We start from the raw sequence: 227,758 nt of genomic DNA on the forward strand, positions 1-227,758 counted from the left end.
GTCGCGGACGGGCACACGACGTCGGTCCGCGACGAGGGAACCGATTTCGTCCCGGCGGACCAGGCCGTCGCGCATCACAACGAGATCTACCGGCACATCGACTTCCCCGACCGCCGGGTACGGGTGCTTCCGGCGGACCGGGTGGACTTCGGCCCGGCCTAGACGCCCCGCCTGACGAACGCCTGCCAGGCCGCGGCGCCGATGACGATGACGTCGCCGCCGGTCACCTTGGAGTCCCGGACGGGGACGATGCCGGGAAATCCGTCGGCGACCTCGACGCAGTTTCCGCCTTCGCCGTTGCTGTAAGTGCTCTTGCGCCAGCGGGCGTTGCTCAGGTCGTACTCGCGCATCGTCTGTAGTCCTCCGCCGCCGAGACGATCAGGGCCAGGGACGCCTCCGGCGACAGCGCGGCGACCCTGAGCAGATCGTATGCGCGTTGGGCCCGCTTCACCACGGCCGGATCGTCGATGAGCGTTCCCGAAAACGATGTCTCTGTATAGGCGACGAGTGGTGCGTCCTCGAACTCCATGATGCGGAGATCACCGGCCATCGAGGCGTACGCCCCGGTGGCGTACGGCAACACCGTCACCCACACCGTACGGGCCCGCATCAGCCCGGCGATGTGCTCCAACTGCCCCGCCATGGCAGCCGGTCCGCCCACCGGAGCACGCAGCACGTTCTCGTGCAGGGTCACCCAGTACTCGGGCCGTGTAGCGTCCCCGAGGATCTGGGCCCGCTCACGCCGGGCGGTGACCTTCTCGTCGACGTACTCGTCCGTGACGAACGGGTTCGCCGCGATCGTGACGGCCCGGGCGTACGCGGCCGTCTGCAACAGCCCCGGCACCACCGTCGGCGCGAACTCGCAGATCCGCGTCGCCAGCCGCTCCAGCTCGACCACCTCCGCGAAGTAATCCGCGTACCGGTGGTCGTCGATCAGGCTGCGCCACATCCGCTCGAAAATACCGTCGGATTGCAGTACCTCGTCGATCCTCTGGGCTACATCCAACTGCGGCTTGCGAATTGCCTGTTCGAATTGGCCGATGTAACCGCCGGAGACGAAAACCCTTATGCCCAGCTCTACTTGAGTGAGCCCGGCGTCCTCTCTCCGGCGCTTCAGTTCCTGCCCGAAGAACTCCCAGGCCGCCTGCCGCGAACCATTGGCCACTGCCAACCCCCCAGCTCTGCCCCGCACTTGTAGTGAACAGACCCCTCCCCACTGTAGATCCGAAGCGTCACCGTCGAGGTACGAAGCGTGAAATCGAAGCAGGCAGGGGAGCCACGTGACGGGACGAACGAACCACGCCGCGCTGTGTGTGGAGGATGCGGAGGAAACGGTGAACGGATTGCGATCGGCGCTCGCGACAGCGGGAATTGTGCTGCCCTCGCTCGGGCTCGACCCGGGGTCAATCGCGCGAACTGCCCCGTGTCCCCTGGTGGAATTGGGGCGTTGTTCGGTTGACGCGGCGGCGCGCCTGGCCGCCGTGCTCAGGTCAGCCCCGGACGACAGGAGCACCACCGCATGAAACCCCCGATCGGTTCCTACGCCGTCGACACGAGCACGGGTCAGGTCGGCATGGTGATGGGACACGAGGGGCCGTACGTGCAGTTGCGGCCGTTCGGGGGCGGCCGGGAGTGGGACTGCCCGCCGGACGTGGTGCGGGAAGCGACGACGACGGAGCGGCTGAGCGCCGCGACGGCGTACGCGAACCGCAGGAGCCGGGGCGAGGTGCCCTGACGGGCCAGGCATGCGAGCCCGGTCGGCGGGCACCCGGAGGGTGCGCGGCCCCTGCGCCCCCCGTCGGGCCGCGCAAGGTGGTGGGGCGGGCGGCGGCCTGGCAGGGGTGCCGCCCGCCCATTCCCGTCACACCGGCGCGACGGCCTTCAGCCAGCCGGCCACGGTGACGACCTCCGCCCACTGCGGGAACAGCCTCTCGACGAGGAACCGGTGCACCTCCGGGTCGGTGTCGAGGCAGCCGTCCGCCAGGACCGTGAGTCCGAAGTCGAGATCGACGGCGCTCCACAGCGTGGACATCACCACGGCGCTGGTGGCGATACCCGCGAGCACGAGCCTGTCGATGTCGCGGGACCTGAGGACGAGGTCGAGGTCGCTGCCCGAGAACGCGCTCCCGCGCCGCTTGGTGACCACGACATCGCCGTCCCGGGGCGCGATGGCGGGGTGGATGTCACTACCGGGGACGCCCTCGGTGAACAGCCCGGCGCGCAGAACGTTTCCCATCACCTTGTTGCGAGGGCTGACCAGCGGGTCGCCCGGCCGCAGCCCGAGCACGACGTAGATCACGGGAATGCCCGCGGCCCGGGCGCCGTCGATCGCCGAGCGCAGGCGTGGCAGATAGCCCGAACCGTCATCGGCGAGGGCCACGACGTCCCGTTGGACGTCCATCACCAGAAGTGCGCTGCCCGCCATCTCGCCACCTCGTCTCCGTCGGGAACCCCGGCCAGTCTCACAGGACGGGGTGGGGGTGGGGGAGAATGGGTGGCATGAGTCTGTTCCGCGACGACGGCATCGTGCTGCGCACCCAGAAGCTGGGTGAAGCGGACCGCATCATCACGCTGCTCACCCGCGGGCACGGGCGGGTGCGTGCCGTGGCCCGGGGAGTCCGGCGCACCAAGTCGAAGTTCGGGGCGCGGCTCGAACCCTTCTCCCACGTCGACGTGCAGTTCTTCGCGCGCGGCAGCGAGCTGATCGGGCGCGGGCTGCCGCTGTGCACGCAGAGCGAGACGATCGCGCCGTACGGCGGCGGGATCGTCATGGACTACGCCCGCTACACGGCCGGCACGGCGATGCTGGAGACGGCGGAACGGTTCACCGACCACGAGGGCGAGCCGGCCGTCCAGCAGTACCTGCTCCTCGTCGGCGCCCTGCGCACCCTGTCGCGCGGCGAGCACGAGCCGCACCTCATCCTCGACGCCTTCCTGCTGCGCTCCCTCGCGGTCAACGGCTACGCGCCCACCTTCGGCGACTGCGCGAAGTGCGGAATGCCCGGTCCCAACCGTTTCTTCTCCGTCGGCGCGGGCGGCTCGGTTTGCGTCGACTGCCGGGTACCGGGCAGCGTCGTACCCTCACCGCAGGCCCTCGTCCTGCTCGGTGCGCTGCTCACCGGAGACTGGGAGACGGCGGACACGTGCGAGGCGCGGTTCGCGCGGGAGGGCAGCGGCCTGGTGTCGGCGTACCTGCACTGGCACCTGGAGCGCGGACTGCGCTCGCTGCGCTACGTAGAGAAAAGCTAGAGCTGAGCTAGGGGAGAGGCCCACCACCATGGCACGTCGCGGAATTCTCGGCCGGTCGTCACGACGCGAGTACGTCGTACCGCAACAGCACCCGTCGGGCGCGCGGCCACCGAAGATCCCCGGCGAGCTGGTCCCCGAGCACGTCGCCATCGTGATGGACGGCAACGGCCGCTGGGCCAAGGAGCGCGGGCTGCCGCGCACCGAGGGCCACAAGGTCGGCGCCGAGCGGGTCCTCGACGTCCTCCAGGGCGCGATCGAGATGGGCGTCGGCGCCATCTCCCTCTACGCGTTCTCGACCGAGAACTGGAAGCGGTCCCCGGACGAGGTGAAGTTCCTCATGAACTTCAACCGCGACTTCATCCGCAAGACCCGCGACCAGCTCGACGAACTCGGCGTGCGGGTGCGGTGGGTGGGGCGGATGCCCAAGCTGTGGAAGTCGGTCGCCAAGGAGCTGGAGATCTCCCAGGAGCAGACCAAGGACAACGACAAGCTGACCCTGTACTTCTGCATGAACTACGGCGGCCGCGCCGAGATCGCCGACGCCGCGCAGGCGCTCGCCGAGGACGTGAAGGCCGGCCGGCTCGACCCGTCCAAGGTGAGCGAGAAGACGTTCGCGAAGTACCTGTACTACGCGGACATGCCGGACGTCGACCTGTTCCTGCGCCCCAGCGGCGAGCAGCGCACGTCCAACTACCTCCTGTGGCAGAGCGCCTACGCCGAGATGGTCTTCCAGGACGTCCTGTGGCCGGACTTCGACCGCCGCGACCTGTGGCGCGCGTGCGTGGAGTACGCGTCCCGTGACCGCCGCTTCGGCGGCGCCACGCCCAACGAGGTCCTGCTCCAGTTGGAGGCCAAGGGCTAGTCGTTCGGCTGCGGCTCTCGTCGTGGCTTCTCGCGCAGTTCCCCGCGCCCCTGAAACGAGCTTCGCTCGCCAAGGGGCGCGGGGAACTGCGCGAGAAGCGGCCACCGGGCCGCAGGCTAGGACGAGACCCCTGCGGAGCACTCCGCGCAGGTGCCGAAGATCTCCACCGTGTGCGCCACGTTCACGTACCCGTGCTCGGCGGCGATCGCCTCCGCCCACTTCTCCACCGCGGGGCCCTCGACCTCCACGGCCTTGCCGCAGACCCGGCAGACCAGGTGGTGATGGTGGTCACCCGAGGAGCAGCGCCGGTACACGGCCTCGCCCTCCGAGGTGCGCAGCACGTCGACCTCGCCGGCGTCGGCGAGGGACTGGAGCGTGCGGTAGACCGTGGTCAGGCCCACCGAGTCGCCCTTGTGTTTGAGTACGTCATGCAGTTCCTGGGCGCTGCGGAACTCGTCCACCTCGTCGAGCGCCGCCGCAACTGCCGCGCGCTGGCGGGTCGACCTGCCTCGAACCGGGGCTGCCACGGGTTCCTCCTCACCTGCCTGCCACCTGCGTACCGCCGCCATTGTGCCAGGCGGCGCCGTGGCCGGGTCAGCCATGAAGGGAAGGAGCCGGGCCCTGCTGCTCCGGGATCGGGCACGCGGCCGGGTCGGCGGACGCGGGAGACGCGGCCTTCGCGCGGCGCCGGGCGAGCGGAGTGGCCAGCAGGGTCAGCACGATGAAGACGGCGATCGTCAGGAGCACGATCGTCGCGCCGGGCGGCACGTCCTGGTAGTACGAGGTGACGGTGCCGCTCAGGGTCACCACGACACCGATCGCCACCGCGCCGGCGAACGTCGCCCGGAAGCTGCGGGTCAGCTGCTGCGCCGCCGCGACCGGCACCACCATCAGGGCCGACACCAGAAGCAGGCCCACGACCCGCATGGCGACCGTCACCGTGACCGCGGCGGTGACCGCGATCAGCAGGTTCAGGGCGCGCACCGGCAGCCCCGTGACCCGCGCGAACTCCTCGTCCTGGCTGACGGCGAAGAGCTGCCGCCGCAGCCCGACCGTCACCAGCACCACGAACGCGGCGAGCCAGCAGATCGCCGTGATGTCGGCCGGGGAGACCGTCGCCAGCGAGCCGAAGAGGTACGAGCTGAGGTTGGCGGTCGAGCCGCCCGGCGACAGGTTGATCAGCATGACGCCGCCCGCCATGCCGCCGTAGAACAGCATGGCGAGCGCGATGTCGCCGCGCGTCTTGCCGTACCAGCGGATCAGCTCCATGATCAGCGCGCCGACCACGGAGACCGCCATGGCCATCCACACGGGCGACGTGGACAGCAGGAAGCCGAGGCCGACACCGGTCATCGCGACGTGCCCGATGCCGTCGCCCATCAGGGCCTGGCGGCGCTGGACGAGGTAGATGCCGATGGCGGGCGCCGTGATGCCGATGAGGACGGCGGCCAGCAGCGCCCGCTGCATGAAGGCGAAGTCGAGGAATTCCATGTCAGCTCAGCAGTCCGGTGCGTACGGGCTCCGCCTCGGCGGAGTGCGGGTGGACGTGGTCGTGGCCGGGCAGCGCGTGCTGGCCGACGGCCTTCGGGGGCGGCCCGTCGTGCAGCACGCAGCCGTCGCGCAGCACCACGGCCCGGTCGATCAGCGGCTCCAGCGGGCCGAGTTCGTGCAGGACGAGCAGGACGGTGGTGCCCGCCGCGACCTGCTCGCGCAGCGTCGCGGCCAGCACCTCCTGGCTGGCCAGGTCGACGCCCGCCATCGGCTCGTCCATGATCAGCAGCTCGGGCTGCGCGGCCAGTGCGCGGGCGATGAGCACGCGCTGGTGCTGGCCGCCGGACAGCGCGTCGACGGAGTCCCTGGCCCGGTCGGCCATGCCCACCGACTCCAGGGCGCGGGTCACCGCGTCCCGGTCGGCCCGGCGCAGGATGCCGAACCGGGCCCGGGACAGCCGCCCCGAGGAGACGACCTCGGTCACCGTCGCGGGCACACCGCCCGCGGCCGTCGTGCGCTGGGGAACGTAACCCACGCGTGCCCAGTCCCTGAAGCGGCCGCGGGCCGTGCCGAACAGCTCGATCCCGCCGCCGGTGACCGGCACCTGGCCGATGATGCTGCGCACCGCGGTCGACTTGCCCGAGCCGTTCGCGCCGAGCAGGGCGACGACCTCGCCGCGGCGGACGGTGAGGTCGATGCCGCGCAGGACGGGACGCGAGCCCAGCTCGGCCGTCACCTTGCGCATGGTGATCACGGGTTCGGTGTTCTGCGCCATGTCCGCGCCGCCCTCCGGGTCGCCTGCTGGGTACGTCACTTGGTGCCGAGCGCCTTCTGGAGCGCGGCCAGGTTCGACTCCATGACCGCGAGGTAGTCGTCACCCCGGGACTTGTCGGTGATGCCCTCGATCGGGTCGAGGACGGCCGTCTTCAGTCCGGTGTCACCCGCGAGGGTCTTCGCCGTCCTGTCGCTGACGAGCGTCTCGTAGAAGACGGTGGTGACGCCGTCGGCCTTCGCCATCTTCTGGAGGTCCTTGACGCGGGCGGCGCTGGGCTCGCTCTCCGGGTCGAGGCCGCTGATGGCCTCCTCGGTGAGGCCGTAGCGCTCGGCGAGGTAGCCGAAGGCCGCGTGCGTGGTGATGAAGACCTTGCTGTCCGTGTTCTTCAGGCCGTCCGCGTACTTCTTGTTCAGCCCGTCGAGCTTGCCGACCAGGGCCGCGGTGTTCTTCTTGTACGCGGCCGCGTGGTCCGGGTCGGCCTTCTCCAGGGCCTTGCCGACGCCCTCGGCGACCTCGGCGTACTTCACCGGGTCGAGCCAGATGTGCGGGTCTGTGCCCTCTTCGCCCCCTTCGGAGCCGTGGTCGTGGTCGTGCTCGTCCGCGTGCCCGCCGACCTCGCTGCCGTGCTTCTCCAGGTCGGTCAGTGAGGCGGCGTCGACCTTCGTGCCGATGCCGGACTGGCTGATCGCCTCGTCGACGGAGGGCTGGAGGCCCTTGAGGTAGACGGCGACGTCGGCCTCCTCGAGCTGGCCGCGCTGCTTGGCGCTGACCTCCAGGTCGTGCGGCTCCTGGCCGGGCTCGGTCAGATTGGTGACGGCGACGTGGTCGCCACCGATCTGCTCCGCGAGGTACTGCATCGGATAGAACGACGCGACGACGTCCAGCTTGCCGTCCTTTCCGCCGCTCTTGCCGTCCGCCGCCGTCGAGGACGAGCAGGCGGAGAGCAGGGCGATGCCGAGCGCCGTGGTGCCGGCGACGGCGGTGGTGGATATGAGGCGGCGGCGGGGACGCGGAGAGCGGCGTACGTTCATGACAGTCATTTTCAACAAAAGTGGAAACGATTGTCAACAAGCTCTTCGCGAGACCTTCGTCCCGCTCGGTCCCGCTCTGTGACCAGGAACCGATTTGGTTCGGGAGGCGGCCCCGCCGGTAACCTGAGGCATTCGCTCCCGGAGCGCGTATCCAGCGCGCTCACCGTCGTCGTAATGAAGAGAGCACCGTGGCCGCCGACAAGATCGAAACCATCGTCAGCCTCAGCAAGCGCCGTGGCTTCGTCTACCCCTGCAGCGAGATCTACGGCGGCCAGAAGGCCGCCTGGGACTACGGTCCGCTGGGTGTGGAGCTGAAGGAGAACCTCAAGCGCCAGTGGTGGCGCTACATGGTCACCGCGCGCGAGGACGTCGTCGGTATCGACTCCTCCGTGATCCTGGCGACCGAGGTATGGCAGGCGTCGGGCCACGTCGCCACGTTCTCCGACCCGCTGACCGAGTGCACCGCGTGTCACAAGCGTTACCGCGCGGACCACCTGGAAGAGGCGTACGAGGAGAAGAAGGGCCGTCTCCCCGAGAACGGCCTGGCGGACATCAACTGCCCCAACTGCGGCACCAAGGGCGCCTTCACCGAGCCCAAGCAGTTCTCCGGCCTGCTCGCCACGCACCTCGGCCCGACGCAGGACAGCGGCTCGATCGCCTACCTGCGCCCCGAGACCGCCCAGGGCATCTTCACCAACTTCTCGCAGGTGCAGACGACTTCGCGCCGCAAGCCGCCGTTCGGCATCGCCCAGATGGGCAAGTCGTTCCGCAACGAGATCACGCCCGGCAACTTCATCTTCCGCACCCGTGAGTTCGAGCAGATGGAGATGGAATTCTTCGTCAAGCCGGGCGAGGACGAGAAGTGGCAGGAGTACTGGATGGAGCAGCGCTGGAACTGGTACACCGGTCTCGGCCTGCGCGAGGAGAACATGCGGTGGTTCGAGCACCCGAAGGAGAAGCTCTCCCACTACTCGAAGCGCACCGCTGACATCGAGTACCGCTTCCGCTTCGGCGGCAGCGAGTGGGGCGAGCTGGAGGGCGTCGCCAACCGCACGGACTACGACCTGTCCGCGCACGCCAAGGCCTCCGGCCAGGACCTCTCCTACTTCGACCAGGAGAAGGGCGAGCGCTACACGCCGTACGTCATCGAGCCCGCGGCCGGTGTCGGCCGCACGATGCTGGCGTTCATGCTCGACTCCTACTTCGAGGACGAGGCGCCCAACGCCAAGGGCAAGATGGAGAAGCGCACGGTCATGCGCTTCGACCACCGCATCGCCCCGGTGAAGGTCGCGGTGCTCCCGCTCTCCCGCAACCCCGAGCTGTCCCCGAAGGCGAAGGGTCTGGCCGCCGCGCTGCGCCAGAACTGGAACATCGACTTCGACGACGCCGGTGCCATCGGCCGCCGCTACCGCCGCCAGGACGAGATCGGCACGCCGTTCTGCGTCACGGTCGACTTCGACACCCTCGAGGACAACGCGGTGACGGTGCGCGAGCGCGACACCATGAAGCAGGAGCGCGTCTCCCTCGACCAGATCGAGGGCTACCTGGCCGCCCGCCTGGTCGGCTGCTGATCGCGCCCCGCGCCTGAAGCATCCGAAAAGCCCCGGCCCGCCGTTTCGGCGGTGGGCCGGGGCTTTTTGCTGCACACTGCGGCGTGTGTCTGACATGACAAGCAGCAAGGTCAGCCGCTGGGACCAGCACGGGCGCGGACATGTCGTGCGGGTCGAGAAGGCGGGTATGCAGCGACAGTTGACGTGCGATACGTGCGGCTGGCGGCGAACGGCGCAGTTCCTGCCGTGGCTCAAGGCCGAGGAGCATCTGGAACAGGCGCACCAGGCGACGGTGGATCCGGGTTCCGGCGACGACAGGGACGGACGGGGCGCCAGGACGTGAACCGGGCGGCCGGACAGGCCCTAACCGGCCTCCCCGAGCGCGCACTCGGCCGCCGCCACCACCGTGTCGACCTGATGGGCGACCTGCCGCCCGACCGGCACCCGGCGCAGGCGCAGCGCCTTCTCGAACTCGGCGCACCACGTGCCGAAGAGCTGCTCGAGCTCCGTGTGCAGCGCCGGAGCCGCCGGATCGTGCGACGCGTCGAGGAGCCGCAGCAGCAGGCCGGCCGCGCGCAGCGGCTGCCGGCGGGCCGCGATCTCCAGTGCGGTGAGCTGCGCCGTCGGCAGCGGAGCGGCCCGGCGGATCAGCGGCTCCCAGGAGGCGGCCACCAGGTCGAAGAGATCCTCGGCCATCCAGTCCAGGACGCGGCGCGGTGCGCTGTCGGCGGCGGACGGCAGGAACGCGGCGGCCTTGTCGAGCACCGAGGTCACCTGGGCGCCACCGTCCAGCACCAGCCGGGACAGCTCGCGCAGAGCGTTCCCGGTGCCGGGGTGCAGGGCCGGGTCCGCGGCCGACTCCGCCGCCCAGACGGGGACTTCGACGATGGCCGTGACCCCGCCGTAGGCCTGCGGGGCGCACCATGTCGTCGGCCCGATGTCGTCCGTGCCCTGCGGAAGCCGGCCCTCGGCGTCGCGCGCGGGCAGGACGAAGACGCCGGGACCGGGGCTGTCCCAGTTCGGCGCGTCGTAGGTGCCGTGCTGGAGGGGGATCGCGCAGCGCTCCGCGCTGGCCGCGAACGGGGCTGTCAGACCCGGCAGTTCACGGGTCAGCTGCACCCAGCTGCCGCCCGCGTCGGTGCCGTGCAGCGAGCACTGGAGCACCGGCCGCACCTCGTCGATGAGCCGGAACAGGACGCGGGTCTCCGGCAGCGGCCCCCCGGCGATCGGCGCCCACTCGGGCTGGTGCGCGGCGACCGGACGGAACGCGGTGCGGTAGTAACCGGCGAGGGTGTCGTCGGGGGCGGGCCCGCTCAGCGCGGCGCCGTCCGGATCGAGGCACAGGACGATGTCCCAGGTGACCCGGGCGGGATCGGTGGCCGGCGCGTACCGCCCGTCGTCGCCCGCCACCCGCCGGGCGAGGGCCAGCGCGCTCGCCCCGCCGACCGGCTCGTCGGGATGCGGTCCCGCGACGACGAGGACGTGCCGTGGACCGTGCCCCACCGACAGCAGCAGGATCGGCCGCCCGGCACGCGAGAGCCCGATCCGGCGCAGTCGGCAGCTCCGGGGATGCCGGGCGGCCAGCCGCCGGGCCGATCCGACGACCTCGGCGGCTGTGGGACAGCGGTCCACGTCCGGATCAGGATCCGCCGTTGCCACCGCTCTCGCCGGTGGTCTCCTTCTTGTCCAGCGGACGGATCCTGATCCGGGTCGCCGGCTTCGTCTGGTGCGTCATGCCCTGTCCTTCCTGTGGGGGGACCTGTGGGGGTGGTCCTCGGGTGGTCAGTTCACGGACGTGCTCTTGCCAGAGTTCGCGCCGAGGGTCACGGTTGTCAATCATCGTTGGCCCTGGGCCTGTTGGGACTCCCGAGATTGGCGCGAAGATGACGGTGCGAGCGATGCGGCGGCCCCGGATCAAGCCCGAGCACCGGGCCTACCGGACCGCGGACGGCAACATCAGGATCGGCAGCGTGGTGCACGGCATCGGCGCCGAGGTCGCCGACCCCGAAGGCTGGCTGTGGACGCTGGTGGAGTCGATGGACGGCACCCGCGACGCCGCCGCCGTCGTCGCCGAGGTGACCCGGCACCACCCCGGACGGCCGCTGCCGGACGCGGAGATCGTCCAGGCGATGACCGACCTGGCCGCGGCCGGGTTCGTCGAGGACGCCGGCGCCGAGCCGCCGGCCGGGCTGTCCGCGCCGGAGCAGGAGCGCTACAGCCGGGGCATGACCCTGCTGCGCTGGATGGACCTCACCCCGCGCGCCAGCGCCTGGGAGCCGCAGGAGCGGCTGCGCCGGGCCCGGGTCCTGCTGCTCGGCGTCGGCGGCACCGGCGGGGCCGCCGCGCGCGACCTGGTCGCCTCCGGGGTGGGCGCCCTGCACTGCGTCGACCCGGACGTCGTCGAACTGTCCAACCTCAACCGGCAGACCCTGTACCGCGAGGCGGACCTCGGCGCGCCCAAGACCGACGCTGCCCTGCGCGCCCTGCGGGCCCTGAATCCGGCGGTCCGCCTCACGGGCGAGCGGACCGAGGTGCGCGGGCCCGACGACCTGTACGCCCTGCTCGGCGGCGGCCCGTCGGCGTACGACGTGCTGCTGCTCGCCGCCGACCGGCCCCCGGCGATCCGCCGCTGGGCCAACGAGGTCTGCCTCGCCACGGGCACGCCCTGGGCCGAGGCCGGGTACCGGGGGCCCTTGGTCGCCGTGGGCGTCTTCGTGCCCGGCGGGGGACCGTGCTGGCAGTGCCTGCGCGATGCCGAGGTCGAACGCCGGGACCTGCGGCTCGCCCCCGGCCAGGACGAGGACATCGCCTCGCCCCGCATGCCGTGGAATCCGGCCAACGCCGTCACCGCGAGCCTGTCCGGCAGCCTTCTCGCGCAGGCCGCCGTCACGCTGCTGTGCGGCATCCCGCCGGTCGACCCCGGCTTCCGCCACGGCCTCAACCTCATGGTCCCCGGAGATCCCGTCCTCCAGCGCAGCGCACCCCGCCCCGGCTGTCCCGCCTGTGGCACCCCGGAGCAGGCGGACCGCCCGTGACGGACGCGGCCGGCCTGCCCCGCGTCACGCCCACGACCCATGTGGTCCTGCACGACCTCGCGGTGCGGCGCGACCGGGACGACTGGATCGTGGGCCGGATGGCCACCCGTACCTTCGTCGCCCTGCCGTACGCCGGAGCGCGGGCCGTCCAACTCCTGGGCGAGGGAAGGACGGTGGCCCGCACCGCCGAGATGCTGCGCGCCGAGACGGGCGAGGAGTTCGGGATCACCGAGTTCGTCGAGGACCTCGCCGGCCTCGGCTTCGTCGCCCGGATCGGCGCACGCCCCGTACCGGACACCGCACCGCCGCCCGCGTCGCTGCCCCGGCTGCGTCCGCGCCATGTCCGGTTCGCCCTGCACCCGTTGCTGCCCGTGCTCGTCGCGGCGCTGCTCGCCGCGGCCCTCGTCGCCCTGGTCCGCGACCCCGGACTGCTGCCCGGCTACCGCGACCTGCTGTGGAGCAGGCACGGCAGCCTGGTCCTGCTCAGCGGGGCGGCGGCCGGCTGGGTGCTGGTCCTCGCCCATGAGCTGGCCCACCTGGTGACGGCCCGTGCCGCGGGCGTGCCCGGGCGCATCCGGCTCGGCACCCGGCTTCAGTTCCTCGTGATGCAGACCGACATCAGCGGCATCGAACTGGCCCCGCGCCGCCACCGGATGACCGCCTACCTGGCGGGCATCGCCCTCAACCTGTCCGTCGCGTCCTGCCTGCTGCTGGTCCTCGCCGCAACGGACCCCGGACCGGCGGGCGGGACCCGCTCACTCCTGGCGGCCGGGCTGCTGCTCGCCCTGCTGCCGCTGCCCTTCCAGCTCATGGTGTTCACCCGCACCGACCTGTACTTCGTCCTCCAGGACCTCACCGGCTGCCGGAACCTGTACGGGGACGGGCTCGCGTACGCCCGGTACGCGGCCCGGCGCGTGACGCGCCGCGCGGGACCCGATCCGAGCCGCGACCTGCCCGCGCACGAGCGCCGGGCGGTACGCGGCTACAGCGCGGTCCTCGTCGTCGGGACCGCGCTGTGCCTCGCGTTCATGGCCTGTGTGACCCTGCCCGCCGACGTGACCCTGCTGGTCCGCGCGGCGCGCGGCCTCGGCCCCGGGCACGGCCTCGCGGGCAACGCGGACGCGGCGACGGTGCTGCTCGTCCTCGGCTCGGTCAACGTCCTGTGGGCGGTGACCTGGTGGCGGGGGAGGAAGGCCCGCCGCGCCGCAAGGAGGTAGGGGCTAGCGCTTCTCGATGCCCCGCATCACCAGGTCCACGACCGCGCCGAACGCCTCCTGGGCGTCCGGGCGGGTCCACTCCGGGGCGTACACCGGATCGTGGAAGTGGGCGGTCGCCTCGAAGAGCGCGCGGACCGTCGTCGTGGTGTCGGGGACGTCGAACTCGCCCTGGGCCACGCCCTGTTCGAGGATCGTCGTGAGCTGGCCGAGGAGCTCGGCGATGTGGGCGTCGACCACCTCGCTGTTCTCCGTCGTCAGGACCGTGTACGTGGCGAACAGCTCCGGGTCGTCGCCCGCCTTGTGCCGCTTGGCGTCGAAGAGGGCCGACAGCCAGTGCCGCAGCTTGGCGGCGGGCGGCTCGGCGCCGTCCGTGACCGCCGACAGGACGCCGGTGGTCCGGTCCAGCCAGCGCTTGGTCACCGCGCCGCGCAGCTCCGCCTTCGTACGGAAGTGGCGGTACACCGAGCCGTGGCTGACCCCGAGCACGCGGGCCACGTCGACCACCGTCGCCTTCGCGGCGCCGTGGCGCCGCAGCACGTCCTCGGTCGCGGCGAGGATGCGCTCGGGGGTCAGGGTCTCGGTGGTCGGTGCCATGGCGTCGACGGTACCGGCCCGCGCTCAGCGCTCGCTGTCGAGGTCGGCCATCTGTGCCGCCGCGTAACGGTCTCCGGCGGCGGCGCCCGCGGGCACGGCCTCCTCGATCGCGGCGAGGTCGGCCGCGTCCAGCGTCACGTCGAGCGCGCCGAGCGCCTCGGTCAGCCGGGTCCTGCTGCGGGCGCCGATCAGCGGCACGATGTCGTCGCCCCTGCTGAGCACCCAGGCGATCGCGATCCGGGCCACGCTGACGCCCTTCTGCTCGGCGATCTTGCGGAGCTGCTCGACCAGGTTCAGGTTGTGGTCCAGGTTCTCCCCCTGGAAGCGGGGCGAGAAGGAGCGGAAGTCGCCCGGGGCGAGCTGCCGGTCGCGGGTGTAGTGCCCGGAGATCAGCCCGCGCGAGAGCACGCCGTACGCGGTGATGCCGATGCCCAGCTCACGGGTGGTGGGCAGGATCGTGTCCTCGATGCCGCGCGAGATGAGCGAGTACTCGATCTGGAGGTCCGAGATGGGGGCGGTGGCGGCGGCCCGGCGGATGGTCTCCGCGCCGACCTCGCTCAGCCCGATGTGCCGCACATGGCCCTTCTCGACCAGCTCGGCGATGGCGCCGACGGTCTCCTCGATCGGCACGTCCGGGTCGAGCCGGGCGATCCGGTAGACGTCGATGTGGTCGACGCCGAGCCGCTGGAGCGAGTACGCGACGAAGTTGCGCACCGCCTCGGGGCGTCCGTCGTACCCCGACCAGCCGCCGTCCGGGTCGCGCAGCGCGCCGAACTTCACACTGGTCAGCGCCTTGGCCCGGGCCTCGGCGGGCGCCGAGCGCAGCGCCTCGCCGATCAGCATCTCGTTGTGCCCCATGGCGTAGAAGTCGCCCGTGTCGAGCAGGGTCACGCCCGCGTCGAGCGCGGCGTGCACGGTGGCGATGGACTCGGCCCGGTCGGTCTCGCCGTACAGCGCGGACATGCCCATGCAGCCGAGGCCGACAGCGGCGGTGCGGGGGCCGGTGGTGCCGAGGGTTCGTGTGGGGAGGTTCATGACTCCAGAGTGGCATGACAGATGACAGATTTCAATATCTGTCATCTGTTACTTGTTGCCTGTGACTGTCACCTGTCACCGTCAGGCGATCGTCCGCGGCAGCCGCAGGCTCAGCACCGCCGTCACCACGATCGCGCCCAGCTGGGCCAGCAGCGTCACGATCAGCGCGTTGCGCATGCCCACGTCGGCGGCCAGGGACAGGAACAGTGAGCCGAGGGTGGCCACGCCCAGGGCCAGGGCCGACTGATGGGTCGTCGTCAGGACGCCGCTGCCCACGCCCGCCCGCGCCGCGGGTACCTCGGACAGCACGATGCGGAACAGGACCGGGAGCTGGAGGGCCTGGCCCGCGCCCATCAGGACCGCGCCCGGCATCAGTTCCAGCACGCCGAGGTGCGGCCAGGTGCGCCACGCCGTCAGGGCGACCACCGCGACGCCGGTCGCCTGGAGGACGCCGCCCGCCGTGACCACCCGCGTGCCCCAGCGGACGATGAGCCGCGGACCGGCCAGCGAGGTCAGGAAGAAGACCACCGCGAACGGCGCCAGGGCGAGCCCGGCGACGACCGGATCGAGGCCCTCGCCCTGCTGCAGCGACACCGCGATCGCGAACATGAAGGCGCTCAGGCCGATGTCGAAGGGGATGATCATGACCAGCGCGCGGCGCAGGGAAGTGAGCCGGAAGAGCGACGGCGGGACCAGCGGGGTGCGGCCCGCCCGGTCGGCGGAGCGCTCCACCCGGTAGAAGACGAAGGCCAGGACGGGGAACGCGGCGAACGACAGCCACGTCCACAGCGGCCAGCCCGCCGCCCGCCCCTCGGTCAGCGGCGCGAGCAGCGCGCCCAGCGTCAGCGCGAGCAGGACCGTGCCGGGGACGTCGACCGGCTCGGGCCGCGGCGAGCGGGTGCGCGGGACCGTGCGGGCGGTGAGCGCGAGCGCGGCCGCGGCCACCGGCACGTTCACCAGGAACACCGCGCGCCAGCCGCTGCCGAACAGATCGGCGGAGACCAGGACACCGCCGAGGACCTGGCCCGTCACCATCGACAGGCCCGCCATCGCGCCGTACAGGCTCATGGCGCGGGCCCGGCGCGGCCCGGCCGTCGTGGTGGCCTGGATCGTGGCGAGGACCTGCGGTGCGATCAGCGCGGAGGCCGCGCCCTGCGCCACCCGCGCGATCACCAGGAACGTCGCGTTCGGGGCGAGCCCGCAGGCCAGCGAGGTCAGGGCGAACGTGGTCAGGCCGAGCGAGAACAGCGCGCGCCGCCCCAGCAGATCGCCGAGCCTGCCGCACAGCACGAGCAGCACCGCGAACGCGATGCCGTAACCGGAGATGACGAGTTCCAGGACCGACTCGCTCGCGTGCAGATCACGGTCGATGTCGGGCAGGGCGACGTTGACGATGAAGAAGTCGATGAGCGGCAGGGCCGCACCGAGCAGCACCGTGAACAGGCCGGTCCCGGTGAGCGCTGCGGCTTCCCGGGGCGTGCCCCGCGCCGGTGCGGCGGTGGGAGTCTGGGTGGTCATGGCGTCGAGAGTCCGCCGCCCGCGAGGCTGGTACCAGAGTGTTCTTATCCTGGTAGAACCTCTACCTGGAAACAGGATCCGCGGCGTCGCACGCTGGGAGCGTGACCCTCTTGACGCAGGACGTGCAGCAGACCGAAGCGGCGGGCGGCCGGCCCGGCGAGATCCGGCGCCACGAGCTGGCCGGATTCCTGCGCAGCCGCCGCGAACGCATCACGCCCGAGCAGGTCGGCCTGCCGCGCGGACGCCGGCGCCGCACCCCGGGGCTGCGCCGCGAGGAGGTCGCGCACCTCTCCGCGGTCGGCGTCACCTGGTACACGTGGCTGGAGCAGGCCCGCGACATCCAGGTCTCCGCGCAGGTCCTCGACGCGCTGGCGCGGGCACTGCGGCTCGACGCGGGGGAGCGCGCCCACCTCTTCGGCCTGGCCGGTGCCATCGACCCGGCCCCGACGGCCGACAGCGCCACCGTCACCCCCGAACTGCGCCTGATGCTCGACCAGTTGTCGCCGTTCCCGGCGGCCGTGCAGAACAGCCGCTACGACATCCTCGCCTTCAACCGCACGTACGGAGCGCTCTTCTGCGACCTGGAGGCGGTCCCCGTCGAGGACCGCAACGTGATGCTGCTGGCCTTCACGCACGAGCAGTGGCGGGCGTCGATCGTGTACCTCGACGAGGTGCTGCCGACGATGACCGCCAAGTTCCGCGCGACGATGGCCGGCCGCATCGGCGAACCCGGCTGGAAGCCGCTGCTCCAGCGGCTCACGGAGGCGTCGGCCGAGTTCCGTGCGCTGTGGGAGCGCTACGACGTTCAGCAGACGTCCACCAGCAAGGTCAAGCACTTCCGCAACGCCCGCGTCGGCCTGGTCTCCTTCGTCCACACCGACCTGTGGCTGGGCGGCGACTCGGCCGCGCGCCTGGTCACGTACACCCCGGCCGACGACACCACCCGCGAACGCCTGCGCGAGCTGGAGAAGCTGACGGCCGAGCGCTAGCGCCGCCGCCCCGGCTGTCCCCCGGCTATCGGGCCGACGCCTTCGTCAGCGCCGCGTCCTCCGGCTCCTCCAGCCGCTCCGCCGTCCGGCGTGCGGTGCCGCGCGCCCACGCCCCGCTGGTCACCGCGCCGAGCACAAGCACCGCGAACCCGCACCCGGCGATGATCCACCAGCAGGCCCGGCCGGCGGTGACGAACGACGCGGCGTAGGAGGATCCGGCGACGCCCGAGGCGAGCACCGCGCCGATCACGGCGACGCCGAGGGTCTGGCCGATCTGCCGGCTGGTGGAGGCGACGGCCGCGGCCACCCCGGCCTGGGCGCGCGGCATCCCGGAGACGGCGGTGTTGGTGATCGGCGCGTTCACGAAGCCGAAGCCGATGCCGAACAGCACGTACCCGATGGTGAGGGTGGTGTTCGACGTCTCGGCGTCGAAGGCGGCGAACAGCACGCCGCTCGCCGTCATCATGACGCCCGCGACGAGCAGCGGGAGCCGCGGGCCGCGGCTGCCGACCAGCCGGCCCGACAGCGGCGCGCAGACGAACGTCATCGCCGCCATCGGCAGCATCCACAGGCCCGCGTGCAGCGCGTCCAGGCCGCGCACGTCCTGGAGGTACAGCGTCGACAGGAACAGGAAGCCGCCCAGCGCCGCGAAGCCGCAGATCGCGATGACGGTGGCACCGCTGAACGGCGCCGAACGGAAGAACCGCAGATCGATCAGCGGCTCCGCCCGGCGCGGCTCGTACAGCAGGAGGCCGACCAGCGCGGCCAGCGCGAGGGCGGCGCAGCCCACGATCCGCGCCGAGGTCCAGCCCGCCGAGGGCGCCTCGATGATCGCGTACGTGAGCGAGCCGAGCAGCGCGATGATCAGGACCTGCCCGACCGGGTCGGGCCTGCGGGCCCGCGGGGCGCGGGACTCCGGCACGTAGCGCAGGGTGAGCAGCAGGGCGGCGAGGCCGACCGGGAGGTTGACCCAGAAGATCGAGCGCCAGCCGACCGAGTCCACGAGCAGCCCGCCGACCAGCGGCCCGGCGGCCATCGAGATGCCGACGACCCCGCCCCACACCCCGATGGCACGGGCCCGCTCGCGCGGGTCGGTGAAGGTGTTGGTGATGATCGACATCGCGACCGGGTTGAGCATCGAGCCGCCGACCGCCTGCACCATGCGGAAGGCGACGAGCGACTCCAGGGTGGGAGCCAGCGAGCAGGCCACCGACGCGGCCGTGAAGATCACGAGCCCGGTCATGAAGACCTTGCGGCGCCCGATCCGGTCGGCCGTCGACCCGGCCAGCATCAGCAGCGAGGCGAGGACGAGCGTGTAGGCGTCGATCGTCCACTGCATGCCCGAGAGCGTGGCGTCGAAGTCCTTCGCCATGGCGGGCAGGGCGACGTTCAGGACGGTGTTGTCGAGGCTGACGATCAGCAGACTCATGCAGCAGATCGCCAGGATCAGCATGCGCCGCCGCGCGGTCAGGGTGGGTGCATCGGGCATGTAATTGACGGTAACCGGAGCCGGGTCCGGACGTGCACGCGAGGTGGAGGTCATGACTACGACGATGACCGCCCGCTCAGCCTGGTGCCAGAGCCTGCTCATCCTGTTACAGGCAGTACCCGGCACCAGGCTGGCGAGCGGCCGGAGGCGGGCGCACCCTGGAAGCATGACGACCGCAGCCCCCGTCACCGGCCCCGCCGCAGCACCCGTCACCGGTCCCGCGTCCGGCCTCCGCCGGTCCGCCGACGACGCCCGTCGCGCCGAGCTGGGCGCGTTCCTGCGCAGCCGGCGCGAACGCATCACCCCGGACCGCGTCGGCCTGCCCGGCACCGCCCGCCGCCGCACCCCGGGGCTGCGCCGCGAGGAGGTGGCGCACCTCGCCGCGGTCGGGGTCACCTGGTACACGTGGCTGGAGCAGGGCCGCGCCATCAACGTCTCGGCCGGTGTCCTGGACGCCATCGCCCGCGCCCTGCTGATGGACCCCGCCGAGCGCGCGCACGCCTTCGCGCTGGCCGGGACCACCGACCCGCGCGCCGAGACCGACTCCCCGGCCGTCACCCCCACGCTCCTGCGCATGCTGCGACGGCTGGAGCCCTACCCGGCCGAGCTGAAGAACGCCCGCTACGAGGTCCTCGCCCACAACCGCGCCCACGCCGACGTCTTCGGCGACCCGGAGGAGTTCGCGCCGGAGCACCGGGGTGCCCTGTGGCGGATGTTCATGTGCGACCGGTGGCGCACCCAGTTCCTGGACCGCGAGGCGATGCTCGGCGACCTGGTCGCCAAATACCGCAAGGCGATGGCCGGGCACGTCAGCGAGCCCGCCTGGCGGGCACCGGTGGACGAGCTGCTCGCGGTGTCGCCGGAGTTCCGCGACCTGTGGGAGCGGCGCGACGTCGCGCCGGTGGTCTCGCACGTCAAGCGGTATCTGCACCCGGACCCGGAGATCGGCCTGCTGCGCCTCGAACACCGGCACATGTGGCTCGCGCCGGACGGCGACGCGCACCGGGTGGTCGCCTACGTCCCCGCGGACGACGAGACCGAGGAACGGCTGGAGAGGCTGGCCGCCCGGACGGGGTGAGCGGCCGGTGGGCCGGGTGAGGGACAATGGATGCTTGCCGTGCCGCCCGGCGGCCCGGCCGACGCCCCAGCCGTACGTCCCCGGAGACCCGCCCCGATGTCCCAGCAGCCGCTCCAAGTAGGCCCGCACACCGTGCAGCCGCCCGTGGTCCTCGCACCCATGGCGGGCATCACGAACGCGCCGTTCCGCACCCTGTGCCGGGAGTTCTCGGGCGGCAAGGGGCTCTTCGTCAGCGAGATGATCACCACCCGCGCCCTGGTCGAGCGCAACGAGAAGACCATGCAGCTGATCCACTTCGACGAGACCGAGAAGCCTCGCTCGATCCAGCTGTACGGCGTCGACCCGGCCACCGTCGGCAAGGCCGTCCGCATGATCGCGGAGGAGGGTCTCGCCGACCACATCGACCTGAACTTCGGCTGCCCGGTGCCCAAGGTGACGCGCAAGGGCGGCGGCTCCGCGCTGCCGTACAAGCGGCCGCTGCTGCGCGCGATCCTGAAGGAGGCCGTGTCGGGGGCGGGCGACCTCCCGGTCACGATGAAGATGCGCAAGGGCATCGACGACGACCACATCACGTTCCTGGACGCCGGGCGGATCGCGGTCGAGGAGGGCGTCACGGCGATCGCCCTGCACGGGCGCACCGCGGCGCAGCACTACGGCGGCACCGCCGACTGGGACGCCATCGCGCGCCTCAAGGAGCACGTGCCCGAGATCCCGGTGCTCGGCAACGGGGACATCTGGTCCGCCGACGACGCGCTCCGCATGGTCCGGGAGACCGGGTGCGACGGCGTGGTCGTGGGCCGTGGCTGCCTCGGGCGGCCGTGGCTCTTCGCCGACCTCGTCGCCGCGTTCGAGGGGCGGGACGAGCGGGTGCGTCCCACGCTGCGGGTCGTCGCCGACGCGATGGTGCGGCACGCCACGCTGCTGGGGCAGTGGATCGGGGACGAGGCGCGCGGGGTCATCGACTTCCGCAAGCACGTGGCCTGGTACCTGAAGGGTTTCTCGGTCGGCTCCGAGATGCGCAAGCGGCTGGCGATCACTTCGTCGCTGGACGAACTCCGTGCCGGGCTCGACGAGTTGGACCTCGACCAGGACTGGCCGGCCGGCGCCGACGGGCCGCGGGGCCGTACGTCCGGCAACAACCGTGTCGTCCTCCCGGACGGCTGGCTGAAGGACCCGTACGACTGCGCGGGCCTCTCCGAGGACGCCGAGCTGGACACGTCGGGGGGCTGATCCCTCGGCGGTTCCCGGCTGCGGCTTTCGTCGTGGCCGGGCGCGGGGAACTGCGCGAGAAGCCCCACCGGGCCGCGCGCGACGAGCTACCTGGCGACCAGCCACGATGCGGGCCGCGCCGGAACGGCGGCCTACCCCCCGACGGCGCTCAGCAGTGCCAACGGTGCCGCCGCCGACCGGGACTCGCGTGCGCAGGCGTACGGGAAGGGGACCGGTGCCGGATACGCCTCGCGGGCGTAACCGGCGACCACCTCCGGCAACCGCCCACCACAGGCGACGGCCGCCGCGACCACCCCGCTCGCCACCACCCGCGCCTCGTCGTGCAGCCCGTACCGCGCGAGCCCCAACGCGATCAGCGCGTTGTCGTGCGGCCACACCGAACCCCGGTGGTACGACAGCGGGTGATAGGCGGGCTGGCCGGCGGCCACGGTGCGCACGCCCCAGCCCGAGAAGAAGTCCGGTTCCAGCAGGCGCCGCCCCACCGCCTCCCCGTACTCCTTGTCGAGCAGCCCGGACCACAGCAGATGCCCGGCGTCGGACGCCAGCGCGTCGACCTGCTGCCCGTCACCGTCGAGCGCGAGTGCGGGGAAGCCTTTCTCCGCCATCCAGAAGTCCCGCACGAAACGATCCCGCAGATCGGCCGCCGCCTGTTCGAGCAGCTCCGCGTAGACCTCGTCGTCCCACACGGTCCTGGCCAGCACGGCAGTGCGCCGCAGCGCGTCGTACGCGTAGCCCTGGGCGCCCGCCGCCATCACCGGACCGGTCGCCCGGCTGCCGTCGGCGGAACAGATCGCGCCGGGGGAGTCCTTCCAGTTCTGGTTCGCCAGACCGCCCTGGTCGGCGCGGTACACCAGGTAGCCGCGCGACGTCAGCCCGCCGTGGTCCAGCATCCAGCCCACCGCCGCCCGGGCGTGCGACTCCAGCCGCCGGGCGAGCCCGGCGTCCCCGGTGCGCTCCGTGTACGCCCCGAGCAGCACCAGGAACAGCGGCGTCGCGTCGACCGAGCCGTAGTAGCGCCCGTACGGCACCTGCCCGAAGTGCGCCAGCTCCCCGTGCCGCACCTCGTGCACGATCTTCCCGGGCTGGGCGACGACCCCCTCGATCTGCTCGGTGGCCTGGGCCGCGGCGAGCACCGGAAGCGTCGCCGCCGCCAGCTCGGGACGGTAGGGAAGGGCGAACAGGGACGTCAGCAGGGCGTCACGGCCCAGCAGGGTCAGGAACCACGGCACCCCGGCCGCCGGCACCAGATGCCGCTCCCCGTCGGGACCGGCCGCGGGCACCCGCAGCACCGCCAGGTCGGCGAGCCCCCGGGAACAGGCCGCGGCCAGCTCCGGCCAGGAGTCGGGCAGCTCCACGCCCGCGCCGAACTCCGCGATGGAAGAGGCGAGTTCGGAGGCGGCCACGGCCGGGCTCGCGGGCACCGGCACCGGCCGGGCGCCCGAGGGCAGCGCCGCCACCCGCAGCGTGAGAACGGCGCTGCCCTGGGCCGGCAGCTCCAGGGCCCACACCAGACGGCGCGCCCCCGTGCCCGTCTCCGCGACGGCCTCCGGCGCCGGATCACTGGTCACGGTCGTCGACGAACGCCAGTCGCCCCGCGTGTAGGTGAACTCCACGCCGTCGTCGAGGGCTTCACGGGTGCGGACCGCGCCCGTCTTCGCATAGGTGCGGTGGTCGGAGCGCAGCTCGAACTGGTCGGCGAAGTCGGCGTCGACGGTCAGCGCCACCTGGACCGTCGTCGCCACCGGCCGGTTCGACACGATGCGCAGCAGATCCACCAACGAGCCCTCGCCCAGGGCCTGTTCGCGGAAGAGCGTGTACGCGGGCGGCTCCTGGCGGCCGCCGCGCGGCACCAGCACGCAGCGGGCTGGTCCCCCGTGGCTCCCGTCCTCGTACGACAAGGGAGTGAGCACTTCGGGCGCGGACCCGTCGACGGTGAGCTGCCAGCGGGACAGGTGCCGGGCGTCCCGGACGAACAGGCCGTCCGAGGAGACGGCTCCGCGCACCGCGCTCAGCCCGCCCCCCGCGTCGAGCGCCGCGAACGTGCCTCCGCAGACCAGGAGTTGGGCAGTGCGGCCCTGCCCCTGGCCGTATCCGTTGCCACCGAATGTCTCCGTCATCGAGAGGTTCCTTCCCTCCGGCCCTGTTCCCGCGATCCCGCTCGCCCGGCGGTGTCCGGCACCCGCGTCCACGGCGGCAGCGGCCGCCGGTGCTCCGTGCCCGCCTCGCCGTCGGCGTCCCGCGCCGGCTGCCCGTCCAGCAGATCCAGTGTGAGTGCGGCGGTCCAGCCGAAGCCGCGGGCGCCGCAGCCCGCCCCCGTGTACGGATCGACGTACTCGGCGAAGTCCGACGCGTCCGCCGCGTCCAGCAGCGCCGCCCGCAGCCGTGCCGCCCGCGCGTGCTCGCCGTGCAGCCGAAGTCCGCGCTCCAGCAGCCAGTTGGTGTTGAACCAGGCCGGGCCGCGCCAGTACCGGTGCGGGTCGAAGGCGGGGCCCTGCAGGTCGTAGCTCGGCGCGAGCCGCACCCCGTGGCCGAGGCCGAAGTGCGGGCCGCCCGCGGTGTCGAGGAGCGCGCGGACCACGGTGCGCGGCAGCGCGGGCAGGATCAGCGGGATCAGACCCGAGACGCCGTACTCGCGGATCAGCCCGCCGCCGCGCACGTCCCGGCAGAAGAACATGCCCGCGGCCGGGTCCCACAGCCGGTCGACGAGCGCCGCCGTCAGCCGCTCGGCGCGCGCGTGCCGGGCCGTCCCCGCCGCGCCCAGCTCGCAGGCGATCCGGGCGAGCGCGTGCTCGGACGCGGCGAGCAGCGCGTTGAAGGAGGGGTCCTCCACGGCGAACTCGCCGGCTCCGTCGGTGTACCGGCCGTCGCGGTAGTCCGTCGCGAGGCGGACGTACCGGCCGTAGTCGAGGTCCGTCGGGCGGTCGTCGGCCGCTCCGTGCGTCAGGTCGGCGCGGTGGAAGGCGCCGGGCTCGGCCGGGGTGATCCGGCTCAACGGGGCGTCCCAGCAGGGGCTGTTGTCCATCCCCTGCTCCCAGGGGTGCACCACCGAGACGAGCCCGCCGCCGCCCAGGTCGCGGCGGTGCAGCAGATAGCGGTGCCAGGCGGCGAGTGCGGGGTACACGCGGTGCAGGAAGCCACGGGAGCGGGAGAGGGCGGGGTCGGCGCGGTGCACCAGCCAGGCGGCCAGCGCGTGCACGGGAGGCTGCACGATCCCCGAGGTCTGCACGGCGGCCGGGGCTCCGGCGGCGCGGCCCGCGGTGGAGGAGCGCCAGAAGTCGGGGCTGGGGAAGTAGGCGTCCAGGGGGACGGCGGGGTTGAACACGATGTGCGGGATGCGGCCGTCGCCCCACTGGGCGCTCAGCAGCGTCTCCAGCTCCGACTGGGCGCGCAAGGGGGAGACGTGGCGCAGCCCGATCGCGATGAACGCCGAGTCCCACGACCACTGGTGCGGGTACAGCGTGCGCGAGGGGACGGTCGACGCCCCCGTCCAGTTGGCGTCGAGGACATCGACGGCGCGCTCCCGCAGCGGATCGGGCGGCTGCCCGCGCCGCCCGGTGCCCGCCGCGGTCGCCTGCCGCTCGGTCGTGTGCTCCACATGGTCTCCCGTGGACTGCGGGGCTGCCGGGCCGAGCCCCTGACAGGGTGTCGGTTACGCAGCAGGCAGCATAGAGTTACGTCTACTTAACACGCAAAACCTAGAATGTAACGCGCAGTTGATGAACGCAAGGGGGTGGACCCGATGGCCGGGAACCAGGCGAACGCCGGGGATCTTCTGCAGCTCGTGCGCAGTGGCCGCGCGACCACGCGCGGCGCGCTCCAGGAGGCCACCGGCCTGTCCCGGGCCACCGTCGGCCAGCGCCTCGACCGGCTCTTCCGGGCCGGCTGGCTGCGCGAGGGCGCCGCGGAGGCGGTCAACTCCCCGCTGGGCGGGCGGCCTTCGATCCACCTGGAGTTCGACGACACGCACGCCGTGGTGCTCGCCGCCGCCCTCGACACCCGGCACGCCCGCGCGGCCGTCGTGACCCTGTCCGGCGCGATCCTCGCCGAGCGCACCGGCGACCTCACCGTGGACGACGGCCCGGAGACCGTCCTGTCGCAGCTCGGCGTCTGGTGCGGCGACCTGCTCAAGGAGGCCGGCCGGGACCCCGGCACGGTGTGCGGGATCGGGCTGGCCGTGCCGGGGCCGGTGGACGTCGGCAGCGGCCGCGTCATACAGCCGCCGATCATGCCGGGCTGGGACGGCTACGACATCGCGGGGCGCCTCGCCCGCGCCGCCGCCGAGCACGCGGCCACCCCGCCCGAGCTGCCGGTCCTCGTCGACAACGACGCCAACCTCATGGCGTACGGGGAGCAGCGCGCCGCGCACCCCGACTGCCGCGCCTTCGTGCTGGTCAAGGTCTCCACGGGAATCGGGGCCGGCGTCGTCGTGGACGGCGCCGTCTACCGGGGCATCGACGGCGGCGCGGGCGACATCGGCCACATCCGCGTACCCCAGGCGCCCGAGGCGGCGGCCGCGCTGTGCAAGTGCGGCTCGTACGGCTGTCTGGCCGCGGTCGCCAGCGGCCGGGCCCTGGCGCGCCGGCTCACCGAGGCCGGGGTGCCCGCCGCCTCCGGCTGGGACGTGCGGGAGCTGCTCGCCGCCGGGCATCCGGAGGCGGTCCGGCTCGCGCGGGAGGCGGGGCGGGACGTCGGCGAGGTCCTCGCCACCGTCGTCACGCTCCTCAACCCGGGCGTTCTCATGATCGCCGGAGATCTGGCCGGAACTCCCTTCCTGACGGGCGTGCGCGAACTCCTCTACCAGCGGGCGCTGCCCCGCTCGACCGCGCACCTGGACGTCGTGACGGCCCGGCTCGGCGAGCGCTCCGCGCTCATCGGAGCGGCGGCGCTGGTGGTGGAGGAGCTGTACGCCCCCGAGCGGGCGGAGCGGCGGCTCGCCGCGCTGGGCGTGTGACAGGCCCGTTTCGCCCGGCTCACCGCCCGGACCGGTGTCCGCATGCTGACATCGGAGCGTCCGCGGGGCGCCTCGAACGGCGTGATTCTCGCCACCTCTGATACCCCTTGCGCTCAGATGAGCGCGAAATCCTCGTCTGTGCTTCTTCAAGCCCTGGCACTCAGTGCCATCGCTCGATCATTTATTTCTTGAACGCATATGAGTGACCAGCGTGCTCATGTGAGCGATATTCGGGCTCTACGGGGGTTGAGTTTTCGAGACTTGAATGCGAGTGAGGTGGCTGACCTACCCGCCGGTCACTTTCGATCTCCTGGCGGACGGGTGGTTACGGCCGCATGACAGCTGAGTGGACGTACCCACAGCCCTTGGATCTGGGTATGTTCCTCGCCGTCAGGGCAGCCACCCGAGCCTCGAGGAGTCGAGACCCGTGTCGGAAAACAAGGATCCTCAGGTAGCGAAGTTCGTTTACGACTTCACCGAGGGCAACAAAGATCTCAAGGACCTCCTCGGCGGCAAGGGTGCCAACCTCGCCGAGATGACCAACCTGGGTCTTCCGGTCCCTCCGGGCTTCACCATCACCACCGAGGCCTGCAAGGTCTACCTCGACAGCGGCGAGGAGCCGGTGGCACTGCGTGACGAGGTCACCCGGCATCTCGACGCGCTCGAGGCGCAGATGGGGAAGAAGCTCGGCCAGGCCGACAACCCCCTTCTGGTGTCGGTCCGTTCGGGCGCCAAGTTCTCCATGCCCGGCATGATGGACACCGTCCTCAACATCGGTCTCTCCGACAAGTCGGTGCAGGGTCTCGCCAAGCAGGCCGGCGACGACCGCTTCGCCTGGGACTCGTACCGCCGCCTCATCCAGATGTTCGGCAAGACGGTGCTCGACGTCGACGGCGAACTCTTCGAGGAGGAGCTGGAGAAGGCCAAGCACGCCAAGAAGGTCACGGTCGACACCGACCTGGACGCGGCCGACCTGAAGAAGCTCGTCACGCGCTTCAAGAAGATCGTCAAGACCGAGGCCGGCCGGGACTTCCCGCAGGACCCGCGCGAGCAGATGGACCTGGCCATAAAGGCCGTCTTCGAGTCGTGGAACACCGACCGCGCCAAGCTCTACCGCCGCCAGGAGCGCATCCCCGGCGACCTCGGCACCGCCGTCAACGTCTGTTCGATGGTCTTCGGCAACCTCGGCCCCGACTCCGGCACGGGCGTCGCGTTCACCCGCGACCCGGCCTCCGGCCACCAGGGCGTGTACGGCGACTACCTCCAGAACGCGCAGGGCGAGGACGTCGTCGCGGGCATCCGCAACACCGTCGCGCTCGCCGAGCTCGAGGACATCGACAAGAAGTCGTACGACCAGCTCATGCAGATCATGGAGACCCTTGAGAACCACTACAAGGACCTCTGCGACATCGAGTTCACCATCGAGCGCGGGCAGCTGTGGATGCTCCAGACCCGCGTCGGCAAGCGCACCGCCGGCGCCGCCTTCCGGATCGCGACGCAGCTCGTCGACCAGGGCCTGATCGACGAGGCCGAGGCGCTCCAGCGCGTCACGGGCGCCCAGCTCGCGCAGCTGATGTTCCCGAAGTTCGACGAGGACGCGAAGGTCGAGCAGCTCGGGCGCGGCATCGCCGCGTCGCCGGGCGCCGCCGTCGGCAAGGCCGTCTTCGACTCGTACACCGCCATCAAGTGGTCGCGCTCGGGCGAGAAGGTCATCCTGATCCGCCGCGAGACCAACCCCGACGACCTCGACGGCATGATCGCCGCCGAGGGCATCCTCACCTCGCGCGGCGGCAAGACCTCGCACGCGGCCGTCGTCGCGCGCGGCATGGGCAAGACCTGTGTCTGCGGCGCCGAGGACCTGGAGGTCGACACCAAGCGCCGCCGGCTGACCGTCGGTGACGTGGTCGTCGAGGAGGGCGACGTCGTCTCCATCGACGGCTCCAGCGGCAAGGTGTACCTCGGTGAGGTGCCGGTCGTCCCGTCGCCGGTCGTCGAGTACTTCGAGGGCCGGATGCACGCCGGCGCCGACGACGCCGACGAGCTGGTCGGCGCGGTGCACCGCGTCATGGCCTACGCGGACCGGGTCCGCCGGCTGCGGGTCCGCGCCAACGCCGACAACGCCGAGGACGCGCTGCGCGCCCGCCGGTTCGGCGCCCAGGGCATCGGCCTGTGCCGTACCGAGCACATGTTCCTCGGCGAGCGCCGCGAGATGGTCGAGAAGCTGATCCTCGCCGACACCGACGTCGAGCGCGAGGAGTCGCTGAAGCAGCTCCTGCCGCTGCAGAAGCGTGACTTCGTCGAGCTGTTCGAGGCGATGGACGGTCTGCCCGTCACGATCCGCCTCCTCGACCCGCCGCTCCACGAGTTCCTGCCCGACATCACCGAACTGTCGGTGCGCGTCGCCCTCGCCGAGTCCCGCCAGGACGCCAACGAGAACGACCTGCGCCTGCTCCAGGCCGTGCACCGGCTGCACGAGTCGAACCCGATGCTGGGCCTGCGCGGCGTCCGCCTCGGCCTGGTCATCCCCGGCCTGTTCGCCATGCAGGTACGGGCCATCGCCGAGGCCGCAGCCGAGCGCAAGAACGCCAAGGGCGACCCGCGCGCCGAGGTGATGATCCCGCTCGTCGGCACCGTCCAGGAGCTGGAGATCGTCCGCGAGGAGGCCGACCGGGTCATCGCGGAGGTCGAGGCCACCAGCGGCGTCAAGCTGAAGCTCGCCATCGGCACGATGATCGAGCTGCCCCGCGCCGCGCTGACGGCGGGACAGATCGCGGAGGCCGCGGAGTTCTTCTCCTTCGGCACCAACGACCTCACGCAGACCGTCTGGGGCTTCTCCCGCGACGACGTGGAGGCCAGCTTCTTCACCGCGTACCTGGAGAAGGGCATCTTCGGGGTGTCGCCGTTCGAGACGATCGACAAGGACGGCGTGGGCTCCCTGGTCCGCAACGCCGTGGAGGCCGGCCGCGCCACGCGCCCCGACCTCAAGCTCGGCGTCTGCGGGGAGCACGGCGGCGACCCGGAGTCGGTGCACTTCTTCCACGAGGTGGGCCTGGACTACGTCTCCTGCTCGCCGTTCCGGATCCCGGTCGCCCGCCTCGAAGCGGGCCGGGCGGCCTCGACGTCGGCGGGCAGCGACCACCGCTGACGCCCGATGACAGCCGGAGCCGCCGTCGGTCCCCGACCCTCACCGATCGCGGCGGCTCCGGTGCGCAGGGCAAGGGCGGCACCCCTGTGCGGGGGGTGCCGCCCTTGCGCGTGGCCGAAGAGGCGGGGTTGAGCGGAACCCGCCCTCCCACTTAACTGTCGGGTAACCACCACCGTCGAATCCGCCCAGGGAGCACAGCCATGACCGGCTGGAACGCGCGCGACATCCCCGACCAGAGCGGCCGCACCGCCGTGGTCACCGGAGCCAACAGCGGCATCGGCTACGTCACCGCGCGGGAGCTGGCCCGCGCGGGCGCCCAGGTGGTGCTCGCCTGCCGGAACGCGCGGCTGGGCAGCGCGGCCGTGGACCGGATCCGCGACGAGGTGCCGGACGCCGCCGTCGAGTTCGGGGCCCTCGACCTCGCCGATCTGGCCTCCGTGCGCGGCTTCGCCGACGGGTGGTCCGGCCGGCCGCTCGACCTCCTGGTCAACAACGCCGGGGTCATGGCCCTGCCGTACGGCCGCACCGCCGACGGCTTCGAGACACAGTTCGGCGTCAACCACCTGGGCCACTTCGCGCTGACGGGCCTGCTGCTGCCCAGCCTCCTGGAGGCGGCCGCGCCGCGTGTCGTCTCGGTCGCCAGCGTGCTGCACACACTCGCCAACATCGACATCGGCGACCTCAACAGCGAGCGCAGCTACCGGCGTTGGGCCGCCTACGGCCGCTCCAAGACGGCCAATCTGCTGTTCGTGCACGAACTGTCCCGCCGCGCCGCCGCCAGCGGCCCGCTGGCCGTCGCCGCACATCCCGGGTACGCCGCCACGCCCCTGCACGCGCGCGGGGCGAAGATGGAGGGCCGCAGGGGCATGGAGCGCTTCTACGCGGCGGGCAACCGGCTCGTCGCCCAGTCCGCCGAGGACGGAGCGCTGCCCACGCTGTACGCGGCGACCGCGCCGGGCGTACGGCCCGACGACTTCTACGGACCCCGCGTCCTGATGTGGCGCGGGGCGCCCGCCAGGTCGTGGCGAGCGTCGTGGACCGTCAACGACGCGGCGGGGGAGCGGTTGTGGGTGGCGTCGGAGCAGTTGACCGGGGTGGTGTACGAGGGGCTGAAGGACTGACGCCGGTGTGCGCCGCCGGCGGTCGTACGGGCGTCAGGCCGCCGCCCCACCGTCGATGACCAGATCGGCGCCGACCACCGAGGCGGCGTCGTCCGAGGCGAGGTAGAGGACCGCCGCGGCGATCTCGGCGGTGGCGGAGACCCGGCCGAGCGGTGACTCGGTCTTCATCCGGACCGCCCGCTCGGCCTCCGTCTCGCCCGGCCGCAGCGACATCGAGGTGGCGGCGGCCCCCGGGCTCACCGCGTTGATCCGCACGCCGTCGGCGATGTGGTCGAGGGCGGCGCCGCGGGTGAGGGCGGAGACGGCGGCCTTGGCGGCGCCGTAGGCGGTGACGCCGGGCCGGGTGCGGTGCGGGCCGATGTTCGAGGCGATGTTGACGATCGCCCCGCCCGACTCCTGGCCGCGCATCCGGGCGACCTGGGCCTGGAGCGCGTACAGGACACCCGTGACGTTGACGTCCAGCAGCGTCTGCCAGTCCTCGGCCGGCAGCTCGGCGACGGGGGCCCCGCCGCGGAAGACGCCCGCGTTGTTCACCGCCACGTCCAGCGAGCCGAAGCGGTCGACGGCCGCGCGGACGAGGGCCCGCATGTCCTCGGCGCTGCGGACGTCGGCCGGGTGCGCGAGCGCGGTGCCGCCCGCCGCCCCGATCAGGGCGACGGTCTCCTCCAGGGGGCCGGGCGTGCGGCCCGCGACGACCACGTTCGCGCCCTCTTCGGCGAACGCCAGCGCGATCGCCCGGCCGAGGCCGGAACCGGCGCCGGTGACGAGGGCGGTCCGGCCGGAGAAGCGGGTGCGGGACATGACGTACCTCTTTCTTGAATGATCGGTTCAGTATGAGGGCAAGCGAGAAGAGGAGGGGACGGCCCTCCGGGAGTCAGTCCAGCAGTGTCAGTGCCTGCTCGGCCGCGTCGCGCACCCTGGCCGGGTCCTGTGACACCTTGCCGGTGACGCGGATGCCCTGGAGCAGGACGAGCAGCATCCGGGCGAGCGCGCGGGGGTCGCGGTCCTCGGGCAGCTCGCCCCTGGCCCGCGCGCGCAGGAGCGCCGAGTGCAGCAGTGTCTCGATCTCCTCCCAGGACCGCTCCACGCGCCGCGCGGCCTGGCTGTCGTGCGGGCCGAGCTCCGCCGCCGTGTTGGTGACGAGACAGCCCAGCAGGCGCTGTCCGCCCGTGGCGGCCTCGGCCGCGAACCGGCGCACCAGGCCGCGCACGGCCGCCAGCGGCGGACCGTCGCCCGACAGCTCGGCGACGGTCGCCGCGCCGGTGGACTCGGCGTACCGGTCCATCGCCTTCAGGTACAGCTCGTGCTTGCTGCCGAACGTCGCGTAGAGGCTCGCGCGCCCGATGCCGAGGCGGTCGACGAGGTCCGCCATCGACGTCGCCTCGTAACCGCGCGCATGGAACAGCTCCACGGCCGCCTGCAGCGCCACGTCGGGGTCGAATTCCTTGGTCCTGGCCACGAGGTGACCCTATGGCTTTCCGGAACGGGCGGTCAACTATTCCGTCCGCCGCGGGTGGCGGCACGCACCGGGTAGGACCGCACGGCGACCCCGTCGTCGTCCAGGCAGCGCCCCGTCTCCAGGTCGAAGCGCTGCTTCAGCAGCGGCGAGGCCACGAACGGACGGCCCTGTGCCGAGCCGAGCAGCCCGCGCGAGAGCACCGCCGCGCCGGTGAACGGATCGGTGTTGTCGACGGCGTGCACCCGGCCGGAGCGGTCCAGGAACACCGCCGCCTGCCGGCCGTCCGGCAGCAGGGCCGCGACACCGCGCCCCGGCGTGAGACGGGACAACTCGCACACCGTCAGCCAGTCCGCGCCGTCGTCGCTGTCGTCGCCTGCGTCGCTTGCGGTGCCTTTGCCGGACAGGCCCAGTTGCACCAGGACGGTCGTCTTCTCGGGAGCGATCGGAGCCGTGGTCATCGGACAGCCAGTCCTTCCAGGGGGATCAGGGGCAGCTCGGGCTTGATCTGGTCGCGCTCGGCCACGAAGCGGATCGTCGGGTCGGGGGTCCCCGGGGCGTTCACGAAGGACACGAAGCGGGCCAGCCGCTCGGGGTCGTCGAGGGTGTCCGCCCACTCGTCGCGGTAGTGCGCGACATGGGCCCGCATCAGGGCCTCCAGCTCGTCGCAGATGCCGAGCGAGTCGTGCACGACGACGTCCCGCACGTGGTCGAGTCCGCCCTCGATCCGCTCCAGCCACACCGAGGTGCGCTCCAGGCGGTCGGCGGTGCGGATGTAGAACATCAGGAAGCGGTCGATCAGCCGGATCAGTTCGGTGTCGCTCAAGTCCTGCGCCAGCAGATCGGCGTGACGGGGCGTCATGCCGCCGTTGCCGCCCACGTACAGGTTCCAGCCGTTGGCCGTGGCGATGACGCCGAAGTCCTTCGACTGCGCCTCGGCGCACTCGCGGGCGCACCCGGAGACCGCCGACTTCAGCTTGTGCGGGGAGCGCAGGCCCCGGTAGCGCAGCTCCAGGTCGATCGCCATCCGCACGCTGTCCTGCACCCCGTACCGGCACCAGGTCTGCCCCACGCACGACTTCACGGTGCGCAGCGACTTGCCGTACGCGTGGCCCGACTCGAAACCGGCGTCCACCAACCGCGCCCAGATCATCGGCAGTTGGTCCACCCGGGCGCCGAACAGATCGATCCGCTGCCCGCCCGTGATCTTCGTGTAGAGCCCGAAGTCGCGGGCGACCTCGCCGATCACGATCAGCTTCTCCGGAGTGATCTCGCCGCCGGGGATCCGCGGCACGACCGAGTACGAACCGTTCTTCTGGAGGTTCGCGAGGAAGTGGTCGTTGGTGTCCTGCAGAGCGGCCTGCTCGCCGTCCAGGACGTGGCCGTCCGCGCCGATCGAGGGTGCGAGCGAGGCGATGACCGATCCGACCGTCGGCTTGCAGATCTCGCAGCCGTCACCGCCGCGCGCCTCCTCCCGCCCGTACTCGTCGAGCAGCCGGGCGAAGCCGGTGATGCGCCGGACGCGCACGATCTCGTACAGCTCCTGGCGGGTGTGCCGGAAGCAGCCGCACAGCCCGCCGTCACCGCTCCTCGGCAGCAGCTGCCCGATCAGCTTGACGCAACTGCCGCACCCCGTACCGGCCTTGGTGCACTTCTTCACCTCGGGCAGGGTGGCGTGCGCGCGGACGGCGCCCTTCGTCACGTTGTGGCAGGAGCAGACGACGGCGTCGTCGGGCAGCGCCTCGGGACCGAGCTGCGCGGCCCCGCCGGACCCCGCCGGGAGCACCAGCGACTCGGGCGCGACCGGCGGCACCGTGCCGGTGAGCGCGCGCAGCGTGCCGTACGCCTCCGCGTCGCCCACCAGGATGCCGCCGAGCAGCTCGCCCCCGCCGCCGATGACGAGCTTCTTGTACGTGCCCGAGCGGGCGTCCGCGTAGACGACGTCGAGGCAGCCGTCGGCCGTGCCGTGCGCGTCGCCGAAGGAGGCCACGTCCACGCCGAGGAGCTTCAGCTTGGTCGACAGGTCGGCGCCGGTGAAGGCGGTCAGGGAGGTGCCGGAGGCGATGGCGTCGGCGGCGGTGAGCGCCATCTCGTAGCCGGGGGCGACGAGCCCGTACACCCGGCCGTCGCTCGCCAGTGCGCACTCGCCGATCGCGTAGACGTCCGGGTCGCTGGTGCGGCACTGCTCGTCGACCGCGATGCCGCCGCGCTCGCCCACCGACAGGCCCGATTCCCGCGCCAGCTGGTCGCGCGGCCGGACCCCGGCGGAGAAGACCACGAGACCGGTGGCGAGCTCCCGGCCGTCCGACAGTTTCATGCCGGTGACCCGGCCGTCCGCGTCCGTGAGGACCTCCTGGGTGCCGACCCCGGTGTGGACGTCGAGCCCCATGTCCCCGATGGTCCTCAGGAGCGCCGCGCCGCCGCCCTCGTCGACCTGTACGGGCATCAGCCGCGGTGCGAACTCCACGATGTGCGTGGCGAGTCCGAGGCCCTTCAGCGCCCCCGCCGCCTCCAGGCCGAGCAGCCCGCCGCCGACCACGGCACCGACCGTGGCGCTCTCGCGGGCGTACTCCTCGATCGCGTACAGGTCCTCGATGGTCCGGTACACGAAACAGCCGGTGGCGTCCCGGCCGGGCACCGGCGGGACGAAGGGGGCGGAGCCGGTGGCGAGGACGAGCGTGTCGTAGGCGACCGTCAGGCCGGAGCGGGCGCGCACGGTCCTGGACTCCCGGTCGACCGTCTCGGCCGGGTCCCCGACATGCAGCTCGATGCCGTGCCGCTCGATGAACTCCGGGTCCGTCATCGACAGCTCCTCGGGCGTGGTGCCCGAGAAGTAGGAGGTCAGATGGACGCGGTCGTAGGCGGGCCGGGGCTCCTCGCACAGCACGACCACCCGGTGGGACGCGGTGAGCCCGCGCTCGGCGGCCGCTTCGAGGAAGCGCTGGCCGACCATGCCGTGGCCGACGAGAACGAGGGTGGGCAGTGCCGTGTCGGCCGTGTCCGGCGCCATGTCAGAGGCCTCCGTCGTGGGTGAGCGGGTGGAGCAGCGGTGCCATGCCTGCTCCGCAGCGTGCGGCGTGGAGGTTTCTCGGCGGCGTCCCGTCAGTTTCGGCGGGGGAACGGTGGGCTCAGCGGGGTGGGGCGGACGGTGTGAGGACCTCCGCGACCAGCCCCCACGCATCCGCACCCGACGGCGAACCCCTCGCTTAACCCGTGTTCAGGCCCTCCTGAAGGGGACCTTAAGGATCTCCCCGGCGACCCTGACCAGCCGGTTTTCCGGCCCGCCGGAGCCTAGTGTGCCGGGCGTGAGCACCGAGGCCGTCGAACCCGAACTCCCCCACTACCCGGCTCTGTCGGCCTATCGCAGGCAGACCGAGGGCCCCGCGCCCGCCCGGCCCGTACCACCGCGCCCGCGCCGGGCCCCGCGCGTCCGGCCCGCCGCCCCCGTGCGGGTCACCCCGGCCGCGCTGCGGGCCGGCATCGCCACGGGCGCCGCCGCCGTGAGCCTCCTGTGGGCCGCACAGGCCTCCTTCTCGCCGCAGCTCGACGTGCTGTTCGCGAGCGGCGCCCATCTGACGGGACTGCTCGCCGGGTACGGGATCCTCGTCATGCTCCTCCTCATGGCGCGGGTCCCCGCGGTCGAGCACGGCGTCGGCGCGGACCGGCTCGCCCGCCACCACGCCCGCGGCGGCCGGCACGTCCTCACGCTCTGCGCCGCGCACGTCGTCCTCGCCCTGCTCGCCTACGCGGCCCACACCGGCGCCGACCTCGTCACCACGGCCACCGAACTGCTCGGCTACCCGGGGCTCGCCGCGGCGGCGGCCGGCACCCTGCTGTTCGTCACGGTCGGCGTGAGCAGCGCCCGCGCCGTGCGCCGCCGCGTCGGCCACGCCACCTGGCGGGGCCTGCACCTGCTCACGTACCTCGGCGCCGCCCTGGCCTTCGCCCACCAACTCGCGGGACCCGACATCGCGTCGAACCCGCTGAGCCTCGGCCTGTGGTCGCTGCTGCACGCGACCGTCGCTGTCCTGCTCGTCTGGTACCGGCTCGTCGTCCCGGTGCGGCAGGCGCTGCGGCACGGCCTGCGCGTCGTCGACGTGCGGGTCGAGGGCCCCGGCGTCGTCTCCGTACTGATGCGCGGGCGCGACCTGGGCATGCTGCGCGCCGAGCCGGGCCAGTTCTTCCGCTGGCGGTTCCTCACCCGGCGGCTGTGGGGCACCGCCCTGCCGTTCTCGCTGTCCGCGCCCGTCGACGGCGACCACGTGCGGATCACCGTGCAGGCCGTCGGGCGGCACACCCGGCGGGTACGGCGGCTGCGGCCCGGTGTACGGGTCGTCGCCACCGGCCCGTTCGGCGCGCTCACCGCCCACCGGCGCACCCGCCGCAAGGTGCTGCTGCTCGCCGGGGGAGTGGGCATCACGCCGCTGCGCGCCCTGTTCGAGACGCTGCCCGGCGCACCCGGCGACCTCACGCTCCTGTACCGCGCGAGCAACGCCGAACGGCTCATCCTGCGCGAGGAGCTGGAGTCCATCGCCGCCACCCGCCGTGCCGCCCTGCACTACCTCCTCGGCCCCTCCGACGCCGCCTTCGACCCCCTCGCCCCGCAGGCCCTGCGCGACCGCGTGCCCGGACTCGCCGACCACGACGTCTACGTGTGCGGCCCGCCCGGCATGACCGCGGCCGCGACGACGGCCCTGGCCCGCGCGGGCGTCCCGGCGGACCGCGTCCACGCCGAGTCCTTCACGTACTGACCCGCTGACCCACGCACCCGTCGACTCCCGGAGAAACCGCCCATGGGCCGCCACGCCAGTCCCGTCCGTACCTTCTACGCGCCCACGGTCCAGGCCCGCCGCAGACTCACGGCGGGGCTCACCTCGGCGAGTGCCCTGGTCGCGGCCTGTCTCGCCCTGACCGTCGACCCGGCCGCGCCGGCCGCTCCCGACCGGGCCGCCCGCCCCGGAACAGCCACCTCAGAAAAGCCTCAACTCTCCACACATTCGTGGACTGCACACGTATCCCGTCCCTAGGCTCGCGATCATGCCTGACATATCCCTGACCACCACCGTCGTCCTGTGCGTGGCCGCCCTCGCCGCCGGCTGGGTCGACGCGGTGGTCGGCGGCGGCGGTCTGCTGCTGCTCCCCGCGCTGCTGCTCGGCCTGCCGAACGCCGCGCACGCGGGCCCGTACGCGCTCGGCACCAACAAGGCCGTCGCCATCGTCGGCACCACGGGCGCCGCCGTGACCTACGCCCGCAAGGCCCCCGTCGACGTACGCCTCGCCGTCCGGATCGGCCTCGCGGCGCTGGCCGGCTCGACGGGCGGGGCGGCGCTCGCGGCGGGTCTGAGCACCGACGTCCTCAAGCCGATCGTGATGGTGGTCCTGGTCGGGGTCGGCGCCTTCGTCATTTTCCGCCCGTCGTTCGGTACGGCTCCGTCCGCGACCCCGGCCTCGGCCCGCCGGATCCTGGCCGCGATCGGCTTCGCGGGCCTCGGCATCGGCTTCTACGACGGTCTGATCGGCCCGGGCACCGGCACCTTCCTGGTCCTCGCCCTCACCGCGATCCTCCACCTCGACCTGGTGACCGCCTCCGCCACCGCCAAGATCGTCAACTGCTGCACCAACGCGGGCGCGCTCGCGATGTTCGCCTGGAAGGGCACGGTGTACTGGCAGCTGGCCGCACTGATGGCCGTGTTCAACCTGGCCGGCGGCATGGTCGGCGCGCACACGGCGCTGAAGCGCGGCGCCGGGTTCGTGCGCATCGTGCTGCTCACGGTGGTGTGCGCGCTGGTGGTGAAGATGGCGTACGAGCAGTGGGTGGCCTGAAGCGGTGACGCGGGGGCGGCCGGCCCGGCCCGGGGTGCGGGACTGCCGATCGTCATGATTGCGGCAGCGGCGGTGACGGACAGCTTCACGCCCGGGCGCGAACGCTACGACGCGTTCCTCTACGTCGTGCCCGGTCTCGCGGCCGTGTCCTGGGGCATCGCGGCCACGCTCGCCTCGGGGCGGCGGCGACCGTGGTGTTCCTCCTGCTGGAGGCGGAGCGCGGGGTGGCGTTCATGCCGGCGGCCTCGCGGTGGTCGTCCTCATGCTGGTCATCAGCGCCGTCGTCGCCTGGACGCAGGCGCTGGTCCTGATGGAGGGCATGACCTCCGACCGCACCCGTAAGGCGATCACCTCGATCCGCTCCACCCTCGCGGTCTACCAGCGACGCGGGGTACCCGGCGCCGCCGATCTCGCCCGCCGCGCCCGTGAAGCCCTCGCCTCACATGCCCAATGACCCATCCGACGACGGGAATTCCCGTGCCCCAGCAGACCGACGACGAGCCAAGTTCGCCCAGGGGATGAACCTGAGAACCGCGAAGGATCTCGCGCAGGCCGCAGACGGCGGTACGGCACGGGGGGCGTCCAGGGCCCAGCCGTCCGCCTCCGTGCGTCCCGGCCTGGGGGGCTTCCTCGCACAGCACCGGGTGGGGGACGGCCAGAATCCTCGGGCTTCAGCCCGAGGGGCATGTCAACCCGGTAGCTGTCGGCGGTACGACATCGCGATCAGACCGGCAGCGAAACTGGCCGCCGCCACGACAGCCGCCACGACGCTGGTGGACTCCATCAGGAGAACCGCCCACGGGTAGGGCCTCTGGTCTCCCGCCAGGCCGGTGACAATGCTGACCATCACGAACATGGTCGCCGCCGCGCCACCGGCGATCGGGCCGTACCGGCTGTGTACGAGGAGAGCGAGGCCCAGCACCATGACGGTGTTTCGTCCGCCCGCCACCGCTGTCGGCATGTCCAGGAACTCCCCGAGTGCAAACCCCAGTCCCGCCGCGCTCACCCCCAGGAGAAGGAGAGCCAGCCGGTCAATGACGGTGACCGCTCGCGCCGCTGTGGATTCGGTGGCGATGAGGCGCCGGCTCATGCAGTACGTCGTCGGGATGCACAGGATGAGCGGAACGAAGTTCATCAGCTTGATCGAGAAGTTGCCCTGCGCGGCGATCTGGGGAACCTTCGCCACGTCGTCGCGCACGAGTACAAGGAGGAGCATCCAGGCGAACAGCGCCACAGGCAGCACCCAGATTCTTCGTGCGCGCGCCCAGAGGGTCAACGGTTCACCCCTGGTGCCATGTCCGCCGGATCCTCCAACCGCGGGCCCAGCGCTCGGCCCCGCTCGTTCTCGGCCTTGGCGCCCGCCCGGGCCTTCTCGTGGACTTGCTCGTCGCAGGACTTGAGGTAACTCAACTGCTGCTTGTACCAGGCGTACTGCTTCGCCTTGGGGAGACTGCGCACCCAGCGTGCCCGGTACACACCGCTGGGTCCGTAGCTGCGGGCGGCCTCTGCCTCCGACATACCAACCGTCAGGCCGATCCAGGCGGAAGCGGCTCCGCGCCCTGGATAAACGTAGTCATCAGGAAGATCCGGGCAGTCGTGGAGCCCTGTCGGAACCAAGGCGCTGACGTAGAAGGCCCGGCTGCGGTGACGGGTCACCGGCTTCTGGAGGAAGGTTCGCCAGGTGCCGCGTGCCAACGGTAGATCCTCCGAGACGAAGGCCAGCTTCTGGGGTGGGGTGAACCCGACCTCTCGTAGGCGGGGCAGCGCTTGTTGAGCGGAGCGGTGCAGCGTGGAGATGTCGCCGGCGAACTCGCCGGGCACACAGATCACCGGGGCAGTTCCCTCACACGTCGTTGCCCACGTGCGGGGAACGGTGGGGTCGGCGTAGCGCGGGGCGTCACTCACCAGAGGATAGGACGCTCCGAAGCCCGCGAGGACGCAGCAGGCCATGGCGGCGGCGCGCAGCGCAGGACGTGAGAACAGGCTGAGCGCGACAAGACCGAGCAGCAGCCCGAGAGCCAGGATCGCCGGTGCCATGAGGTAGGAGCGGTCCACGACATCCGTATAGGTCGGAGTGCTCTGGTCGAATCCGGACATCGCCCGCAGCCAAGGGATACCCAGCGTATAGGCGACGAAGACCCACAGTGCCGTGATCACCACCGCAAGGGGGCGGGCGACAACGGGCGGAAGACAGAGCCCGAGGACGAAGCCGACTGCTACTGCGCTGAAGGGGATCGCGAGACTCCGGACCATGGGAACGGTGTCGTGGAGCCCTGGTACGGGGCCTCCCAGATAGCTGATCACCAACAGGAAGGACGCCACCCAGCTGATGACCACCAGGGCCAGGGTGGGGGCCATCGCATCGACGAATACTCGCAGCAGGTGGCGGCTGGACGGGGCGGCTGTGATCCGAGCCTGGCGAAGCCTCCCTGCATCCCAGGCGGCCACCAAGGCGATTCCCAGCGCGGCGATCCGCAGGGCCACCGAGACCACGACGAGGGAATCCTCACCGGTGAACGGCGTGGGCTGGTAGGCGGTGAAGTATATCGCCAGGGCCACCGTCGGGGCTCCGAGCCCGATGGCGGCCGAGTGTCGGGCGAAGGGGAATCGGTTCACCACGAGATCGCCCCGTCTATCTCGGTGAACGCCTGATAAGCGGAGGTGGCCCGCTGCTCGTCGGATGTCGCCGTCGCGCTCGCGTGGGAAAGGAAGTCCAGCACCGTTCCCGAGAAGCGCACCTGACCGTCCAACAGAACCACGACCGAGTCGTACGAGTTGGCGATGTCCGAGGTGTCATGGGTGGAGAGGACGATGTGCACATCCTTCGACAGATCGGCGAGAATCTGGTGGAAGACCTGCCGCTGACGCGGATCCATGCCCGCTGTCGGCTCATCGAGGAGAAGGACCTCTGCGTCATGCACCAGGGCCTGCGCCACTGCGACGCGCCGCTGCTGCCCCCCGGAGAGTTCCTGGACCTTGTCATCCGCCCGATCGGCCAACTCCACGCGGTCCAGGGCTCGGCGAGCCTCACGCCACGCCTCGCGCCGGGTCATCCCCTTGAGCCAACCGGAATACGCGACCTGACCCCGGGCCGTGAGCCCCGGCACCTGCTCCACCTGCTGAGGCATCCATGCCACACGCCTACGGAACGTGGGCAGCGCGCGACGTCGGCCGGTGCTCAGGTCGCCATAGGTGACGGAACCGGAATCGGGACGCAACGCAGATGCGCACAAGCCCAACAGGGTACTTTTTCCTGCTCCGTTCGGCCCCAGGAGCACGGTCCGCCCGTGCGGCAGCGTATAGCTGAGATCACGCAGCACCGGGCGTCTACGCCGATAGGAGAAGGAACACTCGAACATCGAAATGGGCATGCGACACCTTGGTGTTTCAGCGTGGGGGTGCCTCTGTCTGTTTCATCAAGAGGCTGGTGGAGACCTGCGTTTCAGGTCTCCACCCAGAAATTCAGAATCCAGTGTCGCCTAGAACGACATACGGGTCTGATCGACGCTGATCGTCGGGCCGACTATCGAACTGCCATCGACCTCGGTGATGCGGAAGTAGTAGTCGTGGCCCTCTTCTCCGGCACCCCACTCGCCAGACGACGTTCCACCGTTGAAGCACGCCGTGTACGTCTTTTCGTCGTATCCGGTGTCGGGTCCGATGACTTCACGACGCAGCTGAACGGTCACACTTCTACCGGCGTATGTATGACATCCGGTGAAGTCCACCTTGTTCGGGCCGGTGCCGCCGTCATCTTCCACGGAATGCGAGTTGAAGCCGGCGACTCCACCCGTGATGTACGAGTACTTCACGATGGCCCAAGCGGGGCTCGCGAGGGCCAATGGAAGGGTCGAGATGGAAGCGATCATTCCGATTCGCTTCCAGGTGCTAGGGGTTCCGAGCTTACGCACAGTTGTACCTCTCGTCTGAAATCGCGGGCGCGCGTGCGCATCACGAGATGAATTGAGTGAAGGCCGCCGTGGTGGGAATTCCCTGCGGGCGGGGCTGATGGTACATCAACAACGTTGGTCTGTACCGCAGTTGATTTCTCGTTGCGATGTGTCTTGTTTTGCATGATTCTGGTGGTCTTCGCGGGAATCTGCGACGTGGGCCTCTCCCGCTACCTGTTTCCCGCGCGACCGACGAGGCCACCGAAGAACTCGATGCCTGGGCCGGCCCTGGTCGCGTCGCCCTTCGTGTGGCCGAGGCTGGAGTCGACGTACGGAGTTCTGCGCGCGCAGGCGATTACTCCTCACGATGGTGGCCATGGTCGAGGAGAAGCTTCACATCACGTACCAGTCCGCACGCGGTCCGGCGGCATCCCGTGGAATGCTGGAGTTCAGCGGCTGCCCGTCAGATGGGCGAACACCACGACGTTCCCCTGGTAGCCGGTCCGCCGTGAGTACGGGCCGCCGCACGTGATCACCCGCAGCTCGGGCCGCCGGGCCGCCCCGTACACCTTCTCGTCGGGGAAGGCGTCGGCCTCGTAGACCTCGACGGCGTCGACCGTGAACACCGCCACCGAGCCGTCGCGGCGGTCGATCTCGATGGTGCGGCCCCGGGTGAGCGCCCCGAGGTCGTAGAAGACGGCGGGGCCCTCGGCGTTGTCGACGTGGCCCGCGACGACCGCCGTGCCGCGCTCGCCGGGGCGGGTGCCGGCCTCGTACCAGCCCGCGAGGTTCTTCCGCTGCGGCGGCGGCACGTCCAGGCTTCCGGCGCGATTGAGGCCGAGGCCCATCAGCGGGGCGTCCACGCGCAGCGACGGGATGCGGACGCGGTCGGGCGGCGACGGGGACATCGGGGCCGCGCCGGGGTCCTGCCGCGCCGTGCCGGGACGGGCCTCGGCCGCCGACGGCTGCGGCGGCGGATGCCCCTTCGAGCCGCTGGCCAGCAGCCAGCCGCCGGAGCACAGGGCGAGCACGGTGACGGCCCCTATGGCCGCGTTGGCCCGGCCCGCGCGGCCGCTGGCCCGGCGCTGGGCGGGACGGCGGCGGGCGAGACGGCGCAGGCGCCTGAGGACTCCCGGACACTCCTGAACCATGAGGGCTCCTGAACACGGCCTGCCCCGGCCCCTCCGGCCGCGAGGGGGTGCGGCCGGAGGGGCGGGGAGGTGGCGGTACCGGTGGACGACGGACGGGGGTCGGGACGGACGCGCGGACGGCGGAGGGAGTCCGTGCGGCCCGTCGAAACCGTCCGTCAGATCCCATCGCCTCTCGCCCGGCGATGCAGGAGCCAGGTACCGCCCGCGGCGGCGACGGCCAATGCCGCCACACCCGCCGCGGTCTGCACGGGGTCGGGACCGAGCGCGCCGCCGACCCCCGTCTCGACATGTCCGCGGGGCATCCGGGCGCCCGGCGAGCCGCCCGCCCCGGCGAGGGACACGATCAGGTCGCCGGTGACCAGGGTGCCGCCGGAGCAACGGGCGACGATCTCGTACGTGCCCGGCTGCGCGGACGCCGGCACGGTGAAGCGGCCCGCGGGATCGGCGTCCGGCGCCATCGGCGCGAGGGTGAAGGTGCCCGCGCCGACCGCGCTGGCGTCGCCCGAGGCCGTGCCCTGCGGGCCGCAGGCGGTGGTGTCCACGGTGACCGTGCCTCCCGGGGCGGTGGTCGCCGGATAGACCTCGAGGCCGCCCTGCGAGGCACCCGCGGGGGCGGCCCCGAGCCCGGTGAGGGCGACGGCGAACGCGACGGCGGTCAGCGGTCGGCCTGTGCGCATCGTTGCTTGCTCCTTGTGCGTCCAGCTCGGGCGGCGGACGCGCCCTGCAAGCACGAGGTAAGTGGCAGTCGCACCACCGCGCCTCCTGATACCTCGTCAGAAAAGCCGTTCGGGATGTGCTGCTGACGGTGTGACGGGAACATTCCAGCAGGTCATCGGCGTGTCGGAGGAGAATTGCCCGAAAGGCGGTGCCCGGCGTGCGACCGGGTGACGCGGCCGTCGCCGTCCGGCGTGGCGGGGCGTCAGTTCGTGCACTCCGGCCGGTGTTGGCCCCCGGCCGGTGCCGTGACAGCACAATGGCCGCATGCCGAATCCCGCATCCGCCAGCTCAGTGCTGGTCGTCCTGACCACGACCGACGACGCGGACCGCGCCGAGTCCCTCGCCCGCGGCGCCGTCGAGTCCCGGCTGGCCGCGTGCGCGCAGATCAGCGCGCCGGTCACGTCCGTGTACCGGTGGGAGGGGGAGGTGACGACCGCGCGGGAGTGGCAGGTGCTGCTGAAGACGACGGAGGCGCGGTACGCGGACCTGGAATCGTGGCTGACGCGGCATCATCCCTACGACACGCCCGAGATCATCGCGGTGCCGGTGGTGCGCGGGGCTGCCGGTTATCTGGGGTGGGTGGCGGCCGAGGTGGAGTGACGCGCGCCCCTGAGATGCGCACTTCGTGCGCCATCTCATCAAGGGGAGGCGGCGCGCAGCGCCTGCCTCAGGGGCGCGGGGAACCGCGCGACCAGCCCCCACCGGCCGTCAGTCGACCGGCAACCCGACAGGGGCGACGGTCACCGACCCAGCGCCGCCCGCACACCATCCTCCTCGCGCCCCAGAAAGTGCGGATCAGGCCGGAACACGGCGTCGACCACGGCCTTCCCGGCAGCCAGCACCTCGCGCGCACCCCCGGCGTACCAGGTCACGTCATGCACCTCGTCCACCCCGACCCCGTAGGACGAAACCCCGGCGGCCTCGCACAACGCCACCGCCCGCCGCACATGGAACCCTTGAGTGACCAGCACGGCCCGGTCCACCCCGAAGATCTTCTTGGCGCGCACGCACGAGTCCCAGGTGTCGAACCCGGCGTAGTCGCTGACGACGGCCCGCGAGGGCACCCCGTGCCGGGTCAGATACGTACGCATGGCGTCGGGTTCGTCGTACTCGGTGCGGCTGTTGTCCCCGGAGACGAGCAGCACCCTGACCCGCCCGGCGCGGTACAGCTCGGCCGCCGCGTCGAGACGGTGGGCGAGGTACGGCGACGGCTCGCCGTTCCACAGCCCGGCGCCGAACACCACGGCCACATCGGTGCGCGGCACGTCGGAGACCGTGCGCAAGCGGTCGCCGGCCGTCGTGAACAGCCAGGTCGCCGGCGCCAGCGCCAGCGCGCACAGCACCATCACCACCTGCACCGCCCGCCGCTGTTCCTGGCGGGTGCGGGGCAGACGCGGGCGGGGCAGGCGCATCGGACGTGACCTCCGGGCAGACAGCGGCTCTCGCAGGCACAGGACGCCATCGGGCCCCCCGCGGTTCACGCTCACCGCGCCGGACACCGCACGGTGAACCGCGCGCAACCACCCGTCACCACCCGGCAACAGCCCGGCAACCCCTTTCCGGCAGGATCGCTCCATGACGGACAAGTCGTACGGCACCCACCACTCCCGCACGGCGGAACTGGACAGCACGGCGGGACTCCTCACCATGATCGGCGCCCAACTCGGCACCCAGCTCAGCAACCGCCGCCCCCTGCGCGAACGCCCCCGGCCCCCGGCCCTCGTGCTCGTGGCGCACGGCAGCCGCAACCCCGGCGCCCTCGCCACCGTCACCGAACTGATGGCAGCCGTCCGCGAGCTGCGCCCCGGGCTGACCGTCCGCCTCGGCCACATCGAGCTGAACGCCCCGCTGCTCGGCGACGCCCTCGCCGCCCTCCCCGCGGGCCCCGCCGTCCTGGTCCCGCTCCTGCTCTCCCGGGGCCACCACGTCAAGCGGGACATACCCGCGGCGGCCGAAGCCGCCGGGCACCTGCGCACCGTCGTCGCCGCCCCGCTCGGCCCGCACCCACTCCTCGTCGACGTGCTGCACGACCGGCTCGTCGCGGCGGGCTGGCCCGAAGGACCGCTGCCCGAGCACGAACGCCGCCGCGCCGGAGTGGTCCTCGCCGCCGCCGGTTCCCGCGACCCGCAGGCCGCCGTCGACATCCGCCGCACCGCCGGCCTCCTCGCCCGGCGCCTCGGCGTCCCGGTCGTCCCCGGCCACGCCTCCGCCGCCGCGCCCGACGTGGCCACGGCCGTCCGCGCCCTCACCGCCCGCGGCCGCACCCGGGTCGCCGTCGCCTCCTACTTCACCGCGCCCGGCCGGTTCGCCGACGAGTCCGCCGCCGCGCTCGCCCCGGGCCAGGGCGTCGCCGCGGCCCCGCTCGGCACCCACCCCGCGATGGCCCGCCTTGTCCTGCACCGCTACGACAGCGCGCTCGCGGCGCCCGGCACCGCTCTCACCCCGCACCTCGCGTCCGCCTGAGCACACCGCCCCCTCGGCCGGCACCTGCCTTTTTGTCAGTGCTTGCGTCTACTGTCAGGGCATGGAAGGCAGCGACACGTACGACGAGGACGCGACCGAGCGCTGGGCGCCCGAGCCCGACAAGCGCCCGGGCCGCACCGCGTTCCAGCGCGACCGGGCCCGGGTCCTGCACTCGGCGGCGCTGCGCCGCCTCGCCGGCAAGACCCAGGTCGTCACCCCGGGCACCACGAGCCGCCACTGGGACGCCAGCCCGCGCACCCGCCTGACCCACTCCCTGGAGTGCGCCCAGGTCGGCCGGGAGCTGGGTGCGGCGCTCGGCTGCGACCCCGACCTCGTGGAGACGGCCTGCCTCTCGCACGACCTGGGCCACCCGCCCTTCGGGCACAACGGCGAGCAGGCGCTGAACGAAGTAGCCCAGGACTGCGGCGGCTTCGAGGGGAACGCGCAGTCGCTCCGCCTCCTCACCCGCATCGAGCCCAAGCGCTTCGTCCACGCCGAGGGCTCGGGCGAGCTGACCAGCGTAGGACTGAACCTGACGCGCGCCGCGCTCGACGCGGCGACCAAGTACCCGTGGCCGCGCGGCGAGCACCCCACGGACCCGCAGTCGGTGAAGTTCGGGGTCTACGAGGACGACCGCCCCGTCTTCGACTGGGTCCGCAAGACGTCGCCCGGCCGCCGCACCTGTTTCGAGGCGCAGGTCATGGACTGGGCGGACGACGTCGCGTATTCGGTGCACGACATCGAGGACGGCCTGCACGCCGGCCACCTGGATCCGATCGTGCTGCACGCCGAGCCCGAGCGGGCCGACGTCTTCGCGGTGGCCGTCGGGCGCTACGTTCCGGCGGACACCGACCCCGCCGAGCTGGCCGCCGCCCTCGACCGCCTCCTCGACCAGGAGTGGTGGCCGCACGGCTACGACGGCACGGCGGTCGCCCAGGCCCGCCTCAAGGACGCCACGAGCCAGCTCATCGGCCGGTTCTGCCTGGCGGCCGAGCGGGCGACCCGGGCGCGGTACGGCACCGGACGCCTCACCCGGTACGACGCCGAGCTGGTCGTCCCGCGCGCGGCCCGGTACGAGTGCGCGGTGCTCAAGGCGGTCGCCGACCGGTACGTGATGCAGCGCCCGCAGCAGGAGCGGCTCCGCGCCGACCAGCGGATCGTCGTCGCCGAGCTGGCCGACGCCCTGACGGCCCGCGCCCCCGACGGCCTGGACCCCCAGTTCCGCGCCCTCTTCGACGACGCCCCCGACGACCGTACGAAGAAGCGCGTCATCGTCGACCAGATCGCCTCCCTCACGGACGCCTCGGCCCGCACCCTGCACGCAAGGCTGACGCAAGGAGCCCCGTAAGGGGCGCGGGGAACTGCGCGAGCAACCACCCACAACCGGTACCCGCCGACAAGCCGATCCGGCTACGGCGAGTAGGCAAAGGACAGCGGGGGCGTGCCCCGATAGGGCCACGCCCCCTTCCCCCATCACGCTGCGTGCGGGACGCTCGCATATGACGGCAGCGCAACGAGGAGGCATCAAGTGGTCGACGCGGACCAGACGTTCGTCATCGTCGGAGGAGGGCTCGCCGGGGCGAAGGCCGCCGAGACACTCCGCTCGGAGGGCTTCACCGGCCGAGTGATCCTCATCGGCGACGAACGGGACCACCCGTACGAGCGCCCGCCCTTGTCCAAGGGCTATCTGCAGGGCAAGGAGGAGCGGGACAGCGTCTTCGTCCATGAACCGGCCTGGTACGCGAGCCACGACATCGAGCTGCACCTCGGCCAGACGGTGACCGCGATCGACCGCGCGGCCAGGACCGTCCGGCTCGGCGACGCGACCCTCATCCGCTACGACAAGCTGTTGCTCGCCACCGGCGCCGAGCCGCGCCGTCTCGACATCCCGGGCACCGATCTCGCGGGCGTCCACCACCTGCGCCGCCTCGCCCACGCCGAGCGCCTGAAGCACGTCCTGGCCTCCCTCGGCCGGGACAACGGGCACCTGGTGATCGCCGGCGCCGGCTGGATCGGCCTGGAGATCGCCGCCGCCGCACGCGAGTACGGCGCCGAGGTCACCGTCGTCGAGCCGGAGGCCACCCCGCTGCACTCCGTCCTCGGCCCCGAGATCGGCCAGATCTTCACCGAGCTGCACAGCGACCACGGCGTCCGCTTCCACTTCGGCGCCCGGCTCACCGGGATCACCGGCCACGACGGCATGGTGCTCGCCGCGCTCACCGACGACGGCGAGGAGCACCCGGCGCACGACGTGCTCGCCGCGATCGGCGCCGCCCCGCGCACCGCGCTCGCCGAGTCCGCGGGCCTGGACCTGGTGGACCGCGAGCACGGCGGCGGCATCGCGGTCGACGCGGCCCTGCGCACCTCCGACCCGGACATCTTCGCGGCCGGTGACGTCGCCGGGCTCCAGCACCCGCTGTACAGCCGCCGCCTGCGCGTCGAGCACTGGGCGAACGCGCTGAACGGCGGCCCGGCTGCGGCCCGCGCCATGCTCGGCCAGGACGTGACGTACGACCGCGTGCCCTACTTCTTCTCCGACCAGTACGACCTGGGCCTGGAGTACTCGGGCTGGGCGCCCCCGGGCAGCTACGACCAGGTGGTGATCCGCGGTGACGCGGGCAAGCGCGAGTTCATCGCGTTCTGGCTGAGCGACGGCCAGGTCCTGGCGGGGATGAACGTGAATGTGTGGGACGTCACGGACCCCGTCCAGCAGCTGATCCGCACCGGCGTGCGGCCGGACACCGAGCGCCTGTCGGACCCGAGCGTCCCGCTCACCGACCTGTTGGAGGAGTGACAGGACTGTCGGTGGGTCACCGTAGACTTGCCGCGTGGCTGGCAGGATCAATGACGAGGACGTGAAGGCGGTTCGGGACGCGGTCCCGATCGACGCCGTGGTGTCCGAGTACCTCCAGCTGCGCAACGCGGGCGGCGGGAACCTGAAGGGCCTGTGCCCCTTCCACGACGAGAAGTCCCCGTCCTTCCAGGTCAGTCCGAGCAAGGGGTTCTTCCACTGCTTCGGCTGCCAGGAGGGCGGCGACACCATCACGTTCGTGATGAAGATCGACCACCTCTCCTTCTCCGAGGCGGTCGAGCGCCTGGCCGGCCAGGCGGGCATCACGCTGCGCTACGAGGAGGGCGGGTACAACCCCACCCACCAGCGCGGCGAGCGCATCCGCCTGGTCGAGGCGCACAAGGTCGCCGCGCAGTTCTACGTCGATCAGCTGGGGTCCCCGGAGGCCGAGATCGGCCGGAAGTTCCTCGCCGAGCGCGGCTTCGACCAGGCCGCGGCCGCCCACTTCGGCGTCGGCTACAGCCCGGCGGGCTGGGACCACCTCACCCGCTTCCTGCGCGGCAAGGGCTTCAGCGACAAGGAGCTGACCCTCTCGGGTCTCTCCCAGGAAGGCCGCCGCGGTCCCATCGACCGCTTCCGCGGCCGCCTGATGTGGCCGATCCGGGACATCGGCGGCGAGGTCGTCGGCTTCGGCGCCCGCCGCCTGCGCGACGACGACAACGGCCCGAAGTACCTGAACACGCCCGAGACCCCGATCTACAAGAAGTCGCAGGTCCTCTACGGCATCGACCTGGCGAAGAAGGACATCGCCAAGTCCTCCCGCGCCGTGGTCGTCGAGGGCTACACGGACGTCATGGCCTGCCACCTCGCGGGCGTCACCACCGCCATCGCCACCTGCGGCACGGCGTTCGGCGGCGACCACATCAAGATCCTCCGCCGCCTGCTGATGGACAACGGCTCGGCGCGCGTGATCTTCACCTTCGACGGCGACGCGGCCGGGCAGAAGGCCGCCCTGCGCGCCTTCGAGGACGACCAGAAGTTCGCCGCCGAGACCTACATCGCCATCGCGCCGGACAACATGGACCCGTGCGACCTGCGCCTGGCCAAGGGGGACGACGCGGTCGCCGACCTCGTCCAGCCCCGCACCCCGCTCTTCGAGTTCGCACTCCGCCAGATCGTCGCGCGCTACGACCTGGAGACCCCGGCGGGCCGCGCCGCCGCGCTCGACGAGGCCGCGCCCGTCGTCGCCCGCATCAAGAACAGCGCCTCCCAGCACGAGGTCGCCGTCCAGCTCGCCGGGATGCTCGGCATCCTCGACACCCAGTTCGTCGTCAAGCGGGTCGCGCAGCTCGCCCGTTGGGCCCGCGACCGGGGCGGCAAGGGGCCGGCCCCGGCCAGCTCCCCGCAGGCCGCGCCGCTCGGAGCCGCGCCGCGCGCCTTCGGCGGGCCCGCGCTCACCCTGCGCAACCCGGTCTTCACCACCGAGCGCGAGCTGCTCAAGCTGGCGCTGCAGAACCCGGACCTGGTCTCCCCGATGTTCGACGCGTACGGGGTCGACGAGTTCACCGCCGCGCCCTACGCCGCCGTGCGCGCCGCCATCCTCGACGCGGGCGGCGCCGAGCAGGGCGTGCACGACTCGCACACCTATCTGGTGTCGGTGCGGGAGGCCGCGCCGGACGACGCGGTGCGCGCCATGGTCACCGAGCTGGCCGTCGAGGCCATCCACCGCAAGACCGTCGACCAGGCCTACGCCGACATGCAGCTCGTCGCCGTGCGCCGCCGGGCCGTGGAGCGCCGCATCCGCGATGTCCAGGGCACGTTCACCCGGCTCCACTCCGGGGGCGATCCGGCTCAACTGGTCGCGGTCCAGAACGAGTTGTGGGTCCTCCAGCAGTACGACCAGTCCCTCCGGGAACGCGGCGCCGACGCGCTGTAGCTCCGCTGTGAACCCGGCCCACCCCGAGGCCCCGCCCGCCGTCTGGTGAGCGCTTCAAGGGGCGGTCAGTACAGCGCCGTTGGCGGGTGCGGCCCCGGTGGGGGCTGGTCGCGCAGTTCCCCGCGCCCCTGTCGGGGCGTAGATCGGCCCGCGCTCGCAGCGCTCCAGACGGAGCGGAGAGCGCCCCGCACCCTCACGCGCCGTTTGCCCGCGTTCCGGACCGGGAAGCAGGGGCACCCGTACAGCACGGTAACCGAGCGGTCACGCACCGGACTCAAAAAGTCATCGCACGCCCCTCGTGGCGGCACTGTGTCGTACTCCACACTGGGTGGCGGTGCCTGAGTCCTCGGAGCGCGGCCGGAGCCCGGACAGCAAAGGGTCCGAAACCCCCGCGGTTCCGCTCATCGCGTACGGGACGGACAGCGGCGTGGCCGCCGCTGCCGCCCCCCTGCCGCACGCCTCAGAAGCGATCACCTTGGAGGTCGCCCCCGTGCAGACCCAGACCCTCACTCAAAGCGACAGCACAGCGCAGGCCCTGTCCGATCCCGACGCCGTGGAGGACGCCGACGTCCTCGCCACGGTGCCGCCACAGAGCCGCGTCACGCACCACCCCGAGTCGGAGGAACCCGCGGAGCCGCCGGACAGCGAGCCCGCGCAGAGCCCCGATCCGCCCGAACCGGTCCGCGGCGCCCGCGCCGACACCAGCGGCCCCTCGTCCGACCTGTTCCGCCAGTACCTGCGCGAGATCGGCCGCATCCCGCTGCTCACCGCGGCCGAGGAGGTGGACCTGGCGCGGTGCGTCGAAGCGGGCCTCTTCGCCGAGGAGAAGCTCACCAAGGCGCCCGATCTCGGCACCCGACTCACCCTCGACCTCGACAAGTTGGTGGTGATGGGCCGCATGGCCAAGCGCCGCCTGATCGAGGCGAACCTGCGCCTGGTCGTCTCCGTGGCCAAGCGCTACGTGGGCCGCGGCCTGACCATGCTGGACCTGGTCCAGGAGGGAAACCTCGGCCTGATCCGCGCGGTCGAGAAGTTCGACTACGCCCGCGGCTACAAGTTCTCGACGTACGCGACCTGGTGGATCCGGCAGGCGATGAGCCGCGCCCTCGCCGACCAGGCACGCACCATCCGGGTCCCGGTCCACGTCGTCGAGCTGATCAACCGGGTCGTCCGCGTCCAGCGCCGCATGCTCCAGGAGCGCGGCTACGAACCCACCCCCGAAGAGGTGGCCGCCCACCTGGAGCTGGCCCCGGAGCGGGTCAGCGAAGTCCTGCGCCTGGCCCAGGAACCGGTCTCGCTGCACGCCCCGGTCGGCGAGGAGGACGACGTCGCGCTCGGCGACCTCATCGAGGACGGCGACGCGACCAGCCCCGTGGAGTCGGCGGCCTTCCTCCTGCTGCGCGAACACCTGGAGGCGGTCCTCTCCACCCTCGGCGAACGCGAACGCAAAGTGGTCCAGCTCCGCTACGGCCTCGCCGACGGCCGCCCCCGCACCCTGGAGGAGATCGGCCGCATCTTCGGCGTCACCCGCGAACGCATCCGCCAGATCGAGTCGAAAACCCTGAACAAACTCAGGGACCACGCCTTCGCCGACCAGCTGCGTGGCTACCTGGACTAGGGAGGCCGCCCCGCAGGGGCGCCGACAGGGGCGCGGGGAACTGCGCGAGCCACCCCCACGCCCCTGTGGACGACGACGAGACCTAGTCGACCTCGGCCACCGCCTGCGCGAACTGGGCCTCGTACAACCGCTGATACGCCCCGCCGGAGGCGACCAGCGCATCGTGCGAGCCCTGCTCCACGATCGCGCCGTTCTCCATGACCAGAATCGTGTCGGCATCGCGGATCGTCGACAGACGGTGCGCGATGACGAACGACGTGCGGCCGTGGGCGAGCCGCGCCATGGCCTTCTGGATCAGCACCTCGGTCCGGGTGTCGACGGAGGAGGTCGCCTCGTCGAGGACCAGTATCACCGGGTCGGACAGGAACGCCCGGGCGATGGTGATGAGCTGCTTCTCACCGGCGCTCACCCCGGTGCCCTCGTCGTCGATCACGGTGTCGTACCCGTCGGGCAGCGTCCGGATGAAGCGATCGGCGTGCGCGGCCTTCGCCGCCTCCTCGATCTCCTCCCGCGACACGCCCTTGGCGGCGCCGTACGCGATGTTCTCGGCGATGGTGCCGCCGAACAGCCAGGTGTCCTGGAGGACCATGCCGATCCCGGCCCGCAGCTCGTCGCGGGACATCTTCGCGATGTCGACCCCGTCCAGGGTGATGCGGCCGCCGGTGACGTCGTAGAAGCGCAGCAGCAGATTGACGAGCGTGGTCTTGCCCGCGCCCGTCGGCCCCACGATGGCCACGGTGTGGCCCGGCTCCGCCGTGAGCGACAGGTCCTCGATGAGGGGCTTGTCCTCCTGGTAGCGGAAGGCGACGTGCTCGAACTCGACGTGCCCGCGCAGGTTCTGCGGCTTCTCGGCGGACTCCGGGTCGGGCGACTGCTCCTCGGCGTCGAGCAGTTCGAAGATCCGCTCGGCGGACGCCACTCCGGACTGCACCAGGTTCGCCATCGAGGCGACCTGCGTCAGCGGCATCGAGAACTGGCGCGAGTACTGGATGAACGCCTGGACGTCACCGATCGACAGGGTGCCGGAGGCCACCCGGAGACCGCCGACCACCGCGACCAGCACGTAGTTCAGGTTCGAGATGAAGAACATCAGCGGCTGCATGATGCCGCTGTTGAACTGGGCTTTGAACGCGGCCTCGTACAGCGCCTCGTTCTGCTCGGCGAACAGCTCCGCCGACTCCTTCTGCCGCCCGAACACCTTCACCAGCGTGTGGCCGGTGTACATCTCCTCGATGTGCGCGTTCAGCCGGCCGGTGGTCTTCCACTGCTGCACGAACTGCGGCTGCGACCGCTTGCCGACCTTCGCCGCGACGAACACCGACAGCGGCACCGTCACGAGCGCGACCAGCGCGAGCAGCCACGAGATCCAGAACATCATCGTCAGCACACCGATGATGGTCAGCAGCGAGTTGAGCATCTGGCCCATCGTCTGCTGGAGCGTCTGCCCGATGTTGTCGATGTCGTTGGTCGCCCGGCTCAGCACCTCGCCGCGCTTCTGCTGGTCGTAGTACGACAGTGGCAGCCGCGACAGCTTGGCCTGCATGTCCGTGCGGAGCTTGGCCACCGCCAGGTTGATCGCCCGGTTGGCGAGCCGGGTGCCGATCATCATGGCCAGGCCCGCGCACGCGAACACCGCGAGCCCGATCAGCAGCACCTGCCCGATCCTGTCGAAGTCCACGCCCTGGCCGGGCGTGAAGTCGACGCCGCCGAGCATGTCGGCCATGCCGGAGTCACCCTTGGCCCGCAGGCCCTCGATGACCTGCTCCTTGGTCTGCCCGGCCGGGGTCTGCCCGCCGATGATCCCGCCGAACAGCAGGTCGGTGGCGTGACCGAGGATCTTCGGCCCGATCACCGAGAGCCCCACGCTGATCACCACCGAGACCAGGACGGCCACCACCGACGCACGGTGGGCGGCCAGCCGCTTCAGCAGCCGTTTGCCGGACCCCTTGAAGTCCATCGAGCGCGAACCGGGCGCACCGGCCGCCATCCGCGCCGCCATCGGCCCGCTCATCAGGCGGCCTCCGCTTCCGTCAGCTGGGAGAGAACGATCTCCCGGTACGTCTCGTTGTCGGCCATCAGCTCGTGGTGGCGTCCGGTGCCGACGACCCGTCCCTCGTCGAGGACGATGATCCGGTCGGCGTCCCTGATGGTGGCGACCCGCTGGGCCACGATCACCACGGTCGACTCGGCGGTCTCGTCGCCGAGCGCCCGGCGCAGCGCCGCGTCGGTGGCGTAGTCGAGGGCGGAGAAGGAGTCGTCGAAGAGATAGATCTCCGGCCGCTGTACGAGCGTGCGCGCGATGGCGAGCCGCTGGCGCTGGCCACCGGAGACATTGGTCCCGCCCTGGGCGATCGGCGCGTCGAGCCCGCCCTCCAGCCTGTCGACGAACTCCTTGGCCTGCGCCACTTCGAGCGCGTGCCACAGCTCCTCGTCGGTCGCGTCGGGGCGCCCGTACCGCAGGTTGGAGGCGACCGTGCCCGAGAAGAGGTAGGGCTTCTGCGGGACGAGTCCGACCGTCCTGGCCATCAGCTCGGGGTCGATCCCGCGGACGTCCTCACCGTCCACGAAGACGGTCCCCGCCGTGGTGTCGTACAGCCGGGGGACCAGGCCGAGCAGCGTGGACTTGCCGCTGCCGGTCGAGCCGATGATCGCCGTGGTCTCCCCGGGCCGCGCCACGAGGTCCACCGCCCGCAGCACCGGCTCCTCGGCGCCCGGGTAGCCGAACTCGGCGCCGCGGAGCTCCAGGTGCCCGCGCCGGCGCAGTTCCCGTACGGACGTCTCGGCGGCGGGCGGGACGACGCTGGACTCGGTGTCGAGCACCTCCTGCACGCGCTCCGCGCACACCTCGGCGCGCGGCACCTGCATGAACATGAAGGTGGCCATCATCACGCTCATCACGATCTGCATGAGATACGCGAGGAACGCGGTCAGGTCGCCGATCTGCATGCCGCCGCTGTTGATCCGGTGGGCGCCGAACCAGACCACGGCGATCGAGGCGACGTTCACGATCGTCATCACGAACGGGAACATCAGTGCCATGATCCGGCCGGTGGCGAGCGAGGTCTCGGTCAGGTCCCAGTTGGCGGCGCCGAACCGGTCCTTCTCGAAGTCGTCCCGCACGAAGGCGCGGATGACGCGATTGCCGGTGATCTGCTCGCGCAGCACCCGGTTCACGGTGTCCAGCTTGACCTGCATGGACCGGAACAGCGGCCGCATCCTGCGGATGATCAGCGTCAGGACGATCGCCATCACGGGCAGCACGGCCAGCAGCACGCCCGACAGGGGCACGTCGAGCCCCAGGGCCAGGACCACGCCGCCGACGCACATGATCGGCGCCGACACCATCAGCGTGAAGCCCATCAGCACCAGCATCTGGATCTGCTGCACGTCGTTCGTGGTGCGGGTGATCAGCGAGGGCGCTCCGAAGCGGCCGACCTCGCGGGCGGAGAAGGACTGCACGCGGTCGAAGACCGCGGCCCGCACGTCGCGGCCGAGCGCGGCGGCGGTACGGGCGCCGAAGTACACGGCCCCGGTGTTGCAGACGACCTGGACGACCGTGACGCCCAGCATCATCGCGCCGTACGTGAGGATGTAGCCGGTGTCGCCGTCGACGACACCGTTGTCAATGATGTCCGCGTTCAGAGTGGGCAGATACAGGGCCGCGCAGGTCTGCAGGAACTGCAGCAGCACGAGCAGCCCGATGGGTTTCTTGTACGGACCGAGGTGGGTCCGGAGGAGTCGTATGAGCACGCTCTGTCTCTCGGTGGTCGGCGAACTGGGTGAGAGCGGTCGGGGAGGGGGAGACGTCCTCGCCGGAACGAGGACGCATGGACCCCTATCGTCGGACACTCCACCCGCGTTACCTCAACCGATTAACCCAAGAGTGCTCAAAGACCAGCCACGTGAGACAGATGTTCTACGGCTGGGCGAAGGCGCCCGGGTGGATCTGCTCGCGCACCGCACGGAACTGCTGGCGCACCGCCTGCCCCACCGCCAGCTCCTCGCCCGGTTCGAAGACCTGGGTGGCCGCTCCCTGCCACATCGGCAACTGGCCGCTCATCGCCCAGGCGGCCTGCCGGGCCGCGCCGATCGCCGCGTAGTCGGCGGGCTGCGGCACCACGACCTGCGTGCCGAACAGCATCGGCGCCACGGCCTGCACGGCGTGCAGCTCGGCGGCCGCGCCGAGCAGGAAGACCCGCCGCACCTCGACCCCGCGCCCGCGCAGCACGTCCAGGGCGTCGCCGAGCCCGCACAGCATGCCCTCGAAGGCGGCCCGCGCCAGGTGCTCGGGCTTCATGGACTCCCGCCGCAGCCCGCACAGGGTGCCGGCCGTGTGCGGCAGATTCGGCGTCTTCTCGCCCTCCAGATAGGGCAGGAGCACGAGCCCGTGGGCGCCGGGCGTCGACTTCATCGCGAGCTCGGACAGCTCGTCGAGCCCGCCGTCGAGCCCCAGCATCTCCGCGGTGCCGCGCAGCGTGCGCACCGCGTTGAGCGTGTGCACCACGGGCAGGTGCATGCCGGTGGCGTCGGCGAGTGAGGTGATGGAGCCGCTGGAGTCCACCAGCGCCTCGTGGTGCACGGCCATCACCGAGCCGGACGCGCCGAGCGAGACGACGGCGTCGCCGGGGGAGACGCCGAGACCGAACGCGGCGGCCATCGTCTCCCCGGTCCCGGCCGAGATGATCAGCCCCTCCGGGGTCGTCCCCGCGGCGTCGCCGGGGCCGAGCACCTCCGGGAGCACGGCCCGCTGTCCGAGCGCCAGCTCCACGAGGTCGGGCCGCCAGGAGCCGGTGGCCGCGGACCAGTAGCCGGTGCCCGAGGCGCCGCCGCGGTCGGTGGTCCGCCGGGCCGGGCGGCCGAGCAACTGCCACACCAGCCAGTCGTGCGCCTGCATGAGGAAGGCCACACGCTGCGCGTTCTCCGGCTCGGTCCGCGCCAGCCAGCGCAGCTTGGTCACCGGCTGCGCGGCCTGCGGCACACAGCCCACCGCTTCGGCCCACGCCTCGCGCGAGCCGAGCCGGTCGACGAGGTCGGCGGCCGCCACCTGCGCCCGCTTGTCGGCGCCCACCAGGGCCGGGCGCACGGTGTTGCCCTGCCCGTCCAGCGGCACCAGCGCATTGGCCTGCGCCGACACGCCGATGGCCTGCACGCCTTCCAGGAGCCCGCCGCCGGCCGCCTCGCCGAGCGACAGCAGCCAGGCCTGGGGGTCGACGTCACTGGGCCGCCCGCCGCCCTCCGCGGTCTCCAGCGGATGGGGCGCGTACCCCTGCCGGAGCACGGCTCCGGTGTCCGCGTCACAAACGACAATGCGCGTGAAATCGGGCGAACTGTCCAGCCCGGCGACTATCCCCATGCCTGAAATTCTGCCGCACCGCCTGCGCGGGCGTGCCCTCAGGTGTTGCTGGTGCCCCAGTCGTCCTCGTCGCCGGAGCCGCTGCGCTCCCGCAGGGACCGCACCCGGTCGGCCACGGAGTCCGGAACCTTGCCCTCCACCTTTGCGCTGACGGAGTGGAACGCCTTGCCGGCGACCTCCCGCGTCTGCTGCGCGGCGGACTCGGCCGTATTGCGTACGGCGGGGTTCTGGGAGATCTCGCGAGCGGTCTTCTTGAGCTTCTCGTACCGCTCGCGTCCGGCCCTGGTGCCCAGTACGTAACCCAGGGCCAGACCGGCGATGAATGTGAGCCGGTAGCGCATGTCGGCCACCCTTTCCCTAGCGAGGCGTCATGGACGATGCGGTCGTCGTGGCGGTCATCGTCGTGCTCGATGATCGCCGAGGGGATACCGATTGGCGGAGCACCCCCCAGCTTGCGCTAATGTATGTGTCGCAGCGAGCGCACGCCGCCTGGCAAGTACCCGGGCAGCCGCGTTCGAAGCAACGAGGTCATTCCCCTGTAGCTCAATTGGCAGAGCAGCCGGCTGTTAACCGGCAGGTTACTGGTTCGAGTCCAGTCGGGGGAGCTCGATCTCCTGTAGCTCAATTGGCAGAGCAGCCGGCTGTTAACCGGCAGGTTACTGGTTCGAGTCCAGTCGGGAGAGCTGTCGAACAAGCCCCCTCGGAGTTCACTCCGGGGGGCTTTTTCGTGCCTGGTGGAACCGCCCGGCCACGGGGGATGTCCTCAAGGTCGTGCAGAGCCGAACCATCCGAAGCAGGAGATCGTATGAGCGGCTATGCTGCGGCAGACGGCGCGCACAAATGTGCGCGGCTCGCCGTTACGGGGCGGTAGCTCAGCCGGTTAGAGCAGCGGACTCATAATCCGTCGGCCGTGGGTTCGAGTCCCACCCGCCCCACCACACCTTCAGAGCGCAGAAACGATGCAGCCAGCCTGAACGTAACCTGATGGCCCGTCACGTAAACCGTGGCGGGTCTTCTGTCACTCAGGAGGCTGCTTTTTCGTCGCCCGAGTTCACCACCCCGTCAACAGCAGGTGGTTCAGCGACAGGGCCAGGACCGCCTGGGACGCGAGCCAGGCCCGGGGGGCCGGGAGGAACGCGCAGGCGGCCGGGAGCCAGGCCGCGAAGGGGAGCCAGATGCGTTCCGTCTCCGCCTTGCTCATGCCGGAGAGGTCGGCCAGGAGCAGCGCCGTCAGGGCGGCCGCCGTCAGGAGGGCCAGACGGCGGGGCGGGCCGGTGGGGGCGGTGGCCGCGCGGCGCAGGCCCGCGACCGTGGCGGGGCCGATCAGCAGGACCGTGCAGGCGAGGTTGGCCCAGACCCAGTAGCCGTAGGGGCGGATGCCGCCCGCGCCCTCGTAGTAGCGGGTGGTCAGCAGGCGGTACGCCTCCCACCAGTCGAAGCCCAGGACCGTGAACAGCGCCGGGACCACGACCAGGCCCGCCAGGGCGTACGGCAGCGGGCGCAGCCGGCGGGTGCCGAGGAGCAGGATCGCGCCCGCGATGAGCGCGAACAGCGTCAGGCCGTACGACAGGTAGCAGGTCAGGCCGAACAGCAGGCCCGCCGCGAAACCCGTGAGGCGCGGGCGGCGGCCCGTCACGGCCAGCGCCAGACAGGCCAGGGACCAGGCCGCGACCGCCGTGAAGTAGCCGTCCGCCGAGGTGCCCGTCCAGACCGCGGCCGGGGCCATAGCCAGGAACGGGGCCGCCCGGCGCGCCAGTTCCTCGGACGCCAGCGCGCGCACGGCGACCAGGACCGCCGCGCAGGCCGAAGCGCCGACGGTGATGACCCATGCACCCGCCCAGGCGCCGCCGCCCAGGCCGATCCGGTCCAGCAGGACGAAGGTGAGCGTGGCCGCCGGGGGATGGCCCGCCACGTGCGGGGGCCAGTGGTCGGGGGAGTGCAGCAGGATGTGGCCGGTGAAGTCGCGCAGGGTCGCCGGGATGTCCTGGAAACGGTCGATGACCTGGAGGTACTCGTACTTCGTGGTCAGCCGGTCGGCGACGCCGCGCCGCCAGCCGTCGATCAGGGCCAGGGACCAGGTCCACGCCATGGCGGTCGCCCAGGCCGCCGCGAGCAGCCCGCGCCAGGGCAGCCGGACGGCGAGGCGCGGCCCCCAGGTGACGACGGCGGCCGCCACGACGAGGGCGGCCGGGGTGCCGGGTCCCAGGTGCGGGAGCCAGTGCGCGTACAGCGGCGGCCACCCCACGTGCAGGGTGCCGTGCTCGCGTTCGATCCAGGTGCCGACGAGTGCGGCCGCCGTGACGAGGAGGGCGGCGGCCCCGACGGCGTAGAGATCGCGGCGGACGGCACGGGGGAGAGAGCGGGTCACACCCGAAACGCTAGGTGGCCGGGCCGGTGGCAGCGGTGCGGCGCGGACGGACGTCAGGGTTTCGTCATGTGTCGGGAGCCCCGTGCGCGGGGTGCCGCGGCCTACGGTCGGCGCATGTCACGGAAGTTCGACCCGGTTGTCCCACCGACCTCCCCGGCGTTCTGGCGCAGCCCCGTGCGCGGGCGGTGGTTCACGTCGGTGCTCGGTCTGGTGCTGCTGTTCGGGATCACCGTGCTGTTCGTGACGGGGCTCCTGTCCTACGCCGCGTACAACCCGGGCCTCTCGCCGGTCAACGACAAGACGCCCGACAAGGGACTGCTCGGCTTCTATCTCTTCGGCTGGCCCACCCGCCCGTACTGGCTGTACCGGCTCACCCAGGGCGTCCACGTGACGCTCGGGATCACCCTGATCCCCGTACTGCTGGCCAAGCTGTGGTCGGTGGTGCCCAGGCTGTTCGCGCTGCCGCCCGTGCGCTCCGTCGCCCACGCGCTGGAGCGGATCTCGCTGCTCATGCTGGTCGGCGGGGTGCTGTTCGAGTTCGTCACCGGCGTGCTCAACGTGCAGCTGGAGTACGTCTTCCCCGGCTCCTTCTATCCGCTGCACTTCTACGGGGCCTGGGTGTTCTTCGCCGCGTTCGCCCTGCACGTCGTGCTGCGGGCGCCGGCCGCCGTGCGGAACCTGCGCCGCGGCGCGCTCCGCGACACCGGGGACGGTGACGAGCTGACCGCGGTGCGGCCCGCCGCGCCGACCGTGTCGCGGCGCGGCGCGCTGGGCGTGGTCGGCGGCGCGTCGGCACTGCTGTTCGGCACCACGGTGGGGCGCGGGTTCGACGGCCCGCTCCGGCGGACCGCGCTGCTCGCGCCGCACGGCTGGGCGGAGCCGGGCAGCGGTCCCGGCGGATTCCAGATCAACAAGACCGCCGCGTCCCGGGGGATCGACCCGCGCGAGACGGCGGAGGAGGCGTGGCGGCTGGTGGTGCACGGGCCCGCCGGGACCGTGCGCTTCAGCAGGCCCGAGCTGCTGCGGCTGCCGCTGCACACGGCCGCGCTGCCCATCGCCTGCGTGGAGGGGTGGTCGACGTCCGACCAGGAGTGGCGGGGGGTCCGGCTGCGGGACCTCGCCGAGCTGGCCGGACACCCGGCGGACGCGGTGCCCGATGTGCTGGTGGAGTCGTTGCAGCGGCACGGCGCGTTCCGGCGGGCCGCCCTGAGCGCCGCCCAGGTACGGGATCCGCGCTCGCTGCTCGCGCTGGAGGTCAACGGGGCCGCGCTGACGCCCGATCACGGCTGTCCGGCCAGGATCATCGTGCCCGCGGCGCCCGGGGTGCTGAACACGAAATGGGTCGCGCGGCTGACCTTCGGCGATCTCCGGGAGGCGGTCCGATGAAGCTGGGCAGCCCTTTCCAACTCGTCCTGCTGCTGTGCTCGTTCGCCCTCGCCGCCTACGCGGGGGTGCGGCTGCTGGCCGGGGACTGGCTCCTGGTCAGCCTGTGGTTCGCCGGGGCGGCGCTCGTGCACGACCTGGTCCTGCTCCCGCTGTACGGGGCCGTGGACCGGGCCGTCCTCGGGGCGCTCGGCGCCGTGGGCGCGGGTGACGGCGGACGGCGGGCGTGGGCCGGGCACGTGCGGGTTCCGGCGATGCTGTCGGGGCTGCTGCTCCTCGTGTGGTTCCCGATGATCAGCGGCCGGGCCGCCGGTCACTACACGTCGGCCACCACGCTGTCGGCGGACGGGTTCCTCGGGCGCTGGCTGCTGATCACCGCCGTGCTCTTCGCCGGGTCGGCGCTGCTGCTGCCGGTGCGGCTGCGCAGGGCGGCGAAACAGCGGCCGGCCGCCGACCACTGAGCGACGGGCCGCCAGTGCGCGGCCCGGGCGGCGGCCCGCAGCAGGGCCGGGGTGCCGACCCGGGCCCAGGGGAACGGCGCGCTCTCCGCCGCCGTCGCTCCGACGATCCGTACGCTGACCCGCTCGTCGACGTCGAGCGGCGCGGTCTCGGCGATCAGCAGGCCACCGGGCGCCAGGAGTTGGGCGACGCGGGCGAGCAGCACCGCCGGCTCCCCGCCGATGCCGAGGTTTCCGTCGGCCAGCAGCACGGTGCCCCAGCGGCCCTCACCGGGCAGCGGCGCGAAGACGGAACGCAGCAGGGCCGGGCCGCCGAGCCGCGCGGTGCGGGCGACGGCGGCCGCGCTGATGTCGATGCCGAGGGCGGGGGTGCCGCGGGCGACGAGTTCCGCGACCAGCCGGCCCGGGCCGCAGCCGACATCGAGGACGGGCCCCTCGCACCGGTCGAGCAGCGCGCGGTCCACCGCGTCGGCGCCGGTGCACCAGCGCTCCACGTCGAGGGGGAGCAGCCAGCCGTCACCGCGGCGCAGATAGAGGGGGCCGCGGCCGGTGCGCAGGGCGTCCGCGTACGGATCGGCGGACCAGGCGCGGTGCGGGGCCGGGTCGAGGTCGTGCGCGGTCGTCATCGGGCGGTCGCCGCCCGGAGCCGGTCGAGGCGTGCGGCGAAGCGGGAGTGCGGGGCTTCGGCGGCGACCGCCCGCGCGTCGGCGGCCGTGTCCACGTCGCGCAGCGACGGCAGATCCTTGACGCGCAGGCCCGCCGCGACGAGCCGGGCTCGCTGCACGGCGCCCGTCTCGGGTGCCGACATCGGCACCCCGAGCAGCAGCGCGGGATCGGGGTCGCTCAGGCCCAGCGCCCAGAAGCCGCCGTCGGCGGCCGGGCCGAAACAGGCGTCGTACGCCGAACCGGCCGCGCCGAAGTCCACGGCGAGCAGTTCCGGGGTGACCTGCGGGGTGTCCATACCGATCAGCAGCGTCGGCCCGGAACAGGCGGCGAACGCGGCCGCGAGCCGTTCGTCCAGTCCGCCCGCGCCCTGCGGCACGACGTCGAAGCCGGGCGGCAGCCATGGGCCCGGATCACCGTCGAGCGCGAGAACCCGGCGGTCGACGGGCGCGGCGGCCACGGTGTGCAGGGTGTCGGCGAGGGAGGCCTCGGCGAGCGCCGCCGCCTCTGCGGGGGTGAAGGGCGGGGTGAGTCGTGTCTTGACCCGGCCGGGGCGCGGTTCCTTGGCGATGACGAGGAGGGTGGTCATGGGGGCCTCTCGGGCAGGGGAGAGATGCGGGGGAGCGGGGGCGCTCACGGGCGCGGGGCCTCGGACAGGACACGGCTCATGTCGCGCACCGCCTGCCACGTCCCGCGCCAGGTGCCCGTCACCTTCGAGGCGCCGGTGCGCGGGCGGTAGGGAACGTCGTGCTCCGTCACCCGCCAGCCCGCGTCGGCGGCGCGCACCACCATCTGGAGCGGATAGCCGCTGCGCCGGTCGGTCAGGTCGAGGGCGAGCAGCGCCTCGCGGCGGGCGGCGCGCAGCGGTCCGAGGTCGCGCAGGCGCAGACCGGTGCGGCGGCGCAGCATCCGGGCGAGCGCGAGATTGCCGGCGCGAGCGTGCGGGGGCCAGGCGCCGCGGCCCTGCGGGCGGCGCCGGCCGAGCACCAGATCGGCCTCCCCGGCGCGCACCTCACGGACGAACGGCACGAGCAGCGCCGGGTCCAGCGAGGCGTCGCAGTCGCAGAAGCAGACGTACGGAGCCGTGGCCGCGGTCAGCCCCGCGTGGCAGGCGGCGCCGAAGCCGCGCCGCGTCTCGGTCACGACGGTGGCGCCGAGGTCGCGGGCGAGGTCCGCCGAGCCGTCGGTGGAGCCGTTGTCCACGACGAGCGCGCGCCAGCCCGGCGGAATGCGGGACAGGACCCAGGGGAGTGCCCCGGCCTCGTTCAGGCAGGGCAGCACGACGTCGACGGCCTCGGCGGACGCCGGCGGAGGAGAGTTCAGCACGGCGTCCACCCTACGAACACCAATCGGGCAAAACGGGCTTCGGCTCCTTACGAAACACGGACGTCCGGGGCGCCGGGCCGGGCGGGCGGCGACGCGGGCGCGGGGGCGGTGCGACGCTGGGGGCATGGAGCAGCAACAGCCGCAGGAGCGGGTGCCGGGCCGGGTGCTCGTCGTCGACGACGACCCCACGGTCGCCGAGGTCGTGACCGGATACCTGGAACGCGCCGGGTATCTGGTGGACCGCGCCGGGGACGGCCGGGGCGCGCTCGCCGGGGCCGCCGCGCACTGGCCGGATCTCGTCGTCCTCGATCTGATGCTGCCCGGGATGGACGGCCTGGAGGTGTGCCGCAGGCTGCGCGAGACCGGCCCGGTCCCGGTCGTCATGCTCACCGCGCGCGGCGACGAGGACGACCGCATCCTCGGCCTGGAGGTCGGCGCCGACGACTACGTGACCAAGCCGTTCAGCCCGCGCGAGCTGGTGCTGCGCGTGGAGTCGGTCCTGCGCCGCACCCGCCCCGCCACCGGCGCCCGGGTCCGCCCGCTGGCGGCGGCCGGCCTCACCGTCGACCCCGCGGCCCGACGCGCCACCAAGGGCGACGCCGAACTGGCTCTCACCCTCCGCGAGTTCGACCTGCTCACCTTCTTCCTGCGGCATCCGGGGCGCGTCCACAGCCGAGAGGACCTGATGCGGGAGGTGTGGGGCTGGGACTTCGGCGACCTGTCGACGGTCACGGTCCACGTGCGCCGCCTGCGCAACAAGATCGAGGCCGATCCGGCACGTCCGCGGCTGGTGCAGACCGTGTGGGGGGTCGGGTACCGCTTCGAGCCGGAGGGTGCACCGGAAGCGGCGGCCTCCGCCGGTCCGGACGCCCGGGAAGGCCGGTAGCCGTGCGGGACACCCTCCTCATCGCCCTCTTCGCCTTCCTCGGGGCCGCCGCCGCCGGACTCTGCGGCGCGGGTGCCTTGTGGCTGCTGCGGCGTCGGTCGCTGACCGCCTCGGTCACCGTGGTCGCCGCCGTCGCCGTCGGGGCGATGCTCGCCGGGACGCTGGCGGTGGCGCAGGCGATGTTCCTGTCCGCGCACGACCTCAGCGTCGTCACGACCGTGGTCGCCATGGCGGCCGTCGTCTCGCTGGGGACCGCCCTGTTGCTCGGCCGGCGCGTGGTCGCCCGCAGCCACGAACTCGCCCTGGCCGCACGCTCGTTCGGTGACGTCGGCGGTTTCACCGCGCCCGCGCAGCCCGCCACCGCGGAACTGGCCGCGGTCAGCCGGGAACTGGCCGCCACCAGCGCCAGGCTCGCCGACTCGCGGGAACGGGAGCGGATGCTGGAGACCTCACGGCGCGAACTCGTCGCCTGGATCTCGCACGACCTGCGCACCCCGCTGGCCGGGCTGCGCGCCATGTCCGAGGCGCTGGAGGACGGCGTCGCCGCCGACCCCGCCCGCTATCTGCGCCAGATCCGCACCGAGGTCGAGCGCCTCAACGACATGGTCGGCGACCTCTTCGAACTCTCCCGGATCCACGCCGGCGCCCTCACCCTCACCCCCACCCGGATCTCGCTGTACGACCTGGTGGGCGACGCCATCGCCGGTGCCGACCCGCTCGCGCGGGAGCACGGGGTGCGGCTGGTGGGTGACGACGTCGCGCCGGTCCCGGTGGACGTGGACGGCAAGGAGATGAGCCGGGTCCTGGGCAACCTCCTGGTCAACGCGATCCGCCGGACCCCCGCCGACGGCACCGTGGCGGTCGGCGCCGAGCGCTCGCCCGACGGCGTCGTGCTGTCCGTGTCCGACGGCTGCGGAGGCATCCCGGAGATCGATCTGCCCCGGGTCTTCGACACCGGCTGGCGCGGCACACACGCCCGTACGCCACCGGCCGGCGCGGGTCTCGGGCTCGCCATCGTGCGCGGGATCGTCGAGGCCCACCAAGGGCGCGCCGCCGTGCGGAACATCCCCGGCGGCTGCCGCTTCGAGGTGACCCTGCCGGCCGCGTCAGGCTGAGACGGCGGCGAACTCCTTCATCCCCGCGACGAACTCGATCTCCGGCCGCCAGCCGAGCTCGGCCCGCAGCCGCGCCGAGTCGGCCGTGATGTGCCGGACGTCGCCGAGCCGGTACTCACCGGTGACCACGGGGACGGGTCCGCCGTGCGCGTCGGCCAGCGCGCGGGCCAGTTCGCCCACGGTGCGCGGGACGCCGCTGCCGGTGTTGTACGCGGTGAGCGCACCCGGCGGGACCGCGGTCCCCAGCGCCTCCAGGGCCGCGACGTTGGCCCGCGCCACATCCCGTACATGCACGAAGTCCCGCCGCTGCCGCCCGTCCTCGAACACCCGCGGGGCCTCGCCGCGAGCCAGCGCCGACCGGAAGAAGGAGGCGACACCGGCGTACGGGGTGTCGCGCGGCATCCGGGGCCCGTACACGTTGTGGTAGCGCAGCGACACCGCCGTGCCGTCCGTCGCGCGCGCCCACGCAGCCGCCAGGTGCTCCTGGGCGAGCTTGGTCGTGGCGTACACGTTGCGCGGGTCGGCGGGCGCGTCCTCGGCGACCAGACCCGGCGTCAGTTCGAGGCCGCAGTCGGGGCACATCGGTTCGAACAGTCCCGCGTCGAGCGCGGCGACCGCCCGCGGTCCGGGACGCACCACTCCGTGCCGGGGGCACTCGTAGCGTCCTTCCCCGTACACGACCATCGACCCGGCGAGCACCAGCCGCCGCACCCCGCCCTCCGCCATCGCGGTCAGCAGCACGGCGGTCCCGAGGTCGTTGCGGGAGACGTAGTCGGCCGCGTCCGCGAACCCGGTGCCGAGGCCGACCATCGCCGCCTGGTGGCACACCGCGTCCACGCCGTCGAGGGCGCGGGCGACCGTATCCTTGTCCCGGACGTCCGCCGACGGGTCCTGCCGTACGTCGAGGACCGCGGGTTCGTGCCCGCGCGCGGCCAGCGCCTCGACGACATGGGACCCGATGAACCCGGCACCGCCGGTGACCAGTACACGCATGGGGCCACGGTAGGCAGACCCGGCGGCGCCGACCGAGCGTATGCGCCGTCGTGTCACCGGTCCGTAAGAACCGCGCCCGTCGAGCTTCAGAAGCTTGCGTTTTGCGGACAACGGTGCGCTTTGGGGAGGGACGCGGGAGGGGTGCGCCCCTTAGACTCGCCAGAACCGCGAATCGGCTCCCCGGATCGGCTCCCCGGATCGGCTCTCCCCCGGAGCGGGTGATCCAGCGGTGATCGAGCGGTGTGCGTACGGGGATGAGCGGAGTCGGCGCCGGTCATCCCCGATGTACCGGGCGCCCGCCTCTCACAGCCGTCGTGGCGACTGCCAGGTCGCCGTCGTGCCCGTGCCGCCCTCTGCGCCCGGCACGCCCCCTTGCTCCCCGTCGTCCGCCACGGTCAGCCGCACCCCGGGACGGCCGTCCGGCAGCGAGGCCCCCGCGTCGACGGCGACCTCGATCCGGGAGACCGCCCGCCGCCGGGACGCCGTGGCCAGGGCCCGCCGCAGCGCGGCCAGCAGATGGCCCTCGACCGCGCCGTCCAGGACACCCTCGACCGGTCCGGTGAACCGCACCGACGGGGCGAAGCCGAGCACCGCGGCGGCGCCCGCCGTCTCGCGCAGGACCCGGCCGCGGAACGTCGTCGGCGCCGCGGCCGGCGGCTGCTGCAGCGCGAAGATGGTCGTCCGGACCTCCTGGATCGTCGACTCCAGCTCGTCGACGGCGTGGGCCAGCGTCTCGCGTACGTCGCCGACCGTCGCCCGGCGCTGGGTGGACTCCAGCATCAGCCCCGTCGCGAACAGCCGCTGGACGACCAGGTCGTGCAGGTCACGGGCGATCCGGTCGCGGTCCTCGAAGACGGCGAGCCGCTCGCGGCCCGCCTGCGCGTCGGCCAGGACCAGGGCGAGCGCCGCCTGCGAGGCGAACTGGGTGGCCAGGAGGTGGTCCACCGAGGTGTACGGGCGGGCGTCGCGGGAGCGGGGCAGGGCCAGGGTGCCGATCAGCTTTCCGCCCGCCTGCAACGGCAGCATCATGCTCGGTCCGAAACGGGCCCTGACCTCGGTCGTCATCCGTGGGTCCGTCGCCGAGTCGTCGATGAACACCGGCTCACCGGTGAGGAGCTGGGCCAGCACGGCGCTGCCCGGCTGGATCGTCGCGCCGAGCAGGGTGTGCGGATCGTCCGTGCTGGAGGCCGCCACGATCGACATGCCGCCCGCCTCCGTGGGCTGGAGGACCACCCCGGCCGCGGCGTCGGCCAGCAGCCGGGCCCGCTCGGCGACCGTGGTCAGGGCGTCCTCGGCGCGGCCGGTGAGCAGCGCCGTGGTGACCGCGGCGGCGCCCTCGATCCACCGCTCGCGCTGCCGGGCGGTCTCGTACAGCCGGGCGTTGCCGATGGCGATGCCGGCCTGCGTCGCCAGCACCCGCAGCAGGGCGTGATCGTCGACGGTGAAGGTCTTGCCCGTCAGGCGCAGCCGGCCGAACTCCGTCTCCTGTACGCGGATGGGGACGGTCAGGGAACCCTGCGGGCCCTGCCCGGCCCGTCCGGTGCCGACCGACTGGAGCAGGCTGCCGTGGCCCGGGTCGATGACGTCGAGCACCCCGTGGGGCGCGCCGGTGAGCGTGGCCGCGCTGTCCACCAGGTGCTGGAGCATGGTGCGCAGCTCCAGCTCGGTGCCCACGCCGAGCACCGCCTCCAGGAGGACGGGGAGACCGGTGTCGGGACGTGCGGCGTCCGGTGTTCCTGGTGGCACGGTGCGCACGTCCCCCTCGAGGTTCGTCGTGATGTCAGCCCGCCAGCGGGTCGAGGACCATCGGCTCGACCTTGCCCTCCATCATCGCGCCCAGCCCCTGCACCGCGCACACGTCGGGCCGCTCGGCGATGTGCACCGGCATGCCCGTCGCCTCGCGCAGCATGTGGTCGAGGCCGGGCAGCAGGGCCGAGCCGCCGACCAGCATGATGCCGCGGTCCGCGAGGTCGGCGACCAGATCGGGCGGGCAGTCCCGCAGCACCTTGCCGATGCCGTCGAGGACCGCGGTCAGCGGGGTGTGGATCGCGCGCCGCACCGCGGAGGTGTCGACGTGCACCGAGCGGGCGAGGCCGGTCGCCACGTCCCGGCCGTGGATCTCGGTCTGCTCCGGGCCGTGCGGGGTCAGGCCGTTGCCGCTCAGGGCCAGCTGCAGCGGGCGCACCGACTGCGAGGGGAGCATCAGCTCGTGCTGCTGGCGCAGGTGCTGGACCACCGCGTGGTCGATGGCGTCGCCGCCGACCGGGATCCGGTCGGCGGTCACGATCGCGCCGAGCGAGAGCACGGCGATCTGGGTCGTGGCCGCGCCACAGACGATGATCATCGTCGCCTCGGGCTGCTCGACGGGCAGCCCGCAGCCGACGGCGGCGGCGATCAGCGTGTCGACGAGCTCGACGCGGCGGGCGCCGAGCCCGACCAGGGTCTCCACCGCGGCGCGCTGCGCCAGCGGGTCCGCGTCGTGCGGGGTGCAGGCCGCCGCGCGCAGCCGGGGCTTGCGGCGCAGCGTGCGCCGCAGCTTCTCGCCGAGCAGCTGGCGCAGCATCCGCTGGGCCATCTCGATGTCGACGACGGTGCCGCCGGAGACCGGCCGGACGACCCGGATGTAGCCCGGGGTGCGCCCGGTCATCCGCTCCGCGAACTCGCCGACGGCGATCAGCGCACCGGTGCGGGTGTTGACCGCGGCGCAGCTCGGCTCGTCGACGACGATGCCCGCGCCCTTCACGTACACGCGGGTGCGCGCGGCCCCCAGGTCGACGGCGAAGTGGCAGCGGCGCAACTGCTCCAGACTGACGGTCATGGCAGATCCTCCCGAGATCGCGGCCCCCAACAGGGACGCCGGGTCGCGGGTCCGCGGCCCTTTTGGCATCGTGCTGCGGAGTTCGGGATTCCGCTCGTTGGAGTGGGCCGGACGGGGCCAGACCCCGAACAGGCCGGTCCTGCTGGCCCATCTGACGCTCCGCCACCTGAGTGAGTCCCCTCGGCGCGGCCCGGTGCTCCGGCCCGGGACGCCGGCCGGATCGCCCGTGGCGCCCGCTGGCGGGAACGCGCCAGTGCAGCACCCGCCAGCCCTCGGCAACTTCCCTGCAACACAGGGCTCCTGAGACTCTTCCCAGCACTTGGGTGACACCCACTGATCCCGAGGCCCCGGAAGAGAGGCAACGATGTCCAGAGGACCTGCCGCGAGACGTGGCGCGGCCCTGCTGTCCGCAGGGCTCGCGTTCGCGCTGCTGCCCGCAGGGGGCGCGCACGCCGGCCCCGCGAAGACCCCCACCAAGGCCGTTTCCGCCGCGCACACCGTCACCCTGGTGACCGGCGACAAGGTGACCGTCACCGACCTCGGCGGCGGGCGGCGGACCGTCACCGTCGACCGCGCCAAGGGTGCCACCGGGGCGGTGCGCACCCAGGTGTCGGACGGTGAGGTCACCGTCGTGCCCGACGAGGCCCGGCGGTATCTCGCCGACGGGAGCCTCGACGCCCGGCTGTTCGACGTCAGCGAGCTGATACGGCAGGGGCTCGCCGACGGCCGTGCCGACGCGACGCCCCTCATCGTGACCTATGGCAGCAAGAGCGCCCGGAGCGCGGCCGCCGTGCCCCGGGGCGCCGAGCGGACCCGGACCCTGCCCAGCATCGGCGGCGCCGCGGTCGCCGCCGCCAAGGGGCGCACCTTCTGGAACGGCCTCACCACCAGGAACGGCTACACCGGCGGCCTCGGCAAGGTGTGGCTCGACGCGCGGGTCAAGGCCGACATGGCGGAGTCCAACGCGCAGATCGGCACCTCGAAGGCGTGGGAGGCCGGGTTCACCGGCAAGGGCGTCAAGGTCGCCGTCCTCGACACCGGCTACGACGCCTCCCACCCCGACCTCGCCTCCCGCGTCACCGAGTCGAAGTCGTTCATCGAGGGCGAGGAGGTCGCCGACAGGAACGGCCACGGCACCCATGTGACCTCGACGGTCGGCGGGTCCGGCGCCGCGTCCGACGGCGCGGAGAAGGGGGTCGCCCCCGACGCGACCCTCGCCGTCGGCAAGGTCCTCAGCGACGAGGGCTCCGGCTCCGAGTCGCAGATCATCGCCGGTATGGAGTGGGCCGCCAAGGACGTCAAGGCGCGCGTCGTCTCCATGAGCCTCGGCTCGGACACGGGCAGCGACGGCACCGACCCGATGTCCGCCGCCGTGAACACCCTCTCCAAGGAGACCGGCGCCCTCTTCGTCATCGCCGCGGGCAACTACAGCGCCCCCGGCACCATCGGCTCGCCCGGCGCCGCGGACTCCGCGCTCACCGTCGGTGCCGTCGACTCCGACGACCGGGCCGCCTACTTCAGCAGCCAGGGCCCGCGCCTCGGCGACAACGCCCTCAAGCCCGATGTCTCCGCGCCCGGCGTGGACATCCTCGCCGCCCGCTCCTCGCTGGTCGCGGGCTCCGGCAGCTACACCACCATGAGCGGTACGTCGATGGCGACGCCGCACGTCGCCGGTGTCGCCGCCCTCCTCGCGCAGGAGCACCCGGACTGGACCGGTGCCCGGCTCAAGGACGCGCTGATGTCGAGCAGCAAGCAACTCGACGCCTCCGCCTACGCGCTGGGGTCGGGCCGGGTCAGCGTCCCGGACGCCGTCACCGCCGACGTCACCGCCACCGGCAGCGCCGACCTCGGCCAGTACACGTGGCCCTACGACAGCAACGCGCCGGTCACGAAGACCGTCACGTACAGCAACTCCTCCGACAAGGCCGTCGAGCTGAGCCTCGCCGTGCAGGGGGCCCCGGCCGGCGTCGCCACGCTCGCCGACTCCACGCTCACCGTGCCCGCCCACGGCACCGCCGCCACGACCGTCACCGGCGACGGCGCGAAGGCCGCCATCGGCACCAACAGCGGCCAGATCGTCGCCAGTTCGGGCGGAAAGGCCGTCGCGCACACCGCGTTCGGGCTGGTCAAGGAGGAGGAGCGGTACACGCTCACCGTCCATGTGAAGGACCGTGACGGCGCCCCCGCCGACGCCTTCCTCGCCGTGCAGCAGCTCGTCGCGAACACGGACCCGGTCGGCCACTCCAGCGGCGACGACGGCACCGTGGAGCTGCGGCTGAAGCCGGGCACGTACTACGTCGACACCTTCCTCGACGTGCGCGGGAGCCACGGCAAGGACTCGCTCGGCCTCGGCTACCTCGCCGACCCCGAGGTCACCCTCGACCGGGACCGCGAGATCACCCTCGACGGGCGGAAGCTGAAGGAGGTCGCCGCCGACGTCGGGCGCACCACCCAGACCCGGCAGCTGATCATGGAGGCCGACCGGCAGGCGAACGGCGCCGAGATCACCAACGCCGTCCAGGTCCCCGTCGCCTACGACAGCGTCTTCGCCGCCCCCACCCGCAAGGTCGCCAAGGGCAGCTACGCGTACCGCACCGTCTGGCGGCTCGGGAAGCCGCTGCTCCAGGTCGACGGGGTGCGTGACGCGCTCGTCCAGGCCGGCGGCACGCTCGCCGAGGGCCGCAGCAGGCTCGCCGTCGTCGACGCGGGCGCGGGCACCCCGGCCGACTACGCGGGCAAGAAGGTGCGCGGCAGGGCCGTCCTGGTCCGTGCCGACGGCGCGACGGCGCCGGGCGCGCTCGCCCAGGCCGCCCAGGACGCGGGCGCCGCGGCGCTGTTCGTCACCGACGGGACGGCCGGCCGGCTGAACACCTACTTCGGCACCGACGACTACACGGACCGGCCGCTGACGATCGCGACCGTCGACGCGCGCGACGCCGCCGTCCTCGCCGCCGCCGCGAAGGCGGGCCGGGCGCTGGACATGACCGGCACCCGGTACACGCCCTGGGTGTACGACCTCGCCGACGAGCACACCGGAGCGATCCCCGGCGGATCGCTGACGTACCGGCCGGGCAGCCGTGAACTGGCCGTCCGCGACGTCCGGTTCCACGCACCGAAGGCGCAGGACGGCGGGGAGTTCCGCTACGCGCTCAGCGATGCCTTCCCCGTCGGCCTCGGCTTCCTGGAGAAGATCGCCCTCCCGGCCGAGCGCACCGACTACGTCTCCACCGGCGCGCGCCAGACCTGGCACGAGTCCGTCCAGGCGGGCGCCGCGCTCTCCTGGGAGGAGCGCAGCGGCGTGATCACGTACAAGGGCGGCTCGCACGGGAAGCTGGACTGGTTCAAGCCGGTCTGGCACCCGTGGCTGGGCACCGGCCTCGGCTGGGGCCAGGACCGCTCCGGCAACAACCTGCAGTTCAACACCCCGGGCTGGGGCGACTCGGGACCGGACCACACCGGCTTCGGCGACGCCTACAGCAGCGACTCCGGCATGACGCAGGAGACGGCCGTGTACGTCGACGGCAAGGAGGTCTACCGGAGGGTGGGTTCCGGGGCGTACGTCTGGGACGCCGATCCGGCCGAGCACACGTACAAGGTCACGACGGACACCGCGCTGGACGCGAAGCGGTGGGGCGTGGCCACCGAGGGGCACTCCGCGTGGACGGTCAGGTCCGCCGAGACCCCGGCGGACACCTCGACGCGGCTCGCGCTGATCAACCTCGGCTTCGACCTGGAGACCGACCTCAGGGGCACGGTCGCGGCCGGCAAGCGGATCCCGGTCCGGCTGTCCGCCGAGTACACGGCGGGTGCGGCGGACACCGGCACCATCGGCGGCGGCACCCTGGAGGTCTCGTACGACGACGGCGCCACCTGGAAGGCTGTGTCCCTGAAGGGCGGAAAGGCCTCCTGGAGCGGCGAGTTGAGCGTGCCGCGCGGTGCGCACCACGTCTCCCTGCGGGCAACTGCCAAGGACGACAAGGGCGGTAGCGTCCGTCAGGAGATCGTCAGGGCGGTGGCGGTGAAGTAGCCCGGAACGACGCGACGGCGCCGCCTCCCCGTGGGACCGGGGGAGACGGCGCCGTGTGCGTGCATCCGACGGTGTGTCACACCGTGGCGTCGCGCCGGGTGTTACACGAGCCAGCCGACGAAGTGGACGATGCCGGCGAGGATGTCGGTGAGCAGGTTCATGGTGGTGCGTTCTCCTCGGTATTGCGTGTTGCATGTGTGTGGGACGTGCACTGCATCGCGATGCGTTCGCTACGGTCTGCAGCCCGTTGCTTGCGCCCTGTAAGCATCGTTGCTGTTGCGTGCCGTATGCAAACTCTGGAGCGACGACCACCTGTTCGAGGGAACAACTGCGCCCTTGTTCGTTTACGGTGACGGCTCCGCGATCCCGCGCACCACGCCCAGGTCCACCAAGTCCTGCGGACGCAGGCGCAGTTGGTCGGCCGTGTGTTCCGCCTGGTCGGGCGGCCGCTTGAGGATCGCCGCGGCCTGTTCGGGCGCGATGACGGAGAAGTACGCGTCCGGCGCGACCCAGGTGTTCCCGGGGGCCGCGAGCGCGAGCGCCCCGCCGGAGCCGCCCTCGCCGATCGCCAGCGTCGTGACCGGCACCGGGGACTCGGCCACCGCGAGGAACACCTCGGCGATCGCCGGACCCGCACCCGCACGCTCCGCCGCCGCGTCGTTCGCCGCCCCCGGAGTGTCGACCAGCGTCAGCACCGGGATGCCGAGCCGGCCCGCGAGCCGGATCAGCCGGGCCGCGGTGCGGTAGCCCGCCGGGGTCGTCGCCGTACCGCACTGGGCCGCGTACGCGACGGTGACGGCCTCGTCGCCCTCCCCGCGCGCGCCGAACCCGCAGAGCATCCCCGGGTCCCGGCCGCCCGCGCGGTCGCCGCTCAGCTGCTCGCGGTGGGTGAAGTAGGCGTCCAGGTAGGCGCGGGCGCGCGGACGGCGCGGGTCGCGGGCGCGCAGCACCGCCGACCAGCCCGACGGCGGCGGACCGGCGGCGCCCTGCGCGGCCGGGACCGGGGCGGCGCCCGCGGCGGGCCGGGTCAGCAGGCGCAGCCAGCGGCCGAGGGCGCCGCGCAGTTCGCCGGGCTCCACGAGCGCGTCGACGGACCCGGCGCCGAACTGGCTCTCGGCCGTGTACGCCGCCGGGTCGGCGTCCGCCGGACGGACCCGGGAGCCCGCGAAGCCGATCTGGGCGCCGGGGCAGGCGAGGGTGACGTCGGCGCCCGCGCCGAGCGTCGCCCAGCCGCCGCCCGTCGTCGGGTCGCAGGCCACCGTGAGCTGCGGCAGCCCGGCCGCCCGGGTCAGCGCCATCTGGCCCGCCACGCGCTGGAGCTGGGTCAGCGCGACCATGCCCTCCTGCATGCGGCTGCCGCCCGTGGCGACCAGCGCCACCACCGGCAGACGGTGCCGGCGGGCGTGGGCGTGCGCCGCCTCGATGCGGTCGCCCGCGCGCCGGCCCAGCGAGCCGCCGAGATAGGTGAAGTCGAACGCGAGGAGGACGACCGCGGTGCCGTCGACCGTGGCCGTCGCGGCGGTGACGGACTCCGTCCCGCCGCGCTCGGCCGCCCGGGACAGCACCCGGTCGTAGTCCGGCCAGCCCAGCGGGTTCGGCTCGACGGGCGGCGGGGGATGGGGGAGTTCCCGCAGGGAGCCCGGGTCGCTCACGCCCCTGGTCGTGTCACGCATCGCCGAGCGCCCGCTTGAGGATCTTGCCCATGTCGTTGCGCGGCAGGGCCTCCAAGTAGTGGACCGTGCGGGGGCGCTTGTGCGGGGACAGGCGGGCGGCCACGTGGTCCGCGAGCTCCGCCTCCGTCGGCGGGTGCGCCGCGTCCGCCGGGACGATCCACGCCACCACCCGCTCGCCGAGATCGTCGTCCGGGGCGCCGGTGACCGCCGCCTCGCGCACGCCCGGGTGCTCCAGGAGGGCGTTCTCGATCTCGCCCGCGCCGATCTTGTAGCCGCCGCTCTTGATCAGGTCGGTGGCCTTGCGGCCGATGATGCGGACGTAGCCGTCCGGGTCGCGGACCGCCATGTCCCCCGTACGGAACCAGCCGCCCGGCGCGAACGCCGCCTCCGTGGCGTCGGGGCGGTTGAGGTAGTGCAGGAACAGGTTCGGCCCGCGGACCTGGATCTCGCCGACGCCCTCCGGGTCGTCGGACGGCACCTCCGTCACCCCGTCGTCCCCGGTCAGCCGCAGCTCCACGCCCGGCAGCGGCACGCCCACCGTGCCGGGGCGCGCCTCGCCGTCCGCCCGCACGCTGGTGTTCATCAGCGTCTCGGTCATCCCGTACCGCTCGATCACGCGCTGCCCGGTGGCCGACGTGATCCGCTCGTGGTCGTGGACCGGCAGCGCCGCCGACCCCGAGACGAGCAGCCGGGCCGAGCCGAGGGCCTTGGCGAGCGCCGGGTCCGTGGGCAGGGACTCGGCGACGCGGTGGTACATGGTCGGGACGCCGAACAGCATCGTCGCGCCCGAGGACAGCTCACGGGTCACGCCCTCCGTGCTGAACCGGCCCAGGTGGCGCACCGCGCCGCCGCGCCGCAGCGGGCCGACGACGCCGAGGATCAGGCCGTGCACGTGGAACAGCGGAAGCCCGTGCACCAGGGTGTCCGCCTCCGTCCACTGCCAGGCGTCCCGGAGCGCGTCGAGCGTGGAGGAGACCGCGCGGCGCGGCAGCACGGCGCCCTTGGGCGGGCCCGTCGTGCCCGAGGTGTAGACGACGAACGCGGGGGTCTCGGGGTCGGTGGGCTCCGGCGGCAGGGACGGCACGACGGCCGCGACCGCGGCGTCCGCGTCCACGTCGATCCGCGGCAGCCGGGCCAGAGCCGTCGGCAGCTCGTCGTCCGCCGCCGCCAGGACCGCCTCCGGGGCGCTGTCCTTCAGGATGTGCCCCAGCTCGCTGTCGCCCGACTTCGGGTTCAGCGGCACGGCGGCCACCCCGGCGAGGAGCGCCGCGACCACGCCGACCGCCGTCTCCAGGGTGGGCGTCGCCCACACGGCGACCCGGGACATCCCGCTGATCCGGGACGCGAGCGGCGCCGCCACCGCCGCCAGCTCGCCGTGCGTCAGGGCGCGGTCGCCGAACCGCAGGGCGGGGCGGTCGGGGGTGTCGAGCAGTGCGGGCAGCAGACGTGGCACGGGGTGCTCCTCGGTCGGACCTCAGCGGCGGAAAAATTGGCTGATTGGCTCAGCCAATCCGAGCCTGCCGTGTGGCAGGCGTTCGCGTCAAGGACGTACGCTGCGGCGCAAGCGCACGCCAGGGAAGGGCGGAGAAGGACCGGATGACCGACGCACTGCGGCCGATGGGGGCGCGCCCGCGCCTGTACGAGCAGGTGCTCGGCCGACTGCGCGCGTACGTCGCCGAGGGCGGCCTGCGCGCGGGCGACCGGCTGCCCACCGAGCGGGACCTCGCGGCGCGGCTCGGGGTGAGCCGGGCCTCGGTGAAGCAGGCCATCGTCGTCCTCGAGGTGCAGGGACTCGTCGAGGTCCGGCACGGCGGCGGCACCTATCTCGTACGGGACGGGCTGGATGTCGCCGAGCCCGTCGAGCGGCTCGTGGAGCGCAAGAAGCGGCTGCCGGACGTGCTGGAGGCGCGCGAGGCGCTGGAGACGAAGCTGGCCGAGCTGGCCGCCGAGCGCCGCACCGACGCCGATCTCGCCGCGCTGCGCTCCGCGCTCGATCTGATGGCCGAGGACATCGGGGCGGGCGGGCTCGGGGTCGAGGGGGACCGGCTCTTCCACGGCGCCGTGACCGCGGCCGCCCACAGTGCGCTGCTGGCCGCGTTCATGACCGAGATCGACGGGCCCATCGCCGAGTCGCGCAACGAGTCGTTGCGGCAGCCCCGGCGGCCCGGGCGGTCGCTGGCGCAGCACCGGGCGATTCTCGACGCCATCGAGGGCGGCAACGGGCGGGCGGCCGCCGCGGCCATGCGGCGGCACGTGCGGGCCGTCGCCAAGGTGCGGTTGCTGGACTGGGAGCCCTAGCCGACGCGCCACCGGGGTGCTGTTCGTCGGCCGCGTACGGTGCTTCGCGGTTCCCCGCGCCCCTGACGGGGCGCGTAACTCCCCCCGGGGCTCACGGGTTAGGGCACCGTGGGAATCTGGTTGCTCAATCACTTCAGTACGTTCGCGCTGGCCCTGCTGCTCGGGGGCGGGGCCGTCGTGCTCGCGCTCGCCGGGTGCCTTGTGGTGCGGCGGAAGTTTCCGCGGCTGTCCGCGGGGGCCTACAACGACATGATCGGTGTCGTGCTCGGCATGTACGCCGCGATCTACGGCATCATCCTCGCCTTCGTCGTCGTCGCCGAGTGGGAGGGGCTCAACGAGGCGGGGACCAATGTCGCCGCCGAGGCCAGCCAGACCGCCGAAGTGCTGCGCGACGCCTCCGCGTTCCCGCCGGAGCAGCAGCGGAAGGTCTCCGACGCGATGGGCGCGTACGTGCACGCGGTCGTCGACAAGCAGTGGCCGCTGATGCGGGAGGGGCGGCCGGACCCCGGGCTCACCAATCCCCAAGTCGTGCGGCTCTACACCGTGTTCCAGGACTACGAGCCCGAGACCAACGCGGAGCAGGCGTACTACGAGCAGGCCGTCAGCACGCTCGGGGAGGTCGCCGAGGCGCGCAGGACCCGGCTCGCCGACTCCGAGCAGTCCCTGCCGATGCTCCTCGACGTCCTCGTCTACGGCGGCGCCCTCGTCATGCTGCCGCTGACCTTCCTCTACGGCATGGAGAGCATCCGCGCCCAGCTGATGTTCGTGGCGTCGGTCGCCGCGCTGATCGGGGTGAGCCTGCTGCTCTGTCTGACGCTCGACCATCCCTTCGCCGGCGACATGGCGGTCTCGCCGCAGCCGTTCAAGGAGGGTGTGCTCGCGCAGTACTGGCCCTAGGATCGTGCTCGCACTCGTATCCGTATCTGTTTCTGTACCTGTTTCCGTATCTGTAGCGATCACAGACACTGCCCGGTGACGGAGTCGGCGTGGGGCGCGCGTCCCCACTCCACGCCCGCACTGGAAGGTTCCAGTCGCGATCACGGGCCGGCCCCTCCGGACGCCGACGGCCCGCTGTGACGCGGCCCGCCGGGCGGCGAAAGGGACGCGCCGTGTCCTCGACACCGGCCAACTACCGCATTCTGCTGCGCACTCCGGGCGCCGCCGCCTTCTTCCTCGCCGGCTGCGTCGGGCGGGTGGGACTCGCCATGACCGGGCTCGGCATCGTCTGGCTGGTGCACGCCCGCACCGGCTCCTACAGCACGGCGGGCCTGGTCACCGGCTGCTTCGCCGTCACCGACGCGCTGGCCGGGCCGCAGATCGGGCGGCTCGTCGACCGGTTCGGCGAACGCCGTGTCGTGCCGTACGCGCTCGGGGCCCACGCCGCGGCCGTCGCCCTGCTGTTCGCGGGCGGCCCGGTGCCCGTCGCCGCCACCGCGGGGGCGCTGGCCGGGGCCACCCTGCCGCAGATCAGCGCCCTGTCCGCGGCCCGCTGGGCGGCCCTGCTGCGCGGCACGGGACAGGACGCCGCGCTGCCCGGCGCCTTCGCCCTGGAATCCCTCGCGAACGGCCTGTCGTTCCTCGTCGGCCCCGCCCTCGTCAGCACCGCCGGGGCCGCCGGGCATCCCGGCCTGGGCAGCGGGCTCGCCGCCGCGCTCGTGATCGGCGGCGGCCTCGCGTTCACCCTCCAGCGCCGCACCGCGCCCCCGGTCGCGGACCGCGGCGAGCGGCGGCACGCCGGGCGGGCGCTGCGCGGCCCGGCCTTCGCGGGCCTCGTCGCGAGCACCCTCGCCCTGGGCGTGTACTTCGGCGCGATGCAGGTCTCCGTCTCCGCGTACGCGGTCGGGCGCGGCACCCCCGACCTCGCGCCGGTGCTGTACGCGGTCTCCAACTGCACCAGCTTGGTCGGCGGTTGGGTCTACGGGGCGCGGCGGTGGCGGGCCGCGCCGGTGCGTCAGCGGGCCGTCGCCGCGGCGGGGCTGCTCCTGGCCTGTCTGCCGCTGACCGTGCTCGACGACCCGGTCCCGCTGGGGTGCGCCCTCGCCCTGACCGGTCTCGCCGTGCCGCCGCTGCTGGCCGTCACCTCCGTGCTGACCGAGGCGGCGGTGCCCCGCGCCGTCCTCACGCAGGCCTTCACCTGGCTGGGGTCGGCGAGCGCGGGGGGCTCCGCCGGTGCGGCGGCGCTTGCGGGGCGGGCGGTGGACGCCGGGGGTGCCCATGCGGGGTTCATGGTCGCGGGTGGGGCTGTTGCCGGTGTGGTGGTGCTGGCCGTTGGGGCGCCTTCGCGTCTGCGGTGTGGAGTGGTTCGGCGGGTGCGGGCCGGTGGCCGCTTCTCGCGCAGTTCCCCGCGCCCCTGAGATGCGCACTTCGTGCGGCATCTCATCAAGAGAGGCGCGGCGGAGTCGCGGCCTCTCAGGGGAGGCTGCGCGTCAGCGCATGCCTCAGGGGCACGGGGAACTGCGCGACCAGCCCCCAACGGCCCGCAGCCGGGCATGACGGGAGCCGTGCTCGAGTGGCTGCCGGGGCGGGCCGTAGCCTGGTGGCATGCCCCGCATAGCCCTCGTCACCTGCCGGCCCGGACCCGAGATCAGTGTCGACCGCGACCTGCCCCTGATCGTCGCCGAGTTGCGACAGCGCGGTGCCGACGCCGTCGCCGTCGAGTGGGACGACCCGGCCGTCGAATGGGGCGCCTTCGACCTGGTCGTCCTGCGCTCCACCTGGGACTACAGCTGGCGGCGCGCGGAGTTCCTGGAGTGGGCCGCGCGGTGCGCCGCCGTCACCCGGCTCGCCAACCCCGTCGACGTGCTCCGCTGGAACACCGACAAGCGCTATCTCGGCGAGCTCGCCCGCGCCGGGGTGCCCACCGTGCCCACCGCGTACGTCGCACCCGGCGACACCCCCGACCTGCCCGACGACCGCGCCTACGTCGTCAAACCGGCGTCCGGCGCGGGCGCCCGGTACGCCGCGCGCTACACCCCGGCCGAACGGGACACGGCGCTGCGGCAGTTGGTGCGGATGCACGCCGAGGGGCTGACCGCGATGGTGCAGCCGTACGTCGACGGGATCGACATCAACGGGGAGCGCGCCGTGCTGTTCTACGGCGGGCAGTTCCTGCACTCCGTGCGCAAGGGCGCCGTCCTGGCCCCGGGCGTCGCCTTCGACGTCCGCAAGGTCGCGCACCCCGCGCTGGAGCCGTGGCGGCCCACCGACGCCGAACACGCCGTCGCCGAGCGGGCGTTGGCCGCCGTGCCGGGCGGCGCGGACCGGCTGCTGTACGCGCGTGTGGACCTGGTCGACGGCCCCGACGGGCGGCCGTGCGTGATGGAGCTGGAACTCGTCGAGCCGAATCTGTTCCTCGCCGCCGCGCACCCGGGATCGCTCCCGGCCGTCGCCGAGGCGATCCTCAAGGCCGCCCCGTGAGCGTCCAGCGCTGCAGCAGCCCGTAGGTGAACTCGGCCCGCACCTCGCGCGGTGTCCCCGACGCGTCCGGCGCCGTGAACGCCAGGCCCCAGCGGGTCGGCGCCGAGCCTTCGAGGGGGCGGGCCGGGGCGAAGGCGCGGGCCGCCTCGTCGACCGTGCACGACCACGGGGCGAGGTCGTCGAGGGTCCGCAGCACCGGGCCCGGGACGCCGGGGGCGCGGATCAGCCAGTCGTTCCAGACCGCGCCCTGCGGGGAGAGCAGCACCTCGAAGCGGAGGCCGGGCCAGAGCGGCACCGGCCACAGCAGCGCCTCGCACTCCATGTCGCCGATCCTGCGGGTCAGCGTGTGCTCGGGAGCACCGAGGACCGAGCGGTAGCGGGAGACCGCCGCCCGCGCCCGGGGCGAACGGACCATGGCCTGCCAGCGGCGGTTCGCCTCCCGCATGTCGGCGACGGAGACGCCGAGATCGGCGCGGGCGGTCTCGACCAGCTCCGGATTGTGGTCGGCCATCCTGCGCAGCAGCACCAGCTGGAAGTGGAGCGGGGTGAAGGGTTCGGCGGGACCTGAGGACGGTGCGGGGCGCGGCATGCCCTCCATGGTCGCGCAACGTCGGCCCATTGCCCGGTCAAGGGCGCTGTGCATAGCCTATGTTCGCCATACCGGCCGTCTGTTGAAATATCGAACATAGGGAGGGGATCGGTCGTGGGACGCCTCGTACCAGCCGTGACCCGGGCTCTGGACATCATGGAGCTCTTCCTCGACGGGGACGGCACGCTGTCCGCCCCCGACATCGTCCGCAAGCTGCAGCTGCCGCGCACCACGGTGCACGAGCTGGTCACCACGCTCGCCGCCCGCTCGTACATCGTGCAGGTCCCCGGCGAGCCGGGCCGCTACCGTCTCGGGGTGCGCCCCTACCAGCTCGGCAGCCGGTACGCGGAGCAGCTCGACCTCGCCGCCGAGGGCCAGCAGGTCGCCCGCTCGGTCGCCGAGACCTGCGACGAGACGGTGCACGTGGCGATCCTCGAGGGCACCGACGTCATCTACATCGCCAAGGTCGACTCCACGCACGCGGTGCGGATGGTCTCGGCGGCCGGACGCCGGCTGCCCGCGCACTGCACCTCGGTCGGCAAGATGCTCCTCGCGTCCCTGCCCGAGCCCGAGCTGGCCGCCCGCATCCCGGACGACGCCCCGCTCACCGCCATGACGGAGAACTCGATCACCGACCCGGCCGCGCTGCGCGAGGCCCTGCACGCGATCCGCGGGCGCGGGGTCGCCGTCGAGAGCCGCGAGTCCAACCCGGACGTGAGTTGCGTCGCCGCGCCGGTGCGCGACCGCACCGGCCGGGTCGTCGCCGCGCTCTCCATCTCCGTACCGATGATCCGCTGGACGGACGCCCGCGAGGCGGAGCTGGCGCAGCTCGCCGCGAAGGGTGCGGCCGATCTGTCCGAGCGCCTCGGCCACCGGGGTACGCCGTGAGGGCCGAGGTGGCGGTGCGCGAGACCGCCGAGCTCGGTGAGGGCCCCACCTGGGACGCGGCGGCCGAGCGGCTGATCTGGGTCGACATCCTCGGCTCGCGCGTCCACACCTTCGAGCCCGGCAGCGGCCGTCGCACGGTGCTGGCGGCCGAGCAGCACGTGGGCGCCGCCAAGCCGTGCGCGGGCGGCGGTCTGATCGTCAACCTCCGTGACGGCGTGGCCCGTTACGGCCCCGACGGCACCTTCGGCTGGCTGCACCGCGAGCCGGTCCCCGGGCGCCGCGGGAACGACGCGGCGGTCGCTCCCGACGGCGCCCTGTGGGCGGGCTCGATGGCGTACGACGAGCGGCGCGGCGGCGGCAATCTGATCCGCCTCGCCCCCGACGGCACGGCGGTCGAGGTCCTCGACGACGTGACCGTCTCCAACGGCACCGGCTGGAGCCCCGACGGCGCGCTGATGTACTACGTCGACACGGCGACGAGCCGCATCGACGTCTTCGACGTGGACGGCGAACACGTGCGCAACCGGCGGGAGTTGGTGACCGTCGAGGAGAGTGCGGGCGTCCCCGACGGGATCGCCGTGGACGCCGACGGGTGCGTCTGGGTGGCCCTGTGGGACGGCGGGGCCCTGCGCCGCTACACACCCTCCGGCGCCCTGGACCGGGTCGTCCCGCTGCCGGTCCGGCGGCCCACGGCCTGCGCCTTCGGCGGGCCGGACCTGCGTGACCTGTACGTCTCGACGGCCCGGGTGGGCCTGAACGCCCCCTCTCCGCCGGCCGGTTCGCTGCTGGTCCTCCCGGGAATCGGCCAGGGTCTGCCGCAGCCCGCCTTCGGACAGCCCCGATAGGGGCGCGGGGAACCGCGCGCTCAGCCACGACGAAAGCCGCACTCCGAAAGGGAGGGAACGCCTTGGCCACCGCACGCTTCACCCTCGACCCCGCCTTCACGATCGGCACGGTCGACCCGCGCCTGTTCGGGTCGTTCGTGGAACACCTCGGCCGCTGCGTCTACACCGGCATCTTCGAGCCCGGCCACCCGGGCGCGGACGAGGCGGGCCTGCGCACCGACGTCCTCGACCTGGTGCGGGAGCTGGGCGTCACCGCCGTCCGCTACCCCGGCGGCAACTTCGTCTCCGGCTACAAGTGGGAGGACTCCGTCGGCCCCGTCGAGGACCGCCCGCGCCGCCTCGACCTGGCCTGGCGCACCACGGAGCCGAACCGCTTCGGCCTGTCCGAGTACATCGCGTTCCTGCGCAAGGTCGGCGCGCAGGCCGAGCCGATGATGGCGGTGAACCTGGGCACGCGCGGCGTCGCCGAGGCCATCGAGCTCCAGGAGTACGCCAACCACCCCTCCGGCACGGCCCTGTCGGACCTGCGCGCCGAGCACGGCGACAAGGACCCCTTCGGCATCCGCCTGTGGTGCCTGGGCAACGAGATGGACGGCCCCTGGCAGACCGGCCACAAGACGGCCGAGGAGTACGGCCGGACCGCCGCCGAGACGGCGCGGGCGATGCGGCAGATCGACAAGGACGTGGAACTCGTCGCGTGCGGCAGCTCCGGCCAGGGCATGGAGACGTTCGCCGCGTGGGAGTCGACGGTCCTCCAGGAGACGTACGACCTCGTCGACTTCATCTCGCTGCACGCCTACTACGAGGAGCACGACGGCGACCGCGACTCCTTCCTCGCCTCCGCGGTGGACATGGAGTCGTTCATCGAGAACGTCGTCGCGACCTGCGACCACGTCGGCGCCCGCCTCAAGTCGAAGAAGAGGATCAACCTCTCCTTCGACGAGTGGAACGTCTGGTACATGTCGCGCACCGACGCCGAGGTCTCCGCGCTCGACTGGCCCGAGGCCCCGCGCCTGCTGGAGGACGTCTACTCGGTCACCGACGCCGTCGTCCTCGGCTCGCTGCTCATCGCCCTGCTGCGCCACGCGGACCGCGTCACGGTCGCCTGCCTCGCCCAACTGGTCAACGTCATCGCCCCGATCATGACCGAGCCGGGCGGCCCGGCCTGGCGGCAGACGACGTTCTTCCCGTTCGCGCAGGCGTCGAAGCACGGCCGCGGCGAGGTCCTCGACGTCCGCGTCGACTCGCCGACGTACGACACCGAGCGGCACGGCACCGCCGATCTGCTGCACGCCACGGCGGTCCGCGCCGCGGACGGCACGGTCACCGTCTTCGCGGTCAACCGCAGCCAGACGAATTCCCTGCCGCTCGAAGTCGCCGTCGGCGGAATGCGGTTGACCTCGGTCACCGAGCACTCGGTGCTGGCCGACGCCGACCCGGACGCCCGCAACACCCTCACCGACCCCGAGCGGGTGGCCCCGCACGCGGCGGCGGGGACCGTTCTGGCGGACGGCGTCCTGACGGCAGAGCTCGAGCCGTTGTCGTGGAACGTGATCAGGCTGGGGTGACCCGGCCGGCGGCCGAAACCATGAGGTTCCTGTGACCACGGTCAACTACCGCTTATCTACGTCCCGTTGAAGCGGACGGATTCGGTAAAGCGGAGCCCTGGAGTCCTCGCCGCCTCTTGTTGAAGTGTGCGCAACAAAGCAAGCATCGTCCGCGGCCGCCGGGGACACAGGACCGGCGGTCGCACAGCACCCGCACCGCCCCTGTCCACCCTTCTCAGGAGGCAGTACGTTGCGCGACACACACCCCCACAGATGGCGCCGCGCCGGCGCCGCGCTGCTCGGCACGGCAGCGCTCGTCCTCGCCGGATTCGGCGCCGCCGACCAGGCCGGAGCCGCCTCGGCGACCACGCGTTCGCTCACCCCGCACGTGACCTGGAAACGAGCCTGTTCGCAGCCCGCCAGGGCCGGCGAGATGGCCTGCGGCGCGAAGCGGGTGACCGGCGGCACCACCGCGTACGCCGTTCAGCGTGCCAAGGCCGGACACGCCGCCCCCGACGCGGCCGACGCCTCCACCCCGTCCGGGTACGGGCCGTCCGACCTCCAGGCCGCCTACGGCCTGACCTCGGCCGCCGCGGCGAAGGGCGCCGGTGAGACGATCGCCATCGTCGACGCCTACGACGACCCGAACGCCGCGGCCGACCTCGCCAAGTACCGCTCGTACTACGGTCTTCCGGCCTGCACCACGGCCAACGGCTGCTTCAAGAAGGTCAGCCAGACCGGCTCCACCACCTCGCTGCCCACCGCCGACAGCGGCTGGGCCGAGGAGATATCCCTCGACCTCGACATGGCGAGCGCGGTCTGCCCGAAGTGCAGCATCCTGCTCGTCGAGGCCAAGTCCGCGTCGATGGCCAACCTCGGCACCGCCGTGAACCGGGCCGTCACCCTCGGCGCCAAGTACGTGTCGAACAGCTACGGCGGCTCCGAGTCCTCCTCGGACAGCTCCTACGACTCCTCGTACTTCAACCACCCGGGCGTCGCCATCACCGTCAGCGCGGGCGACGAGGGCTACGGCGCGGAGTACCCGGCGGCCTCCCGCTACGTCACCGCGGTCGGCGGCACGGCCCTCACCAAGGCCACCTCCACCACCCGCGGCTGGACCGAGAGCGTGTGGAAGACCAGCAGCACCGAGGGCACCGGCTCGGGCTGCTCGGCCTACGACACCAAGCCGGCCTGGCAGACCGACACCGGCTGCTCGAAGCGGACGATCGCGGACGTCGCCGCCGTCGCCGACCCGGCCACCGGCGTCTCCGTCTACGACTCGTACGGCATCACCGCCGGCTGGTACACCTTCGGCGGCACCAGCGCCTCCTCGCCGATCATCGCGGCGGTCTACGCGCTCGGCGGCACCCCGTCGTCCGGCTCGTACCCGGCGAAGTTCCCGTACGCCGTGGCCGGGACCTCCGCGCTGAACGACGTCACGTCCGGCAACAACGGCAGCTGCTCCAGCAGTTACCTGTGCACCGCGAAGGCCGGCTACGACGGTCCGACCGGCTGGGGCACACCGCAGGGCGTGGCCGGGTTCACCGGCTGACGGCCGCCCCATGAGAGGGGTGCGGGCCGCGGCGAGGGGTGCCGCGGCCCGCACCCGTGTCCGGCCGCGGATTCCACGTGCTGAGACCAAGCCGCTATTCATACCTTTTCCCTAGGGATGGTGTGCATAGTGGCCGCCATGGATCTCTCCTGGACGATCGTCGTGGCCGGTGCCCTGGTCGGGCTCGCCGTGGGGCTCACCGGCATGGGGGGTGGCGCCCTGATGACCCCGATCATGGTCATGTTCTTCGGCGTCAACCCCACCGCCGCCATCGGCAGCGACCTGGCGACCTCCCTGTTCATGAAGCCCTTCGGCGCCGCGGTCCACCACAAGGCGGGCACCATCCGCTGGGACATCGTCCGCTGGCTGCTGCCCACCGCCCTGCCCGCCGCCTTCGGCGGAGCCCTGCTGCTCCGGGCGCTCGGCGACGGCGACACCCTCCAGACCCGGGTCAAGTACGTCATCGGCGGCGCCCTGCTGCTCGCGGTGACCGGCATGCTCGCCCGGATGTGGCTCGACCGGCGCCGCGGTCTCGGCACCGCCGACGCCGAGGACGCCGATGTCCGGGTCCGGCCGGTGGCCACCCTGCTGATCGGGCTGGTCGGCGGGGTCGTGGTCGGGATGACCTCGGTCGGCTCCGGATCCCTGATCATCGTGATGCTGATGCTCGCCCACCCCCGGCTCCGGGCGAACCACCTGGTCGGCACCGACCTCGTGCAGGCCGTCCCGCTGGTCGGCGCCGCCGCCCTCGGCCACCTGCTCGTCGGCGACGTCTCCCTCGGCCTCGCCGGCACCCTGCTGATCGGCGCGATCCCCGGTGTCGTGGCCGGTGCCGTGCTCTCCACCCGGGTCTCCGGGCCCGCCCTGCGCTGGGCCCTCGTCGTGCTGCTCACCGGCTCGGGACTCGCCATGTGGGGCGTGTCCGGCACCCCGCTGGTGCTGGCCTGCCTGGCGTTCGCGGCGCTCGGCACCGTCGTGACCCTGCGCACCCGTCGCGCCACCCCGGCGCGGCCCGGGGGAGAGCGGGCCGAGGAGAGTGAACCGTCCCCGACAATGACGGCATGAGGATTTCAGCCCGAGCCGACTACGCCGTGCGCGCGAGCCTGGAACTGGCCGTCCGCGGCGGCGCAGACCCGGTCAAGGCGGAGGCCATCGCCGCCGCCCAGGACATCCCGCACAAGTTCCTGGAGGGCATCCTCAGCGATCTGCGGCGCGGCGGCATCGTGCTCAGCCGGCGCGGCGGCAACGGCGGCTACCTGCTGGCCCGCGCCGCCGACACGATCACCGTCGCCGACGTCGTCCGCGCCGTCGAGGGCCCCATCGTCTCGGTGCGCGGCGAGCGGCCCAGCGCCCTCGCCTACAGCGGCGCCGCCGCACCGCTGCTCCCGCTGTGGGTGGCGCTGCGCGCCAACGTCCGCAAGATCCTCGAAGGCGTCACCCTCGACGACCTCGCCCACGACCGGCTCCCGGACCCGGTGCGGCAACTGGCCGACGACCCGGCGGCCTGGCACAACCCGTGACCGCAGGCGAGGTCAGCCCGCGTACCCCGTGACGATCCGGTCCACCGCCGCCGTGCCCGAGCTGTAGGTGGTGGTCCCTCCGTCCAGCTCGGGCACGACGGCTCCTCTCCCCGCACCGAGGACGTCCTCCAGACCGGACACCAGGCGCATGACGTCGGTCTGCGGGCGCACCACGAGGCGCAGGAAGCCGCTGGACGATCCGATCTTGTTGCCGCACTCGCGGACCAGCACCCCGTGCCGCTCCAGGAGGCGGTCGCGGACCACGGTGCCGTTGATACCGTCCGGCAGCCGCACGTACAGGAAGTTCCCCTGCGACGGGTAGACGGTCAGGCCGGACAGCCGCGACAGGTGCCAGCGCATGTCCTGGCGGTCGCGGCACACCTGGCGGATGCTGTCGGCGTACTCCTGGCGGTGGTCGCGCAGCATGAACACCACCGTCTCCGCGAAGGAGTTGAGGTTCCACTTCGGCAGCGCGGCGCGCACCCGGCCCGCGAGCCCCGGGTTCGCGACCAGGTAGCCGAAGCGGATGCCGTGCAGCCCGAAGTTCTTGCCGAGGCTGCGCAGCACGATGACGTTGGGCCGCAGCACCGCCTCGTGGACGACGCTCGGGGCGCCGCCGTCGACCGCGCCGTCGGCGAAGTCCAGGAACGACTCGTCGACGACGACCAGGTCCAGATGGCGCAGTTCGTCGAGGAGGGCGAGCAGCGCGCGGCGGGGGAGCAGCCCGCCGTCGGGGTTGTTCGGATTGCAGACCACCGCGACGCGCGACCCGCGCGCGTGCAGGAAGTCCGCGTACGCGGCCGGGTCCAGGGCGAAGCCGTCGCGCTCCGGCAGCGGGAACATGTCGACCCGCTTGCCCGTCTCCATCGGCTGGTCGGTCCAGCGGCCGAAGGTCGGGACGGGGACCGCCAGTGATTCCCGTACGAGCAAGTGGTCGATCCACGTGATGAGTTCGGTCGAGCCGTTGCCCATCGCGACCGTCTGCGGGTTGAGGCCGAGGACCCGGCACAGCTCGGCCGTGATCGTGCCCGCGTCGCTCGGGTAGTACGTGAGGATCTCGTGCAGCCGCCCGCGCAGCCCGTCCAGCATCGCGGGTGTCGGGAAGTACGGGTTGCAGGGGATGCAGAAGTCGGTGACGGCCCCGCCGGTCCCCGCCGCCGCCCCGGCCCGCGTGAGCTGGCCGTAGGAAGGGGAGTGGGCCGTACTGCCCTGGAACAGCGAAACGACGCTCGCGCTCATCGACTGCCTCCGCCCGTATCCGTGTCGAGGGGAGATACGGATACGGGCAGGGCCGTGTTCAACGGGAGGTGCTCAAGAGGTGCTCACACCGTGCTGAGCGCGCCTAGGGCGTGTGTCGAAAGTCCCGCCTGCCCCGCGGCGCCTGGCACGCACGCTCGCGGCGTTGCCGGAACGCCCGCATAGCTCCGCTATGAGGGCGCTCCGGCGCCTTGCGATCGCACGCACCAGACACCGCGGGGCCCGCCCTCCGGGCGGACGACGGGACTTTCGACACACGCCCTAGCGACCGCCCCGCCGCTTGTTCCAGACGTCGAACCCGACCGCGGCGAGCAGCGCGAGTCCCTTGATCACCGACTGCCAGTCGGAGCCGACGCCCAGCAGGTTCATGCCGTTGTTCAGCACACCGAGGACGAGACCGCCGATGATGGCGCCGAGGACGGTGCCGACACCGCCGCTCATGGACGCGCCGCCGATGAACGACGCGGCGATCGCCTCCAGTTCGAAGTTCAGGCCCGCCTTGGGTGACGCCGCGTTCAGCCGGGCGGCGACCACCAGACCGGCGAGGGCGGCGAGCACGCCCATGTTCAGGAAGACGTAGAAGGTGACCTTCTTGTCCTTGACGCCGGACAGCTTGGCCGCGGGCAGGTTGCCGCCGATGGCGTAGATGTGGCGGCCGAAGACGGAGTTGCGCATCAGGTAGCCGTAGCCGACCACCAGCACGCCGAGGATCAGCAGCACGATCGGCACGCCCTTGTAGCTGGCGAGCAGCAGCGTGACGACGGCGATTGCGGCGACGATGGCGACCAGCTTCAGGACGAACAGGTTGCGGGGCACGACGTCGAGGGAGAACTCCCGCTGCCTGCGCCGGTCGCGCACCTCCTGCCAGGCCACGGAGGCGGCGAGCAGGATGCCGAACAGCAGGGTCAGGTTGTGGTAGTTGGTGTTCGGGCCGACCTCCGGCAGGAAGCCGTTGCCCAGGTCGCCGATGCTGGAGGGGAACGGGCCGAGGGTCTGCCCCTTGAGCAGGATCTCGGTGAGGCCGCGCCAGACCAGCATGCCGGCCAGCGTCACGATGAACGACGGTATGCCGCCGTACGCGATCAGACAGCCCTGGAGGGCACCGGCGGCCCCGCCCATCACCAGGCAGACGATCAGGGCGACCGGCCAGGAGACGTCGTTGTTGACCATCAGCACCGCGGCCGTCGACCCGACGAACGCGGTCAGCGACCCGACGGACAGGTCGATGTGACCCGCGATGATCACCAGCATCATGCCGATCGCGAGGATCAGCACGTAGGAGTTCTGCAGGACCAGGTTGGAGACGTTGTGCGGGGTGATCAGGGTGCCGTCGGTCCACACGGCGAACACCGCGATGAGCAGGCCGAGCGCGATCAGCATGCCGTACTGGCGCATGTTGCGGCGCAGCCCGTCCACGACGAGCCCCACGAGACCGCCCTCGGCGCCCGAGGACCCGTCCTTGCCCGGCGGGGCCGCCGCCGGGGTCTTCGTCACGTCCGTACTCATCGCGCTACCTCTTTGTCCTTCGTCATCAGGCGCATCAGCGATTCCTGCGTCGCCTCGGCGCGCGGCACCTCGCCGGTCAGGCGCCCCGCGGCCATCGTGTAGATGCGGTCGCACATCCCGAGCAGCTCGGGCAGCTCGGAGGAGATGAAGACGACCGCCTTGCCCTGGGCCGCCAGCTTGTCGATGACCGTGTAGATCTCGTACTTGGCACCGACGTCGATCCCGCGGGTCGGCTCGTCGAGGATGAGGATCTCCGGACCCGCGAAGATCCACTTGCTGAGGACGACCTTCTGCTGATTGCCGCCCGACAGCTTGCCCGCCGGTTCGAACACCGTCGGGGCCTTGATGTTCATCGACTTCCGGTACTCCTCGGCGACCTGCCGTTCCCCGTGCTCGTCGACGATGCCGCGCCGGGCGACCTTGCCGAGCGCCGCGAGGGAGATGTTGCGGTTGATGGTGTCGATGAGGTTGAGGCCGTAGTGCTTGCGGTCCTCGGTGGCGTACGCGATCCCGTGCCCGACCGCGTCGGAGACCGTCCGGGTCCGGATCTCCCGGCCGTCCTTGAGGACCGTGCCGCCCGTGTACCTGCCGTAGGTGCGCCCGAAGACGCTCATCGCCAGTTCGGTGCGGCCCGCGCCCATCAGCCCCGCGATGCCGACGATCTCGCCGCGGCGGACGTGCAGCGAGACGTCGTCGACGACCTTGCGCTCACGGTCGATGGGGTGGTGCACCGTCCAGTTGCGGATCTCCAGGGCGGGCGCGGCACCGGCCTCGGCGTGGTGCGGGGTGCGGTCGGGGAAGCGGTGGTCGAGGTCGCGGCCGACCATCCCGGAGATGATCCGGTCCTCGGTGGTGGCCTCGGCCTTCACGTCCAGCGTCTCGACGGTGCGCCCGTCCCGCAGGATCGTCACCGAGTCGGCGACCTTGCGGATCTCGTTGAGCTTGTGGGAGATGATGATCGAGGTGATGCCCTGGTTCTTCAACTCCAGGATCAGGTCGAGGAGTTTGTCGGAGTCCTCGTCGTTCAGCGCGGCCGTCGGCTCGTCGAGGATGAGCAGCTTCACCTCCTTGGAGAGCGCCTTGGCGATCTCCACGAGCTGCTGCTTGCCCACGCCGATGTCGGCGACGGCGGTGTTGGGGTTCTCGTCGAGACCCACCCGGCGCAGCTGGCGCGTGGCGTGCCCGAGGGTCTCGTGCCAGTCGATGAGCCCGCGCGAGGCGTGCTCGTTGCCGAGGAACATGTTCTCGGCGATCGACAGGTACGGGACCAGGGCCAGCTCCTGGTGGATGATGACGATGCCGCGCTTCTCGCTGGCGTTGATGTCCTTGAACCGGCAAGGCTCACCCTCGAAGAGGATCTCCCCGTCGTAACTTCCGTGCGGGTGGACGCCGGAGAGCACCTTCATCAAGGTGGACTTTCCGGCGCCGTTCTCCCCGCAGATGGCGTGGACCTCGCCCGCGCGGACGCTCAGGGAGACGTCCGACAGCGCCTTGACGCCCGGGAAGGTCTTGACGATCGAGCGCATTTCCAGGACGGGTCCCGCCATGGTCGTGCCCTTCATCTAGTGTGCGGAGGCGGTCAACTGGGGTTCTGGGTTGCCTACTTCAGGCCCAGGTCCTTCTTGGTGTAGTAGCCGCCGTCGATGAGGGTCTTCTCGTAGTTGTCCTTGGTGACGGCGACCGGCTGGAGCAGGAACGACGGGACGACCTTGGCGCCGTTGTCGTACGTCTTGTTGTCGTTCGTCTCCGGCTTCTTGTCGTTGAGCACGTCGTCGACCATGGTCACGGCCTCCTCGGCGAGCTTCCGCGTGTCCTTGTAGACCGTGGAGTACTGCTCGCCCGCGATGATCGACTTCACCGAGGCGACCTCGGCGTCCTGGCCGGAGACGGCCGGCAGCTGCTTGGACTTGGAGCCGTAGCCGTCGGACTTCAGCGCGGAGATGATGCCGATCGAGATGCCGTCGTACGGCGAGAGCACCGCGTCGACCCGGTCGCTGGAGTACTTCGAGGTCAGGATGTCGTCCATGCGCTTCTGGGCGGTGGCGCCGTCCCAGCGCAGCGTCGTGACCTGGTTGAGCTTGGTCTGCTTGGACCTGATGACCAGCTGCTTCTTGTCGATGTAGGGCTGGAGCACCGACATCGCGCCGTTGAAGAAGTACTTGGTGTTGTTGTCGTCGTTGGAGCCGGCGAACAGCTCCAGGTTGAACGGGCCCTTCTTGCCGTCCGACAGACCCAGCTTGTCGACGAGCGAGGTGGCCTGGAGCTCGCCGACCTTCTCGTTGTCGAACGTCGCGTAGTAGTCGACGTTCTTCGAGTCCAGAATGAGCCGGTCGTACGCGATCACGGGGATGTGCGCGTCGGCCGCCTCCTGGAGGACGTTGCCCAGCGACTTGTTGTCGATCGCCGCGATGATGAGCGCCGAGACGCCCTGCGTGATCATGTTCTCGATCTGCGAGACCTGCTGGTCGGGGTCGTCCTCGCCGAAGACCAGCTTGGTCTTGTAGCCCTTGGCCTTCAGCGACTTGACAACGTTGTTCCCGTCCGCGATCCAGCGCTCGGAGGACTTGGTCGGCATCGCGATGCCGACGGTGGAGCCCTTGGCGCTGCCCTTGTCCTCCTTGCTGCCGCCCTCGCTGTTCTGGCCGCAGGCGGAGAGGGTCAGGGCGAGGGTGGCGCTCGCGGCTATCGCGCTGAGTGCGGCTCGGCGGTTTCGCATGGTCATCATCCTTGATGTGTGGGTGCGAGCTCGGTCGGCGGTGCTGCGAAGTGCCCTGCGCGGACGGGGGGTTGACCGAGTGGAGGGTGTGTCGGATTGTGCGCGGCTCTGTTGTGTGCTGTGAAGTTGTGTTTCCGGAACGTTATTGACCGGTGTCGAACCGCTTGAGGTCACCGGGCAGTCGCGAGCCCAGCGGGGACATGCCGCCGTCGGCCCCGTGCCGGGCGAGCAGGTCGAGCGCGAGCCGTCCCCGGCGCACCCGCTCGCGGGCCGTGTCGAGGGTGACGTCGCGCAACTGGGCGCCGTACGGATAGATCGAGGGCGCCTTGGCGAGGCCGAACTTCAGATACAGCGGGGCGCCGCGGCGCACCAGTTCGGCGATCTCGTACATCCGGACATAGCCGCCGAGGTCGTCCGGAGCCTCCACGTACATGTCCATCGGGGCGGCCGACACCCGGCGGATCTCCGTGAGGTGAGCGAGCGTCAGGTCGGACGGCACGTTCAGCGAGTCGGCGCCCAGCCGCTCGTACACGGCGTACGAGGCCGGGTTGACGGGTCCGACGAGCGCGGACACCTTGAGGGTGGTGTCGGCGGGGATGATGCCCCGGGCCCGCGCCCGGTGCAGTGTCCACAGCACGCCCTCGTCGGCGACGAGAAGGCACCTCACGCCCAACTCCGTTGCGCGAACGGCGTCTTCGACGCATCCGGCGACGGCGTCATGGCCACGGGCGCGCAGCCCGGCGCCGCCCGAGTCGGTACGCACGGAGGCACCGGTGTCCCAGGTGCCGCGCGGCCCGGTGAACAGGCACAGCTCGATGCCGCGTTCGGCGGTCGCCTCGGCCATCTCCAGGATCTCGGCGTCGCGCAGCATCCAGATGCCGCTGCCCTGGCTGATCCGGTGGATGGGCACGTCCAGCCGCGACGCCTCCTTGAGGACGACCCCGACGGCCTCGGGCCCCTCCACGGACGGAATCTCCACCCGCCAGGACCCCCCGTCGGGGAACGCGTGCGGGGAGGAGTCCGCGGGGTCGTGGTCGGGGGCACTCAGCCCGAGGGCCGAGAGCGCGGGTTCGCCTGGACGGCGGGGGGAGGTGGTCACGCGGGTTCCTTTACGTTCATCATGGTTCGAGATGTCGAACGCGGGTCGGTCGACGGTGCAGCCAGGGGCGCGGGGAACTGCGCGACCAGCCACGACGAGACGGATGGCCGACACCCCACCCCACCCCTATGGCGAAAGGGGTCGAGGGGCGAAGCCCCGACGGCTAGGGCCGCAGCAGAACCTTCCCCACCTTCGGACCCCCGGCCCCCACCAACTCGATGGCCTCGGCGAAGCGTCCGAGCGGCAACTCATGGGTGACGAGCGGCAACGGATCGAGCAACCCCGCCGAGAACGCCCGCACCGCATAAGCCCACGCATCCGGCGCGGCCCCGAACACGGTCTGCACCTCCAGCTGCCGCACGACGAGATCGGCCGGATCGAGCCCGTCGGCACCGGCCGGCGGCAGCCCGGTGAGGACGAGCCGCCCGCCCCGCCGCAGCAGCGCCGCCGCGGTCCTGGCGGCGGTACCGGCCCCGGCCGCCTCGATGACGACGTCGAAGCCGCCCGGCAGCGGCTCGCTGTGCAGCCGGAAGCCGGTGCCCCCGAACTGCCGGGACAGCGCGGCCCGTTCGTCGCCGGAGCCGACCACGAGCAGCTCGGCGGGGGAGTGCGCCGCCAGGAACTGCACGGCGAACATCCCGAGCGTGCCGGTGCCGACGACGGCCACCCGCTCACCGGGCCGCACCCGTGCCTTGAGCGCGGCGGCCGCCACGCAGGCGGCCGGTTCGAGCAGCGCCGCGGCCGTGAGGTCGGCCGTGTCCGGCAGGACGTGCAGCAGCCTGGCCGGCAGCACCAGCGTCGCCGCCATCGCCCCGGGCCGGGTGAAGCCCGTCTCCTCGTACCCGGCGGTGCACAGCGTGGTCTCACCGGCGTGGCACCGCTCGCACACCTGGCAGTTCCGGAACCCCTCGCCGACGACCTTCCGCCCGACGAGTGCCTCCGGCACCCCGGCGCCCACGGCGGCCACGGTCCCGGACCACTCGTGGCCCGGCGTCAGCGGGTAACGCACGTACCCCTCCGGCCGGTTGCCCTGGTACAGCTCGCGGTCGGAGCCGCAGATCCCGACGGCGTGCACCCGGACCAGCGCCTCGCCGGGCCCGGGCTCGCCCGGCTCGTGCGCGACGAGCCGGTGCCTGCCCGGCGCCTCGACGACGACGGCGCCGCTCACCGGGCGCCGCCCTTCGGGTCGCGCTTCTCCCAGCCCTCGGCCCACAGGTCGAACCGGGCCTGCTGCTGCGGGAACTCGGCCGCCGCGTCCACGTCCAGCTCGACGCCGAGGCCCGGCGCGTGCGACAGCTCGAAGCAGCCGGTGTCCGGGTCCACCTGCGGCGCACCCTTGACGACCTTCTTGATGTCGGCGTCGGCGAAGTCGTTGAAGTGCTCCAGGATCTTGAAGTTCGGTGTGGTGAAGCCGACTTGGAGCGAGGCGGCCGTGAGCACCGGCCCGCCCACGTTGTGCGGTGCGACGAGGACGTAGTGCGTCTCGGCGGTCGCGGCCAGCTTGCGGGTCTCCCAGATGCCGCCGATGTGGCCGACGTCGGGCTGGATGATGTCCACCGCCTGGCTCTCGAAGAGCTCGCGGAACTCGATCCGGTCGTGGATCCGCTCACCCGTCGCGACCGGCATGTCCACCTTCGCGGCGACCTTCTCCAGTGCCTTCAGGTTCTCCGGCGGCACCGGCTCCTCCAGCCACGCGGGCCGGAACGGCGCGAGGTCGCGGGCCAGGCGGATCGCGGTGGCCGGCGAGAACCGCCCGTGCATCTCCAGCATCAGCTCGGCGTCCGGTCCGATCGCGTCGCGCACGGCCTCGATCAGCGAGACGGCGTACAGCGACTGCTCGTGGTCCAGTTCGAAGTGGCCGGTGCCGAACGGGTCGATCTTCAGTGCCTTGTATCCGCGCTCCATCACCCCGCACGCGGCCTTGTGGTAGGCCTCCGGGGTCCGCTCGGTGGTGTACCAGCCGTTCGCGTACGCCTTGACCCTGTCGGTGACCTTGCCGCCGAGCAGCTGCCACACCGGCACGCCCAGCGCCTTGCCCCTGATGTCCCAGCAGGCCATCTCGATGACGGCGATGCCGGACATGACGATCTCGCCCGCCCGCCCGTAGTCGCCGTACTTCATCCGCCTGACCAGGTCTTCGACGGCGAACGGGTCGGAGCCGAGGATGTGGTTGGCCCGCGCCTCGTTCAGGTACCCGACGAGCGCGTCGGTGCGGCCCAGCATCCGGGTCTCGCCGACGCCCGTGATCCCCTCGTCGGTGTGCACCTGGACGTAGGTGAGGTTCCGCCACGGAGTGCCGACGACGTGTGTGCTGATTCCCGTGATGCGCAAGGCAGTTGCCCCCTGAGCCGTTCGATATTTCGTCACTCGTTCGAAATGTTGGCGTGACAGTAAGGACGGGCCTGCAGGGGTGTCAATGGGTGTGCACGGAAAGGCGCCGGTGGGTGGTGAAGGGGAGGCCCGCGTTCCACACAGGAGCTTCACAGCGCCAGCATCTTCCGTCACGCTTGCGCCTCTAGCCTCACTGCACCATGGACTACTGCCACCCGTGCCACAGGCACCTCAACGGCGCCCTGGCCTGCCCCGGCTGCGGCACCCCCGCCGACGCCGTGCGCGCCTACGCCGAGACGGTCGTCGAGCAGGAGGCCGTGGACGCGGGTGGTGCGGAGTACGAGGACCGGCCGAGCGCGCGCCGCCCCGGCCGGCGCCGCCGTGCCCGCAGGAAGTCGCCCCGCCGCCGCGTCCTCATCGCCGTGGCGGGTGTGGCGCTCGTGGCCGGCGGTGTCGGTGTGGTCGAACTCGGCACGGAGTCCCCGGCGGAGGGCGGCGCGCGGGCGGCACCGGACATATCCGACGACGCGGTGGGCGCGGGCGACGGCGGGACGGCCTCCCCGGCCGCGGGCGGCGCGATCGCCTCGCAGTCCCCGCCCGTGTCGCGCTCCTCGCCGCGCACGTCCGCGTCGCCGTCCCCGGACTCGTCCCCGTCCGTCCCGCCGAGCCCGACGGGCGGCACCGCGGCGGCGCGCGCCGGATCGGCCGTTCCGGTCGACGCCGGCTCCTCGGCGGCCGGTTCGCCGGCGGGTACGTCGCCCGCGTCGTCCCGCCCCGCACCCTCCTCGCCGCGCCCCACGGCCACGGAGACGACCGCCGAGCCGAGCCCGTCGGAGACCTGCGACCGCTTCCTGTGGTGGTGCACCTGAGGGGCTGAGCCCCCGGGCGGGGATCAGTCGACGCCGAGCATCCTGCGCAGCATGTCCCTGAGCGCCGTGCGTTCCTCGCGCGACAGCTCGGCCAGCGGCTCCCGTGCGAAGTCCAGGGAGTCCCGCAGGCCCCGCGCCACCTCACGGCCCTCCACGGTCGGCGCGGCCACCTTCACCCGCCGGTCCCCGGGCGACGGCTGCCGCTCCACGAGCCCGCGCGCCTCGAGGCGGTCCACGATCCCCGTGATGTTCGACGGCTCGCACTTCAGGCGCTGCGCGATCTGCCGCATCGGCAGCGGGTCCAGGGTGAGCAGGCTCAGCACGCGCGCCTGCGCCCCGGTCAGCCGGTGCCGGGCGGCCGCCTCCTCGTACTCCTGGTGGTAGCGCGCGACGACGCCCCCGATCAGCTCGACCACTTCGATCGTGAGGGGGTCCATACGGCGGGAGCTGGAGGCGGTCATGGGTTCCAGAGTACCCATTTACTTGACATAGTGAAATATTCAGACGCATGGTTGTTTCAGGTACTGAAATAGTTCCGGGCCGAGCCGTCTCCTAGTCGAAGGGTCACCGCATGTCCGCCGACACCCCCCAGATTCCCGCCACCGGTCGCGAATGGGTCCTGATCAGCCGTCCGGTCGGCTGGCCCAAGCCCGAGGACTTCGAGCTGCGCGAGGCCCCGGTGACCGAGCCGGGGGCCGGCCAGGTCCTGGTCAAGAACCTCTATGTCTCCGTCGACCCGTACATGCGCGGCCGGATGTCCGCCGCGAAGTCGTACGTCGCCCCGTACGAGCTGGGCAAGGCGATGCAGGGCGGCGCGGTCGGCGTCGTCATCGCCTCGAACGACGAGGGCGTCGCGGTCGGCGACCACGTCCTGCACTTCTTCGGATGGCGCGAGTACGCGACCTTCGACGCCAAGCAGGCCGTGAAGGTCGACCCCGAGGCCGCGCCCCTGTCCACGTACCTCGGTGTGCTCGGCATGACCGGCCTCACCGCGTACGCGGGCCTGCTGCGCACCCTGTCCTTCAAGGAGGGCGACAGCGTCTTCGTCTCCGGCGCGGCCGGTGCGGTCGGCGGCCAGGTCGGCCAGATCGCCAAGCTCAAGGGCGCCTCGCGGGTCATCGGCTCGGCGGGCTCCGACGAGAAGGTGAAGCTGCTCCTGGAGGAGTACGGCTTCGACGCGGCCTTCAACTACAAGTCGGGCGACGTCCACACGCTGCTGAAGGAGGCGGCCCCCGAGGGCATCGACACCTACTTCGACAACGTCGGCGGCGACCACCTGGAGGCCGCCATCGCGCGCCTGAACCGCGACGGCCGCATCGCCATCTGCGGCGCGATCTCCGTCTACAACAGCACGGAGCCGGCCCCGGGCCCGCGCAACCTCTCCCGCCTGATCCAGACCCGCGGCCGCATCGAGGGCTTCCTCGTCGGCGACCACTACGACCTCCAGCCGCAGTTCGTGCAGGAGGTCGGCGCCTGGGTCCGCTCCGGCGAGCTGAAGTACCGCGAGACGGTCGTCGAGGGCATCGAGAACAACCTGGAGGCGTTCCTCGGCGTCCTGCGCGGCGACAACACCGGAAAGATGGTCGTGAAGCTCTGACCTGCTGCGGGTGACCCCGGTCACATCCAGTAGTTCCATGATTCGGTAACCTCGTTCCGCCTAACGAAAAACAGTGAACGCGCGAACGAGGGAGCCGGTCATGGCCATCACACAGTCCGACGTCGTCTACACCGCCGTAGCCACCGCCGAGAACGGTCGCGACGGCCGGGTCTCCACCGACGACGGCAAGCTCGACGTCGTCGTCAACCCGCCCAAGGAGCAGGGCGGTTCGGGCAACGGCACCAACCCCGAGCAGCTCTTCGCGGCCGGTTACAGCGCCTGCTTCCAGGGCGCCCTGGCCGTCGTCGCCCGCCAGGAGGGCGCCGACATCACCGGTTCGACCGTCACCGCGAAGGTCGGCATCGGCAAGAACGACGACGGCTTCGGCCTGATCGTCGAGATCGCCGCCTCGATCCCGAACGTGGACGCGGCCGCCGCCAAGGCCCTGGTCGAGAAGGCCCACCAGGTCTGCCCGTACTCCAAGGCGACCCGCGGCAACATCACGGTCACGCTCTCGGCCTGACCGTCCACGGCCTGTGGCCCGTCCCGTAAGGTTTGCGCCATGCGTGATCTCGGGGCGGGCTTCGGCTACTTGATGAAGGGGCAGCGCTGGGTTGCCCGGCACGGCAAGCAGTACGGATGGGGCCTGCTGCCCGGCCTGATCACCCTCGTGCTGTACGTCGCGGCCCTGGTCTGTCTGGCCGTGTGGGGCGAGGACTTCATCTCCTGGGCGACGCCGTTCGCCGACGACTGGTCGTCCCCGTGGCAGGGCCTGTTCCGCGGCTTCCTGACGGTGGTCCTGTTCGCCCTGGGCCTGCTGCTCGCGGTCCTCACCTTCACCGCCGTCACCCTGCTGATCGGCCAGCCCTTCTACGAGTCCCTCTCCGAGGAGGTCGACCGGAGCGAGGGCGACGGCACGGTGCCCGAGTCGGGCCTGCCGCTCTGGCGCGACCTGTGGATCTCCGCCCGCGACAGCCTCCGCATCCTGGTCCGCGCGGGCCTGTGGGGCGTCCTGCTCTTCGCGCTCGGCTTCCTCCCCTTCGTCGGCCAGACCGTGATCCCGGTCATCGGCTTCTTCGTCACCGGCTTCTTCCTCACCGAGGAACTGACGGCCGTGGCCCTCCAGCGCCGGGAGGTCCAACTCCGCGACCGACTGGCCCTGTTGAGGTCCCGCAAGGGCCTGGCATGGGGCTTCGGCGCCCCGCTCGCGGTGGCGTTCCTGGTCCCCGTCGTCGCGGTGTTCCTGATGCCGGGAGCGGTGGCGGGGGCGACGCTGATGGTGCGGGACCTGGAGGCGCCGCCGGAGGCGCAGGCGGCCTCAGACGGCGACCGTGCCGGGGAGTCCGCGCAGGGTGCGGCTTGGTGAAGGCGGCCAACCTGGGCGTCCTCTTCGCCATCGAGCTGATCGCCCTCGGCGCGGTGGGTGCCTACGGCTTCACCCGCGACGTGCCGACCGCGCTGTCCCTGCTCCTCGGCTTCACCGGCCTCGCCGTGATGATCGCGGCCTGGGCCCTCCTCGGCTCCCCGAAAGCCAGGTACAAGGCGAGCGGCGCGGCCCGGGTCGTCTTCGAAGTGCTCTGGTTCGGCGCGGGCGCCGTCGCCCTGGCACTGATGGGCGCCTACGTCTGGGCTGCCGCCTTCGCCGCCCTCTGCGTGGTGAGCAAGGGGCTCGCGGCGGCCTGGGACCAGTGACTACCCTTCCGCGCCGAGCAGTTCCAGGAAATCGCGGAACGCCCCCGGCATGTCCACCGAATCCGGGTCCAGCAGCCACTGGTACTGCAACCCGTCCATCACCGCCACGAGCAGCGGCGCCGCCCGCTCCGGCGTGAGCCCGCCCGGCAGCCGCTCCCCGTACTCGGCGCGCAGTACCTGCGCCATCGCCTCCCGCACCCCGGCATAGCGCTCGGTGAAGAACGGACGCGCCGGATGACCCTCGGTCACCGACTCCCCGAGCAGCGCCGAGAAGGTCTGCACGATGCCGGGCCGCATCGCGTTGTACTCCACCAGCGAGCCCAGCAGGTCGAGCCGCCACCGGCTGTTCGGCACCGCGTCCCACTGGTCCCGCTCCTCCAGGACGGCGAGGAGCAGCGCCTCCTTCGTCGGGAAGTGGTGCAGCAGCCCCTGCTGGGTGAGGCCCACCCGCTCCGCGACGGCCGCGAGGCTCGCGCCCCGGTACCCGCGCTCGGCGATCACTTCGAGCGCGGCGCGCAGGATCTCGGCCCGCCGCTCCCCGCTCCGGGCGCTTCTGGTGCTGCTCATGCGGTCACCGTACGACATGACCGGAGCACTCCCGGAAGGCGTAGATAACAGGAAGATAACGAAACCTACTGCTCTACAGGTATCGGGTGCAGGATGGAGGAATCCAGACGTGATGAACCTCGACGAGGAGGTGCCGGCATGGCGCAGACGCACACGCCCACGCACAACACCGGCGGCGACGAGCGGGCCCACGCCCGCGAGGCGGCCGTGGAGGCCGCACTCGGCAAGCTCGACCTCGACACCAAGGCCCGGCTGCTCGCCGGCCAGGACATGTGGTCGCTGCCCGCGGTCCCGGAGATCGGGCTGACGTCCCTGGTCATGTCCGACGGCCCGATCGGCGTCCGCGGCACCCGCTGGACCGCCGACGACCCGTCGATCGCCCTGCCGTCCCCCACCGCGCTCGCCGCCACCTGGGACCCCGCGCTCGCCCGCCGGGCCGGCGCGCTGCTCGCCCAGGAGGCCCGCCGCAAGGGCGTCCACGTCCTGCTCGCCCCGACCGTGAACCTGCACCGCTCACCGCTCGGCGGCCGGCACTTCGAGGCGTACAGCGAGGACCCGTACCTGACCGGCGCCATCGGCACCGGCTACGTCCAGGGCGTGCAGTCCGGCGGCGTCGGCACCACGGTCAAGCACTTCGTGGCCAACGACGCCGAGACCGACCGCTTCACCGTGAACAACCTCGTCGGCGAGCGCGCCCTGCGCGAGCTGTACCTGGCCCCCTTCGAGGCCATCGTCGCCGACGCCCGCCCGTGGGGCATCATGACCGCCTACAACCAGGTCAACGGCGCGACGATGACCGAACACCGCCACCTCGTGAACGGGATCCTGCGCGGCGAGTGGGGCTTCGACGGCTTCAACGTCTCCGACTGGCTGGCCGCCCGCTCCACCACCGGCGACCTCCAGGGGGGCCTCGACGTCGCCATGCCCGGCCCGCAGACCGTCTACGGCCCGGCGCTCGCGGCAGCCGTCCGCGCGGGCGAGGCGGCCGAGTCCGACGTCGACGACGCCGTCCGCCGCGTCCTGCGCCTGGCCGCCCGCGTCGGCGCCCTCGACGGCGCCGAACCCGCCGTCACCGCGCCCCCGGCCGAGATCGACGGCGAGGCGCTGGCCCGCGAGATCGCCCGCCGCGCCTTCGTCCTCGTCCGCAACACCGGGGTCCTGCCGCTGCGCCCGGACACCCGGATCGCCCTCATCGGCGCCGCCGCCCGCGACGCCCGCGTCCTCGGCGGCGGCTCCGCCACCGTCTTCCCCGCGCACGTCACCTCCCCGCTCGACGGCCTCGGCGCCGCGTTCCCCGCGCTCAGCTACGCCGTCGGCGCCGACCCGAGCGACGAACTCACCCCCGCCGACAAGGGGTTCGAGCTGCGCGCGGTCTGCCGCGACGCCGACGGCACCGTCCTCGGCGAGGGCACCCTGCCCGGCGGACAGCTCCAGTGGCTCGGCGACGACCTCCCCGCGGGCGTCACCCACGAGGCCCTGCACAGCGTCGAGATCACCGGCACCTTCACCCCGCGCGAGAGCGGCGACCACGCCTTCGGCACCCGGGGGCTCGGCGCCTTCACCCTCACCGTCGACGGCACCGTCCTCTACGACGGCGTCCAGTCCATGGGGGCCGAGTCCGACCCCTTCGAGGCGATCTTCGGCGCCCCGCAGGAGCGCGGCCGGGTCACGCTCACCGAGGGCCGCCCCGTCGAGGTCTCCCTGCTCCACCCGCTCGACAAGTCCCTCGCGATGCCGCTGCCCGCCGTGCTGTTCAGCCTCGTCCACCTCGGCCCGCGCCGCGACGCCGACGCGCTGATCGCCGAGGCCGTCGAGGCCGCGCGCGACGCCGAGGCCACCGTCGTCGTGGTCGCGACGACCGAGCGCGTCGAGTCGGAGGGCTTCGACCGCACCGATCTGCGGCTGCCCGGCCGCCAGGACGACCTGGTGCGCGCCGTCGCCGCCGTCAACCCGAACACCGTCGTGGTCGTCAACTCCGGCTCCCCGGTGGAACTCCCGTGGCGCGACGACGTGGCGGCCGTGCTGCTGAGCTGGTTCCCCGGCCAGGAGGGCGGCGCCGCCCTCGCCGACGTGCTCGGCGGCGCCGAGGAGCCCGGTGGCCGGCTGCCCACCACCTGGGGCGCGCTCGCCGACGCCCCCGTCACCCGGGTCACCCCCACCGACGGCGAACTCGCCTACACCGAGGGCGTGTTCATCGGCTACCGCGCCTGGGACCGGTCCGGCGCCACCCCCGCCTACCCCTTCGGCCACGGCCTCGGATACACCGACTGGAGTTATGAAGCGCTGGAGATGAACGGCGCCGACGGCACCACGGCGACGGTCCGCGTCCGCAACACGGGGGAGCGGACGGGCCGCGAGGTCGTCCAGCTCTATCTGGCTCCCGCGCCGTCCCAGGCCGGCACCGACCGCCCGGCCCGCTGGCTGGCCGGCTTCGCGACGGTGACCGCGGCGCCCGGCGAGAGCGCCGAAGCGGTGATCGAACTCCCGCGCCGCGCCTTCGAGATCTGGGACGAGACCGAGGGCGCCTGGGTCCACCGGCCGGGCGCGTACGTCCTGACGGCCGGCCGGTCCCTCACCGACGCCCGCCTCCAGGAGACGATCGTCGCCTGACGGTCCCCACCGACCAGGGGCGGCGGCACCTGACCCCGCCGCCCCTTCGACCTGGTGCTTCTAACGCACCCCGAACCCGTACACCGTCTCCGACCGGTACACCTCGCCCGGCCGCAGCACGGTGGACGGGAACTCCGGGCGGTTCGGCGAGTCGGGGAAGTGCTGCGTCTCCAGCGCGATCCCGTCGCCGGGCGCGAACGGCAGCGACGGGTCGAAGTGATCGGCCGTGTAGAACTGCAGCCCCGGTTCGGTCGTGGCCACGCTCAGCACCCGCCCGGACGCCGGGTCGAACACCTCGGCGACCTCCACGGCCGTCTCCCCGGCACCCTTGTCGAGTACGTAGTTGTGGTCGAACCCGGGCCCGGCCTTCCGGCCCTCCCGCAGGTCGAACGGCGTACCGTCCACCGGCCGCAGCTCCCCGGTCGGGATCAGTGTGTCGTCGACGACGCTCACCCGCCCGGCGTCGATCCGCACCTCGTGCCCGCCCGCCGCGCTCCCCGAACCGGCCCCGCCCAGGTTCCAGTACGTGTGATTGGTGAGGTTCACCAGGGTCGGCGCGTCCGTGACCGCCTCGTACGAGATCCGCAGCGCGCCGCCGGCCTCCAGCGCGTACGTCACCGACACCTCCAGGCGCCCCGGGTAGCCCTCCTCGCCGTCCGGCGACACCCGGCTGAGCCGTACGCCGTGCTCCCCGGCGGGCTCGGCCGCCCACACGCGCTTGTCGAAGCCGCGCTCGCCGCCGTGCAGGGCGTTCGGCGCGTTGTTCGCGGCCAGCCGGTACTCCTGCCCGTCGAGGGTGAAGCGGCCGTCCGCGATCCGGTTCGCGTACCGTCCGACCAGCGCGCCCAAGTACGGCTCGGGGTGGGCCAGATACCCGGCGAGGTCCGGGAAACCGAGCACGATGTCGGCGACGCCGCCCGCCCGGTCGGGCACCTCCACCGACTGCACGATGCCCCCGTACGTCAGGACGCGTACCCGCACCCCGTCCCGTTCCAGGACCCACCGGTGGACGTCGATCGGGCCGCTGTCGTCGCTGCCGTCGGCCAGGGTGCCGAAGAGTTCACTGCGCATGATCGAGACCCTACGCCCGCGCCCCGCACCCTCAGCCGACAGGCTCCTCGGCGGTCACTCCGCGGTACGCGATCTCCGCGAGCCGCGCCTGCCCGTTCACACTCGGGTGGAACCAGTCCCACTGGCTCAACTGCCCCTGCCCGAAGCGGTAGCCGAAGACGGCGCCGTCGTCGTACCGGCACCGCTTGTCGTCGGCGCACACGTCCTTGAGCACCTGGTTGTACTCCTGCACGCGCCGCTGCACCGCACCGCGCCGGGCGGTCGCCGCCGCGTCCACCGCGTCGGGATCGGCCAGCATCGACGAGCAGATGCCCAGCTTCCACACCTGCTTGCCCAGCGGGTTCTGGCGGCCCTGCGACCACAGCCGCTTCAGGTCCGGCACGCTCATCACGTACACCTGCGCCTTGGGCACCGTCCGGCGCAACTGCCGCAGCGCGTCCGTGAAGTCGGCGCGGAAGGCGGCCGGCGGGGTCATGTCGTCGGCGCTGTCCCGGCACGCGTCGTTGGCCCCGGCCATCACCGTCACCAACTGCGGCCGCTCGGCCGCGGCCCGCGCCATCTGCCCCGGCAGATCCGCCATCCGCGCCCCGGTGCGCGCGTAGTTCCAGCTGTGCTTCGCGGCGCCGGTCCTGCCCAGCAGCCGTACGGCGAGACTGTCGACGTCCTTGTCCGTGCCGGTCGCCCAGGACACCTCGGGGCAGTCGGACAGCACACCGCACGCGTCGAAGCCCCGGGTGATCGAATCGCCCACGGCGGCGACCGACCGCGGACTCGTGTCCCACGTCGGAGTGGGCTTCGGCGACGGCTTCGCGGCGGAGACGGAACCCTCGGGACCGGGGGAGTTGCTCCCCGAGCCGTCGCAAGCGGTGAGACCCACGGCACCCAGTGCGACGGCCGTCACGGTGGTGATCATCGCCCGAACGGCGGTCGACCGATGACGTGGCTTTCGCATTCCGTGGGCCCTCCAAGACTGACCGGTGCGTCCCGCCGGGTGAAAGGTCGGCGTTTGCGTGCCCCCGGACCGACAGTACGTCACACTCCTTGCACCGCTGCGCGATAGCCTCGCCACGGGGTCCCCGGTCGACCCGGTGAGACTCCGCTGTACCGGTTCCGCTAAATTACAACACGTCAGATGTGTCCCTTTTTGTCTGGACCTCTCGGTTCGGGCGCGAGGGAAGAAGGCTCGGCACGGGCGCGAGGCCGCTGGGGAAGGCGAACCTCGACCCACACTGGAGGTCCCGGTGACGACACGTGGAGTTCTGTACGTGCACTCCGCACCGCGCGCGCTGTGCCCGCACGTCGAATGGGCGGTCGCGGGCGTTCTCGGCGCGCGCGTCAGCCTCGACTGGATCCGGCAGCCCGCGGCGCCGGGCACCTGGAGATCGGAGTTCTCCTGGCGCGGTGAGGCCGGTACGGCCGCGAAGCTGGCGTCCGCGCTGCGCGGCTGGCAGCTGCTGCGCTTCGAGGTGACGGCCGAGCCCTGCGCGGCCGCCGAGGGCGAGCGCTACAGCGCCACCCCCGAACTCGGCATCTTCCACGCCGTCACCGGCATCCACGGCGACATCCTCGTCCCGGAGGACCGTCTGCGCGCCGCTCTGGCCCGCTCCCAGGCCGGCGAGGCCCACCTCGAATCAGAACTCGCCCGCCTCCTCGGCAAGCCCTGGGACGACGAACTGGAGCCTTTCCGCTACGCGGGCGAGGGCGCCCCGGTCCGCTGGCTCCACCAGGTGGTCTGACCTTTCGGTCCGGGGCGGGCTGGTCGCGGCGCAGGGGTGCGTTTGTCCCCGGCGAGGTCATCGCCGCCAGGGGCGCGGGGAACTGCGCGCTCAACCACGTACGACCGCCACCCGCGAGACGCCCCCGCCCCCCCCCCGCTGAGGCGCAAAAAGTGGGCCCGCCCGGGAAACCCCGGGCGGGCCCACTTCCAGTTCAGCGGAGCGGCAGAACGTCAGACCGACCGGAACGCCAGCACCACGTTGTGCCCACCGAACCCGAACGAGTCGTTCAGCGCGGCGATCCGCCCGTCGACGGGCAGCTTCCGCGCCTCACCGCGCACGATGTCGGCGGCAGCCTCGGCCTCGGGGTCGAGGTTCTCCACGTTGATGGTCGGCGGCGCCAGCCGGTTGTACAGCGCCAGCACCGACGCCACGGTCTCGACACCACCGGCCCCACCGAGCAGGTGCCCGGTCATGGACTTGGTGGCGGAGACGGCGAAGTGGTCGGCGTCGTCGCCGAACACCTTGCGCAGCGCCTTCAGCTCGGCGACGTCACCGGCGGGCGTCGACGTCGCGTGCGCGTTGACGTGCACGATCTCGGCCGGGTCCAGGTCGGTGTTCTCCAGCAGGTTCTGCAGGGCGTGCGCGATGCCGCGGCCCTCCGGCTCCGGCTGCACGATGTCGTGGCTGTCGGCGGAGATGCCCTGGCCGACCGCCTCCGCGTACACGCGGGCGCCGCGCGCGGCGGCGTGCTCGGCGGACTCCAGCACGATGACGCCGGCGCCCTCACCGAGGACGAAGCCGTCCCGGGCGGTGTCGTAGGGGCGCGAGGCACCCTGCGGGTCGTCGTTGTTCTTGGACATCGCCATCATGTTGCCGAACGCGGCGATGGGCAGCGGGTGGATCGCCGCCTCGGTGCCACCGCAGATGACGACGTCGGCGCGGCCGGTGCGGATCATCTCGATGCCGTAGCCGATGGCCTCGGCGCCCGACGCGCAGGCGGAGACCGGCGTGTGCACGCCCGCCCGGGCGCCCACGAGAAGGCCCACGTTGGCCGAGGGGCCGTTGGGCATCAGCATCGGCACGGTGTGCGGGGAGACGCGGCGGACGCCCTTCTCCTTCAGCACGTCGTACTGGTCGAGCAGCGTGGTGACACCGCCGATGCCGGACGCGATGACGGCGCCGAGCCGGTCGGGGTCGACACTCTCGTCCTCGCCGGCCTTGGCGGTGAAGCCTGCGTCGGCCCACGCCTCCTTGGCGGCGATCAGTGCGAACTGCGCGGAACGGTCCAGCTTGCGGGCCTGCGGGCGAGGAATGACCTCGCTCGGGTCCACGGCGGCCGGGGCCGCGATACGGACCGCCTGCTCGGCGGCCCACTCCTGCTCGAGGGGCTTGACACCGGAACGTCCGGCGACCAGGCCCTCCCAGGTGGATGTCGCGTCGCCACCCAGCGGTGTGGTTGCGCCGATACCGGTGACGACCACGGTGCGATTGGTCGGGCTCACAGGAATTCTTTCTCCAACGGATGCGAGGGATTCAGCGGCGCCACCGCCGGGTGGCGGAGCGACTGACCTTATGGTCTGAGGCTTGTGGCTCAGGCCTGGTGGTCGAGGATGTACTTCGTGGCGTCGCCGACGGTCTTCAGGTTCTTGACGTCGTCGTCGGGGATCTTGACGTCGAAGCGCTCTTCGGCGGCGACGACGACCTCGACCATGGACAGCGAGTCGACGTCCAGGTCGTCGGTGAAGGACTTGTCCAGCTGGACGTCCTCGGTGGGGATGCCGGCGATCTCGTTGACGATCTCAGCGAGACCGTCGACGATCTCCTTCTCGGTGGCGGCCATTGTGGCGCTCCTTCGGTGTGTTTCCAGAGGGTGTGGCGGTATCTGCACGGATCGAGAGATCCGTACGGGATGCCTAGGGGAGGGTAACGACCGTGGCGGCGTAAACGAGACCCGCCCCGAAGCCGATGACGAGCGCGGTGTCGCCGCTCTTCGCTTCGCCGGTCGCCAGGAGCCGCTCCATCGCGAGCGGGATCGAGGCGGCCGAGGTGTTGCCGGTGGTGCGGACGTCACGGGCGACCGTGACGTGCTCCGGCAGTTTGAGAGTCTTCACCATCGAGTCGATGATCCGCTCGTTGGCCTGGTGGGGAATGAAGACATCCAGGTCGTCCGGGCTGATCCCGGCCGCGTCCAGCGCCTGCTGGGCGACCTTCGCCATCTCGAACACGGCCCAGCGGAACACCGCCTGGCCCTCCTGCGTGATCGCAGGGAACTTGACGTTGCCCTCGGAGTCCAGGGGCAGCTGGGAGACGTCGCCGATGCGGAACTTGTCCCAGGACACGGTCTGCTTGATGGTGCCGGCCTTGTCGCCCTCGGAGCCCCACACGGTCGGGCCGATCGCGGGCTCCTGGGACGGGCCGACGATCACGGCACCGGCGCCGTCGCCGAACAGGAAGGCCGTCGCGCGGTCCTCCAGGTCGGTCAGGTCGGAGAGCCGCTCCACGCCGATGACGAGCACGTACTCGGCACTGCCCTCGACGATCATGCCCTTGGCGAGGGTGAGGCCGTAGCCGAAGCCCGCGCAGCCGGCGGAGATGTCGAACGCGGCGGCCTTCTGCGTGCCCAGCCTGTCCGCGATCTCGGTGGCGATGGCCGGGGTCTGCGCGAAGTGCGAGACGGTCGACACGACGACGGCGCCGATCTGCTCGGGACCGATGCCCGCGTCGGCGATGGCCTTGCCGGACGCCTCGATGGACATCATCGCCACCGTCTCCTCGTCACCGGCCCAGTGACGGGTGGAGATGCCGGAGCGCGAGCGGATCCACTCGTCGGACGAGTCGATCTTCTCGAGGATCACCTCGTTCGGCACGACCCGCGTCGGCCGGTAGCCACCGACACCGAGGATGCGCGCGTACGGGGCGCCCTTACTGGGCTTGATCTTCGACATGCTGCTCGGATCTCCTTCTCAGGCCGTTGCTTCGGTGGCTTCGGCGATCAGGGCGCGGGCCGCGTCGAGGTCGTCGGGGGTCTTCAGGGCGAGGGTCTTGACGCCGGGCAGCGCGCGCTTGGCGATGCCGGTGAGGGTGCCGCCCGGGCACACCTCGATCAGCGCGGTGACGCCGAGCGCCTGGAACGTCTCCATGCACAGGTCCCAGCGGACCGGGTTCGCGACCTGGCCGACCAGGCGGGAGACCACCTCGGCGCCGGTGGCGACGGTCTGCCCGTCCTTGTTCGAGACGTAGCGGACCGTGGGGTCGGCCGGGGACAGCTCCCTGGCGGCCTCCTCCAGCGTGGCCACGGCCGGGGCCATGTGCCGGGTGTGGAACGCGCCGGCCACCTTCAGCGGCACCACGCGGCGCACGCCCTCGGGCTTGTCGGCGTCCAGCGCGGCCAGCTCCTCGAGGGTGCCGGCGGCCACGATCTGGCCCGCGCCGTTCACGTTCGCCGGGGTCAGGCCCAGCTTCTCCAGGTGCGGGACCGTGACCTCGGGGTCGCCGCCGAGCAGCGCCGACATGCCGGTCGCGGTGATCGCGGCGGCCTCGGCCATCGCCAGGCCACGCGTGCGGACGAGCCGCAGCGCGGCCTCGTCGTCGAGCACACCGGCGAACGCGGCCGCGGTGAACTCACCGACGCTGTGCCCCGCGACGGCGCCCGGCGTGACGTCGCCGAGGGCGGAGGCGGACAGGATTCCGGCCGCGACGAGCAGCGGCTGGGCCACGGCGGTGTCGCGGATCGCGTCGGCGTCGGCCTGGGTGCCGTAGTGGGCCAGGTCGAGTCCGATGGCGTCGGACCACGCGGCGACGCGGTCGGCGGCACCGGGGAGGTCGAGCCAGGGAGTCAGGAAGCCGGGCGTCTGAGCGCCTTGGCCGGGAGCGACGAGTACGAGCACTCTCACACTCTCTCTTGTGGACGGTGCGGGCCGCCCGTGGGGACAGGGACGAAGAACGGAAGTCGGAATTGTAGGCCCCCGACAAAAGCCTACGACTGGGGATCCCCGTCTGCCAGACGTCCCAGGATGAGCGCGATGCGCAAGGTGAACGCCGAGCGGACGTCCGACGGGGACCATCCGGTGACGTCGGTCACACGTCGGAGCCGGTAGCGGACGGTGTTCGGGTGGACGAAGAGCATCCGCGCGGCGCCTTCCAGGCTGCTCGCCTGCTCCAGATAGACACTGAGTGTCTCCAGGAGAGCCGAGCCCGCTTCCTCCAACGGTCTGTAGATCTCCTCCACCAACTGCTCGCGGGCGGACGGGTCGCCCGCGATCGCGCGCTCGGGCAGCAGATCGTCCGCGAGAACCGGGCGCGGCGCGTCCTGCCAGGCACCGCACGCCTTGAGCCCGGCGGCCGCGGCCTGCGCGGACCGGGTGGCGGCGAGCAGGTCGGGGACGACGGGCCCGGCGACCACGGGCCCGGCCGCGAACGGCCCGATCAGCGACTTCGCCACGGCCAGCGGATTGTCGCTGCCGCCCGCGATCACCACGAGCCGGTCCCCGAGGACGCCGGTGAGCACCTGGAGCTTGGCGTGCCGGGAGGCCCGGCGGATCGCCTCGACGGTCAGCTCGCTGTCGCCGTCGGGGGCGGTGCCGAGCACGACGCAGACATGCTCGGGGGAGTTCCAGCCGAGGGCCGCGGCGCGGCTGACGGCGCCCTCGTCGGCCTCCCCGGACAGCACGGCGTTCACGACGAGCGATTCGAGGCGCGCGTCCCAGGCGCCCCGCGCCTCGGCCGCCTGGGCGTACACCTGGGCGGTCGCGAACGCGATCTCCCGCGCGTACACGAGCAGCGCCTCCCGCAGCACGCTCTCGTCGCCGGGGGCGGCCACCTCGTCGATGGCCGACTCCATGACCTCGATGGTGGTGCGCACCATCTCCACGGTCTGGCGGAGCGTGATGGCCCGCGTCAGCTCCCGGGGCGCGGTGCCGAACACATCGGTCGAGATCGCCTGCGGGGCGTCGGGGTGCCGGAACCACTCGGTGAACGCCGCGATACCGGCCTGCGCCACGAGCCCGATCCACGACCGGTTCTCCGGCGGCATGGCCCGGTACCAGGGCAGCGTCTCGTCCATGCGCGTGATGGCCTGCGCGGCCAGCGCCCCGGACGACTTCTCCAGACGCTTCAGGGTCGCCGAGTGCGGATGAGGGACCGCGTGGACGTCCGGGTGGCGGTCCACGGGGTCGTTCGCTGAGGGCTGCGCTGATTCCGATTGGGGCACGGGGACAAGACTGCCTTATCGGAACGGCTCAGCGGAGTGGAGGGTCCGGCCGGAGCGGGACCGAGGCCGGGAAAGGACGGCTACCGTGGAGTATGTGATTGATGTACGTCGCTCCGGCGACCGTTACGCGGGAGGCGAGCCCGGGGCCGGGATCACCTCCCGCCACGCGTTCTCCTTCGGCCCGCACTACGACCCGGACAATCTGCGCTTCGGCGCCGTCCTCGCCTGCAACGAGGAACAGCTGGCTCCCGGCGCGGGCTTCGACGAACACCCCCACAGTCACACCGAGATCGTCACCTGGGTCGTCTCCGGCGAACTCACCCACCGCGACACCGCCGGCCACGTGTCGGTCGTGCGCCCCGGCGACGTCCAGCGGCTCAGCTCCGGCGGCGGCGTCCGCCACGTCGAACGCAACGACGGCACAGAGCCCCTGGTCTTCCTCCAGATGTGGCTGGCCCCCCGCGACCCCGGCGGCGAGCCCGCCTACGAGGTGGTGCACGGCATCGCCGACTCCACCCCGTACGACGTCCCCGAGGCCGGCGCCATGCTCCACGTACGCCGCCTGACCGCGGGCGAACGCGCCGAACTGCCCACCGCCCCGCACGTCTACCTGCACGTGGCCCAGGGCGACGCACGCCTCGGCGAGGACGAACTGGGCCCCGGCGACGCGGCCCGCATCACCGACGAGACCGGCCTGGAGCTCCTGGCCGCCACGGACACCCAACTGCTCATCTGGGAGATGAGCTGACGGGAGATGGGCCGGCGGGAGATGGGCCGGCGGGAGATGGGCCGGCGGGAGATGAGCTGAGACCTGAGGCTCCGGGGCCCTCCGTCAGAGCTCCGCGCGGACCGCGTCGGTGAACTGCGGCCACACCTCTGCCGCCCACGGCCCGAACGCCCGGTCCGTCAGCGCCACACAGGCCGCCCCGGCATCCGGGTCCACCCACAGGAACGTCCCCGACTGCCCGAAGTGACCGAACGTCCGCGGCGACGACGAACTCCCCGTCCAGTGCGGCGACTTGTGGTCCCGGATCTCGAAGCCGAGCCCCCAGTCGTTCGGATTCTGATGCCCGTAACCCGGCAGCACCCCCTTCGTCCCCGGATACTGCACCGTCATCGCCTCGGCCACGGTGCGCGGGTCGAGCAGCCGCGGCGCCTGCATCTCGGCGGCGAACCGCACCAGGTCGTCCACCGTCGACACCCCGTCCTTGGCGGGCGAGCCGTCCAGCGTCGTCGCGGTCATCCCCAGCGGCTCGAACACGGCCTGCCGCAGATACTCGGCGAACGGGATGTCCGTCGCCTTCGCGATGTGATCCCCGAGCACCTCGAACCCGGCGTTCGAGTACAGCCGCCGCGCCCCCGGCTCCGACGTCACCCTGTGCTCGTCGAAGGCCAGCCCACTGGTGTGCGCCAGCAGGTGCCGCACCGTCGAACCCTCCGGCCCGGCCGGTTCGTCGAGCTCGATCGCCCCCTCCTCGTACGCGACCAGCGCCGCGAAGGCCGCCAACGGCTTGGTGACCGAGGCCAGGGGGAAACGGTGGTCCGTGGGCCCGTGTGCCCCCAGCACGGCGCCGTCCGCACGGACGACGGCTGCGGCGGCGGTCGGGACCGGCCAGTTCTCGATCAACGCGAGGCTCTGCATGCCTCCGAGCCTAATTCAGAGCGTCAGTCTCATCGCGGGTGCCGGAGTGCGGGCGAAGCCGAGGGAGGCGTACAGCGGCTCGCCGTCCGCCGTCGCCAGCAGCTCGACCCGGCGCACATCACGCTCCTTGTAGCAGGCCAGCAGCGCCTCCAGACAGGCACGCGAGTAGCCCCGCCGCCGGTGGTCCGGGTCGGTGCACACATTGAAGACGTGCGCCGAGACACCGGACGCGTTGCCCGGACCGCCCAGGCCGTGCTGGGTCATCCCGGCCGCACACGCGGCGAGCCGGCCCGAGCCGCTCGGATCGTCGACGACGAACGCCGTCAACTCGCCTCCGTCATCGGCCAGCTGGACCCGCAGCGTCTCCAGCGCCGGCCCCTGCCAGGCCACGTCGTCGCTCGGTCTCATCGAGTCGAGCATGATCTTGCGCAGGCGCACCAGTTCCTCGGCGTCCTCGGGGACCGCACGGCGGGCAGACGTCATGATCGAAACCGTAGCCAGGGCGCCGTCCCGCTGTCCCCCGGATTTCTCCCCGATCTGCTTGCCTGGAGTGCACTCCAAGGTTCTAGCGTGGGGCCCATGACGGTGATGGAGACGACGCCCGCACCCACCCAGGCCGGGGTCGACGCCTGCAGGGCGGCCCCCGACGCGCATCCGCGTCCGAACGGTCAGGACCGCTACACCATCAGCGAGGTCTCGGCCATCACCGGACTGACCGCACACACCCTGCGCTGGTACGAGCGGATCGGTCTGATGCCCGACGTCGACCGCTCGCACACCGGCCAGCGCCGCTACAGCAACCGCGACCTGGACTGGCTCGCCTTCGTCAACAAGCTCCGGCTCACCGGCATGCCGGTCGCCGACATGGTCCGCTACGCCGAACTCGTGCGCCTCGGGGACCACACCTTCGACGAACGCCGAGAACTCCTCGAATCGACCCGCCGCGACGTCCTGCATCGCATGGCCGAACTCCAGGACACCCTGGCCGTGCTGGACCACAAGATCACTTTTTATGCGGGTGGCGGCTCGGCCTAGAGGGCTTCGATGGCCGGGAGGGCCTGGAGAGCCGGGAGGGCCTGGAAGCTTAGGAGGGCCTGGAAGCTTAGGAGGGCCGGGGAGGTCGGGAGGGCCGGGAGGGTGCGTAGGGCTGGGAGGGCGCGGAGGGCTGGGAAGTTTCGGAGAGTGAAGACAGGGCGGCGGTGGAGAAGGTGGCCGTGGCGAGAGCGGCAGCGGGGAGAGCGGTAGTGGCGAGAGCGGCGGGGGAAGGAGCCGTCGCGGGGTGGGTGCGGCGAGCGCCCGGCCCGTCATGCCAGCCCCAGAGCGAACACCGTGAACCCTGCGGCCAGCAACCCGGCCAGCGCCCGGCTCCCTCCGCGCGCCCGCTTCCACGGCGACTCGAAGCCCCGCGCATAGCGGCCGGTCAGAGCGAGCACCACTGCGAACAACGGAATCCACGCCATGCGGGCCGCTATCCAGCCGAGCGTGTCCGGCGGCGTGGTCAGCCCCGGAACCGCCCCGGCGAACGAGGCCGCCGGGACCGCCGCCGTCAGCATCGCCGTCTGGTGCCAGCACAGGATCGTCATCGCCGACAGATTGATCACCACGACCGGCGCCCACAGCACGGGCCGCCGAAGCAGCCCGCCGATACGGTCCCGCAGCAGGATCGCGGCGCCGCTCTGCGCGGCTCCCAGGGCCAGTACCAGCAGTGACGGCGGATGCGAGTTCGTCCGTGCCTCGCCCGGGACGCCGACCATGGACGCCGGGTAGTGGAAGACGAGGAGCAGCAGCGCGAACAGGGCCGTACCACCGGCCAACAGCAACCAGGCACCGCGCCGCCCGAGCCTCTTCTCGCCCCAGCTGATGCCCAGTTGATAGGCGAACATCCAGCCCGGCAGCAGATTCAGCAGGCTCAGCCAGGACGGCATCGAGGACGCGGCGGGTCCGTACCGCAGGAAGTCGACGAGCGCGACCGAGCCGAGCAGCGGCGCCGCCGACCAGGCCCCGAACCGCCGTGCGGCGCGGACGCACCAGGGGGTGAGCGCGGTGATCACCGCGTAGACCCCGACGAACCACAGCGGCTGTATCACCAGCGTCGAACCGGTGCGCAGCGTCTGCCAGGGCACACCGAGCGCGTGGAGCACCGGGATCAACCCTGCCCAGATCGCCGTCACACCCAGCACCGGCCGGCCCAGGCGGGAGAGTCTGCCCCGCAACCACTCGGCCCGCGAGGTGCCACGCTCCCGCGCACGGCGGAAGGAGAGTGCCGAGGCATAGCCGCCGACCAGGAAGAAGATGCCGAGCATCTGCAACACCCAGCTCACAGGGGCGAGGAAGCCGAAGGCGGACAGCGGGCTGGCATTGTGCAGCTCGCCTTCGGAGCCGAGGGTGAAGCCGCCGAGGAGCCAGTGGCCGATCGGCACGGCGAGCAGCGCCAGGGCCCGCAGCCCGTCCACCGCCCGGTCCCGATGGGCCGGAGTCCTGGCGTCGATCGTGGTGACCGCCCGGGAGACGGAGGTCCGCAGCGAGGTGAGCGTCATGTCGCATCTCCTGTGGCGATGTCGGTGAAGCCGCGCAGGGAGTCGGTGCCGGGCGCGAAGTAGCCGGTATGGCCCTCGGCCTTCTCGGCGGGTATGTGCCGGGCGCCGAAGGAGGTGGAGGTCGGGTCCGCGCCGTGCCCGAGGCCGAACCACTCGACGTTGGGCACCTTGGCGATCCAGTCGCTGTCGTCGCGCGCCACCCACACGCGCGCCCGGGTGTGCAGATCGGCCACGCTGTCCGCGCGCACCCCCGGCGAGGCGAACACCACCAGGTCGGACGCGGGAAGCCGGGATGCGGCGAGCCCGCACACCACCGAGCCGTAGCTGTGACAGAACACGGCCGGCTTCGGTGCGCCGACGGCGGTGAGGCCCTGCACGAAGCGGGCCAGCCGCGGTGCTCCGGCCTCCGCGAGCCGTCCCGTGGCGGCGTCGGGGCCCAGCCCCACCGGAGTGGTGTAGCCGGCCCACGCCACCACCGCCGTCCGGGCGTCCGTCGCCCGGTACAGGGCCCGGGCCATTCCGGCAGGGGTCCCGTACGGATCCCTGGCCCGGTCGAACGAGTCCAGGTCGATGTCCGACCCGGGCACGATCACCGACACGTGCCGAGCCTTGCCCAGGTCGCCGTACACCTCGGCGATCTGGCCCCGGCCGCGTGGGTCGAAGGCCAGGACGTGACGCTCGGGCGCGAGCAGTTCACCGCAGCGCTCCGCACGGGCCCGGGCACTCGACCGTTCCTGCTCCGTGCGCGACGTGTCCTCCGCGACGCCGAGGGCCCGGCTGCGCTCGGCGCGCAGCGCCCGTGCGTTCGCCTCGTAGCGCAAGGCGATCGGCACGCCGTCGAGATTGCCGACGACCGAGGGATGTCGGACGACCAGCTCATGCTGCTCGGAGGTGCTCAACCCTCTGAAGAAGGAGGCGACTTGAGCGGGCCTTGCGGTCGCCGGGTCCGGCAGCGTGAGGTGCAGCGTGTGGTCGGCGCGCCAGGACGCGGTACCCGGCGGCGGGCCGGTGAGCGGACGCTGCTCGTGGGCCGATGCCCACCCCGCGGTACCGGTGATCACCGTCGTCGTGAGCGCGGCGGCGACCAGAGTGCGCCGGCCGCGACGCTTCCATGAGCTGAGGACCATCGTCCGTCTCCCCCTCGTTCGCTGGCTTGACGAGAGGAAGGTATGGATTCGGACTGGCTCGGCACGTCACACCACGGAGCCAACTTGCAGGTGATACCTGGGTATCCATGAGGGGTACCGCAGTAGGGGGTGCCGGGCGTGCGCGCCGCTCACCGGGCAAGACGCGGTGATACCGGGAGAGTTGAGGAGCGTGCTTCGAGCCAGGTTCGAGTGCGGACCCCGCGCAGGCTCCGAGCGAGGTGCTCTCCGGGTGGGGGCTACTGCTCCCCGGGTGTGACGAGCCCCGACTCGTAGGCGAAGATCACGGCCTGGGCCCGGTCGCGCAACCCCAACTTGGCGAGCACACGCCCGATATGGGTCTTCACGGTCTGCTCCGCCAGCACCAGCTTCTGGGCGATCTCCTGATTGGACAGGCCGCGCGCGATGAGTTCCAGGACCTCGAGCTCGCGCGGCGTCAGGGTCTTGAGCTGCGGCGAGCGATCTCTGCGGACGGGCCTGGTCCGCGTGAAGTCCTCGATGAGCCGCTTGGTGACGGTCGGCGCGAGCAGCGCTTCGCCCGCCGCCACCACCCGAACCGCCGCGATGAGATCGGTGGGCGGCGCGTCCTTCAGCAGAAAGCCGGAGGCACCGGCCTGCAGCGCCGCGTACACGTAGTCGTCCACGTCGAACGTCGTGAGCATCAGCACCTTGGGCCGGTGCACCACGCCGGGTGGCGGGTTCAGCAGCTCACGTGTGGCGGCGAGCCCGTCCATCTCCGGCATCCGGACGTCCATGAGGACCACGTCGGGGTGGGTGGAGCGGCATACCTCGACACCCTGCCGGCCGTCCGGGGCCTCACCGACGACGTCGATGTCGCTCTGCGCCGACAGCAGGGCGGCGAAGCCCGCTCGCACCATGGTCTGGTCGTCGACGATGATCACGCGGATGGTCATGCGGGCCGAATTCCTTTACACCGTCGGGGAGCCGGGCGCGGTCAGCGGGAGCCGGGCCGCGACGCGGAAGCCTCCGTCGGGCAGCGGGCCCACGTCCAACGTGCCGCCGACCAACCGTACGCGCTCGCTCATCCCCACGAGCCCGTGTCCCGTACCGCTCGATTCGAGCGGGGCCACCGGTTCCCGGGCGGGGCCGTTGACCACGAGCACCAGCAGGGCATCGGCATCGAGCCCGATCGAGATCTGCGCCCGCGCCCCGGGCGCGTGCCGCACCACGTTCGCCAACGCCTCTTGCACGATGCGGTAGGCGGAGAGGTCCACCGCCGGTGACACATCGGCGAGTTCACGCACCAGGGTCAGCTCGGGGTACGACAGCTCGGTCGGTACCCCGCCGCGTATCGTCGCCTCCACCAGCTGCCGCAGATGAGCGAGGCCGGGCTGAGGCCTCAGATCTCCTTGGGTGTCCTCGCTGCGCAGCACCGCCAGCAGGCGCCGCATCTCGGTCAGCGACTCGCGGGCGCCGGCGGCGATCGAAGCGAACTCCTCGCGCACCTCGCCGTTCAGCCCCTGGAGGCGGTACGGCGCGGAATCCGCCTGCACGGTGATCACCGACATGTGATGGGCCACGACGTCGTGCAACTCCCGGGCGATTCTCGCCCGCTCCTCCAGCAGTGTGCGGCGGGTCCGCTCGGCCTCGCTGATCGTCTCCTGCTCGACGAGTCTGCGCTGGGCCTCTCCGCGCTCGCGCATCAGGGCGCCCAGCAGCAGCACACCACCGCTCAGGACGATGAGCAGCACTCCTGTGTCCTGACTGGTGCTGTCCCGGAAGAGCCCGACCACGATGCTGGCGCCGACGGTGACCAGCCAGATCCCGATGAGCGCGCGCCGGCTCTGCCGCAGGGCCAGCGTGACGCACAGCGCGAGATATCCCACGACGACCATGGGCGTCCAGGGCGAGGGATGGTGCGCGTCTCCCTGGAGCAGCGGGATCGTCCCCAGCACATCCGCGACGATCATGATGTACCAGGCGGTCAGGGGCCGGGTGACCGCGAGCAGCAGGGGTGCCGCCTGGGCGACCGCGATCGCTCCGGCGAGGCCGCCGCTCACCCCGTAGTCGTTCGACAGCACCTGGGTGGTGACCGGGATCAGGACCGCGACGAAACCGAGCATGATCAGATACGGCAGCATGCGCACCCAGCGCTGGGGTGCGCGGGACAACAACGGCTCCGTCCGGTCGCCGTCGATGGCGGAAGCGAGCCTCGCTCCGAACGACGCCAGCCGGGCGACCCCCTCGCGCAGACGGTGTCGCGGCGCATCGTCCGCATGCTCGGGGCCCGTCCGGTCCGGATCGTCTTCCGGCGGGCGGGGGCTCTGGTCGGGGGAGTCCGGTGCAGTGCTCATGGCCTGTTCAGCGTAGGCAACGGCGCCGCCGCGTGACGTCATACCGAGGTGCTCACCGCACCCCCTACTCAGGTATCACGGTCAGCCTGTGGGCCAGGCCGTCACAGCTCGGCGAGCAGTTCGGCCTTCTTCGTCGTGAACTCCGCGTCCGTGACCAGGCCCGCCTGGTGCAGCTCGCCGAGGTGCCGTATCCGGTCGGCGATGTCCGCCGGATCCCGCCGGGCGGGCACCGTCGTCCGAGCTGTCGGCTGACCGGGAGCGGCCGGGGCCGAACCGGACGCACGCACGGCCGCGAGCACGGACGCGGCGAACGGCAGCGACTCGTGGACCGGCCCGTAGCCGAGTCCGAAGACGACCGCTGCCGGATCCTGGTCGGCCTGCCCCGGCTGTTCCCCGGCGATGTCACGGTGCAGGAGCCGCAGGTGCCCCTCGAACAGCTCGGGCGAGCGCCACTCGATGCCACTCAGATCGCCGATCGGGAAGGTCTTGTCGCCGGCCTTCCACTTCGCGGACGACGCCCCTGTCCAGAACCAGCGGAAGGAGACCGACGAGCCGTCGAAGGAGGCCTTGCCGTCGTAGGCCTTGAACTGGAGCGGAGCCTCGGGAGGGGCCACGAGATAGCCGTCACCGCGCACGTCCTGCTCGGCGACGAGCTGACCGCGCAGCTCGTCCGCGTAGTACTCCGCGAGCGTCTCCCGCTCGGCGGGCAGCACGAGCCGATAGGGGTCGCTGCTCTCCTTCAGCTGCCCCGCCGCGGCGTCCATCAGCGGATCGGCGCCGGGTCTCGGGACGGCTTGGAGCACCACGGTCCCGCGTTTCCCCGGTGTCAGCGTCACCGCCGCGATCGCTTCCAGAGGGATGTGGCGTTCGCCCAGCGCCTGAAGGAGCTTCGGCGTGCGGATCCCCCGTTCGAAGCGGATGCGCACGGAGTCGGACTGAAACTCCCAGGCGGCATGAAATCCGGCCAGTACGTCACCCATGCGGCTCATCGTATGCGGCATGCCCGCCTCCGTCGCCTGTTGCGTCGGACCACTGTTTCGCCGTTCTCTACGCGCGTCAGGCCGAGACGTCGCCGGAAAATCCCTTCCGGCAGTCCAGATCCGAGTCGGCACACAGCACCGATCGGTACGAGCCAGTTCCGATCTCGGCGAAGTTCCTGAGGCTCTCCGTGCCGGGCTCGAAGTAACCGGTGTGGCCCTTGGCATCTCCTGCGGAGACGACCCGGGCGCCGAAGCCCGAGGAGACGGGGTCGGCGCCGTGGCCGAGGCCGCCCACCTCCATGTAGGGCACGTCCTGGATCCAGTCGTCCCTGTCGCGCATGGCCCACACGCGCGCGTGGGTGTGCAGGCCCGAAGCGCTCTGGGCCCGCATTCCGGGACTGCCGGCCACCGCGATGTCGCTCACCCGCGACGGCAGGCCGCGTGCCGCGACGCCGCAGACCACGGAGCCGTAGCTGTGGCAGTACAGGGCGACCGGCGAACCGCCGGGCAGCCCGCGCAGCATCGCGTTGAGCCGGACCGCGCCGTCGTCCGCGCGCATCGCCGTGGCGGCGTCCACGCCCAGACCGGCCGGCGCCGTGTAGTCGGCCCACGCGATCACCGCGGTGCGGGTGTGCGGGCTCTTCGTGCGCTCGGCGGCGTACAGGGAGCGAGCCATGCCCACCGGAGCGGAGTACTGGCGGAACGTCCGCTGGAACGTCAGCACATTCGTGTCGACACCCGGCACCACGACCGAGACACGCTGCGCCTGGTCGAGATCACCGAACACCTCGGCCACTCGGCCGCTGCCCATGGGGTCGAAGGCGAGGATCTTGCGGTCGGGATCGGACAGGAGCCCGAATCGCCGCATCCTCTGCTGCGCGTCGGAATGACCGGCGGAGGAGAGCCGCTGGTCGTGCATGCGCTGGTGCTCGACCTCGCGCGCCTGGTCCAGCGCGATGCGATTCGCGCGATAACGCAGCGCTACGGGAGCGCCGTTCATGTTGCCGACCGCGAGGGGGTAGCGGTGGGCGAGACGATCACGCTGGTGGGGAGTCAGCGAGGTGAAGAAGTGCCCGAGACGGGTAGGGGAGCCGTGGTGAGAGGGCAGTGCGTGCCCGTTTATCCGGCCGTGGTCCCAGGCGTTGAGAGCGGATCGGAGCGGCGTGTCGACGCCCCGCTGGTGGCGCACCGCGGTCCAGCCGGTGGTCGCCAACATGACGAACACGACGGCCAGCGCAAGCAGTGCGCGCCAGACGTTCAGTTGGGGGGATGAGTCGAAGGAAGTCACTGCGGAACACCCTAGGAGAAGCGCGACGGACCTCGTTAAACGGGTGAGGCAGATCACGTGTTGTGGGGTGCATTTGGGTAAAACCGGGCCTAGTTGGGGTCAGGCCCTCACTCTGTGTAGGGGTTTGAGGTGCCTGGTGTGCGCGGGAGTGCGACCGGCGTCACATCTCATTGCTTATGCGCCGTTCACGCGCGGGTGCGTCGCCAGCGCTCGCCGATCGACGGGGTCAGATGATCGAGATACGTCTCCGTGACGGCGCGGATGGCGTCGACGCTGGTGTCCTCGCCGGCCCCCCACAGGCGTCCGGCCAGACGCATCACACCGCTGAACGCGGCCACGGCCACGCGTGGCCGTGGGTCGCTGTCCACGTCCACGCCCTCCCGTTCGGCGATGACGCGTGCGATCTCCTCCTCCAGCTCGATGGAGCGCCGCAGGTGAACGGCCAGCAAGGCGGGCGTCGACTCGATCAATTGGTACGTCCGCATGTGGAGTTCGACCGGAATGACCTCCTCCACGGACTGGCTCAACGCGTCCCAGGTGCCGAGGACCGTGTGCCGCAGTGCTTCGAACGGGCTCTCCTCCGCGGGGCGTTCGCGCAGAGCGGCGACGAAGCGGCTCTCCACCATGTCCTGCACCGCGAAGGCGGCTTCTTCCTTGTTCGCGAAGTACCGGAAGAAGGTGCGCTGGGACACCTCGCAGGCCTCGACGATCTCGTCGACCGTGGTCCGGTCGAAACCCTGTGTCGTGAAGAGCTCAAGTGCCGTGCGCAGCAAAGCTGTTCGCGTGCGCTGCTTCTTGAGTTCACGCAGGTTGAGTCGGTCGGCCATGTTCCTCTATCCAGCTGTTCGTTCGGCTCGGGGGCAGTGTGATCGAGGCGACAGTTACCGAATGGTGAAATGCTTTGTCAACTGTCAGGAGCTGTCACTAGCCTCGAACGTATGACTAGTCAGATCACTGTCGACAAGGCGGACCGGGTTCCGGAGCCCGACCCGACCCCGGCATCGGCCAAGGGACTTCGCGGCCATCCCTGGTTGACCCTCTTCTCTGTCGCGATCGGCGTGATGATGGTCGCCCTCGACGGCACCATCGTCGCCATCGCCAACCCGGCCATTCAGAAGGACCTCGGCGCGAGCTTCGCCGACGTCCAGTGGATCACCAACGGCTACTTCCTCGCCCTCGCGGTCACGCTGATCACCGCGGGCAAGCTCGGCGACCGGTTCGGCCACCGGCAGACCTTCCTCATAGGCGTGGTCGGCTTCGCCGCCGCCTCCGGAGCCATCGGTCTGTCCGACAGCATCGCGCTCGTCATCACCTTCCGCGTCTTCCAGGGCCTGTTCGGCGCGCTGCTGATGCCTGCCGCACTCGGCCTGCTGCGCGCCACGTTCCCGGCCGAGAAGCTGAACATGGCGATCGGTATCTGGGGCATGGTGATCGGCGCCTCGACGGCCGGCGGTCCCATTCTCGGCGGCCTGCTCGTCCAGCACGTCAGCTGGCAGTCGGTCTTCTTCATCAACGTTCCGGTCGGCGTCCTCGCCCTGGTTCTCGGGCTCGTCATCCTGCTCGACCACCGGGCCGAGAACGCGCCGCGTTCCTTCGACATCCCCGGCATCGCGCTGCTGTCCGGCGCGATGTTCTGCCTTGTCTGGGCCCTCATCAAGGCCCCGGCGTGGGGCTGGGGCGACGGCATGACGTGGACGTTCATCGGCGCAGCGGTGCTCTGCTTCGTCCTCTTCGCGATCTGGGAGACCCGGGTCGCCGAACCGCTCATCCCGCTGGGGCTCTTCCGCTCCGTGCCGCTGTCGGCCGGTGTGGTTCTGATGGTCCTCATGGCCATCGCGTTCATGGGCGGCCTGTTCTTCGTCACCTTCTACCTGCAGAACGTGCACGGCATGAGCCCGGTCGACAGCGGTCTTCACCTGCTGCCGCTGACCGGCATGATGATCGTCGCCTCCCCGCTCGCGGGCGCGATGATCACGAAGGTGGGCCCGCGCATCCCGCTCGCCGGAGGCATGACGTGCACCGCCCTCGCGATGTACGGGATGTCCACGCTGGAGGCGGGTACCGGCAGCGGCATCATGTCCGTCTGGTTCGGCCTGCTCGGCCTCGGACTCGCCCCCGTGATGGTGGGAGCCACCGAGGTCATCGTGGGCAACGCCCCGATGGAGCTCTCCGGTGTCGCCGGCGGTCTCCAGCAAGCCGCGATGCAGATCGGCGGCAGCCTCGGTACCGCCGTGCTCGGCGCCGTGATGGCCTCGAAGGTCGACGGTGACCTCGCGGGCAACTGGGCGGACGCCAAGCTCCCGCCGCTCACCCCGGCGCAGCTCGACCAGGCGTCGGAGGCGGTCCAGGTCGGTGTCGCTCCGGTTCCGGACCACACCCCGGCCGGCATCGCGGCGAAGATCACGGACGTCGCGCACGACACGTTCATCTCCGGCATGAGCCTGGCCTGCCTGGTCGCCGCCGGTGTCGGTGTCGTCGCCATCCTCGTCGCGCTGCTGACCAAGCGCGGCGACAACCCGGAGGCGGCAGCGGGCGCCGCGCACATCTAGCGCCCGTCGGTCGCGGACGAGGCGGGAAACCGCCCGTGTGGGGGAAGCCCCCGGGAACTTTCCGGGGGCTTTCGCTTATCCGGGTGACGTCCCTCGGCAGCCCTTCCCGGAACCGGATCTTCCGGGCCAGAGTGTCAGGCAAGCGATCAGTCGCGAACGCAACTGGTCGATATGACACGGGGGTTGATGCACATGCGTACGTCCATGATGGTCAGGCTCGCCACGGCCACGTTCGCCGCGGTGGCGCTCACACCGGGCTTCGCCACCGCGGCTGCGCCACCGACGTTGGGGGACTGCGGCGCGGGGGAGCTGTGCCTGTGGTCCAAGACGGGATTCAAGGGGGCCCGGCACACCTACGAACTGGCCGGGACCGACATCGAGAGCTGTGTCGCGCTGCCGGAGGGGAGCAGCGCGGCGTCCCTCGCCAATCGCACCCGTCGTCCCGTCACCACCTATCAGTCCGCGGAGTGCGCGGAGACCGGGGAGTTCCAGACCTATCCCGGCAGTGGGACCTGGGAGCCCGAAACGCCCTATCACGTAAGGGCGTTCAAGATCTGGGAGAGATAGCGGAGCGCCGCGTGGTAGGTGACGACAAGTGGGGTACCCGGAGTACCGCCCGAGTCCACGAACCCAAGGAGCGATGATGACGGGCTTCGGACACACCACGCGCAAACACCCCCGTTCACGTGGCCCCATGGGCACACGGAGCGGGCCGGATCGCGCGACGCTCGGAATCATCGGGGTCATCTGCGCGGTCGTCGGGTTCCTGACCCTCGGGTTCGTGTTCGGACCGGTCGCCGTCGTCTGCGGCTGGCTGGCCATGGGGCGCCGCTGGACCGGCACCCAGTCGGTTCCGGCTCTGGTCGCGGTCGTACTCGGCGCGATCGACACCCTGCTCGGGGTCATCGGGCTGATCACATCGGTCGGCCTCGCCGCGGGAGGGATGTTCTGAGCGCGACCGGCTGACCGCTGGAGCGGTCAGATCGAGGCGGCCCCGGGGCAATGTCCCGGGGCTGTCCCGGCCCGCGCCGAGATCGGCTCAGGCCCCCAGAAGCGGGCCCGTCCCGCCACCGGCCCGCGCCGCACCCGGCTCACGAGCGTGGGTGTCCTCCCCGCAGACAGGCGTCCCCTCGCGGGCAAGCATCCCTCGCGGGCAAGCATCTCCGCGCGAACAGTCACCGCCCGACGTCCCGGGCCTACCGTGCCGCGTCCCGCCGCCGGTCCCCACATCTCAGCAGCAGGCCGGCGTGTCCGCCGGTCCTGCAGTTCTCCGCCTCGACGCGCGCTTTCGATGATTGCGCCCCCATCCGGCTCGACGGGTATCCGAGGCCGGCCCGACTCCTCCGAATCGACGGGTGCATGAAACTCTTCCCGCCTGTCTCCATCCGCCCGTTCCACCGGGCACTTCCTGTGACGCGCGCATCCCGGATCCGACGGGTGCCGCGGACGCTGCGAGTGCCGTTCCCAACGGATCTTTGCAGGCTGCTCCTCCATGGGCGCCTCGCGAGAAAAGCCGAAGGGCGGTGGGACCAGAGTTCCCACCGCCCTCGGAAGGCGCGTCCGCGGAAGCGTCCGCCCAGTGAGCCGTTACGCGTCGCCCCCGGCCGCACCCGGGTCGGCGGCGGCGACGTCGAGCAGCTGGTAGCGGTCGATCGCCTGCTTCAGGGCCGACCGGTCGACCTTGCCCTCACGGGCGAGCTCGGTGAGCACCGCGACCACGATCGACTGGGCGTCGATGTGGAAGTAGCGGCGGGCCGCTCCCCGGGTGTCCGCGAAGCCGAAGCCGTCCGCGCCGAGCGACTGGTAGGTGCCCGGCACCCAGCGGGAGATCTGGTCCGGCACCGAGCGCATCCAGTCGGAGACCGCGACGAACGGACCCTCCGCGCCGGACAGCTTCTGCGTGACGTAGGGCGTGCGCTGCTCCTCCTCGGGGTGCAGCAGGTTGTGGCGCTCTACTTCCACCGCCTCGCGGCGCAGTTCGTTCCACGAGGTCGCGGACCACACGTCGGCGCGCACGTTCCACTCCTGCGCGAGGATCTGCTGCGCCTCGAGAGCCCAGGGGACGCCGACACCCGAGGCCATGATCTGCGCCGGGATCGTGCCCGAGCTCCCGGTGCTGATGCGGTGGATGCCCTTGAGGATGCCGTCGACGTCGACGTCGGCCGGCTCCGCGGGGTGCTGGATCGGCTCGTTGTAGACGGTGAGGTAGTAGAAGACGTTCTCACTGTCCGGGCCGTACATCCGGCGCAGGCCGTCCTTGACGATGTACGCGATCTCGTAGGCGTAGGCCGGGTCGTAGGCGACGCAGCCCGGGTTGGTGGAGGCCAGCAGCTGAGAGTGGCCGTCGGCGTGCTGCAGACCCTCACCGGTCAGCGTCGTGCGGCCGGCGGTCGCACCGAGGACGAAGCCGCGGGCCAGCTGGTCGGCCATCTGCCAGAACTGGTCGCCGGTGCGCTGGAAACCGAACATCGAGTAGAAGACGTACACCGGGATCAGCGGTTCGCCGTGGGTCGCGTAGGCCGAACCGGCCGCGATCAGCGAGGCGGTGCAGCCGGCCTCCGAGATGCCGTCGTGCAGCATCTGGCCGGTCGGCGACTCCTTGTAGGCGAGCAGGAGTTCACGGTCCACGGACTCGTACTGCTGGCCGAGCGGGTTGTAGATCTTCGCACTCGGGAAGAAGGAGTCCATGCCGAAGGTGCGGTACTCGTCGGGCGCGATCAGCACGAACCGCTTGCCGATCTCCTTGTCCCGCATGAGGTCCTTGAGGAGCCGGACGAACGCCATGGTCGTGGCGATCGACTGCTGACCCGACCCCTTCTTCACGCTCGCGTAGGTCTTGTCGTCCGGGAGCTGCAGAGGCTTCGCGCGCACGACGCGGGTCGGGACATAGCCGCCCAGCGCCTGGCGCCGGTCGTGCATGTACTGGATCTCCTCGGACTCGCGGCCCGGGTGGTAGTACGGCGGGGCGCCGCCCTCGAGCTGCGCGTCGGTGATCGGGATGTGCAGCCGGTCGCGGAAGCCCTTCAGGTCGTCGACCGTGAGCTTCTTCATCTGGTGCGTGGCGTTGCGGCCCTCGAAGTTCGGACCGAGGGTCCAGCCCTTGACCGTCTGCGCCAGGATCACCGTCGGCTGGCCCTTGTGCTCCTTGGCCGCCGTGAACGCCGCGAAGATCTTCTTGTGGTCGTGACCGCCGCGGCCCAGGTGCAGGATCTGGTCGTCGGTCATGTTCTCGACCATGGCGCGCAGGCGGTGGTCGCCGCCGAAGAAGTGCTGGCGGATGTAGGAGCCGGGCTCCGTGGCGTACGTCTGGAACTGGCCGTCGGGCGTGGTGTTCAGCTTGTTCACCAGGACGCCGTCGCGGTCCTGCGCGAGCAGCGGGTCCCAGCTGCGGTCCCAGACCAGCTTGATGACGTTCCAGCCGGCGCCGCGGAACTGGGACTCCAGCTCCTGGATGATCTTTCCGTTGCCGCGGACCGGGCCGTCGAGGCGCTGCAGGTTGCAGTTGACGACGAAGGTGAGGTTGTCGAGGCCCTCGCGGGCGGCGATGGAGAGCTGGCCCAGGGACTCGGGCTCGTCCATCTCGCCGTCGCCGAGGAAGGCCCACACGCGCGACTTGGAGGTGTCGGCGATGCCGCGGGCCTCCATGTAGCGGTTCATCCGGGCCTGGAAGATGGCGCCGAGGGGGCCGAGGCCCATGGAGACGGTGGGGAACTCCCAGAAGTCCGGCATCAGCCGCGGGTGCGGATACGAGGACAGGCCGTTCGGCGCCTTCGACTTCTCCTGGCGGAAGGCGTCCAGCTGGTTCTCGCTGAGCCGGTCCAGGAGGTACGCGCGGGCGTAGATGCCCGGCGAGGCGTGTCCCTGGAAGAAGATCTGGTCGCCGCCGTCGCCCTCGTCCTTGCCGCGGAAGAAGTGGTTGAAGCCCACGTCGTACAGCGACGCCGAGGAGGCGAAGGTCGCGATGTGGCCGCCGACACCGATGCCGGGGCGCTGGGCGCGGGAGACCATCACCGCGGCGTTCCAGCGCGTCGCGTTGAGGACCTTGCGCTCGATCTCCTCGTTGCCGGGGAAGAAGGGCTCGTCCTTGGTGGCGATCGTGTTGATGTAATCCGTGCTGCGCATCTCGGGCACGGCCACGCGCTTCTCGCGGGCGCGCTCGATCAGCCGGAGCATCAGATAACGGGCCCGCTCGCGGCCGCGTTCGTCGACCGCCGCGTCAAGGGAGTCGAGCCACTCCTGAGTCTCTTCGGGATCGAAGTCCGGTACCTGGCTGGGGAGACCGCCAATGATGATCGGGTTGCGATCGGATCCGGAAGCCACGCTGTTCCCTCACTGTCGGTGATGCCGCTGATTCACTGTCGCGTACGCCGTTGTCCATCGTGTACCGCGGAATCGGAATCGTCATGTCTACCGCGAGGTAATCCGGATTCCGTTCGATACCCCTCGATGCCCCGTGAGTGCGTGCGCACATTTCGCAACGATACGCTCATGTCGTTCACGTGTTCCGGTGGACCGTTCGGCCCTGGTCACCCTCCGTGGCCGGGCAGTGCGGGCAAACCCGGCAGAATGCTGTGGCATACATCACTGACCTGGGGGGATCCTTGACTGGAGTTGCGGTGACAGAGCCGGGAACGTCACCGTTTCGGCGGTCTCGGCGGCCGGGTACTTGCGCGATCCGTCGCGCACGTGTGGACTACGGCCAACGCTTCGCGTGCGCGCGAAGCTGAAGACAACTTCGTAAACATGATCAGGAGGCAATCCGTGAGCGCGACCGCGGACCACGCGGAGACGAACCTTGCCGTGAGGCTTGGTTTCCAGCCCGACCAGGTGGTCCAGGAGATCGGCTACGACGACGACGTCGATCAGGAGCTCCGCGAGGTCATCCAAGAGACCATCGGCTCCGAGCTCGTCGACGAGGACTACGACGACGTGGCTGACGCCGTGGTGCTCTGGTTCCGTGAGGACGACGGGGACCTTACTGATGCGTTGGTGGATGCCATCGCGTACATGGAAGAGGGCGGGTCCATCCTGCTTCTGACGCCGAAGACCGGGCGTGACGGGTACGTCGAGCCGAGTGAGATCGGTGAGGCCGCCACGACCGCCGGGCTGTCCGCGAGCAAGAGCGTCAGTGCGGGCAAGGACTGGACCGGCAGCCGTCTTGCCACGCCGAAGGCAGCCGCCAAGAAGCGGTAAGCGTCCCGGCGGAACGGGAAATTAGGAGATGAGGCCCTGGCGGGCGCCCTTCGGTGCGTCCGCGAGGGCCTCAGGCATGCCCGGCCGGCCCGGGCGGCGCGGGAGCACGCAGGGGTGGGAACTAGGCTGAAGCCACCTGAACAGCCCCATCGAAGGGAAGCTCCATCATGGCGATCGAGGTCGGCACCAAGGCTCCGGAATTCGAGCTGAAGAACCAGCACGGCGAGAGCGTGAAGCTCTCGGACTTCCGGGGCGAGAAGAACGTGGTGCTGCTGTTCTACCCGTTCGCCTTCACCGGCGTGTGCACCGGCGAGCTCTGCGCCCTGCGCGACGAGCTGCCCAAGTTCGTCAACGACGACGTGCAGCTGCTCGCGGTGTCGAACGACTCCCCGTTCTCCCTGCGGGTCTTCGCCGAGCAGGAGGGCCTCGAGTACCCGCTGCTGAGCGACTTCTGGCCGCACGGCGAGGCCTCGCGCGCGTACGGCGTCTTCGACGAGGAGAAGGGCTGCGCCGTCCGCGGCACCTTCATCATCGACAAGGAGGGCGTCGTGCGCTGGACCGTCGTCAACGGCCTGCCGGACGCCCGTGACCTGAACGAGTACGTCAAGGCGATCGACAGCCTGTAGGCGCACCCTGTAAAGAAGCCCTGCAGGGCGACACCCTGTAGGAAGCCTCGCGGGCTGCGGGAACCCGTCACTAGGATCCAGACGTTGATCCGATGCCAGACGTACTACGGGGCTCCCCGCCCCCAAAGACCACAGGGAGGACTCGTGGGAGTCAGCCTCAGCAAGGGCGGCAACGTATCGCTGAGCAAGGAGGCCCCGGGCCTCACGGCGGTCGTCGTGGGCCTGGGTTGGGATGTCCGCACCACCACCGGCGCGGACTTCGACCTCGACGCCAGCGCGATTCTGACGAACGCCGAGGGCAAGGTCCGCAACGACCAGGACTTCGTGTTCTTCAACAATCTGAAGAGCGCGGACGGCTCGGTCGAGCACACCGGTGACAACACCACCGGTGAGGGTGAGGGCGACGACGAGCAGGTCAAGGTCAACCTCGCGACGGTCCCGGCCGACGTGGACAAGATCGTTTTCCCGGTCTCGATCTACGACGCCGAGAACCGCCAGCAGTCCTTCGGCCAGGTGCGCAACGCGTTCATTCGCGTCGTGAACCAGACGGGCGGCGCCGAGATCGCCCGCTACGACCTCTCCGAGGACGCCTCCACCGAGACCGCCATGGTCTTCGGTGAGCTGTACCGGAACGGGGCGGAGTGGAAGTTCCGCGCCGTCGGCCAGGGCTATGCCTCGGGCCTGCGCGGTATCGCCCAGGACTTCGGCGTCAACGTCTGAGTCCCAGCGCACCACCACGCTCATCCGTCCGGCGTCGCACTCCCGCAGTGCGGCGCCGGACGCGCTGGACCACGGCAGCGCCCCCATCGCGGCACAGCCACCACAGCACACCACGTAGCGCAGCAAGGCCATTGGCGCAGTAAGGCCAGCAGTGCCTTTCACCTCGGGGAGGACCACCGATATGGGCGTCACACTCGCCAAGGGAGGCAATGTCTCCCTCTCCAAGGCCGCACCGAACCTGACAGAGGTTCTGATCGGACTCGGTTGGGACGCACGCTCCACCACCGGAGCCGACTTCGACCTGGACGCCAGTGCGCTGCTGTGCAGCGGCGGCCGGGTGATGGGCGACGAGTGGTTCATCTTCTACAACCAGCTCACGAGCCCGGACGGCTCCGTCACGCACACCGGTGACAACCTCACGGGTGAGGGCGAGGGGGACGACGAGTCGATCATCGTGGACCTCGCCAAGGTGCCGGCCACCTGCGACAAGATCATCTTCCCGGTCTCGATCCACGACGCGGACAACAGAGGGCAGACCTTCGGCCAGGTCAGCAACGCCTTCATTCGCGTCGTCAACCAGGCGGACGGCCAGGAGCTCGCCCGTTACGACCTCTCCGAGGACGCTTCGTCCGAGACCGCGATGATCTTCGGCGAGGTGTACCGGTACGGGGGCGAGTGGAAGTTCCGTGCAGTCGGTCAGGGGTACGCGTCCGGCCTCCGGGGCATCGCTCTAGACTTCGGAGTCAATGTTTCGTAAAGCCGTGCGCGGAGCGGGGGAGCCCCGTACAACCAGCACGGGGAAACCCGTACACACGATGGGGTAGCCAGTGGTTCTGAAAACCTTCGGCTGGTCGTTCGCGATCACCGTGCTCGGTTTGATCGCGGCGGTGTTCTACGACGGCTGGACAGCGTTCGGGGTCGTCGCGATCCTCGCGATCCTCGAAATCTCGCTGTCGTTCGACAACGCGGTGGTCAACGCCGGAATCCTGAAGAAGATGAGTGCCTTCTGGCAGAAGATCTTCCTCACGGTCGGCGTGCTGATCGCGGTGTTCGGCATGCGGCTCGTCTTCCCGGTCGTGATCGTCGCCATCAGCGCCAAAATGGGGCCGATCGAGGCCGTCGACCTGGCCTTCAACCAGCCGGGCCGCTACCAGCAGCTGGTGACGGACGCGCACCCGTCCATCGCTGCCTTCGGTGGCATGTTCCTGCTGATGATCTTCCTCGACTTCATCTTCGAGGACCGTGACATCCAGTGGCTGCGCTGGATCGAGCGGCCGCTGGCCAAGCTCGGCAAGGTCGACATGCTGTCGGTCTGCATCGCGCTGATCGTGCTCCTGGTCTCCTCCATGACGTTCGCGATCCACGCCCACCAGCACGGCGGTGTGCACGTCGACAAGCAGTCCACCGTGCTCATCTCCGGTGTCGCGGGTCTGATCACGTACCTCGTCGTCGGCGGCCTGTCCGGCTTCTTCGAGAACCGTCTCGAGGAAGAGGAGGAGCGGGAGCACGAAGAGGAGGAGAAGGCCGCGCGGGAGGGCAAGCAGAAGTCCGCGGTGGTGCTGGCCGGCCAGGCCGCGTTCTTCATGTTCCTCTACCTGGAAGTCCTCGACGCGTCGTTCTCCTTCGACGGCGTGATCGGCGCCTTCGCCATCACCAACGACATCGTGCTGATGGCGCTCGGCCTCGGTATCGGTGCCATGTACGTCCGTTCGCTCACGGTCTACCTGGTCCGTCAGGGCACCCTGGACGACTACGTGTACCTGGAGCACGGCGCGCACTACGCGATCGGCGCGCTCGCCGTGATCCTGCTGGTCACCATCCGCTACGAGATCAACGAGGTCATCACCGGCCTCGTCGGCGTGGTCCTGATCGCCTGGTCGTTCTGGTCGTCGGTCCGGCGCAACAAGCGGATCGCGGCCGAAGAGGGCAACACGGGGGACACGGACAAGGCCGAGGTGCCGTCCGGGGTCTGAGCCGTCGAGCCTTCGGGGTTTGACCCGGGGGCCAATCCTGGAACCCTGTCAGCGGGGCGGTCGTACGAGGACAACTCCTCGAAACGGCCGCCCCGCAGGCGTGTACAGGCGGCTTCGGACAGGTACGAGTAAGTACAGGCGGGGACACGTACAGGCATGGGGGCGGTATGTCCTTCTGGGACAAGCTATGGCGAGGCAACTCCGCGCAGTCCGACTTCGATTCGGGCAACGCGGCGACCAACAGCATCGAACTCACCAAGCGGCACCCGGTCGTCTCGCTCTCCAAACAGGGCGCGGCCACCGGCAATCTGCGGGTCAACCTGTCGTGGCGGATGCGCACCTCGGACATCGGCGGGCCGGAGAAGAACAGCCTGCTGCGGCACCCGTTCAGCATGTTCAAGCCCGACGTCGTGCAGGCGCACACCCAGTCGATGGTCAACGTCGACCTGGACCTGGGCTGCCTGTACGAGCTGATGAGCGGTGAGAAGGGCGTCGTACAACCGCTGGGCAACTTCTTCGGATCGCTCAACGCCCCGCCGTACGTGAAGCTCAGCGGCGACGACCGGTTCGGCTCCGCGTCCGGCGAGACCCTCTACGTCAATCTCGATCACCGCGAGTCCATCAAGCGGCTGCTGCTGTTCGTCTACATCTACGACCAGACGCCCGCCTTCGACCGGACCCACGCCCATGTGACGCTCTACCCGAGCAACGGCCCGCGGATCGAGATCAGCCTCGACGAGCGCCACCCGCAGGCCCGCTCCTGCGCCGTCGTCTCCATCGAGAACGTCAAGGGCGATCTCATGGTCCGGCGCGAGGTCCGCTTCGTGTACGGGTTCCAGGCTGAACTCGACCGCTTGTACGGGTGGGGCCTGCAGTGGGGCCGGGGCTACAAGTCGAAGGTCTAGGGCGTGGTCACCGGCCGATGAACTGCGGCCCCTGCGGCGGGAGTCGGAAGGACGGGTCCGGGTACGCCTGGGCCGCCACCGGCTGCGGGTAACCGTAGGCGGGCTGGTGCTGCGGGGCCGGCTGCGTCGTGGGCTGCGGCGGGTAGCCGTACGCCGGAGGGCGCTGCGGCGGCGGCAGCGGGAACGACGAGGGCTCGGTGGGCCGCGCCTGCTGCGGGGCCGGGACCGGCGCGGTGGCCGGCGTGGGCGTCGGGGGAGCGGGCTCGGTGACCGGGACCGGCTCGGTCACCGGGGAGGACGCGGCCGCCTGCTGGGCCGACGCGGCGGACTCGTCGACCGAGATGCCGAAGTCGGTGGCCAGACCGACCAGCCCGTTGGAGTACCCCTCGCCGACCGCGCGCAGCCGCCAGCCGTCACCGCGCCGGTACAGCTCGCCGCAGATCAGCGCGGTCTCGGCGCCGGTCTCGGGCTTGATGTCGAAGTACGCGATCGGCTCGGCGCCGTCGGCCGCGGCGTCGTGGACGACCATCCGCAGGGCCTGTACGTGCTTGAACTCGACGTCGTCCGCCGACGCCACCAGCAGGATGCTGCCGATCTCCGGCGGGACGCCGGCCAGGTCCGCCTGGACGGTGTCGGTGAGCCCTTCGGCCACCCGCTTCTTGCCGAGCCGCCAGACCTTGCCCGAGGGGTGCCTGGGCTGGTTGTAGAAGACGAAGTCCTCGTCGGAGCGGACCCGTCCGTCCGGGCCGAGCAGCAGGGCGGAGGCGTCCACGTCCGGCACGCCCTGCCCCGGGGTCCAGCGGAGCACGGCGCGTACGGCCGTGGTGTCGAGCGGGACGTTCGCCCCCTTGAGCATCGCGTGCGTCATGCCGTCATCCTGCCTTCCCCGGCCCGGCCAGGACAACGCGGGGTGCCGGGCCCATCGGCCGAATCGGAGGCCGGAAGACATCCCTGGACATACACGGGTTACCAGAATTTCATTGCGGGCGGGAACCCTTGACATGGCTTTGTACGTACTATTACCGGCCACCTCGTACGTTTCACGTCGGGGCACCGGGCAGCCGGAGTAGCCGTCACGGGGCGGTTCAGGGTCAGAGCAGGGTCGTATCGGGGGAGTCTTATGCGTCATTTCGGGCACATTGCCCCTCAGGTGCGGAAGCGTCTGTTCCATCGCGAGCCGCAGCTCTTCAGCGCGGACTCCCCGCCCCGCATGCTCGCGGCAGCACTGGGCGCCACGCTCTACAGCCCGGCCACCCGACCGCGCCTCGCGGACGACGTGCTCAAGCAGGCCGGTCGCGGCGTCGTCTCCATGGTGCTCTGCCTGGAGGATTCGATCGACGACGCGGAGGTGGGCGGCGCCGAGGACAATCTGGTCCGCCAGTTCACCGACCTTCTGGCGAGAAGCGAGCGGGACGGGGCCGAGCCGCCGCTGCTGTTCATTCGCGTCCGCACTCCCGAGCAGATCACCGACCTCACCCGTCGCCTCGGTCCCGCCGCGGCGCTGCTGTCCGGATTCGTGCTGCCCAAGTTCACCGAGGAGCGGGGCGTTCCGTTCCTCGAGGCGCTGACCGCCGCCGAGGCGGCCTCGGGGCGGCGGCTTTTCGCCATGCCGGTCCTCGAGTCCCCCGAGCTGCTCCACCTGGAGACCCGCACCGAGACCCTCGCCGGGATCTCCCGCACCGTCGACAAGTACCGCGACCGCGTGCTCGCGCTCCGGCTCGGCGTCACCGACTTCTGCTCGGCGTACGGGCTGCGCCGCCCCGCCGACCTGACGGCGTACGACGTCCAGATAGTGGCCTCGGTGATCGCCGACGTGGTCAACCGGCTGGGGCGGGCCGACGGCACCGGCTTCACGGTCACCGGTCCCGTCTGGGAGTACTTCCGCCACCAGGAGCGGATGTTCAAGCCGCAGCTGCGCCGCAGCCCCTTCCTTGAGGAGGACGCGGAGCCGTTGCGCGCCGCGCTCATCGAGCACGACCTGGACGGGCTGCTGCGCGAGATCGCCCTCGACCGGGCCAACGGCCTGCTCGGCAAGACCTGCATCCACCCCTCGCACGTCCTGCCCGTCCACGCGTTGTCCGTGGTCAGCCACGAGGAGTACAGCGACGCGCGGGACATCCTCAGCCCCGAGCGGGACGGCGGCGGCGTCCTCAGGTCGGCGTACACGAACAAGATGAACGAGGTGAAGCCGCATCGCGCCTGGGCCGAGCGGACCCTCCAGCGCGCGGAGGCGTTCGGCGTGGCCCAGGAGGACGTCGGTTTCGTGGAGCTGCTGACGGCGGGGCTGCCCGCATGACGACCGAGGCGAGGAATGCGGTGGACGCTGACGGCACGGTGGACGCGGTGGACGGTGTGTGGTCGGGGACCTGGGTGGCCGACCGGCTCGGCGTCGAGCTGACCGGTGACGCGGAGCTGACCGACCTGCTGGGGCTCGCGCTGCGCCGCAACCCCAAGCGCGCCCACCTCCTGGTGTCGAACGTGCTGGGCAAGCACGTCCCCCAGCGCCCGTCGGTGGTCTGGCGCACCGGCCACGACCTGGGCGTACGTGTCCGTGAACTGCTCGGCGACGAGGCGGCGCGACGCTCCGTCGTGCTCGGCTACGCGGAGACCGCGACGGGCCTCGGCCACTCGGTCGCCGACGGGCTCGCCCTCGCCCCCTACCTGCACTCCACGCGCCGCCCCGTCGCGGGGGTGGCCCGCGCGGGCGGCTTCGAGGAGTCCCACTCGCACGCCACCTCGCACCTGCTCCTGCCGGAGAACCCGCGGCTGCTGGCCGGTGACGGCCCGCTGGTCCTCGTGGACGACGAGTTCTCCACCGGCAACACGGTCCTGAACACCATCCGTGTCCTGCACGAGCTGCACGCGCGCGAGCGGTACGTGATCGTCGCGCTCGTCGACATGCGCTCGCCCGACGACCAGGGCCGGCTCGCCGCGTTCGCGCAGGAGATCGGCGCCCGCGTGGACCTGATCGTGTCCGCGCGCGGGACGGTACGGCTGCCCGACGGCGTCCTGGAGAAGGGGCAGGCGTTGGTCGCCGCGTACGAGAAGAGCCACGCGGAGAGCGCGGCGGCCGCCCTGCCGCGACCGCGCCGCACGCGCGGCGAGATCGTCCGGGTCGCCGGCCTCGGCTGGCCCGAGGGCGTGCCGGACGGCGGGCGGCACGGGTTCGGCCCCGAGCACCGCGAGCGGCTGGAGGCGGCCCTCCCCGCGATGGCCGAGCGGCTGGCCCCCCACGTCCGGGGGCGCGTCCTGGTGCTGGGCAACGAGGAGTTGATGTACGCCCCGCTGCGGCTCGCCACCGCCCTCGAGGCGACCGGCACCGACATCGTGTACTCCACCACCACCCGCTCGCCCGTCCTCGCCGTCGACGACCCGGGCTACGCGATCCGCACCCGCCTCGTCTTCCCCGCGCACGACGCACCGGCCGACGGGCCCGGCGAGCGCTTCGCGTACAACGTGGCGGGCGGCGGCTTCGACACGGTCGTCGTCGTCCTCGACTCGGCGGGGGACACCGCCGAACTGGCCGCGCCCGGCGGGCTGCTGGAGCGCGTGGCCGAGCACACCGCGCGCGTCGTCGTCGTGGTCGTGCCCTCGTACATCCCCGAAAGGTCCGTCATGTCGCTGCCCGAGCCGCTGCGCGGCCCCGCCTTCTCCTCGTACGCGCCCGACGAGGTCGGCTGGCTGCTCCAGGACCTGTCCGACGTACGGCTCGAGGCGCCCACCGAGGAGCGCGAGGAGGCCATCCAGAGCGGCGGCGCGCACTACGCGGAGTCGCTGCCGGTCGAGTACCAGCCCAGTGAGCAGTACCAGGGGCTGTTCCACGCCGCGCTCGACACGTCGGCGGGCCGGATCGCGCGGGCGGTGGGCGTGGTCACGGAGACGGTGCTCGCCGAGCGCGCGCCGCGCCGCCCGGTCCTCGTCTCGCTCGCACGGGCGGGCACCCCGGTCGGCGTGCTGATGCGGCGCTGGGCGCTCGACCGGCACGGCGTGGAGCTGCCGCACTACGCCGTGTCGATCGTGCGTGGCCGCGGCATCGACGCGACGGCGCTGCGCTGGCTGGCCGCGCACCACGACCCGGCGGACGTCGTGTTCGTCGACGGCTGGACGGGCAAGGGCGCCATCACGCGTGAACTGGCCACCGCGATCGAGGAGTTCGAGGCGGGTGGCGGGCCGCGCGGCTTCGACCCGGAGATCGCCGTGCTCGCCGACCCCGGCTCGTGCGTGCGGACGTACGGGACCCGGGAGGACTTCCTCATCCCCTCCGCCTGCCTCAACTCGACGGTCTCCGGGCTGATATCGCGCACCGTGCTGCGGGCCGACCTGGTCGGACCGGACGACTTCCACGGGGCGAAGTTCTACCGGGAGCTGGCCGGTTCGGATGTCTCGGTGCGGTTCCTGGACGCGATCCAGGAGCGGTTCGACGGGGTTGCGGACGCGGTGGACGCCGACGTCAAGGAGCTGCTCGGCGCCGACCGCACCCCGACCTGGGAGGGCTGGGCCGCCGTCGAGCGGATCAGCGAGGAGTACGGCATCCACGACGTGAACCTGGTGAAGCCCGGCGTCGGCGAGACGACCCGGGTGCTGCTGCGGCGCGTGCCGTGGAAGATCCTGGCGCGGGCCGACGCGGGCGCCGACCTGGACCATGTCAGGCTGCTTGCGGAGCAGCGCGGGGTGCCGGTGGAGGTGGTGGACGAACTGCCGTACACCTGTGTGGGGTTGATCCATCCGCGGTTCACCCGCGGGGCCACCGGTGCCGACGGCAAGGCGGTCGCCCAGTGAGCGAGCGCTCCGCGGTGACCGTCGTCGCCAGTGACCTCGACCGTACGTTGATCTACTCCGCGGGCGCGCTCGGGCTGACCGTGCCCGACGCCGAGGCGCCGCGGCTGCTCTGCGTCGAGGTGTACGAGGGCAAGCCGCTGTCCTACGTCACCGAGCGCGCCGCCGAGCTGTTGGTGGAGCTGGGCCGTCGTGCCGTGTTCGTGCCGACCACGACGCGGACGCGCGAGCAGTACGCGCGGGTGCGGCTGCCCGGACCCGCGCCGACGTACGCGATCTGTGCCAACGGGGGGCATCTGCTCGTCGACGGGGTCTCCGATCCCGAGTGGGCGCGGGGGGTCCGGGAGCGGCTGGAGGCCGAGTGCGCGCCGCTGGGTGAGGTGCGGGAGCGGATGGTCGCCGCCGCGGATCCGGCGTGGCTGCTGAAGGAGAGGGTCGCCGAAGAACTGTTCGCGTACCTCGTGGTCGACCGGGCGCAGTTGCCCGCCGGGTGGGTCAAGGAGCTCGGGGCGTGGGCCGACGGGCTCGGCTGGGGCGTGTCGCTCCAGGGGCGCAAGGTGTACGCCGTGCCGAAGCCGTTGACCAAGGGGGCGGCTGCGCGCGAGGTTGCGCGGCGGGTCGGCGCCGGGCAGGTGCTCGGGGCCGGGGACTCGTTGCTGGACGCCGATCTGCTGCTTGCTGTGGATCGGGGGTGGCGGCCCGGGCACGGGGAGTTGGCCGATGCCGGGTGGACCGCCGACGGGGTCACCGTGCTGGAGGAGCGGGGGGTTGTTGCCGGGGAGGCTGTGGTGCAGGGGTTTCTCGGGGCGCTGTGATGGTTGCGCTGCGGCTTGGTCGGGTGCGGGTCGGTGGCCGCGTCTTGCGCAGTTCCCCGCGCCCCTGGGTGGTTCTTCGTGCGCGGGCCGGTGGCCGCGTCTTGCGCAGTTCCCCGCGCCCCTGAGATGTGCACTTCGTGCGGCATCTCATCAACAGAGGCGCACCTGGTGCGGCGGCTCTTCGGAGAGGCGCGGCAGGTCTCCGGCCCTCGGGTGGGGAGGCTGCGCGCAGCGCATGCCTCAGGGGCGCGGGGAACTGCGCGAGAAGCGGCCACCGGCCGTCAGCCGACCGACAACCCGACATGGGCTGGCCCGCGCGCGGAAACTGATCGCCGACCGGAGGTCAGCCGCAGCAGCCGCCCCCGCAGCAACCCCCTCCGCCACCGCCCGCCGACGGGGCCGCCGCGGACGGCGACGCGGTGCCGGCCACCGAGATCGTCGACAGGAGTTTGACCGTGTCGGGATGGCCCGCCGGGCAGGTGGCCGGCGACGCCGACTCGGCCATCGGGCGGGACAGTTCGAACGTGTCGCCGCAGGAGCGGCAGCGGTACTCGTAGCGAGGCATGGGCCAAGACTAGCCAGCACGGTCAGCGCGCGTGGCGGGCCTTCCAGTACGGGTTGTCGTGCGGCAGGCCGCCGCTGACCCTCCCGTACATCCCGAAGATCATCAGCAGCAGTCCGACGGCGAAGCTGAACAGGACGTTCTGGAGGCGGAAGGCGAGGAAGTTGTAGCGGGTGTCCAGGAGCGCGAGGTTCACGAAGCCGCTGAGGATGAACAGGACGCCCAGGGTCATGTTGAGCGTCGAGGCGACGGCGCCGCCGGCCAGCATCCCGCCGATGAGCAGCAGGCCCGCGCACACGGACAGGACGCTGAGCGCACCGTTGGTGTTCAGGCCCGCGACCGTGTCGCCGCGGGTGTCGAAGAAGCCGATCTTGTCGATGAACCCGAGGATGCCGAACACCAGCAGCACCAGGCCCATCAGGCCCGCGCCGACGCGGTACACCGTGCTCAGCCGGTGATCAAGAGGGAGATGCTCGTCGAGCGTGACACGGCGCCGGGATCCCGGGTGGAGTACGTGCGTGGCCATGAAAGCCTCGCCTCCTCGCTCGTCGCCCCCCTGGTGAGTAGCGCGACCGCGGTACGTATCTCCAGGGTCCGCCCGGCGGGCGGCGAACGCCAGCCCGCGCCGTCAGGCGCCGCCGCGCTCCTCGCGGATCTGGGAGACGACCCGGGCCACGGTCTGCCGCACGGCCTCCGTCTCGGTGAGGAAGTGCCAGTAGTCGGGGTGGCGGCCCTCCAGGCCCTCGACGGCGCGGCCGAGGCGGGCCACCGAGTCGTCGAGCGGGCGGGCGTGGCGCGGCTCGGGCGTGGCCCGGCCGGTCATCGCCAGGCGCTGGGCGTCCCGGATCGCGAACCGGGTGCGGTCGATCTCCTGCTGCGGGTCCTTCGCCACCGCGTTCAGCCGCTGGAGGCGGTCGGAGGCGGCGGAGACCGACTCGTCGGTGCTGTTCAGCAGGGCGCGGACGGTGGACAGCAGGGCCGTCGCGTCGGGCCAGCGCTGCTCGTCGCGGGCCGTGCGGGCCTCGGCGAGCTTGGTCTCGGCCTGCCGCACGTTCTCCCCCGCGAGGTCCGGTACGCGCTGGAGGTCCTGCCAGCAGGCGGCGGAGAACCGGCGCCGCAGCTCGCTCAGGACCGGCTCGACCTGGCCCGCGCGCGTGGTCAGGGCCTGCGCCCGGGTCCGGAGCGACACGAGCCGGTGGTCGATCTCCGCGGCCTTCTCCGGAAGGCGCTCGGCCTCCACGCGGATCGTCTCGGCATCCCGCGCGACGCGCTCCGCACGCTCCAGTGTCTCGGGCACGCCGTGCTGGCCCGCCCCCTGGTTCAGCCGCGTCAGGTCCGGGCCGAGGCGGGCGAGCCGCGCGGCGAGGTCGTCGGCCTTCAGCCCCGCCTGCCGTACGCCGTCCAGTGCGGTCGTCGCGGCGAGCAGCGCCTGCCGGGCCCGCTCCACCGCGGGGGCGAGGCGGGCGAGCTGGGTCTCGGCCTTGCCGAGCAGTGGACCGAGGCCCTGCGCGAACCGGTCCAGGTCCTGCTTGGTGCGGGTCAACTGGTCCTTGGCCGCTGTCAGTTCGCTCCGGGCGCGGGAGGCCGTGCCCGCGTCGAGGTCGTCGCGGTCCAGGTCGTGGGCGTCGACGGCGGTGATGTACTGCGCGCTGACCTCGTCGATCCGGGTGCCGAGCTGCTGGAAGTCGCCGACGGCCTTGCGGGCGGCGGGGGAGTCGTCGACCGCGGTGATCGTCTCTATCGAGATGCGCAGGTCGCGCTGGGCGGTGTCCAGCTCGTAGAAGGCGGCGGCCGCGGCGTCCTTGGCCTCCTGGGCCTGGGCGCGCTGGGTCTCGGAGCGGCCGCCGAACCACTTGCGGGTGCCGCCCGCGCTGAAAGCTCCGCCGAGCACCGCGGTGAGGACCGGCACGGGGAGCAGCGTGAGGACGAGGAGATCGCGCAGGGGGCCGGCGCGTCGTACCCCGCGGCGCTGCCGCCGGAGCCGCGGATGCTGGGCGCGCGGTCGCTGAACAGCAGCGTCCCGCGTCTCGCCGGGGCGCTCGTCCGTCGCCGTCGTCACTAACTCTCCCGCGCTGCCTGTGCCGTCATCAGCCCTGCCCGGTCTTCATTGTCCCACCGGTTAATGACGAACACACGGGTCGGTTAGTTCGCGGTTCGCCGTGTGACTTTTCCGTCCGGGGCGCGGCTGACAGCTGGTGGTGGCATAGGTGTTTGCGGTGCAGGCCCATCGGCAAGGTAGGCTGTCGGCTCACCCTGGTCGCAGTGCCAGGGGTCCGGGTGCGTAGCTCAGGGGTAGAGCGCCTGCCTTACAAGCAGGATGTCGGCGGTTCGAAACCGTCCGCGCCCACCGTAGTTAAGTAGCAGGTCAGAGGCCCCCGGTGTGATCACGCCGGGGGCCTCTTCTGTACGCGTGGCCGATTGGTTCTGGTGCCGAGACTGTGCTGGACGGCCTGGCCGACACCGAGCAGGCCCTCGACGCGATCGAGGCATGACGAAACGCTTCCCACCGCCCGAAGGCGATGGGGGTCGAGGCGCATTTCGTGCTGGCGGTGCTGCGGATCCAGGGCCATCGCTATCGGCGGCGCACCGTCGGATGAGTGTGCCGGGCAGACCGGCATGTCGTTCGCAGCGAGTAGGCACCCACACAGAGAGGGCCGGCGGTTGGGACGCCGGCCCCTGCCACCGGTGGGCGCACAAGACCCCGGAGTAACTGAGTTCAGGACGTGTCACGGAGGTGACAACGGGGGTAGGCCACTGCGCACGAGGGGGACCACATGTCAGTTGAACCACCGCCAGAGCCCCGGCCCGTGCCGACGCCCGAGCCCGTGTCGACGCCCGAGCCCCAGCCGACGCCAGCACCCGTGCCGGAGCCTGAACGGGCACATGTGCGACGGCAGGGGTGGCTATCAGCCTCAGGGGCATTCCTTGCTGGCCTGGCCGCGCTCTTAGGGCTGATCACCGCCGTGGGGTCCACCTATGTTGCGGTGGCTACATATGAAGACCAACGTGAGGCCGCGGCGATTACACGCAAAGACCAGCGCAAGGCCGAAGAAAAGAAAGACGCCGAAAAGATAGACAGGTATGTCCGTAGGGTCACGCTACTGACCGATGAGGGAAGGTGGACGATCGCCAATCGGAATCTTGACATTGTTCAGGATGTGACCATCGAGTATGTTGTCGTGCTGGAAAAAATGAATCCACCAGAGATTCGACACTACAGTAAGGCGTTGGGCGTCATGCCTCCCTGTACTGTCTGGTCGCAGACGGTACAGCCTCCCAAAGGTGGCCAATTGGACTACATAGCCGCCAGATTTATCGCGGACGGGAAGTTCTGGAGAACTGCACTGGGTGGAGTCTATAGGGCGGGTGAGCAGCAGTTCGTGAGCGGCCCACTCCTCCCATTGGAATCTGTCTATCCGGGCGATAGAAGTCTGCCTGCTGCTAGGAAGGCATCATTCTGCCAGTAACCGCCACCGACCGAGTCGGAGCACTCTTCCCGTGAAGCCATTTGTCTTCGCCTCCGGAAGGTGCCGCACGTGCCTGGCAAAGCCGAGGCCGCCGCTGGCGTCGATGGGGAGGGCGTTCACGCGTCGCAGCCGGAGTTTATGCGGATGGGGCCGAGCCTCCGCAGTTTTCAACTCGTCGCCCTGGCAGTGCCTGCAACGCGTGGCCCTTGATCTGACCGAAGCTCCTGGCTCGGCATGAAGAAACGGGCCCCCACCACCCGAAGGCGGTGGGGGCCGCTGCCGCTCAGTGGTCGATCAGGTTCGCGTCGTGCGGGGCAGGCTCGTGGAGCGCCCCGCCCAGCTCCCGGAGCGTCGACTTGAGGACGGGCATGTACTGGGGTACCGCTCCGATCCACTCACGCTCATCAGCCTGCGCGTCCTCCAGCTGCCGAATCCGACGGCTGTGAACGTGTCAAGAGGCACGCGAGGCGGGTAGGCAACTCCTCCTGAGAGGGGGGGCACATGACTGCTGAACCGCCGCCGGAAACAGACCCACGATCTGAGCCGGCACCCGAGCCCGAGCCTGAGGCACCACCCGAGCCTGATCCCGAGCCGGGACCTGCCCCCGGGTCAGGCGCAGTACCGACGATCTCAGAGCCTGCGAGGCCCCCCGAGGACCGACACGGTCGTCTATCCGCCTGGGGAACATTCCTGGCAGGCGTGGCTGCAATTCTGACGGTAGTCACCGCTGTTGCATCCACTTATGTCGCCGTGGCCACATATCAGAACCAACGCAGCTCTCAAAAGCAGGACGAGGAAGACAAGGAGGCAAGGTTCGCTAGCCGCATCACGCTTCTGACGGATGAGGTGACATGGGCCATCACAAATCGGAACCTTGACAGCGTATATATGAGCCTCACCTATCGCGTTCAAGACAACAAGGTGCGCAGAGCGCCTTACAGTGCCCTCAGGCAGCTCGGCGTAATGCCACCTTGTACTGTGTGGTCTGGAAAGATCGACGTCCCCAAAAATAGCAGGGCGTACCTCGTTAGCGCTGTCTTCATTCAGGGTGACACCAATTGGATTGCGCAGCAGGACAATCTGAGCGGGTCAGGGGAATTGCCATTCATTGCAAGGCGCCCACTGGCAGGCGAATACCAAAGAGCCCCGAAGGGGGAGTCACCTGTGGCCAAAAAAGCGACATTCTGCCGGTAGTTCAGGTCGTGAGTGGCGCCGCGACTCACGAAGCCGTTTGTGCGGCAGTCGGAGCTGAGTTCGGTGTACGGCTGGGCGAGGATCCGGCGATGGATCGCGTACTACCGCGCGGCGCACCAGGCGAGGAACGCGGCGACGTACAGACCGGCGACGGTGAGCCAGGGACTGGCGGTGATGCCGAGGTGGAGCGCGACGCTGCGAGTGCGGCAGCGGCGGCGCAGCAGAGGCGGGCGGTGCGGAGTGCGGGTGTCGTCGGGGCGTCGTTCGGGGTAGTTGGCGGTCGTGATGGTGGTGGTGCTCGAGGTGGCGTTGTGGCGTATGAACCAGCGGTAGAGGGTGCGCCCTGCCCACCGGATGGTCAGCAGGAGCGCGGAGGCGACAGGCCAGACGACCAGCGCGACGCAGAGGGGGCCGGACATGGCAGGCGGCCTTGTTGTACTCGTCGGTCGGTGCGGGTACGGCGGTGCGTGGCTGCCGCCACATGCCCGTGATGGCGCTGGCGATGAGGAACACGGCGAGCGCGAACAGGGTGGCCACGGCTCCGGTGGTGGCTGCGGCGGTGAGGATGGCGCGGCCGATGACCTGCGGGGCGAGGGTGGCGAGGTCATGAACGATCACGAGCGCGGTCCTCGTCGGCGGCCTGCTGCTCTGGGGCGTCTCGAACAGCAGCTGCGGCCTGGCCGAGAGCACGTGCTCGTAGCCCGGTACGTCGTACATGCGGCCCACCTCGGCGCTGCAGTACCTGCTGACGATGGCGGGACGTCCTTCGATTGTGCAGCTCCGTGCTCACGCCCTGGAGGTGCGGCGAGCGCCCTGACACTCGTGGACCCGCCATCCTGAACGAGTGGTCGGCGGGCCACTGCGCGCGGGCGGATTCTCACCGCTGACTGCGTCAGAAGGTGCCGAGAACGCCGAGGTCAGCTCGGGCCTGCTCGTGGTACCGGTTCAGGAGTCCTATGAGCCCGTCCTCGGCAGGGGCATTCTCGCCTGCGCGGGCCACGCGCAGCAGCTGCCACAGGGCACGGTTCACTTCATGCGCGGCGTTGACCACGCCTGACGACGCCAGGAGGACGAGCGTCTCGAACAGCACGCTTCTCCTCAGCTCCGCGGCCTCCATCGCGGCGAGAAGTTCTCGTCTTTCATCCGTTCCCATGGGGGCCTGACTGGCTCGCTTGGCCGTGCTGGATATCTCCTTCACGCACGTTGCGTACTCGATGCATGTGTCGAGCTTGCGCTCGTCCCAGCGAGTGGTCATGGCTCGTCGATGTCTGGTGCGCTCGGCCATGCTCGTCGCCAGGAATGAGGTCAGTGCGCCGACGAGGACACCTGCGAGCGTCACTATCTGAGCGATCATGAGGTCAGACTCTGGCCACGCTCGGGTGTGCCTGCAAGGGGTCCCTCTCGGCGCTGCGACACCCGCGGTGATGTCCGGTGCGCATTGTGCCGAGTTCATCCATGTCCCGTATGGATGCGGGTAGTTGGGGTTCTATGACTCTCCCGAAGCCTGCGAGGTACGCCCTCGTCGCACTGGCCCTGTACGTGGCCGGAGTGCTGTATCTCCGGTTTGGTGCGCGTCACCCGGAGGGGTGGGGGAAGGCGTTCTTGATCTCCCTGCTCTTCACCCCGGTGGTGCTGCTGTGGTGGTGGGCCAGGGATTCGCTGATGGACAAGGCTCGCCGAGCCGGTGAGCGACGTCGAGAGGCGCGACAGGAGCGGCGGCGGACTCAAGACGCCTGAGCCGGGCGTCGGTGATGCGGTGCTCCGCCGGGGGAGGACGCGTTTGACCAGGCGGCGCTCGCCGGCCGCCCGGGGAGTGCTCAGGACGACGGGCCGAGGGCCTGGCCGGGGATGCTCGCGTTGCCCAGTGCGCGTGCCAACTCGTGCTGCGCCATGCCGCGTTCGGCCGCTCCGCGCTCGCCCGAGCCGCCTCGGCGTCGCAGTACGAGCAGACAGATGGCGATCGTGGCCACAACCGCGACCAGCGCGACGATCATGATGGTCATGTTTCCGCCCCGTTCTGCCGTGGGCCGCCCCCGGCGACCCGTGCAGAGTGAAAGTATCTCTGTCCTCGCCCGAAGGGAAGAGGAGCGCCCAGTCCCGCGGCGCGGGGTCGTCCGTCGGCCCTTCGCGGGTACTCGGGTGGCATGTTGTGGCTGAAGGTGACTGGGTTATGGGTCGGCGTCGGCCTCTTCTGGGGCGCGCTGATGGGGATGGTGCTCGATCTGTCCTGGCCGGCGGGACTGGGGCTCGGTGTGGCGTGGGGTGTGGTGGCCGGGCTGGTGTTCTGCGTGTGGATGCGGCGCCGGGCCAGGGACGACGAGAGGTGACCCCGGCCGCCTTGTCCGGCCCCGGCCCCGTCCCGTCCCGGTCGTGTCCCGTCCGGTCGACATGGACCGGCGGACCAGGGGCACTCGTCGGCCATGCGAAGACATGTGGTGGCTTCGGAGAACAGGGCGGTGGTCCGGTCCGTCGACCGGTTCCTCGTGTGGGTCTGTCCGGTCCTTGCCGTCATCGCCGTCTGCCTGGCGGTCGTGTCGCTGGCGATCGGTGAGCCCGTACGGGCCGTCTGGCAGTTCCTGCTCGCGCTCCTCATGGGGGTCGTCGCGAACGCCGCCCGGCTCCGGCTGCGGCGCGACGCGATGCCGGACGAGCGGCGTCGCTGACCCCGGATGCCGGCCCCTGAGCGTCCCGCCGCCCGGCGCTCGGAGGTCCCGAGGGTCGCGCCTGTCCGGGCTCGCGGCGGGGAACTGCCTAGGATCACCTCGTGGATCTTCCTGACAATTTGATCGAATTGCAGCGCGCGGCCGACGAAGAAGGCCGCAAGATCGAGCATCTCGACGACGGCGACCGCGAGCGGCAGCGGAACCTCTGGTTCGAAGCCGCGGCTCGCGTGCAGGAAGCCGTCACCAGGTACGCCGAGGAGAACGGCCTCGACCCGTTCGGCGTGGAGAAGCAACTCCGGCAGACCGCTCGGCACCCTCCCCACGCGGAGGGATAGGGGGCCGCACCAGAACACCTTTCCGGAGGAGTACCGGAGGAGTGCTGAGGAGCAGAGGGTGGGTGTCAGGCCGCGTCGACCCGCGCCGACGCCGTCCCGCACCGCTCCGTGTGGGTCAGGCCGCGAGAGACGAAGGCGTCCGGGCAACACGCCTCCTGGAGTTCGGAGTCCGGGTCGTGGGGGCGCAGACAGCCGGGGCCGTGGACCTCGCCGTCGGACAGGTCCCACAGGCGGCAGCAGGGGAGGTCGTCCTCGATCAGTTCGCCCGCGGCGAGGCGCCTGGCTCTGTCGTGGACGGCGAGGATGCGGTGGTGGTCCGCGCGGGACCGCTGGGCGCAGTAGGCGAGCAGCGCCGTGACGTAGGCGAGGGCGGCGGCCCACCCCACGCCGCCCGTGACGGCCAGATAGACCGCGGAGGACAGGGCGAGGAGAGCGAGGGCGGTGAGGGCGCGGGCGGTGCGGATGGCAGGGGTCATGCACACCAGATTCCCGGGCTTCGCGGCAACATGCTGACGCCTCGGCGGCCCGGGAGCGTGAGGTGCCGCGCGGCGGGCAGACGTACAACATGAAGATATTGATCGTTCTGATCGTCATCGCCGCCGTCGCCTGGTTCATCACCTCGCGTCGCAGCCGCTGACCTCCCGCACCCCGCCCCCGCCTCCGGGAATGCTCACTCCCCGGTCCCGGGGGCCGGGTCGTGCACGTGCTTCAGGCGGGCCCGGGCCTGGACCGCGTCGGTGCCGGTCAGGGCGGACCAGTGGCGGTGGCAGGTCACGAAGACGGCCAGCTCCAGCTCGCGCTGCCGGAGCTTCTCGACCGCCGCCTGCTCGTCCTCGGTCCAGCCGGGGGACGCCGGGCGCTCCAGCTTGCGCCAGCCCTGGGTGTCGCTGATCGCGTCGACCGGCTCGACCGACCAGGGGAGCCGCTTGAGCAGGGCCATCAGCTCCGCGCGCACCTGGTGCAGTTCCTCCTGCCCGGCGACGAGGTCGCCGGGGAAGCCTTGAGTGCGGGTGGAGTCGTCGGTGTCATCGTTCGCTGCCACCCGGCAATGGTACGTCTGTTCGAATTTGCGGGGCGAGCCACTTCCGGGCATTCGCCGGGGAGTTCACGCGAACGTGTGGCCGAGTGGCCGGATCGCGGCAGACTGGAATCATGTGCCGCAGCATCAAGACCCTCCGCCCGCCCGTGCTCCCCGAAGAGGCCACCGAGGACGAGATCCGGGCCGCAGCCTTGCAGTACGTACGGAAGGTGTCCGGGTTCCGGGCGCCCGCCGCGCACAACCGCGAGGTGTTCGAACGGGCCGTCGACGAGATCGCCCGCGCCACCGCCGAGCTGCTCGACGGCCTTGAGGTGCGGGGTTCCGCGAAGGCTCAGGCTTCCTGAGGGACCGGGCGGCGCATCACGTACGCCGCCACCGTGCCCGCGCCGATCAGGGCGAGCACCGACACGCCCGTGGACAGCCAGCTCGCGCCGAGCCACTGCGCGCCGAAGTAGCCGAGCGCCACGCTGTACGCGGCCCAGGCCACGCCCGCCAGCGCCGACCAGGGCAGGAACTCGCGGACCCGGCGATGCGCCGTGCCCGCCGCGAACGAGACGATCGAACGGCCCGCCGGCGCGAATCGGGCGATGATCACGAGGAGCCCGCCGCTGGACCGGGCGAGCGCTCCGCCGAGACGTTCCTGCGCCGTCGTCAGGCGGCGGGAGCGGGCGATGGCGCGGTCCAGGCGCTCCCCGCCGCGCCAGGCGAGACGGTAGGCGACGAGGTCACCGAGGACCGAGGCCGTCGCGGCACAGAGCGTGAGGGCCAGCAGTTCGGGGGTGCTGCTCGGCATCTGGCCCGTGGCGGCGCCCGCCGTCCCGGCCGCGGCCGCCGTGGCCGCCGTCACCACGAGGAAACCGCTCGGCAGCACGGGCAGGAAGACGTCGAAGAGCACGGAGAGCGCCACGACCACGTAGATCCATGGGCTGTCGGCCAGCGACCCCACACTCTCCAGCACTGCGCGCCAACTCCCTGTACGAGCCGTTCTACGGCCGTTCCCTCCACGAGGGAGCACACAGGAGCGGCTACATGTCAGCTGTACAGCGTACGCGTCAGGTGTGGCGGAAGTGCCGAAAGTGGCACAGATGTTCCTCATCTCACGCCGGACCCTCCCATCTGTGTCCGGTTCACCCGGGTGCCGCGCTCCGCTCGGTGTGGTGCGCTCGGTTCCCGTACGAACGACCGCAGACGCAGAAGTCGAAGAAGAGGAGCGGTGATGGTGGCAGGAATGGTGACCGGCGCCCTCGCGGCGGCCGTGCTGGCGGCAGGCGGCGGGGGAGGCCCAAGCACCGGGGATTGCTACTGGGTGATGGCACAGGGCAGGTTCGCACCGGCGACGGCGTTCGTGCCCTCGTCCGCGATCACGTACGACCAGAAGCTGGTCCCCGCGGGTTCGTCGATCAAGGTCCAGCAGTTCGGCGACGACTCCGGCATGACCGTGGACCTGCGCGTCGCGGGGCTGGTGCCCGGTCACACGTACGGCGCCCACGTCCACCAGAAGCCCTGCGGCGCCGATCCGAAGGCCGCGGGCGGGCACTATCAGCACGTGGTGGACCCGAAGCAGGCCAACGCCCGCAACGAGGTCTGGCTGGACTTCACCGCCGACGCCTCGGGGGCCGGCTCGGCGGTCGCGCGCAAGACGTGGGGGCTCCGCTCCGGCGGGGCGGGGTCGGTCGTGCTGCACGACATGCCGGGCATGACGGGGGCGAGGGTCGCGTGCCTCACGGTGGGTTTCGCGCCGTCCCCGCGGTCCTCGTAGCCCTCCGGCGGCCGCCCGCGCGGAGCTGAGAGCCGACACGGCGCCCGCACTCCCACAGGAGCGCGGGCGCCGGTGTGCGCGGGCCGGAGAGCCGCGGTCGTCAGGCCGCCACAGTCTCGCGCTGCGCGGAGGTCTCCGCGGTCCGTGTCCCGCGGCGGGAGAACAGCCGGTCGAGGCCCAGGGCGCCGGAGCCGGTGAAGACGAGCAGCAGCATCGTCCAGCAGAACAGCGCCGAGGCCTCGCCGCCGTTCTGCAGCGGCCACAGGGCCGAGGGCTGGTGCACGTCGAAGTAGGCGTAGGCCATCGAGCCCGACGCGACGAACGCCGCGATACGGGTGCCGAAGCCGATCAGCACGAGACCGCCGCCGACGAGCTGGATGACGGCCGCGTACCAGGCGGGCCAGGCGCCGGCGGCCACGGTGCCGCCGCCCTGCGCGCCGCCGAGGACGCCGAAGAGGGCGGCGGCGCCGTGGCAGGTGAAGAGCAGGCCGATGACGATGCGGAACAGGCCGAGGGCATAGGGCTGGGCGGTGTTGAGACGTCCGGTCATGGGGGACTCCTTCGGTCGGTTGTCGGTCCTCGGCCGGGGTTGGGGACGCGGCCGAGTTCACCGATGTGGTCGGCGCCGCCGTTGCCGCCGTTGCCACCGATGTGGGAGTGGTTCAGATTAGGGGTGCCTAAGTTGTGCTTGCAACTTCAACATTCGGCCATGATCGACTCTCGATGATCTTGGCGGCGGGGTCCGTTTCGGTCCTTTCGCTGCTTTCGGTCGAGCGCAGCGCGGCCCGGGCCACCGCGTCGGCGTCCGACAGCGTCACCGAGTCGACACCGGGGCGCGCCCCCGCCGCCGTCACCCAGTGCACCCCCTCGGTGGGCACGCCGAACGCGAACCGCCCTGCGTGGGCTCGTCCCTGACGATTGATCAGGCGATAGGGGCGCGGTGTGACGTCGAGGCCGCCGGTCTCGTGGTCGTCGACGGTGTGCGGGCGGGCCTGGCCGGTTTTCAGCAGCCGGGCGAGCAGGTCGTCGGTGGTGCGGCGCACGTCCGGTTCCGGGAGCCTGGCCTCGATGAGTGTGGTGGCTGTCACGGTCGAGCCCGGGACGTCCGGCGAGTGCGCGACGAACCGGCCGTTCTCGGGCACGACGTCCAGGTGCGGGCCGACGACGGTCAGCACGCCCGCCTCGATCAGGGCCGTCATCTCCTCGATGCGGCGGCGCGGCGGGCCGATGGACAGGAACGCGTTGAGCGGGGTGTACCAGCGGTCGAGGTGGTCGCGGCGCGAGGCGCCGGTCAGGCCGCCGTGGTCGACCACGAGGCGCAGTTCGTTGCGCAGGTCGCGCAGGACGTCGAGGGCGGCCTTCACGGGGCCGTCGACATTGCCGAGCGCGGCATGGGCGGCGTCCTCGCGCAGGCGCTCCAGCAGCCAGTCCCGCCAGTCGGCGGTGGAGGCGGGGGTGCGGCCCGAGTGCGGGCGCGAGATCCGGTCCCAGGACCAGCGGTCGGCCTCGGGTATCGCGAACTCCCGCAGGACGTCGGCCTCTTGGGGGTCACCGGGGGAGCGGTGGAGTGTGGCCAGATAACGGTCGCGGAAGTGCGGGGCGGTCCGGCCGACGGCTCTCAGCAGCGCCTCGTAGTAGACCGTCTCGACCTCCTTCGCGACCAGCGGCCAGATGTCGGCGAGGAAGTCCGGGGCGTCGCCGGAGTCGGTTCTCTTGCGGAAACGGGCGATCGACTCGGGAGTGAGGACCAGCGGCCGGTGCCGTCCGTACGGGCCCTTGGCGTTGTCGCCGCGGGCCTGGTACGGGATGCCGCGGCGCGAACCCGCGTACAGGCGCGGCTCGTCGCCCGACGGCAGGTAGCGCAGGACGCCCTCCGGTGTACGGGTGTAGCGGCCGCCCCGGGCCTGCGTGAACAGGGCCATGTGGTCGAAGAAGTTGAGGCCGAGACCGCGCAGCAGGACCGTTTCCCCGGGGCGTACGCCGCTCAGGTCGAGGTCGGCCGGGTTGGCGGGCGGGACGTGGCGCAGCCCGTGCCTGCGGGCGTACTCGGTCAGGGCGCTCTCGGTCCGGGTGGGGGAGACGGGGAGGTGGCCCTGGGTGAGGACGACGGCGTGCAGGCCCGTGAGGGTGCGGCCGTCGGCGAGGGTGAGGGTCTGGCGGCCGTCGGGGGCGTCGTCGAGGCGGACGGCGCGGGTGGCGTGGACGGTGACCTCGACGCCGGGCGGGGCCGCGGCCGCCGTCTCGGCGAACACCCAGCGCAGGTAGCGGCCGTAGCGGGCCCGGGACGGATAGTCGTCGGGGCCGAGCGGTTCGCCGCCCGTGTCGTGGCGGGCCGCCCACTCGTACAGGCTCGGGCCCGGGCGGATCGGGCCCGAGCAGTCGACGCTCTCGTCCGTGAACAGGGTCACCTGGGAGGCGACCGTGTTCATCAGCAGCTGCGGAGCCTGGTCCGTGCGCCAGACCGCGCCCGCGCCCGGCGGTGCCGGGTCGATCACATGGACCGTGAGCCGGGCGCCGGGCGGCAGCAGCTCCGCCGCCGAGGCCGTCAGCCGTTCCAGGACGCTGGTGCCTCGGGGGCCCGCACCGACGATCGCGAGGCTGAACTCGGGGGTCGGCTCAGCGTGGGGTTCGGTGGGGGTGCGGGGCAAAGCGGGACTCCCGGGGCATGTGGGGCTGCTGGAAGCGGATGGTCCGCATCATCATGCCGTTTCGGGGGCGCCAGGCTAGAGGTGGAGTGGGGGTGTGGGGTGGATCACGGGTGCATGGGGGTGCGGGGTGTGGGGTGTGTCGTCGGGTGCGGGGTGCGTCGTGGTGGGTTGCGCAGTTCCTCGCGCCCCTTATCGGGTTGTTTGTCGGGTGGTGGGTCGGTGGGGGTTGGTCGCGCAGTTCCTCGCGCTCCTGGGGGCGAGTTTTGCTCGCCCGAGGGGTGCTGGAATGGCGAAGGCGGGGCGGCACCGGAGTGCTGCCCCGCCTTTTTTGTGGCCGCCGTCAGGACTGGGGACGGCTGCCGTGGTTGGCGCCGTTCTTGCGGCGGGCCTTCTTCTTGCGACGTCGCTTCGACGACATGCGTGCCTCCCAGGGGGTTGGTGCGGTCGTTCTCCCTGGGTGTCCCAGGCGAGCTCCGGACCGCCTGCCCGGCCGGGCGGGGCCGCATGGTATGACCTGCGCCACTACGAGAGATCTCTGCGTGCGGCCTCGTGAAGGGTGGCGTCGGGGCGGGCCTGGTCCAGGGTGAGGCGGGCGGAGCGGGCACGGAGGGTCAGGGTCATCAGCTGGTTGCCGAACCAGGGGCCGCCCGTCTTGCGCCACCGGAACCGTGGAGCGCCCGCGCGCGCGTGGCGGGCCACGACGCGGCCCAGGGCGCGGCCCGCGCGGCTCCAGCCGAAGCGGAAGCCGAGCCGGATCCCGGCCGGGACCGAGTTGTGCACCGGCGAGCAGGTGAGCTGCAGGACGCGGGCCGTGGGCGCGGCGGCGCCCGGCCAGCTCGGCTCCGCGATGTACGCGTGGTGGACGTCGCCGGAGAGCACGGAGATCGTCGCGGGCGCGCCCGGCCCCGAACCGGCCTCGGCGATCACATCGCCGAGCCCGTCGAAGGACGCCGGGAACGCCGCCCAGTGCTCCAGATCCGCCCGCCTGCGCAACCACTCCCCGAACCGCGCCCAGCGCGCCCCGCGCTCCCCGCGGCACAGCGCCGCGTTCCAGTTCTCGGCGTCGTGGATGAGGTGGGGGAGGAGCCAGGGCAGGGAGGTGCCGATGAGGAGGTGGTCGCAGGGCTCGGCCCGGTCGAGTGCCTGGTCGCGGAGCCACTGCGCGGTGTTGGGGTCGATCATCCCGCGGTGCTGTTCCTCCAGGACGCGGGCCGCGCGGCTGTCCACCATCAGCAGGCGTACGGAACCGAAGTCGCGGCGGTAGCTCCACCGGACCGAGGCCGGATCGGCGTCGGCCCGGCTCGCGAACGCGCGGAGCGCGTCGGTGCCGTCGGGAGCCGCGCACACGGCCTGATAGACGGGGTCGGCGGCGAGTTCGGACGGCGGCAGGTTCCCGATGTGCTGGTGCACCCAGTACGACATCAGGCCGCTGAGCAGCCGCTCCCGCCACCAGGGCGTCTCCCGCATCTCCGCGAGCCACGCGGCGCTGGTGTTCCAGTCGTCGACTATGTCGTGGTCGTCGAAGACCATCGAGCTCGGGACGGTGGACAGCAGCCAGCGGATCTCGGGGTCGAGCCAGGATTCGTAGTAGAGGCGCGTGTACTCCTGGTAGTCCGCGACCTCGGTGCCGGGCGGGTCGGTGAGGTCGCGGCGGCGGGCCAGCCACTGCTGGGTCGCCGGTGAGGTCTCGTCCGCGTAGATCTGGTCGCCGAGCAGGACGAGGACGTCGGGGCGCTCGGCGTCCGGGTCGGCGGCCAGGCGGGTCGCGAGGGTGTCCAGGGCGTCGGGGCCCACCGGGTCGTGCTCGTCGGCCGGCGGCGCGGCCCAGCGGCAGGAGCCGAACGCGACCCGGGTCGTGCGGTCGCTGTCGTACGCGGGCGTGCTGATGGTGCTCGGCGGGAACCGGGAGTCCGGCTCGGGCCAGACCGTGCCGCCGTCGAGCACCACCTCGTACGGGGTCGTGGTCCCCGGGGTGAGCCCGGTGACCGGGACGAGCGCGTAGTGGTGGCCGTCGATCTGGAAGGTCCGCGCACTGCCCCGGGCGCCGTCCGCGCAGCGCACCTCGGCGCGGCACGGCCGGCTCGCCTCGACCCAGACCGTCGCCGTCCCCTCGTCCACGTACCGCAGCAGTGGGCCCAGACGGAGCGTCGCCATGTCATGTCCTCCCCAGTCCTCCGACGTCTCCGTACGGTACGGAACGCCGGAGGGTGTTGGGGTGGTTCCGGTCGGGTTGATTCGGCGGGGTGGTTCGGCGGGGTGGTTCGGCGGCGTGGTTCGGCGGGTGGTTCCGGGAGCCGGATCGTTTCCGCAGGTGGTTGTCGGTCAGCAGCCCGAGAGGCCGGACTGGATCGCCGACTTCTCGGCCGAGTCGACCGCGAGGTTGTAGTAGTGCTTCACCTGGACGTAGGCCCGCAGGTAGGTGCAGGCGTACGCGGCGCGCGGCGGCATCCACTTCGCCGGGTCCTTGTCGCCCTTGGACTGGTTGACGTTGTCGGTGACCGCGATGAGCTGCGGGCGCGTCAGGTCGTTGGCGAAGGACTGGCGCTGGGCCGTGGTCCAGCCGCTCGCGCCGGACTTCCACGCCTCGGAGAGCGGGACGATGTGGTCGATGTCGACGTCGGAGGCCGCCGTCCAGGTCGCGCCGTCGTACTCCGAGTACCAACTGCCCGCCGTGGCGGCGCAGCTCGAACTCGTCGTGACGTTCTTGCCGTCGCGCTTGAGGACGGTTTCGCGGGTGTCGCAGGTGCCGGACTGGGTGATCCAGTGCGGGAACTTGTCCCGGCTGTAGCCGTCGGACGAGCCCTCCGTCTTCACGGTCAGTTCGGAGAGGTAGGTGCGGGCCGTGGAGGCGGCGACGGGGGTGGGCGGGGAGGCCTGGGCGGGGGTGGCCGTGGCGATGAGGGCGAGGGTGGCGGTGGTCGCCGCGAGGAGGGTTGCTCCGCGGAGTCGACGCGCGTAGATGGAGGGCGTGTGGTGGGGGGTGGGGCGCATGTGAACTCCCTTGGTGGGGGGGGTTGTTGGTGGTGGGGCGGATCTGGTCATGGTGTGGGGGTGGGGTTTCGGGGAGGTGTGCGTTGGGTGACAGGGTCGCGTCAAGATGATGTGCGGGGCAAGGGGGTGGGTCGGGGTAACTGGATTCGGGGTGGGGGGAGTTGGGGGGATTGTGGTGGTTGTGGGGTTCCCCGCGTCCTGGTGGGTTGGTCGTTTGGCTGCGGGCCGGTGGGGGCTGGTCGCGCAGTTCCCCGCGCCCCTGGGTTGTCGGTCGGCCGGCGGTTGGTGGCCGCTTCTCGCGCAGTTCCCCGCGCCCCTGTCGGGTCGTTTGTTCGTCTGCGGGCCGGTGGGGGCTGGTCGCGCCGTTCCTCGCGCCCCTGTCGGGTCGTGCGTCGGCTGACGGTCGGTGGCCGCTTCTCGCGCAGTTCCCCGCGCCCCTGTCGGGTCGTTTGCTCGTCTGCGGGCCGGTGGGGGCTGGTCGCGCCGTTCCTCGCGTCCCTGAGGTGCGCACTTCGTGCGGCATCTCGTCCAGGGGGTCCGGCCCCCGTCGGGGGTGCGGTGGTCAATGGGGGGTGCGTTTTGTATCGTGTAGGAACAAAGTGGTTCCCGCCCACTCACCCTGACCGGTGGGCGGGGCCGCCTTGGTCAGCGTTCGTTTCTCCTCCGTATCCAGGAGCTCGCCGATGACGGCCACGCCCACCGTGCTCTCCGCGCGCGCCCTCCTCCTCGACATGGACGGCACGCTCGTCAACTCCGACGCCGTGGTCGAGCGGATCTGGCGGCGCTGGGCCGCCGCGCACGGCTTCGACGGGGACGAGGTCATGGCCGTCGCCCACGGGCGCCAGGGGCACGCCACCATGGCCGAGCTGCTGCCCGAGCGGTCCGACGCGGAGAACCGTGCCGACAACGCCCGGATGCTCGCCGAGGAGACCGCCGACATGGACGGCGTCGTGCCGGTGCCGGGCGCGGCGGCTTTCCTGGACTCGCTGATCTCGGGCGCCGCGCCGCACGCCCTGGTGACCTCCGCCGACGTGGCGCTGTCGACCGGGCGGATGGCCGCCGCCGGGCTGCCGTACCCGCAGGTGCGGGTCACCGCCGAGAACGTCGGCGCCAGCAAGCCCGACCCCGAGGGCTTCCTGAAGGGGGCCGCCGAACTGGGCGTCGCCCCCGCCGACTGCATCGTCTTCGAGGACTCGGGCGCCGGGATCACGGCCGGGCTCGCCGCCGGGATGCGGGTCGTCGGGGTCGGGCCCCGCGCCGGACAGCACGGGCCCACCGTGCACGTACCCGACCTGAACGCCGTACGGGTCGAGGTCGTCGCCTCCGGGGAGATCCTGCTCCACGTGGGCTGAGCGCCCGGCCCTCAGTGGGTCTCCGCCTCCAGCGCCCTGCGGGTCGCCGGACCGTACGTGCCCGGCTCGTCCCCCTGCACCCCGCGTGCCATCTGGTAGCTGCGGACCGCGAACTCCGTCTGGCCGCTGAAGCGGCCGTCGGGCCGGCCGTAGTAGAGCGACAACTGCTTCAGGCGCTGCTGGAGTTCGGACACCTCGGGGCCCTGATCACCCCTGCGCAGGGTCGCCGGGGCCACCGCGGTCGTGGGCTGCGACGCCGATGCCGACGCCGACGCGGAGTGCGACGGCGCGGCCGAGCTGCGGGTGGGCGACGGGCTCGCGCTGTGGCTCGCGGACGGTGATGCCGTCGACGGCGTGGCCGACGGCGCCGACGCCGACGCGGAGGGCTCCGCCGCGCGGGCCGTGGGGGACGCGCTCGACGCCGTACCGGTCGGCGACGCCGAGGCCGGCACGGACGCGGACGAGGGGGTGCTGTCCGCCGCGGTCGCCACGCCGCCGTCGCCGCCCGAGGTCACCAGAACCATCACCAGCGCCGCCACGCTCAGCGCTCCGGCCACCGCGGTCAGCAGCAGCACCGGGGCGCGACGGCCCGACGGCGCGGGATCGGCGTCGGCGTCGGCGTCGATGTCGACCACCGGCTCGACGGCCGCCGGGAGCTCCGCCCGGGTGGGCGCGGCCGAGGCGGGCGGGTGCGCGTACGGGTCGGCGGGCCGGGGCGGCGGGGGCTGCGAGGGTTCCGGCAGGGTGACGTAGGGGCGGACCCGCAGCGGGCTGAAGTCCTCCGCCTCACGATCGACCGCCGCCTTCCCGCCGCCCGGGGCGTGGCTCTCCGGGGCGCGGTCGGCGGGCTCCCCGGCTCCGGGCTCCCCACTGCCGCCCGGCCCGGGAGCGACCGTCTCGCCACCCTGCGCCGTGGTGCCCGGTATCTCCGGGACCTCGGGGCTCCCCTCGCCCCCGGAACCGCTGCCCGAAGGATCGCCGGAACCCTCTCCGGCCCCCGCAACCCCGTCATGCCCGTTCTCGCGCATCGTCATCGTCCGCTCCCTCCCCAAGAGCCCCGCCCTCCCCCGAGAGCTGAGCGCATTATGCAGACCCCGGGGGCCCGGTGCAGCGCCCGCCCCCGGCGGAACGGGGCGGCCCGCGCCGGGCCGGTGCCGTCCGTGACGGGCTGCCACGCACCGGAAGCGTCTCCAACAGGCCAAACCACCCCACACCGACCAGGATGGAGGTACCAAGCCCCCGGCCGGCCGGCGTCGGGGAGCGCTGGGAGGTGGCGATGAGCACCCCGGAGACGGAGCACCCGGAGAGGGAGCACCCGGAGAGCGAGAACCCGGAGAGCGGGAACCCGGAGACGGACGGCGGCGGCGCGGGAGACGGCGCGACGCGGATCGGCGGCGGCAGCCGCACCCACGAGACGGCACCCACGGACTCGGCCAAGAGCAGCAGCGTGCTCATCTCCATCGGCGCCCTGCTCCTCGGCATGCTGCTCGCCGCGCTCGACCAGACCATCGTGGCCACGGCGCTGCCGACGATCGTGAGCGACCTCGGCGGCCTGGAGCACCTGTCGTGGGTCGTGACCGCCTATCTGCTCGCCTCGACGGCCGCGACCCCGCTCTGGGGCAAGCTGGGCGACCTCTACGGGCGCAAGAAGCTCTTCCAGATCGCGATCGTGATCTTCCTCGTCGGCTCCGCGCTGTGCGGCATGGCGCAGAACATGGCCGAGCTGATCGGCTTCCGTGCCCTGCAGGGACTCGGCGGCGGCGGGCTCATGGTGCTCTCCATGGCGATCGTCGGCGACATCGTGCCGCCGCGCGAACGGGGCAAGTACCAGGGGCTGTTCGGCGCCGTCTTCGGTGCGACCAGTGTCCTCGGCCCGCTGCTCGGCGGGCTGTTCACCGAGCACCTGAGCTGGCGCTGGGTCTTCTACGTGAACCTGCCGCTCGGCGTCGTCGCGCTCGTCGTGATCGCCGCCGCCCTGCACATCCCGGTCCGCTCCACCAAGCACCGCATCGACTACCTCGGCACCCTCCTCATCGCGTCCGTGGCGACCTGTCTGGTCCTCGTGGCGTCGCTCGGCGGCACCACCTGGGCCTGGGGCTCCGCCCAGATCATCGGGCTCGCGGTGCTCGGCGTCCTGCTCGCCGTCGCCTTCGTGTTCACCGAGTTCCGGGCCGCGGAACCGGTGCTGCCGATGAAACTGTTCCGCGTCCGCACCTTCACCCTCTGCGCCGTCATCAGCTTCGTCATCGGCTTCGCGATGTTCGGCGCGATGACGTACCTGCCGACGTTCCTCCAGGTCGTGCACGGGGTCTCGCCGACCATGTCCGGCGTGCACATGCTGCCGATGGTGGCCGGTGTGCTGATCGCGTCGACGGGCTCCGGGCAGATCGTCAGCCGCACCGGACGCTGGAAGGTGTTCCCGGTCGTGGGCACCGCCGTCACCGCGCTCGGCCTGCTCCTCCTGCACAATCTCACCGAGACCAGCTCCGCCTGGGAGATGAGCGGCTACTTCTTCGTCTTCGGCTTCGGGCTCGGCCTCGTCATGCAGGTCCTCGTGCTCATCGTGCAGAACGCCGTCCCGTACGAGGATCTGGGCGTCGCCACCTCCGGTGCCACCTTCTTCCGCTCCATCGGCGCCTCCTTCGGCGTCGCGATCTTCGGCACGATCTTCGCCAACCGGCTGACGGACAGGCTGAGTTCGGCGCTGGCCGGGCAGCAGCTGCCGCCCGGTGCCTCGCCGGACTCGCTCGGTGCGGACCCGCGCGGCATCGCCGGGCTCCCGGCCGCGCTCCAGCCCGCCGTGCTGCACGCGTACGCCACGTCGATCACCGACGTCTTCCTCTACGCGGTCCCGATCGTGCTGGTCGCCTTCGCCCTCGCCTGGTTCCTGCGCGAGGACCCGCTGCGCGGCTCGGTCACCGCGCCCGACGCGACCCAGACCCTCGCCTCCAACCCGGTGGAACGGTCGTCGTACGACGAGTGCGCGCGGGCCCTGTCCGTGCTCGGTACGCGCGAGGGGCGCCGCGAGATCTACGAGAAGATCACCGCGAGGGCGGGCTACGACCTGCTGCCCGCGGCCAGTTGGCTCGTCCTGCGCATCAACCGCTACGGGTGGGCCGAACCCTCCGCCCTCGCCGAACGCAGCGCCGTGCCGCTGCCCGTGATCCTTCAGGCGGCGCGTCAGGTGGAGGAGCGCCACCTCGCCGTCCGCGAGGGCCTCGACCTGGTCCTGACGGAAGAGGGCCGCACGGTCGCCACCCGCCTCGGCGCGGCCCGCGAGGAGTCCCTGGCGGACCTGCTGGGCGACTGGTGGGACGACGAACGCCCCACGGACCTCATCCAGTTGGTGTCCGAGCTCAACGCCGAGATGTGCGGCTCGGACGCCGAACGCCCGCACGACGGCGCCGCACGGACCGCCGCCACGGCAGCTTCCTGACGCAGCGGACCGCCGCTACGACAACGTCTTCACGAACCAGTGCTCGGCGTAGACGTCGTCGTTGAACGGCTCGGTCTCCGCGTAACCGAGCCGCGCGTACAGCGCCCGCGCCTCCGTCAGGTCCGAGCGCGTGTCGAGCCGGAGGCGCGCGGCGCCGAGCGCCCGGGCCGCGTCCTCGGCGGCGCCCACCAGCAGGGCCGCGCCGCCCTTCCCTCGCAGCTCCTGGCGTACGTACACGCGGGTCAGCTCGGCCGTGCCGGTGTCGGCGAGCCGCACCCCCGCGGTGCCGGCCGGGTCACCCTCGTACCGCGCGACGAGCAACTGGCCTGTGGGTGGGGCGAGTTGTGAGCCGTTCTCGGCGGCGATCCCGCGCTCCAGCTCCGCCGGGTCGGTCCTGCGGCCCTCGTGCAGCAGGTACCAGCGGTCGCTGACCTCGGTGTAGTACGCGCGCCAGAGCGCGGCGGCGGCCGGGGAGCCGTACGGCTCGGGGGTGATGGTCCAGGCGTTGCGCATGGCGCATTGTGGGGCCGCCGGGGCGGGCGACCGCAACCCAATTCGGCGCGTGTGCGAGGCGATCTGTTTGGAGGCGTCAGGGGCGGCAACTCGGTGCGGGACGGATTCCGATACCGAGACTGACAGTGGGAAGGTCGGGAGACATTCATGTCGACAGGCGTGATCATCGCTCTGATAGTGGTGGGGGTCGTGGTCGTCGCCGCGGCGGGGATCTTCGCCGCGCGCACCAAGTCCCCGGGCGGACACGGCCTCAAGCGCCGGTTCGGCCCCGAGTACGACCGGGCGGTCGCCCGGCACGACGGCGACACCAAGGCCGCGGAGCAGGAGCTTGCCGAGCGGGTGAAGCAGCACGGTTCGCTGCGGGAGCAGCCGCTGGAGCCTGCCGCCCGTGAGCGGTACCTGACGCGCTGGGCCGAGGCCCAGGAGCGTTTCGTCGAGTCTCCCGCCGACGCGGTCGTCGAGGCCGACCAGCTCCTGGCCGACCTCGCCAAGGACCGCGGCTTCCCCGACGGCGCCGGCTACGACGAGCAGTTCGCCGCGCTCTCCGTGCACCACGGCCCGCACGTCCACGGCTACCACCGGGTGCACCACGCGGCGCAGTCCCGGCCGGGCGGCGCCGAGGAGAGCCGCGCCGGTACGGAGGAGCTGCGCACGGCGATGGTCGAGGCGCGGGCCCTGTTCGACGTCCTGCTCGGCACGGAGCGCGCTGAGCGCACGGAGCGCACGGAGCGTACTGCGCGCCGGACGCCCGGCACCGACACGGACACCGCTGCGGCCGCCGACACCGCAGAGCCGCACAAGCAGAGCCGGGGTGGCCTCAAGGGCCGCCTGGCGAAGGGCAATTGAGGGGAGCCGAGGAACACGATGACGGACATCGAGCGCGACCGACAGAAGCGACAGGACAGCCTGCAGCACGACCCGGACGTGAAGCGGGACGAGACCGTCGCCCCGAACCAGGACCCGACCCGTGCCACGGACAGGGCCGACGACCGTGACCTCACCCGGGACACGGCCCTGGGCACGCCCAGGAGCACAAGTGCGGGTACGGGTACGGGTGCAGGGACGAGTACGGCCAAGGGCACCGGCACGGGCGGCGCGGGCATCCCGACGGACGCGGACATCGCACCCGGCACGGGCACCGACACCACCCGCCCCGCGGGCGCCACGACCACCCGTCCCACGGGCACCGACAAGAAGCCCGGCGACACCGCCCTGAGCACGCCCGCACCGGGCCGCGACAAGACGCCCGGACGGACGGCCGCCGAGGAGCCGGGCGCGCTCGGCGCCGGGACCGAGGGCCACAAGCACGGCGCACACCGCCGGGACCACGGCAGCGACAACGTCCACGGCACCGGAAACGGCACCGGCAACGGCCACGGCGCGACGAACGCGCGCCTCGTCCCGACCGGCACCCACGACGAGCTGACCGACCGGCTGCGCCAGGCGGTCACCGGCTTCGTCGACCAGCCCCGCGCGTCCGTCGAGGAGGCCGACCACGTCCTGGAGGACCTGACGGCCCGCCTCACCGAGACCCTCGCCGGTCACCACCGGACCCTGCGGACGTCCTGGCAGGACTCCGCGGACGACACGGAGCGGCTGCGGCTGGCGCTGCGCGACTACCGCGAGACGGCGGAGAAGCTGCTGAACCTCTGAGCGTTCCGGCAGCGCCGTGCCCGCGACCCTTCTCACCGGGTCGCGGGCACGGCGCTGTCGTCAGCAGCCGCCGCAGTTGTAGTACGTCACGTCCCAGTGGTTGCCCTCGTCGGCGTAGATGTTGCCGGAGGCCGCCTTGTACTGCGGGGCGCCGTCGCCGCGCAGGCCGATGTAGGAGAAGTTGTTCTTGATGTAGTTCGTGAGGCAGGTGCTCTTGGCGAAGTCGAGCTTGTAGCCGTTCCAGTGCGAGTACGTGCCGCTCGCGTGGCCGGTCTCGGTGCCGCCGGTGATGTTCAGCGCGCAGCCGCTGGCCGACTTGAGGGTCTGGGCGCCCTGCGCGGTGGCCAGGTTGAGCTGGTCGAACGACGTACAGGTGGAGACGTTGCGGTTGGAACAGCCGCCGGACGACGACCAGGTGATGCCGACCGAGCTGAACATCGACGTGGCGGTCGCGTGCGTGATCTTGGAGACGGCGAAGGCGTCGGTCGAGGTCGTGAGAACACCGAAGCCGGGGGCGACGAGAGCGGCCGCGGAGAGCGCGAGCGCGGTGAGTGCGGAACGAACACGCATGGGAGGGGGGTCCTTCCTGCCGGTGCCGGGGCAAGTGATGGTGGGGGAACGTGCGGGGCGCCTGTGGTGCAGGTGGATCGGATCAGATCGTGCCAGGGTCTACGCGCGTACGGAAGAGCGCGGCAGAACCACGGGGCCGGGCGGCAGGACCCCGACACGCGTACGCCCCGCACCTCGTCCGGAGGTGCGGGGCGTACGCGTGTCGCCGGCGGGGCTACTCGCCCTTGGGCGCCGCCTGCTGCACGACCTCGAAGGACCACACCGACGAGCCGCTGGCGGCGGGCTTCGGGCGGTCGCCGCCGCCCTGGTGGGCCGACTTCATCGGGCCCTCCATCCAGGCCTGGAAGGACTCCTCGTCACGCCACCGCGTGTACACCAGGTAGTCGTCGGTGCCTTCGACGGGACGGAGGAGCTCGAACCATTCGAAGCCGTCGGAGTTCTCGACGGCGCCCGCGCGGGACGCGAAGCGCTTCTCGAGGGTCTCGCGCTGCTCGGCGGGGACGCTGAGGACGTTGATCTTGACGATGCTCATGTCCGCCATCCTGCCGCAGGCGGGATACGGATCAGGTGAGCGGGGCGCCGTGCTCGTCCGTGACGCTCCACGCCTCGGTGGCCGTCAGCCGTGACCCGTCGGAGAACTCGACGCTCAGCCGTCCGCCGGGGTGGACCACGGCCGCGACCGTCTCCGTGCCGAACAGGGCGAGCGCCGGGGCGACGTCCTGGGCGGCCGGGTCGAGCGGAGCCGTACCGAGGGTGGCGGGGGCCGTGACGACGATGCGGGCGCCCGTGTCCAGGACGAGGGTGAGGTGGGCGTCCACCTGCACCTGGCACACGGTGAGTCCGGCGACGGGCAGGCGGCGGCCCGCGCGGTCCAGGCGCCACTGCCGGACCACCTCGTCCACGTCGTACGGCTTCAGGCCGAGCGGCGGGCCGGGCGGCGGCTTGAACATCATGTCGCGGATCTTGTCGTTCAGCTCCGTGAGCACCCGGCGGACCGTGTGCTCGGACGGGGTCCTCGGGAAGGCCGCGAAGGCGTCCTCGACCTCTTTGCGCAGGGCCAGGGAGGGTGGCAGGACGGACAGGCCCTCGCGGGCCATCTTCCGTTTGATCCACCAGTTCTCGTCGTACGTGGTGGAGTCGTCGTCGGCTGAGAAGGGCTTGCCCGCGCCGGACAGCGCGGTGAATTCCCCGCGGCGCTCCGCTTCGCGGATCTGTTTGTCGACGAATGACTCGAAGCTGACGCCGGGTGGTTTGCGTTCGGTCATGAACACATTGTCCCGCAGGCGGCGCGGGACGGTGCGTGAGGCTTAGGATGCGGCCGCTACGGACATCCTTCGTGATGACGTGAACGGTGGGGGGAACGCGGTGCTGGAGCTGACCATGGCCACGGTGACCGGAGCCGAAGCGGGGGCCACGGCGGGGATGACGATGGCCGAATCGCCGAGCGAGCCGGGGGCCGTGCTGCGGGTGGGGCGGGACGGGAGCGTGTGCCGGCTGGTCACTCCCGAGGACTGGCTGTTCGTGTCGCGGGTGCACCTGGAGTTCCGGTGCGGGCCGCACGGCGAGTGGAGCGTGTTCTGGCTGCGCGGGTCGCAGGCCGATCCGTCGTCGGAGGTACGGGTGCGGTTCGAGACGCAGGCCGCGCACGAGCCCGGCCTGCCGCTGGCCTACGGCGGGATGACCCCACTGCCGCGCGACGGCTCGGGCGAGGTCGTCGTCCTCGACCGGAGCGGGCCCCGCAGCGTGCACGTCGGCTTCTACCACGAGGCGTAGGGGTCGCCTGTCCGGCGCCGTCCCCCTGAATCAGTACGGGAGCATGTCCATCATGACAGGTCAGCGGCGTTTTTCGTAGGACGGAAAGCACAGTTCGCGAACCTTGTCCGGTCCGGTCGGCGACTCCCAGAATCTCCCTCGTGAATCCACCCGGAGACAGGGGACGCATGGGGAAGTTCGATCACGACGCGGTACTGCGGGCGCGGGTGTTGCTGCTGGGGACGGGACGGCTCGGTCTGCTCGAAGAGGTGAACGCGTACCGGGTTCTGGCGGAGGTGAGCCCGAAGGCGTACCTCCCGAAGTTCGTCGGCGCGCTGCTGCTGATGAGTTACCGCACCCGGGATCCCGAGGTGAGTCTGCTGCTGACGGGTGAGGCCGTCGAGGCGGTGCGGAGGATCGAGGCCGGGACGCCGCGTCGGGAAGAGCGGTTCCGCGACGCGCTGGACGCCCACCAGCGGGCGCTGTTCGCCGTCGGGCGGCGGGACGAAGGGCGGGCGGTCTGCGAGGAGTTGGCCGGACGGGGGCGGAGCGAGCCGCTGGCCAGGGTCCTGTCCGAGGAGGGGCGCTTCGAGGAGGCGGCGGTGCTCCATGAGGCGGCGGCCCCCGGGGACCCGGCGGAGCAGCCCTTCTGGCGACTGGTCCCGTGGGCGGCGAACCTGGCGGGCGCCGGGCGGGACGACGCGGCAACATCCGTCTTCCGGCGGCTCGTTGACGGAACGCGGCGCGAGGCCGCCGAGCAGGTGTCGGCCCTTCCGGCGCTGGCCTGGGAGCTGGTCCACCTGGCGCGGATGTACCAGGCGGCCGGCCGGGGAGCGGAGGCGGCGGCCACCCGGAGCGAGGTCCTGGCCGTCCTGGAGGAGTTGGCCGGGGACGACGGGCCCCGGCACGGGATCTGGGACCTCGACCGGTGGGCCACCCTGTTCGTCCTGTCGGGGCGGGATGACGAGCCCGCGGCGAGCGCCGGGTCGCCACTCCTCCCGTTCGGTACCGACGTCGGCCGGGCGGGCGCCACGCGTGACGTCTTCCTCGGCGCGCTGCCGGAACTCCAGGAGCGGGCGCGGGCCCTGGACGAGGCCGGCCGTCTTCCCGAACTGGCCGACGTGCGGCGCAGGATCGGCGTCCGGCTGGTCCTGCGCCAGGGCAGTCACCCCTACCTGTTCGAGGAGAGGCTCGCGCCGCACTTCGACGAAGGAGTGGCTCTCGCCCGGCGGCTCCCCGGCGACCCCGTGCGCCTCGCGCGGGCCCTGACGGACCGCTCGGTGTTCCGGACCGCCATCGGGGTCTTCGGTCCCGCGCACGCGGACTTCGCCGAGGCCGCCGCGGTCCTCGCTGCCCATTAGGGCCTGGCTACTCCTGTACGTACGCCAGGGCGAAGCCGTCGTAGCCCTTGGCGCCCACCGTCTGGATCGCCGTCGCATCCAACTTGGGGTGGTCGGCGAGGAGTTGGAGGGCGGTGCGGGTGCCGATGACGTCCGGGTCGGTGTTGTCGGGGTCGGCGACCCGGCCGCCCCGCACCACGTTGTCGACGACGATGACACTGCCGGGGTGGGTCAGGCGCAGCGCCCACTCCAGGTAGTTCGGGTTGTTGGCCTTGTCCGCGTCGATGAAGACCAGGTCGAAGTCCCGTTCCTCGTCGACCAGTCGGGGGAGTGAGTCGAGGGCGGCGCCGACCCTGACCTCGACTGTCTTGTCCAGGCCCGCGCGGGTGAGGTTCGCGCGGGCCACCTCCGCGTGGTGGGGGCTGTACTCCAGGGTGATCAGGGTGCCGTCGGCGGGCAGGGCGCGGGCCAGCCAGATGGTGCTGTACGCGCCGAGCGTGCCGATCTCCAGGATGTGGCGGGCGCCCTGGATGCGGGCGATGAGGTGGAGGAGTTTTCCGTTGACGGCGGAGACTTGGATGCTGGGGAGGCCGGCCGCGTCGCTGTCCGCGAGGGCGGCGCCGAGGGCTTCGTCGGCGGGGGCCAGCAGGTCGCTCAGGTAGGCGTCGACCGAGGCCGAGGTTCCCGGGGGCGGTGTCGTCATACGGCCACCTTAGGGTGGCCCGTGCCTTCCGGTCCGCCCGTTCGTCCGCGGGCCGGTGGCCGCTTCTCGCGCAGTTCCCCGCGCCCCTGAGATGCGCACTTCGTGCGCCATCTCATCAAGAGAGGTGCGCCCCCTTGCAGAGGAGAGGCGCGCGAAGCACAGCCTCAAGGGGAGGCGGCGCGCAGCGCCCGCCTCAGGGGCGCGGGGAACTGCGCGAGAAGCGGCCCCGGCCCGCGGACGAAGAACGACCCAGGCGACCAGCCACGACGAAAGCCGCCGACGCGTCTGCTCGGTGGATGAGCAGACGCGTCCGCGGCTTTCGTCGTGGCTGAGCGCGCAGTTCCCCGCGCCCCTGGCGGGGCGCTCGGCAGCCGCGATGCGTCAGACGGCGGGCGGCGATCCGGGCAGCGGCCGGCCGGCCGTTTCGCGCATGCGCCAGGCCGCGATCCCGCCCACCAGCGCCGCCGCCATCATGTAGTAGGCCGGGATCATGAGGTTGCCGGTGCCCGCGATCAGCGCCGCCGCGATCAGCGGGGTCGTGCCGCCGAACAGGGAGACCGAGAGGTTGAAGCCCACCGAGAGGGAGCCGTAGCGGACCTTCGTCGGGAAGAGGGCCGGCAGCGTCGACGGCATCGAGGACGTGAAGCCGACCAGGAGCAGGCCCAGGCCGGCGAGGCCGAGGGCGATGGCCCAGGTCGAACCGGCCTGGATCAGCAGCAGCGCCGGGACCGACAGGAGCACGAAGCCGAGGCAGGCGCCGCCGATGACCTTGCGGTGGCCGAAGCGGTCGTTGGCCATGCCCATCGGCAGCTGCACCAGCATCATCAGCAGCATCACGCCGATGAGGACGACCGTGCCGTGGGTGGCGTCGTAGTGCAGCTCCTCGCTCAGGAACGTCGGCATGTAGGAGAGCAGCATGTAGTCGGTGACGTTGAAGACGAGGACCAGCGCGATGCAGGTGGCCATGGCGCCCGCGTTGCCGACGAACATCTCCTTGAGCTTCGGCTTCGGGAAGGACTTCTCCTTCGCCTCGGCCTCCTCCGCCAGCTTCTGGAAGGCGGGCGTCTCCTCCAGCTTCATGCGGACGTACAGGCCGACCAGGCCGATCGGACCGGCGACCAGGAACGGGATGCGCCAGCCCCAGCTGTAGAGCGAGTCGTCCGGCAGCGTCGTCATGAGGACCGTGGCGAGGGTGGCACCGGCGACGTAACCGGCGTTCGTGCCCAGCTCCAGGAACGAGCCGAAGAACCCGCGCCGCTTGTCCGGCGCGTACTCGGCGATGAAGGTGCACGCACCGCCGTACTCACCGCCGGTCGAGAAGCCCTGCACCATGCGCGCCACGATCAGCAGGACGGGCGCCCACACGCCGATGGTGGCGTAGGAGGGGATCAGGCCGATCGAGAGGGTGCCCGCCGCCATCATGATCATGGTGATGGCGAGGACGCGCTGACGGCCGATGCGGTCGCCGAGCGGCCCGAAGAAGGCGCCGCCGATCGGCCGCACCAGGAACGCGGCGGCGAACGTGCCGAGCGTGGACAGCACCTGCGCCGAGCTGGACGCCGTCGGGAAGAAGACGTGACCCAGGGTCGCGGTCAGGTAGCCGTAGACACCGAAGTCGAACCATTCCATCGCGTTGCCGAGGGCCGCGGCCTTGACCGCCCGCTTCACGAGCGTGGGGTCGGTGACCGTGACGTCCTGCTCGGCCTTCTTGCCGCGGCCCCGCGCCGGAGCGTGGAGCCTGCTGGGACTGTGTGCGATGGAAGCGGCGCTCGACAAGGTTCCGCTCGCCTGCCTTTCGTGGGGGACAACGGCAAGGCCGTCCACGCGTCAGCGGAACGGCCGAAAGCGACGATAGGGCGCATCGCGATCATTGCGCTGAGTGCCACATCCGCTACGCTCCGCACGTAAACCGCCTCCGGCCTGGGGAAACGCAGAGCGCCACGGACAGTTCGATCGGGCTGAACTGTGAGCTATGTCGCGGAACCGGATACGTGGAACGGGCAACTAAGTGGCGCGGGCCACCGTCTTCAATGGCATCTTCCGGTCAAATCCGGAGGGACGGACAGGTGAAGCAGGGGTTGCCTGCGTCTCACACCGAAGGGGGCACCGATGGAGGCGGTGTGAACCCTCCGACGATGGTGGGAGGTCGGGCAGCGCGTGGCGAATGTCGAGCACAGGAGGCCGGCGGGACCCGCGGGAGCGGTGACCGGGCGGACGAGTGTCCTGCGGGTGGGACTGTGGCTGATCGCCGCCGTCCTCGCGGCCCGTCAACTCGTGGCGGTCCTGAGCACCCCGCGCGGTGAGCGCCTCACCGATCTGGAGACCTGGATCGGCCCGCAGGGCGTGCTCCACGTCAAGGACTCCCTGTACGACACGCCCGACCGGTTCACCGGCACCCCGTTCTCCGGACTCGTCCTCAAGCCCTTCTCCCGCGCCGCCGAGCAGGCGCTCGGCTGGGGCTGGACCTTCGGCTCGCTCGCCCTCGTCGTGGTCCTCGGCCTGGTCGCGGCCCGCGCGCTGCCGCAGCCCGTCTCCCGCCGTACGTCGCTGCTCGCCGCGCCCGTCGCGATCAGCCTGCTGATGCTGTCGCTGCCGGTGCGCAACGCCTTCACCACCGGCCAGACCAGCATCATCCCGGTCCTCCTCGTCCTGCTCGGCTGCTTCACCGCGCGCGACGAGCGGGCCTCGGGCGTGCTCATCGGCGTCGCCGCCGCGCTCCAGCCGACGGTGCTGCTCTTCGTGCCGCTGCTGTGGTTCACCGGCCGCAGACGCGCGGCCGTCTCCTCCGCCGTCACCTTCGCCGCCGCCACCGCGCTGGCCTGGGCGGCGATGCCGCACGACTCGTGGACGTACTGGATCCACCACCTGGCCGGGGCCGGCCTCTCCACCAACCCTGCGGCCAACGCCAACCAGTCCCTGCACGGCATGCTGCTCCGCTTCGGCCTGGAAGGCCCGCTGGAGATCGCCCTCTTCGCGCTGCTGACCGTCGCCGTCGCCGTGCTCGGCCTGCGCCGCGCCGTCACCTACGCGCGCGACGGCCAGCTCCTGCTCGCCGTCGCCATCACCGGCTGCGTGGCCGTCGCCGTCTCCCCGACCACCTGGCAGCACCAGCTCCTGTGGGTGCTGCTCGCCGTCGTCGGCCGGGTCGGCAAGCGCGCCTCCGACCGCTACATGTGGCCCGTCCTCGTCGTCCTCGCGCTCACGCTCCCCGCGAAGATGATGCTGCCCGAGATGGCGTTCCTGGTGCCGGTCCGGGACAACATCGTGCTCATCGCCGCGCTCGCCGCCGCCTGCGTCGTCCCCTTCCTCTCCCGTACGTCACCGCTGTACGAGACCCCCGTCCCCACCGAGTACGCGGCGCCCGTGCCCGCCCGCTGGTCGTGGGTGCCGCTCGTCCCGGTCTGGCGCCGGGTCCTCGCCCGGCCCAACCTGATCCTGGAACTGCTCCTCATCCGCGTCGGCTACTCCGCGTACCAGCAGGTCCGCCTCGCCGCGACGGGCGGCACCATCTCCGGCGGCCGGGCCACGGCGGAGGCCCACGGCCATCAGATCCACTCGATCGAGCAGTTCCTGCACATCGACGTCGAGCACTGGGTCAACCACACGGTCTTCCACCAGGCGCCCTGGCTCACGGACTTCTTCAACTTCTACTACACGTCGTTCCACTTCGTGGTGCCGCTGAGCGTCCTCGCCGTCCTCTACGTGCGCCGCCCCGCCGACTACCGCTGGGCCCGCTCGGCCCTCGGCTTCGCCACCCTGCTCGCCCTCATCGGCTTCTGGGCGTACCCGCTCGCGCCGCCGCGCCTGATGCCGGGACTCGGTTTCATCGACACCGTCCACGGCGTCCAGGACTTCTCCAAGCCGAACTACGGCACGCTGACCCAGCTGACGAACCAGTACGCGGCGATGCCGTCGCTGCACTTCGGCTGGTCGCTGTGGTGCGGCGTCGTGATCGTGGTCCTGTCCCGCCGCTGGTGGATGAAGGCGTTCGGCCTCGTCCACCCGCTGTGCACGGTCTCCGCGATCGTCGCGACCGGCAACCACTGGGTGCTCGACGCGGTGGGCGGGGCGACGGTGGTCGGCCTCGGGTTCTTCCTGACGTACGCGCTTCAGGGGCCCCGGGCGCGGACCGTGACCGGCGAGGCGGTGAAGGCGGACGGCCCCGCCCAGGTGGTGGGCGGGGCCGCCGTGGCCGGGCGGGGTGTGGGGTCAGGTTGAGGGGGAGTCGGGCTCGGTCGGGTCGGCCAGGACGTCGTCGATGGTGGTGGCGGTGATGGCGCGGTCGAACCAGGTGGCCAGGGTGTCGGGGTCGGTGCAGCCGGTGATGGTGGCGCGGGCCTCGTCGGGGACGGCGATGCCACGGCGGTCGAGGATGCGCAGTATGTCCTCCACCCGGCCTTCGGCGCGGCCTTCGGCCCGCCCCTCCGCCCGGAGGTTCTGTGCGGTCTGGGAGCGGAAGGAGGAGAGGTCGACGGACACCAGGTTCCTCCAGAGATCTGCGGCCGGGAGGGCTCCCAGGCCAAGTTCGGTGAGTTCGGAGAAGACCATCGCCGTGTCCCGGTCGGCGGTCTTCAGCGCGGCACCCAGCACTTTGAGTATGGCACCGATGTGCGGGTCCTTGCCGTGCGTGACGGCCGACAGTACGGCGAGCGGAAGGTCGGCCGACGCCGCCTCCGGATCGGTGATCATCGGGACGTTGCCCGGCCCCAGCACCAGCGGCCGGACCGTGAGCGTCGCCCACTGCGGCGGTCCGATGTCGATCGGCCGCGCGGCCCAGCGTTCCGTGGCCCGGTCCTGGCAGGTGACGAGGAGGACGGGTGGCAGCCCGTACTTCGCGTACAGGTGCGCCGCGTAGTACGCCCACGTGCTCGGCTTGGCCCTGCCCGGCGCGCTCTGGGACTCGACGGCGAGGAGGTATCCGGAACCGTCGGCGGAGTCGAAGCGCAGGAGGCATGTGCTGTTGGCCTAGGCGTGCCGATCACTCTCACGGGTTGCCCTTGGCCATAGCTGACGGGTCGTCGGCGTGCCATCCTCGGCGGAGAGGGGTTTCTCGCTGACGCAGCACGGGGGCTGTCATGAAACGGGCACTCATCATGATCGTGGCGTTGGGGGCGGCGCTGGTCTGCTCCGACGCGGGTGCGGGTGCGGGTGCGGGTGCGGGCGGGGGCGGTGGTCGTGGGGGTGTTCCCAGACCCGCCCGGCACGTCGACGGGGCACCGCTTCCGGCCTCGGTCGAGGCCAGTTCCGCCCTCGGTCTGGCCGATGACAACACCGTCGTGGGGGCCGCGGTCGCCGAGGGCGAGGCGCAGTTCCCCGTCGTCTGGCGGTACGGGACGGATGCCGGTGTCCGGCCGCCCGTGATCGCGGGGCACTACGGCGGCGAGGCGGCCGCGATCGGGGCGGGCGGTGACGTGGCCGGTGAGTTCATGACGGAGGACCGCTTCACGGTGCCGGTGCGCTGGCGGCCCGGGGACGACGGCCTCGTCGAGATGGACACCCTGGGAGGCGCGTTCTCGCATGTGACGGCCATGAACGCGGGCGGGGTGGCAGCCGGCGTGGCGGACGCAGAGGACGGCGGGTTCCGTGCGGTCCGCTGGGACGGCTCCGGGGCGATCACCGACCTGGGCACCCTGCACGACGACGACGAGAGCGGCGCCTTGGGGATCAACGACGCGGGCGTGGTCGTCGGCCAGTCCGGTCAGAGCAGCCTCAGGGGCGCCGCCGTGCGCTGGGACCCCGACGGAACGGTGACCGAACTCCCGCTCCCCGCAGGGATGGAGACCGGCGCCGGGCGTGCCGTGAACCGGGCCGGGGTCATCGTCGGCGAGGCCGTGCCGGGCGACGAGCAGATCTCGACGGCGGACCCCGTGGGCGACGCCGTGCGCTGGGACGCCGACGGCACCGTCAGCCGCCTGCCCGTTCCCGGCGGTGGAACCGCTGTCGCCGCGGGCATCAACGACTCGGGCACCGTGGTCGGCGTCGCCCGCCGTCCCGGTGGCCCCGTGCGGCCCGTCCGCTGGTCGCCCGACGGCACCTGCACCGACCTGAACCTCCTCCCGGGCAGTGTCACCGGCGCCGCCCACGCCATCAACAACCGGGGTTACGCGGCTGGTGTGTCGATCGACGCCGAGGGCGACCATCACGCGGTGCTCTGGCATCCCGACGGCTCCGTCACCGCGCTCGACCGGCACTCGAACCACACCGTCTTGCCCTCGCCCCCGGCGTCGGGGCGCTGAACACCCCACTTCACCGCCACCGCCGCGACGATGGCCAGACCCCGGCCGTCTTCGGCGCAGGGGTCCGGCAACGCGGGCGCCGTTTGCGGAAGTTGCGGCCCGCCGTCGGTCACCTCCACGCGGACGTGACCGGTCTCCGCGTCGTGCAGCAGCCGTACCTCGGCGCGGGCGCCGGGCACGTGCCGTACGACGTTGGACAGCAGTTCCGTGACGCCCAGGGCCAGGTCGTCGGCGGTGTCCGGCGGCACCGTCCAGTCGGCGCACAGGCGGTGGACGATGCGGCGCACATGGCGGGCCGAGTGGGTGCCGACGGTGAGCCGCAGCGTGTAGACGTGCGGCTGCTCGGTTTGCTTGTTCACGGTACGAGCGTGGCGAAGCGTGACTACGCTGAGCAATCGACTGGATGCAACAGGCCCGTTCGTGGGCCGAGTTGAGGGGGCTGTGCATGGTCCATATCAACGTCCTCGACCCGGGCGCCTCGCCGCTCGACTACTACGGCTTCGAGCTGCGCCGACACCGGGAGGCCGCGGGGCTGACTCAGAAGCAGCTCGGGCAGATCGTCAATTACACCGGCTCCCTGGTGGGACAGATCGAGACCGCCCGGAAGCTGCCCACCCCGGAGTTCAGCGAGCGGTGTGATGCCGCGCTGGGTACCGATGGGTTGTTGTCGCGGCTGGTGGGGCTGGTGCTGCGGTCGCAGTTGCCGGTGTGGTTTCAGCAGGTGGCCGAGCTGGAGGTGCGGGCCGAGGAGATCTGTACGTTCCAGACGCACATGGTGCACGGGCTGTTGCAGACCCGGGCCTACGCGACCGCCGTCCTCGGCACCATGGACCGCGAGAACCTGGACGACCGCGCCGAGGTCCGTCTCGCCCGCCAGCGCATCCTGGAGAAGGAGCAGCCGCCCGTGCTCTGGGTCATCCTCGGAGAGGCGGCGCTGCTCCAGGAGGTCGGGGACGGCCCGGAGGTGATGCGCGGCCAACTCGCGCACTTGTTGGCGTACGAGGCGCATCCCTACGTCAATGTGCAGGTGCTGCCGTTCTCGGCGGGCGCGCACGCGGGACTGCAAGGGTCGTACAACCTGTACCGCTTCCCGACCGACCCGTCCATCGTCTACACCGAGGGCTACGGACAAGGGCATCCGACGGCCAACCCGACCACCGTCAAGGACTGTTCGCTCCGTTACGATCATTTGCAGGCGGCCGCTCTGTCCCTCGCGGACTCGGCGCGGCTGATCCGGCGGGTGATGGAGGAGCGTTATGGCGGGCATCCAGTGGCGTAAGTCGACCTACAGCGGCGACCAGGGCGGCGACTGTGTGGAGTGCGCGCCGCTCGGGGCCCTCGCCTGGGCCAAGTCCAGCTATAGCGGTGACCAGGGCGGCGAGTGCGTCGAGGTCGCCGCAACCCCCTGCGCCGCCGTCGCCGTCCGCGACTCCAAGGACCCGGCGGGCCCGCACGTCACGTTCTCGCCGGAGGCGTTCAGCGCGTTTGTGGCGGGTTACTCCGCGTCGTAGACGTTCTTGTCCCGCAGGTGCAGGGCGCGCAGCGCGGCCTCCAGAGCGAAGCGGTGCGTCGGGGCTTCGAGGCGGTCGCCGAAGTGGGCGTCGAGCTTGCGCAGCCGGTAGCGGACGGTCTGGGCGTGGACGCCGAGCGCGTCGCCGACCTGCTCGGCCGTGCCCCGGGTGGTCAGCCAGGCGTGCAGGGTCTCCACGAGACGGGCGCGGCGGGTGCCGGACGACTTGTCCAGCGGGGCCAGTTCGCGGGTGGCGATCTCCGTGACCAGCGCCGGGTCGGCGAGCAGCCACAGTGTCACCAAGTGGTCCGCGCAGTCCAGGACTTGCTCATCGGCAACGATGTCATCATCGACGAGCTGAAGCACCTGCCGCGCCCAGCGCAGCGAGTCGGCGGCCTGCTCGGTCGGCAGGGTCAGTCCGATCGTGTACGAGCTTCCGGGGGCGGCCGCCTCCAGCATCGCGCGGCGCTCCCGGGTGAGCGGGCCCGGGATCAGTAAGTGCGGCTGCGGGGCGCCGAGATCGGCGAGGACGTCGACGGCCAGACCTGGCTGGATGTGTTCGGCCGGCGTCCGCATCGCGATCATGGTCACTTCGGCGGGGAGCTGCCACCCGGTCTGCTCGCACAGGTTGTGGATGGTGGTGTGCCCCAACGGCGTTCCGGCGAGCAGCAGATGCAGTAACCGTCTTCGCACCACCTCGCCGGCCACTCCCGCTCGCGCCTGCACCTCCATGTACCCCTCGTGGGAGAGCGATTCGAGTTCGCCGATGTAGGCGAAGACGGCCTCCGCGAAGGTGAGGAGGAGGGTGGGGGAGAGGTCGAAGCGGCGGCCCAGGTCCTTCGCGCGGCGCAGCGCGACCCGCGCGCCGAGCCGGTAGGCGCCCTGGAGGGTGGCCAGGTCCCGGCCCTCGTACGCCTCCACCCGGCCGAACTTGCGGAGCAGTTCGTCGCGGGTCGCCGTGGAGGCGTTCGGATCGGCGACCCGGTCCACGAAGGCGTACAGGCTCTGCTCGACACCCTGCCGGATCGCCGCGCCACTCGGCCCGCTCAGCAGCGCCGCGTACTCGGGGAACGCGCGCGTCACCTCGACCCCGATCTCCTTGATGAGACCGGGGAGTTCGGGCCGCATGATGCGCGCGAACTCCCGGGGCAGGGGCCCCAGGGGGTCGTCGACATCCGTCGTGTGCGCGGGCAGGGGCATGGCCGCTTCCTCGCTTGTCCGAGCGCCGGGTGGGGGAGCCGGGCGGGACGACGACGCACGGGTGCGCTGCTGTCCCACCCGCCAGGTGCATACCAACTGGGTCCATGAAAATTAGAACAACTACTGTGCGTTGTACATCTGTTGCGCAGAGATTGATCGCTGTGTGGGGGATGTGGCTGAGAAGTGATGGGGCGGTGGGGTGGTCACGGGGTCTTGATCGGGGGGAGGGTGGGCATGGCCGGCGGGCAGCCGAAGCCGTATTCGGGAGCGCAGACCATCGCCTGGTTCATGGAGATCTGGTTGTCCGGTCCGCTGATGGCCGCGGTGAAGAGCGGGTTGAGGTTCTCGCCGCCGGTTCCGCAGCCGGTGAACTCAGGGATGGTGACCTTGCCGGTGAGGAGACCGCCAAAGAGGACGTTGGTGTAAGTACCGGACCCGTCGTCGTTGATGATGCCGCGCAGGGTGACCCGGAAGTCCTTCGTATGGCAGTTGGGGCCGACGGGCAGGGTGGTGCCGTTCACCTTGACCGACTTGATGCGCAGGGACTGCATGAACGTCACCGCGGCGAAGGCGTCGAAGGGCGCCTTCAGGTTTCCGGTGGAGATGCTGACCATCCCGGTCGTGAAAGCGACCTTCGCCGAGACCGGTACGAAGCCGAAGCTGAGGAACGTCGAATCGGCGTCCGGCAGACTCAGTTTCGCGATGGAGTCGTAGCGGCTGTACTGGTCCCCCGTGACCGGGTCCTGGACGCCGACAGCCTGGAAGGCGCCGGAGACGTTCATGAGCGCGGGCGACGCGGACGGATCGTTGATGATCATCGAGCCGTTCTGCTTGCGTACCGTGGCCAGGCCCGCGGCGTAGGCGCAGCCACCGAATCCGCCGCCTATGACCGGCTCGGCCTCAGCAGGTATGGGCGGGGGCGGGGCTTGGCTGATGTCAGGCTCACCGGTTGGCCTCGGCCCGCATGTGACCTCGTCCGCCTTCGGCTCGTCCTTGGGAGCGACGGTGACGCCGTCGCGGGACTCACCCTTTCCGTCGCCCGGTGTTGCAGACGAGGAGGGTGAGTCACCCGGTTCCGTCTCGTCCCCACCCGGCACGGCCACCCGGGCCAGCTGCGGCTCGGGGTCGCTCGGAGAGCAGGAGACGGTGACCGGCGCACCGGACGAGGGTGTCAGCGTCAGGGCGAGATCACCGGCGAACAATTCAATGTCGCCTGTGGAGTTGACCGTGATGGAGGAGACGTCCCCGGTGTACGGCAGGACCAGCTCTTCGCCGTCCGCGGGCATGGTGGCCCGAGCGTCCAGGCCGGACCACGTCGTCGTCGCCTTGTCCTCGTTCTGGCGGACCTCCACCGCGAGCGACGCCTCACTTGTCACATCCGCTCCCGATGGCAGGAGGCTGGCGAGTCCGGCGCGCGGCAGTGCGGCTTCCACTTGGACGGGGCCGGCCTGGATCGGCTGGCCCGTGACAGCCGTCGTCGGCAACTGGGTACTCACCTTGACGGTGGTGGTCAGCTTCGTCGCTGCCGTAGCGTCCGTTTCCGTCGTCGCGGGCAGGCTGCATTGGTAGCCCAACTCCACTGAGGAGGGGGGTTTTTCATCGGCTCGTGAACCAGAACCGGACAGCAGCCCGGCGACCAGTGCGGCCGAGGCGACCGACGCCACCCGCACCGAGCGCCGTGCACGCAGCCCGGTCCGCTTTCCGATCGCATTCATCCGGTCCTGCCTCCTGAAGTCGTGAGCTCTCACCCGGTGCCGTTCCGCTCCGGAAACACGCGCACGCCCGCCGCCGAGCGGAAGCTCGACGGCGGGCACAGCGCAGCTACCGGATCACGGGGAGGTGATCGTCTGCTGGGCGGTCATCACGTAGTTGCCCACGAAGTCGGCGTGCGAGCCGGCCGTGAACAGGCCGAGGCAGCTGGCACCGGCCTGCGCGGCGAGGGTTCCGCCACCGGTCACGTGCAGGGTCTTCGTGGTGTTCTCGTACCAGCCGGTGGTGGTGCCCGCGAAGGTCGCGTTGCAGCCGGTACCGGTGATGGTGGCGCTGATGTTGCTGATGTTGCCGTCGATGTGGTTCGCCGTGGTGCCCGTGGCGTTCACGTAGAAGGGGTTGGCGACCGTCGCGGTCGTGGTGACGGTGAACGGGATGCCCGCGACCGTGCAGGTGGTGAAGGACAGGCCGGTGATGGAGCCCAGCTTGGCCCCGGCCAGGCCGGACCCGGACTTCAGGGTGCCCGTCGCCTTCGACGACGCACAGCTGAGGGTCGCGGATCCCACCTTCATCGTGGGGGTGGTGGCGTTGGCCGTGAAGGCGCCGCCGGGCGTCACGGTGTACGTGGCCAGCGCGCCCGCCGAGGCCGACGAGACGGACAGGCCGAGGGCCGAGGCGAGCGCGGCTGTGGCGATGGCGGTGTTACGGGCGAATCTACGCACGGTGTTTCCTCCGCTTGAGTGAGGGTGAATTGGAGCGTGACCGTTACCCGGTGACGCGATCTTGTCGCACCGTCAGGCAACCCCGAGGGGCCGACCCTGGGGGCCAACCTGCGTCGCCTTCGAGACGGGACGTTACGAGCTGGTAACCCGAAGCCGCAATGGGAATGCGCCAGGTTCCTCGCACGGATCGGAATGCGCAGTTTTTCTTGTCTCGCCGCATACAGGTCACGTCACTTTCCTTGTCGGCGAGTGACGAATTTTCGCCGCACCGCGAGAAACACTCACCCGGTGAGCAAATGGACCTCGTACATGCTCACTTGCCGATAAACCCACGAGTAGTGGAACAACTGTCAGCAAGGGCATTGTGCGAAAGGTTTCCCGTGAGTAACGTCCGGGCTCGCATTCCTCTACGAGAAGGGAAAACCGGCATGGCCACTCTCAGACGCGTGTCCGTCCTCGGCGCGACGGCCGCCCTGGCGACGATCGCCTCCATCGGTACGTCCTCCGCCGCCGGCACTCAGTTGAACGGGAACTGGGCGCCGTTCAACCGCTGCCCGGTCGACAACGCCGCCATGCTGGGCGCCGACGGCATCGACAACCAGGCGACGTGCATCTCCTCCAGCTCGCCCAGTGGTGTCATCAAGATCGGCAGCTCGGTCGTCCCGACCGGGAAGACCGACCTCCAGGTGGGCATCGTCACCCACTCCGACGGCACCAACTCGGTGGTCGCACCGTCGGACGGCGCGCTCATCGCCGACCCCGCCGACCTGCCCGGTGGCCTGCTCGGGCTGATGTGTCCCAGCTCGGTGCCCGTCGTCAGCGCCGTCTGCGGGCAGATCAAGGACAGCACGACCAACCGGATCGTGGCGACCGTCGAGTCCGTGGGAACCCCCTCCGACTTCCAGCTCCTCGCCGGAGTCTCCGAGGGCGTGCCGATCATCTCGATCCCGGTCCGCATCCACCTCAGCAACCCGCTCATCGGCAACAACTGCTACATCGGCACCAAGTCCGCGCCGATCATCCTGCGTCCGGGGAACGCCGCCGCGCCGAACATCGCCGCGGACAGCGCCACCTCCAACGGCACGCCCGCCGAGACCGGCCCGTTCGGCCGGCTCGCGCTGACCGGCTCGACCCAGCAGGACCTCACCTTCGCGGCACCGGGGGCGAGCGGCTGCGGTCCCCTCGGGCTCGGCGCCTTCAACTGGGCCGTCAACCTCAAGTCCGGCCTCCCGGCCGCCTCGGGCACCAACAGCGTGAAGCTCAACAACACCCAGACCTACCTGGGCACCCTGAACGACCCGGGCGCCGCCGCACCGAACCAGGGCAAGGTGTTCAGTCAGTACTGGCACTCGGCGGTCAAGTGATGCGGTTACCGCTGCGCAGGGCGGTGACGGGGGCCTTCGCGCTCGTCGCCGCGCTGGGGGTGTCGGGTACGTCGGCGTCCGCCACGGGGAGTGGGGTGTGGACGGTCAGTCCTGGTGGGAGCTATGCGGGGGACGCGGTCAATCCCAGTTTCCTGGCAGGGAGCGGCGCGACGCTCAGCTGTAGGGCTGGGCACATCTCGGGCTCGCTGGCGACAAGTGACGCCGACGGTCTGGCGGCAGGGACTCTTGTGCAGTCGTTCTCGAACTGCTCGGTGGCGGGAATCCCCTTCGCCATGACCGTGGGTGCGGCTCCCTGGAAGGTCAATCTGTTGCAGCGCAACGCTGCCAACCCCGCCGTGATCGACGTGTCCATCAGTGGGATCACGCTCAACTGGTCGGCGACCGGTTGTGCTGTGAAGTGGACCGGGACCCTCTACGGCCAGTACGACAACACCACCGGCAAGCTGGGCATCGGCCTCAACGGAGCGCCCGGTAGCCAAGTCGTGGCCGGTGCGGATACGAGGTGCCTCGGGCTCTTCGGCCCCGGCGCGACGCTCAACGTTGTGGCCACCTACACCCTCACCCCCAAACAAACCATCACCCCACCCGCCTGACCCTCTTATAGCCCGGTGACAAAAAACCGGACGCCCTTTACGGACCGGCGCGAAATTGCCGAACCCCTATTGCTAGCCAAGGTTACTCGGCCGTAACGTCTCCAGAAATGTTCTTCCGCTCCTGGTCGGCGTCCCCCGTCGGCCAGGGGTGTGATGAGGGCCGACCGGAATCCTCCTTTCCGGTCGGCGCCTCCGTGGCGGGGTCCCAGTCTCTCGTCGTACCCCCGGCGAGACGGGACCCCGCCACGAACTATCAGAGCCCCTGGGGCTCCGTGGTTCTACTCATCTTCCGACAGGAGAGAACGGCTCTCTTATCACTGGATGACAAGTTTTCAGGAAGATTCGGGGCGGCCGCTCCGAGATCTTGTCCGGCACGTATGAAGCGAATTACCGTGCGCTGCCGAGTTCGCTCGCTGAAGGTGAGAAGCGATGGGAATCGAAGTGAAGGTCGAGGGACTCACCAAGTCCTTCGGCCGGCAGAACATCTGGCAGGACGTGAGTCTCACCCTGCCCGCGGGCGAGGTGAGCGTCATGCTCGGGCCGTCCGGAACCGGCAAGACCGTCTTCCTGAAGTCGTTGATCGGTCTGCTCAAGCCCGAGCACGGCCGCGTCCTGGTCAACGGCGTCGACATGGCGCGCAGCCCCGAGCGGGACATCATGGAGGCCCGCAAGCTGTTCGGGCTGATGTTCCAGGACGGCGCCCTGTTCGGGTCGATGAACCTCTTCGACAACATCGCCTTCCCGCTGCGCGAGCACACCAAGAAGAAGGAATCGGAGATCCGCCGCATCGTCATGGAGCGGATCGACGCCGTCGGCCTCCTCGGCTCCGAGGGCAAGCTGCCCGGCGAGATCAGCGGCGGTATGCGCAAACGCGCCGGTCTGGCACGGGCGTTGGTCCTCGACCCGCAGATCATCCTCTGCGACGAGCCGGACTCCGGACTCGACCCGGTGCGCACCGCGTTCATCTCGCAGCTGCTCATCGACCTGAACACCACCACCGACGCGACGATGCTGATCGTCACCCACAACCTCGACATCGCCGCGACCGTCCCCGACAACATGGGGATGCTGTTCCGGCGGCACCTCGTCACCTTCGGGCCGCGTGAGGTGCTGCTCACCAGCCAAGAACCTGTCGTCTCACAGTTCCTGACGGCCAGTAAGCACGGGCCCATCGGCATGAGCGAGGAGAAGGACGAGGCCACGCTCGCCGCCGAGGCCTCCGGCGGGATGGTGGCGCCGCAGCCCAAGGCGCTGGTGCCGCAGCTTCAGCCGTCGCCGGGGCTCGGGGAGCGGGCCGCCGTGGCGCGGCGGCGCGAGCGGGTGCTCGGGATGATGGATACGCTGCCGGGTTCCGCGCAGGAGGCCATCCGTTCTTCCTACGGGCGGCAGGATGGGCTCGCGCCCACCATGACGCTGCCTCGGCGGGGTGGAGCCTCGTGAGTGCGGATACTCGTCTGCCCGCTCCGGAAGACACCCGTGTGCAGGAGCGTCGTGGCCGCTCGCGCAGTTCCCCGCGCCCCTACGGGGCCCTCCTGGCCCCCCTCCGTCAGACCGGCCAGCTCTTCGCGCTCGGGCTGCGGGTCGTGCGGGACACCTTTCGGCGGCCGTTCCAGTTCCGGGAGTTCGTCGAGCAGTTCTGGTTCATCGCCAGCGTCACCATCCTGCCCGCCGCCCTCGTGTCCATCCCGTTCGGCGCGGTCATCGCCCTGCAAGTCGGCTCACTGACGCAGCAGTTGGGGGCGCAGTCGTTCACCGGCGGCGCCAGCGTGCTCGCCGTCATCCAGCAGGCCAGCCCGCTCATCGTGGCCCTGCTCATCGCGGGCGCCGGCGGCTCGGCCATCTGCGCCGACCTCGGGTCGCGGAAGATCCGCGAAGAGCTGGACGCGATGACCGTCATGGGCGTCTCGCCCGTGCAGCGGCTCGTCGTGCCGCGCGTGCTCGCCGCGATGACCGTCAGCATCCTGCTCAACGGCATGGTGTCCGTCGTCGGCACCCTCGGCGGCTACTTCTTCAACGTCATCCTGCAACACGGCACCCCCGGCGCCTACTTGCAGTCCTTCTCGGCGCTCGCCCAGCTCCCCGACCTCTACATCAGCGAGCTGAAGGCCCTCATCTTCGGGTTCATCGCGGGCATCGTCGCCGCCTACCGCGGCCTCAACCCGCGCGGCGGCCCCAAGGGCGTCGGCGACGCCGTCAACCAGTCCGTCGTCATCACCTTCATCCTGCTCTTCTTCGTGAACATGGTGATGACCGGGATCTACCTCCAGATCGTTCCACCGAAGGGAGGTTGAGTCCCGCATGGCTTCTCCACTCGTCTGGCTCGACCGCGGCGGCGACCAACTCCTCTTCTATGTGAGGGCCTTGGTCTGGATACCGCGGACCATCGTCCGGTACACGAAGGAAGTGCAGCGGCTCCTCGCCGAGGTCGCGTTCGGCTCCGGCGGGCTCGGGGTCATCGGCGGCACGATCGGCGTGATGATCGCGATGACGGCCGCCACCGGCACCGTCGTCGGCCTCCAGGGCTACGCGGCCCTCGACCAGATCGGCACCGCCGCCTTCACCGGCTTCGTGTCCGCCTACTTCAACACCCGCGAGATCGCGCCCCTCGTCGCCGGACTCGCCCTGTCGGCGACCGTCGGCGCCGGATTCACCGCCCAGCTCGGCGCCATGCGCATCAACGAAGAGGTCGACGCCCTCGAAGGCATGGGCGTGCGCTCGATGCCGTACCTCGTGACCACCCGCATCATCGCCGGAGTCGTCGCGATCATCCCGCTCTACGCGATCGGGCTGCTCTCCTCCTACCTCGCCTCGCGCATCGTCACCGTCGTCTTCAATGGACAGTCGCAAGGCACGTACGACCACTACTTCGATCTCTTCCTCTCACCGACCGATGTCCTGCTGTCGGTGCTGAAAGTGCTCATCTTCAGCGTGATGGTGATCCTCGCCCACTGCTACTACGGCTTCCGCGCCAGCGGCGGTCCGGCGGGCGTCGGCGTGGCGGTCGGCCGGTCGGTGCGCAACGCCATCGTCGTCATCGCCGTCACCGACTTCTTCCTCTCGCTCGCCCTGTGGGGCGCGACGACGACCGTGAAAGTGGCGGGGTGAGCGACGGTGGACACCATCCGACGACGCCTCGCCGGCCTCGCCTTCCTCCTCGTGCCCGCCCTGCTCATCTGGCTGGCCGTGGCCGTGTACAACAAGGACTTCACCGACTCCGACGAGGTCACCGTCGACACCGGCTCCGTCGGCAACGAGATGCACCTCGGCGCCGAGGTCAAGATGCGCGGTGTCGTCCTCGGCGAAGTACGCAAGATCGAACCGACGGACACCGGGGCACGGCTCGTCCTCGCCCTCAAGCCCGGCGCCCTCGACCGCATCCCCGACGACGTGCACGCGCAGATGCTGCCGACCACGCTGTTCGGCGAGCGGTACGTGGCCCTCGTACCGGCGAACGGGGAGGACACGGCCTCCGGGGCGCGCACCCTGCCCGCCGGGGCGACCATCCCGCAGGACCGGTCCGCCAACGCCATCGAACTCCAGCAGGTCCTCGACGACGTGCTGCCGATGCTGACCGCCGTCCAGCCGCAGAAGCTCTCCGCGACCCTGTCCGCCGTGTCGCAGGCGCTCCAGGGCCGCGGCGACCAGCTCGGGGACACGCTCACCCAGCTCGACGCCCACCTGAAGAAGTTCAACCCGAACCTGCCGACGCTCAACGAGGACCTGAAGCAGCTCGTCCAGGTCTCCCACGTCTACGCCGACGCGGCGCCCGGCATCCTCGACGCGCTCACCGACTTCACCACCACCAGCGGCACGATCGCCGAGAAGCAGAGCGACCTCGCCGCCGCGTACGGGGACACCACGCGCACCGCCGAGGACCTGGATGCGTTCCTGCGGGCCAACAAGGACAACATCATTCGGTTGTCCGCCACCTCGCGCGGCACGCTGAACATCCTCGCGAAGTACTCGTCGTCGTTCCCGTGCACCCTGCGCACCCTCGCCGACTTCGTCCCGCGCATGGACAAGGCGCTCGGCAAGGGCACCGACGAGCCGGGCCTGCACGTCGACGTCACGACCGTCGCCTCCCGGGGCGCCTACCAGGCCGGACGCGACACCCCGTCCTACGGCTCCGGCGGCACCCCGCACTGCTACTCCGTGCCCTACCTCGGCGGCGCCTCCGCGCGCACCCCCGCAGCCGTCACCGCGTCGGACTCCGTCGCGGGACAGGATCTCGGGTCCGCCAACTCGCCGCAGGAGAACGACCTGGTGAACGAGCTGATCGCGCCCTCCGCGAAGACCTCGCCCGACGCCCTGCCCGACTGGTCGAGCCTGCTCGTCGGCCCCGTCTACCGGGGAACGGAGGTGAAGCTCAAGTGAGTACCCCCCAGGGAGACTTCAGCCATGTGCGGCGGCGCTCGCTCGCCGGACCGATCACGAAGTCGCTCATCTTCGTCCTCGTCACCGCGCTCGCCACCACCGTGCTCGGCCTGTCCATCGCCAACAGCGGCGTCAACACCGACACCCGCAGCTACAAGGCCCTGTTCACCGACGTCACCGGGCTCATCGACGGCGACGGCGTACGAATATCCGGCGTGAAGGTCGGCGAGGTCACCGACGTCCGCGTCGTCGACCACCGCACCGCCCAGGTCACCTTCACCGTCGACAAGGACCGCACGCTGCCCGCCACCACCACGGCCGGCGTGAAGTACCTCAACATGGTCGGGCAGCGGTACGTGTCCCTGGAGCGCGGCACCGGCTCCGCGGGCGCCGACCTCGCCCCCGGCGACACCATCCCGCTGGACCGCACCACGCCCGCCCTCGACCTGACGCTCCTCTTCAACGGCTTCAAGCCGCTGTTCGAGGGACTGTCCCCGGGGGACGTCAACGATCTCGCCGGGTCGATCGTGAAGGTCCTCCAGGGCGAGGGCGGCACCGTCGACAGCCTCATCCAGCACGTCGGCTCGCTCACCCAGACCGTCGCCGCCAAGGACAAGGTGATCGGCGAGGTCATCGGCAACCTCACCGAGGTCCTGTCGACGATCAACAACCGCGAGGACCAGTTCGACGACCTCGTCACCACGCTCCAGCAGATGGTCTCCGGCTTCAACGAGGACCGCGAACCGCTCGGCCAGGCCGTCGCCGCGATGGGCGACCTGACGACCGTCACCGCCGGATTCCTGAAGGACACCCGAGGCCCGCTCAAGGGCGACATCATGCAACTCGGGCGTCTGTCCGACCAGTTGAATGACGGGATCCCGCAGATCCAGAACTTCCTCGACAAGACGCCCGCCAAGCTCACCGCCCTGTCCCGGCTCACCTCCTACGGCTCCTGGTTCAACCTCTACCTCTGCGAGGCGCACGTCAGCGGGGTCGCCATGTCCGACGGGTCGAAGGCACCCACCGGTATCTCCGTCAACGAAGCGAGGTGCCAGGGATGACGACGGCTCACAGAAGCGGGAAACGGCCGTGGCTGAAGCCCGTACAGGAACGCAACCCCGTCCTCATCGCCGTCGCCGGGCTCGTCGCGCTCGGCATCGTCGCGCTCGCCGCGTTCAACGCGAGCAGCCTGCCCTACATCGGCGGCGGCACCTCCTACAGCGCCGACTTCAGCGAGGCCGCGGGACTCGGCGAGGGCGACGAGGTGCGGATCGCCGGAGTCAAGGTCGGCGAGGTCACCTCGGTCGGCCTCGACGGACCCAAGGTCAAGGTCAGCTTCAAGATCAAGGACGACGACACCTGGATCGGCAACCGCACCACCGCCGCCATCGCCATCAAGACGCTCCTCGGCGAGAAGTACGTGGCGCTCGACCCGGTCGGCACCGGCCGCCAGGACCCCGGCGCCCGCATCCCGCTGGCCCGCACCACCTCCCCGTACGACGTCACCCAGGCGTTCCAGGACCTCAGCGGCACCGTCGACGAGATCGACACCAAACAGCTCGCCGCCAGCTTCGACACCATCTCGGAGACCTTCAAGAACTCGCCGCCCGACGTGAAGGCGGCCGTCAAGGGGCTGTCCGCGCTGTCCAAGACGGTCTCGTCCCGCGACAGCCAGCTCGCCGAACTCCTCGCCGGCAGCAAGAAGCTGACCAAGACGCTCCAGACGAAGCAGTCCAGCTTCGAGACCCTCATCAACGACGGCGGATCGCTGCTCACCGAGCTGAAGAAGCGGCGCACCGCCATCAAGGCGCTGCTCAGCGGCAGCGAGGCGCTGGGCCGGGAACTCAGCGGCATCGTCGACGACAACGACCGGCAGCTCGGCCCGACGCTCACCGCGCTCGGCCGGGTCACCACCGTCCTCGCCGAGAACAAGGGCAAGCTCGACAAGACCCTCTCCCTCCTCGGCCCCTACTACCGGCTCGTCGGCAACACCCTCGGCAACGGCCGCTGGTTCGACAGCTACCTGTGCGGCGTCGTGCCGCGCACCTACCTGCCCGAGAAGTCGCTCCCCGCGAAGTCGTGCAGACCACCGAAGAACGGCAGTTACGGGAACGGGGGCTGACGCGGCCATGGCCATCACACGGACCACCAAGAGGCTGCTCATCGGCACCCTCGCGCTCGCGGTGCTGATCGCCGCCGGCGTCGTCGGCGTCAGCGCCACCAGCGACAGCGGGATGCGCGTCACCGCCTACTTCGACCGGGCGGTCGGCATCTACGACGGCTCCGACCTGCGGATCCTCGGTGTGCGCGTCGGACGGGTCGACGGGGTGCACCCCGAGGGCACCCGGGTGCGGGTCACGCTCGCCGTCGACGACGGGGTGAAGGTGCCCGTCGGGGCGCGGGCCGTCGCCGTCGCGCCCAGCGTCGTCGCCGACCGCTACGTCCAGCTCACCCCGGCCTACTCGTCGGGCGCGGCCCTCAAGGACGGCGCGGTCCTGCCCGCCTCCCGCAACCGTACCCCCGTCGAGATCGACCAGCTCTACGACAGCATCACCGACCTCAGCAAGGCGCTCGGCCCCGACGGCGCCAACGAGAAGGGCGCGCTGTCCGGGCTGCTGAAGACCGGCGCCGAGAACCTCAAGGGCAACGGGCAGGAACTCGGCAACAGCATCGAGCAGTTCGGCAAGGCCGCCAAGACGCTCAACGGCAGCAGCGACGACCTGTTCACCACGCTCTCCCAGCTCCAGTCCTTCACCACGATGCTGAAACAGGAGGACTCGGGCGTGCGCACCGCGCAGGAGACCCTCGACGACGTCACCGGCTACTTCGCCGAGAACCGCGACGACCTCGCGGGCGCCCTCAAGGAACTCGGCACCGCGCTCGGCCGGGTCAAGCAGTTCATCGACCACCACCGCGACCAGCTCAAGGACAACGTCGACAAGCTGGTCCCGCTCACCCAGGCCCTCGTCGACCAGCGGGCCTCGCTCGCCGAAGCGCTCGACGTGGCGCCGCTCGCCGCGGGCAACGTCCTCAACGCGTACAACCCGAAGACCCGCACCCTCGACGGCCGGGCCAACCTCAACGAGCTCAGCCAGGGCGGCCCGCTGCTGCCGCTGCCCTCCGTGGGAGGTGACCAGTGAACCGGCGATCCACCGCCCGCGCGGGCGCGGGGCTCGGCTGCGCCACCGTCGTCACCGTCGCGTTCCTCCTCACCCTGGGCGTGATCAGCGTCCCCACGCCGTCGTTCGGCGGCCTGGAGGACGTGCCGCTGCCCGGCGGCGCCGACCTCGGCGCCCATCCGTACACCATCACCGCCGACATGAAGGACGTGCTCAGCCTCGTCCCGCAGTCCGCGGTGAAGGTCAACGACGTGGCCGTCGGCCGGGTCACCGACATCGAACTCGCCGGGAAGGACAGCTGGACCGCCCGCGTCACCATGCGCATCAACGGCGACGTCAAGCTGCCCGCCGACGCCGGCGCCCGCATCGAGCAGTCCAGCCTCCTCGGCGAGAAGTACGTCCAGCTCGTCGAGCCCGACAACGGCACCGGCACCCTCCACGCGGGCGCCCGCATCCCCGTCGCCCGCACCGGCCGCAACACCGAGGTCGAAGAGGTCTTCGGCGCGCTGTCACTGCTCCTCAACGGCGGCGGCGTCAACCAGCTCAAGACCATCACACAGGAACTCAACCAGGCCGTCGGCGGCCGCGAGACCCAGGTCCGCTCGACCCTGCGCCGGGTCAACACCCTCGTCACCGACCTCGACGACCACCGCGGCGACATCACCGCCGCGCTCGACGGGGTCAACCGGCTCTCGGCGACCCTCGCGCACCGCAAGGAGGACGTCGACACCGTGCTGGCCGACCTCTCACCCGGCCTCAAGACCCTTGAGGAACAACGGGGTTCGCTCATGACCATGCTGCGCTCCCTCGACCGGCTCGGGGACGTCGCCACCGACACCATCAACCGCAGCCAGGCCGACATGGTCGCCGACCTCAAGGCCCTCGCCCCGACCCTGAAGGCGCTCGCCGACTCGGGCCAGGACCTGCCGAACTCGCTCCAGGTGCTGCTGACCTACCCGTTCACCGACGAGGTCATGAACGGCATCAAGGGCGACTACCTCAACACCTATCTCGACATGGCTGCCGTGAAGGGGACGACACTGATCCCGCCGCTGGAGGAGAGCGACGGGAGGGCGACGCCCACGGCCACGCCGCAGAGTGAGCGCAAGTCCCTGAAGAAGGCGCCGGGGAAGACCACGGGCGAGCCCTCGTCGCCGCTGCCCCTTCCTTCGACGCCCACGAGTACGGGCACGGGTACCAGTACGAGCGCGAGCCCGAGCGGGGGTGCCTCCCGGTGATCACCCTCGCCATCCGGCTGAAGAACCTGGCCTTCCTGCTCATCGCCGTCGTCGTCCTCGCCTACCTCGGCATCCGCTACGCCGACCTCGGCCGTTTCGTCGGCGCCGCCGACTACTACACGGTCAAGGTGCAACTCCCGCGCACCGGCGGCCTGTTCACCCACTCCGACGTCACCTACCGGGGCGTCTCGGTGGGCCGGGTCGGGGCGATCAACCTCACCGGCGACGGGGTCGAGGCGGACCTGCGCATCAAGAAGTCCGCGCCGGGCATCCCCGACGACGCCAAGGCCGTCGTCGCGAGCCTGTCCGCGGTCGGCGAGCAGTACATCGACCTGCGTCCGGAGCGCTCGGGCGGCCCGTACCTCGCCGACGGCGCCCGCATCGACCGGACCGCGTCCTCGGTGCCGAATCCGGTCACCGACGTCCTGTCCAGCGTCGACAACCTCACCACGTCCGTGCCGCTCGACGACCTGCGCACGGTCGTCGACGAGTTCGGCAAGGCCTTCGAGGGGCGCGGCGAGGACCTGCAACTCCTCATGGACAACGGCTCGGACTTCGTCCAGGCCGCCGACAAGGCCCTCCCCGAGACCACGAAGCTCATGGCCGACGGCGAGGTCGTGCTGCGCACCCAGGCCGAGGAGGGCGACGCCATCAAGTCCTTCGCGTCCGGCGCCAGCGAACTGGCCTCCACCCTCAAGGGCTCCGACGCCGACCTGCGCCGCCTGGTCATGGCCGCACCCGACGCCGCCACCCGGATCAGCGGCCTGCTGCGCGACCTGAACCCCGAGGTCGGCGTCGTCCTCGCCAACCTCCTCACCACCTCCGAGGTCGCCGTCACCCGGCAGCGCGGCACCGAGGAACTGCTCGTGAAGCTGCCCGCGGCCGTCGCCGCGGGGGCCACGGCCGTCGACGGGAAGAAGGTCAACTTCGGTATGGCGGTCACGTTCTTCAAGCCCCTTCCGTGCACGGCGGGCTACTCGGGCACCACGTACCGGCTCGGTACGGATCTCGGCGCGGCGCCCGCCACGAACACCGGCGCCCGCTGCACGGCCCCGGCGTCGAGCGGCGTGAACGTACGCGGCTCGGCCCACGCGCCGGGCGGCGGCGCCGTGCCCAGGCCCGCACAGCCGGGCGCGCTGTCCCTTCCCTCGGTGGCCGACGATTCCGGGACGTCCGCGGCGTCCTCCGGGATGGCCGGGCTGCTCGGGCTCTCCGAGGGGAGCGGGCGGTGAGGCGGGCCCTGACGGGGGCGGGGCTCGCCGTGGCGCTCGTGGTGTGCGGTACGGGGGCCTGGTCGTACGCGCAGGCGCGGGGTGACAGCGACCTCGCGTACGGCCGGGCCCGCGATGCGGCGCTCTCCGACGGTCGTTCGGCGGTTGCCCGGCTGACGACGCTGGACGCGTCGACGGCGGCCCGCGCCAAGGCCGGGGTGCGCGAATGGAAATCGGTGACGACGGGCCCGCTTCGGGCGTCGCTGTCCTCGGTGTCGCCGGCCGCCGGGGCTTCGTCGCGCGGGGTGGTGACGGATGCCGCCGTGACCGCGCTGGACGACCGCGCGGGCACGTCGAAGCTGATCGCGACGGTACGGGTGACGACGGGTTCGGCGGCGCCGGAGCGCAAGCGCCTTGAGGCGGTCCTGAGCCGGGCCGCCGACGGCACCTGGAAGATCAAGTCACTCGGCGCCGTGCCGGTGACGGGGGAGTCGGAATGACCCAGGACATCGACGTGGAGGCCCCTGAAGAGGAACCCGGCACCGGGAGCCGCCTTGCCCACCCTGCCGCCCAAGGCGGCAGATTGCCCAAGGCCCTGCGACGCCTGATGCCCGACCGCCGCCAGGGGCGGGCGGCGGCTGAAGGCGAGCCTGCCGATGATCGCCGCCAGGGGCGCGGGGAACTGCGCGAGCAACCGGCCACCGGGGCGCAGCCGAAGGACGAGCCGGACGCCGGCGGCGCTCAGGGGCGCGGGGAACTGCGCGAGCAGCCGCCCACGGAGGCGGACCCGGAGACGGAGGCCGGTCCCCGTGGCGGGCGGGTACAGGTCATCGTCGCCGCCGTCGTGGCAGGCGTCCTCGCCGTCACCGGCGCCGTCCTCTTCTACCTCGCCCACGACCTGCGCACCGAACCCGCCACCCGCAATCAGGCCCTCACCGACGCCGACGCCACCAACCGCGTCAACGGCGACATCAGCAGCGCCCTCGCCAAGATCTTCTCGTACACGCCGGACGGCACGAACGCCACCGCCCGCACCGCCGACCAGGTCCTCACGGGCAAGGCCGCCAAGCAGTACGCCGAGCTCTTCACCCAGGTGCAGAAGAACGCGCCGGCGCAGAAAGTCACCCTCACCACCGACGCCGTCCGCGTCGGCACGGTCAGCCTGCGCGGCGACACCGCGCACCTGCTCGTCTTCCTCGACCAGTCGACGCACCGCGGCGACAAGAAGGCGGTCAGCTCCGCCGCCCAGCTCTCCGTCACCGCCCGACTCCACAACGACGTATGGCAGATCGTCGACATCAAGGCCAGGTGAACCATGCTGAAAAGACCCCTGCTCGTCGTGGCGGTCGTGCTCGCCCTCGTCGCGGGCGGCTTCGCCGTCTGGGGAGGCTGGTCCTGGTACGGGGCCGCGCACGACGACACGGCCTCCTTCGCGGCCGCCCGTGACGACGCCCTGGAGGCGGGGGAGCAGGCCGTGCAGAACCTCAACACCCTCGACCACCAGAACCTGAACAGCGGGCTCGACCTGTGGGAGAGCTCCACCACCGGCGCCCTCCACTCCCAACTGGTCAAGGGCCGCGCCGAGTTCGCGAAGCAGGTGACGAGCGCCAAGACGGTCAGCACGGCGAAGGTGCTCGACGGCGCCCTGACCGAACTCGACGAGCGGGCCGGAAAGGCCCGCGTCATGGTCGCGCTCCGGATCACCGTGAAGGCGGCGGGACAGAAGGCCACCGACAAGGACAGCCGGATGCTCGGCGAACTCACCCGCACCGACGGCCACTGGAAACTCAGCGCCCTCGCCCAGGCCCAGGTCGGCGACTCGGCCTCGACCACCACCGACTGAGCGCGCGCCGCAGCCGCAAGAGGAGCCACCATGCCGTCGACCACCCGCCACACCCTCAACCGCCAGCGACAGCGCCAGAACCAGCGGGCCGAGCAGACCGCGACCCCGGTCAAGGCCGTAACCCCGGAGCCCGCGACAAAGACCCGGCCGCGCCCTGAACCCCGTACGACCGAGAAGGCCGCCACCCCCCGAGCGGCAGCGCCCCCGCGCCGCCTCCTGGCCGCCCTCTGCCTGCTCACCGTCCTCCTCGGCGCCTTCGCCGGCTGGGCGCACGCCCGGTCCCACGCGCTCACCGACACCGCCGCCGCCCAGAACACGGCGCTCACCGACGCGGCCCGCACCAGCGACGTCAAGGGACAGGCGGAGAAGGCCGTCAACGCGCTCTTCTCCTACGACTACGCCAACCCGAGGACGGAGCAGAAGGCCGCGGCCACCCTCCTCACCGGCAAGGCCGTCGAGCAGCACCGCACCCTGCTGGCGCCCGTCCTCGCGCAGGCGCAGAAGCAGAAGACGGTCGTCACCACGACCGTCACCGACAGCGCGGTCGAGCGGATCGACGGCGACCGCGCCCGGGTCCTCGTCTACGCCGACCAGTCGAGCACCAGCACGGCGGCGAAGGCGAAGGACTCCGCCGGGAACTACGCGGGCGCCATGCTCGCCGTCGACCTCGTGCACCGCGACGGCCGCTGGCTGGTCTCCGCCCTCGACACCTTCAGCAGCTGACGAACCGACGAAAGGGTCCTCATGCGTACCCCGCGACTGAGCAAACGCCCCCGCCTCGGCCGACGACTGCGCGGCACCGCGATCGCCGTCGCCGCGACGGCCGTGCTCACGGCGTCCCAGGCCCCGGGGGTCGTGGAAGAGCTGACCAAGAGCCACGACAGAGGCACCGACCCGATCGCCCTCGCGGGCGGCTCCGGCACCCTGCCCGAGGTGCCCTCCCAGGGCGACGACTCGTACCACACCGAGCTGCCGCCGCTGACGACACCGGACAACCCGGACATCACCTTCCCGCCGACGGAGATCCGCGCCGAGGCCGGCATCCCCGCGACCGTCCTCGCCGCCTACCGCAGAGCCGAGGCGTCCGTCGGCCGCAGCGACCCGGGCTGCCGCCTCCCGTGGCAACTGCTCGCCGCGATCGGCAAGGTCGAGTCCGGGCAGGCGCGCGGCGGCGACGTCGACGCGCACGGCACCACCCTCCACCGCATCACCGGACCGGCGCTGAACGGCAAGGGCTTCGCGCTCATCCGCGACACCGAGGGCGGGCGCTGGGACGGGGACTCCGTCTACGACCGGGCCGTCGGGCCGATGCAGTTCCTGCCCGGCACCTGGCGCCGCTGGGGCGCCGACGGCAACGGCGACGGAACCTCCGACCCCAACAACATCTTCGACGCGGCCCTCGCGGCGGGCCACTACCTGTGCGCGGGCAACCGCGACGTCGGCACCGGCGGCGGTCTGGAGCGGGCGATCCTCAGCTACAACTACTCGCGCGACTATCTCCGTACGGTCCTGTACTGGATGGAGTTCTACCGCAAGGGCGTGCACACCGTCGCCGACGGCAGGGGCGTCGTCCCGGACAGCCCCGGCGCGGGCTCGAAGACCCCGGCGAAGAAGCCCGTCGGCGACAAGGACGGCGGCGGCATCGTCATCGGCCCGCCGCCCACCCGGCAGCCCAGCCCGACCCCGACCACCAGCCCCACGCCCAAGCCCACCGACACCGGCGAGCCGAGCCCCAGCCCCACCCCCGGGCCCTCCGACACCAGCTCGGAGACCCCGCCCGTCACCGGCTCCCCGACGGACACGCCCACGCCCCCGGAGACCAGCGAGCCCGGCACCGGCACCCCCAGCGACGGCGGCTGCCCGTCCGACAGCGCGTCCCCGACGGACACCGCGAGCCCGACCGGCTCGCCCAGCCCCTCGGAGAGCCCGACCGGCTCCGCCTCACCCTGCGCGACACCCGGAAGCTGACGGCCCCGGCGACGGCGCCCGCTCCCAGCCGGAGCCGACCCGGTAGGTGCCGGGCGCCGTCGCCACCAGCTCGGTGAACTCGCCGCCGGGCTGCGGCCGCACCGTCAGACAGCCGCGCTCGGACGTCAGCCACGGCGAGTAGGCGACCTTCAGCGTCGCCGTGCCCGCCCGCTCGAAGCGGACGGTGACCCGGGCCCCGTCCGACCCGACGACGGCGGCGGGCGCCGAGACCAGCGGCACCGCGTCCCGCACCCGGTAGATCCGCCAGTGCGGGCCGCGCCACACCGGCTCCAGATATCCGGGCCCCGAGCGGACGAACGCGGCCTCCTGCTCCGCGAACCCGTCCGGCGTGCCCTCCGGCAGCACCACGAAGCCGACCGCCCACCGGTCCAGCCACGCCCGGTAGGTGGCCGCCGAGAACGTGCCGTCGTAGAAGAGCCGCCCCCGCTCGACGTCCAGCTGCCGGTTCCAGCCGCGCGCCATGTTCACGTACGGCGCGAGCGCGGTCGCCTCCCGGTGGTTGCGGGCCGGGATCACCTCCACCCGGGTGCGGTCGGCGCCGAGCCGCTCCAGCTCCCGTACGACGTCGTGGGTGTCGGCCGCCCAGGCGGGCACGCGGGTGGACACCCGCAGATCGTCGACGGTCTTCTGCGCCACCCACGCCGAGGACAGCACGAGCGCCACGGCCAGGGCCAGCGACCGCAGCCGGTACCGGCCCGGCGGCCGGGCAAGGAGCGCCGCCAACAACGCGGCGGGCGCCGCGAGTTCGGCGAGCCGCTCGACGTTCGTGCCGACGGGGGAGGGGACGAGGTAGGTGACGACCGTGCCGGCCGCGTAGACACCGGCCGCCCACCGTGCCACCCGCCAGCGCCGGGGCCCGGCCACCACCAGCGCCAGCGAGAACACCACCGGCGGCCAGATCCGGTCCGGCGGCATCAACTGCTCGCCCTGGAAGGGGAACAGCAGCGTCGTCGCGCCCACGACCAGCGCGGGCGGCACGAGGTACGCGACGGCCCGCCCCCAGTCCCGTACGCCCAGCCAGCCGGCCCCCACGACGGCCAGGAACAGCCCCGCGACCGGGGACGCCGTCGTGGCGAGCGCCGCGCAGAGCGCGCCCGCCGCGTACCCGCGCCGTCCGGTGAGCGCCACGCACGCGCCGAGGCCGAGCGCGACGCCGAGCGCGAAGGTGGTGCGGCCCGACGCCACGTCGCACCACAGGGCCAGGGAGAGCAGGACGGCGGGCGGCAGCGGGCGGGCGATGCCGGTGCGCACGAGCAGCACCGCGCCCAGCCAGGCGGCGGCGAGTCCGGACACCACCGTCACCGGCCTGACCCCGAGACCGGCCATCACGTACGGCGAGATCAGCGAGTAGTTGGCGGTGTGCATGCCGCCGTACCAGAACAGGTTGTACGCCGACGTCCCGTGGTCGGCGGCGAACCGGGCCCACGCCTGCTGGGCCGCCAGATCGCCGCCGCCGGTCGCGAGGAACAGCGCCCACACCGCGTACAGCGGCAGCGTGGGCACGGTCGCGAGCAGCGGCACGCGGTGCCGTACGGCCGGGGGCGTGCGGGGGCGTGCGCAGGGCAGGTCGACCGTGGCCACGGGTACCGATCCATCCGTCTCTCGTCGCGTCGCGTCTTCTCAGGTCCCAGGTCCCAGGTCCCAGGTCCCAGGTCTCAGGACTCGGGTCTCAGGACTCAGATCCCAGGGAGAAGACGCATAACGCAACGAAAGTGTTCATTCAGGGGGATGGATCCGGCCGGATTTCACCCCTTCGCGGGCCCCGCCACCTGAAGCTCCTTGACGCCGTTGAGCCAGGCCGCGCGCAGCCGCCGCGGGTCGCCGACGAGCCGCAGGTCGGGCAGGGCGTCGGCGATCGCGTTGAAGATCAGGTCGATCTCCAGGACGGCGAGGGACTTGCCGAGGCAGAAGTGCGGGCCGCCGCCGCCGAAGCCGAGGTGCGGGTTGGGGTCGCGGGTGATGTCGAAGGTGTCGGGGTCGGTGAAGACCTCCGGGTCGTGGTTGGCGGACGAGTAGAAGATGCCGACCCGGTCGCCCTCCTTGATCTTCTGGCCGCCGAGTTCGGTGTCCTGGGTGGCGGTGCGCTGGAAGGAGACGACCGGCGTCGCCCAGCGCACGATCTCCTCGGCCGCGGTCGAGGGGCGCTCGCGCTTGTACAGCTCCCACTGGTCGGGGTGGGTCAGGAAGGCGTGCATGCCGTGGGTGATGGCGTTGCGGGTCGTCTCGTTCCCGGCGACGGCGAGCAGGATCACGAAGAAGCCGAACTCGTCCGAGGAGAGGTTGCCCTGGTCCTCCGCCGCGACCAGCTGGCTGACGATGTCCTTGGCCGGGCACTGCTTGCGCTCGGCGGCGAGGTTCATCGCGTAGCTCACGATCTCCATCGCGGCCTCGGCGCCGATCTCCTCGGTGATCGCGTACTCCGGATCGTCGTACGCCACCATCTTGTTGGACCAGTCGAAGACCTTGGAGCGGTCGTCCTGCGCGATGCCGATGAGCTCGGCTATGGCCTGGAGCGGCAGTTCCACGGCGATGTTGGTGACGAAGTCGAACGAGCCGTCGGGGCCCGCCTGCTCGACGGCCTTCCGCACGATGTCACCGGCCCGGGCGCGCAGCGCGCCCTCCAGGGAGCGGATGGCGCGTGGCGTGAAACCGCGCTGCACTATCTGGCGCACGCGGGTGTGCTCGGGCGGGTCCATGTTCAGCATGATCATCTTCTGGACTTCGATCTGGTCGCGCTGGATCGAGGAGTTGAAGCGGATCACGGCGGTGTTGACGTTGGAGGAGTAGATCTCCGGGTGCGTGGACACGTACTTGACGTCGGCGTGCCGGGTCACCGCCCAGTACCCCGCGTCGTCGAAGCCGGAGATCCCGTGCTCCTGCGGGATCCAGCGCACCGGCTCGGCCTGCCGCAGCTCGGCGAACTCCGGGTACGGCACTCGGTCTTGGAGCAGATCGGGATCGGTGAAGTCGAACCCGTCGGGCAGCGCGGGGCACGGCATGGGGTCACTCCAGATTCTGTCTGACGCTCCGTCAGTTATGGCTCGAAAGGTAGTAACGGGTTCTAGAAGTGGCAAGGGGCGCGGGTGTGTTGGTTCCGTGTGTTGTGCTTGCACGACCCTTGCGTACCGGGGGTAATCACGCTGAGACTGCATGCATAACTGGTACGCGTTCTAGTTTCAGTTGAGGATCATCCGTCCGGGATTGCGTGGAGAGGACGACTGTCATGGCAGCCGAGCCCGTCATCGTCGAGGCCGTACGTACCCCGATCGGCAAGCGCGGTGGCGCGCTCGCCAATCTCCACCCGGCGTACCTGCTGGGGGAGACGTACCGTGAACTCCTCGGCCGCACCGGCATCAAGGCCGACTGCGTCGAGCAGATCGTCGGCGGCACGGTCACGCACGCGGGCGAGCAGTCCATGAACCCGGCGCGCACGGCGTGGCTGACGATGGGCCTGCCCTACGAGACCGCCGCCACCACCGTCGACTGTCAGTGCGGCTCCTCCCAGCAGGCCTCGCACATGACCGCCAACATGATCGCGGCGGGCGTCATCGACGTCGGCATCTCCTGCGGCGTCGAGGCCATGTCGCGCGTCCCGCTCGGCTCCGGCTCCAAGCGCGGCCCGGGCAAGCCGTTCCCGGAGGAGGGGAACGTCGACCTGCCCAACCAGTTCGAGGCCGCCGAGCGGATCGCGCGGCGCCGCGAGCTGACCAGAGAGAACGTCGACTCGCTCGGTCTCATCTCGCAGGAGCGGGCCGCGATCGCCTGGTCCGAGGAGCGGTTCAAGCGCGAGACGTTCGCCGTGCAGGTGCCGACCACCGAGGCCGAGCAGGCCGCCGGGCAGGGCATGTGGCGCCTGGTCGACCGGGACGAGGGGCTGCGCGACACGACCATGGAGGGCCTGTCCGGCCTCAAGCCCGTCATGCCGACCGCCGTCCACACGGCCGGCAACTCCTCGCAGATATCCGACGGCGCCGCCGCCATCATGTGGGCGTCGAAGCGGATGGCGCGGGCCCTGAAGCTCAGGCCGCGCGCCCGCATCGTGGCGCAGGCGCTGGTCGGCGCGGACCCGCACTACCACCTGGACGGCCCGGTCGACGCGACGCGCACGGTGCTCGGCAAGGCCGGCATGACCCTCAAGGACATCGACATCGTCGAGATCAACGAGGCGTTCGCGTCGGTCGTCCTCTCCTGGGCGCAGGTCTTCGACCAGGACCTGGAGAAGGTGAACGTGAACGGCGGCGCGATCGCCCTCGGCCACCCGGTCGGCGCGACCGGCGCCCGCCTCATCACGACCGCGCTGCACGAACTGGAGCGCCGGGACAAGGAGTTCGCCCTCATCACGATGTGCGCGGGCGGCGCGCTGGCCACCGGCACCATCATCCAGCGGCTCTGAAGGACCCCTCTACCGCAGCGGGGCCGTGGACTGGCGCACCACGAGTTCCGGCTCGTGCAGCAGCTCGTGCGGGGTGGGGCTGTCACCCGAGATCTGGTTCGCCAGCAGGGTGACGGCCGCCCGCGACATGGCCTCGATCGGCTGCCGCAGGGTGGTCAGCGGCGGGTCGGTGTAGTTCATGAAGGCGGAGTCGTCGAAGCCGACCACGGACAGGTCGTCGGGGATGCGCAGCCCCACCCGCCGGGCGGCGCGCACGGCCCCCAGGGCGAGGACGTCACTGCCGCAGATCAGCGCGGTGACCTTGTGGGCCAGCAGCTCGGAGGCGACGGCCTGGCCGCCCTCGAAGGAGAACAGCGCGTGGCCGACGGGGTGCCGGCCGGTGCTGCCCGCCGTCAGGGCCTCGAACGCGGTGGCCTTGCGGCGTGACGGCATGTGGTGACCGGGGCCGACCATCAGGCCGATGTCGGTGTGTCCCATCGCCGTGAGATGGGCGAAGGCCTGGCGGACGGCGGCCTCGTCGTCGGTGCTGACGCTGGGGAAGCCCGGATAGTCGACGGCCGCGTTCAGCAGCACGACCGGGACCCCGCGCTCCAGCAGCGCCTGGTGCTCGTCCCCGGTCAGCCCGCCGCAGAAGATCACCCCGGCGACCTGCTGGTCCAGGAGCATGGACACGTACTCCGCCTCGGTGAGACCGCCCGCGGTGCGGGTGCACAGCACGGGGGTGAAACCGAGCTGGACGAGGGCGCCGCCGGCGATCTCCGCGATCGCGGGAAAGATGGGGTTCTGCAGCTCGGGCAGGACGATGCCCACCAGACGGGCCCGCGCGGCGCGCAGCTGCGTGGGCCGCTCGTAGCCGAGGACGTCCAGTGCGGTGAGGACGGCCTGCCGGGTGCTGTCGGACACGCCCGGCTTCTCGTTCAGGACGCGACTGACGGTTGCTTCACTGACGCCCACTCGGCGGGCTACTTCTGCGAGCTTGCGGGCCATGGCCGGAGTGTATCCGCACGTCAGTGCGAGGAGACGGGCCGGTGGCCGCCCCGCGCGGGGGACGGCCACCGGTGCGGGGCGGTCAGAAGCCGCTGTTGCCGCTGCCCCGGGTGACGGTGAAGCCGGGGGAGTTGTTGAGCAGCCCGCCCGTCTTCGCGGTGACGGTGGTGTTGGCGACGGTCATGCCGCCGGTGACGTTGTTGAGGTCGAAGCCGTAGGTTCCGGCATTGGCGATGGTGTTCCCGTCGAGGGACAGGTTGCTGATCTTCTTGGCGTAGCTGAGCAGGACGCCCTGGTAGGTGCTGTCCTTGATGGTGTTGCCGTCGACGTGCACGGGCTGGGTGATGTCCGCGGTGTCGGCGTAGATCCACAGCGCGCCGATCGTGGTGGCCCAGTTGATGTGGTACGAGCCGCAGCGCGTGAGGAGGTTGTCCCGGACGTAGATGTCGGAGCTGAAGCCCTGCCCGAAGTAGGTGCTGATGGTGATGCCGGAACCGAAGGCGACCGTGTCGCTGACGGCGTTGTTCTCCAGGGTGTTGTCACCGCCGCCGTAGACCCCGATGCCGTTGGCCTGGATGGGCAGCTGGGCGGTGTTGTGGGAGACGGTGCTGTGGGTGACGTTGCCGTCCTCGGTGTCGAGGGCGAGGGAGTCGTCGCCGGTGTTGCGCACGTGCGACTGCTCGACGCGCGTGTTGTCGGAGCCGCCGTGGACGTGCAGGCCGTCGGCGAAGACGTCGCGCACCCGGACGCCGGAGACGAGCAGACCGGTACCGGGCCGTGCCCACAGGCCGACCTTGGTGTGCTCCATCCACACGTTGTAGATGAGGGAGCCGGAGGCGAAGCTGCCCTCGATGGCGGCCGCGCCGGAGTCGTTGTTGCGCGAGGTCTGGTCGCCGAAGACGGACAGATCGGCGATCTGGACCCGGCCGCCGGTCGAGAAGAGGCCGCCCGCCCCGTTCTCCGCGGTGGACCTGAGCGTGGTGTACCAGGGTCCGGCGCCGCGCAGCGCGACCCCCGACAGGTTGACGCGGCCGGAGATCGAGTAGGTGCCGGACGGCAGCCACAGCCCCTTGCCGGCGCTCGCGGCGCTGCTCAGCGCCGAGTTCAGGGAGCTGGTCACGTCAGCGGCGCCGGGCGTCACGCCGTAGTCCGCGGCCGACACGTAGCCCGCGGGCATGGTGGCGGCGGGGTCGACCAGCTCGGTGTCGACGACGTCGACGGTGTACGAGGCCGCGGTGGACCCGGCGTCCTTCTGCAGCTTCAGGACGGTGCCCGCCGGCCAGGTGCTGGTGTGGAGGTAGCGGACCTCGTCGAAGTAGTGGTGACCGGTGGAGTCCCCCGCGTTGCCCGGGGTGTTGGTGTCGTAGTACCCGGCGCCGTACAGCCACGAGAACTTGTTGGTGGTCTGGAGGTCCGTCACCTTGGACGAGCCCGCGTACAGGGACAGCGGCGCCGTGGTGACGGAACCGCTCGCGGTGTCCGGGATCGAGTAGCGCACGACGAGCGCGTTGGCGGGCTTGGTCAGCGTGATCTGCACGTACTGGCCGGTGGCGGTGAGCTTCACCGCGCTGCGGCCGGTGGACTCGGCGGACAGGCTCGGATAGCTCGTGCTGACGGCCAGCTTGGTGCCGTTGGTGGAGGCGTCGGCCGCCCGGTACTCGGTGTACGGCAGGGTGGCGCCCTGCGCGGCCGGCGCGGTGCCGCCGTCCACGGAGACGCTGTCCACCGCGACGTTTCCGCTGTCGCCGGACTCGGTGCGCAGGCCGATCAGGTTCAGGCCGCCGCGGAGCTTGGCGTCGACGGAGACGTACGCCCAGCCGTCGGCGGCGGGCAGGGACAGCTGACGGGAGCGGACCCCGTTCAGGTACAGGGAGAGGGTCTGCGCGGAGCCGGTGGAGTTGCGGTAGGTGACGGCCAGCGGGTAGGTGCCCGCGGACGGCACGGCGGTGTCGATGACGGTCTCGGCGCCCTGCGCGGTGAAACCGGTGAGGTAGCCGCTGCCGGTGTACCCCGACAGGGAGGTGGCCTTGGCGGGGCCGCCGGTGGCGAACGCGGTCTCCGCCTCGTACGCCTTGCCCGGGGCGGCGCCGTCACCGCCGCCTCCGGGCGGCTCGGTGGAGCCCGCGGAGACGGTGATGTTGTCGACGTTGACGTTGCCCGAGTCGGCGGAGTCGAAGCGGTAGGCGACGGTGTTGGAACCGGCCTTCAGGGTGAGGGACTCGGTGCGCGAGCCCCAGGTGTTCCAGTCGGAGGTCGCCGCCAGTGACGTGGTCAGGGCCTTGCTGCCGTTGACGTACACCGACAGCGTCTTGGCGGAACCGGTGCCGTTGGCGTAGCGGAGCGCCACGTCCGCGGACCCGGCGGCGGCCGCGGTGACGGTGAACGTGGTGGCGGCGGCGCCCTTGTGGGAGTCGGTGTAGCCGCCCACGTAACCGGTGCCCTGGTAGCCGGAGTGCTCGGTCTCGGTCGCGGTGCCGCCGCTCAGCGCCGCGGACTCGGCCTCGTACCGGCCGTCGACCGCCGCGGGGGCGGCCGTGAGCGTGAGCGCGTCGAGGTTGACGTTGCCGGAGTCGGCGGAGCCGAAGACGTACCCGATGGTGTTGCTGCCCGCGGTCAGGGTGACCGGACTGGTCACCGTGGCCCAGGTGTTCCAGTCCGCGGTGGCCGGCAGGGAGACGGTGCCCGCCTTGGTGCCGCGGACGTACAGGGACAGGGTCTGCGTGCTGCCGGTGCCGTTGGCGTAGCGCAGGGCGGAGGTGTGGGCGCCCGCGCTCGCCGCGGTGACGGTGAAGGTCGTGGTCGCGGCGCCCTTGGCGGAGTCGGTGTAGCCGCCGACGAAGCCGCTTCCGGTGAAGCCCGTGTGGTCGCTCTGGACGACGGCGCCGCCGCTGAGCGCGGCCGACTCGGCCTGGTAGGTGGTGGAGGCGGCCACGGCCGGGGTGCCGAGTCCGCCGAGCGCGGCGCACAGCACGGCCAGGACCGTGCCCACCAGAAGGAGCCGGGATCTGGTGCGCTCCGGGCGGAGCACGGAGCCGATTCGAGACATGGGGAACTCCCACGGAAAAGGGGGCGGGTGAGTGACGCGCACCGTAACGGCGCTGTGATGCGCGGGCAATGCGTGCGGACATCCGCGAATTCCGGCGGCCCTTCCCATGAAATCGGTTGCGTTGTTTGCACGGCTCCAACTACCGCTGCGTGCAGCGGAGTTGAGGCCGGGAAGCGGTCCGATCCGAGGGAACACAATTACGTGCCGAAGGTCGGATTCTTGCTCTGCTTCTTGCGTGCTCCGCGGGCCGCGGTCTCATCGCCCGGACTCTCTTCTTGCCAGCTCAGCCAGGGTAGGAAGCGCTGTCTTGGCTGGCGGTCCGGCCCCGGTGAGCCGGGTGCGGGACGGATCGGGCGGCCCCGATGTCGGGTTCTTGCGTCCGGTTTCGTCAGAAGATTTCTCGGAAGTCCGCAGGTGTTATTGATGCTTTGCGTATTCAGATTTGTGTATTGCTCGCCGTTCGTGGGGGCCGTAACTTGTGCGTCACCTCGACGGGCCGCGTATCGACGCTGTGCCTCTCCACTTCACCCTCAGGGACGATCCATGACCGCAATACCGGTGGGCAGAAACGCCCGCGTCGGCATCGCCGTGGCCGCGGTGGCCGCACTCGGCCTCTCCGTGAGCGGCTGCGGAGCCTCCGGCGACGAATCCGCCGATCCCAACGGCAAGATCACCATCACGGTGAACGACATGCCCGCGAAGACCGACCCGGTCAACCGCAAGATCTTCCTGCAGGACGTGGCCGCGTTCGAGAAGGCCAACCCGAAGATCCATGTCGTCCCGCACGAGGGGCAGATGGATCCCCAGACGTTCTCCACCAAGCTCGCCGGAGGCCAGCTGGAGAACGCCTACTACGTCTACCTCACCGACCCGGCCGGGATCATCGCCAAGCACCAGGCGGCCGACATCACCGACGCCCTCAAGGACTATCCGGAGGCCCAGCAGGTCAAGCCCCAGCTGCGCAAGGTCTTCCAGGACGAGGCCGGCCGCACCTACGGCGTGACCGAGGGCAACTACTCCATGGGCCTGGTCTACAACCGCACCCTGTTCAAGAAGGCCGGCCTGGACCCCGACAAGCCCCCCACGACGTGGGACGAGGTCCGCGCCGACGCCAAGAAGATCGCCGCTCTCGGCAAGGGGATCACCGGCTACGGCGACTACAGCAAGTCGAACACCGGCGGCTGGCACTTCACCGCGGAGATGTACTCCCGCGGCGGTGACGTGGCCAAGAAGCAGCCCGACGGCACCTGGAAGGCCGACTTCGACAACGCCACCGGCCGGGCCGTCCTCCAGCAGCTGCACGACATGCGCTGGACCGACAACTCCATGGGTCAGCGCCAACTCCTCGAATGGGCCGACCTGTTGCAGATGATGGGCGCGGGCAAGCTGGGCATGTACCTGGCCACCTCGGACAACATCCCCACCATCGCCGCGCAGTACAAGGGCGACCCCAAGGAGTACGGCTTCGGCGCCATCCCGGAGGGCAAGGGCACGCTGGCGGGCGGCGGCGGGTTCATGTTCAACCCGAAGAACAGCCCCGCGCAGACCAAGGCCGCCCTGGCCTGGATCATGTTCAAGTTCGAGAACCCCGACCGGATCACCATGGGCCAGAAGCGCGCCGCCGCCCACAAGCAGCCGGTCGGCCTGCCCGAGCCCAACATCTGGACCGGCGCCGCGCAGAAGACCAAGGCCGCGGCCGACAAGAAGTACGCGAACCAGCCCGTCGCGAACTACAAGCCGTTCAGCGACGCCATCGGCGGGATCCCGCTCCGCCTCGAACCGCCGCAGGCCCAGAAGATCTACGCCGTCCTGGACACCGCCATGGCCAAGGTGCTCACCGAGAAGAACGCCGACATCGACAAGCTGCTCGGCGACGCCTCGAAGCAGGTCGACGCCCTCCTCGCCGCCCAGTAGCGGCCGCCGTCCCGCCGTGCCGCGGCACCTGACCCCGCGGCACGGCCCCGGCCCCACCCCGTACCGCCGAACCCCCGAACCACAAGGAGAAACCATGGCGACGTCCCTCGCGCCGCGGCGCAGCGAGGTCCGCCCGCCGCTGCCCGCCACGGCCCCCGGGCCCGGCCGATGGCCGCACCTGCGCCGGCGGCTCACGGACAACGCCCTGGCCTACGGCTTCCTCGCCGCCGGGATCCTCAGCTTCGCCTACTTCTCCTGGTATCCGCTCGTCCGCGGCATCGTCCTGAGCTTCCAGCGCGACAACCTCATCACCGACCCGCAGTGGATCGGCCTGGGCAACTACCGCACCCTGCTGGCCGACCCGCTGTTCTGGACCGCGTGGAAGAACACCGCCGAGTTCACCGGCCTGGCCCTGGTCTTCGGCTACGCCGTGCCCTTCGTCATCGCCGTCCTCCTCAACGAACTGCGCCACTTCAAGGCCTACTTCCGCATCGCCGTGTACCTGCCGGTCATGCTCCCGCCGATCGTCAGCGTCATGCTGTGGCAGTACTTCTACGATCCGGGCCAGGGCCTGTTCAACACCCTCCTGCACGGCGCGCACCTGCCCACCTCCCAGTGGGTGCAGTCCCCGCACACCGCCATGATCTCGCTCGTCCTCGTCTCCACCTGGGCCAACATGGGCGGCGCCACCCTCATGTACCTCGCCGCGCTGCAGTCCATCCCCGGTGAGCTGTACGAGGCGGCCGAACTGGACGGCGCCGGAATGTGGGCGCGGCTGCGCCACGTCACCGTGCCGCAGATGCGCTTCGTGATGCTGGTGCTGCTCCTGCTCCAGATCATCTCGACGATGCAGGTGTTCATCGAGCCCTTCCAGATGACCGGCTTCACCAACACCTCCACCATCACCGTGATGACGCTGATCTACCGCTACGCGTTCGCCGTCAACAACGACTTCGGCCTCGCCGCCGCGATGAGCGTGCTCCTGTTCGTCGTCCTCGGCGTCTTCGCCGCCGTCTATCTGCGCCTGACCCGCGACGGCGACCAGGGCTGAGGGAGAAGCACATGTCCAAGGCCACATCCGCCGCCGAGTCCGCGCAGCGCAGCCTGATCTCCGCCAAGGAACTCGCCCGCCCGCGCAACCGGCGTCTCTACTACGCGATCCTCACCCTCACGGTGATCGCCTTCGCGGCCGCCTTCCTGTACCCGCTGTGGTGGATGGCGAGCTCCGCCCTGGAGACACCCCGCCAGTTCGCCGAACAGACCCCGACGCTGCTGCCCAAGTCGGTCCACCTGAGCGCCTACAAGGACGCCTGGACCCAGATGGACATCGCCCACTTCTTCCTCAACACCGTGTACTACGCGGCCGGCGGCTGGGCGATCCAGATGGCGGTCGACGTCTGCGCCGCGTACGCGCTGTCCAAGCTGCGCCCGGTCTTCGGCAACATCGTCTTCGCCGGCATGCTCGCCAGCCTCATGCTGCCCGCCGCGGCCCTCCTCGTCCCCGCCTACCTGACGGTCAACGACCTCCCGCTGTTCCACGTCAACCTCGTCAACACCCCCTGGGCGCTGTGGCTGCCGGGAGCGGCCAACGCGTTCAACATCTACGTGCTGCGCCGCTTCTTCGACCAGATCCCCACGGACATCCTCGACGCCGCGTCCATCGACGGGGCCTCCCGCCTCCAGGTGCTCGTGCGCGTCGTGCTGCCGCTGTCCCGTCCCGTGCTCGCCGTGGTCTCCATCTTCTCGGTCGTCGGCATGTGGAAGGACTTCCTGTGGCCGCTGCTGGTCCTCCAGGACCCCGACCGGCAGACCCTGTCCGTGGCCCTGCACCGGCTGTCCACGTCCACCACCCAGGTGCCGCCCACCGAGATGATCGCCGGTCTCACCATCGCCGCCGTCCCGATGGTGGTCCTCTTCCTCTTCTTCCAGCGCCACATCATCAGCGGCCTGTCCGCGGGCGCCCTCAAGGGATAGCGCCCTCCTCCGCACTTCTGTCACCCCTCATCTCATGCAAGGAGTCCCTTTCGTGGCCCGATCCACCGACGCCCACGACGAATGGTGGCGCCACGCCGTCATCTACCAGGTCTATCCGCGCTCCTTCGCCGACGCCGACGGCGACGGCATCGGAGACCTCGCCGGAGTCCGCGGGCGCCTGTCCCACCTGGCCGGACTCGGCGTCGACGCCCTCTGGTTCAGCCCGTGGTACGCCTCCCCGCAGGCCGACGCCGGATACGACGTCGCGGACTACCGGCGCATCGACCCCGCGTTCGGCGACCTGGCCGAGGCCGAGGCGCTCATCGCCGACGCGCACGCCCTGGGCCTGCGCATCATCGTCGACATCGTCCCCAACCACGTCTCCGACCAGCACGCCTGGTTCCAGGAGGCCCGCGCCGCGGCCCCCGGCGCCGAGGCCCGCGACCTGTTCTGGTTCCGGCCGGGACGCGGCGCCGACGGCGAACTGCCGCCGAACGACTGGCAGTCCGTCTTCGGCGGCCCGGCCTGGACCCGCGTCGACGACCCCGACGGCACCCCGGGGGAGTGGTACCTGCACCTCTTCGCGCCCGAGCAGCCCGACCTCAACTGGAACAACCCCAAGGTCCGCGAGGAGCACGAGGACATCCTCAGGTTCTGGTTCGACCGCGGCGCCGACGGCGTCCGCATCGACTCGGCGACCATGCCCGCCAAGGACCCCGACCTGCCCGAGTTCGCCCCCGACAGCACACCCCCCGACCACCCCTACATCGACCGCGACGACGTCCACTCCATCTACCGCTCCTGGCGCGCCGTCGCCGACGGCTACGAGCCCGCCCGCGCCCTCATCGGCGAGGTGTGGCTCGCCGACCCCGAACGCTTCGCCCGCTACCTGCGCAGCGACGAGATGCACACCGCCTTCAACTTCGACTACCTCAACAGCCCGTGGGAGCCCGGCGCCCTGCGCACCGTCATCCAGGACACCCTCGACGCCCACGCGGGCGTCGGCGCCTCCCCGACCTGGGTGCTCTCCAACCACGACGTGACCCGCCACGTCACCCGCTACGGCCGGACCGACAGCTCCTACGGCCACGCACTGCGTCAGCACGGCACCCCCACCGACCTCGAACGCGGCACCCGCCGGGCCCGCGCCGCCCTGCTGCTCGCCCTGGCCCTGCCCGGCGCGCACTACCTCTACCAGGGCGAGGAACTGGGCCTGTGGGAGGTCGAGGACATCCCCGCCGGCCTGCGCCAGGACCCGATCTTCCACCGCACCGGGGGCCAGGACATCGGCCGGGACGGCTGCCGGGTACCGCTGCCGTGGTCCGGCACGGAGCCTCCGTTCGGCTTCAGCCCCACGACGACGGCACAGCCCTGGCTGCCCCAGCCCGCCGCCTGGGCCGCCCACACCGTCGAGGCCCAGCAGGCGGACCCGGAGTCCATGCTCGCCTTCTACCGGGCCGCGCTCGCCGCCCGCCGCCGGTACGCGGAGGACCTGCGCGGCGGCTCCTTCCGCTGGCACGACTCGGACCCGTACGTGCTCGTCCTCGGGCGCGGCCCCGGCTTCCTCTGCGTCGCCAACCTGTCCGGGACCGACCAGCCGTTGCCCCCGCACGCCGAGATCCTGCTCAGCAGCGCACCGGGCACGCCCGCGCCCGGCTCGCTGGCGCCCGACACCACGGTGTGGCTGCGCACCGGGTGACCGGCCCGGGGTCCGACGTCCCGTCGGGCACACCACGTGGACACCTCCTGGACAGAAAGCACCTTCCATGGCCCGCAGGCTCTCCGAAGTGGCCCGCCGCGTAGGCGTCAGCGAAGCGACCGTCAGCCGCGTCCTCAACAGCAAACCCGGCGTCTCCGACGCCACCCGCAAAGCGGTCCTCACCGCGGTCGACGTCCTGGGCTACGAACGGCCCACCCAACTGCGCGGCGCCAGCTCCCGCCTCGTCGGGCTCGTGCTGCCCGAACTGCAGAACCCCATCTTCCCCGCCCTGGCCGAAGTCGCCGGCGGCGCCCTGGTCCAGCTCGGCTTCACCCCCGTGCTGTGCACCCGGACCGCCGGCGGCCTCACCGAGGCCGAGTACGTCTCCATGCTGCTCGACCAGCACGTGTGCGGCGTGATCTTCTGCGGCGGGCTCAACACCCAGGAGTACGAGTCGCTCGTCCAGCGGGGCGTGCCCGTCGTCCTGCTGAACGCCGCCGTCGCCCAGCCGTCCACGGGCCACGGGTCCGCCGGATTCCCCCAGGTCTCCACCGACGACGCCACCGCCGTCGAACAGGCCCACGCCCATCTCACCGCACTCGGCCACAGCCGGATCGGCCTCCTCGTCGGCCCGTCCGACCACGGCCCCTCGCGCCGCAAGGCCGACGCCTTCACCCGACTGACGGCCCGCCGCGGACCGCACGTCCGTGAGCACCTCGTGGGGCACGCCCTGTTCTCCTTCGAGGGCGGACAGGCGGCGGCGGGCGAACTCCTCCAGCAGCAGATCACCGGCCTCATCTGCGGCAGCGACATCCTGGCCCTCGGCGCCATCCGCGCGGCCCGCCGCGCGGGCCTGGCCGTCCCGGAGGACCTCTCCGTCGTCGGCTACGACGACTCCGCCTTCATGAACTACACCAACCCGCCCCTGACCACGCTCCGCCAGCCGATCGAGGCCATGTCACGAGCCGCCGTCACCCTCCTCGCCAACCAGATCGGAGGTGTCCCCACCAGCGCCACCGAGCTCCTGCACGAACCCGAACTCGTGGTCCGCAACTCCACCGCCCCACCGGCCCTCCGGCGCAGGATGCGCCCCGTGGGAGGAACCGCGCTGGGCGCCTGACCACGGGCGGACCCCCGGCAGGGGGTGTACCCAGACCCACCCCCGCTCCGGGGGCGGCTCGGATGTCGGACGCCGGGTGCCGATCCCTACCGTCGAACCATGACCAACCACTCGCACAACTCGCGTACGTTCATGGGGACTTCGGCAGTGCGGCGCGGCCTCGCCGGGGCGGTGGCGCTGCTGCTCGCGGGCGCCGCCGCGGCCCCCGCCGTCGCCGCGCGACAGGGCACGGGGACGGCGACTGGCGCACGGGGGTCGCTCGTCTCCGTCACCCCCGTCGCCTCCCTCGACCGGGCAGGGGTCACGCGCTGGCTCGCCGACCACGAGATGGACACCGGGACGGTGCGGCAGGGGGTGCGCGCCTACCGGCTCACCTACCGCACGCTCGACGCGTACGGCCGGCCCACCACCGCCACGGGCCTGTTCACCGTCCCGGCCGGCGGCGCCCACCGGCTCGGCCTCGTCTCCGACACCCACGGCACGATGGTCGCCCGCGACTACGCCCCTTCCGTCGGAGACGACTTCGGCCGCATCCCCTCGTACCTCTACGCCTCGTCCACCGGCAAGGCCGTCGCCGCCCCCGACTACCTGGGCCTCGGGCAGGGCCCCGGCACCCATCCCTACATGGACACCGCCTCGTCCGTGACGGCCGCCGTCGACATGCTGCGCGCCGCCCGGGAGGCGGGCCGCCGCCTCGACCGCCCGCTCACCGGCGACGTGTACGCGACCGGCTTCTCCCAGGGCGGCCAGGTGGCGATGGCACTGGGCAAGGAGCTGCGGCGCGGCCCGGCACACGGCTTCCGGCTGCGGGCGCTGGCCCCGGTCAGCGGCCCCTACGACCTGTCGGGCCAGGAGATCCCCGCCCTCTTCGACGGCCGGGTCAACCCCGCGAGCGGCGTCGTCTACACCTCGTACTTCCTGGTGGCCCAGAACCGGCTCCGCCCCCTCTACCGGGACCCCGCCGAGGCCTTCCGCGCCCCGTACGCGGACCGGGTCGAGGCGCTCTACGACGGCCGGCACACCGAGGAGGAGATCGTCACGAGCCTGCCCGGCTCGGTGGAGGAACTGCTCACCCCCGGGTTCGCCGCGCGGATGAAGCACCCCACGGGAGCGCTGAAGGCGGCGATCGACGCCAACGACCGCAGCTGCGCCTGGAAGCCGGACGTGCCGGTGCGGCTGTACGCGGGGGAGTCCGACACGGACGTCCCGATCGGCAACGCCCACAGCTGCGCGAAGCGGCTCGGCGGCGCCCCGGTCCTGGACCAGGGGAAGGCGGACCACTTCGGCAGCTTCCAGAAGGCCGCACCCGGGATCGCGGAGTGGTTCAGGGCCGCGGCTCGTCGAAGCTGACGTCGGCGGTGAAGGCGGCCCGCCGCGTGGCCCGGCGCAGCGCCTTCAGGACGGCGCCGCCGACGACCAGGGTCAGCACGACGGTGAGCGCGGCCCGGCCCAGGTCCCAGCCGAGCGAGGTCGCCAGACAGTAGGCGAGGAAGCGGGCCAGGTTGTCGTGGAGCGGGGCGTCCGGCTGGTAGGCGACGGACGACGCGAGGGAGTCGATGAACGGCCAGCCCGACAGGTTCATGATCGTGCCGTACGCGAACGCGGCGAGGAACCCGTAGGCGGCGAGCATCAGCCGCTCGCCCCGCCCGCGCAGCGAGTCCGCCCCCGGCAGCAGCCCGGCGCCCATCGTGAACCAGCCCATGGAGATCATCTGGAACGGCATCCACGGCCCGACCCCGCCGGTGAGCAGCGCGGACGCGAACATGCTGAGCGAGCCGAGCACGAACCCGAAGCCGGGCCCGAGCACCCGCCCGCTGAGCACCATCAGGAAGAACATCGGCTCGATCCCGGCCGTGCCCGCGCCGATGGGCCGCAGCGCCGCGCCCGCCGCCGCCAGCACGCCGAGCATCGCGACGGCCTTCGGGCCCATGCCGGACTCGGAGATCGTCGCGGCGACGACGGCGACGAGCAGGACGAGCAGCGCGGCGAAGAGCCAGGGGGCGTCCTGGGAATGGGCGGTCACCTGCGAGCCCGGCCCGGCGATCAGCGGCCAGCCGATCGAGACCACGCCCACGGCGCTGACCAGCAGCAGCGCGGCGACGGAGCGCGGGCCGAGCCGGACGGGGTTCGCCTGCCGGTCGGGGACGGGGGTCACGCGAGCGCCTCCCGGACCTGGGCGACGGTCAGCCACGGCTGCGGCGCCAGCACCTTCGCCACCTGCGGCGCGAACGACGGCGACGACGTGACGATCTCCGGGGTCGGCCCGTCCGCGACGATCTCGCCGTCCGCGAGGATCGCCACCCGGTGGGTCAGCTCCGCCGCCAGCTCGACGTCGTGCGTGGCCATGACGATGGCGTGCCCGCGCGCCGACAGCCCGCGCAGGACCGTGACGAGACGGCCCTTCGCCGCGTAGTCGAGCCCGCGCGTCGGCTCGTCGAGCAGCACCAGCGGCGGCGCGGCGGTCAGCACGATCGCCAGCGCCAGGGTGAGCCGCTGCCCCTCGGACAGATCGCGCGGGTGCGTGTCGTCGGCGATCCCCGGCAGGAGGTCGCCGAGCAGGGCCCGGCAGGTGCCGGGGGCCGCCTCCGCGTCCTTGTCGGCGGCGGCGCACTCGGCGCCGACCGTGTCGGCGCAGAGCAGGTCGCGGGGTTCCTGCGGGACGAGCCCCACCTTGCGGATGAGGTCGCGGGGCGTCGCCCTGTGCGGCACGAGCCCGTCGACCCGCACCGATCCGACGGTCGGCTTGATCATCCCCACGAGGCTGGAGAGCAGCGTGGACTTCCCGGCGCCGTTCCGCCCCATCAGAGCGACGATCTCGCCTCCGGCGACCCGGAGGTCGACTCGGCGGAGGGCGTCGACGCGGCCCCTGCGGACGCCGAGCCCGGCTGTCTCCGCGAGCGGCGATCCCGTCACCGCCACGGGGCTCCGCCCCGGACCCCGCTCCTCGAACGCCGGAGGGGCTGTTCTTGCGGCCAGCCGGTCCCGGAGCGGTCCGGCGGCGCGCCGCGCGTCCCGGACCGTCAGCGGCAACGGCGACCATCCCGCCAGCCGCCCCAGACCCACCACCGGCGGATACACCGGCGACTCGGCCATCACGGCGGCCGGGTCCCCGACCAGCAACGGCTCCCCGGGCCCGGCCAGCAGCGCGACCTGATCCGCGTACTGCACCACCCGTTCGAGCCGGTGCTCGGCCATCAGCACGGTCGTCCCGAGATCGTGCACGAGCCGCTGGAGCACGGAGAGCACTTCCTCGGCGGCGGCAGGGTCGAGCGCCGACGTCGGCTCGTCGAGCACCAGCACGCGCGGGTGCGGGGTGAGGACGGAACCGATCGCGACGCGCTGCTGCTGGCCGCCGGAGAGCGTGGCGATGGGCCGGTCGCGCAGACCGGCGAGCCCGAGCAGGTCGAGGGTCTCCTCGACCCGGCGCCGCATGACCGGCGCGGGCAGCCCCAACGACTCCATCCCGTAGGCGAGTTCGTCCTCGACGGTGTCGGTCACGAAGTGCGCCAGCGGATCCTGGCCGACCGTGCCGACGACATCGGCGAGCTCGCGCGGCTTGTGCGTCCGGGTGTCGCGCCCGGCCACGGTGACCCGTCCGGCCAGGGTGCCCCCGGTGAAGTGCGGCACGAGCCCGCTCACCGCGCCGAGCAGCGTCGACTTGCCGACGCCGGACGGCCCGGCCAGCAGCATCAGCTCGCCCTCGGGCACGTGCAGCTCGATGCCGCGCACGGTGGGCGTCCGGTCGCCGTCGTACGTCACGGAGACGTCCTCGAAGCGGATCATGACGACGACTCCTGCTTTCGCTGTACGGGTTCGGGGACCGGCGCGACCCATGCCGGAAGGAGTCCGACGAGGACCCCCGCGGCCGGCCACAGCGGCAGCGCGGGCGCCGTCAGCGGCACCACGGACGGCGCGAGCGCGGCCGGGTCCCGGGCGGCGCTCCAGATCATCACGGCGGCGGCGACCGCACCCGATCCGGCGACGAGCCAGGCCCGCACACCCCACGTGTCGGGCCGGTAGCGGGTGCGCACCGAGCGCCGCCCGCCCAGCCAGAGCCCGCCGAGCGCGGCGACGACCCCGGCGAGCAGCACGGGCAGCCCGTACCCGGCGCCCGAGGAGGCGAGCAGCCCGTACGTGCCCGCGCACACGCCGATCAGACCGCCCAGGGTGAGCGCGGCGGTGGCCCGGCGCACGGCGGGCGGCACCTCTGCGGTGCGCCCGTAGCCCCGCGCGTCCATGGCCGCGGCGAGGGCCACCGACCGTTCGAGCGCGCCCTCCAGGACGGGCAGGCCGACCTGGAGCAGCCCGCGCAGCCCGCTGTCGGGGCGGCCCCGGAGGCGGCGGGCCGCCCGCAGCCGCCGGACGTCGGCGACGAGGTTCGGCGCGAAGGTCAGGGCGACGACGACCGCGACGCCCGCCTCGTACAGCGCGCCCGGCAGCGACTTCAGCAGCCGCGACGGGGAGGCCAGCGCGTTCGCGGCGCCGACGCAGATCAGCAGCGCGGCCAGCTTCAGCCCGTCGTACAGGGCGAACACCAGGCCCTCCAGCGTCACCCGCCCGCCGATCCGCACACCCTGCGCCCAGTCGGGCAGCGGCACCTCGGGCAGCGTCAGCACGACGTGCGAGCCGGGGATGGGGGAGCCGAGGAAGCAGGCGAACACCAGCCGGATGCCGATCACGACGAGTCCCAGCTTCACGAACGCGCCGTACGACCGCGCCCACGGCGCCTCCGTGCGGCGCGCCGCCACCACGTATCCGGCGACGCCGACGAGCAGCGCGAGCAGCAGCGGGTTCGTGGTGCGGGAGGCGGCGGTGCCGAGGCCGAGCGCCCAGATCCACCAGGCGCCCGGGTGCAGCGAACGGGAACGGCTCGCCCGCGGGGCCCGCAGTGCGTCGAGACCCATGGCTCAGCCGCGGCGGCGCTTGGCCTGCCAGATCGCCGCACCGCCGAGCACGACGACGGCGGCGACCCCCGCGAGGACGCCGACGGACGGCAGCGAGCCGCCCGACTTCTTCGAGGACTCCGTGGCGCCCGGCGACTGCTGCCGCTCCTGCCCGCCGACCTGCTCGCCGCAGCCGGTCCTCGGATACCCGGAGACGGCGCACAGCAGCGCGCTGCTGTCGTAGCGCAGCGGCTCGGCGACGGCGGCCAGCGCGTCCGCGGCGGTCGCGTCCCCGCCGACCCGGGCGCACGCGGTGCGCGCCTTCGGCGGAGTCTCGCCGTCGGGCGCGTCCGCTGCCGTGCCGAAGTCGATGACGACGGCGACCCGCTTCTTCCCGTCCCGCGCGGCCGTGTCACCGCAGACCGCGTCGAAGTCGGCGGCGGCGCGCGGCTTCGTGGCGTCCTTCGAGTCCGCGCTCACCGCGAACCGGAACCCCTCGACGTCCCCGTCCGACGGCCTGCTCTGGGAGGGGCCCATGGTCGCGTACGTCCAGGAGCCGCCGTCGTTCTCCCAGAACGACCAGTACCGGTACCCGGCGGCCTGCGCGGGCGCGGCGACGGCGAGGCCGAGGACGGCCGCGAGCAGGACGAGCAGCAGTCGGGCGGCGCGGCTCACTTCTGCTGCTTCTTACGCCCGCTGATGAGGATGCCCGCGCCGACGGCGGCGATGAACATGACGCCCACGATCCACCAGGACACCCCGCTGCCGCCGTCGTCCTTCTTCTCGTCGGCGGAGTCGGCGGACTTGCCGGAGGCCGGCTCGGGGCCCGTCTTGTTCAGCGCGCTCACCAGGTCGGTGCCGCCGAAGTCCCGCGGGTCGTTGCCGGTGGCGTGCGCGGCGAAGATCAACTGCGCGTAGGCGGCGGGCCCCGCGCCCTTCGCCCAGTCCTGCGCGTTCTTCTCCAGCCAGGCGTACGGGTCCTTGGTGTACTTGATGCCCTCGGCGGCGGCGACGGCCGTCACCGCGTCGGCGGTGTTTCCGTAGTCGGGCTGGTCGGCGGCGCCGGCCAGCTGCGACTTCAGGTACAGGTGCGTGGAGAGCTGGTTCTGGAGGTACACGGCGCCGTTGTGCGCGATGCCGTCGGCGGTCCTCGCCGCGTCGCCGCTCTCGCAGGTGTACGCGTCCGGGGCGTCGCCCTTCTCGGCGGCGAAACCGGAGCCGAGGGCGCCGAGGACACCGGCGGCGGTGGCGTCGGCGTTCGCGACGAGCTCGCCCTTCTTGCCGGGCTGGTAGGCGAGCGCGCCGCCGTTCTTCCCGTCCGAGCAGGGCAGGGCCAGGGTGCCGAGGGCGTCGAGGCCGGACTTGCCGGAGCCGGACCGCACCTCGGCGGGCTCCTCGCCGGAGGTGGACAGGGCGCCGAGCACGACCGCGGTGGAGTTGCCGTCGCTGGCGCCGCCCGGGTTGTAGCCCCAGCCGCCGTCGCCGTTCTGGTTCTTCTTCAGCCAGGCCACGCCCTTGGCGACCTCGCCGTCGCGGCCGCCCACGGCGGCCAGGGCCTGGACGGCGGCGGCCGTGCTGTTGCTGTCGACGGGCGTCCTGGCGTCGCAGGCCTTGCCCGGCTCGGCCCGGAAGGCGGCGAAGCCGCCGTCCTCGCACTGCTGCCCGGCCAGCCAGTCGACGGCCTTCGCGGCGGGCCGGACGCCTTCCGTCTTCTGCGCCACGAAGGCGAGGGACTGGCGCCAGACGCCGTCGTACGTGGGGTCGCTCGACCCGTACAGACCGCTGGGTACGACGACCTTCGGGGACGCCGAGGGGGAGGCACCGTCCGCGAGGGCGGCCGGCGCCGCCGCGCCGCCGATCACGACGGTCGCGGCGACGAGTGCGGCGCTGCGGCGAATGTTCATGCTGGGGCGGGTGCCTCTCCCTGCGGGGAGCCGGGCGGCACGGCACGCTGCTGCTACCGGGCGGCTCCAGCTCCGTATGCCTCGACGGTTCTGAGCCGATCATGAGGCGGGTGAGGCAATCCGGCTGTGACGGTTGCGGGTCAGCGCCGGACTCCCACCGGCTTCCCCTCACACACGCTTGATGACGACGCCTTCACTGTACCGGGCGCCAGGTTTCGGGGTCGTGCCGCGCCGGGTCCGTCGTTCGTCCGCGGCCCCGGTGGGGGCTGGTCGCGCAGTTCCCCGCGCCCCTGAGGCATGCGCTGCGCGCAGCCTCCCCTGGATGCCGAAGGCATCTCAGGGGCGCGGGGAACTGCGCGAGAAGCGGCCACCGGGCCGGGCACGAAGAACGACCCGGGACCGGCCCACGACGGCGCCGCACGGGAACGTGTCAGCGGACCTCGACGGCGCCGTCGTCCGAGCCCCGGGGACCGCCCAGGTACCGCTCGACGGCGGAGCCCGCTTCGTCACCGCTCAGGTTCTTGCGGACCGAGTCGAGGATCGTCAGCCCCTGCCCGACGAGCCCGGCCGCGATCTCGCCGAGACCGTCGGCCCCGTTCAGGACGTTCACATTGGCCCCGGCGAGCCCGGCGGACGCCTCCTTCACGATCTGCGGCAACTGATCGATGAGCATCCGGTCCAGCGCGACCCGGTCGTAGGACGCCGCGGCCTCGGCCTGGATCTTCATGCGCTCGGCCTCGGCCAGCGCCAGCACCCGGATCCGCTCGGCATCGGCCTGCGCCGGCTTCACGACCTCCGCGATCAGCTCCTTCTCCCGCAGCTCGGCCTGCCTGAGCGCCAGCTCGGTCTGCGCCGCGAGCACCTCCTGCTGCGCGTGCGCCCGCGCCAGCGGCCCGGCCTGGTCGGCCTGCGCCTTGGCCCGGTCCACCTCGGCGCTGAACTCGGCCTGCACGATCGCGGTCTGCCGCGCGAACTCGGCCTGCTTGCGCGCCGCCGCCTGCTCGGCCTCGACGGAGGCCTGGTTGGCCTGCGCCTGCGCGATCTTCGCGGCGCGCTGGATGGCGGCCTTGTGCGGCTGCGACATGGCCTCGATGTACCCGGTGGCCCCGTCGTCGATGGACTGGATCTGCAGCGAGTCGACGTGCAGCCCGATCTTCGCCATCTCTGCCTTGGAGGTGTCGAGCACCTCCGTCGCCAGCTTCTGCCGCTCGGTGACGATCTCCTCGACGGTCATCGAGCCGATGATGGAGCGCAGATGACCGGCGAAGATCCGCCCGGTGAGCACCGACATCTGCTCCTGGTCGGACAGGAAGCGCTGCCCGGCGTTGACGATCGACTCGTGGTCGTTGCCCACCTTGAAGGCGATGACGGCCCGCACGGTCAGCGCGATGCCCTGCTTGGTCACGCACTTCTCGACGACCTCCGCCTCCGCCATGGCCAGCGACAGGAAGCGGGTCTTGCGGAACACGGGCAGCACGAACTTGCCGTGCCCGGTGACGACGCGGAACGGCGCTCCCCCAAGTCCCCGCCTGCCACCCGAGATCAACATCGCCTCGTCGGGGGCGGGAACGCGATATCCGAACATCCTTGACGTCTCCTTAGCGGGCGCCGCCGTCGCCGTCGGCGAGGAGAGGATCGGTCCAGGCCATGACCACGACCTGCCGGGTGCCGCGCGACTCGATCACGAGCACGGTCGTCCCGCGCTCCAGAGGCTCGTCGGACCACGCGAGAAACGTCTCGGTCCCGCCCCTGACCCGTACCAGCACCTCGCCCGGCCCCCCGGCACCCCGTGTGCCGAGCACCAGCTTCCCCGTACAGCCGACCACAGCCTCGTCCGGCGCCATCGGCGGCCGCCCCCTTGTCGTTCCAGCTCAAGTGAGCTCTTGGCCAGGACCATACGCCTGCGTGTTCCACCCGACCATCCAGGTGCGGCAAAGATCCCCGGACCCCGGGACGGCGTCCCGGTGACGCTCCGGTCAGGGCACCGCGACGTACGCCACCGGGTCGCTGCCCGCGGCCGCCTCCGCCCGTCCGAGCTTCACCAGCCGGCGCAGATGGGCCTCCGCCTCCGACACCGCGATGGTCCGCGAGCCGAACGGGATCTCGGCCCACGGACGGTTCCACTCCATGCGCTCCGCGAGCTGCCAGGGCGTGAGCGGCACCGCGAGCAGGGAGAGCAGATCGGTCAGCCGGGACTCGTGGTGCTCCAGCAGCTCCCGGACGCGGGCGGGCGCGTCGGTGAAGGTGTGCTGGTGTGCCGGGAGGATCTCGGCGGGGGCGAGCCTGCCGACGCGCTCGAGCGAGTCGAGGTAGTCGCCGAGGGGGTCGGTGACGGTGGTGTCGTCCGGGTCCTCGTACAGGCCGATGTGCGGGGTGATGCCCGGCAGGACGTGATCGCCGCTGAACAGGCGCCCGTTTCCGGGGAGTTGGGCCGGGTGGTCCTCTTCGAGGTGCAGGCAGACATGGCCCGGGGTGTGGCCCGGCGTCCAGATCGCGCGCAGCCTGCGGCCCGGCAGGGGGAGCAGGTCGCCGGGGGTGATGGTGCGGTCGGGCAGCGCCGGGTCGAGGCCGGGCAGACGACGCGGGACGCCGTCGTCGCGGGCGCGGGTGAGCGGCGCCACGTGCGCCTCGGGCGCCCCGGCGGCCTCCAGCTTCCGGGCCATGTACGCGTACCAGCGCGACGGGTCGTTCTCCCGGGTGCGCCGCACCACGGCCGCGTCCGCCTCGTGCATCGCGATCCAGGCGCCGGACGCCTCGCGCACCTTCGCCGACAGCCCGTGGTGGTCGGGGTGGTGGTGGGTGATCAGGACGCCCGCGAGGTCGCCGACCGAGGTGCCGCAGTTCGAGAGCCCGGCCGTCAGCGTGTCCCAGGACTCCGGATCGTCCCAGCCGGTGTCGACCAGGACCGGTCCCGCGTCGGTGTCGAGGACGTAGACGAGGGTGTGGCCGAGAGGGTTGTCGGGGATCGGGACCCGGATGCTCTGCACGCCTCCGCCGTGGTCGGTCACCTGCGTAGCCTTCGTCACCTGTGCCACCTCTGTCGCCTCCGTCACTGGTCCCCCAGCCCGTGTCCGAGGGGCACCGGCCGCCGTGCCGAACTCCCGTCACTGTAATGGAACTTGTAGAACTTGTTTCAATGGTTGCCCCGGTCGCCCGGATCGGCGGCCGGTCCGCGCCAGACGGTCTCGCCCTCGTCGTCCTCGCCGCACGCCGTGAGCCCGAGGGCGCGCGCCACCGCCGCCGACGCGTGGTGCCGGGGGTGGACATGGGCGACGAGCTCCGCCGTGCCGTGCGCCGCCAGCCACCCCGCCATCCCGAGCGCGGCCTCCCGGGCGAAGCCGCGCCCCTGCCACGGGGTGCCCACGACCCAGGCCACATCGGCCGTGCCGTCGTCGGCCACGGTCGCCTGCACGTATCCCGTCAGCCGCTCCGAGCCGGTCTCCTCCAGCACCCAGTTCAGCCACGCGGTTGCCGGGTCGGGCGACCCCGCCACCTGGCGGGCGTACCGCGCGCGCAGCGCCCCGGCTGACGGCGGCTCGCCGCCGGTGAAGGTGTAGAGCGCCGGGTCGGCGAGCACCGCCGCCATCTCGTCGGCGTGGGTCACGGCCAGCGGCAGCAGGGTGAGGTGCGGGGTGCGGATCGGCTCGGGAAGCATCCGCGCACCCTATGCCCGGTCGCTCGTCGTGCCCGGCCCCTTCCCACCCTTCCGTATCCCAACTAGAACTGGTATCAGTTCTGAAACACCGTCAGAAATGGTCGGGGAAGAGGAAGTCAGCCATGACCGAGCTCGTGGAACACGGACAGCTGTTCATCGGCGGGGAGTTGACCGATCCCCTCGGCAAGGACGTCATCGAGGTCGTCTCCCCGCACACCGGAGAGGTCTTCGGCCGGGTGCCGCACGCCGCGCCCGCCGACGTCGACCGGGCCGTCGCCGCCGCCCGCCGGGCCTTCGACGAGGGGCCCTGGCCGCGCATGACGCTCGACGAGCGCATCGAGGTCGTCACGAAGATCAAGGACGCCTTCGCGGTGCGCCACGAGGAGATCGCCCGCGTCATCAGCAGCCAGAACGGCACCCCGTTCACCGCCAGCATCATGGTGCAGGCCCTCGCCGCGATGATGGTCTGGGACTCCGCGATCACCGTCGCCCGCGACTTCACGTACGAGCAGGCCCGCGACGGCGTGCTCGGCAAGCTCCTCGTGCGCCGCGAGCCCGTCGGCGTCGTCGCGGCCGTGGTCCCCTGGAACGTCCCGCAGTTCACCGCCGCCGCCAAGCTCGCCCCCGCGCTGCTCGCCGGCTGCCCGGTGATCCTGAAGACCTCGCCCGAGACGCCGCTGGACGGCTACCTCCTCGCCGAGATCGCCGCCGAAGCCGGGCTGCCCGAGGGCGTCCTCTCGATCCTGCCCGCCGACCGCGAGGTCAGCGAGTACCTGGTCGCCCACCCGGGCATCGACAAGATCTCCTTCACCGGCTCGGTCGGCGCGGGCAAGCGCGTCATGGAGGTCGCCTCCCGCAACCTCACCCGCGTCACGCTGGAGCTGGGCGGCAAGTCCGCCGCCGTGATCCTGGAGGACGCCGACGCCGCGAGCGCCGTCGCGGGCATCGTCCCCTTCGCGTGGATGATCAACGGCCAGGCGTGCGTCGCCCAGACCCGCATCCTGGTCCCGCGCTCCCGCTACGAGGAGTTCGCCGACGCCTTCGCGAGCGCGGCCGGCGCCCTCAAGGTCGGCGACCCCCTCGACCCGGCCACCGAACTCGGCCCCCTGGTCGCCAAGCGCCAGCAGCAGCGCTCCCTCGACTACATCCGCATCGGCCAGGAGGAGGGCGCCAAGATCCTCACCGGCGGCGGCGTGCCGAAGGGCTTCGAGCGCGGCTGGTACGTCGAACCCACCCTCTTCGGCGACGTCGACAACTCCATGCGCATCGCCCGCGAGGAGATCTTCGGCCCGGTCATCTGCCTGCTTCCCTACGGGGACGAGGCCGAGGCCGTGAAGATCGCCAACGACTCCGACTACGGCCTGAGCGGCAGCGTCTGGACCGCCGACGTCGAGCGCGGCATCGACGTCGCGCGCCGGGTGCGGACGGGGACGTACAGCGTCAACACCTTCAGCCTCGACATGCTCGGCCCGTTCGGCGGCTACAAGAACAGCGGCGTGGGGCGGGAGTTCGGGCCCGAGGGGTACGGCGAGTACTTCGAGCACAAGATGATCCACCTGCCCGCCGGGTACGAGCCCGAGGGGGCCTGAGCATGGGTGACCGGTGGCACGTGGAGGTCGACCGGAGCGTGTGCATCGGGTCGGGCATGTGCGTGAACCACGCGCCGGACGCCTTCCGCCTGGACACGGCCCGGCAGTCCCACCCGGAGCACCCCGACACGGACGCCAACGAGCCGGTTCTCGCGGCCGCCGAGGGCTGCCCCGTCGAGGCGATCATGATCACCCTCCAGGACAACGGCGAGGCGGTGTTCCCGCCCGAGGAGTGACGCGTGGCCGGGGCGGGCGTTGCTGTACCGAGGCGCCCGCCCCGGCACCGGACAGAAAGCGGATTCCGCCCGCGCGAACGCCCGACTCGAACTCCAATTCCCCGTGCATTCCGCACAGTCATCTCATGACAGCTGTGACTGTCCGGCCTCCTTCACCGCGTGTCAATCTCGGTTCCGGTCGCCACCCGAGAAACGGGACGCCGAGGAGGGCAACGGACGCATGGACAAGCGGTACGAGATATACGCGCTTGCCGACCCGAATTTCTACGAGACGCCGGAACGGCTCTCCGGGAACGGGCAGGGCCGCACGCTGCCCGAGTTCGACACCGCCCGCCGGCCGGTCCCCGCCGGATGGCGCGCCGACAGCAACGGCGAGTGGCTGAGTCTCACGCCCCTCGCCGACGACGGCACCCCGCGCCAGGGCCCCTGGCAGGGCTGGAAGATCCACGCGACGGCGACCCGGGCCAACGCCGACAAGACCGCGGCGATCATCTGGGACTACTGCATATCCCGCGGGATACCGTTCAAATTCGTACCGGCTCCGCACCTGCTCCATCTGCGGAACGCGAAATACGCCGGGCGCGACACCAGCGGAAAGTTCGCCACCATATACCCGGCCGACGACGAGCGATGTCATCGCATACTCGTGGAACTCGGAGAATTGCTGGCCGGTTTCGACGGCCCGTACATCCTGACCGACCTCCGCTGGGGCGAAGGGCCGCTGTTCGTGCGCTACGGCGCGTTCGCCCGCCGCATGGTCGTCGACCCGCGCGGCACCCTCGTCAGCGCCGTCGAGGACGCCACCGGACGGCTCGTGCCGGACAACCGCGAGCCCGCGTTCCAGGTGCCGGAGTGGGTGACCCTGCCCGGCTTCCTCAAGCCGCACCTGGACGCCCGCAACGCCACCACCGTCGCCGATCTGCCCTACCGCTTCGAGAAGGCGCTGCACTTCTCCAACGGCGGCGGTGTCTACCGCGGCGTCGACACCCGCGACGGCAGAACCGTGGTCCTCAAGGAGGGCCGCCCGCACGCCGGCCTGGCCGCCGACGGCGCCGACGCCATCGCCCGCCTGGAGCGCGAGAAGACCGCCCTGGAGAGACTCTCCGGGCTCGGCGTCGCCCCCGAGGCCCGCGACTGGTTCCTCGTCGACGACCACCGCTTCCTCGTCATGGACCACGTGCCGGGCCGCCCGCTCAACGCCTACTTCGCCGAACGGCATCCGCTGCTCGCCGCCGACCCCGACCCCGAGAAGGTGGCCGCCTACACCGCCTGGGCGCTCGGGATCGTCGCCGCGGTCGAGGCCGCCGTCGCCCGGGTCCACGAACGCGGCGTCGTCTTCAACGACCTGCACATGTTCAACATCATGGTCGACCCCGACGAACACACGGTCACCCTCATCGACTTCGAGGCCGCCACCCGCGTCGAGGAGAGCGGCGGCCAGCTGCTCGCCCACCCCGGCTTCTGGGCGCCGCTCGACCGCAGCGGACCCGAGATCGACCGCTACGCCCTCGCCTGCCTGCGCCTCGCGATGTTCCTGCCCGTCACCACGCTGTTCGTGGTCGACCGCGGCAAGGCCGCCCATCTCGCCGACGTGATCGCCGCCGAATTCCCCACCGTGCCCCGGACGTTCCTCGACGAGGCCGTCGCCGAGATCACCCGGGACGCGGGCCCGGGGGAGGAGCGCGCCCCGGCGGTCCCCAGCCGCACCGCGCCGCGCGCCACCGCCCTGCCGGAGCCGGCCGACTGGCCGCGCAGCCGCGACTCCATGGTGGCGGGCATCCTCGCCTCGGCCACCCCCGACCGCGACGACCGGCTCTTCCCCGGTGACGTCGTCCAGTTCGCCACCGGCGGCGGGCTCGGCCTCGCGCACGGTGCCGCCGGCGTCCTCTACGCCCTCGACCTGGTCGGCGCCGGCCGCTTCGAGCAGGGCGAGCGCTGGCTCCTGGACCACACCGCGCCGACGCCGCGCGGCACCGCGCTCGGGCTCTACGACGGCCTCGCCGGCATCGCGTACGTCCTGCACCACCTCGGCCACCCGCAGCGCGCCCTCGACCAGGTCGACACCCTGCTGGGAGAGAAGTGGCAACGGCTCGCCGTGCAGTTGCACAGCGGCCTCGCCGGAGTCGGCCTCGTCCTCGACCACCTCGCGCACGCCACCGGCGAGAGCGCCCTCGCCGACCGCGCCGCCGAGGCCACCGCCATCGTCGCCGAGCGGATCACCGAGGCCCTGGCCGCCGACGGCAACGGCGGGTCGCCGCGCAGGGCGGGCCTGATGCGCGGGCTGAGCGGCCCCGCCCTGTTCCTGCTGCGCCGCCACGAACGCACCGGCGACCCGGCCCTCCTGCGCCTCGCGCGGCAGGCCCTGGAACTGGACCTCCAGCGCTGCCGGACCTCGTCCGACGGCGGCCTCCACGTCGACGAGGGCTGGCGCACCATGCCGTACCTCGCCGACGGCAGCGCGGGCATCGGCATGGTCGTCGACGACTACCTCGCCCTCGCGCCCGACCCCGAACTGGAACGGGCCCGCGCGGGCGCCGTGACCGCCGCCAGCTCCCGCTTCTACATCCAGCCCGGCCTCTTCGAAGGCCGCGCGGGCATGATCCTGCACCTCGCCCGCACCACCGCGCCCCAGGCCGAGGCCCGCCACCTCGCCGCGCAGATCGACGGCCTCGGCTGGCTGTCGATGCGCTACCGCGACCATCTCGCCTTCCCGGGCCACCAGATGATGCGCCTGTCCATGGACCTCGCCACCGGAACGGCCGGCTGCCTGCTCGCCCTGGGCGCCGCCCACGGCACCCCGGCCCACCTGCCGTTCCTCCCGCCGCTCCGGCGGCCCTAGAGCCGGCTCCGGCCCTGCCCGGAACCGTGTCCCAACCGCACCACCCGTCCCCGGCGGCACGTACCCACGTGCCGCAGACGAAAGGATTCACCATGGCCCTTCTCGACCTGCAGAACATGGAAGCCGACGCGACCCACGGTGGTGGCGGTGGCGGCGCCGGCAGCAACGTCAGCCTGCTGCTCTGCGACAAGTTCAGCTCCAACAGCACCCTTCTGTGCCTGTGACCGACAGCAGCACCGCGGGCCCGTCCTCCTCGGAGGGCGGGCCCGCCCCTGCCGTCGAGCAGCCGGGCGACGACGCCCTGCTGCGCGCCGCGATCCGGCACAGCGCCGCCCGCTGCGTGGCCCTGTGCCTGCTCAGCACCGCCGGCGCGGGCGTCGGCCTGCTGCTCCCCTACGTCCTCGGGCGCACCCTGGACGCCCTGCTCGACGGCCACGCCGGGGGCGACGCGCGCCACTGGCTGACGATCAGTGCCGCGCTCGTCGCCGCCGGCACGCTGCTCGACTGCTGCGAGGACGTCCTCACCGGCACGACCGCCGCCCGCACCACCGCCTGGCTGCGCCACCGCCTCGTCCGGCACGTCCTGGACACCGGCCCGCGCGCCACCGCCCGCTTCCCGGCCGGAGACCTGGTCGCCCGCCTCGTCGGCGGCACCGCCCAGGCCGGGCCCGCCCCCGCGACCGTCGCCGCCCTCACCGCGACCCTGCTCACCCCCCTCGGGGCGATCGTCGCCCTCGGACTCATCGACCTCCGCCTCGCGCTCGTGTTCCTCGTCGGCGCCCCGGCCCTCGCCCTGCTCCTGCGGGCCTTCGCGCGCGCCACCTCCGACTGCGTCAGCGGCTACCTGCGCGCCCAGGGCGACCTCGCGACCCGGCTCACCGAGGCGATCGGCGGGGCCCGCACCATCGCCGCCGCCCGCACCGCCGACCGGGAGACCGCGCGCGTCCTCGCACCGCTGCCCGAACTGTCCCGCCAGGGCCTGCGGATGTGGCGGGTGCAGGGCCGGGCGAGCGCGGGAGCCGTCACCCTCGCCCCGCTGCTCCAGATCGCGGTGATCGCGGCGGCGGGCCTGCTCCTGCTCCACCACCACCTGTCCATCGGCGCGCTGCTGGCCGCCTCCCGCTACGCCGTCCTCGCCACCGGCGTCGGAGCGCTCGTCGGCGACCTCGGCGCCCTGGTCCGCACCCGGACCGCCGGGCGCCGCGTCGCCGAGGTCCTCGACCAGCCCGCACCCCGTCACGGAACCGCCGAACTCCCGCTTGAAGGTGGCCACTTGGAGCTGCGCGGCGTGACGGCCCGGCGCGCCGGACGCACCGTGCTCGACGGTGTCGACCTGACCGTGCCCGCGGGCCGCACCCTCGCCGTCGTCGGCGCGTCCGGCGCGGGCAAGTCCACGCTCGCCGCGCTCGCCGGCCGCCTCACCGACCCGGACGAGGGCACCGTCCTCCTCGACGGCGTACCGCTGCCCGACCTGAGCCGCGCCGCCCTGCGCGCCGCCGTCGGCCACGCCTTCGAGCGCCCCGCCCTGCTCGGCGACACCCTCGCCGACACGATCGCGCTGGGCGCGCCGAAGGACCGGGTGGTCCCGGCCGCCCGCGCCGCCCGCGCCGACTCGTTCGTGCGCCGCCTGCCCGACGGCTACGCCACCGCCTGCGCGGGCGTGCCGCTGTCCGGCGGCGAACTCCAACGCCTGGGCCTGGCGCGGGCGTTCGCGCACGGCGGGCGGCTGCTCGTCCTGGACGACGCGCTCTCCAGCCTCGACACCGTCACCGAGCACGAGATCGCCGCCGCCCTCCTCGACCACACCCCCGGCGCCACCCGCCTGATCGTCGCGCACCGCGCCACCACCGCGGCCCGCGCCGACACGGTCGCCTGGCTCGACGGCGGCCGCGTCCGCGCCCTCGGCCCGCACGAGCGGCTGTGGCGCGATCCGGCCTACCGGGCGGTGTTCGCGGGGGAGGACGGCCCCGCGTGAGCGAACTCTCCCGTCTCGGCGTCCGCTTCCTGCTGCGCCGCCGCGGCCCGCTCGGCCGGCTCGCGGCGTGGTCGGTCCTGGAGACCGGCCAGACCTTCCTGCTCGGCCTCGCGCTCGCCCGCGCCCTCGACGACGGCTTCCTCGCCGGACGCCAGGGCACCGGCCTGCTCTGGCTCGCCGTCGCCGCCCTCGGGGTGGCCGTGGGCGCCCTGGGCACCGCACGGGTCTACGGCGCCGTCGCCGACCTCGTCGAACCGGCCCGGGACGCGCTCGTGCGCCGGGTCGTCGCGCGCGGGGTGCGGGACGCCGACGGGGGAGCGGTGTCCCGGCTCACCCAGCAGGTCGAGATCGCCCGGGACACCTTCGCGGGCCTGGTCCTGGTCTCCCGGTCGTTCGTGTTCACCGCGGCGGGCGCTCTGATCGGCCTGTGCTCGCTCGCCCCCGTCCTGCTGCTGGTCGTCGCCCCGCCGCTGGTCGCCGGGCTCGCCCTGTTCCTGGCCACGCTGCGCCCGCTGGCCCGCCGCCAGGAGGCGTTCCTCACCGCCGACGAAGCGGTGTCCACCCGGCTCAGCACGGTGTGCGCGGGCCTCAGGGACGTCACCGCGGCAGGCGCCGAGGACGCCACGGCCGACGCCGCGGGCACCCTCGTCGACCGCGAGGCGCGGGCCTCGCGCACGCTTGCGCGCTGGTCGGTGCCCCGGGTCCTCGCGCTGGCCCTCGGCGGCCAACTGCCTCTGCTGCTGCTCCTGTTCACCGCTCCCTGGACCCTGGAGCGCGGAGTGACCCCGGGCGCCCTGGTCGGCGCCG

The 227,758-nt window shown here is 71.7% G+C and carries 208 protein-coding genes, 4 tRNA genes and 2 pseudogenes (2 of these 214 only partly in view); 108 read left to right on the forward strand and 106 right to left on the reverse strand.

From position 1 onward, the window contains the following. Nucleotides 1–162, forward strand: partial view of a cysteine hydrolase family protein gene (locus ABT127_RS03730; RefSeq protein WP_351444281.1) — the end only. 384 nt of this gene lie to the left of the window's left edge; 162 of the gene's 546 nt are visible here — the last part of the coding sequence; its start codon lies off the left edge, out of view; its stop codon occupies nt 160–162. Here ABT127_RS03730 and ABT127_RS03735 read toward each other — a convergent pair. Beyond that, nucleotides 159–350, reverse strand: coding sequence for a DUF397 domain-containing protein (locus ABT127_RS03735; RefSeq protein ID WP_351444282.1), 192 nt, complete (start codon nt 348–350; stop codon nt 159–161). The two genes, ABT127_RS03730 and ABT127_RS03735, sit on opposite strands and share 4 nt — an antisense overlap. Then, the gene (locus ABT127_RS03740; protein ID WP_351444284.1) at nt 332–1,165 is read right to left on the reverse strand and encodes a helix-turn-helix domain-containing protein; all 834 of its coding nucleotides are present in this window, start codon (nt 1,163–1,165) and stop codon (nt 332–334) included. The genes ABT127_RS03735 and ABT127_RS03740 overlap by 19 nt, the downstream gene beginning before the upstream one ends. 115 nt (nt 1,166–1,280) lie before the next feature. Between ABT127_RS03740 and ABT127_RS03745 the strand changes: the two genes are divergently transcribed. Then, complete coding sequence (locus ABT127_RS03745) at nt 1,281–1,523, forward strand: hypothetical protein (RefSeq protein WP_351444285.1); 243 nt, start codon at nt 1,281–1,283, stop codon at nt 1,521–1,523. Further along, a complete protein-coding gene (locus tag ABT127_RS03750; RefSeq protein WP_111667670.1) occupies nt 1,520–1,735 on the forward strand; it encodes a hypothetical protein in 216 nt (71 codons plus the stop codon). The genes ABT127_RS03745 and ABT127_RS03750 overlap by 4 nt, the downstream gene beginning before the upstream one ends. A gap of 126 nt (nt 1,736–1,861) precedes the next feature. Here the strand turns inward: ABT127_RS03750 and ABT127_RS03755 are convergent, their stop codons facing one another. Beyond that, on the reverse strand, nt 1,862–2,425 hold the full coding sequence (locus ABT127_RS03755) for a cysteine hydrolase family protein (RefSeq protein WP_351444286.1): 564 nt from the start codon (nt 2,423–2,425) through the stop codon (nt 1,862–1,864). Nucleotides 2,426–2,499: 74 nt separating this feature from the next. Here ABT127_RS03755 and recO point away from each other — a divergent pair, with 74 nt between their 5' ends. Both recO and ABT127_RS03765 read left to right on the forward strand, forming a co-directional pair. Next, the gene (gene recO / locus ABT127_RS03760) at nt 2,500–3,249 is read left to right on the forward strand and encodes a DNA repair protein RecO (protein ID WP_351444287.1); all 750 of its coding nucleotides are present in this window, start codon (nt 2,500–2,502) and stop codon (nt 3,247–3,249) included. 28 nt (nt 3,250–3,277) lie between these two features. Then, nucleotides 3,278–4,111, forward strand: coding sequence for an isoprenyl transferase (locus tag ABT127_RS03765; RefSeq protein ID WP_351444288.1), 834 nt, complete (start codon nt 3,278–3,280; stop codon nt 4,109–4,111). 116 nt (nt 4,112–4,227) lie between these two features. Here ABT127_RS03765 and ABT127_RS03770 read toward each other — a convergent pair whose 3' ends face one another. The 4 genes from ABT127_RS03770 to ABT127_RS03785 all read right to left on the reverse strand — a co-directional run bounded on the left by ABT127_RS03770 (nt 4,228) and on the right by ABT127_RS03785 (nt 7,408). Beyond that, nucleotides 4,228–4,638 (reverse strand): Fur family transcriptional regulator, encoded by a 411-nt coding sequence (locus tag ABT127_RS03770; RefSeq protein WP_351444289.1) that lies wholly within the window; start codon nt 4,636–4,638, stop codon nt 4,228–4,230. A gap of 67 nt (nt 4,639–4,705) precedes the next feature. Beyond that, nucleotides 4,706–5,602 (reverse strand): metal ABC transporter permease, encoded by an 897-nt coding sequence (locus tag ABT127_RS03775; RefSeq protein ID WP_351444290.1) that lies wholly within the window; start codon nt 5,600–5,602, stop codon nt 4,706–4,708. A 1-nt stretch (nt 5,603) separates the two neighbouring features. After that, the gene (locus ABT127_RS03780) at nt 5,604–6,377 is read right to left on the reverse strand and encodes a metal ABC transporter ATP-binding protein (RefSeq protein ID WP_351444627.1); all 774 of its coding nucleotides are present in this window, start codon (nt 6,375–6,377) and stop codon (nt 5,604–5,606) included. Between the two features lie 35 nt (nt 6,378–6,412). Next, a complete protein-coding gene (locus ABT127_RS03785; protein ID WP_351444291.1) occupies nt 6,413–7,408 on the reverse strand; it encodes a metal ABC transporter substrate-binding protein in 996 nt (331 codons plus the stop codon). Nucleotides 7,409–7,596: 188 nt separating this feature from the next. Between ABT127_RS03785 and ABT127_RS03790 the strand changes: the two genes are divergently transcribed. Both ABT127_RS03790 and ABT127_RS03795 read left to right on the forward strand, forming a co-directional pair. Further along, entirely contained in the window at nt 7,597–8,979 is a 1,383-nt protein-coding gene (locus ABT127_RS03790) for a glycine--tRNA ligase (protein ID WP_351444292.1), read from the forward strand. 94 nt (nt 8,980–9,073) lie between these two features. Then, nucleotides 9,074–9,301 (forward strand): hypothetical protein, encoded by a 228-nt coding sequence (locus ABT127_RS03795; protein ID WP_502971636.1) that lies wholly within the window; start codon nt 9,074–9,076, stop codon nt 9,299–9,301. Nucleotides 9,302–9,321: 20 nt separating this feature from the next. On the opposite strand, the gene ABT127_RS03800 is transcribed toward ABT127_RS03795, so the two are convergent. Continuing rightward, a complete protein-coding gene (locus ABT127_RS03800) occupies nt 9,322–10,590 on the reverse strand; it encodes a M14 family zinc carboxypeptidase (RefSeq protein ID WP_351444294.1) in 1,269 nt (422 codons plus the stop codon). Nucleotides 10,591–10,856: 266 nt separating this feature from the next. On the opposite strand from ABT127_RS03800, the gene ABT127_RS03805 reads away from it, so the two are divergent. Next, nucleotides 10,857–11,993, forward strand: a complete 1,137-nt coding sequence (locus ABT127_RS03805) for a HesA/MoeB/ThiF family protein (protein WP_351444295.1) — start codon at nt 10,857–10,859, stop codon at nt 11,991–11,993. Then, a complete protein-coding gene (locus ABT127_RS03810; RefSeq protein ID WP_351444297.1) occupies nt 11,990–13,210 on the forward strand; it encodes a hypothetical protein in 1,221 nt (406 codons plus the stop codon). The genes ABT127_RS03805 and ABT127_RS03810 overlap by 4 nt, the downstream gene beginning before the upstream one ends. Before the next feature lie 3 nt (nt 13,211–13,213). Here the strand turns inward: ABT127_RS03810 and ABT127_RS03815 are convergent, their stop codons facing one another. From ABT127_RS03815 to ABT127_RS03825, 3 genes are all read right to left on the reverse strand, one after another. Next, nucleotides 13,214–13,804, reverse strand: coding sequence for a TetR/AcrR family transcriptional regulator (locus ABT127_RS03815; protein WP_351444298.1), 591 nt, complete (start codon nt 13,802–13,804; stop codon nt 13,214–13,216). Nucleotides 13,805–13,828: 24 nt separating this feature from the next. Continuing rightward, a complete protein-coding gene (locus ABT127_RS03820; protein WP_351444299.1) occupies nt 13,829–14,839 on the reverse strand; it encodes an aldo/keto reductase in 1,011 nt (336 codons plus the stop codon). 81 nt (nt 14,840–14,920) lie between these two features. Then, the gene (locus tag ABT127_RS03825; protein WP_351444300.1) at nt 14,921–16,357 is read right to left on the reverse strand and encodes an MFS transporter; all 1,437 of its coding nucleotides are present in this window, start codon (nt 16,355–16,357) and stop codon (nt 14,921–14,923) included. 101 nt (nt 16,358–16,458) lie between these two features. On the opposite strand from ABT127_RS03825, the gene ABT127_RS03830 reads away from it, so the two are divergent. After that, on the forward strand, nt 16,459–17,346 hold the full coding sequence (locus ABT127_RS03830) for a helix-turn-helix transcriptional regulator (RefSeq protein ID WP_351444301.1): 888 nt from the start codon (nt 16,459–16,461) through the stop codon (nt 17,344–17,346). Between the two features lie 25 nt (nt 17,347–17,371). Here ABT127_RS03830 and ABT127_RS03835 read toward each other — a convergent pair whose 3' ends face one another. Then, nucleotides 17,372–18,835 carry an MFS transporter gene (locus tag ABT127_RS03835; protein WP_351444302.1) on the reverse strand — a complete coding sequence of 488 codons (1,464 nt, stop codon included), beginning with the start codon at nt 18,833–18,835 and terminating at the stop codon, nt 17,372–17,374. A gap of 166 nt (nt 18,836–19,001) precedes the next feature. On the opposite strand from ABT127_RS03835, the gene ABT127_RS03840 reads away from it, so the two are divergent. Together ABT127_RS03840 and dusB are read left to right on the forward strand one after the other, a co-directional pair. After that, complete coding sequence (locus ABT127_RS03840) at nt 19,002–19,913, forward strand: helix-turn-helix transcriptional regulator (protein WP_351444303.1); 912 nt, start codon at nt 19,002–19,004, stop codon at nt 19,911–19,913. A gap of 96 nt (nt 19,914–20,009) precedes the next feature. Continuing rightward, nucleotides 20,010–21,143, forward strand: a complete 1,134-nt coding sequence (dusB, locus tag ABT127_RS03845; protein ID WP_351444304.1) for a tRNA dihydrouridine synthase DusB — start codon at nt 20,010–20,012, stop codon at nt 21,141–21,143. A 131-nt stretch (nt 21,144–21,274) separates the two neighbouring features. On the opposite strand, the gene ABT127_RS03850 is transcribed toward dusB, so the two are convergent. After that, entirely contained in the window at nt 21,275–23,260 is a 1,986-nt protein-coding gene (locus ABT127_RS03850; RefSeq protein WP_351444305.1) for an amylo-alpha-1,6-glucosidase, read from the reverse strand. Next, complete coding sequence (locus ABT127_RS03855; RefSeq protein ID WP_351444307.1) at nt 23,257–24,738, reverse strand: MGH1-like glycoside hydrolase domain-containing protein; 1,482 nt, start codon at nt 24,736–24,738, stop codon at nt 23,257–23,259. The genes ABT127_RS03850 and ABT127_RS03855 overlap by 4 nt, the downstream gene beginning before the upstream one ends. Before the next feature lie 144 nt (nt 24,739–24,882). Here ABT127_RS03855 and ABT127_RS03860 point away from each other — a divergent pair, with 144 nt between their 5' ends. From ABT127_RS03860 to ABT127_RS03870, 3 genes are all read left to right on the forward strand, one after another. Beyond that, entirely contained in the window at nt 24,883–26,094 is a 1,212-nt protein-coding gene (locus tag ABT127_RS03860) for an ROK family protein (RefSeq protein ID WP_351444309.1), read from the forward strand. A gap of 427 nt (nt 26,095–26,521) precedes the next feature. After that, nucleotides 26,522–29,239, forward strand: coding sequence for a pyruvate, phosphate dikinase (gene ppdK / locus ABT127_RS03865; protein WP_351444310.1), 2,718 nt, complete (start codon nt 26,522–26,524; stop codon nt 29,237–29,239). A 200-nt stretch (nt 29,240–29,439) separates the two neighbouring features. Further along, a complete protein-coding gene (locus tag ABT127_RS03870; protein WP_351444311.1) occupies nt 29,440–30,360 on the forward strand; it encodes an oxidoreductase in 921 nt (306 codons plus the stop codon). A 33-nt stretch (nt 30,361–30,393) separates the two neighbouring features. Here the strand turns inward: ABT127_RS03870 and ABT127_RS03875 are convergent, their stop codons facing one another. The 4 genes from ABT127_RS03875 to nirB form a co-directional block, all read right to left on the reverse strand. Beyond that, nucleotides 30,394–31,161, reverse strand: coding sequence for an SDR family NAD(P)-dependent oxidoreductase (locus tag ABT127_RS03875; protein ID WP_351444312.1), 768 nt, complete (start codon nt 31,159–31,161; stop codon nt 30,394–30,396). A 73-nt stretch (nt 31,162–31,234) separates the two neighbouring features. After that, a complete protein-coding gene (locus tag ABT127_RS03880; RefSeq protein WP_351444313.1) occupies nt 31,235–31,819 on the reverse strand; it encodes a TetR/AcrR family transcriptional regulator in 585 nt (194 codons plus the stop codon). Between the two features lie 32 nt (nt 31,820–31,851). Continuing rightward, nucleotides 31,852–32,277 (reverse strand): nitrite reductase small subunit NirD, encoded by a 426-nt coding sequence (gene nirD / locus ABT127_RS03885; protein WP_351444314.1) that lies wholly within the window; start codon nt 32,275–32,277, stop codon nt 31,852–31,854. After that, nucleotides 32,274–34,826, reverse strand: a complete 2,553-nt coding sequence (nirB, locus tag ABT127_RS03890) for a nitrite reductase large subunit NirB (RefSeq protein WP_351444315.1) — start codon at nt 34,824–34,826, stop codon at nt 32,274–32,276. The genes nirD and nirB overlap by 4 nt, the downstream gene beginning before the upstream one ends. A gap of 286 nt (nt 34,827–35,112) precedes the next feature. On the opposite strand from nirB, the gene ABT127_RS03895 reads away from it, so the two are divergent. From ABT127_RS03895 to ABT127_RS03905, 3 genes and pseudogenes are all read left to right on the forward strand, one after another. Next, entirely contained in the window at nt 35,113–36,567 is a 1,455-nt protein-coding gene (locus ABT127_RS03895; RefSeq protein WP_502971622.1) for a ferredoxin reductase family protein, read from the forward strand. Between the two features lie 286 nt (nt 36,568–36,853). Further along, nucleotides 36,854–37,639, forward strand: a complete 786-nt coding sequence (locus tag ABT127_RS03900) for a sulfite exporter TauE/SafE family protein (protein WP_351444317.1) — start codon at nt 36,854–36,856, stop codon at nt 37,637–37,639. A 277-nt stretch (nt 37,640–37,916) separates the two neighbouring features. Further along, nucleotides 37,917–38,093 (forward strand): annotated as a pseudogene (locus tag ABT127_RS03905) (tetratricopeptide repeat protein); the annotation flags it as partial. Between the two features lie 234 nt (nt 38,094–38,327). Here the strand turns inward: ABT127_RS03905 and ABT127_RS03910 are convergent. The 6 genes from ABT127_RS03910 to ABT127_RS03935 all read right to left on the reverse strand — a co-directional run bounded on the left by ABT127_RS03910 (nt 38,328) and on the right by ABT127_RS03935 (nt 43,357). Further along, the gene (locus ABT127_RS03910) at nt 38,328–38,873 is read right to left on the reverse strand and encodes a hypothetical protein (RefSeq protein WP_351444318.1); all 546 of its coding nucleotides are present in this window, start codon (nt 38,871–38,873) and stop codon (nt 38,328–38,330) included. Between the two features lie 38 nt (nt 38,874–38,911). Then, nucleotides 38,912–40,198, reverse strand: coding sequence for a DUF7224 domain-containing protein (locus ABT127_RS03915; protein WP_351444320.1), 1,287 nt, complete (start codon nt 40,196–40,198; stop codon nt 38,912–38,914). Between the two features lie 53 nt (nt 40,199–40,251). Further along, the gene (locus ABT127_RS03920) at nt 40,252–41,010 is read right to left on the reverse strand and encodes an ATP-binding cassette domain-containing protein (protein ID WP_351444321.1); all 759 of its coding nucleotides are present in this window, start codon (nt 41,008–41,010) and stop codon (nt 40,252–40,254) included. A gap of 108 nt (nt 41,011–41,118) precedes the next feature. After that, complete coding sequence (locus ABT127_RS03925) at nt 41,119–41,508, reverse strand: hypothetical protein (RefSeq protein WP_351444322.1); 390 nt, start codon at nt 41,506–41,508, stop codon at nt 41,119–41,121. A gap of 470 nt (nt 41,509–41,978) precedes the next feature. After that, a complete protein-coding gene (locus ABT127_RS03930; protein WP_351444323.1) occupies nt 41,979–42,680 on the reverse strand; it encodes a class F sortase in 702 nt (233 codons plus the stop codon). A gap of 155 nt (nt 42,681–42,835) precedes the next feature. Then, nucleotides 42,836–43,357 carry a GVDTG sorting domain-containing protein gene (locus tag ABT127_RS03935; RefSeq protein ID WP_351444324.1) on the reverse strand — a complete coding sequence of 174 codons (522 nt, stop codon included), beginning with the start codon at nt 43,355–43,357 and terminating at the stop codon, nt 42,836–42,838. A gap of 304 nt (nt 43,358–43,661) precedes the next feature. Here ABT127_RS03935 and cutA point away from each other — a divergent pair, with 304 nt between their 5' ends. Next, on the forward strand, nt 43,662–43,997 hold the full coding sequence (gene cutA, locus ABT127_RS03940) for a divalent-cation tolerance protein CutA (protein WP_351444325.1): 336 nt from the start codon (nt 43,662–43,664) through the stop codon (nt 43,995–43,997). A gap of 140 nt (nt 43,998–44,137) precedes the next feature. Here cutA and ABT127_RS03945 read toward each other — a convergent pair whose 3' ends face one another. Then, nucleotides 44,138–44,809 carry a SanA/YdcF family protein gene (locus ABT127_RS03945; protein ID WP_351444326.1) on the reverse strand — a complete coding sequence of 224 codons (672 nt, stop codon included), beginning with the start codon at nt 44,807–44,809 and terminating at the stop codon, nt 44,138–44,140. Nucleotides 44,810–44,972: 163 nt separating this feature from the next. Between ABT127_RS03945 and ABT127_RS03950 the strand changes: the two genes are divergently transcribed. The 5 genes from ABT127_RS03950 to ABT127_RS03970 all read left to right on the forward strand — a co-directional run bounded on the left by ABT127_RS03950 (nt 44,973) and on the right by ABT127_RS03970 (nt 52,205). After that, the gene (locus ABT127_RS03950) at nt 44,973–45,860 is read left to right on the forward strand and encodes a sirohydrochlorin chelatase (RefSeq protein ID WP_351444327.1); all 888 of its coding nucleotides are present in this window, start codon (nt 44,973–44,975) and stop codon (nt 45,858–45,860) included. 61 nt (nt 45,861–45,921) lie between these two features. Further along, nucleotides 45,922–47,208, forward strand: a complete 1,287-nt coding sequence (locus ABT127_RS03955) for a deoxyguanosinetriphosphate triphosphohydrolase (protein WP_351444328.1) — start codon at nt 45,922–45,924, stop codon at nt 47,206–47,208. Nucleotides 47,209–47,388: 180 nt separating this feature from the next. Beyond that, entirely contained in the window at nt 47,389–48,654 is a 1,266-nt protein-coding gene (locus tag ABT127_RS03960; RefSeq protein WP_351444330.1) for an NAD(P)/FAD-dependent oxidoreductase, read from the forward strand. 34 nt (nt 48,655–48,688) lie between these two features. After that, nucleotides 48,689–50,587, forward strand: a complete 1,899-nt coding sequence (gene dnaG / locus ABT127_RS03965; protein ID WP_351444331.1) for a DNA primase — start codon at nt 48,689–48,691, stop codon at nt 50,585–50,587. Nucleotides 50,588–50,921: 334 nt separating this feature from the next. Then, nucleotides 50,922–52,205: an RNA polymerase sigma factor gene (locus ABT127_RS03970; protein WP_351444332.1), complete on the forward strand. Its 1,284-nt coding sequence runs from the start codon at nt 50,922–50,924 to the stop codon at nt 52,203–52,205. An 82-nt stretch (nt 52,206–52,287) separates the two neighbouring features. Here the strand turns inward: ABT127_RS03970 and ABT127_RS03975 are convergent, their stop codons facing one another. The 4 genes from ABT127_RS03975 to ABT127_RS03990 form a co-directional block, all read right to left on the reverse strand. Beyond that, complete coding sequence (locus ABT127_RS03975) at nt 52,288–54,192, reverse strand: ABC transporter ATP-binding protein (RefSeq protein WP_502971637.1); 1,905 nt, start codon at nt 54,190–54,192, stop codon at nt 52,288–52,290. Between the two features lie 23 nt (nt 54,193–54,215). Then, the gene (locus ABT127_RS03980; protein ID WP_351444334.1) at nt 54,216–55,955 is read right to left on the reverse strand and encodes an ABC transporter ATP-binding protein; all 1,740 of its coding nucleotides are present in this window, start codon (nt 55,953–55,955) and stop codon (nt 54,216–54,218) included. A 166-nt stretch (nt 55,956–56,121) separates the two neighbouring features. Next, nucleotides 56,122–57,558 carry a xylulokinase gene (locus tag ABT127_RS03985; protein WP_351444335.1) on the reverse strand — a complete coding sequence of 479 codons (1,437 nt, stop codon included), beginning with the start codon at nt 57,556–57,558 and terminating at the stop codon, nt 56,122–56,124. A gap of 38 nt (nt 57,559–57,596) precedes the next feature. Beyond that, on the reverse strand, nt 57,597–57,899 hold the full coding sequence (locus ABT127_RS03990) for a YtxH domain-containing protein (RefSeq protein ID WP_351444337.1): 303 nt from the start codon (nt 57,897–57,899) through the stop codon (nt 57,597–57,599). Between the two features lie 191 nt (nt 57,900–58,090). Between ABT127_RS03990 and ABT127_RS03995 the strand changes: the two genes are divergently transcribed. From ABT127_RS03995 to ABT127_RS04005, 3 genes are all read left to right on the forward strand, one after another. Further along, nucleotides 58,091–58,163, forward strand: a tRNA-Asn gene (locus ABT127_RS03995). Nucleotides 58,164–58,168: 5 nt separating this feature from the next. After that, nucleotides 58,169–58,241, forward strand: a tRNA-Asn gene (locus tag ABT127_RS04000). Between the two features lie 178 nt (nt 58,242–58,419). Then, nucleotides 58,420–58,496: transfer RNA gene (locus ABT127_RS04005), tRNA-Ile, on the forward strand. Between the two features lie 113 nt (nt 58,497–58,609). Here the strand turns inward: ABT127_RS04005 and ABT127_RS04010 are convergent. Continuing rightward, the gene (locus ABT127_RS04010; protein WP_351444338.1) at nt 58,610–59,926 is read right to left on the reverse strand and encodes a hypothetical protein; all 1,317 of its coding nucleotides are present in this window, start codon (nt 59,924–59,926) and stop codon (nt 58,610–58,612) included. A 114-nt stretch (nt 59,927–60,040) separates the two neighbouring features. Here ABT127_RS04010 and ABT127_RS04015 point away from each other — a divergent pair, with 114 nt between their 5' ends. Beyond that, on the forward strand, nt 60,041–61,312 hold the full coding sequence (locus ABT127_RS04015; protein WP_351444340.1) for a molybdopterin-dependent oxidoreductase: 1,272 nt from the start codon (nt 60,041–60,043) through the stop codon (nt 61,310–61,312). A gap of 313 nt (nt 61,313–61,625) precedes the next feature. Here the strand turns inward: ABT127_RS04015 and ABT127_RS04020 are convergent, their stop codons facing one another. From ABT127_RS04020 to ABT127_RS04030, 3 genes are read right to left on the reverse strand one after another with little or no spacing between them, the layout of a single operon-like run. Next, on the reverse strand, nt 61,626–62,393 hold the full coding sequence (locus ABT127_RS04020; protein ID WP_351444341.1) for a methyltransferase domain-containing protein: 768 nt from the start codon (nt 62,391–62,393) through the stop codon (nt 61,626–61,628). Further along, nucleotides 62,390–63,019 carry a TIGR04282 family arsenosugar biosynthesis glycosyltransferase gene (locus tag ABT127_RS04025; protein ID WP_351444342.1) on the reverse strand — a complete coding sequence of 210 codons (630 nt, stop codon included), beginning with the start codon at nt 63,017–63,019 and terminating at the stop codon, nt 62,390–62,392. Before ABT127_RS04025 ends, ABT127_RS04020 begins: the two co-directional genes overlap by 4 nt. Before the next feature lie 44 nt (nt 63,020–63,063). After that, a complete protein-coding gene (locus ABT127_RS04030) occupies nt 63,064–63,765 on the reverse strand; it encodes a glycosyltransferase family 2 protein (RefSeq protein ID WP_351444343.1) in 702 nt (233 codons plus the stop codon). A 115-nt stretch (nt 63,766–63,880) separates the two neighbouring features. On the opposite strand from ABT127_RS04030, the gene ABT127_RS04035 reads away from it, so the two are divergent. Beyond that, nucleotides 63,881–64,642 carry a response regulator transcription factor gene (locus tag ABT127_RS04035; RefSeq protein ID WP_351444344.1) on the forward strand — a complete coding sequence of 254 codons (762 nt, stop codon included), beginning with the start codon at nt 63,881–63,883 and terminating at the stop codon, nt 64,640–64,642. 2 nt (nt 64,643–64,644) lie between these two features. Next, nucleotides 64,645–65,757 carry a sensor histidine kinase gene (locus ABT127_RS04040; protein WP_351444345.1) on the forward strand — a complete coding sequence of 371 codons (1,113 nt, stop codon included), beginning with the start codon at nt 64,645–64,647 and terminating at the stop codon, nt 65,755–65,757. On the opposite strand, the gene ABT127_RS04045 is transcribed toward ABT127_RS04040, so the two are convergent. The 3 genes from ABT127_RS04045 to ABT127_RS04055 form a co-directional block, all read right to left on the reverse strand. Further along, nucleotides 65,749–66,750, reverse strand: a complete 1,002-nt coding sequence (locus ABT127_RS04045; RefSeq protein WP_351444346.1) for an NAD-dependent epimerase/dehydratase family protein — start codon at nt 66,748–66,750, stop codon at nt 65,749–65,751. The genes ABT127_RS04040 and ABT127_RS04045 overlap by 9 nt on opposite strands. A 303-nt stretch (nt 66,751–67,053) precedes the next feature. Beyond that, entirely contained in the window at nt 67,054–68,505 is a 1,452-nt protein-coding gene (locus ABT127_RS04050) for a GAF domain-containing protein (protein ID WP_502971623.1), read from the reverse strand. Between the two features lie 25 nt (nt 68,506–68,530). Then, entirely contained in the window at nt 68,531–69,568 is a 1,038-nt protein-coding gene (locus ABT127_RS04055) for a rod shape-determining protein (protein WP_351444349.1), read from the reverse strand. 364 nt (nt 69,569–69,932) lie between these two features. On the opposite strand from ABT127_RS04055, the gene ABT127_RS04060 reads away from it, so the two are divergent. Continuing rightward, a complete protein-coding gene (locus ABT127_RS04060) occupies nt 69,933–73,595 on the forward strand; it encodes a S8 family serine peptidase (RefSeq protein WP_351444350.1) in 3,663 nt (1,220 codons plus the stop codon). 344 nt (nt 73,596–73,939) lie between these two features. Here ABT127_RS04060 and ABT127_RS04065 read toward each other — a convergent pair whose 3' ends face one another. Together ABT127_RS04065 and ABT127_RS04070 are read right to left on the reverse strand one after the other, a co-directional pair. Further along, nucleotides 73,940–75,268, reverse strand: a complete 1,329-nt coding sequence (locus tag ABT127_RS04065) for a carboxyl transferase domain-containing protein (RefSeq protein WP_351444351.1) — start codon at nt 75,266–75,268, stop codon at nt 73,940–73,942. After that, complete coding sequence (locus ABT127_RS04070) at nt 75,261–76,721, reverse strand: acyl-CoA synthetase (RefSeq protein WP_351444352.1); 1,461 nt, start codon at nt 76,719–76,721, stop codon at nt 75,261–75,263. The genes ABT127_RS04065 and ABT127_RS04070 overlap by 8 nt, the downstream gene beginning before the upstream one ends. A 143-nt stretch (nt 76,722–76,864) precedes the next feature. On the opposite strand from ABT127_RS04070, the gene ABT127_RS04075 reads away from it, so the two are divergent. The 4 genes from ABT127_RS04075 (at nt 76,865) to ABT127_RS04090 (ending at nt 80,983) form a co-directional block, all read left to right on the forward strand. Further along, on the forward strand, nt 76,865–77,566 hold the full coding sequence (locus ABT127_RS04075) for a FadR/GntR family transcriptional regulator (protein WP_351444353.1): 702 nt from the start codon (nt 76,865–76,867) through the stop codon (nt 77,564–77,566). Between the two features lie 108 nt (nt 77,567–77,674). Beyond that, nucleotides 77,675–78,463 carry a bestrophin-like domain gene (locus ABT127_RS04080; RefSeq protein ID WP_351444354.1) on the forward strand — a complete coding sequence of 263 codons (789 nt, stop codon included), beginning with the start codon at nt 77,675–77,677 and terminating at the stop codon, nt 78,461–78,463. A 212-nt stretch (nt 78,464–78,675) separates the two neighbouring features. Beyond that, nucleotides 78,676–79,920 (forward strand): MFS transporter, encoded by a 1,245-nt coding sequence (locus ABT127_RS04085; protein ID WP_351444355.1) that lies wholly within the window; start codon nt 78,676–78,678, stop codon nt 79,918–79,920. Nucleotides 79,921–80,107: 187 nt separating this feature from the next. Continuing rightward, nucleotides 80,108–80,983 (forward strand): ATP-grasp domain-containing protein, encoded by an 876-nt coding sequence (locus tag ABT127_RS04090; RefSeq protein ID WP_351444356.1) that lies wholly within the window; start codon nt 80,108–80,110, stop codon nt 80,981–80,983. Here ABT127_RS04090 and ABT127_RS04095 read toward each other — a convergent pair. Further along, the gene (locus ABT127_RS04095; RefSeq protein WP_351444358.1) at nt 80,967–81,572 is read right to left on the reverse strand and encodes a hypothetical protein; all 606 of its coding nucleotides are present in this window, start codon (nt 81,570–81,572) and stop codon (nt 80,967–80,969) included. The two genes, ABT127_RS04090 and ABT127_RS04095, sit on opposite strands and share 17 nt — an antisense overlap. 114 nt (nt 81,573–81,686) lie before the next feature. Here ABT127_RS04095 and ABT127_RS04100 point away from each other — a divergent pair, with 114 nt between their 5' ends. From ABT127_RS04100 to ABT127_RS04125, 6 genes are all read left to right on the forward strand, one after another. Beyond that, nucleotides 81,687–82,460, forward strand: a complete 774-nt coding sequence (locus ABT127_RS04100; protein ID WP_351444359.1) for an IclR family transcriptional regulator — start codon at nt 81,687–81,689, stop codon at nt 82,458–82,460. Beyond that, nucleotides 82,457–83,305 (forward strand): SMP-30/gluconolactonase/LRE family protein, encoded by an 849-nt coding sequence (locus ABT127_RS04105; protein ID WP_351444360.1) that lies wholly within the window; start codon nt 82,457–82,459, stop codon nt 83,303–83,305. Before ABT127_RS04100 ends, ABT127_RS04105 begins: the two co-directional genes overlap by 4 nt. 62 nt (nt 83,306–83,367) lie before the next feature. After that, nucleotides 83,368–84,873: an arabinosylfuranosidase ArfA gene (gene arfA / locus ABT127_RS04110; protein WP_351444361.1), complete on the forward strand. Its 1,506-nt coding sequence runs from the start codon at nt 83,368–83,370 to the stop codon at nt 84,871–84,873. Nucleotides 84,874–85,102: 229 nt separating this feature from the next. Further along, complete coding sequence (locus ABT127_RS04115; RefSeq protein ID WP_351444362.1) at nt 85,103–86,404, forward strand: S53 family peptidase; 1,302 nt, start codon at nt 85,103–85,105, stop codon at nt 86,402–86,404. A gap of 138 nt (nt 86,405–86,542) precedes the next feature. Next, entirely contained in the window at nt 86,543–87,469 is a 927-nt protein-coding gene (locus tag ABT127_RS04120; protein ID WP_351444363.1) for a sulfite exporter TauE/SafE family protein, read from the forward strand. Then, nucleotides 87,466–87,924, forward strand: a complete 459-nt coding sequence (locus ABT127_RS04125) for an RrF2 family transcriptional regulator (protein ID WP_351444364.1) — start codon at nt 87,466–87,468, stop codon at nt 87,922–87,924. The genes ABT127_RS04120 and ABT127_RS04125 overlap by 4 nt, the downstream gene beginning before the upstream one ends. A gap of 12 nt (nt 87,925–87,936) precedes the next feature. Here ABT127_RS04125 and ABT127_RS04130 read toward each other — a convergent pair whose 3' ends face one another. From ABT127_RS04130 to ABT127_RS04160, 7 genes are all read right to left on the reverse strand, one after another. After that, nucleotides 87,937–89,163 carry a pyridoxal phosphate-dependent aminotransferase gene (locus ABT127_RS04130; RefSeq protein WP_502971624.1) on the reverse strand — a complete coding sequence of 409 codons (1,227 nt, stop codon included), beginning with the start codon at nt 89,161–89,163 and terminating at the stop codon, nt 87,937–87,939. Between the two features lie 279 nt (nt 89,164–89,442). Continuing rightward, the gene (gene mmsB / locus ABT127_RS04135; RefSeq protein WP_351444366.1) at nt 89,443–90,687 is read right to left on the reverse strand and encodes a multiple monosaccharide ABC transporter permease; all 1,245 of its coding nucleotides are present in this window, start codon (nt 90,685–90,687) and stop codon (nt 89,443–89,445) included. Beyond that, nucleotides 90,684–92,234 carry a multiple monosaccharide ABC transporter ATP-binding protein gene (gene mmsA / locus ABT127_RS04140; protein ID WP_351444629.1) on the reverse strand — a complete coding sequence of 517 codons (1,551 nt, stop codon included), beginning with the start codon at nt 92,232–92,234 and terminating at the stop codon, nt 90,684–90,686. The genes mmsB and mmsA overlap by 4 nt, the downstream gene beginning before the upstream one ends. A 53-nt stretch (nt 92,235–92,287) precedes the next feature. Beyond that, on the reverse strand, nt 92,288–93,403 hold the full coding sequence (gene chvE, locus ABT127_RS04145; RefSeq protein ID WP_351444367.1) for a multiple monosaccharide ABC transporter substrate-binding protein: 1,116 nt from the start codon (nt 93,401–93,403) through the stop codon (nt 92,288–92,290). Nucleotides 93,404–93,545: 142 nt separating this feature from the next. Then, nucleotides 93,546–94,502, reverse strand: a complete 957-nt coding sequence (locus ABT127_RS04150) for a hypothetical protein (RefSeq protein WP_351444368.1) — start codon at nt 94,500–94,502, stop codon at nt 93,546–93,548. A gap of 163 nt (nt 94,503–94,665) precedes the next feature. Beyond that, the gene (locus ABT127_RS04155; protein WP_351444370.1) at nt 94,666–95,670 is read right to left on the reverse strand and encodes a zinc-dependent alcohol dehydrogenase; all 1,005 of its coding nucleotides are present in this window, start codon (nt 95,668–95,670) and stop codon (nt 94,666–94,668) included. Continuing rightward, complete coding sequence (locus ABT127_RS04160; protein ID WP_351444371.1) at nt 95,667–96,833, reverse strand: mandelate racemase/muconate lactonizing enzyme family protein; 1,167 nt, start codon at nt 96,831–96,833, stop codon at nt 95,667–95,669. Before ABT127_RS04160 ends, ABT127_RS04155 begins: the two co-directional genes overlap by 4 nt. A gap of 200 nt (nt 96,834–97,033) precedes the next feature. On the opposite strand from ABT127_RS04160, the gene ABT127_RS04165 reads away from it, so the two are divergent. Further along, a complete protein-coding gene (locus ABT127_RS04165; protein ID WP_351444372.1) occupies nt 97,034–97,702 on the forward strand; it encodes an SCO2400 family protein in 669 nt (222 codons plus the stop codon). Between the two features lie 23 nt (nt 97,703–97,725). Here ABT127_RS04165 and ABT127_RS04170 read toward each other — a convergent pair whose 3' ends face one another. Further along, nucleotides 97,726–98,181, reverse strand: a complete 456-nt coding sequence (locus tag ABT127_RS04170; RefSeq protein ID WP_502971625.1) for a MarR family winged helix-turn-helix transcriptional regulator — start codon at nt 98,179–98,181, stop codon at nt 97,726–97,728. A gap of 92 nt (nt 98,182–98,273) precedes the next feature. Here ABT127_RS04170 and ABT127_RS04175 point away from each other — a divergent pair, with 92 nt between their 5' ends. The 4 genes from ABT127_RS04175 (at nt 98,274) to ABT127_RS04190 (ending at nt 100,991) form a co-directional block, all read left to right on the forward strand. Continuing rightward, nucleotides 98,274–99,299 carry an NADP-dependent oxidoreductase gene (locus ABT127_RS04175; RefSeq protein WP_351444374.1) on the forward strand — a complete coding sequence of 342 codons (1,026 nt, stop codon included), beginning with the start codon at nt 98,274–98,276 and terminating at the stop codon, nt 99,297–99,299. A 100-nt stretch (nt 99,300–99,399) separates the two neighbouring features. Next, the gene (locus ABT127_RS04180) at nt 99,400–99,822 is read left to right on the forward strand and encodes an organic hydroperoxide resistance protein (protein WP_351444375.1); all 423 of its coding nucleotides are present in this window, start codon (nt 99,400–99,402) and stop codon (nt 99,820–99,822) included. Between the two features lie 39 nt (nt 99,823–99,861). Beyond that, nucleotides 99,862–100,665 carry an EI24 domain-containing protein gene (locus ABT127_RS04185; RefSeq protein WP_351444377.1) on the forward strand — a complete coding sequence of 268 codons (804 nt, stop codon included), beginning with the start codon at nt 99,862–99,864 and terminating at the stop codon, nt 100,663–100,665. Then, nucleotides 100,662–100,991 carry a YrdB family protein gene (locus tag ABT127_RS04190; protein ID WP_351444378.1) on the forward strand — a complete coding sequence of 110 codons (330 nt, stop codon included), beginning with the start codon at nt 100,662–100,664 and terminating at the stop codon, nt 100,989–100,991. The genes ABT127_RS04185 and ABT127_RS04190 overlap by 4 nt, the downstream gene beginning before the upstream one ends. Here ABT127_RS04190 and ABT127_RS04195 read toward each other — a convergent pair whose 3' ends face one another. After that, nucleotides 100,992–101,576 (reverse strand): TetR/AcrR family transcriptional regulator, encoded by a 585-nt coding sequence (locus ABT127_RS04195; RefSeq protein ID WP_351444379.1) that lies wholly within the window; start codon nt 101,574–101,576, stop codon nt 100,992–100,994. Nucleotides 101,577–101,696: 120 nt separating this feature from the next. Here ABT127_RS04195 and ABT127_RS04200 point away from each other — a divergent pair, with 120 nt between their 5' ends. Next, on the forward strand, nt 101,697–104,168 hold the full coding sequence (locus ABT127_RS04200; RefSeq protein WP_351444381.1) for a beta-glucosidase: 2,472 nt from the start codon (nt 101,697–101,699) through the stop codon (nt 104,166–104,168). Between the two features lie 60 nt (nt 104,169–104,228). Here the strand turns inward: ABT127_RS04200 and ABT127_RS04205 are convergent, their stop codons facing one another. Together ABT127_RS04205 and ABT127_RS04210 are read right to left on the reverse strand one after the other, a co-directional pair. Then, entirely contained in the window at nt 104,229–105,239 is a 1,011-nt protein-coding gene (locus ABT127_RS04205) for an aldose epimerase family protein (RefSeq protein ID WP_351444382.1), read from the reverse strand. Between the two features lie 31 nt (nt 105,240–105,270). Next, nucleotides 105,271–106,191 (reverse strand): SGNH/GDSL hydrolase family protein, encoded by a 921-nt coding sequence (locus tag ABT127_RS04210; protein ID WP_502971626.1) that lies wholly within the window; start codon nt 106,189–106,191, stop codon nt 105,271–105,273. A 289-nt stretch (nt 106,192–106,480) separates the two neighbouring features. Here ABT127_RS04210 and ABT127_RS04215 point away from each other — a divergent pair, with 289 nt between their 5' ends. Continuing rightward, a complete protein-coding gene (locus tag ABT127_RS04215; RefSeq protein WP_351444384.1) occupies nt 106,481–106,975 on the forward strand; it encodes a DUF3145 domain-containing protein in 495 nt (164 codons plus the stop codon). A gap of 212 nt (nt 106,976–107,187) precedes the next feature. Here ABT127_RS04215 and ABT127_RS04220 read toward each other — a convergent pair whose 3' ends face one another. The 5 genes from ABT127_RS04220 to fasR all read right to left on the reverse strand — a co-directional run bounded on the left by ABT127_RS04220 (nt 107,188) and on the right by fasR (nt 112,124). Next, complete coding sequence (locus tag ABT127_RS04220) at nt 107,188–108,459, reverse strand: beta-ketoacyl-[acyl-carrier-protein] synthase family protein (RefSeq protein WP_351444385.1); 1,272 nt, start codon at nt 108,457–108,459, stop codon at nt 107,188–107,190. Between the two features lie 89 nt (nt 108,460–108,548). Further along, nucleotides 108,549–108,797 (reverse strand): acyl carrier protein, encoded by a 249-nt coding sequence (locus tag ABT127_RS04225; protein WP_111662126.1) that lies wholly within the window; start codon nt 108,795–108,797, stop codon nt 108,549–108,551. 73 nt (nt 108,798–108,870) lie between these two features. Next, complete coding sequence (locus tag ABT127_RS04230) at nt 108,871–109,902, reverse strand: ketoacyl-ACP synthase III (protein WP_351444386.1); 1,032 nt, start codon at nt 109,900–109,902, stop codon at nt 108,871–108,873. Nucleotides 109,903–109,920: 18 nt separating this feature from the next. Beyond that, on the reverse strand, nt 109,921–110,844 hold the full coding sequence (locus tag ABT127_RS04235) for an ACP S-malonyltransferase (protein ID WP_351444387.1): 924 nt from the start codon (nt 110,842–110,844) through the stop codon (nt 109,921–109,923). An 89-nt stretch (nt 110,845–110,933) separates the two neighbouring features. Beyond that, entirely contained in the window at nt 110,934–112,124 is a 1,191-nt protein-coding gene (gene fasR / locus ABT127_RS04240; RefSeq protein ID WP_351444388.1) for a fatty acid biosynthesis transcriptional regulator FasR, read from the reverse strand. A gap of 127 nt (nt 112,125–112,251) precedes the next feature. Here fasR and ABT127_RS04245 point away from each other — a divergent pair, with 127 nt between their 5' ends. Beyond that, nucleotides 112,252–112,914, forward strand: a complete 663-nt coding sequence (locus ABT127_RS04245) for a pirin family protein (protein WP_351444389.1) — start codon at nt 112,252–112,254, stop codon at nt 112,912–112,914. A gap of 84 nt (nt 112,915–112,998) precedes the next feature. On the opposite strand, the gene ABT127_RS04250 is transcribed toward ABT127_RS04245, so the two are convergent. Together ABT127_RS04250 and ABT127_RS04255 are read right to left on the reverse strand one after the other, a co-directional pair. Further along, on the reverse strand, nt 112,999–113,808 hold the full coding sequence (locus tag ABT127_RS04250; RefSeq protein ID WP_351444390.1) for a serine hydrolase domain-containing protein: 810 nt from the start codon (nt 113,806–113,808) through the stop codon (nt 112,999–113,001). Nucleotides 113,809–113,823: 15 nt separating this feature from the next. After that, nucleotides 113,824–114,291 carry a GNAT family N-acetyltransferase gene (locus tag ABT127_RS04255; protein WP_351444391.1) on the reverse strand — a complete coding sequence of 156 codons (468 nt, stop codon included), beginning with the start codon at nt 114,289–114,291 and terminating at the stop codon, nt 113,824–113,826. Nucleotides 114,292–114,387: 96 nt separating this feature from the next. Here ABT127_RS04255 and ABT127_RS04260 point away from each other — a divergent pair, with 96 nt between their 5' ends. Then, a complete protein-coding gene (locus ABT127_RS04260) occupies nt 114,388–114,843 on the forward strand; it encodes a MerR family transcriptional regulator (RefSeq protein WP_351444392.1) in 456 nt (151 codons plus the stop codon). 269 nt (nt 114,844–115,112) lie between these two features. Here the strand turns inward: ABT127_RS04260 and ABT127_RS04265 are convergent, their stop codons facing one another. The 7 genes from ABT127_RS04265 to ABT127_RS04295 form a co-directional block, all read right to left on the reverse strand. Next, nucleotides 115,113–116,345, reverse strand: a complete 1,233-nt coding sequence (locus tag ABT127_RS04265; RefSeq protein WP_351444393.1) for an acyltransferase family protein — start codon at nt 116,343–116,345, stop codon at nt 115,113–115,115. Then, complete coding sequence (locus ABT127_RS04270; RefSeq protein ID WP_351444394.1) at nt 116,342–117,472, reverse strand: alpha/beta hydrolase; 1,131 nt, start codon at nt 117,470–117,472, stop codon at nt 116,342–116,344. The genes ABT127_RS04265 and ABT127_RS04270 overlap by 4 nt, the downstream gene beginning before the upstream one ends. A gap of 257 nt (nt 117,473–117,729) precedes the next feature. After that, nucleotides 117,730–118,404 (reverse strand): response regulator, encoded by a 675-nt coding sequence (locus tag ABT127_RS04275; protein WP_351444395.1) that lies wholly within the window; start codon nt 118,402–118,404, stop codon nt 117,730–117,732. A gap of 15 nt (nt 118,405–118,419) precedes the next feature. After that, nucleotides 118,420–119,805: a sensor histidine kinase gene (locus ABT127_RS04280; RefSeq protein WP_351444396.1), complete on the reverse strand. Its 1,386-nt coding sequence runs from the start codon at nt 119,803–119,805 to the stop codon at nt 118,420–118,422. 101 nt (nt 119,806–119,906) lie between these two features. Further along, a complete protein-coding gene (locus ABT127_RS04285) occupies nt 119,907–120,785 on the reverse strand; it encodes a DUF4429 domain-containing protein (RefSeq protein WP_351444398.1) in 879 nt (292 codons plus the stop codon). Between the two features lie 76 nt (nt 120,786–120,861). Then, on the reverse strand, nt 120,862–122,073 hold the full coding sequence (locus tag ABT127_RS04290) for an alpha/beta hydrolase (RefSeq protein WP_351444399.1): 1,212 nt from the start codon (nt 122,071–122,073) through the stop codon (nt 120,862–120,864). A 185-nt stretch (nt 122,074–122,258) separates the two neighbouring features. Further along, nucleotides 122,259–122,900: a TetR family transcriptional regulator gene (locus tag ABT127_RS04295; protein ID WP_351444401.1), complete on the reverse strand. Its 642-nt coding sequence runs from the start codon at nt 122,898–122,900 to the stop codon at nt 122,259–122,261. Between the two features lie 111 nt (nt 122,901–123,011). On the opposite strand from ABT127_RS04295, the gene ABT127_RS04300 reads away from it, so the two are divergent. The 3 genes from ABT127_RS04300 to ABT127_RS04310 all read left to right on the forward strand — a co-directional run bounded on the left by ABT127_RS04300 (nt 123,012) and on the right by ABT127_RS04310 (nt 125,574). Further along, complete coding sequence (locus ABT127_RS04300; RefSeq protein WP_351444402.1) at nt 123,012–124,622, forward strand: MFS transporter; 1,611 nt, start codon at nt 123,012–123,014, stop codon at nt 124,620–124,622. Nucleotides 124,623–124,814: 192 nt separating this feature from the next. Next, nucleotides 124,815–125,189, forward strand: coding sequence for a peptidase inhibitor family I36 protein (locus ABT127_RS04305; protein ID WP_351444403.1), 375 nt, complete (start codon nt 124,815–124,817; stop codon nt 125,187–125,189). 73 nt (nt 125,190–125,262) lie between these two features. Then, the gene (locus ABT127_RS04310) at nt 125,263–125,574 is read left to right on the forward strand and encodes a small hydrophobic protein (protein ID WP_351444405.1); all 312 of its coding nucleotides are present in this window, start codon (nt 125,263–125,265) and stop codon (nt 125,572–125,574) included. Nucleotides 125,575–126,209: 635 nt separating this feature from the next. Here the strand turns inward: ABT127_RS04310 and aceE are convergent. Continuing rightward, entirely contained in the window at nt 126,210–128,942 is a 2,733-nt protein-coding gene (aceE, locus tag ABT127_RS04315) for a pyruvate dehydrogenase (acetyl-transferring), homodimeric type (protein WP_351444406.1), read from the reverse strand. Between the two features lie 441 nt (nt 128,943–129,383). On the opposite strand from aceE, the gene ABT127_RS04320 reads away from it, so the two are divergent. From ABT127_RS04320 to ABT127_RS04345, 6 genes are all read left to right on the forward strand, one after another. Next, nucleotides 129,384–129,815 (forward strand): DUF3052 domain-containing protein, encoded by a 432-nt coding sequence (locus tag ABT127_RS04320; protein WP_161195048.1) that lies wholly within the window; start codon nt 129,384–129,386, stop codon nt 129,813–129,815. A gap of 167 nt (nt 129,816–129,982) precedes the next feature. After that, the gene (locus ABT127_RS04325; protein ID WP_351444407.1) at nt 129,983–130,441 is read left to right on the forward strand and encodes a peroxiredoxin; all 459 of its coding nucleotides are present in this window, start codon (nt 129,983–129,985) and stop codon (nt 130,439–130,441) included. A 144-nt stretch (nt 130,442–130,585) separates the two neighbouring features. After that, nucleotides 130,586–131,161, forward strand: coding sequence for a TerD family protein (locus ABT127_RS04330; RefSeq protein WP_111662106.1), 576 nt, complete (start codon nt 130,586–130,588; stop codon nt 131,159–131,161). Nucleotides 131,162–131,342: 181 nt separating this feature from the next. Next, entirely contained in the window at nt 131,343–131,918 is a 576-nt protein-coding gene (locus ABT127_RS04335) for a TerD family protein (RefSeq protein WP_351444408.1), read from the forward strand. A 70-nt stretch (nt 131,919–131,988) separates the two neighbouring features. Next, nucleotides 131,989–133,134, forward strand: a complete 1,146-nt coding sequence (locus ABT127_RS04340) for a DUF475 domain-containing protein (RefSeq protein ID WP_351444410.1) — start codon at nt 131,989–131,991, stop codon at nt 133,132–133,134. 167 nt (nt 133,135–133,301) lie between these two features. Next, a complete protein-coding gene (locus ABT127_RS04345; protein WP_351444412.1) occupies nt 133,302–134,039 on the forward strand; it encodes a TerD family protein in 738 nt (245 codons plus the stop codon). Between the two features lie 7 nt (nt 134,040–134,046). Here the strand turns inward: ABT127_RS04345 and ABT127_RS04350 are convergent, their stop codons facing one another. Continuing rightward, nucleotides 134,047–134,907, reverse strand: a complete 861-nt coding sequence (locus ABT127_RS04350; protein WP_351444413.1) for a TerD family protein — start codon at nt 134,905–134,907, stop codon at nt 134,047–134,049. A gap of 252 nt (nt 134,908–135,159) precedes the next feature. Here ABT127_RS04350 and ABT127_RS04355 point away from each other — a divergent pair, with 252 nt between their 5' ends. From ABT127_RS04355 to ABT127_RS04365, 3 genes are read left to right on the forward strand one after another with little or no spacing between them, the layout of a single operon-like run. After that, the gene (locus ABT127_RS04355; protein WP_351444414.1) at nt 135,160–136,335 is read left to right on the forward strand and encodes an HpcH/HpaI aldolase/citrate lyase family protein; all 1,176 of its coding nucleotides are present in this window, start codon (nt 135,160–135,162) and stop codon (nt 136,333–136,335) included. Beyond that, on the forward strand, nt 136,332–138,818 hold the full coding sequence (locus ABT127_RS04360) for a phosphoribosyltransferase (RefSeq protein WP_502971627.1): 2,487 nt from the start codon (nt 136,332–136,334) through the stop codon (nt 138,816–138,818). The genes ABT127_RS04355 and ABT127_RS04360 overlap by 4 nt, the downstream gene beginning before the upstream one ends. Next, nucleotides 138,815–139,630 carry an HAD family hydrolase gene (locus ABT127_RS04365; RefSeq protein WP_351444416.1) on the forward strand — a complete coding sequence of 272 codons (816 nt, stop codon included), beginning with the start codon at nt 138,815–138,817 and terminating at the stop codon, nt 139,628–139,630. Before ABT127_RS04360 ends, ABT127_RS04365 begins: the two co-directional genes overlap by 4 nt. A gap of 343 nt (nt 139,631–139,973) precedes the next feature. On the opposite strand, the gene ABT127_RS04370 is transcribed toward ABT127_RS04365, so the two are convergent. From ABT127_RS04370 to ABT127_RS04380, 3 genes are all read right to left on the reverse strand, one after another. Continuing rightward, nucleotides 139,974–140,195, reverse strand: a complete 222-nt coding sequence (locus ABT127_RS04370) for an FmdB family zinc ribbon protein (RefSeq protein ID WP_351444418.1) — start codon at nt 140,193–140,195, stop codon at nt 139,974–139,976. A gap of 22 nt (nt 140,196–140,217) precedes the next feature. Next, entirely contained in the window at nt 140,218–140,718 is a 501-nt protein-coding gene (locus tag ABT127_RS04375) for a DUF4383 domain-containing protein (RefSeq protein ID WP_351444419.1), read from the reverse strand. A gap of 102 nt (nt 140,719–140,820) precedes the next feature. After that, nucleotides 140,821–142,251, reverse strand: coding sequence for a hypothetical protein (locus ABT127_RS04380; protein WP_502971628.1), 1,431 nt, complete (start codon nt 142,249–142,251; stop codon nt 140,821–140,823). A 216-nt stretch (nt 142,252–142,467) separates the two neighbouring features. Between ABT127_RS04380 and ABT127_RS04385 the strand changes: the two genes are divergently transcribed. Together ABT127_RS04385 and ABT127_RS04390 are read left to right on the forward strand one after the other, a co-directional pair. After that, nucleotides 142,468–142,539, forward strand: a tRNA-Val gene (locus ABT127_RS04385). Between the two features lie 478 nt (nt 142,540–143,017). Continuing rightward, nucleotides 143,018–143,659, forward strand: coding sequence for a hypothetical protein (locus ABT127_RS04390; RefSeq protein WP_351444420.1), 642 nt, complete (start codon nt 143,018–143,020; stop codon nt 143,657–143,659). A gap of 1,295 nt (nt 143,660–144,954) precedes the next feature. Here ABT127_RS04390 and ABT127_RS04395 read toward each other — a convergent pair. The 3 genes from ABT127_RS04395 to ABT127_RS04405 form a co-directional block, all read right to left on the reverse strand. Next, nucleotides 144,955–145,272 (reverse strand): hypothetical protein, encoded by a 318-nt coding sequence (locus ABT127_RS04395; protein ID WP_351444421.1) that lies wholly within the window; start codon nt 145,270–145,272, stop codon nt 144,955–144,957. A gap of 473 nt (nt 145,273–145,745) precedes the next feature. Continuing rightward, nucleotides 145,746–146,207, reverse strand: coding sequence for a hypothetical protein (locus tag ABT127_RS04400; protein WP_351444422.1), 462 nt, complete (start codon nt 146,205–146,207; stop codon nt 145,746–145,748). Nucleotides 146,208–146,670: 463 nt separating this feature from the next. After that, the gene (locus tag ABT127_RS04405) at nt 146,671–146,856 is read right to left on the reverse strand and encodes a hypothetical protein (RefSeq protein WP_351444424.1); all 186 of its coding nucleotides are present in this window, start codon (nt 146,854–146,856) and stop codon (nt 146,671–146,673) included. 141 nt (nt 146,857–146,997) lie between these two features. Here ABT127_RS04405 and ABT127_RS04410 point away from each other — a divergent pair, with 141 nt between their 5' ends. From ABT127_RS04410 to ABT127_RS04420, 3 genes are all read left to right on the forward strand, one after another. Then, complete coding sequence (locus ABT127_RS04410) at nt 146,998–147,180, forward strand: hypothetical protein (protein WP_351444425.1); 183 nt, start codon at nt 146,998–147,000, stop codon at nt 147,178–147,180. Nucleotides 147,181–147,288: 108 nt separating this feature from the next. Then, nucleotides 147,289–147,516 carry a hypothetical protein gene (locus ABT127_RS04415; RefSeq protein ID WP_351444426.1) on the forward strand — a complete coding sequence of 76 codons (228 nt, stop codon included), beginning with the start codon at nt 147,289–147,291 and terminating at the stop codon, nt 147,514–147,516. Between the two features lie 101 nt (nt 147,517–147,617). After that, on the forward strand, nt 147,618–147,851 hold the full coding sequence (locus tag ABT127_RS04420; protein ID WP_351444427.1) for a hypothetical protein: 234 nt from the start codon (nt 147,618–147,620) through the stop codon (nt 147,849–147,851). Between the two features lie 65 nt (nt 147,852–147,916). On the opposite strand, the gene ABT127_RS04425 is transcribed toward ABT127_RS04420, so the two are convergent. Together ABT127_RS04425 and ABT127_RS04430 are read right to left on the reverse strand one after the other, a co-directional pair. Next, nucleotides 147,917–148,327 (reverse strand): hypothetical protein, encoded by a 411-nt coding sequence (locus ABT127_RS04425; RefSeq protein WP_351444428.1) that lies wholly within the window; start codon nt 148,325–148,327, stop codon nt 147,917–147,919. Nucleotides 148,328–148,521: 194 nt separating this feature from the next. After that, entirely contained in the window at nt 148,522–148,893 is a 372-nt protein-coding gene (locus ABT127_RS04430; RefSeq protein ID WP_351444430.1) for a DUF8825 domain-containing protein, read from the reverse strand. Between the two features lie 110 nt (nt 148,894–149,003). Here ABT127_RS04430 and ABT127_RS04435 point away from each other — a divergent pair, with 110 nt between their 5' ends. After that, nucleotides 149,004–149,234, forward strand: a complete 231-nt coding sequence (locus tag ABT127_RS04435) for a DUF2277 domain-containing protein (RefSeq protein ID WP_018530860.1) — start codon at nt 149,004–149,006, stop codon at nt 149,232–149,234. Here ABT127_RS04435 and ABT127_RS04440 read toward each other — a convergent pair. Continuing rightward, a complete protein-coding gene (locus tag ABT127_RS04440; RefSeq protein ID WP_351444431.1) occupies nt 149,222–149,848 on the reverse strand; it encodes a DedA family protein in 627 nt (208 codons plus the stop codon). The two genes, ABT127_RS04435 and ABT127_RS04440, sit on opposite strands and share 13 nt — an antisense overlap. A 258-nt stretch (nt 149,849–150,106) precedes the next feature. Here ABT127_RS04440 and ABT127_RS04445 point away from each other — a divergent pair, with 258 nt between their 5' ends. Continuing rightward, the gene (locus ABT127_RS04445; RefSeq protein ID WP_351444432.1) at nt 150,107–150,649 is read left to right on the forward strand and encodes a superoxide dismutase family protein; all 543 of its coding nucleotides are present in this window, start codon (nt 150,107–150,109) and stop codon (nt 150,647–150,649) included. 100 nt (nt 150,650–150,749) lie between these two features. Here ABT127_RS04445 and ABT127_RS04450 read toward each other — a convergent pair whose 3' ends face one another. The 5 genes from ABT127_RS04450 to ABT127_RS04465 form a co-directional block, all read right to left on the reverse strand. Next, nucleotides 150,750–151,199: a DoxX family protein gene (locus tag ABT127_RS04450; protein WP_351444433.1), complete on the reverse strand. Its 450-nt coding sequence runs from the start codon at nt 151,197–151,199 to the stop codon at nt 150,750–150,752. Between the two features lie 127 nt (nt 151,200–151,326). Further along, the gene (locus tag ABT127_RS04455; RefSeq protein WP_351444434.1) at nt 151,327–153,297 is read right to left on the reverse strand and encodes an FAD/NAD(P)-binding protein; all 1,971 of its coding nucleotides are present in this window, start codon (nt 153,295–153,297) and stop codon (nt 151,327–151,329) included. A 340-nt stretch (nt 153,298–153,637) separates the two neighbouring features. Next, nucleotides 153,638–153,715, reverse strand: coding sequence for a 50S ribosomal protein bL37 (locus ABT127_RS39305; RefSeq protein WP_370443954.1), 78 nt, complete (start codon nt 153,713–153,715; stop codon nt 153,638–153,640). 104 nt (nt 153,716–153,819) lie between these two features. Then, nucleotides 153,820–155,451: an alkaline phosphatase D family protein gene (locus tag ABT127_RS04460; RefSeq protein WP_351444436.1), complete on the reverse strand. Its 1,632-nt coding sequence runs from the start codon at nt 155,449–155,451 to the stop codon at nt 153,820–153,822. A gap of 168 nt (nt 155,452–155,619) precedes the next feature. Next, the gene (locus ABT127_RS04465) at nt 155,620–156,288 is read right to left on the reverse strand and encodes an HNH endonuclease family protein (RefSeq protein ID WP_351444437.1); all 669 of its coding nucleotides are present in this window, start codon (nt 156,286–156,288) and stop codon (nt 155,620–155,622) included. Between the two features lie 683 nt (nt 156,289–156,971). On the opposite strand from ABT127_RS04465, the gene ABT127_RS04470 reads away from it, so the two are divergent. Beyond that, on the forward strand, nt 156,972–157,640 hold the full coding sequence (locus tag ABT127_RS04470; protein WP_351444438.1) for an HAD-IA family hydrolase: 669 nt from the start codon (nt 156,972–156,974) through the stop codon (nt 157,638–157,640). An 11-nt stretch (nt 157,641–157,651) separates the two neighbouring features. On the opposite strand, the gene ABT127_RS04475 is transcribed toward ABT127_RS04470, so the two are convergent. Then, the gene (locus tag ABT127_RS04475) at nt 157,652–158,674 is read right to left on the reverse strand and encodes a peptidoglycan-binding domain-containing protein (RefSeq protein WP_351444439.1); all 1,023 of its coding nucleotides are present in this window, start codon (nt 158,672–158,674) and stop codon (nt 157,652–157,654) included. Nucleotides 158,675–158,916: 242 nt separating this feature from the next. Between ABT127_RS04475 and ABT127_RS04480 the strand changes: the two genes are divergently transcribed. Then, a complete protein-coding gene (locus tag ABT127_RS04480; protein ID WP_351444440.1) occupies nt 158,917–161,076 on the forward strand; it encodes a DHA2 family efflux MFS transporter permease subunit in 2,160 nt (719 codons plus the stop codon). 15 nt (nt 161,077–161,091) lie between these two features. Here the strand turns inward: ABT127_RS04480 and ABT127_RS04485 are convergent, their stop codons facing one another. Next, nucleotides 161,092–161,589: a GNAT family N-acetyltransferase gene (locus ABT127_RS04485; RefSeq protein WP_351444441.1), complete on the reverse strand. Its 498-nt coding sequence runs from the start codon at nt 161,587–161,589 to the stop codon at nt 161,092–161,094. A 147-nt stretch (nt 161,590–161,736) separates the two neighbouring features. Here ABT127_RS04485 and ABT127_RS04490 point away from each other — a divergent pair, with 147 nt between their 5' ends. Both ABT127_RS04490 and ABT127_RS04495 read left to right on the forward strand, forming a co-directional pair. Then, nucleotides 161,737–162,435, forward strand: coding sequence for a hypothetical protein (locus ABT127_RS04490; RefSeq protein ID WP_351444442.1), 699 nt, complete (start codon nt 161,737–161,739; stop codon nt 162,433–162,435). A gap of 18 nt (nt 162,436–162,453) precedes the next feature. After that, entirely contained in the window at nt 162,454–163,242 is a 789-nt protein-coding gene (locus ABT127_RS04495; RefSeq protein WP_351444443.1) for a hypothetical protein, read from the forward strand. 60 nt (nt 163,243–163,302) lie between these two features. Here ABT127_RS04495 and ABT127_RS04500 read toward each other — a convergent pair whose 3' ends face one another. From ABT127_RS04500 to ABT127_RS04515, 4 genes and pseudogenes are all read right to left on the reverse strand, one after another. Continuing rightward, entirely contained in the window at nt 163,303–163,812 is a 510-nt protein-coding gene (locus tag ABT127_RS04500; RefSeq protein ID WP_351444444.1) for a hypothetical protein, read from the reverse strand. Between the two features lie 214 nt (nt 163,813–164,026). After that, nucleotides 164,027–164,344 carry an antibiotic biosynthesis monooxygenase family protein gene (locus tag ABT127_RS04505; protein ID WP_351444445.1) on the reverse strand — a complete coding sequence of 106 codons (318 nt, stop codon included), beginning with the start codon at nt 164,342–164,344 and terminating at the stop codon, nt 164,027–164,029. A gap of 31 nt (nt 164,345–164,375) precedes the next feature. Further along, a complete protein-coding gene (locus ABT127_RS04510; protein ID WP_351444633.1) occupies nt 164,376–164,687 on the reverse strand; it encodes a DUF6188 family protein in 312 nt (103 codons plus the stop codon). Then, nucleotides 164,670–165,077 (reverse strand): annotated as a pseudogene (locus ABT127_RS04515) (DnaJ family domain-containing protein); the annotation flags it as partial. The gene ABT127_RS04510 and the pseudogene ABT127_RS04515, both read right to left, overlap by 18 nt. Nucleotides 165,078–165,177: 100 nt before the next feature. On the opposite strand from ABT127_RS04515, the gene ABT127_RS04520 reads away from it, so the two are divergent. Together ABT127_RS04520 and ABT127_RS04525 are read left to right on the forward strand one after the other, a co-directional pair. Next, complete coding sequence (locus ABT127_RS04520) at nt 165,178–165,585, forward strand: hypothetical protein (protein ID WP_351444635.1); 408 nt, start codon at nt 165,178–165,180, stop codon at nt 165,583–165,585. A gap of 167 nt (nt 165,586–165,752) precedes the next feature. Continuing rightward, complete coding sequence (locus ABT127_RS04525; RefSeq protein WP_351444446.1) at nt 165,753–166,925, forward strand: hypothetical protein; 1,173 nt, start codon at nt 165,753–165,755, stop codon at nt 166,923–166,925. A gap of 7 nt (nt 166,926–166,932) precedes the next feature. On the opposite strand, the gene ABT127_RS04530 is transcribed toward ABT127_RS04525, so the two are convergent. Together ABT127_RS04530 and ABT127_RS04535 are read right to left on the reverse strand one after the other, a co-directional pair. Further along, nucleotides 166,933–167,607, reverse strand: coding sequence for an O-methyltransferase (locus ABT127_RS04530; protein ID WP_351444447.1), 675 nt, complete (start codon nt 167,605–167,607; stop codon nt 166,933–166,935). A gap of 381 nt (nt 167,608–167,988) precedes the next feature. After that, nucleotides 167,989–169,383 (reverse strand): MFS transporter, encoded by a 1,395-nt coding sequence (locus tag ABT127_RS04535; protein ID WP_502971629.1) that lies wholly within the window; start codon nt 169,381–169,383, stop codon nt 167,989–167,991. A gap of 381 nt (nt 169,384–169,764) precedes the next feature. On the opposite strand from ABT127_RS04535, the gene ABT127_RS04540 reads away from it, so the two are divergent. Next, on the forward strand, nt 169,765–171,825 hold the full coding sequence (locus ABT127_RS04540) for a bifunctional glycosyltransferase 87/phosphatase PAP2 family protein (RefSeq protein ID WP_502971630.1): 2,061 nt from the start codon (nt 169,765–169,767) through the stop codon (nt 171,823–171,825). Here the strand turns inward: ABT127_RS04540 and ABT127_RS04545 are convergent. After that, nucleotides 171,817–172,296, reverse strand: a complete 480-nt coding sequence (locus ABT127_RS04545) for a hypothetical protein (RefSeq protein ID WP_351444450.1) — start codon at nt 172,294–172,296, stop codon at nt 171,817–171,819. The genes ABT127_RS04540 and ABT127_RS04545 overlap by 9 nt on opposite strands. Nucleotides 172,297–172,682: 386 nt before the next feature. Between ABT127_RS04545 and ABT127_RS04550 the strand changes: the two genes are divergently transcribed. Further along, the gene (locus ABT127_RS04550; RefSeq protein ID WP_351444451.1) at nt 172,683–173,843 is read left to right on the forward strand and encodes a hypothetical protein; all 1,161 of its coding nucleotides are present in this window, start codon (nt 172,683–172,685) and stop codon (nt 173,841–173,843) included. Here ABT127_RS04550 and ABT127_RS04555 read toward each other — a convergent pair. Continuing rightward, nucleotides 173,747–174,202: an ATP-binding protein gene (locus tag ABT127_RS04555; protein WP_351444452.1), complete on the reverse strand. Its 456-nt coding sequence runs from the start codon at nt 174,200–174,202 to the stop codon at nt 173,747–173,749. The two genes, ABT127_RS04550 and ABT127_RS04555, sit on opposite strands and share 97 nt — an antisense overlap. A gap of 86 nt (nt 174,203–174,288) precedes the next feature. On the opposite strand from ABT127_RS04555, the gene ABT127_RS04560 reads away from it, so the two are divergent. Together ABT127_RS04560 and ABT127_RS04565 are read left to right on the forward strand one after the other, a co-directional pair. Further along, a complete protein-coding gene (locus ABT127_RS04560; protein WP_351444454.1) occupies nt 174,289–175,122 on the forward strand; it encodes a helix-turn-helix domain-containing protein in 834 nt (277 codons plus the stop codon). Next, nucleotides 175,100–175,354, forward strand: coding sequence for a DUF397 domain-containing protein (locus ABT127_RS04565; RefSeq protein WP_351444455.1), 255 nt, complete (start codon nt 175,100–175,102; stop codon nt 175,352–175,354). Before ABT127_RS04560 ends, ABT127_RS04565 begins: the two co-directional genes overlap by 23 nt. Here ABT127_RS04565 and ABT127_RS04570 read toward each other — a convergent pair. The 3 genes from ABT127_RS04570 to ABT127_RS04580 all read right to left on the reverse strand — a co-directional run bounded on the left by ABT127_RS04570 (nt 175,339) and on the right by ABT127_RS04580 (nt 178,985). Further along, entirely contained in the window at nt 175,339–176,553 is a 1,215-nt protein-coding gene (locus tag ABT127_RS04570) for a PucR family transcriptional regulator (protein ID WP_351444456.1), read from the reverse strand. The genes ABT127_RS04565 and ABT127_RS04570 overlap by 16 nt on opposite strands. Nucleotides 176,554–176,756: 203 nt before the next feature. After that, nucleotides 176,757–178,367, reverse strand: a complete 1,611-nt coding sequence (locus tag ABT127_RS04575; RefSeq protein ID WP_351444458.1) for a DUF6801 domain-containing protein — start codon at nt 178,365–178,367, stop codon at nt 176,757–176,759. Between the two features lie 15 nt (nt 178,368–178,382). Further along, a complete protein-coding gene (locus ABT127_RS04580; RefSeq protein ID WP_351444460.1) occupies nt 178,383–178,985 on the reverse strand; it encodes a hypothetical protein in 603 nt (200 codons plus the stop codon). A gap of 428 nt (nt 178,986–179,413) precedes the next feature. Here ABT127_RS04580 and ABT127_RS04585 point away from each other — a divergent pair, with 428 nt between their 5' ends. The 16 genes from ABT127_RS04585 (at nt 179,414) to ABT127_RS04660 (ending at nt 194,716) form a co-directional block, all read left to right on the forward strand. After that, the gene (locus ABT127_RS04585) at nt 179,414–180,349 is read left to right on the forward strand and encodes a hypothetical protein (protein ID WP_351444461.1); all 936 of its coding nucleotides are present in this window, start codon (nt 179,414–179,416) and stop codon (nt 180,347–180,349) included. 248 nt (nt 180,350–180,597) lie between these two features. Continuing rightward, entirely contained in the window at nt 180,598–180,963 is a 366-nt protein-coding gene (locus ABT127_RS04590; protein WP_351444462.1) for a hypothetical protein, read from the forward strand. 429 nt (nt 180,964–181,392) lie between these two features. Beyond that, a complete protein-coding gene (locus ABT127_RS04595) occupies nt 181,393–182,403 on the forward strand; it encodes an ABC transporter ATP-binding protein (RefSeq protein ID WP_351444463.1) in 1,011 nt (336 codons plus the stop codon). A 92-nt stretch (nt 182,404–182,495) separates the two neighbouring features. Next, nucleotides 182,496–183,254 carry an MlaE family ABC transporter permease gene (locus ABT127_RS04600; protein ID WP_351444639.1) on the forward strand — a complete coding sequence of 253 codons (759 nt, stop codon included), beginning with the start codon at nt 182,496–182,498 and terminating at the stop codon, nt 183,252–183,254. 7 nt (nt 183,255–183,261) lie between these two features. Continuing rightward, nucleotides 183,262–184,068 (forward strand): MlaE family ABC transporter permease, encoded by an 807-nt coding sequence (locus ABT127_RS04605; RefSeq protein WP_351444465.1) that lies wholly within the window; start codon nt 183,262–183,264, stop codon nt 184,066–184,068. 6 nt (nt 184,069–184,074) lie between these two features. Continuing rightward, the gene (locus ABT127_RS04610; protein ID WP_351444466.1) at nt 184,075–185,337 is read left to right on the forward strand and encodes an MCE family protein; all 1,263 of its coding nucleotides are present in this window, start codon (nt 184,075–184,077) and stop codon (nt 185,335–185,337) included. Continuing rightward, nucleotides 185,334–186,398: an MCE family protein gene (locus ABT127_RS04615; RefSeq protein ID WP_351444468.1), complete on the forward strand. Its 1,065-nt coding sequence runs from the start codon at nt 185,334–185,336 to the stop codon at nt 186,396–186,398. The genes ABT127_RS04610 and ABT127_RS04615 overlap by 4 nt, the downstream gene beginning before the upstream one ends. Further along, complete coding sequence (locus ABT127_RS04620; protein ID WP_351444469.1) at nt 186,395–187,459, forward strand: MCE family protein; 1,065 nt, start codon at nt 186,395–186,397, stop codon at nt 187,457–187,459. Before ABT127_RS04615 ends, ABT127_RS04620 begins: the two co-directional genes overlap by 4 nt. 7 nt (nt 187,460–187,466) lie before the next feature. Beyond that, nucleotides 187,467–188,477, forward strand: coding sequence for an MCE family protein (locus ABT127_RS04625; protein WP_351444471.1), 1,011 nt, complete (start codon nt 187,467–187,469; stop codon nt 188,475–188,477). Next, nucleotides 188,474–189,694 carry an MCE family protein gene (locus ABT127_RS04630; RefSeq protein ID WP_351444472.1) on the forward strand — a complete coding sequence of 407 codons (1,221 nt, stop codon included), beginning with the start codon at nt 188,474–188,476 and terminating at the stop codon, nt 189,692–189,694. The genes ABT127_RS04625 and ABT127_RS04630 overlap by 4 nt, the downstream gene beginning before the upstream one ends. After that, nucleotides 189,691–190,926 (forward strand): MlaD family protein, encoded by a 1,236-nt coding sequence (locus tag ABT127_RS04635; RefSeq protein WP_351444474.1) that lies wholly within the window; start codon nt 189,691–189,693, stop codon nt 190,924–190,926. The genes ABT127_RS04630 and ABT127_RS04635 overlap by 4 nt, the downstream gene beginning before the upstream one ends. After that, nucleotides 190,923–191,405 (forward strand): hypothetical protein, encoded by a 483-nt coding sequence (locus tag ABT127_RS04640; RefSeq protein WP_351444477.1) that lies wholly within the window; start codon nt 190,923–190,925, stop codon nt 191,403–191,405. Before ABT127_RS04635 ends, ABT127_RS04640 begins: the two co-directional genes overlap by 4 nt. After that, the gene (locus ABT127_RS04645) at nt 191,402–192,217 is read left to right on the forward strand and encodes a hypothetical protein (protein WP_351444479.1); all 816 of its coding nucleotides are present in this window, start codon (nt 191,402–191,404) and stop codon (nt 192,215–192,217) included. The genes ABT127_RS04640 and ABT127_RS04645 overlap by 4 nt, the downstream gene beginning before the upstream one ends. 3 nt (nt 192,218–192,220) lie before the next feature. Further along, entirely contained in the window at nt 192,221–192,748 is a 528-nt protein-coding gene (locus tag ABT127_RS04650) for an Rv1363c family protein (RefSeq protein ID WP_351444481.1), read from the forward strand. A gap of 30 nt (nt 192,749–192,778) precedes the next feature. Further along, nucleotides 192,779–193,471 carry a hypothetical protein gene (locus tag ABT127_RS04655; protein ID WP_351444483.1) on the forward strand — a complete coding sequence of 231 codons (693 nt, stop codon included), beginning with the start codon at nt 192,779–192,781 and terminating at the stop codon, nt 193,469–193,471. 21 nt (nt 193,472–193,492) lie between these two features. Further along, the gene (locus tag ABT127_RS04660) at nt 193,493–194,716 is read left to right on the forward strand and encodes a lytic transglycosylase domain-containing protein (RefSeq protein WP_351444486.1); all 1,224 of its coding nucleotides are present in this window, start codon (nt 193,493–193,495) and stop codon (nt 194,714–194,716) included. On the opposite strand, the gene ABT127_RS04665 is transcribed toward ABT127_RS04660, so the two are convergent. Together ABT127_RS04665 and ABT127_RS04670 are read right to left on the reverse strand one after the other, a co-directional pair. Further along, complete coding sequence (locus ABT127_RS04665; protein ID WP_351444489.1) at nt 194,690–196,318, reverse strand: DUF8823 domain-containing protein; 1,629 nt, start codon at nt 196,316–196,318, stop codon at nt 194,690–194,692. The two genes, ABT127_RS04660 and ABT127_RS04665, sit on opposite strands and share 27 nt — an antisense overlap. 164 nt (nt 196,319–196,482) lie before the next feature. Continuing rightward, a complete protein-coding gene (locus ABT127_RS04670; protein ID WP_351444491.1) occupies nt 196,483–197,736 on the reverse strand; it encodes a cytochrome P450 in 1,254 nt (417 codons plus the stop codon). Between the two features lie 224 nt (nt 197,737–197,960). On the opposite strand from ABT127_RS04670, the gene ABT127_RS04675 reads away from it, so the two are divergent. After that, nucleotides 197,961–199,130: a steroid 3-ketoacyl-CoA thiolase gene (locus ABT127_RS04675; protein ID WP_351444493.1), complete on the forward strand. Its 1,170-nt coding sequence runs from the start codon at nt 197,961–197,963 to the stop codon at nt 199,128–199,130. Between the two features lie 9 nt (nt 199,131–199,139). Here the strand turns inward: ABT127_RS04675 and ABT127_RS04680 are convergent, their stop codons facing one another. Together ABT127_RS04680 and ABT127_RS04685 are read right to left on the reverse strand one after the other, a co-directional pair. Further along, a complete protein-coding gene (locus ABT127_RS04680; RefSeq protein WP_351444496.1) occupies nt 199,140–200,117 on the reverse strand; it encodes a LacI family DNA-binding transcriptional regulator in 978 nt (325 codons plus the stop codon). A gap of 82 nt (nt 200,118–200,199) precedes the next feature. Continuing rightward, nucleotides 200,200–203,163 carry a CBM35 domain-containing protein gene (locus ABT127_RS04685; RefSeq protein ID WP_351444499.1) on the reverse strand — a complete coding sequence of 988 codons (2,964 nt, stop codon included), beginning with the start codon at nt 203,161–203,163 and terminating at the stop codon, nt 200,200–200,202. Nucleotides 203,164–203,706: 543 nt separating this feature from the next. Between ABT127_RS04685 and ABT127_RS04690 the strand changes: the two genes are divergently transcribed. The 6 genes from ABT127_RS04690 to ABT127_RS04715 all read left to right on the forward strand — a co-directional run bounded on the left by ABT127_RS04690 (nt 203,707) and on the right by ABT127_RS04715 (nt 211,220). Next, on the forward strand, nt 203,707–205,077 hold the full coding sequence (locus ABT127_RS04690) for an ABC transporter substrate-binding protein (RefSeq protein WP_351444502.1): 1,371 nt from the start codon (nt 203,707–203,709) through the stop codon (nt 205,075–205,077). Between the two features lie 94 nt (nt 205,078–205,171). Next, complete coding sequence (locus ABT127_RS04695) at nt 205,172–206,128, forward strand: carbohydrate ABC transporter permease (RefSeq protein WP_351444504.1); 957 nt, start codon at nt 205,172–205,174, stop codon at nt 206,126–206,128. An 11-nt stretch (nt 206,129–206,139) separates the two neighbouring features. Beyond that, a complete protein-coding gene (locus tag ABT127_RS04700; protein WP_351444506.1) occupies nt 206,140–207,051 on the forward strand; it encodes a carbohydrate ABC transporter permease in 912 nt (303 codons plus the stop codon). A gap of 34 nt (nt 207,052–207,085) precedes the next feature. Further along, nucleotides 207,086–208,750, forward strand: a complete 1,665-nt coding sequence (locus ABT127_RS04705) for a glycoside hydrolase family 13 protein (RefSeq protein WP_351444508.1) — start codon at nt 207,086–207,088, stop codon at nt 208,748–208,750. A gap of 67 nt (nt 208,751–208,817) precedes the next feature. Further along, nucleotides 208,818–209,870, forward strand: coding sequence for a LacI family DNA-binding transcriptional regulator (locus ABT127_RS04710; protein ID WP_351444510.1), 1,053 nt, complete (start codon nt 208,818–208,820; stop codon nt 209,868–209,870). Nucleotides 209,871–209,969: 99 nt separating this feature from the next. After that, the gene (locus ABT127_RS04715) at nt 209,970–211,220 is read left to right on the forward strand and encodes an alpha/beta hydrolase family protein (RefSeq protein ID WP_351444513.1); all 1,251 of its coding nucleotides are present in this window, start codon (nt 209,970–209,972) and stop codon (nt 211,218–211,220) included. Here the strand turns inward: ABT127_RS04715 and ABT127_RS04720 are convergent. From ABT127_RS04720 to ABT127_RS04760, 9 genes are all read right to left on the reverse strand, one after another. Then, nucleotides 211,195–212,025: an ECF transporter S component gene (locus ABT127_RS04720; protein WP_351444515.1), complete on the reverse strand. Its 831-nt coding sequence runs from the start codon at nt 212,023–212,025 to the stop codon at nt 211,195–211,197. The two genes, ABT127_RS04715 and ABT127_RS04720, sit on opposite strands and share 26 nt — an antisense overlap. Further along, on the reverse strand, nt 212,022–213,653 hold the full coding sequence (locus tag ABT127_RS04725) for an ABC transporter ATP-binding protein (RefSeq protein ID WP_351444518.1): 1,632 nt from the start codon (nt 213,651–213,653) through the stop codon (nt 212,022–212,024). The genes ABT127_RS04720 and ABT127_RS04725 overlap by 4 nt, the downstream gene beginning before the upstream one ends. Beyond that, nucleotides 213,650–214,774, reverse strand: coding sequence for a CbiQ family ECF transporter T component (locus tag ABT127_RS04730; RefSeq protein WP_351444521.1), 1,125 nt, complete (start codon nt 214,772–214,774; stop codon nt 213,650–213,652). Before ABT127_RS04730 ends, ABT127_RS04725 begins: the two co-directional genes overlap by 4 nt. Before the next feature lie 3 nt (nt 214,775–214,777). Beyond that, entirely contained in the window at nt 214,778–215,428 is a 651-nt protein-coding gene (locus ABT127_RS04735) for an SCO2322 family protein (protein ID WP_351444524.1), read from the reverse strand. Then, nucleotides 215,425–216,657: an SCO2321 family membrane protein gene (locus tag ABT127_RS04740; protein WP_351444527.1), complete on the reverse strand. Its 1,233-nt coding sequence runs from the start codon at nt 216,655–216,657 to the stop codon at nt 215,425–215,427. The genes ABT127_RS04735 and ABT127_RS04740 overlap by 4 nt, the downstream gene beginning before the upstream one ends. 430 nt (nt 216,658–217,087) lie before the next feature. Continuing rightward, entirely contained in the window at nt 217,088–218,242 is a 1,155-nt protein-coding gene (locus ABT127_RS04745; protein WP_351444530.1) for a flotillin family protein, read from the reverse strand. A 13-nt stretch (nt 218,243–218,255) separates the two neighbouring features. Beyond that, on the reverse strand, nt 218,256–218,501 hold the full coding sequence (locus ABT127_RS04750) for an NfeD C-terminal domain-containing protein (RefSeq protein ID WP_351444532.1): 246 nt from the start codon (nt 218,499–218,501) through the stop codon (nt 218,256–218,258). A gap of 132 nt (nt 218,502–218,633) precedes the next feature. Continuing rightward, nucleotides 218,634–219,683, reverse strand: coding sequence for a Strvi_7410 family MBL fold metallo-hydrolase (locus ABT127_RS04755; RefSeq protein WP_351444535.1), 1,050 nt, complete (start codon nt 219,681–219,683; stop codon nt 218,634–218,636). Nucleotides 219,684–219,790: 107 nt separating this feature from the next. Beyond that, nucleotides 219,791–220,312, reverse strand: coding sequence for a GNAT family N-acetyltransferase (locus ABT127_RS04760; RefSeq protein ID WP_351444538.1), 522 nt, complete (start codon nt 220,310–220,312; stop codon nt 219,791–219,793). A gap of 122 nt (nt 220,313–220,434) precedes the next feature. On the opposite strand from ABT127_RS04760, the gene ABT127_RS04765 reads away from it, so the two are divergent. The 6 genes from ABT127_RS04765 to ABT127_RS04790 all read left to right on the forward strand — a co-directional run. Then, nucleotides 220,435–221,901, forward strand: coding sequence for an aldehyde dehydrogenase (locus ABT127_RS04765; protein WP_351444541.1), 1,467 nt, complete (start codon nt 220,435–220,437; stop codon nt 221,899–221,901). A gap of 2 nt (nt 221,902–221,903) precedes the next feature. Next, nucleotides 221,904–222,137 (forward strand): ferredoxin, encoded by a 234-nt coding sequence (locus tag ABT127_RS04770; RefSeq protein ID WP_351444544.1) that lies wholly within the window; start codon nt 221,904–221,906, stop codon nt 222,135–222,137. A 220-nt stretch (nt 222,138–222,357) separates the two neighbouring features. After that, on the forward strand, nt 222,358–224,976 hold the full coding sequence (lanKC, locus tag ABT127_RS04775; protein ID WP_351444547.1) for a class III lanthionine synthetase LanKC: 2,619 nt from the start codon (nt 222,358–222,360) through the stop codon (nt 224,974–224,976). Between the two features lie 92 nt (nt 224,977–225,068). Then, entirely contained in the window at nt 225,069–225,200 is a 132-nt protein-coding gene (locus ABT127_RS04780) for a SapB/AmfS family lanthipeptide (protein ID WP_351444550.1), read from the forward strand. After that, the gene (locus tag ABT127_RS04785; protein WP_502971631.1) at nt 225,197–226,951 is read left to right on the forward strand and encodes an ABC transporter ATP-binding protein; all 1,755 of its coding nucleotides are present in this window, start codon (nt 225,197–225,199) and stop codon (nt 226,949–226,951) included. Before ABT127_RS04780 ends, ABT127_RS04785 begins: the two co-directional genes overlap by 4 nt. Continuing rightward, nucleotides 226,948–227,758, forward strand: partial view of an ATP-binding cassette domain-containing protein gene (locus tag ABT127_RS04790; RefSeq protein WP_351444552.1) — the 5' end (the start) only. The gene runs 911 nt beyond the window's last position; 811 of the gene's 1,722 nt are visible here — the first part of the coding sequence; its start codon is at nt 226,948–226,950; its stop codon lies beyond the right edge, outside the window. The genes ABT127_RS04785 and ABT127_RS04790 overlap by 4 nt, the downstream gene beginning before the upstream one ends.

This window comes from Streptomyces sp. NPDC001904, from assembly GCF_040297005.1.
Classification (GTDB): domain Bacteria; phylum Actinomycetota; class Actinomycetes; order Streptomycetales; family Streptomycetaceae; genus Streptomyces.

Excerpts from the sequence above, each read along its gene's own strand:
- ABT127_RS04465 (WP_351444437.1), bottom strand. The coding sequence starts at position 156,288 with ATGCGCCCCACCCCCCACCACACGCCCTCCATCTACGCGCGTCGACTC.
- nirB (WP_351444315.1), bottom strand. The coding sequence starts at position 34,826 with ATGGCGCCGGACACGGCCGACACGGCACTGCCCACCCTCGTTCTCGTC.
- ABT127_RS04445 (WP_351444432.1), top strand. The coding sequence starts at position 150,107 with ATGGTGGCAGGAATGGTGACCGGCGCCCTCGCGGCGGCCGTGCTGGCG.
- ABT127_RS04370 (WP_351444418.1), bottom strand. The coding sequence starts at position 140,195 with ATGCCTCGCTACGAGTACCGCTGCCGCTCCTGCGGCGACACGTTCGAA.
- ABT127_RS04730 (WP_351444521.1), bottom strand. The coding sequence starts at position 214,774 with ATGGGTCTCGACGCACTGCGGGCCCCGCGGGCGAGCCGTTCCCGTTCG.
- ABT127_RS04500 (WP_351444444.1), bottom strand. The coding sequence starts at position 163,812 with ATGCGTGTTCGTTCCGCACTCACCGCGCTCGCGCTCTCCGCGGCCGCT.
- ABT127_RS04230 (WP_351444386.1), bottom strand. The coding sequence starts at position 109,902 with ATGTCGAAGATCAAGCCCAGTAAGGGCGCCCCGTACGCGCGCATCCTC.
- ABT127_RS04350 (WP_351444413.1), bottom strand. The coding sequence starts at position 134,907 with ATGACGCACGCGATGCTCAAGGGGGCGAACGTCCCGCTCGACACCACG.
- ABT127_RS04655 (WP_351444483.1), top strand. The coding sequence starts at position 192,779 with ATGCCGTCGACCACCCGCCACACCCTCAACCGCCAGCGACAGCGCCAG.
- ABT127_RS04090 (WP_351444356.1), top strand. The coding sequence starts at position 80,108 with ATGCCCCGCATAGCCCTCGTCACCTGCCGGCCCGGACCCGAGATCAGT.
- ABT127_RS04780 (WP_351444550.1), top strand. The coding sequence starts at position 225,069 with ATGGCCCTTCTCGACCTGCAGAACATGGAAGCCGACGCGACCCACGGT.
- ABT127_RS03795 (WP_502971636.1), top strand. The coding sequence starts at position 9,074 with ATGACAAGCAGCAAGGTCAGCCGCTGGGACCAGCACGGGCGCGGACAT.
- ABT127_RS04570 (WP_351444456.1), bottom strand. The coding sequence starts at position 176,553 with ATGCCCCTGCCCGCGCACACGACGGATGTCGACGACCCCCTGGGGCCC.
- ABT127_RS03850 (WP_351444305.1), bottom strand. The coding sequence starts at position 23,260 with ATGACGGAGACATTCGGTGGCAACGGATACGGCCAGGGGCAGGGCCGC.
- ABT127_RS04750 (WP_351444532.1), bottom strand. The coding sequence starts at position 218,501 with ATGGCGCCGGACGAGGCTGTGGTCGGCTGTACGGGGAAGCTGGTGCTC.
- ABT127_RS03875 (WP_351444312.1), bottom strand. The coding sequence starts at position 31,161 with ATGTCCCGCACCCGCTTCTCCGGCCGGACCGCCCTCGTCACCGGCGCC.
- ABT127_RS04120 (WP_351444363.1), top strand. The coding sequence starts at position 86,543 with ATGGATCTCTCCTGGACGATCGTCGTGGCCGGTGCCCTGGTCGGGCTC.
- ABT127_RS04490 (WP_351444442.1), top strand. The coding sequence starts at position 161,737 with ATGTCGACAGGCGTGATCATCGCTCTGATAGTGGTGGGGGTCGTGGTC.
- ABT127_RS03955 (WP_351444328.1), top strand. The coding sequence starts at position 45,922 with ATGGAAGGCAGCGACACGTACGACGAGGACGCGACCGAGCGCTGGGCG.
- ABT127_RS04250 (WP_351444390.1), bottom strand. The coding sequence starts at position 113,808 with ATGCAGAGCCTCGCGTTGATCGAGAACTGGCCGGTCCCGACCGCCGCC.
- ABT127_RS04565 (WP_351444455.1), top strand. The coding sequence starts at position 175,100 with ATGGCGGGCATCCAGTGGCGTAAGTCGACCTACAGCGGCGACCAGGGC.
- chvE (WP_351444367.1), bottom strand. The coding sequence starts at position 93,403 with ATGCGAAACCGCCGAGCCGCACTCAGCGCGATAGCCGCGAGCGCCACC.
- ABT127_RS04075 (WP_351444353.1), top strand. The coding sequence starts at position 76,865 with ATGACCGACGCACTGCGGCCGATGGGGGCGCGCCCGCGCCTGTACGAG.
- ABT127_RS04185 (WP_351444377.1), top strand. The coding sequence starts at position 99,862 with ATGCGTGATCTCGGGGCGGGCTTCGGCTACTTGATGAAGGGGCAGCGC.
- ABT127_RS04595 (WP_351444463.1), top strand. The coding sequence starts at position 181,393 with ATGGGAATCGAAGTGAAGGTCGAGGGACTCACCAAGTCCTTCGGCCGG.
- ABT127_RS03930 (WP_351444323.1), bottom strand. The coding sequence starts at position 42,680 with ATGGTTCAGGAGTGTCCGGGAGTCCTCAGGCGCCTGCGCCGTCTCGCC.
- ABT127_RS04275 (WP_351444395.1), bottom strand. The coding sequence starts at position 118,404 with ATGACCATCCGCGTGATCATCGTCGACGACCAGACCATGGTGCGAGCG.
- ABT127_RS03990 (WP_351444337.1), bottom strand. The coding sequence starts at position 57,899 with ATGCGCTACCGGCTCACATTCATCGCCGGTCTGGCCCTGGGTTACGTA.
- ABT127_RS03820 (WP_351444299.1), bottom strand. The coding sequence starts at position 14,839 with ATGAACCTCCCCACACGAACCCTCGGCACCACCGGCCCCCGCACCGCC.
- ABT127_RS04035 (WP_351444344.1), top strand. The coding sequence starts at position 63,881 with ATGGAGCAGCAACAGCCGCAGGAGCGGGTGCCGGGCCGGGTGCTCGTC.
- ABT127_RS04045 (WP_351444346.1), bottom strand. The coding sequence starts at position 66,750 with ATGCGTGTACTGGTCACCGGCGGTGCCGGGTTCATCGGGTCCCATGTC.
- ABT127_RS04425 (WP_351444428.1), bottom strand. The coding sequence starts at position 148,327 with ATGACCCCTGCCATCCGCACCGCCCGCGCCCTCACCGCCCTCGCTCTC.
- ABT127_RS03870 (WP_351444311.1), top strand. The coding sequence starts at position 29,440 with ATGACCGGCTGGAACGCGCGCGACATCCCCGACCAGAGCGGCCGCACC.
- ABT127_RS04740 (WP_351444527.1), bottom strand. The coding sequence starts at position 216,657 with ATGAACATTCGCCGCAGCGCCGCACTCGTCGCCGCGACCGTCGTGATC.
- ABT127_RS04170 (WP_502971625.1), bottom strand. The coding sequence starts at position 98,181 with ATGGGTACTCTGGAACCCATGACCGCCTCCAGCTCCCGCCGTATGGAC.
- ABT127_RS04325 (WP_351444407.1), top strand. The coding sequence starts at position 129,983 with ATGGCGATCGAGGTCGGCACCAAGGCTCCGGAATTCGAGCTGAAGAAC.
- ABT127_RS04710 (WP_351444510.1), top strand. The coding sequence starts at position 208,818 with ATGGCCCGCAGGCTCTCCGAAGTGGCCCGCCGCGTAGGCGTCAGCGAA.
- ABT127_RS04450 (WP_351444433.1), bottom strand. The coding sequence starts at position 151,199 with ATGACCGGACGTCTCAACACCGCCCAGCCCTATGCCCTCGGCCTGTTC.
- ABT127_RS03735 (WP_351444282.1), bottom strand. The coding sequence starts at position 350 with ATGCGCGAGTACGACCTGAGCAACGCCCGCTGGCGCAAGAGCACTTAC.
- ABT127_RS04645 (WP_351444479.1), top strand. The coding sequence starts at position 191,402 with ATGACCCAGGACATCGACGTGGAGGCCCCTGAAGAGGAACCCGGCACC.
- ABT127_RS03925 (WP_351444322.1), bottom strand. The coding sequence starts at position 41,508 with ATGATCGCTTCCATCTCGACCCTTCCATTGGCCCTCGCGAGCCCCGCT.
- ABT127_RS04545 (WP_351444450.1), bottom strand. The coding sequence starts at position 172,296 with ATGATCACCGATCCGGAGGCGGCGTCGGCCGACCTTCCGCTCGCCGTA.
- ABT127_RS03985 (WP_351444335.1), bottom strand. The coding sequence starts at position 57,558 with ATGGGGATAGTCGCCGGGCTGGACAGTTCGCCCGATTTCACGCGCATT.
- ABT127_RS04625 (WP_351444471.1), top strand. The coding sequence starts at position 187,467 with ATGGCCATCACACGGACCACCAAGAGGCTGCTCATCGGCACCCTCGCG.
- ABT127_RS04525 (WP_351444446.1), top strand. The coding sequence starts at position 165,753 with ATGGGGAAGTTCGATCACGACGCGGTACTGCGGGCGCGGGTGTTGCTG.
- ABT127_RS04285 (WP_351444398.1), bottom strand. The coding sequence starts at position 120,785 with ATGGGTGACGTACTGGCCGGATTTCATGCCGCCTGGGAGTTTCAGTCC.
- ABT127_RS03840 (WP_351444303.1), top strand. The coding sequence starts at position 19,002 with ATGACGACCGCAGCCCCCGTCACCGGCCCCGCCGCAGCACCCGTCACC.
- ABT127_RS03945 (WP_351444326.1), bottom strand. The coding sequence starts at position 44,809 with ATGCGCCTGCCCCGCCCGCGTCTGCCCCGCACCCGCCAGGAACAGCGG.
- ABT127_RS04675 (WP_351444493.1), top strand. The coding sequence starts at position 197,961 with ATGGCAGCCGAGCCCGTCATCGTCGAGGCCGTACGTACCCCGATCGGC.
- ABT127_RS04475 (WP_351444439.1), bottom strand. The coding sequence starts at position 158,674 with ATGACGATGCGCGAGAACGGGCATGACGGGGTTGCGGGGGCCGGAGAG.
- ABT127_RS03750 (WP_111667670.1), top strand. The coding sequence starts at position 1,520 with ATGAAACCCCCGATCGGTTCCTACGCCGTCGACACGAGCACGGGTCAG.
- ABT127_RS03825 (WP_351444300.1), bottom strand. The coding sequence starts at position 16,357 with ATGACCACCCAGACTCCCACCGCCGCACCGGCGCGGGGCACGCCCCGG.
- ABT127_RS04405 (WP_351444424.1), bottom strand. The coding sequence starts at position 146,856 with ATGACCATCATGATCGTCGCGCTGGTCGCGGTTGTGGCCACGATCGCC.
- ABT127_RS04460 (WP_351444436.1), bottom strand. The coding sequence starts at position 155,451 with ATGGCGACGCTCCGTCTGGGCCCACTGCTGCGGTACGTGGACGAGGGG.
- ABT127_RS04745 (WP_351444530.1), bottom strand. The coding sequence starts at position 218,242 with ATGTTCGGATATCGCGTTCCCGCCCCCGACGAGGCGATGTTGATCTCG.
- ABT127_RS04270 (WP_351444394.1), bottom strand. The coding sequence starts at position 117,472 with ATGGTCCTCAGCTCATGGAAGCGTCGCGGCCGGCGCACTCTGGTCGCC.
- ABT127_RS04260 (WP_351444392.1), top strand. The coding sequence starts at position 114,388 with ATGACGGTGATGGAGACGACGCCCGCACCCACCCAGGCCGGGGTCGAC.
- ABT127_RS04130 (WP_502971624.1), bottom strand. The coding sequence starts at position 89,163 with ATGAGCGCGAGCGTCGTTTCGCTGTTCCAGGGCAGTACGGCCCACTCC.
- ABT127_RS04470 (WP_351444438.1), top strand. The coding sequence starts at position 156,972 with ATGACGGCCACGCCCACCGTGCTCTCCGCGCGCGCCCTCCTCCTCGAC.
- recO (WP_351444287.1), top strand. The coding sequence starts at position 2,500 with ATGAGTCTGTTCCGCGACGACGGCATCGTGCTGCGCACCCAGAAGCTG.
- lanKC (WP_351444547.1), top strand. The coding sequence starts at position 222,358 with ATGGACAAGCGGTACGAGATATACGCGCTTGCCGACCCGAATTTCTAC.
- ABT127_RS04695 (WP_351444504.1), top strand. The coding sequence starts at position 205,172 with ATGGCGACGTCCCTCGCGCCGCGGCGCAGCGAGGTCCGCCCGCCGCTG.
- ABT127_RS03755 (WP_351444286.1), bottom strand. The coding sequence starts at position 2,425 with ATGGCGGGCAGCGCACTTCTGGTGATGGACGTCCAACGGGACGTCGTG.
- ABT127_RS04485 (WP_351444441.1), bottom strand. The coding sequence starts at position 161,589 with ATGCGCAACGCCTGGACCATCACCCCCGAGCCGTACGGCTCCCCGGCC.
- ABT127_RS04095 (WP_351444358.1), bottom strand. The coding sequence starts at position 81,572 with ATGCCGCGCCCCGCACCGTCCTCAGGTCCCGCCGAACCCTTCACCCCG.
- ABT127_RS03900 (WP_351444317.1), top strand. The coding sequence starts at position 36,854 with ATGCCTGACATATCCCTGACCACCACCGTCGTCCTGTGCGTGGCCGCC.
- ABT127_RS03835 (WP_351444302.1), bottom strand. The coding sequence starts at position 18,835 with ATGCCCGATGCACCCACCCTGACCGCGCGGCGGCGCATGCTGATCCTG.
- ABT127_RS03860 (WP_351444309.1), top strand. The coding sequence starts at position 24,883 with ATGGCCGGGAACCAGGCGAACGCCGGGGATCTTCTGCAGCTCGTGCGC.
- ABT127_RS04225 (WP_111662126.1), bottom strand. The coding sequence starts at position 108,797 with ATGGCCGCCACCGAGAAGGAGATCGTCGACGGTCTCGCTGAGATCGTC.
- ABT127_RS03785 (WP_351444291.1), bottom strand. The coding sequence starts at position 7,408 with ATGAACGTACGCCGCTCTCCGCGTCCCCGCCGCCGCCTCATATCCACC.
- ABT127_RS04690 (WP_351444502.1), top strand. The coding sequence starts at position 203,707 with ATGACCGCAATACCGGTGGGCAGAAACGCCCGCGTCGGCATCGCCGTG.
- ABT127_RS04255 (WP_351444391.1), bottom strand. The coding sequence starts at position 114,291 with ATGACGTCTGCCCGCCGTGCGGTCCCCGAGGACGCCGAGGAACTGGTG.
- ABT127_RS04065 (WP_351444351.1), bottom strand. The coding sequence starts at position 75,268 with ATGCGTGACACGACCAGGGGCGTGAGCGACCCGGGCTCCCTGCGGGAA.
- ABT127_RS04360 (WP_502971627.1), top strand. The coding sequence starts at position 136,332 with ATGACGACCGAGGCGAGGAATGCGGTGGACGCTGACGGCACGGTGGAC.
- ABT127_RS04700 (WP_351444506.1), top strand. The coding sequence starts at position 206,140 with ATGTCCAAGGCCACATCCGCCGCCGAGTCCGCGCAGCGCAGCCTGATC.
- ABT127_RS04435 (WP_018530860.1), top strand. The coding sequence starts at position 149,004 with ATGTGCCGCAGCATCAAGACCCTCCGCCCGCCCGTGCTCCCCGAAGAG.
- ABT127_RS04410 (WP_351444425.1), top strand. The coding sequence starts at position 146,998 with ATGTTGTGGCTGAAGGTGACTGGGTTATGGGTCGGCGTCGGCCTCTTC.
- ABT127_RS03950 (WP_351444327.1), top strand. The coding sequence starts at position 44,973 with ATGACGGACAAGTCGTACGGCACCCACCACTCCCGCACGGCGGAACTG.
- mmsA (WP_351444629.1), bottom strand. The coding sequence starts at position 92,234 with ATGGCGGGACCCGTCCTGGAAATGCGCTCGATCGTCAAGACCTTCCCG.
- ABT127_RS04020 (WP_351444341.1), bottom strand. The coding sequence starts at position 62,393 with ATGACGACCGCGCACGACCTCGACCCGGCCCCGCACCGCGCCTGGTCC.
- ABT127_RS04685 (WP_351444499.1), bottom strand. The coding sequence starts at position 203,163 with ATGTCTCGAATCGGCTCCGTGCTCCGCCCGGAGCGCACCAGATCCCGG.
- ABT127_RS04265 (WP_351444393.1), bottom strand. The coding sequence starts at position 116,345 with ATGACGCTCACCTCGCTGCGGACCTCCGTCTCCCGGGCGGTCACCACG.
- nirD (WP_351444314.1), bottom strand. The coding sequence starts at position 32,277 with ATGACCACGGCTCCGATCGCTCCCGAGAAGACGACCGTCCTGGTGCAA.
- ABT127_RS04705 (WP_351444508.1), top strand. The coding sequence starts at position 207,086 with ATGCAAGGAGTCCCTTTCGTGGCCCGATCCACCGACGCCCACGACGAA.
- ABT127_RS04505 (WP_351444445.1), bottom strand. The coding sequence starts at position 164,344 with ATGAGCATCGTCAAGATCAACGTCCTCAGCGTCCCCGCCGAGCAGCGC.
- ABT127_RS04280 (WP_351444396.1), bottom strand. The coding sequence starts at position 119,805 with ATGAGCACTGCACCGGACTCCCCCGACCAGAGCCCCCGCCCGCCGGAA.
- ABT127_RS03975 (WP_502971637.1), bottom strand. The coding sequence starts at position 54,192 with ATGGCGGCCGGTGCGCCCGGTTCGCGCTCGATGGACTTCAAGGGGTCC.
- ABT127_RS04395 (WP_351444421.1), bottom strand. The coding sequence starts at position 145,272 with ATGTCCGGCCCCCTCTGCGTCGCGCTGGTCGTCTGGCCTGTCGCCTCC.
- ABT127_RS04760 (WP_351444538.1), bottom strand. The coding sequence starts at position 220,312 with ATGCTTCCCGAGCCGATCCGCACCCCGCACCTCACCCTGCTGCCGCTG.
- ABT127_RS04355 (WP_351444414.1), top strand. The coding sequence starts at position 135,160 with ATGCGTCATTTCGGGCACATTGCCCCTCAGGTGCGGAAGCGTCTGTTC.
- ABT127_RS04400 (WP_351444422.1), bottom strand. The coding sequence starts at position 146,207 with ATGATCGCTCAGATAGTGACGCTCGCAGGTGTCCTCGTCGGCGCACTG.
- ABT127_RS04305 (WP_351444403.1), top strand. The coding sequence starts at position 124,815 with ATGCGTACGTCCATGATGGTCAGGCTCGCCACGGCCACGTTCGCCGCG.
- ABT127_RS04670 (WP_351444491.1), bottom strand. The coding sequence starts at position 197,736 with ATGCCGTGCCCCGCGCTGCCCGACGGGTTCGACTTCACCGATCCCGAT.
- ABT127_RS04295 (WP_351444401.1), bottom strand. The coding sequence starts at position 122,900 with ATGGCCGACCGACTCAACCTGCGTGAACTCAAGAAGCAGCGCACGCGA.
- ABT127_RS04725 (WP_351444518.1), bottom strand. The coding sequence starts at position 213,653 with ATGATCCGCTTCGAGGACGTCTCCGTGACGTACGACGGCGACCGGACG.
- ABT127_RS03805 (WP_351444295.1), top strand. The coding sequence starts at position 10,857 with ATGCGGCGGCCCCGGATCAAGCCCGAGCACCGGGCCTACCGGACCGCG.
- ABT127_RS04345 (WP_351444412.1), top strand. The coding sequence starts at position 133,302 with ATGTCCTTCTGGGACAAGCTATGGCGAGGCAACTCCGCGCAGTCCGAC.
- ABT127_RS04195 (WP_351444379.1), bottom strand. The coding sequence starts at position 101,576 with ATGTCGTACGGTGACCGCATGAGCAGCACCAGAAGCGCCCGGAGCGGG.
- ABT127_RS04335 (WP_351444408.1), top strand. The coding sequence starts at position 131,343 with ATGGGCGTCACACTCGCCAAGGGAGGCAATGTCTCCCTCTCCAAGGCC.
- ABT127_RS04200 (WP_351444381.1), top strand. The coding sequence starts at position 101,697 with ATGGCGCAGACGCACACGCCCACGCACAACACCGGCGGCGACGAGCGG.
- ABT127_RS04620 (WP_351444469.1), top strand. The coding sequence starts at position 186,395 with ATGACGACGGCTCACAGAAGCGGGAAACGGCCGTGGCTGAAGCCCGTA.
- ABT127_RS04025 (WP_351444342.1), bottom strand. The coding sequence starts at position 63,019 with ATGACCACCCTCCTCGTCATCGCCAAGGAACCGCGCCCCGGCCGGGTC.
- cutA (WP_351444325.1), top strand. The coding sequence starts at position 43,662 with ATGCCGAATCCCGCATCCGCCAGCTCAGTGCTGGTCGTCCTGACCACG.
- mmsB (WP_351444366.1), bottom strand. The coding sequence starts at position 90,687 with ATGAGTACGGACGTGACGAAGACCCCGGCGGCGGCCCCGCCGGGCAAG.
- ABT127_RS04770 (WP_351444544.1), top strand. The coding sequence starts at position 221,904 with ATGGGTGACCGGTGGCACGTGGAGGTCGACCGGAGCGTGTGCATCGGG.
- ABT127_RS03815 (WP_351444298.1), bottom strand. The coding sequence starts at position 13,804 with ATGGCACCGACCACCGAGACCCTGACCCCCGAGCGCATCCTCGCCGCG.
- ABT127_RS03920 (WP_351444321.1), bottom strand. The coding sequence starts at position 41,010 with ATGCCCATTTCGATGTTCGAGTGTTCCTTCTCCTATCGGCGTAGACGC.
- ABT127_RS04300 (WP_351444402.1), top strand. The coding sequence starts at position 123,012 with ATGACTAGTCAGATCACTGTCGACAAGGCGGACCGGGTTCCGGAGCCC.
- ABT127_RS04585 (WP_351444461.1), top strand. The coding sequence starts at position 179,414 with ATGGCCACTCTCAGACGCGTGTCCGTCCTCGGCGCGACGGCCGCCCTG.
- ABT127_RS04060 (WP_351444350.1), top strand. The coding sequence starts at position 69,933 with ATGTCCAGAGGACCTGCCGCGAGACGTGGCGCGGCCCTGCTGTCCGCA.
- ABT127_RS04605 (WP_351444465.1), top strand. The coding sequence starts at position 183,262 with ATGGCTTCTCCACTCGTCTGGCTCGACCGCGGCGGCGACCAACTCCTC.
- ABT127_RS04530 (WP_351444447.1), bottom strand. The coding sequence starts at position 167,607 with ATGACGACACCGCCCCCGGGAACCTCGGCCTCGGTCGACGCCTACCTG.
- ABT127_RS04055 (WP_351444349.1), bottom strand. The coding sequence starts at position 69,568 with ATGACCGTCAGTCTGGAGCAGTTGCGCCGCTGCCACTTCGCCGTCGAC.
- ABT127_RS04495 (WP_351444443.1), top strand. The coding sequence starts at position 162,454 with ATGACGGACATCGAGCGCGACCGACAGAAGCGACAGGACAGCCTGCAG.
- ABT127_RS04550 (WP_351444451.1), top strand. The coding sequence starts at position 172,683 with ATGAAACGGGCACTCATCATGATCGTGGCGTTGGGGGCGGCGCTGGTC.
- ABT127_RS03775 (WP_351444290.1), bottom strand. The coding sequence starts at position 5,602 with ATGGAATTCCTCGACTTCGCCTTCATGCAGCGGGCGCTGCTGGCCGCC.
- ABT127_RS04480 (WP_351444440.1), top strand. The coding sequence starts at position 158,917 with ATGAGCACCCCGGAGACGGAGCACCCGGAGAGGGAGCACCCGGAGAGC.
- ABT127_RS04715 (WP_351444513.1), top strand. The coding sequence starts at position 209,970 with ATGACCAACCACTCGCACAACTCGCGTACGTTCATGGGGACTTCGGCA.
- ABT127_RS04310 (WP_351444405.1), top strand. The coding sequence starts at position 125,263 with ATGATGACGGGCTTCGGACACACCACGCGCAAACACCCCCGTTCACGT.
- ABT127_RS04205 (WP_351444382.1), bottom strand. The coding sequence starts at position 105,239 with ATGCGCAGTGAACTCTTCGGCACCCTGGCCGACGGCAGCGACGACAGC.
- ABT127_RS04660 (WP_351444486.1), top strand. The coding sequence starts at position 193,493 with ATGCGTACCCCGCGACTGAGCAAACGCCCCCGCCTCGGCCGACGACTG.
- ABT127_RS04560 (WP_351444454.1), top strand. The coding sequence starts at position 174,289 with ATGGTCCATATCAACGTCCTCGACCCGGGCGCCTCGCCGCTCGACTAC.
- ABT127_RS04180 (WP_351444375.1), top strand. The coding sequence starts at position 99,400 with ATGGCCATCACACAGTCCGACGTCGTCTACACCGCCGTAGCCACCGCC.
- ABT127_RS04165 (WP_351444372.1), top strand. The coding sequence starts at position 97,034 with ATGGACTACTGCCACCCGTGCCACAGGCACCTCAACGGCGCCCTGGCC.
- ABT127_RS03765 (WP_351444288.1), top strand. The coding sequence starts at position 3,278 with ATGGCACGTCGCGGAATTCTCGGCCGGTCGTCACGACGCGAGTACGTC.
- ABT127_RS39305 (WP_370443954.1), bottom strand. The coding sequence starts at position 153,715 with ATGTCGTCGAAGCGACGTCGCAAGAAGAAGGCCCGCCGCAAGAACGGC.
- ABT127_RS04125 (WP_351444364.1), top strand. The coding sequence starts at position 87,466 with ATGAGGATTTCAGCCCGAGCCGACTACGCCGTGCGCGCGAGCCTGGAA.
- ABT127_RS04680 (WP_351444496.1), bottom strand. The coding sequence starts at position 200,117 with ATGGCCCGCAAGCTCGCAGAAGTAGCCCGCCGAGTGGGCGTCAGTGAA.
- ABT127_RS04765 (WP_351444541.1), top strand. The coding sequence starts at position 220,435 with ATGACCGAGCTCGTGGAACACGGACAGCTGTTCATCGGCGGGGAGTTG.
- ABT127_RS04210 (WP_502971626.1), bottom strand. The coding sequence starts at position 106,191 with ATGCGAAAGCCACGTCATCGGTCGACCGCCGTTCGGGCGATGATCACC.
- ABT127_RS04650 (WP_351444481.1), top strand. The coding sequence starts at position 192,221 with ATGCTGAAAAGACCCCTGCTCGTCGTGGCGGTCGTGCTCGCCCTCGTC.
- dusB (WP_351444304.1), top strand. The coding sequence starts at position 20,010 with ATGTCCCAGCAGCCGCTCCAAGTAGGCCCGCACACCGTGCAGCCGCCC.
- ABT127_RS04175 (WP_351444374.1), top strand. The coding sequence starts at position 98,274 with ATGTCCGCCGACACCCCCCAGATTCCCGCCACCGGTCGCGAATGGGTC.
- ABT127_RS03935 (WP_351444324.1), bottom strand. The coding sequence starts at position 43,357 with ATGCGCACAGGCCGACCGCTGACCGCCGTCGCGTTCGCCGTCGCCCTC.
- ABT127_RS04375 (WP_351444419.1), bottom strand. The coding sequence starts at position 140,718 with ATGGCCACGCACGTACTCCACCCGGGATCCCGGCGCCGTGTCACGCTC.
- ABT127_RS03780 (WP_351444627.1), bottom strand. The coding sequence starts at position 6,377 with ATGGCGCAGAACACCGAACCCGTGATCACCATGCGCAAGGTGACGGCC.
- ABT127_RS04015 (WP_351444340.1), top strand. The coding sequence starts at position 60,041 with ATGTCACGGAAGTTCGACCCGGTTGTCCCACCGACCTCCCCGGCGTTC.